The sequence below is a fragment of the Flavobacterium sp. Leaf82 genome (assembly GCF_001422725.1).
In the GTDB taxonomy this organism is placed as follows: Bacteria; Bacteroidota; Bacteroidia; order Flavobacteriales; family Flavobacteriaceae; genus Flavobacterium.
Map to the genome: position 1 here is coordinate 57,672 of NZ_LMMA01000032.1, position 230,686 is coordinate 288,357.

Annotated in this window: 217 protein-coding genes and 3 pseudogenes (2 of these 220 only partly in view); 131 read left to right on the forward strand and 89 right to left on the reverse strand. The window is 32.4% G+C overall.

Annotation, left to right across the window (positions count from 1 at the left end):
• The 10 genes from nagB to ASF10_RS14720 form a co-directional block, all read left to right on the forward strand.
• Positions 1 to 1,469 carry the 3' portion of a glucosamine-6-phosphate deaminase gene (nagB, locus tag ASF10_RS14675; RefSeq protein WP_056250500.1) on the forward strand. The gene continues 460 nt to the left of window position 1, outside the view, so only the last 1,469 of its 1,929 coding nucleotides appear in the window; its start codon lies beyond the left edge, outside the window; it ends in the stop codon at positions 1,467 to 1,469.
• Between the two features lie 231 nt (positions 1,470 to 1,700).
• Positions 1,701 to 1,937: a DUF3820 family protein gene (locus ASF10_RS14680; RefSeq protein WP_039117105.1), complete on the forward strand. Its 237-nt coding sequence runs from the start codon at positions 1,701 to 1,703 to the stop codon at positions 1,935 to 1,937.
• A gap of 389 nt (positions 1,938 to 2,326) precedes the next feature.
• On the forward strand, positions 2,327 to 2,743 hold the full coding sequence (locus ASF10_RS14685; RefSeq protein ID WP_056250502.1) for a DUF4190 domain-containing protein: 417 nt from the start codon (positions 2,327 to 2,329) through the stop codon (positions 2,741 to 2,743).
• A gap of 584 nt (positions 2,744 to 3,327) precedes the next feature.
• Complete coding sequence (locus tag ASF10_RS14690; protein ID WP_056250504.1) at positions 3,328 to 4,941, forward strand: CTP synthase; 1,614 nt, start codon at positions 3,328 to 3,330, stop codon at positions 4,939 to 4,941.
• A gap of 80 nt (positions 4,942 to 5,021) precedes the next feature.
• On the forward strand, positions 5,022 to 6,923 hold the full coding sequence (gene yidC / locus ASF10_RS14695) for a membrane protein insertase YidC (protein WP_056250505.1): 1,902 nt from the start codon (positions 5,022 to 5,024) through the stop codon (positions 6,921 to 6,923).
• Between the two features lie 100 nt (positions 6,924 to 7,023).
• A complete protein-coding gene (locus ASF10_RS14700) occupies positions 7,024 to 7,740 on the forward strand; it encodes a toxin-antitoxin system YwqK family antitoxin (RefSeq protein WP_056250506.1) in 717 nt (238 codons plus the stop codon).
• Positions 7,741 to 7,877: 137 nt separating this feature from the next.
• On the forward strand, positions 7,878 to 9,065 hold the full coding sequence (gene mnmA, locus ASF10_RS14705; protein WP_056250507.1) for a tRNA 2-thiouridine(34) synthase MnmA: 1,188 nt from the start codon (positions 7,878 to 7,880) through the stop codon (positions 9,063 to 9,065).
• Positions 9,066 to 9,110: 45 nt separating this feature from the next.
• Entirely contained in the window at positions 9,111 to 10,712 is a 1,602-nt protein-coding gene (locus ASF10_RS14710; protein ID WP_056250509.1) for a S8 family serine peptidase, read from the forward strand.
• 12 nt (positions 10,713 to 10,724) lie between these two features.
• Complete coding sequence (locus ASF10_RS14715) at positions 10,725 to 11,669, forward strand: NAD(P)H-dependent flavin oxidoreductase (RefSeq protein WP_056250510.1); 945 nt, start codon at positions 10,725 to 10,727, stop codon at positions 11,667 to 11,669.
• Positions 11,670 to 11,686: 17 nt separating this feature from the next.
• Positions 11,687 to 12,097: a hypothetical protein gene (locus ASF10_RS14720; RefSeq protein ID WP_056250512.1), complete on the forward strand. Its 411-nt coding sequence runs from the start codon at positions 11,687 to 11,689 to the stop codon at positions 12,095 to 12,097.
• Positions 12,098 to 12,190: 93 nt separating this feature from the next.
• Here ASF10_RS14720 and ASF10_RS14725 read toward each other — a convergent pair whose 3' ends face one another.
• Positions 12,191 to 12,628, reverse strand: a complete 438-nt coding sequence (locus ASF10_RS14725; RefSeq protein WP_056250514.1) for a DUF4268 domain-containing protein — start codon at positions 12,626 to 12,628, stop codon at positions 12,191 to 12,193.
• Between the two features lie 101 nt (positions 12,629 to 12,729).
• On the opposite strand from ASF10_RS14725, the gene ASF10_RS14730 reads away from it, so the two are divergent.
• Both ASF10_RS14730 and ASF10_RS14735 read left to right on the forward strand, forming a co-directional pair.
• Positions 12,730 to 13,380, forward strand: a complete 651-nt coding sequence (locus ASF10_RS14730) for an NUDIX hydrolase (protein WP_056250516.1) — start codon at positions 12,730 to 12,732, stop codon at positions 13,378 to 13,380.
• A gap of 125 nt (positions 13,381 to 13,505) precedes the next feature.
• Complete coding sequence (locus ASF10_RS14735; RefSeq protein ID WP_056250518.1) at positions 13,506 to 14,336, forward strand: lysophospholipid acyltransferase family protein; 831 nt, start codon at positions 13,506 to 13,508, stop codon at positions 14,334 to 14,336.
• Positions 14,337 to 14,450: 114 nt separating this feature from the next.
• Here ASF10_RS14735 and ASF10_RS14740 read toward each other — a convergent pair whose 3' ends face one another.
• The 3 genes from ASF10_RS14740 to ASF10_RS14750 all read right to left on the reverse strand — a co-directional run bounded on the left by ASF10_RS14740 (position 14,451) and on the right by ASF10_RS14750 (position 16,845).
• Entirely contained in the window at positions 14,451 to 15,083 is a 633-nt protein-coding gene (locus ASF10_RS14740; RefSeq protein ID WP_056250521.1) for a hypothetical protein, read from the reverse strand.
• A gap of 8 nt (positions 15,084 to 15,091) precedes the next feature.
• Positions 15,092 to 15,586 carry an RNA polymerase sigma factor gene (locus ASF10_RS14745; RefSeq protein ID WP_056250523.1) on the reverse strand — a complete coding sequence of 165 codons (495 nt, stop codon included), beginning with the start codon at positions 15,584 to 15,586 and terminating at the stop codon, positions 15,092 to 15,094.
• A 197-nt stretch (positions 15,587 to 15,783) separates the two neighbouring features.
• A complete protein-coding gene (locus ASF10_RS14750) occupies positions 15,784 to 16,845 on the reverse strand; it encodes a DUF3810 domain-containing protein (protein ID WP_056250524.1) in 1,062 nt (353 codons plus the stop codon).
• A 268-nt stretch (positions 16,846 to 17,113) separates the two neighbouring features.
• Here ASF10_RS14750 and ASF10_RS14755 point away from each other — a divergent pair, with 268 nt between their 5' ends.
• Complete coding sequence (locus ASF10_RS14755) at positions 17,114 to 18,574, forward strand: aminoacyl-histidine dipeptidase (protein ID WP_056250526.1); 1,461 nt, start codon at positions 17,114 to 17,116, stop codon at positions 18,572 to 18,574.
• A 261-nt stretch (positions 18,575 to 18,835) separates the two neighbouring features.
• On the opposite strand, the gene ASF10_RS14760 is transcribed toward ASF10_RS14755, so the two are convergent.
• From ASF10_RS14760 to ASF10_RS14775, 4 genes are all read right to left on the reverse strand, one after another.
• Positions 18,836 to 19,174 (reverse strand): DHCW motif cupin fold protein, encoded by a 339-nt coding sequence (locus tag ASF10_RS14760; protein ID WP_056250528.1) that lies wholly within the window; start codon positions 19,172 to 19,174, stop codon positions 18,836 to 18,838.
• 101 nt (positions 19,175 to 19,275) lie between these two features.
• Positions 19,276 to 20,049 (reverse strand): carboxypeptidase-like regulatory domain-containing protein, encoded by a 774-nt coding sequence (locus tag ASF10_RS14765; RefSeq protein ID WP_056250530.1) that lies wholly within the window; start codon positions 20,047 to 20,049, stop codon positions 19,276 to 19,278.
• A 240-nt stretch (positions 20,050 to 20,289) separates the two neighbouring features.
• On the reverse strand, positions 20,290 to 22,212 hold the full coding sequence (locus ASF10_RS14770) for a DEAD/DEAH box helicase (protein ID WP_056250531.1): 1,923 nt from the start codon (positions 22,210 to 22,212) through the stop codon (positions 20,290 to 20,292).
• Positions 22,213 to 22,416: 204 nt separating this feature from the next.
• Complete coding sequence (locus ASF10_RS14775; protein ID WP_056250532.1) at positions 22,417 to 22,995, reverse strand: non-canonical purine NTP diphosphatase; 579 nt, start codon at positions 22,993 to 22,995, stop codon at positions 22,417 to 22,419.
• 91 nt (positions 22,996 to 23,086) lie between these two features.
• On the opposite strand from ASF10_RS14775, the gene ASF10_RS14780 reads away from it, so the two are divergent.
• On the forward strand, positions 23,087 to 24,865 hold the full coding sequence (locus ASF10_RS14780) for an ABC transporter ATP-binding protein (protein ID WP_056250533.1): 1,779 nt from the start codon (positions 23,087 to 23,089) through the stop codon (positions 24,863 to 24,865).
• Between the two features lie 96 nt (positions 24,866 to 24,961).
• Here ASF10_RS14780 and ASF10_RS14785 read toward each other — a convergent pair whose 3' ends face one another.
• Positions 24,962 to 25,336 carry a DUF2809 domain-containing protein gene (locus ASF10_RS14785; protein WP_082472447.1) on the reverse strand — a complete coding sequence of 125 codons (375 nt, stop codon included), beginning with the start codon at positions 25,334 to 25,336 and terminating at the stop codon, positions 24,962 to 24,964.
• A gap of 300 nt (positions 25,337 to 25,636) precedes the next feature.
• Here ASF10_RS14785 and ASF10_RS14790 point away from each other — a divergent pair, with 300 nt between their 5' ends.
• The 3 genes from ASF10_RS14790 to ASF10_RS14800 all read left to right on the forward strand — a co-directional run bounded on the left by ASF10_RS14790 (position 25,637) and on the right by ASF10_RS14800 (position 27,909).
• Entirely contained in the window at positions 25,637 to 26,815 is a 1,179-nt protein-coding gene (locus tag ASF10_RS14790) for a glycoside hydrolase family 88 protein (protein ID WP_056250534.1), read from the forward strand.
• A gap of 21 nt (positions 26,816 to 26,836) precedes the next feature.
• Entirely contained in the window at positions 26,837 to 27,241 is a 405-nt protein-coding gene (locus ASF10_RS14795) for a hypothetical protein (RefSeq protein WP_056250536.1), read from the forward strand.
• Between the two features lie 233 nt (positions 27,242 to 27,474).
• On the forward strand, positions 27,475 to 27,909 hold the full coding sequence (locus ASF10_RS14800) for a hypothetical protein (protein WP_056250538.1): 435 nt from the start codon (positions 27,475 to 27,477) through the stop codon (positions 27,907 to 27,909).
• 51 nt (positions 27,910 to 27,960) lie between these two features.
• Here the strand turns inward: ASF10_RS14800 and ASF10_RS14805 are convergent, their stop codons facing one another.
• From ASF10_RS14805 to ASF10_RS24625, 3 genes are read right to left on the reverse strand one after another with little or no spacing between them, the layout of a single operon-like run.
• Positions 27,961 to 29,472 carry an FMN-binding glutamate synthase family protein gene (locus ASF10_RS14805; protein ID WP_056250540.1) on the reverse strand — a complete coding sequence of 504 codons (1,512 nt, stop codon included), beginning with the start codon at positions 29,470 to 29,472 and terminating at the stop codon, positions 27,961 to 27,963.
• 34 nt (positions 29,473 to 29,506) lie between these two features.
• Positions 29,507 to 30,289 (reverse strand): NYN domain-containing protein, encoded by a 783-nt coding sequence (locus tag ASF10_RS14810; RefSeq protein ID WP_056250541.1) that lies wholly within the window; start codon positions 30,287 to 30,289, stop codon positions 29,507 to 29,509.
• The gene (locus tag ASF10_RS24625; protein ID WP_262487327.1) at positions 30,280 to 30,414 is read right to left on the reverse strand and encodes a hypothetical protein; all 135 of its coding nucleotides are present in this window, start codon (positions 30,412 to 30,414) and stop codon (positions 30,280 to 30,282) included. The genes ASF10_RS14810 and ASF10_RS24625 overlap by 10 nt, the downstream gene beginning before the upstream one ends.
• Before the next feature lie 76 nt (positions 30,415 to 30,490).
• Here ASF10_RS24625 and ASF10_RS14815 point away from each other — a divergent pair, with 76 nt between their 5' ends.
• The 5 genes from ASF10_RS14815 to ASF10_RS24540 all read left to right on the forward strand — a co-directional run bounded on the left by ASF10_RS14815 (position 30,491) and on the right by ASF10_RS24540 (position 33,625).
• On the forward strand, positions 30,491 to 30,940 hold the full coding sequence (locus ASF10_RS14815; RefSeq protein WP_056250543.1) for an RrF2 family transcriptional regulator: 450 nt from the start codon (positions 30,491 to 30,493) through the stop codon (positions 30,938 to 30,940).
• Between the two features lie 24 nt (positions 30,941 to 30,964).
• On the forward strand, positions 30,965 to 31,477 hold the full coding sequence (gene azu / locus ASF10_RS14820; RefSeq protein ID WP_056250545.1) for an azurin: 513 nt from the start codon (positions 30,965 to 30,967) through the stop codon (positions 31,475 to 31,477).
• A 111-nt stretch (positions 31,478 to 31,588) separates the two neighbouring features.
• Positions 31,589 to 32,311, forward strand: a complete 723-nt coding sequence (gene ric, locus ASF10_RS14825; RefSeq protein ID WP_056250547.1) for an iron-sulfur cluster repair di-iron protein — start codon at positions 31,589 to 31,591, stop codon at positions 32,309 to 32,311.
• A gap of 173 nt (positions 32,312 to 32,484) precedes the next feature.
• Positions 32,485 to 33,090: a hypothetical protein gene (locus tag ASF10_RS24535; RefSeq protein ID WP_241774960.1), complete on the forward strand. Its 606-nt coding sequence runs from the start codon at positions 32,485 to 32,487 to the stop codon at positions 33,088 to 33,090.
• A 7-nt stretch (positions 33,091 to 33,097) separates the two neighbouring features.
• Complete coding sequence (locus tag ASF10_RS24540) at positions 33,098 to 33,625, forward strand: hypothetical protein (protein ID WP_241774961.1); 528 nt, start codon at positions 33,098 to 33,100, stop codon at positions 33,623 to 33,625.
• 31 nt (positions 33,626 to 33,656) lie between these two features.
• On the opposite strand, the gene ASF10_RS14835 is transcribed toward ASF10_RS24540, so the two are convergent.
• Genes ASF10_RS14835 through nirK form a run of 3 tightly spaced genes read right to left on the reverse strand, consistent with a single transcriptional unit; the run spans position 33,657 to position 36,486 of the window.
• Entirely contained in the window at positions 33,657 to 34,253 is a 597-nt protein-coding gene (locus ASF10_RS14835; RefSeq protein ID WP_056250549.1) for an SCO family protein, read from the reverse strand.
• Between the two features lie 16 nt (positions 34,254 to 34,269).
• A complete protein-coding gene (locus tag ASF10_RS14840; protein WP_056250552.1) occupies positions 34,270 to 35,040 on the reverse strand; it encodes a formylglycine-generating enzyme family protein in 771 nt (256 codons plus the stop codon).
• 12 nt (positions 35,041 to 35,052) lie between these two features.
• Complete coding sequence (nirK, locus tag ASF10_RS14845; RefSeq protein WP_056250554.1) at positions 35,053 to 36,486, reverse strand: copper-containing nitrite reductase; 1,434 nt, start codon at positions 36,484 to 36,486, stop codon at positions 35,053 to 35,055.
• Positions 36,487 to 36,779: 293 nt separating this feature from the next.
• Here nirK and ASF10_RS14850 point away from each other — a divergent pair, with 293 nt between their 5' ends.
• Positions 36,780 to 38,042, forward strand: coding sequence for an aminotransferase class I/II-fold pyridoxal phosphate-dependent enzyme (locus ASF10_RS14850; protein WP_056250555.1), 1,263 nt, complete (start codon positions 36,780 to 36,782; stop codon positions 38,040 to 38,042).
• 115 nt (positions 38,043 to 38,157) lie between these two features.
• Positions 38,158 to 38,637, forward strand: a complete 480-nt coding sequence (locus ASF10_RS14855) for a hypothetical protein (protein ID WP_056250557.1) — start codon at positions 38,158 to 38,160, stop codon at positions 38,635 to 38,637.
• A gap of 75 nt (positions 38,638 to 38,712) precedes the next feature.
• Here the strand turns inward: ASF10_RS14855 and ASF10_RS14860 are convergent, their stop codons facing one another.
• Complete coding sequence (locus tag ASF10_RS14860) at positions 38,713 to 39,831, reverse strand: hypothetical protein (protein ID WP_056250560.1); 1,119 nt, start codon at positions 39,829 to 39,831, stop codon at positions 38,713 to 38,715.
• A 51-nt stretch (positions 39,832 to 39,882) separates the two neighbouring features.
• On the reverse strand, positions 39,883 to 40,860 hold the full coding sequence (locus ASF10_RS14865; RefSeq protein WP_056250563.1) for a transporter: 978 nt from the start codon (positions 40,858 to 40,860) through the stop codon (positions 39,883 to 39,885).
• A gap of 89 nt (positions 40,861 to 40,949) precedes the next feature.
• Between ASF10_RS14865 and ASF10_RS14870 the strand changes: the two genes are divergently transcribed.
• The 6 genes from ASF10_RS14870 (at position 40,950) to ASF10_RS14900 (ending at position 49,173) form a co-directional block, all read left to right on the forward strand.
• The gene (locus ASF10_RS14870) at positions 40,950 to 41,270 is read left to right on the forward strand and encodes a DUF4834 family protein (protein ID WP_117611383.1); all 321 of its coding nucleotides are present in this window, start codon (positions 40,950 to 40,952) and stop codon (positions 41,268 to 41,270) included.
• 50 nt (positions 41,271 to 41,320) lie between these two features.
• On the forward strand, positions 41,321 to 43,759 hold the full coding sequence (locus tag ASF10_RS14875; RefSeq protein WP_056250566.1) for a YfhO family protein: 2,439 nt from the start codon (positions 41,321 to 41,323) through the stop codon (positions 43,757 to 43,759).
• A gap of 318 nt (positions 43,760 to 44,077) precedes the next feature.
• Complete coding sequence (locus tag ASF10_RS14885; protein WP_056250569.1) at positions 44,078 to 45,367, forward strand: glycosyltransferase family 4 protein; 1,290 nt, start codon at positions 44,078 to 44,080, stop codon at positions 45,365 to 45,367.
• Between the two features lie 46 nt (positions 45,368 to 45,413).
• Entirely contained in the window at positions 45,414 to 46,883 is a 1,470-nt protein-coding gene (locus tag ASF10_RS14890; protein WP_056250571.1) for a polysaccharide biosynthesis C-terminal domain-containing protein, read from the forward strand.
• Between the two features lie 95 nt (positions 46,884 to 46,978).
• Positions 46,979 to 48,631 carry a mechanosensitive ion channel family protein gene (locus ASF10_RS14895; RefSeq protein ID WP_056250573.1) on the forward strand — a complete coding sequence of 551 codons (1,653 nt, stop codon included), beginning with the start codon at positions 46,979 to 46,981 and terminating at the stop codon, positions 48,629 to 48,631.
• 242 nt (positions 48,632 to 48,873) lie between these two features.
• Positions 48,874 to 49,173, forward strand: coding sequence for a hypothetical protein (locus ASF10_RS14900; protein ID WP_056250575.1), 300 nt, complete (start codon positions 48,874 to 48,876; stop codon positions 49,171 to 49,173).
• 121 nt (positions 49,174 to 49,294) lie between these two features.
• On the opposite strand, the gene uvrA is transcribed toward ASF10_RS14900, so the two are convergent.
• Entirely contained in the window at positions 49,295 to 52,090 is a 2,796-nt protein-coding gene (uvrA, locus tag ASF10_RS14905) for an excinuclease ABC subunit UvrA (RefSeq protein ID WP_056250577.1), read from the reverse strand.
• Between the two features lie 318 nt (positions 52,091 to 52,408).
• Here uvrA and ASF10_RS14910 point away from each other — a divergent pair, with 318 nt between their 5' ends.
• The 9 genes from ASF10_RS14910 (at position 52,409) to ASF10_RS14945 (ending at position 66,910) form a co-directional block, all read left to right on the forward strand.
• Complete coding sequence (locus ASF10_RS14910) at positions 52,409 to 55,210, forward strand: triple tyrosine motif-containing protein (RefSeq protein WP_317039051.1); 2,802 nt, start codon at positions 52,409 to 52,411, stop codon at positions 55,208 to 55,210.
• Between the two features lie 241 nt (positions 55,211 to 55,451).
• Positions 55,452 to 58,520: a SusC/RagA family TonB-linked outer membrane protein gene (locus ASF10_RS14915; protein WP_056250581.1), complete on the forward strand. Its 3,069-nt coding sequence runs from the start codon at positions 55,452 to 55,454 to the stop codon at positions 58,518 to 58,520.
• Between the two features lie 11 nt (positions 58,521 to 58,531).
• Positions 58,532 to 60,013: a RagB/SusD family nutrient uptake outer membrane protein gene (locus ASF10_RS14920; RefSeq protein WP_056250583.1), complete on the forward strand. Its 1,482-nt coding sequence runs from the start codon at positions 58,532 to 58,534 to the stop codon at positions 60,011 to 60,013.
• 12 nt (positions 60,014 to 60,025) lie between these two features.
• On the forward strand, positions 60,026 to 61,630 hold the full coding sequence (locus ASF10_RS14925) for a hypothetical protein (RefSeq protein ID WP_198529596.1): 1,605 nt from the start codon (positions 60,026 to 60,028) through the stop codon (positions 61,628 to 61,630).
• Positions 61,631 to 61,686: 56 nt separating this feature from the next.
• The gene (locus tag ASF10_RS14930) at positions 61,687 to 63,345 is read left to right on the forward strand and encodes a family 16 glycosylhydrolase (RefSeq protein WP_056250585.1); all 1,659 of its coding nucleotides are present in this window, start codon (positions 61,687 to 61,689) and stop codon (positions 63,343 to 63,345) included.
• 81 nt (positions 63,346 to 63,426) lie between these two features.
• Positions 63,427 to 64,185: a family 16 glycosylhydrolase gene (locus ASF10_RS14935; RefSeq protein ID WP_056250586.1), complete on the forward strand. Its 759-nt coding sequence runs from the start codon at positions 63,427 to 63,429 to the stop codon at positions 64,183 to 64,185.
• Between the two features lie 325 nt (positions 64,186 to 64,510).
• Complete coding sequence (locus ASF10_RS14940) at positions 64,511 to 65,095, forward strand: RNA polymerase sigma factor (protein WP_056250588.1); 585 nt, start codon at positions 64,511 to 64,513, stop codon at positions 65,093 to 65,095.
• Between the two features lie 50 nt (positions 65,096 to 65,145).
• Positions 65,146 to 65,289: a hypothetical protein gene (locus tag ASF10_RS24355; protein WP_165689754.1), complete on the forward strand. Its 144-nt coding sequence runs from the start codon at positions 65,146 to 65,148 to the stop codon at positions 65,287 to 65,289.
• Positions 65,290 to 65,845: 556 nt separating this feature from the next.
• Positions 65,846 to 66,910 carry a hypothetical protein gene (locus tag ASF10_RS14945; RefSeq protein WP_056250590.1) on the forward strand — a complete coding sequence of 355 codons (1,065 nt, stop codon included), beginning with the start codon at positions 65,846 to 65,848 and terminating at the stop codon, positions 66,908 to 66,910.
• 16 nt (positions 66,911 to 66,926) lie between these two features.
• Here the strand turns inward: ASF10_RS14945 and ASF10_RS14950 are convergent, their stop codons facing one another.
• The gene (locus ASF10_RS14950; protein ID WP_056250592.1) at positions 66,927 to 67,583 is read right to left on the reverse strand and encodes an endonuclease III domain-containing protein; all 657 of its coding nucleotides are present in this window, start codon (positions 67,581 to 67,583) and stop codon (positions 66,927 to 66,929) included.
• Positions 67,584 to 67,867: 284 nt separating this feature from the next.
• Between ASF10_RS14950 and bcp the strand changes: the two genes are divergently transcribed.
• Entirely contained in the window at positions 67,868 to 68,320 is a 453-nt protein-coding gene (gene bcp, locus ASF10_RS14955; protein WP_056250594.1) for a thioredoxin-dependent thiol peroxidase, read from the forward strand.
• A 435-nt stretch (positions 68,321 to 68,755) separates the two neighbouring features.
• On the opposite strand, the gene ASF10_RS14960 is transcribed toward bcp, so the two are convergent.
• Complete coding sequence (locus tag ASF10_RS14960; protein ID WP_056250596.1) at positions 68,756 to 70,216, reverse strand: TonB-dependent receptor; 1,461 nt, start codon at positions 70,214 to 70,216, stop codon at positions 68,756 to 68,758.
• 90 nt (positions 70,217 to 70,306) lie between these two features.
• Between ASF10_RS14960 and ASF10_RS14965 the strand changes: the two genes are divergently transcribed.
• From ASF10_RS14965 to ASF10_RS14975, 3 genes are read left to right on the forward strand one after another with little or no spacing between them, the layout of a single operon-like run.
• Complete coding sequence (locus tag ASF10_RS14965; protein WP_056250598.1) at positions 70,307 to 71,071, forward strand: MBL fold metallo-hydrolase; 765 nt, start codon at positions 70,307 to 70,309, stop codon at positions 71,069 to 71,071.
• 12 nt (positions 71,072 to 71,083) lie between these two features.
• Complete coding sequence (locus tag ASF10_RS14970; RefSeq protein WP_056250600.1) at positions 71,084 to 71,587, forward strand: hypothetical protein; 504 nt, start codon at positions 71,084 to 71,086, stop codon at positions 71,585 to 71,587.
• A gap of 43 nt (positions 71,588 to 71,630) precedes the next feature.
• Positions 71,631 to 72,062, forward strand: coding sequence for a hypothetical protein (locus ASF10_RS14975; protein ID WP_056250602.1), 432 nt, complete (start codon positions 71,631 to 71,633; stop codon positions 72,060 to 72,062).
• A gap of 48 nt (positions 72,063 to 72,110) precedes the next feature.
• Here the strand turns inward: ASF10_RS14975 and ASF10_RS24360 are convergent, their stop codons facing one another.
• The 6 genes from ASF10_RS24360 to ASF10_RS15000 all read right to left on the reverse strand — a co-directional run bounded on the left by ASF10_RS24360 (position 72,111) and on the right by ASF10_RS15000 (position 77,493).
• On the reverse strand, positions 72,111 to 72,701 hold the full coding sequence (locus tag ASF10_RS24360) for a hypothetical protein (protein WP_198529597.1): 591 nt from the start codon (positions 72,699 to 72,701) through the stop codon (positions 72,111 to 72,113).
• Entirely contained in the window at positions 72,694 to 72,834 is a 141-nt protein-coding gene (locus tag ASF10_RS24250) for a hypothetical protein (protein ID WP_157849066.1), read from the reverse strand. The genes ASF10_RS24360 and ASF10_RS24250 overlap by 8 nt, the downstream gene beginning before the upstream one ends.
• A 66-nt stretch (positions 72,835 to 72,900) precedes the next feature.
• Entirely contained in the window at positions 72,901 to 73,545 is a 645-nt protein-coding gene (locus ASF10_RS14985; RefSeq protein WP_056250603.1) for an alpha/beta hydrolase, read from the reverse strand.
• A 245-nt stretch (positions 73,546 to 73,790) separates the two neighbouring features.
• Complete coding sequence (locus ASF10_RS14990) at positions 73,791 to 74,117, reverse strand: hypothetical protein (protein WP_055098245.1); 327 nt, start codon at positions 74,115 to 74,117, stop codon at positions 73,791 to 73,793.
• Between the two features lie 5 nt (positions 74,118 to 74,122).
• Positions 74,123 to 75,379: a dihydroorotase gene (locus ASF10_RS14995; protein WP_056250605.1), complete on the reverse strand. Its 1,257-nt coding sequence runs from the start codon at positions 75,377 to 75,379 to the stop codon at positions 74,123 to 74,125.
• Positions 75,380 to 75,564: 185 nt separating this feature from the next.
• A complete protein-coding gene (locus tag ASF10_RS15000; RefSeq protein ID WP_056250607.1) occupies positions 75,565 to 77,493 on the reverse strand; it encodes a BatA domain-containing protein in 1,929 nt (642 codons plus the stop codon).
• A gap of 283 nt (positions 77,494 to 77,776) precedes the next feature.
• Between ASF10_RS15000 and ASF10_RS15005 the strand changes: the two genes are divergently transcribed.
• Positions 77,777 to 78,889, forward strand: a complete 1,113-nt coding sequence (locus ASF10_RS15005) for a lactonase family protein (RefSeq protein ID WP_056250609.1) — start codon at positions 77,777 to 77,779, stop codon at positions 78,887 to 78,889.
• A gap of 172 nt (positions 78,890 to 79,061) precedes the next feature.
• On the opposite strand, the gene ASF10_RS15010 is transcribed toward ASF10_RS15005, so the two are convergent.
• The 4 genes and pseudogenes from ASF10_RS15010 to ASF10_RS24550 all read right to left on the reverse strand — a co-directional run.
• Positions 79,062 to 80,414, reverse strand: a complete 1,353-nt coding sequence (locus tag ASF10_RS15010; protein WP_056250611.1) for a DEAD/DEAH box helicase — start codon at positions 80,412 to 80,414, stop codon at positions 79,062 to 79,064.
• A gap of 102 nt (positions 80,415 to 80,516) precedes the next feature.
• Positions 80,517 to 81,281 (reverse strand): TIGR02757 family protein, encoded by a 765-nt coding sequence (locus ASF10_RS15015; RefSeq protein ID WP_056250614.1) that lies wholly within the window; start codon positions 81,279 to 81,281, stop codon positions 80,517 to 80,519.
• A 133-nt stretch (positions 81,282 to 81,414) separates the two neighbouring features.
• Positions 81,415 to 81,864, reverse strand: a pseudogene (locus tag ASF10_RS24545) (ABC transporter ATP-binding protein); the annotation flags it as partial.
• Positions 81,865 to 82,080: 216 nt separating this feature from the next.
• Positions 82,081 to 82,293: pseudogene (locus ASF10_RS24550) on the reverse strand (ATP-binding cassette domain-containing protein); the annotation flags it as partial.
• A gap of 130 nt (positions 82,294 to 82,423) precedes the next feature.
• Between ASF10_RS24550 and ASF10_RS15025 the strand changes: the two are divergent.
• Together ASF10_RS15025 and ASF10_RS15030 are read left to right on the forward strand one after the other, a co-directional pair.
• Positions 82,424 to 83,149 carry a phosphodiester glycosidase family protein gene (locus ASF10_RS15025; RefSeq protein WP_241774962.1) on the forward strand — a complete coding sequence of 242 codons (726 nt, stop codon included), beginning with the start codon at positions 82,424 to 82,426 and terminating at the stop codon, positions 83,147 to 83,149.
• A 97-nt stretch (positions 83,150 to 83,246) separates the two neighbouring features.
• Positions 83,247 to 83,549: a hypothetical protein gene (locus ASF10_RS15030; RefSeq protein ID WP_198529598.1), complete on the forward strand. Its 303-nt coding sequence runs from the start codon at positions 83,247 to 83,249 to the stop codon at positions 83,547 to 83,549.
• Here the strand turns inward: ASF10_RS15030 and ASF10_RS15035 are convergent.
• The 6 genes from ASF10_RS15035 to ASF10_RS15060 form a co-directional block, all read right to left on the reverse strand.
• Positions 83,546 to 83,848 (reverse strand): DUF6787 family protein, encoded by a 303-nt coding sequence (locus ASF10_RS15035; RefSeq protein ID WP_056250620.1) that lies wholly within the window; start codon positions 83,846 to 83,848, stop codon positions 83,546 to 83,548. The genes ASF10_RS15030 and ASF10_RS15035 overlap by 4 nt on opposite strands.
• A gap of 32 nt (positions 83,849 to 83,880) precedes the next feature.
• Entirely contained in the window at positions 83,881 to 84,318 is a 438-nt protein-coding gene (locus ASF10_RS15040) for a DUF6146 family protein (RefSeq protein ID WP_056250622.1), read from the reverse strand.
• 227 nt (positions 84,319 to 84,545) lie between these two features.
• Positions 84,546 to 85,109 carry a hypothetical protein gene (locus ASF10_RS15045; protein ID WP_056250623.1) on the reverse strand — a complete coding sequence of 188 codons (564 nt, stop codon included), beginning with the start codon at positions 85,107 to 85,109 and terminating at the stop codon, positions 84,546 to 84,548.
• Positions 85,110 to 85,211: 102 nt separating this feature from the next.
• Positions 85,212 to 86,162 (reverse strand): D-2-hydroxyacid dehydrogenase, encoded by a 951-nt coding sequence (locus ASF10_RS15050; RefSeq protein ID WP_056250625.1) that lies wholly within the window; start codon positions 86,160 to 86,162, stop codon positions 85,212 to 85,214.
• A 208-nt stretch (positions 86,163 to 86,370) separates the two neighbouring features.
• Complete coding sequence (gene serC, locus ASF10_RS15055) at positions 86,371 to 87,441, reverse strand: 3-phosphoserine/phosphohydroxythreonine transaminase (RefSeq protein WP_056250627.1); 1,071 nt, start codon at positions 87,439 to 87,441, stop codon at positions 86,371 to 86,373.
• 93 nt (positions 87,442 to 87,534) lie between these two features.
• Positions 87,535 to 88,608, reverse strand: a complete 1,074-nt coding sequence (locus ASF10_RS15060; RefSeq protein WP_056250628.1) for an acyl-CoA reductase — start codon at positions 88,606 to 88,608, stop codon at positions 87,535 to 87,537.
• A 160-nt stretch (positions 88,609 to 88,768) separates the two neighbouring features.
• Between ASF10_RS15060 and ASF10_RS15065 the strand changes: the two genes are divergently transcribed.
• Positions 88,769 to 89,122: a 4Fe-4S dicluster domain-containing protein gene (locus tag ASF10_RS15065; RefSeq protein WP_056250630.1), complete on the forward strand. Its 354-nt coding sequence runs from the start codon at positions 88,769 to 88,771 to the stop codon at positions 89,120 to 89,122.
• 167 nt (positions 89,123 to 89,289) lie between these two features.
• Positions 89,290 to 90,453 (forward strand): hypothetical protein, encoded by a 1,164-nt coding sequence (locus tag ASF10_RS15070; RefSeq protein WP_056252165.1) that lies wholly within the window; start codon positions 89,290 to 89,292, stop codon positions 90,451 to 90,453.
• Here ASF10_RS15070 and ASF10_RS15075 read toward each other — a convergent pair.
• Both ASF10_RS15075 and ASF10_RS15080 read right to left on the reverse strand, forming a co-directional pair.
• Complete coding sequence (locus ASF10_RS15075) at positions 90,443 to 91,195, reverse strand: class I SAM-dependent DNA methyltransferase (protein WP_056250631.1); 753 nt, start codon at positions 91,193 to 91,195, stop codon at positions 90,443 to 90,445. The genes ASF10_RS15070 and ASF10_RS15075 overlap by 11 nt on opposite strands.
• Before the next feature lie 83 nt (positions 91,196 to 91,278).
• A complete protein-coding gene (locus tag ASF10_RS15080; protein WP_056250633.1) occupies positions 91,279 to 93,990 on the reverse strand; it encodes a TonB-dependent receptor in 2,712 nt (903 codons plus the stop codon).
• Between the two features lie 331 nt (positions 93,991 to 94,321).
• Between ASF10_RS15080 and ychF the strand changes: the two genes are divergently transcribed.
• The 9 genes from ychF (at position 94,322) to ASF10_RS15125 (ending at position 106,645) form a co-directional block, all read left to right on the forward strand.
• Complete coding sequence (gene ychF / locus ASF10_RS15085; protein ID WP_056250635.1) at positions 94,322 to 95,416, forward strand: redox-regulated ATPase YchF; 1,095 nt, start codon at positions 94,322 to 94,324, stop codon at positions 95,414 to 95,416.
• 390 nt (positions 95,417 to 95,806) lie between these two features.
• A complete protein-coding gene (locus ASF10_RS15090; protein ID WP_056252168.1) occupies positions 95,807 to 96,484 on the forward strand; it encodes a TIGR02117 family protein in 678 nt (225 codons plus the stop codon).
• A 356-nt stretch (positions 96,485 to 96,840) separates the two neighbouring features.
• Complete coding sequence (locus tag ASF10_RS15095; RefSeq protein ID WP_056250637.1) at positions 96,841 to 97,791, forward strand: YihY/virulence factor BrkB family protein; 951 nt, start codon at positions 96,841 to 96,843, stop codon at positions 97,789 to 97,791.
• Positions 97,788 to 98,312 carry an NADPH-dependent FMN reductase gene (locus ASF10_RS15100; RefSeq protein ID WP_056250639.1) on the forward strand — a complete coding sequence of 175 codons (525 nt, stop codon included), beginning with the start codon at positions 97,788 to 97,790 and terminating at the stop codon, positions 98,310 to 98,312. Before ASF10_RS15095 ends, ASF10_RS15100 begins: the two co-directional genes overlap by 4 nt.
• A gap of 87 nt (positions 98,313 to 98,399) precedes the next feature.
• A complete protein-coding gene (locus ASF10_RS15105) occupies positions 98,400 to 99,296 on the forward strand; it encodes a transglutaminase domain-containing protein (RefSeq protein WP_241774963.1) in 897 nt (298 codons plus the stop codon).
• Positions 99,297 to 99,415: 119 nt separating this feature from the next.
• Positions 99,416 to 100,591, forward strand: a complete 1,176-nt coding sequence (pncB, locus tag ASF10_RS15110) for a nicotinate phosphoribosyltransferase (RefSeq protein WP_056252172.1) — start codon at positions 99,416 to 99,418, stop codon at positions 100,589 to 100,591.
• 162 nt (positions 100,592 to 100,753) lie between these two features.
• A complete protein-coding gene (locus ASF10_RS15115; RefSeq protein WP_056250642.1) occupies positions 100,754 to 102,625 on the forward strand; it encodes a DNA topoisomerase IV subunit B in 1,872 nt (623 codons plus the stop codon).
• Between the two features lie 36 nt (positions 102,626 to 102,661).
• Positions 102,662 to 103,840: a DUF3298 domain-containing protein gene (locus ASF10_RS15120; protein ID WP_056250644.1), complete on the forward strand. Its 1,179-nt coding sequence runs from the start codon at positions 102,662 to 102,664 to the stop codon at positions 103,838 to 103,840.
• Positions 103,841 to 103,924: 84 nt separating this feature from the next.
• Positions 103,925 to 106,645 (forward strand): DNA gyrase/topoisomerase IV subunit A, encoded by a 2,721-nt coding sequence (locus tag ASF10_RS15125; protein WP_056250645.1) that lies wholly within the window; start codon positions 103,925 to 103,927, stop codon positions 106,643 to 106,645.
• 159 nt (positions 106,646 to 106,804) lie between these two features.
• Here ASF10_RS15125 and ASF10_RS15130 read toward each other — a convergent pair whose 3' ends face one another.
• Entirely contained in the window at positions 106,805 to 108,169 is a 1,365-nt protein-coding gene (locus ASF10_RS15130; RefSeq protein WP_056250647.1) for a DUF5458 family protein, read from the reverse strand.
• Positions 108,170 to 108,171: 2 nt separating this feature from the next.
• Positions 108,172 to 108,621: a hypothetical protein gene (locus ASF10_RS15135; protein ID WP_198529599.1), complete on the reverse strand. Its 450-nt coding sequence runs from the start codon at positions 108,619 to 108,621 to the stop codon at positions 108,172 to 108,174.
• 160 nt (positions 108,622 to 108,781) lie between these two features.
• Here ASF10_RS15135 and ASF10_RS15140 point away from each other — a divergent pair, with 160 nt between their 5' ends.
• The 38 genes and pseudogenes from ASF10_RS15140 to ASF10_RS15325 all read left to right on the forward strand — a co-directional run bounded on the left by ASF10_RS15140 (position 108,782) and on the right by ASF10_RS15325 (position 149,720).
• Positions 108,782 to 109,204 (forward strand): GPW/gp25 family protein, encoded by a 423-nt coding sequence (locus ASF10_RS15140; protein WP_241774964.1) that lies wholly within the window; start codon positions 108,782 to 108,784, stop codon positions 109,202 to 109,204.
• A gap of 8 nt (positions 109,205 to 109,212) precedes the next feature.
• Complete coding sequence (locus tag ASF10_RS15145) at positions 109,213 to 110,970, forward strand: hypothetical protein (protein ID WP_056250651.1); 1,758 nt, start codon at positions 109,213 to 109,215, stop codon at positions 110,968 to 110,970.
• 4 nt (positions 110,971 to 110,974) lie between these two features.
• The gene (locus tag ASF10_RS15150) at positions 110,975 to 113,407 is read left to right on the forward strand and encodes an AAA family ATPase (protein ID WP_056250652.1); all 2,433 of its coding nucleotides are present in this window, start codon (positions 110,975 to 110,977) and stop codon (positions 113,405 to 113,407) included.
• A gap of 3 nt (positions 113,408 to 113,410) precedes the next feature.
• Entirely contained in the window at positions 113,411 to 114,316 is a 906-nt protein-coding gene (locus ASF10_RS15155; protein WP_056250655.1) for a hypothetical protein, read from the forward strand.
• Between the two features lie 35 nt (positions 114,317 to 114,351).
• On the forward strand, positions 114,352 to 115,233 hold the full coding sequence (locus ASF10_RS15160) for a TssN family type VI secretion system protein (protein WP_157849067.1): 882 nt from the start codon (positions 114,352 to 114,354) through the stop codon (positions 115,231 to 115,233).
• A gap of 77 nt (positions 115,234 to 115,310) precedes the next feature.
• Entirely contained in the window at positions 115,311 to 116,447 is a 1,137-nt protein-coding gene (locus tag ASF10_RS15165) for a hypothetical protein (RefSeq protein WP_056250656.1), read from the forward strand.
• Between the two features lie 10 nt (positions 116,448 to 116,457).
• The gene (locus tag ASF10_RS15170) at positions 116,458 to 116,949 is read left to right on the forward strand and encodes a hypothetical protein (protein ID WP_056250658.1); all 492 of its coding nucleotides are present in this window, start codon (positions 116,458 to 116,460) and stop codon (positions 116,947 to 116,949) included.
• Between the two features lie 9 nt (positions 116,950 to 116,958).
• Positions 116,959 to 117,429, forward strand: coding sequence for a type VI secretion system TssO (gene tssO, locus ASF10_RS15175; protein ID WP_056250660.1), 471 nt, complete (start codon positions 116,959 to 116,961; stop codon positions 117,427 to 117,429).
• Entirely contained in the window at positions 117,419 to 118,357 is a 939-nt protein-coding gene (locus ASF10_RS15180) for a PKD domain-containing protein (RefSeq protein WP_056250661.1), read from the forward strand. The genes tssO and ASF10_RS15180 overlap by 11 nt, the downstream gene beginning before the upstream one ends.
• Positions 118,358 to 118,450: 93 nt before the next feature.
• Positions 118,451 to 120,682 (forward strand): type VI secretion system protein TssR domain-containing protein, encoded by a 2,232-nt coding sequence (gene tssR / locus ASF10_RS15185; protein ID WP_131726544.1) that lies wholly within the window; start codon positions 118,451 to 118,453, stop codon positions 120,680 to 120,682.
• A 19-nt stretch (positions 120,683 to 120,701) separates the two neighbouring features.
• Positions 120,702 to 121,469: a DUF5457 domain-containing protein gene (locus ASF10_RS15190; protein ID WP_131726545.1), complete on the forward strand. Its 768-nt coding sequence runs from the start codon at positions 120,702 to 120,704 to the stop codon at positions 121,467 to 121,469.
• A 209-nt stretch (positions 121,470 to 121,678) separates the two neighbouring features.
• The gene (gene tssD / locus ASF10_RS15195) at positions 121,679 to 122,074 is read left to right on the forward strand and encodes a type VI secretion system tube protein TssD (RefSeq protein ID WP_082421336.1); all 396 of its coding nucleotides are present in this window, start codon (positions 121,679 to 121,681) and stop codon (positions 122,072 to 122,074) included.
• A gap of 225 nt (positions 122,075 to 122,299) precedes the next feature.
• Positions 122,300 to 124,177: a type VI secretion system Vgr family protein gene (locus tag ASF10_RS15200; protein ID WP_056250665.1), complete on the forward strand. Its 1,878-nt coding sequence runs from the start codon at positions 122,300 to 122,302 to the stop codon at positions 124,175 to 124,177.
• Positions 124,178 to 124,552: 375 nt separating this feature from the next.
• Positions 124,553 to 124,909: a hypothetical protein gene (locus ASF10_RS15210; protein WP_056250669.1), complete on the forward strand. Its 357-nt coding sequence runs from the start codon at positions 124,553 to 124,555 to the stop codon at positions 124,907 to 124,909.
• 169 nt (positions 124,910 to 125,078) lie between these two features.
• Positions 125,079 to 126,320: a hypothetical protein gene (locus ASF10_RS15215; protein ID WP_056250671.1), complete on the forward strand. Its 1,242-nt coding sequence runs from the start codon at positions 125,079 to 125,081 to the stop codon at positions 126,318 to 126,320.
• A gap of 102 nt (positions 126,321 to 126,422) precedes the next feature.
• Positions 126,423 to 127,592, forward strand: a complete 1,170-nt coding sequence (locus ASF10_RS15220) for a DUF2931 family protein (protein WP_056250672.1) — start codon at positions 126,423 to 126,425, stop codon at positions 127,590 to 127,592.
• A gap of 3 nt (positions 127,593 to 127,595) precedes the next feature.
• Positions 127,596 to 129,662: a T6SS phospholipase effector Tle1-like catalytic domain-containing protein gene (locus ASF10_RS15225; RefSeq protein WP_056250673.1), complete on the forward strand. Its 2,067-nt coding sequence runs from the start codon at positions 127,596 to 127,598 to the stop codon at positions 129,660 to 129,662.
• 1 nt (position 129,663) lies between these two features.
• Positions 129,664 to 130,410: a hypothetical protein gene (locus ASF10_RS15230; protein ID WP_056250675.1), complete on the forward strand. Its 747-nt coding sequence runs from the start codon at positions 129,664 to 129,666 to the stop codon at positions 130,408 to 130,410.
• Positions 130,410 to 132,074 (forward strand): N-acetylmuramoyl-L-alanine amidase, encoded by a 1,665-nt coding sequence (locus ASF10_RS15235; RefSeq protein WP_056250677.1) that lies wholly within the window; start codon positions 130,410 to 130,412, stop codon positions 132,072 to 132,074. Before ASF10_RS15230 ends, ASF10_RS15235 begins: the two co-directional genes overlap by 1 nt.
• A gap of 2 nt (positions 132,075 to 132,076) precedes the next feature.
• Positions 132,077 to 132,652: a hypothetical protein gene (locus ASF10_RS15240; protein ID WP_056250678.1), complete on the forward strand. Its 576-nt coding sequence runs from the start codon at positions 132,077 to 132,079 to the stop codon at positions 132,650 to 132,652.
• 71 nt (positions 132,653 to 132,723) lie between these two features.
• Entirely contained in the window at positions 132,724 to 133,350 is a 627-nt protein-coding gene (locus ASF10_RS15245; protein ID WP_056250680.1) for a hypothetical protein, read from the forward strand.
• A 412-nt stretch (positions 133,351 to 133,762) separates the two neighbouring features.
• Complete coding sequence (gene tssD, locus ASF10_RS15250; RefSeq protein ID WP_082421335.1) at positions 133,763 to 134,158, forward strand: type VI secretion system tube protein TssD; 396 nt, start codon at positions 133,763 to 133,765, stop codon at positions 134,156 to 134,158.
• A gap of 413 nt (positions 134,159 to 134,571) precedes the next feature.
• A complete protein-coding gene (locus tag ASF10_RS15255) occupies positions 134,572 to 135,435 on the forward strand; it encodes a glucosaminidase domain-containing protein (RefSeq protein ID WP_056250682.1) in 864 nt (287 codons plus the stop codon).
• Complete coding sequence (locus ASF10_RS15260) at positions 135,422 to 136,078, forward strand: hypothetical protein (protein ID WP_131726546.1); 657 nt, start codon at positions 135,422 to 135,424, stop codon at positions 136,076 to 136,078. The genes ASF10_RS15255 and ASF10_RS15260 overlap by 14 nt, the downstream gene beginning before the upstream one ends.
• 30 nt (positions 136,079 to 136,108) lie before the next feature.
• Positions 136,109 to 137,878 carry a type VI secretion system Vgr family protein gene (locus tag ASF10_RS15265; protein WP_056250686.1) on the forward strand — a complete coding sequence of 590 codons (1,770 nt, stop codon included), beginning with the start codon at positions 136,109 to 136,111 and terminating at the stop codon, positions 137,876 to 137,878.
• Between the two features lie 8 nt (positions 137,879 to 137,886).
• Positions 137,887 to 139,236 carry a hypothetical protein gene (locus ASF10_RS15270; protein ID WP_056250688.1) on the forward strand — a complete coding sequence of 450 codons (1,350 nt, stop codon included), beginning with the start codon at positions 137,887 to 137,889 and terminating at the stop codon, positions 139,234 to 139,236.
• A 29-nt stretch (positions 139,237 to 139,265) separates the two neighbouring features.
• Complete coding sequence (locus ASF10_RS15275; RefSeq protein WP_241774965.1) at positions 139,266 to 143,420, forward strand: DUF6531 domain-containing protein; 4,155 nt, start codon at positions 139,266 to 139,268, stop codon at positions 143,418 to 143,420.
• Between the two features lie 16 nt (positions 143,421 to 143,436).
• Complete coding sequence (locus ASF10_RS15280; protein WP_056252178.1) at positions 143,437 to 144,030, forward strand: hypothetical protein; 594 nt, start codon at positions 143,437 to 143,439, stop codon at positions 144,028 to 144,030.
• A gap of 249 nt (positions 144,031 to 144,279) precedes the next feature.
• Positions 144,280 to 145,107, forward strand: coding sequence for an RHS repeat domain-containing protein (locus ASF10_RS24630; protein WP_056250691.1), 828 nt, complete (start codon positions 144,280 to 144,282; stop codon positions 145,105 to 145,107).
• Positions 145,108 to 145,116: 9 nt separating this feature from the next.
• On the forward strand, positions 145,117 to 145,656 hold the full coding sequence (locus ASF10_RS15290; RefSeq protein ID WP_056250693.1) for a hypothetical protein: 540 nt from the start codon (positions 145,117 to 145,119) through the stop codon (positions 145,654 to 145,656).
• Between the two features lie 251 nt (positions 145,657 to 145,907).
• A pseudogene (locus ASF10_RS24725) lies at positions 145,908 to 146,030 on the forward strand (RHS repeat-associated core domain-containing protein); the annotation flags it as partial.
• A 42-nt stretch (positions 146,031 to 146,072) separates the two neighbouring features.
• Positions 146,073 to 146,489 carry a hypothetical protein gene (locus ASF10_RS24370; RefSeq protein WP_056250695.1) on the forward strand — a complete coding sequence of 139 codons (417 nt, stop codon included), beginning with the start codon at positions 146,073 to 146,075 and terminating at the stop codon, positions 146,487 to 146,489.
• Positions 146,490 to 146,521: 32 nt separating this feature from the next.
• Positions 146,522 to 147,535 (forward strand): hypothetical protein, encoded by a 1,014-nt coding sequence (locus tag ASF10_RS15300; RefSeq protein WP_056250696.1) that lies wholly within the window; start codon positions 146,522 to 146,524, stop codon positions 147,533 to 147,535.
• A 37-nt stretch (positions 147,536 to 147,572) separates the two neighbouring features.
• Entirely contained in the window at positions 147,573 to 148,130 is a 558-nt protein-coding gene (locus ASF10_RS15305; protein WP_082472448.1) for an RHS repeat-associated core domain-containing protein, read from the forward strand.
• A gap of 10 nt (positions 148,131 to 148,140) precedes the next feature.
• Positions 148,141 to 148,488, forward strand: a complete 348-nt coding sequence (locus tag ASF10_RS15310) for a hypothetical protein (protein WP_056250700.1) — start codon at positions 148,141 to 148,143, stop codon at positions 148,486 to 148,488.
• Positions 148,478 to 148,828 carry an immunity 51 family protein gene (locus tag ASF10_RS15315; protein WP_056250702.1) on the forward strand — a complete coding sequence of 117 codons (351 nt, stop codon included), beginning with the start codon at positions 148,478 to 148,480 and terminating at the stop codon, positions 148,826 to 148,828. Before ASF10_RS15310 ends, ASF10_RS15315 begins: the two co-directional genes overlap by 11 nt.
• Before the next feature lie 26 nt (positions 148,829 to 148,854).
• On the forward strand, positions 148,855 to 149,268 hold the full coding sequence (locus ASF10_RS15320; protein ID WP_056250705.1) for a hypothetical protein: 414 nt from the start codon (positions 148,855 to 148,857) through the stop codon (positions 149,266 to 149,268).
• 116 nt (positions 149,269 to 149,384) lie between these two features.
• Complete coding sequence (locus ASF10_RS15325; protein WP_241774966.1) at positions 149,385 to 149,720, forward strand: hypothetical protein; 336 nt, start codon at positions 149,385 to 149,387, stop codon at positions 149,718 to 149,720.
• Between the two features lie 12 nt (positions 149,721 to 149,732).
• Here ASF10_RS15325 and ASF10_RS15330 read toward each other — a convergent pair whose 3' ends face one another.
• The 10 genes from ASF10_RS15330 to ASF10_RS15375 all read right to left on the reverse strand — a co-directional run bounded on the left by ASF10_RS15330 (position 149,733) and on the right by ASF10_RS15375 (position 157,750).
• Positions 149,733 to 150,359 (reverse strand): PolC-type DNA polymerase III, encoded by a 627-nt coding sequence (locus ASF10_RS15330; protein WP_056250707.1) that lies wholly within the window; start codon positions 150,357 to 150,359, stop codon positions 149,733 to 149,735.
• Between the two features lie 2 nt (positions 150,360 to 150,361).
• On the reverse strand, positions 150,362 to 152,281 hold the full coding sequence (locus tag ASF10_RS15335) for a DUF294 nucleotidyltransferase-like domain-containing protein (RefSeq protein ID WP_056250709.1): 1,920 nt from the start codon (positions 152,279 to 152,281) through the stop codon (positions 150,362 to 150,364).
• A gap of 171 nt (positions 152,282 to 152,452) precedes the next feature.
• Positions 152,453 to 152,824: a hypothetical protein gene (locus ASF10_RS15340; RefSeq protein ID WP_056250712.1), complete on the reverse strand. Its 372-nt coding sequence runs from the start codon at positions 152,822 to 152,824 to the stop codon at positions 152,453 to 152,455.
• Positions 152,825 to 152,921: 97 nt separating this feature from the next.
• Positions 152,922 to 153,386: a hypothetical protein gene (locus tag ASF10_RS15345; protein ID WP_056250714.1), complete on the reverse strand. Its 465-nt coding sequence runs from the start codon at positions 153,384 to 153,386 to the stop codon at positions 152,922 to 152,924.
• A 31-nt stretch (positions 153,387 to 153,417) separates the two neighbouring features.
• Positions 153,418 to 153,993, reverse strand: coding sequence for a DUF1572 family protein (locus ASF10_RS15350; protein WP_056250716.1), 576 nt, complete (start codon positions 153,991 to 153,993; stop codon positions 153,418 to 153,420).
• Between the two features lie 94 nt (positions 153,994 to 154,087).
• Positions 154,088 to 154,660 (reverse strand): pentapeptide repeat-containing protein, encoded by a 573-nt coding sequence (locus ASF10_RS15355; protein ID WP_056250717.1) that lies wholly within the window; start codon positions 154,658 to 154,660, stop codon positions 154,088 to 154,090.
• 90 nt (positions 154,661 to 154,750) lie between these two features.
• Entirely contained in the window at positions 154,751 to 154,972 is a 222-nt protein-coding gene (locus ASF10_RS15360) for a DUF6095 family protein (RefSeq protein WP_056250719.1), read from the reverse strand.
• Positions 154,973 to 155,204: 232 nt separating this feature from the next.
• Positions 155,205 to 156,017 carry an N-acetylmuramic acid 6-phosphate etherase gene (gene murQ / locus ASF10_RS15365; protein WP_056250721.1) on the reverse strand — a complete coding sequence of 271 codons (813 nt, stop codon included), beginning with the start codon at positions 156,015 to 156,017 and terminating at the stop codon, positions 155,205 to 155,207.
• Positions 156,018 to 156,220: 203 nt separating this feature from the next.
• A complete protein-coding gene (locus ASF10_RS15370; RefSeq protein ID WP_056250727.1) occupies positions 156,221 to 156,889 on the reverse strand; it encodes a ZIP family metal transporter in 669 nt (222 codons plus the stop codon).
• 96 nt (positions 156,890 to 156,985) lie between these two features.
• On the reverse strand, positions 156,986 to 157,750 hold the full coding sequence (locus tag ASF10_RS15375) for a class I SAM-dependent methyltransferase (protein ID WP_056250728.1): 765 nt from the start codon (positions 157,748 to 157,750) through the stop codon (positions 156,986 to 156,988).
• Positions 157,751 to 157,882: 132 nt separating this feature from the next.
• Between ASF10_RS15375 and ASF10_RS15380 the strand changes: the two genes are divergently transcribed.
• The 3 genes from ASF10_RS15380 (at position 157,883) to ASF10_RS15390 (ending at position 160,153) form a co-directional block, all read left to right on the forward strand.
• Complete coding sequence (locus ASF10_RS15380) at positions 157,883 to 159,046, forward strand: class I SAM-dependent RNA methyltransferase (RefSeq protein ID WP_056250729.1); 1,164 nt, start codon at positions 157,883 to 157,885, stop codon at positions 159,044 to 159,046.
• Between the two features lie 162 nt (positions 159,047 to 159,208).
• Positions 159,209 to 159,445 carry a hypothetical protein gene (locus ASF10_RS15385; RefSeq protein ID WP_056250730.1) on the forward strand — a complete coding sequence of 79 codons (237 nt, stop codon included), beginning with the start codon at positions 159,209 to 159,211 and terminating at the stop codon, positions 159,443 to 159,445.
• 15 nt (positions 159,446 to 159,460) lie between these two features.
• Positions 159,461 to 160,153: an aspartate/glutamate racemase family protein gene (locus ASF10_RS15390; protein WP_056250731.1), complete on the forward strand. Its 693-nt coding sequence runs from the start codon at positions 159,461 to 159,463 to the stop codon at positions 160,151 to 160,153.
• 55 nt (positions 160,154 to 160,208) lie between these two features.
• On the opposite strand, the gene ASF10_RS15395 is transcribed toward ASF10_RS15390, so the two are convergent.
• Genes ASF10_RS15395 through rlmD form a run of 4 tightly spaced genes read right to left on the reverse strand, consistent with a single transcriptional unit; the run spans position 160,209 to position 163,922 of the window.
• On the reverse strand, positions 160,209 to 161,147 hold the full coding sequence (locus ASF10_RS15395) for an XAC2610-related protein (RefSeq protein ID WP_056250732.1): 939 nt from the start codon (positions 161,145 to 161,147) through the stop codon (positions 160,209 to 160,211).
• A 10-nt stretch (positions 161,148 to 161,157) separates the two neighbouring features.
• Positions 161,158 to 161,973 (reverse strand): DUF6048 family protein, encoded by an 816-nt coding sequence (locus ASF10_RS15400; RefSeq protein WP_056250733.1) that lies wholly within the window; start codon positions 161,971 to 161,973, stop codon positions 161,158 to 161,160.
• Entirely contained in the window at positions 161,945 to 162,499 is a 555-nt protein-coding gene (locus ASF10_RS15405) for a DUF6452 family protein (RefSeq protein WP_056250735.1), read from the reverse strand. Before ASF10_RS15405 ends, ASF10_RS15400 begins: the two co-directional genes overlap by 29 nt.
• Positions 162,500 to 162,509: 10 nt before the next feature.
• On the reverse strand, positions 162,510 to 163,922 hold the full coding sequence (gene rlmD / locus ASF10_RS15410; RefSeq protein ID WP_056250738.1) for a 23S rRNA (uracil(1939)-C(5))-methyltransferase RlmD: 1,413 nt from the start codon (positions 163,920 to 163,922) through the stop codon (positions 162,510 to 162,512).
• Between the two features lie 332 nt (positions 163,923 to 164,254).
• On the opposite strand from rlmD, the gene ASF10_RS15415 reads away from it, so the two are divergent.
• Positions 164,255 to 165,130, forward strand: coding sequence for a sensor histidine kinase (locus tag ASF10_RS15415; RefSeq protein ID WP_241774967.1), 876 nt, complete (start codon positions 164,255 to 164,257; stop codon positions 165,128 to 165,130).
• 95 nt (positions 165,131 to 165,225) lie between these two features.
• On the opposite strand, the gene ASF10_RS15420 is transcribed toward ASF10_RS15415, so the two are convergent.
• The 3 genes from ASF10_RS15420 to ASF10_RS15430 all read right to left on the reverse strand — a co-directional run bounded on the left by ASF10_RS15420 (position 165,226) and on the right by ASF10_RS15430 (position 168,062).
• Positions 165,226 to 166,212, reverse strand: coding sequence for an aldo/keto reductase (locus tag ASF10_RS15420; RefSeq protein WP_056250742.1), 987 nt, complete (start codon positions 166,210 to 166,212; stop codon positions 165,226 to 165,228).
• A 174-nt stretch (positions 166,213 to 166,386) separates the two neighbouring features.
• Complete coding sequence (gene cysM / locus ASF10_RS15425; RefSeq protein ID WP_056250744.1) at positions 166,387 to 167,274, reverse strand: cysteine synthase CysM; 888 nt, start codon at positions 167,272 to 167,274, stop codon at positions 166,387 to 166,389.
• A complete protein-coding gene (locus tag ASF10_RS15430) occupies positions 167,271 to 168,062 on the reverse strand; it encodes a serine O-acetyltransferase (RefSeq protein WP_056250747.1) in 792 nt (263 codons plus the stop codon). Before ASF10_RS15430 ends, cysM begins: the two co-directional genes overlap by 4 nt.
• Positions 168,063 to 168,251: 189 nt before the next feature.
• On the opposite strand from ASF10_RS15430, the gene ASF10_RS15435 reads away from it, so the two are divergent.
• The 3 genes from ASF10_RS15435 to ASF10_RS15445 all read left to right on the forward strand — a co-directional run bounded on the left by ASF10_RS15435 (position 168,252) and on the right by ASF10_RS15445 (position 170,071).
• A complete protein-coding gene (locus ASF10_RS15435) occupies positions 168,252 to 168,953 on the forward strand; it encodes a DUF1003 domain-containing protein (protein ID WP_056252186.1) in 702 nt (233 codons plus the stop codon).
• Positions 168,954 to 169,344: 391 nt separating this feature from the next.
• The gene (locus ASF10_RS15440) at positions 169,345 to 169,530 is read left to right on the forward strand and encodes a hypothetical protein (protein WP_056250749.1); all 186 of its coding nucleotides are present in this window, start codon (positions 169,345 to 169,347) and stop codon (positions 169,528 to 169,530) included.
• Positions 169,520 to 170,071, forward strand: coding sequence for a Smr/MutS family protein (locus ASF10_RS15445; protein WP_056250750.1), 552 nt, complete (start codon positions 169,520 to 169,522; stop codon positions 170,069 to 170,071). Before ASF10_RS15440 ends, ASF10_RS15445 begins: the two co-directional genes overlap by 11 nt.
• 147 nt (positions 170,072 to 170,218) lie before the next feature.
• Here the strand turns inward: ASF10_RS15445 and ASF10_RS15450 are convergent, their stop codons facing one another.
• Positions 170,219 to 171,208, reverse strand: a complete 990-nt coding sequence (locus ASF10_RS15450) for a hypothetical protein (protein ID WP_056250753.1) — start codon at positions 171,206 to 171,208, stop codon at positions 170,219 to 170,221.
• Between the two features lie 87 nt (positions 171,209 to 171,295).
• Between ASF10_RS15450 and ASF10_RS15455 the strand changes: the two genes are divergently transcribed.
• Positions 171,296 to 172,420: a cysteine desulfurase family protein gene (locus ASF10_RS15455; RefSeq protein ID WP_056250756.1), complete on the forward strand. Its 1,125-nt coding sequence runs from the start codon at positions 171,296 to 171,298 to the stop codon at positions 172,418 to 172,420.
• An 89-nt stretch (positions 172,421 to 172,509) separates the two neighbouring features.
• Here the strand turns inward: ASF10_RS15455 and ASF10_RS15460 are convergent, their stop codons facing one another.
• From ASF10_RS15460 to ASF10_RS15475, 4 genes are all read right to left on the reverse strand, one after another.
• Positions 172,510 to 173,070, reverse strand: a complete 561-nt coding sequence (locus ASF10_RS15460) for an L-threonylcarbamoyladenylate synthase (protein WP_055098141.1) — start codon at positions 173,068 to 173,070, stop codon at positions 172,510 to 172,512.
• 113 nt (positions 173,071 to 173,183) lie between these two features.
• Complete coding sequence (locus ASF10_RS15465; protein ID WP_056250757.1) at positions 173,184 to 174,329, reverse strand: acyltransferase family protein; 1,146 nt, start codon at positions 174,327 to 174,329, stop codon at positions 173,184 to 173,186.
• 275 nt (positions 174,330 to 174,604) lie between these two features.
• Positions 174,605 to 175,567 carry a hypothetical protein gene (locus ASF10_RS15470; RefSeq protein WP_056250759.1) on the reverse strand — a complete coding sequence of 321 codons (963 nt, stop codon included), beginning with the start codon at positions 175,565 to 175,567 and terminating at the stop codon, positions 174,605 to 174,607.
• Positions 175,568 to 175,645: 78 nt separating this feature from the next.
• A complete protein-coding gene (locus ASF10_RS15475; RefSeq protein ID WP_056250761.1) occupies positions 175,646 to 176,722 on the reverse strand; it encodes a glycosyltransferase family 4 protein in 1,077 nt (358 codons plus the stop codon).
• 84 nt (positions 176,723 to 176,806) lie between these two features.
• Here ASF10_RS15475 and ASF10_RS15480 point away from each other — a divergent pair, with 84 nt between their 5' ends.
• The gene (locus ASF10_RS15480) at positions 176,807 to 177,571 is read left to right on the forward strand and encodes a lipopolysaccharide kinase InaA family protein (protein ID WP_056252189.1); all 765 of its coding nucleotides are present in this window, start codon (positions 176,807 to 176,809) and stop codon (positions 177,569 to 177,571) included.
• 113 nt (positions 177,572 to 177,684) lie between these two features.
• On the opposite strand, the gene ASF10_RS15485 is transcribed toward ASF10_RS15480, so the two are convergent.
• Positions 177,685 to 178,749 (reverse strand): glycosyltransferase family 9 protein, encoded by a 1,065-nt coding sequence (locus ASF10_RS15485; protein ID WP_056250764.1) that lies wholly within the window; start codon positions 178,747 to 178,749, stop codon positions 177,685 to 177,687.
• A gap of 127 nt (positions 178,750 to 178,876) precedes the next feature.
• Between ASF10_RS15485 and ASF10_RS15490 the strand changes: the two genes are divergently transcribed.
• Positions 178,877 to 179,626 carry a glycosyltransferase family 2 protein gene (locus ASF10_RS15490; RefSeq protein ID WP_056250766.1) on the forward strand — a complete coding sequence of 250 codons (750 nt, stop codon included), beginning with the start codon at positions 178,877 to 178,879 and terminating at the stop codon, positions 179,624 to 179,626.
• Between the two features lie 67 nt (positions 179,627 to 179,693).
• On the opposite strand, the gene ASF10_RS15495 is transcribed toward ASF10_RS15490, so the two are convergent.
• Complete coding sequence (locus tag ASF10_RS15495; RefSeq protein WP_026982140.1) at positions 179,694 to 180,509, reverse strand: 2,3,4,5-tetrahydropyridine-2,6-dicarboxylate N-succinyltransferase; 816 nt, start codon at positions 180,507 to 180,509, stop codon at positions 179,694 to 179,696.
• Between the two features lie 284 nt (positions 180,510 to 180,793).
• Between ASF10_RS15495 and ASF10_RS15500 the strand changes: the two genes are divergently transcribed.
• The 3 genes from ASF10_RS15500 to ASF10_RS15510 all read left to right on the forward strand — a co-directional run bounded on the left by ASF10_RS15500 (position 180,794) and on the right by ASF10_RS15510 (position 183,619).
• Positions 180,794 to 181,432 (forward strand): PAS domain-containing protein, encoded by a 639-nt coding sequence (locus ASF10_RS15500; RefSeq protein ID WP_056250769.1) that lies wholly within the window; start codon positions 180,794 to 180,796, stop codon positions 181,430 to 181,432.
• A gap of 149 nt (positions 181,433 to 181,581) precedes the next feature.
• Positions 181,582 to 181,998 (forward strand): Holliday junction resolvase RuvX, encoded by a 417-nt coding sequence (ruvX, locus tag ASF10_RS15505; RefSeq protein WP_056250771.1) that lies wholly within the window; start codon positions 181,582 to 181,584, stop codon positions 181,996 to 181,998.
• Positions 181,999 to 182,122: 124 nt separating this feature from the next.
• On the forward strand, positions 182,123 to 183,619 hold the full coding sequence (locus tag ASF10_RS15510; RefSeq protein WP_056250774.1) for a malate:quinone oxidoreductase: 1,497 nt from the start codon (positions 182,123 to 182,125) through the stop codon (positions 183,617 to 183,619).
• A 39-nt stretch (positions 183,620 to 183,658) separates the two neighbouring features.
• On the opposite strand, the gene ASF10_RS15515 is transcribed toward ASF10_RS15510, so the two are convergent.
• Positions 183,659 to 185,881, reverse strand: a complete 2,223-nt coding sequence (locus ASF10_RS15515) for an FUSC family protein (RefSeq protein ID WP_056250779.1) — start codon at positions 185,879 to 185,881, stop codon at positions 183,659 to 183,661.
• 200 nt (positions 185,882 to 186,081) lie between these two features.
• On the opposite strand from ASF10_RS15515, the gene def reads away from it, so the two are divergent.
• From def to mazG, 4 genes are all read left to right on the forward strand, one after another.
• Entirely contained in the window at positions 186,082 to 186,672 is a 591-nt protein-coding gene (def, locus tag ASF10_RS15520; protein WP_056250782.1) for a peptide deformylase, read from the forward strand.
• Positions 186,673 to 186,737: 65 nt separating this feature from the next.
• Complete coding sequence (locus tag ASF10_RS15525) at positions 186,738 to 187,220, forward strand: DUF5606 domain-containing protein (protein ID WP_056250785.1); 483 nt, start codon at positions 186,738 to 186,740, stop codon at positions 187,218 to 187,220.
• Between the two features lie 234 nt (positions 187,221 to 187,454).
• Positions 187,455 to 188,234, forward strand: coding sequence for a carbonic anhydrase (locus ASF10_RS15530; RefSeq protein ID WP_056252191.1), 780 nt, complete (start codon positions 187,455 to 187,457; stop codon positions 188,232 to 188,234).
• 98 nt (positions 188,235 to 188,332) lie between these two features.
• Positions 188,333 to 189,103 carry a nucleoside triphosphate pyrophosphohydrolase gene (gene mazG / locus ASF10_RS15535; protein ID WP_056250786.1) on the forward strand — a complete coding sequence of 257 codons (771 nt, stop codon included), beginning with the start codon at positions 188,333 to 188,335 and terminating at the stop codon, positions 189,101 to 189,103.
• Here the strand turns inward: mazG and ASF10_RS15540 are convergent, their stop codons facing one another.
• Positions 189,104 to 189,784 (reverse strand): Crp/Fnr family transcriptional regulator, encoded by a 681-nt coding sequence (locus ASF10_RS15540; protein WP_056252193.1) that lies wholly within the window; start codon positions 189,782 to 189,784, stop codon positions 189,104 to 189,106.
• Between the two features lie 205 nt (positions 189,785 to 189,989).
• On the opposite strand from ASF10_RS15540, the gene ASF10_RS15545 reads away from it, so the two are divergent.
• The 8 genes from ASF10_RS15545 (at position 189,990) to ASF10_RS15580 (ending at position 198,721) form a co-directional block, all read left to right on the forward strand.
• Positions 189,990 to 192,374 carry a heavy metal translocating P-type ATPase gene (locus tag ASF10_RS15545; protein ID WP_056250788.1) on the forward strand — a complete coding sequence of 795 codons (2,385 nt, stop codon included), beginning with the start codon at positions 189,990 to 189,992 and terminating at the stop codon, positions 192,372 to 192,374.
• 118 nt (positions 192,375 to 192,492) lie between these two features.
• The gene (ccoS, locus tag ASF10_RS15550) at positions 192,493 to 192,684 is read left to right on the forward strand and encodes a cbb3-type cytochrome oxidase assembly protein CcoS (RefSeq protein ID WP_056250789.1); all 192 of its coding nucleotides are present in this window, start codon (positions 192,493 to 192,495) and stop codon (positions 192,682 to 192,684) included.
• Between the two features lie 2 nt (positions 192,685 to 192,686).
• On the forward strand, positions 192,687 to 194,873 hold the full coding sequence (ccoN, locus tag ASF10_RS15555) for a cytochrome-c oxidase, cbb3-type subunit I (RefSeq protein WP_056250792.1): 2,187 nt from the start codon (positions 192,687 to 192,689) through the stop codon (positions 194,871 to 194,873).
• A 6-nt stretch (positions 194,874 to 194,879) separates the two neighbouring features.
• On the forward strand, positions 194,880 to 195,074 hold the full coding sequence (locus tag ASF10_RS15560) for a CcoQ/FixQ family Cbb3-type cytochrome c oxidase assembly chaperone (RefSeq protein WP_056250794.1): 195 nt from the start codon (positions 194,880 to 194,882) through the stop codon (positions 195,072 to 195,074).
• A gap of 1 nt (position 195,075) precedes the next feature.
• On the forward strand, positions 195,076 to 196,014 hold the full coding sequence (locus ASF10_RS15565; RefSeq protein ID WP_056250795.1) for a cbb3-type cytochrome c oxidase N-terminal domain-containing protein: 939 nt from the start codon (positions 195,076 to 195,078) through the stop codon (positions 196,012 to 196,014).
• Between the two features lie 12 nt (positions 196,015 to 196,026).
• Complete coding sequence (gene ccoG, locus ASF10_RS15570; protein ID WP_056250797.1) at positions 196,027 to 197,445, forward strand: cytochrome c oxidase accessory protein CcoG; 1,419 nt, start codon at positions 196,027 to 196,029, stop codon at positions 197,443 to 197,445.
• A 13-nt stretch (positions 197,446 to 197,458) separates the two neighbouring features.
• Positions 197,459 to 197,908: a FixH family protein gene (locus ASF10_RS15575; RefSeq protein WP_056250800.1), complete on the forward strand. Its 450-nt coding sequence runs from the start codon at positions 197,459 to 197,461 to the stop codon at positions 197,906 to 197,908.
• 111 nt (positions 197,909 to 198,019) lie between these two features.
• A complete protein-coding gene (locus ASF10_RS15580) occupies positions 198,020 to 198,721 on the forward strand; it encodes a sulfite exporter TauE/SafE family protein (protein WP_056252195.1) in 702 nt (233 codons plus the stop codon).
• Here ASF10_RS15580 and hemN read toward each other — a convergent pair.
• The 9 genes from hemN to prfB form a co-directional block, all read right to left on the reverse strand.
• The gene (gene hemN, locus ASF10_RS15585; RefSeq protein ID WP_056250802.1) at positions 198,718 to 200,079 is read right to left on the reverse strand and encodes an oxygen-independent coproporphyrinogen III oxidase; all 1,362 of its coding nucleotides are present in this window, start codon (positions 200,077 to 200,079) and stop codon (positions 198,718 to 198,720) included. The two genes, ASF10_RS15580 and hemN, sit on opposite strands and share 4 nt — an antisense overlap.
• A gap of 118 nt (positions 200,080 to 200,197) precedes the next feature.
• Positions 200,198 to 200,674: a hypothetical protein gene (locus ASF10_RS15590; protein WP_056250805.1), complete on the reverse strand. Its 477-nt coding sequence runs from the start codon at positions 200,672 to 200,674 to the stop codon at positions 200,198 to 200,200.
• A gap of 114 nt (positions 200,675 to 200,788) precedes the next feature.
• The gene (locus ASF10_RS15595) at positions 200,789 to 201,136 is read right to left on the reverse strand and encodes a hypothetical protein (protein WP_056250808.1); all 348 of its coding nucleotides are present in this window, start codon (positions 201,134 to 201,136) and stop codon (positions 200,789 to 200,791) included.
• 119 nt (positions 201,137 to 201,255) lie between these two features.
• On the reverse strand, positions 201,256 to 201,678 hold the full coding sequence (locus ASF10_RS15600; protein WP_056250810.1) for a DoxX family protein: 423 nt from the start codon (positions 201,676 to 201,678) through the stop codon (positions 201,256 to 201,258).
• A gap of 119 nt (positions 201,679 to 201,797) precedes the next feature.
• Positions 201,798 to 203,426, reverse strand: a complete 1,629-nt coding sequence (locus tag ASF10_RS15605; protein ID WP_056250813.1) for an acyl-CoA carboxylase subunit beta — start codon at positions 203,424 to 203,426, stop codon at positions 201,798 to 201,800.
• A gap of 238 nt (positions 203,427 to 203,664) precedes the next feature.
• Positions 203,665 to 204,663, reverse strand: coding sequence for a UDP-3-O-(3-hydroxymyristoyl)glucosamine N-acyltransferase (lpxD, locus tag ASF10_RS15610; RefSeq protein ID WP_056250815.1), 999 nt, complete (start codon positions 204,661 to 204,663; stop codon positions 203,665 to 203,667).
• Positions 204,664 to 204,770: 107 nt separating this feature from the next.
• Entirely contained in the window at positions 204,771 to 205,322 is a 552-nt protein-coding gene (locus ASF10_RS15615) for a DUF1697 domain-containing protein (protein WP_056250818.1), read from the reverse strand.
• A 67-nt stretch (positions 205,323 to 205,389) separates the two neighbouring features.
• Positions 205,390 to 205,836: a peptide-methionine (R)-S-oxide reductase MsrB gene (gene msrB, locus ASF10_RS15620; RefSeq protein WP_056250821.1), complete on the reverse strand. Its 447-nt coding sequence runs from the start codon at positions 205,834 to 205,836 to the stop codon at positions 205,390 to 205,392.
• A gap of 90 nt (positions 205,837 to 205,926) precedes the next feature.
• A protein-coding gene (prfB, locus tag ASF10_RS15625) for a peptide chain release factor 2 (RefSeq protein ID WP_117611387.1) occupies positions 205,927 to 207,025 on the reverse strand; the annotation gives its coding sequence in 2 pieces (ribosomal slippage) (positions 205,927 to 206,961 and positions 206,963 to 207,025; 1,098 coding nt in all).
• A gap of 629 nt (positions 207,026 to 207,654) precedes the next feature.
• On the opposite strand from prfB, the gene ASF10_RS15630 reads away from it, so the two are divergent.
• A complete protein-coding gene (locus ASF10_RS15630; RefSeq protein WP_056250826.1) occupies positions 207,655 to 208,674 on the forward strand; it encodes a threonine aldolase family protein in 1,020 nt (339 codons plus the stop codon).
• Between the two features lie 88 nt (positions 208,675 to 208,762).
• On the opposite strand, the gene ASF10_RS15635 is transcribed toward ASF10_RS15630, so the two are convergent.
• Positions 208,763 to 209,083 (reverse strand): YbaB/EbfC family nucleoid-associated protein, encoded by a 321-nt coding sequence (locus ASF10_RS15635; protein ID WP_055098103.1) that lies wholly within the window; start codon positions 209,081 to 209,083, stop codon positions 208,763 to 208,765.
• A gap of 67 nt (positions 209,084 to 209,150) precedes the next feature.
• Between ASF10_RS15635 and ASF10_RS15640 the strand changes: the two genes are divergently transcribed.
• The 3 genes from ASF10_RS15640 to ASF10_RS15650 all read left to right on the forward strand — a co-directional run bounded on the left by ASF10_RS15640 (position 209,151) and on the right by ASF10_RS15650 (position 213,667).
• Positions 209,151 to 211,286 carry a S9 family peptidase gene (locus ASF10_RS15640; RefSeq protein WP_056252198.1) on the forward strand — a complete coding sequence of 712 codons (2,136 nt, stop codon included), beginning with the start codon at positions 209,151 to 209,153 and terminating at the stop codon, positions 211,284 to 211,286.
• 70 nt (positions 211,287 to 211,356) lie between these two features.
• Positions 211,357 to 212,397, forward strand: a complete 1,041-nt coding sequence (locus ASF10_RS15645) for a PLP-dependent cysteine synthase family protein (protein WP_056252200.1) — start codon at positions 211,357 to 211,359, stop codon at positions 212,395 to 212,397.
• 352 nt (positions 212,398 to 212,749) lie between these two features.
• Positions 212,750 to 213,667 (forward strand): LamG domain-containing protein, encoded by a 918-nt coding sequence (locus ASF10_RS15650; RefSeq protein ID WP_056250828.1) that lies wholly within the window; start codon positions 212,750 to 212,752, stop codon positions 213,665 to 213,667.
• A gap of 79 nt (positions 213,668 to 213,746) precedes the next feature.
• Here the strand turns inward: ASF10_RS15650 and ASF10_RS15655 are convergent, their stop codons facing one another.
• The 7 genes from ASF10_RS15655 to ASF10_RS15685 all read right to left on the reverse strand — a co-directional run bounded on the left by ASF10_RS15655 (position 213,747) and on the right by ASF10_RS15685 (position 217,439).
• Complete coding sequence (locus tag ASF10_RS15655) at positions 213,747 to 213,959, reverse strand: hypothetical protein (RefSeq protein ID WP_056250831.1); 213 nt, start codon at positions 213,957 to 213,959, stop codon at positions 213,747 to 213,749.
• 391 nt (positions 213,960 to 214,350) lie between these two features.
• Positions 214,351 to 214,773 (reverse strand): helix-turn-helix domain-containing protein, encoded by a 423-nt coding sequence (locus tag ASF10_RS15660; RefSeq protein ID WP_056250834.1) that lies wholly within the window; start codon positions 214,771 to 214,773, stop codon positions 214,351 to 214,353.
• A gap of 111 nt (positions 214,774 to 214,884) precedes the next feature.
• Positions 214,885 to 215,400 carry a hypothetical protein gene (locus ASF10_RS15665; RefSeq protein ID WP_056250837.1) on the reverse strand — a complete coding sequence of 172 codons (516 nt, stop codon included), beginning with the start codon at positions 215,398 to 215,400 and terminating at the stop codon, positions 214,885 to 214,887.
• Positions 215,401 to 215,431: 31 nt separating this feature from the next.
• On the reverse strand, positions 215,432 to 215,986 hold the full coding sequence (locus ASF10_RS15670; protein ID WP_056250841.1) for an HD domain-containing protein: 555 nt from the start codon (positions 215,984 to 215,986) through the stop codon (positions 215,432 to 215,434).
• Between the two features lie 34 nt (positions 215,987 to 216,020).
• A complete protein-coding gene (locus ASF10_RS15675; RefSeq protein WP_056250844.1) occupies positions 216,021 to 216,392 on the reverse strand; it encodes a hypothetical protein in 372 nt (123 codons plus the stop codon).
• Positions 216,393 to 216,522: 130 nt separating this feature from the next.
• Entirely contained in the window at positions 216,523 to 216,945 is a 423-nt protein-coding gene (locus ASF10_RS15680; protein WP_056250845.1) for a hypothetical protein, read from the reverse strand.
• 29 nt (positions 216,946 to 216,974) lie between these two features.
• Entirely contained in the window at positions 216,975 to 217,439 is a 465-nt protein-coding gene (locus ASF10_RS15685) for a hypothetical protein (protein WP_056250848.1), read from the reverse strand.
• A gap of 344 nt (positions 217,440 to 217,783) precedes the next feature.
• Here ASF10_RS15685 and ASF10_RS15690 point away from each other — a divergent pair, with 344 nt between their 5' ends.
• Positions 217,784 to 218,164: a hypothetical protein gene (locus ASF10_RS15690; protein WP_241774970.1), complete on the forward strand. Its 381-nt coding sequence runs from the start codon at positions 217,784 to 217,786 to the stop codon at positions 218,162 to 218,164.
• 57 nt (positions 218,165 to 218,221) lie between these two features.
• Here ASF10_RS15690 and ASF10_RS15695 read toward each other — a convergent pair whose 3' ends face one another.
• The 3 genes from ASF10_RS15695 to gcvT all read right to left on the reverse strand — a co-directional run bounded on the left by ASF10_RS15695 (position 218,222) and on the right by gcvT (position 222,633).
• Positions 218,222 to 218,935 carry a YebC/PmpR family DNA-binding transcriptional regulator gene (locus ASF10_RS15695; RefSeq protein ID WP_029269334.1) on the reverse strand — a complete coding sequence of 238 codons (714 nt, stop codon included), beginning with the start codon at positions 218,933 to 218,935 and terminating at the stop codon, positions 218,222 to 218,224.
• A gap of 355 nt (positions 218,936 to 219,290) precedes the next feature.
• Positions 219,291 to 221,321 carry a S41 family peptidase gene (locus ASF10_RS15700; protein ID WP_056250850.1) on the reverse strand — a complete coding sequence of 677 codons (2,031 nt, stop codon included), beginning with the start codon at positions 221,319 to 221,321 and terminating at the stop codon, positions 219,291 to 219,293.
• Between the two features lie 229 nt (positions 221,322 to 221,550).
• Positions 221,551 to 222,633, reverse strand: coding sequence for a glycine cleavage system aminomethyltransferase GcvT (gene gcvT, locus ASF10_RS15710; protein WP_056250855.1), 1,083 nt, complete (start codon positions 222,631 to 222,633; stop codon positions 221,551 to 221,553).
• A 498-nt stretch (positions 222,634 to 223,131) separates the two neighbouring features.
• On the opposite strand from gcvT, the gene ASF10_RS15715 reads away from it, so the two are divergent.
• The 3 genes from ASF10_RS15715 to ASF10_RS15725 all read left to right on the forward strand — a co-directional run bounded on the left by ASF10_RS15715 (position 223,132) and on the right by ASF10_RS15725 (position 225,710).
• Complete coding sequence (locus tag ASF10_RS15715; RefSeq protein ID WP_056250857.1) at positions 223,132 to 223,992, forward strand: NAD(P)H-hydrate dehydratase; 861 nt, start codon at positions 223,132 to 223,134, stop codon at positions 223,990 to 223,992.
• A 562-nt stretch (positions 223,993 to 224,554) separates the two neighbouring features.
• Entirely contained in the window at positions 224,555 to 225,337 is a 783-nt protein-coding gene (locus tag ASF10_RS15720; protein ID WP_056250861.1) for a HipA family kinase, read from the forward strand.
• A complete protein-coding gene (locus tag ASF10_RS15725) occupies positions 225,327 to 225,710 on the forward strand; it encodes a DUF3037 domain-containing protein (protein ID WP_056250864.1) in 384 nt (127 codons plus the stop codon). The genes ASF10_RS15720 and ASF10_RS15725 overlap by 11 nt, the downstream gene beginning before the upstream one ends.
• Before the next feature lie 237 nt (positions 225,711 to 225,947).
• Here ASF10_RS15725 and ASF10_RS15730 read toward each other — a convergent pair whose 3' ends face one another.
• A complete protein-coding gene (locus ASF10_RS15730; RefSeq protein WP_056250867.1) occupies positions 225,948 to 227,057 on the reverse strand; it encodes a polysaccharide lyase family 1 protein in 1,110 nt (369 codons plus the stop codon).
• A gap of 228 nt (positions 227,058 to 227,285) precedes the next feature.
• Here ASF10_RS15730 and ASF10_RS15735 point away from each other — a divergent pair, with 228 nt between their 5' ends.
• Entirely contained in the window at positions 227,286 to 227,855 is a 570-nt protein-coding gene (locus ASF10_RS15735) for a Crp/Fnr family transcriptional regulator (protein ID WP_056250869.1), read from the forward strand.
• Positions 227,856 to 228,110: 255 nt separating this feature from the next.
• On the opposite strand, the gene ASF10_RS15740 is transcribed toward ASF10_RS15735, so the two are convergent.
• Positions 228,111 to 228,659 carry a HutD family protein gene (locus ASF10_RS15740; RefSeq protein WP_056250872.1) on the reverse strand — a complete coding sequence of 183 codons (549 nt, stop codon included), beginning with the start codon at positions 228,657 to 228,659 and terminating at the stop codon, positions 228,111 to 228,113.
• A gap of 90 nt (positions 228,660 to 228,749) precedes the next feature.
• On the reverse strand, positions 228,750 to 229,256 hold the full coding sequence (locus ASF10_RS15745) for a GNAT family N-acetyltransferase (protein ID WP_056250873.1): 507 nt from the start codon (positions 229,254 to 229,256) through the stop codon (positions 228,750 to 228,752).
• A 426-nt stretch (positions 229,257 to 229,682) separates the two neighbouring features.
• Here ASF10_RS15745 and ASF10_RS15750 point away from each other — a divergent pair, with 426 nt between their 5' ends.
• Both ASF10_RS15750 and ASF10_RS15755 read left to right on the forward strand, forming a co-directional pair.
• On the forward strand, positions 229,683 to 230,066 hold the full coding sequence (locus ASF10_RS15750) for a helix-turn-helix domain-containing protein (protein ID WP_056250877.1): 384 nt from the start codon (positions 229,683 to 229,685) through the stop codon (positions 230,064 to 230,066).
• A gap of 276 nt (positions 230,067 to 230,342) precedes the next feature.
• Positions 230,343 to 230,686, forward strand: partial view of an AAA family ATPase gene (locus ASF10_RS15755; RefSeq protein WP_056250880.1) — the 5' end (the start) only. 868 nt of this gene lie beyond the right edge of the window; 344 of the gene's 1,212 nt are visible here — the first part of the coding sequence; it begins with the start codon at positions 230,343 to 230,345; its stop codon lies beyond the right edge, outside the window.

The window sequence follows — 230,686 nt, forward strand, 5'->3', positions numbered from 1 at the left end:
TTTTGGGAATTGGTGGTAACGGACATATTGGTTTTAATGAATCAGGTTCCTTGCAAAACTCTAAAACCCGTTTAGTTGCTTTAGACCATATTACAAGAGTTGCTGCAAGCAAAGATTTCTTTGGTTTAAGTAATACGCCAAGAACTGCAATCACACTTGGAGTTAAAAAAATTATGGAAGCTAAAAGAGTAATCTTATTGGCTTGGGGAGAAGGAAAAGCAAATGTTGTAAAAAGATCTGTAGAAGATGAAGTTACCAATAGAGTACCCGCTTCGTTTTTGCAGGAACATAATAATGCCGTTTTTATTTTAGATAAAGAAGCATCTTCAAAGCTAACGAGAATTAACAAACCCTGGTTGGTAGAAAAAGTAATCTGGACAGATAAATTAACGCGTAAAGCAGTTTTAGGATTGGCTCTTCAGCTTAAGAAACCAATTTTAATGCTTACTGATGCTGATTATATAGAACACGGAATGAGTGATTTATTGGCTGATTCTGGTCCGGCTTACGATATTAATATTAAGATTTTTAATAAATTACAAAATACAATTACAGGTTGGCCAGGCGGAAAACCAAATGCCGATGATTCAAACCGTCCGGAAAGAGCTGAGCCTGCTAAAAAACGTGTATTGATTTTTAGCCCGCATCCTGATGATGATATTATTAGTATGGGAGGAACTTTTATGCGCTTGCAAGAACAAGGACATGAAGTTCACGTGGCATACCAGACTTCTGGAAATATTGCAGTTGCTGATGATGAAGCGTTGCGTTTTGCAAGATTCGTAATTGATTACAATGAGAAATTTGGAATCAAAAGTGCTGAAGCTGATAATATTTACCGAAAAGCACAAACTTTCCTGGAAAACAAAAAGAACAGCGAAATTGATATTCCGGAAGTTCGTTACATAAAAGGATTAATTAGAAAAGGAGAGGCAAGATCAACAAGTCATTTTGTTGGTTTAACAGATGATCAGATTCATTTCATGGAATTACCATTTTATGAAACCGGAACAATCGAGAAAAAACCAATTGGACAGGAAGACATTCAATTGACGATGGATTTAATCGAAAAAATTAAACCACATCAAATATATGCAGCAGGAGATTTAGCAGATCCGCACGGAACTCATAAAGTTTGTCTGGATGCTATTTTTGAAGCTGTAAAAGCATTAAAACCAAAATCGTTTATGGATGATTGCTGGTTGTGGTTGTACCGTGGAGCTTGGCAGGAATGGGGAATTGATGAAGTAGAAATGGCTGTACCAATGAGTCCTGACCAGGTATTGGCAAAACGTCACGGAATCTTTAAGCACCAATCTCAAAAAGATGGCGTTGTTTTTCAGGGAACTGATGCCAGAGAATTTTGGCAAAGAGCCGAAGACAGAAATGCAGAAACAGCAGCTTTATATCAGGAATTAGGTTTAGCAACTTATGCCGCTATGGAAGCTTTTGTGAGATGGCATTACTAAGTTACTAAGCTTCTGAGGAACTAAGTTTCTAAGTTTTAATATTCGCCACGAACTCACGAATTATAATTAAACTAATTCGTGAATTCGTGGCGAAATTATTTTGTGGCAGAGTAGAAAATCATTTAAATCCTTTTAATCTGTGGCAAAAAAGAATAGCTTTGTACCAACAAGAAGCAAGAAGAAAGAATAAGTCTATATTCTTTCCTCTTGCTTCTTTTTTCTTTAAAAAAAATGGAACCAGACAAAAAACTTCTCATAAAATTAGCTCATACCAAAATGCCTTTCGGGAAATACGAAGGACGCTTTTTAATTGATTTACCTGAATATTATGTCGTTTGGTATCACAACAAAGGATTCCCAAATGGTGAATTGGGACAGCAATTAGCGCTTGTCTACGAATTAAAATTAAACGGACTGGAAGAATTGATCCGGAACATTAAAAAGCAGTATCCTAAGCCTTTAAAATAAAATAGTAAGAAAAATCTTTTGCTATATCGTTTTTTTTATTTAAGTTTGATATATAAAATATTACAATTTTTAAAAACTAATTGATACCACAGAATTCAAGACTGAATTTTTTAATGTGTACAAGTCAATATTTTGAAATTATAATATTTATTACATAAAAAATATTATAATTTTTAAAAACAATTGATACCACAGAATTCAAGACTGAATTTGTTAATGTGTACAAGTCGATGTTTTAAAATTATAATATTTTTTTTTGTCAAAATGTACTTCAGGCGTTTGAAATACTAAGAAATTCCCTTTTATTTATTTGTTAATAACTTTGATAGATTCTCACTTGTTCGCGTAAGTGTTTTTCTATTTTTGTAATAATTAACATAAAAAACTATATGGAAAATAATTTACAACCTTCAAACGCAGGTCAGGGAATGGGTATTGCGGCTTTAGTATTAGGAATCGTTGCTGCTATTGCAGCATTTATACCTTGCTTTGGTTTAATCGCAGTGTTTTTTGGGGTTCTTGCAATAATTTTTGGAGCAATTGGACTATCACAAGCTAAAAGAGAAAATGCTCCTACAACAATGCCAAAAGCAGGTTTGATTCTTGGAATCGTAGCAACAGCGTTTGTTATTATATGGGTATTAGTTGTAGTAGGATCAATAGGTTCAGCTGTATTGTCTCATAAAGATGAAATCACGAATGCTATAGATTCGGCAAATTACGAGTCAACTAAAACACAAGATTCTTTGAACGCTGTAGAAGTAGCAAACGATACTGTTACTGTTAAGGTTGAAGAAACAAAATAAATCTTTTTTGTGGAAATAAAATCCTCCTACGAAATTGATTCTTATAAAAAGATAAACATGATTTTTATTGTAATAATCATGTTTATCTTTTTTTATTGCTTTATAATTCCATTTCTAAATTTTGGTTTTCCTTCTTCCTGCGAAGGAATGCCTTTAAGTTATTGCAAAAGCCGTGGTCTGACAAGGGCTTTTTCTCAAATATTAAGATTCCACTTTAAAGAAGCAATTGCTTTTAACTCCTATAGTATAAAGATTTTTTTATTTTTTTTGATACAATTAATAGCTCGTTTCTCTATAAATAAAGTACTTAATTTTTCTAATTTAAAGAGAATCTTATCTTTAGATATATTCCTGAGTATACTATTTTTTATTTTTTCATTTTATAATCTCGTACTCATTTAAGGAAAAATATAGGTACTATTAAAAAAAGTATCTAATTAAAAGTTAAAATTATCAATTACGGAAAGATGTAATTGTTCTATTTAAAAATTTGCAAATTATCTCATTCTCTATTTGATAAATTGTCTAATTAAATTTGTACTTTTGCCAAGTTTTTTACACAACTACATACAAACAACAACAGAATGAATCAAACAAAATATATTTTTGTTACAGGCGGTGTGACTTCTTCATTAGGAAAAGGGATTATCGCAGCATCTTTAGCAAAATTGTTACAAGGAAGAGGATATCGTACAACTATTCAAAAATTCGATCCGTATATAAATGTGGATCCAGGTACGTTGAATCCGTATGAGCACGGAGAATGTTATGTAACAGATGATGGTGCTGAAACAGATTTAGATTTAGGTCATTACGAACGTTTTCTTAATGTTCCTACTTCTCAGGCAAATAACGTTACAACAGGAAGAGTTTATCTTTCGGTTATTGAAAAAGAAAGAAGAGGAGAATTTTTAGGAAAAACAGTTCAGGTTGTTCCTCATATTACAAACGAAATCAAAGACAGAATGCAATTGTTGGGTAAATCCGGCGATTATGATATTGTAATTACAGAAATTGGCGGAACGGTAGGTGATATTGAATCTTTACCTTATATAGAATCTGTTCGTCAGTTGGTTTGGGAATTGGGTGAAAATAACGGAATCGTAATTCATTTAACATTAGTTCCTTATTTGGCTGCTGCAGGTGAATTAAAAACAAAACCTACGCAACACTCTGTAAAAACTTTGATGGAAAGCGGTATCAAAGCTGATATCTTGGTTTGTAGAACAGAGCATGAACTTTCTGATGAATTGCGTAATAAATTAGCGTTGTTTTGCAATGTAAAAAGAGAAGCTGTAATTCAGTCAATTGATGCTTCAACAATATATGAAGTTCCAAATTTAATGCTTGAAGAAGGATTAGATGTTGTGGCTTTAAAGAAATTAGATTTACCTAAAAAAGCAGCTCCGGATTTAAAAAACTGGAATACTTTTTTACGCAGGTTAAAAAATCCAAAACATACTGTAAATATTGGTTTGATTGGTAAATATGTAGAAATGCAGGATTGTTACAAATCTATTTTAGAGGCGTTTATTCATGCTGGAGCTTCAAATGAAACAAAAGTAAACGTAATTTCAATACATTCAGAACATATCAATATTGATAATGTTGCTGAAAAATTAGGAGTCCTTGACGGAGTTTTAGTGGCGCCTGGTTTTGGAGAAAGAGGTATTGAAGGAAAAATCGAAGCAGTTCGTTATGCACGTGAAAACAATATTCCATTCTTCGGAATTTGTTTAGGAATGCAAATGTCTGTTATCGAATATTCAAGAAATATTTTAGGTTATGCTGATGCGAATTCTACTGAGATGAACGAGAAAACGCCTCATCCGGTTGTGAATTTAATGGAAGAACAAAAAACAATTACTGATAAAGGTGGAACAATGCGTCTTGGTGCTTGGAAATGTGATATTAAACCAAATACTTTAGCGCACAAAATATACGGACAAACGACAATTTCAGAACGTCACCGTCACCGTTATGAGTACAACAATAAATATGCTGACGAATTGCAAAAAGCAGGTTTAAAAGCATCAGGAGTAAATCCGGATACAGGTTTGGTAGAAATTGTAGAATTAGAAAATCACCCGTTTTTTATTGGTGTACAATACCATCCTGAATACAAAAGTACAGTAGCAAACCCACATCCAATTTTTGTAAATTTTGTGGCTGCTGCAGTAAATGCGCATAAAAAATAATAATTAATATTCTAAAAGATGTAACTTTTGAGTCAAACTCAGTACTAATATCTTAAACGAATAACTTTTTTTAAATTATAATGGAAGAAAAAAAATTTGATCTTAATTCAATCATTGGTTTTGTATTGATATTTGGAATTTTGATTTGGATTATGTACCAAAATCAGCCTTCTGACAAAGAAATTGCTGCTGAAAAAGCCAAGAAAGAATTAGTTGCCAAACAAGAAGCACAAGCTAAAACTGATAAAACAAAAACAGCTGTTTTACCAGTTGCTGCAACAACTCCAGGCGACACAGTTCAATTAGCGCAATTACAAAAAACATTAGGAGGTTTTGCTTATTCAGCTACACTTCCTTCTGCTAAAGAAGGTTTTACAACAATTGAAAACGAAAAGATGATACTAAAAATCGCCAATAAAGGTGGTTATATAGTTGAAGCTACATTGAAAGAATTCAAAAAGTTTGAGAAAAATTCCGGACAATTAGTAGAACTGATTAAAGACAATAATTCAGATTTAAATATTCAATTACAAACAACTGATAACAGAACTTTAAACTCTAAAGATCTTTATTTTGAGCCAACATTAACTAAAAACGGTACTGATCAAATTTTGACCATGCGTTTGAAAGCCGGTGCAAATGAATTTTTAGAGTATAAATATGTATTGAAAGCAAATGATTATTTAGTTGGTTTTGATGTACGTTCTCAAGGATTAAATAAAGTTTTAAATTCTTCTAAACCATTAGATTTAGTTTGGGATTTAAAATCGTACAGAAACGAAAAAAGTGTTTCTATCGAAAAGCGTTATGCTCAATTAGAATATGAATATGGAGATGAGAAATACAGCTCAGTAAGTCTTGGCGTTGGAAAAGAAGATACTCCTGAAAAAGTGAGTTTTATCGCTTTTAAACAACACTTTTTTACTGCGATCTTATCTACAGATAAACCATTCGAAAAATCGAAGTTACAATCTGACGATTTAGTTAAAGATGAAAAAATAGATACTACCTATATCAAACAATTTAAGGCAACTGTTCCTTTGGCTTTTACAAATGGAGAAGTTGATTATAAAATGAGCTGGTATTTTGGACCATCTGATTATAAAATTTTAAAATCATACGATAAAAACTTCGAAAAAATTATTCCATTAGGTTGGGGAATTTTCGGATGGATCAATAAATGGATTTTTATTCCATTATTTGGATTCTTAAGCTCTTATATTGCTTACGGAATTGCAATTATCATTTTTACCATTATCATCAAATTGGCAATGTCGCCAATTACATATAAGTCTTTCTTGTCTCAGGCAAAAATGAAAGTTTTACGTCCGGAGATTACAGAGTTGGGAGAAAAATTCAAAAAAGACCCAATGAAGAAACAACAGGAAACAATGAAGCTGTATAATAAAGCAGGGGTAAACCCAATGGCAGGATGTATTCCGGCATTGATTCAGCTTCCGTTTATGTATGCGTCATTCCAGTTCTTCCCGTCAGCTTTCGAGTTAAGACAAAAAAGCTTCCTTTGGGCAGACGATTTATCATCATTTGATGCTGTTGTAAAATTACCATTCCACATCCCGTTATATGGAGATCATATTAGTTTGTTCCCAATTTTGGCAGCAATTGCAATTTTCTTTTATATGAAAATGACTTCAGGAGATCAACAAATGGCAGCGCCTCAGCAAGAAGGTATGCCGGATATGGCAAAAATGATGAAAATCATGATTTATGTTTCGCCATTAATGATGTTAATATTCTTTAATAGTTACGGTGCAGGTTTGAGTTTGTATAACTTTATTTCGAACTTAATTACAATTGGAATTATGTTTGTAATTAAAAATTATATTGTTGATACAGACAAAATTCACGCTCAAATTCAAGAAAATAAATTAAAAGAGCCTAAAAAGCAAAGTAAGTTTCAACAACGTCTTCAGGAAGTTATGGAACAACAAGAAGCTGTAAAAAAACAGAATAAAAAATAAAGAACTTATTTATAAAAAAATCTCGATTCATCGGGATTTTTTTATATCTAAAATATAATTTATTAAAGTCATTTTCGTTAAAGCTTAAAATTAAATTACAATGATTTATAAAAAAATAATAATAGGATTGCTTTTTTTAAATGCAATTATAGTATCTGCTCAGGATTTTAATAAAACCGATGCTAACGGAAAAAAAGACGGAGTCTGGAAAGGAACTTACGAAGTTTCTAAGCGTCCGCGTTACGAAGGAACATTTAACCACGGAAAAGAAACCGGTGTATTTAAATTTTTTGATGATACAAAAAAAGGTGATGTTATAGCAACGAGGGATTTTACTGCTAATGATGGAAGTTCGTACACTATTTTTTATGATCAGAATAAAAACAAAGTAAGCGAAGGAAAAGAAATAGGGAAAGCACGTGATGGTGAATGGAAATATTACCATAAAGCATCTAAAGTAATTATGACGCTTGAAAATTATAAAAACGGAAAATTAGAAGGATTAAGAACGGTATATTATCCAAACTCTAAAATTGCCGAAGAAATGAATTATATAAACGGTTCAAGAGAAGGTGTTTATAAAAAATACGGACAAAACGGAACTCTTCTGGAGCAGACTACTTATAAAAATAATGAGTATAATGGCGATGCTGTATTTTACGACGCTGATGGAGTTGTGGCTTCAAAAGGAAAATTTGTAAATGGTAAAAAAGCAAATATGTGGCAGTTTTACTTAAAAGGTAAATTAACCAAAGAAGTAAATATGAGCGACCCAAAAAGCAGTTATCAGGTGGATTCAAAACCTAAAATGAATTAATATTCTGTTTAAAACAGATATTTCCTGACCACCATAAGTTTTATCTACCACGGCATTATATAAACTAATTAAAACTACCGCGATTATCAAAAATAGGACTTATCTTTGCATCCTTGTAAAAATATAAAAGATTTAGGATGAAACGTGTAGTTGTTGGACTTTCCGGAGGAGTAGACTCGAGTGTTGCGGCTTATTTATTGCAACAGCAAGGATACGAAGTTATTGGCCTTTTTATGAAAAACTGGCACGATGATTCGGTTACTATTTCAAACGAATGTCCTTGGTTAGAGGATAGTAATGATGCATTGTTAGTAGCTGAAAAACTCGGAATACCGTTTCAAACTGTCGATTTAAGCGAAGAATACAAAGAAAAAATCGTTGACTATATGTTCAACGAATACGAAAAAGGGAGAACTCCAAATCCTGACGTACTTTGTAACCGCGAAATCAAATTTGACGTTTTCATGAAAATTGCTTTAAGTCTTGGTGCTGATTATGTGGCAACCGGACATTATTGTCAAAAAAATGAAATCGAAGTTGATGGAAACCCCGTTTATCAATTGATTGCAGGTGCAGATAATAACAAAGATCAATCTTATTTTTTATGTCAGTTATCGCAAGATCAATTGGCAAAATCGCTATTTCCTATTGGAGCTTTAACCAAACCAGAAGTACGTGAAATTGCTGCTGAAATGGATTTAGTAACAGCCGAAAAGAAAGATTCTCAAGGATTATGCTTTATTGGAAAAGTTCGTTTACCGGAATTCCTGCAACAAAAATTACAGCCAAAAGAAGGTAAAATTGTTCAGATTGATAAAAATGATCCAATTTATAGTATCGAAAAACCTATTGGTTTATCCTTAGAGCAAGAATTGAATTCAGAATCTAAAAAACGCGACTATCTTCCAACAATGGGAAAAGTTGTTGGTAAACATCAGGGAGCTCATTATTTTACGGTAGGACAACGAAAAGGGTTAAATGTAGGCGGAACAACAGATCCATTGTTTATTATCGCTACAGATGTTGAAACCAATACCATTTATACAGGACTAACAAGTCTGCATCCCGGTTTATTTAAGAAAGCATTATTTATAGAAAAATCTGAAGTACACTGGATTCGTACAGATTTAGCTTTAAAAGTTGGACAGACTATGGAGGTTATGGCGAGAATTCGTTACCGTCAGCCTTTGCAAAAAGCTATTCTGCATCAATTTGAAGATGGAATGTATGTTCAGTTTGATGAACCGCAATCTGCAATAACCGAGGGGCAATTTGCAGCTTGGTATTTTGATAATGAATTAGTTGGTTCGGGAGTAATTTCTTAGCTTTATACTTTTTTACAAAGGTTTTAACCTTTAAAAAAGTAAGCTATGAAGTACTATTTTACATTTCTTTTATTGGTATTTACTTCTGTGATTTTTTCACAAGAAGATGCGTGGGTTTATTTTAAGGATAAACCAAATGCCCAAATGTATTTTAATAACCCGTCATTGATGCTTTCACAGCGTGCTTTAGAGCGAAGGGCAAATCAAGATATTGCCTTAGATCTAACAGATGTTCCCGTAGAAGAAACGTATATAAGTCAGGTTAAATTAAGTACCGGGATTAGTGTTATGGCACAATCTAAATGGATGAATGCGCTTCATATCAGAGGGAATCAGGCTAATATTCTCTCGCTAAAAACATTATCATTTGTTGATAAAGTAGTTTTCGCCAATAAAGCATTAAATACAACTACTAAAATGGTTGCTATAGAAAAGATTTCTCAGGTAAAAGATAAACTTCAAACTACAATCGATTATGCGTACGGATCTTCTGCAAATCAAATCCAAATGCTTAATGGTCAGGTTTTACATAAACAAAATTATATTGGTACCGGTAAAGTTATTGCAGTTCTAGATGCAGGTTTTCCGGGTGTAAATACTGCTCAGCCTTTTAAAAAACTGATTGATAATAATCAAATTTTAGGTGGTTATGACTTTGTAAATAGAAATGAAAATTTCTATACAGGTGACAGTCATGGCACAATGGTACTTTCAACAATGGGCGGTTACAAAGAAAATGCTTTAGTAGGTACGGCTCCGGATGCCTCATATTATCTGTTTATTACAGAATATAGCCCTACAGAGAATCCTGTTGAAGAGTCATATTGGGTAGAAGCTGCTGAAAGAGCTGATAATTTAGGAGTTGATATTATTACAACTTCATTAGGATATTTTGGTTTTGATAATGCCGCGTACAGTCATACATATAGCGATATGAACGGTACGACAAATTTTATCTCGCGAGGAGCTGAAATTGCTTTTAGTAAAGGAATTGTTGTGGTAGCCTCGGCAGGAAATGAAGGAAATACGGGAGAACCGCATATTGGCGGACCGGCAGATGCCGTTTCTGTAATTACGGTAGGCGCGGTAAATTCCTCAAAAAATAAATCTTCTTTTAGTTCTATAGGACCAAGTTTTGACGGAAGAATAAAACCGGATGTTATGGCGCAAGGAACTGCTGCAGTTGTATCAGATACTGCGGGAAATATAATAAGTATAAACGGAACTTCTTTTTCGTGCCCAATAATGGCAGGAATGATTGCTTCTTTATGGCAGGCTTTTCCGTCGAAAACCAATAAAGAAATCAGGGAAATGGTTCTAAAATCTTCTGATCGATATACAGCTCCGGATAATAATTATGGTTACGGAATTCCAAATTTTGGATCGACTTTGAGTGTTGAGAATTTTCAATCTTTAAATTCTACATTTTCGCTATTTCCAAATCCTGCACAAACAACAGTTTCATTTTCGTTTGAAAGCGATACGGCTTTAGTCTCAATTTATTCTGTTTTGGGACAAAAAATTATCGAAAAACAAATTTCAAATCAAAATCCAACTCTTTCTGTAGAAGCTTTAAAAAGTGGACTCTATTTTTATACTTTTGATGCTGATAATTTGCATAAATCAGGAAAGATAATCAAACAATAATAGCATTTTTGAATGAATAAAATTACACAACTTTTTAATATAAAATATCCAATTATTCAAGGCGGAATGATCTGGAACAGTGGTTACAAATTAGCTTCGGCGGTAAGTAATGCCGGAGGATTAGGTTTAATTGGCGCGGGTTCCATGTATCCGGAAGTTTTAAGAGAACACATTCAAAAATGTAAAAAAGCAACTGATAAACCATTTGGGGTTAATATTCCGATGTTGTATCCCAATATTGAAGAAATTATGAATATTGTTGTAGAAGAAGGCGTGAAAATTGTCTTTACTTCTGCAGGAAATCCTAAAACATGGACTTCTTTTTTAAAGGAAAAAGGAATTATTGTTGTTCATGTTGTGAGCAGTAGCGTTTTTGCTTTAAAAGCACAAGAAGCCGGAGTTGATGCAATTGTTGCCGAAGGTTTTGAAGCGGGTGGACATAACGGCCGTGATGAAACGACGACATTAACTTTAATTCCAATGGTAAAAGAGAAAATCCAGATACCGATTATTGCTGCGGGAGGAATTGCAACTGGACGCGGAATGCTTGCTGTAATGGTTTTAGGCGCAGATGGAGTTCAGGTTGGAAGTCGGTTTGCGGCATCTTTAGAATCGTCTGCTCACAATAATTTTAAGGAAACGATAGTTAAAGTTAAAGAAGGAGATACCCAATTGACATTGAAAGAATTAGCGCCGGTTCGTTTGATTAAAAATAAATTTTATAACGACGTTCAGGAATTATATCAAAAATGCCCATCAAAAGAAGATTTAAATCAGCTTTTAGGAAGAGCAAGATCTAAAAAAGGTATGTTTGAAGGTAATCTGGAAGAGGGGGAACTCGAAATAGGACAAATCGCAGGATTAATTCATGAAATATTACCTGCACAACAAATTATTAAGGAAATGATTGCCGATTTTGAAGCTGCTTATCAAGAAAAGGCTAAATTTGAGTTTTAATTATCGGCATAAATTATATGAATTCCATACGCACCTATATAGTATTATTTTTTTTAACAATTGGTTTACAACAAACTTATAGTCAGTCTTATCAGTTTAAAACATCTGGTTTTAGTGTTTTAGAGAAAAACGAAAGAGGAAAATGGGGCGAATGGTCAAATCTTGATTTGGTTAATCTTTCTGTTATTTTAGATACTAACAAGCATAGAATTGTAGTTTACTCACAGGAAATACAGCTTTTTAGGATTCTCGATTATATAGAACGCGAAGAAAACGATACAGATATTGTGTATTCTTTTATGTGCGAAGATAATGATGGCAAACAATGTAAGTTATCGATCATAACCCGCAAAAAGCAAGATTATAGAAAGCAACTTTATATTAATTACGACGATCATATTATATTGTATAATATTTTTAGTGTATAAATTATATTCTTAATAAAATAATAACCCCGACATTTTTTAAGAAATTGTCGGGGTTTATTATATAAAGATTTAGCGTCTCAGAAACTTAAATGTTTAAGAGTCAATATCCTTGATGAAATCATCATACTCCAGATAGAACATTTCTAAGGCATTCATTTTTTCGAAAAAGAAATCAAAAATAGCATCCCAATTATTGCGGTTGCTAAAACCTACTCCTTGTTTTTCTGTCCAGATTCTACTGATGGTTTTACCACTTTCGAGAGTGTAGTTTTTTTCAAAAACCAGATCTTTAATAAATTCCTCTTCCAGAATGTTTTTTAGAGCTTCTAATTTTTCAAAATAGGCAGTTCGTTTTTCATCGCTTCTCTGTTCGATATCAATTAAAACCTGTGCTTTTTTATTGTCTACGTAAAACTTAAATGAGAAGTCTTTGATCTTTGTATCATAAAGTACCCATTTGCGGGGATATTTTTCGGCGAAAGCCACCCAAAACTCCCTTTTTAATTTTTGTGATTCTTCTCTGCTGTACATTTTTATGGCTTTGATTTTAGAAAACTTGTAGAACCGCGTTTTCTGGACTATATTTATATTTTATTTGTATTTATTTGAAAGTACAAAAATAAACTTTGAATATGGATTTTCAAGATTTTTTGCAATATGTTCCTAATTTAATTCCAGTTGAACTACCGGCAGTTGCGGCGCATATAAAAATGGCGCCAAAAGAAAGAATACAAGCTTTAAAAAATCAGGATTTAAAAATAGAAAATCCCAGAATCGCAGCCGTAATGATGTTGTTTTATCCTAAAGAAAGAAAAACGCACTTGGTTTTAATTGTGCGCAATGCTTATAATGGCGTTCATTCGTCTCAAATAGCTTTTCCAGGCGGTAAATATGAAAGCACAGATGCTAGTTATGAAGAAACTGCTTTAAGAGAAACACAGGAAGAAGTTGGGGTTTTGCCGGAGAAAATAGAAGTAATCAAGCATTTTACTCCAATGTATATTCCGCCAAGTAATTTTTTAGTGCATCCTTATTTGGGAATTTCAAAAGAAGAACTTTTATTTTATCCGGATAGTAGAGAAGTGGCCAGTATAATAGAACTTCCGTTGTCGGTGTTTTTAGATGACGAAATTATTGTAGAAGCCAAACTGTCAACTTCTTATGCAAATGATACTTTAGTTCCGGCGTTTAGTATTCAAAATCATATTGTTTGGGGAGCAACCGCAATGATTTTAAGTGAATTGAGAGATGTCCTGAAATCAACCTTTGAAGGAAATTCGTAAAAACAGAAATTTAACAATTTGTTATTCATCAGAATAATGATTTCTTTACGAAATTGCTTTATAGTATTGCCAAAAGAATAATTTTTGTATGTTTGCGTTCTAACAAAAAAATACAATACACAGCTATGGGATTGTTTAAACGAAATCCTTTTGGACATATATTATTCATTAAAAAATGGCTAATACGAATTTTAGGGGCTATGACGCACCGAAGATACAGGGGATTTAATGATTTGCAGATTGAAGGATCTGAAATTATTAAAACATTGCCGGACACAAATGTATTGTTTATTTCCAATCACCAAACTTATTTTGCTGACGTTGTAGCGATGTTTCATGTCTTTAACGCAAGTTTAAGCGGACGTCAGGATACTATTAAGAACATTGGATATTTGTGGCAGCCAAAAATGAATATCTATTATGTTGCGGCAAAAGAAACGATGCATGCAGGTTTGTTGCCAAGAATTTTAGCATATGTTGGTGCGATTACAGTCGAAAGAACGTGGCGCGCAAAAGGTGTTGATGTTACTGAAAAACGCGATGTTAACCCAAATGATACTGAAAATATTAGAATAGCACTTGAAGATGGCTGGGTAATTACATTCCCGCAAGGAACAACAAAATCGTTCAAACCGGTTCGTAAAGGAACAGCACATATCATTAAACAGCATAAACCAATTGTAATCCCGATCGTGATAGACGGTTTTCGCCGTTCGTTTGATAAAAAAGGATTACGAATGAAGAAAAAAGGAATTCTGCAATCTTTTATTATCAAAGAACCTCTTGATATTGATTATGAAAATGATACTATTGAAGAAATCGTTGAAAAAGTAGAATATGCTATTGAGCAGCATCCATCATTTTTAAAAGTTATTCCGGCCGAAGAAATTAAAGCTGAGGAGGAACTTAATGAAATGAGAAGATGGAGTTATAAAGCATCAGAAAGTGAACATTAGATTCTAAATTTTTGTCTTCATGTTTCAAGTTTCAAGTTTCACTTTTTTTAAATAAACTTAGAAGCTTATGAGTCCAAGGCTTCAGGATAGCAACTTCAAAAGATACTGTTGTATCTAGAAATCAATTTTCTTTAACTCTTTATAATTAGCGTACAATCTTCTTAATAAAGTTCCGTAAAGCAACCTGTAAATACACCAGAACAGTCCAAAGAATAATAGTGTAAGCAATACAAGAGCACCAATTGAAAATAGCATCGCTTTTCCGTTTAATGCTAATTTTTCTCTGACAATTTCCATGTCAGGATTGTAAACATATCCTATAAAGAAACTTAGGATTGATGAAACGACAATCATTCCTAAATTATACCATACATAATATTGAACCGTTTTACGGGTTTTTAAAATGCTGCTCATCAATAATTTAGTAGAAACAGTAGTTGATATTGTTTTGTAATTTTTATAGAAAAAATAAATAAAAACTAAGATTACAGCATAGTTAAAATACATCAAAATCTCCATATAAAGTATAATTTCAGGATGATGAATGTTATTTAAGAAATCATCAATATTAGAGAAGTAATTTGATATAGTCCAAAACAAAACCTCTAAAATACTGATAATCAAAATCCACTTCACGATTGAAGAAGATTTTTTATGAATCATTTTATAGATTTCTTTTTCAGAAATTTGTTGAAAAGAGTCGGCATTCCTTTTCCAGTCTTTTTTTAATAAATCCAGTTCTTTCATAATAATTTTTAAGGATTTAGTATTTTCTTAAGTTTCCCTTTAATTCTGTTCATTTTCACACGTGCATTCACTTCGCTGATACCGAGTGTCTCGGCTATTTCTTGATAATCTTTGTCTTCTAAATACATAAAAACTAATGCTTTTTCGATGTCATTAAGCTGATAAACGGCTTTATACATCAACTTAATCTGTTCTTCTTCTTCGTAATTGTAATCAACATCTTTTACAAAATGCTGATGACTTTCATACTCTACGGTAGATATGGTTCTTTTGGTTTTTCGATATAAAGTAATGGCAGTATTTAAAGCGACACGATACGTCCAGGTCGAAAATTTACTATCGCCTCTAAATTTAGGATAAGCTTTCCATAACTGAATGGTGATTTCCTGAAACAAGTCTTTATGAGCATCTTCGCCAGCAGTATATAATCTACAAATCTTGTGGATTATATTCTGATTTGCCTGCAATTGCATAACAAATGACTGTTCTAGATTTTCGCTCATAATATATTAGTGTTACTAAAGCGTATTTTGTTACAAGAATATGTTAATTTTTTTCTTATTGCCCCAGATTAAAAGAATTAAAAAGATTTTTCACACTTTTAATTCTAAGATTTAGAGATGTAATCCTTTTAATCTCATTAATCTGTGGCGAAAAATCTCAGCGCAATCTGTGAATATACCAAAATCTGTCAGCAACTTTATAGTGGTCTGGTTTTGTAATAATTCACCATTAAATCTACAAATTTACTATAACCTTCCATTCCGTCTTTTTGATTATTTGTTTTTAAGAAATTATCATAAAATATCTCAAATCCAGTTTCGATTGGTGTTTCATATTGTTTCCAGAAATCCTGACTTTCCTGATAGTTTTTTAAAATTCCAACATGTACTGAATTCTTTAATTGTTGAAATATCTTTTCGTCTTTAGCTTTCCAAATTCCCAGGCAATATCTCAAGATAAAGCTATAACCGGAATATTGATAATAGAGATTTTTGTTTTTTACAGATGCCAAAACACCTATAAAATTGCATTCGCTTTCGCTTGCATAACCCATTTGATGTGCCATTTCGTGACAAGTCGTAACCGGAAAATTATACATAGGCAATAACTCGTTTACCTGAGCTTCATTCGTAAACGGATTCAAATATCCGCCAAAACCCATGTAGGTGAGAGGTAAGCTAAAAAGCGATTTTTTAACACTTAAAAACTCGTATTTAAAATAGGGATATTCTTTTGCGAGATTTTCATAACCACTTAAATTCATCAGGAAAGCCTGTTTTTGAGAATAAGGGAAAACTATTTTTGAACTGTCTTTTTTAGTAATCTCAAACTGAATTTCGTTTGTTTTTATAATTAGTTTTTTTGTAAAAATTAATAATTCGGCATCCGAATATTCTTTTTCAATTTTCATTTTTTCGAAAAGTGGTTCCCTGTAATAATTAAACGCCCAAAGCAGATGAAAGAAAAAATAGAATACAGATAAATAACTTAAGGCTCTTAAGAGATTGTCTTTCCATTGAAGTTTCCAGCTTTTTCTGGTTTTCCAAATCGATCGAATTAAAAGCAAAATCAAAACGGAATAAATACAGTCTCCAATCGAAAATGGAATTTTACCCAAAACGATTCTCGAAAAGTGAGAGATTTTTAAATACAATCCATTACTATAAAAACGTTCTGTAAATTCCGGAAAGAAACGTAGAATCTTTAAAAAGATAATTTGTAAAAGAAGTAATAAAGGTAAGATGTATTTTGATTTCACAATTTTTATTTTGGATACGTAAATATAAATACAATTAAAAAAAGTTAGCCATGAATTTTACGAATTTTCGCAACTAGATATTTTTTTTAGAAATGTAAAATGGTAATTATTCGGGTAATTTGGTTTTACTGATATTATAATTTGTTATGATTGGCGAATCCCGATAACAATCTGGAATGCAGAAAAAATTAATGCTTTTACCTTCGAATAGCGTTTAAACTTTGTAACTTTGAAGCTCTTAATTGTTAAACTTCAAACAAAAAAATAAATGAGTCAGGAAATAAGAAATCTGGAACCTAAAGCACTGTGGAATAAATTCGCAGATTTAAATGCAGTTCCGCGTCCGTCAAAGAAAGAAGAACGCGTAATCGAGTTTATGAAAAACTTTGGAAATAGCTTAGGTTTAGAAACTTTTGAAGACGAAATCAGAAATGTAATTATCAGAAAACCGGCAACTCCGGGAATGGAAAATCGTAAAGCAATTGTAATGCAGGGACACCTTGATATGGTGCATCAAAAAAATGCAGATACTGTTTTTGATTTTGATACCCAGGGAATCGACATGTATGTAGATGGTGACTGGGTTCGCGCGCGTGGTACAACCCTAGGTGCTGATAATGGGTTAGGAGTAGCTACAATTATGGCTATTTTAGAAAGCAAAGACATTCCGCATCCTGCAATCGAAGCTTTGTTTACTATTGATGAAGAAACGGGAATGACAGGAGCTTTAAATTTAAAAGGAGGAATTCTTCAGGGACAGATTCTTTTGAATTTAGATACAGAAGAAGATGATGAAATTGATATAGGTTGTGCTGGTGGAATTGATGTAACTGCTACAAGAAGCTATAATGAAGAAGAAGTTCCTGAAGGTTCTGTTGGGCATATTATTACTGTAAAAGGGCTAAATGGAGGTCATTCAGGAATGGATATTAACAAAGGTTTAGGAAATGCAAACAAAATCATGAACCGTTTGTTATTTGATGCTTTTGAAAACTTTGGTTTGCAAGTAGCAGAAATTAATGGTGGAAGTTTGCGAAATGCAATTCCAAGAGAAAGCGTTGCGAAAGTAATTATTTCTGAAATGTTTGATGAAGCCTATATTTTCGATATGCAGGAAATCATCAACGATATTAAAACAGAATATAAAACGACTGAACCTAACTTGTCTATTGAAATCGTAAAATGCGATACTCCTGAAAAAGTAATGGATCTAGGTGTTCAGGAAGGGATTATCAGAGCTATTTATGCTGCTCATAATGGAGTTTACAGAATGAGTGCTGATATGGAAGATTTAGTTGAAACTTCAAATAATATTGCCCGTGTTATTGTAAAAGATGGTGAAATATCTATTGGATGTTTAACGCGTTCATCTGTTGAAACTTCAAAATTTGATTTGGCAAATGCATTACGTTCTGCTTTTGAATTAGTAGGTTGCGAAGTAGAACTTTCAGGTTCTTATCCTGGATGGACTCCAAACGTAAATTCTGAAATATTAGATACGTTAGTTGGAATATACGAAAAACAAAATAATGAAAAACCTAAGGTAGTAGCGTGTCACGCCGGTTTAGAATGTGGAATCTTAGGAACAAATTATCCTGATATGGATATGATTTCTTTTGGACCAACAATACATGGAGCACATTCTCCGGATGAAAGAGCAAGCATTTCGTCAGCACAGAAATATTGGAAATTTGTGTTAGAAATCCTTTCGAATATTCCGGTTAAATAGTAAAATTCAGTATTCAGTCGCAGTTTTCAGTTTTCTTTGAGACTGATAACTGCGACTGTGACTGAAAACTAAAAAATTAATCTCTTTTAGGAGAATTTTTCTTTTCTCTCTTCTCTTCTTTTTTCTCTTTAGCCGTTTTTAACGGTTCTTTTTTTGCCGTTTTTTTAGCGTCTTGACTCTTTGCCATGATATGTTGATTTAATTAATTTTTTATTTGGATGTAAGTAAATATAGATATAATATTTGAAATTGCTTTGAATATTACTTTAAAAAATCGCCGTCGATTATTAGTAACTCAACACCATTGGTGGTTAATGATCTATGCGAACTAATATCATCAGTAACGACATATGTCATTCCTTTTGAAAGTTCGAATTTTTGTCCGTTTTCTAATTCACTTATAAAATCTCCTTCAAGGCAATGAACAATATGACCTTTTTGGCACCAATGATCTGCAACATAATTATTAGAATAAGTAACTTTTCGAATTCGTAAACTACCTAATTGCAGGGTTTGCCAATAAGCCGTTCCGGTTTCTCCTGAATGTTCGGTTTTTGCAATTTGATTCCAGTCAATTGTCTGAAAAGGTATTTCGGTCATGGATCTTTTGTTTTTGTTAGTAATCAAATATAAGTTATAAAGTAAAAAAAATCCTCAATTACTATTTGTAAATGAGGATTTTAAATTTTATTTAATTAAAATTAATTTCGTTTCAATACTTTATATTGTTCGTAACAACCATTAATAGCATCCATAATCTGCAAATCATTTGCTGATTGTATAAAGGAGTCAGAATAGTTGCAACGCTGCAAAATTTCAGGAATTTCGTCTTTGCTAATACCTAAAAGTACAGCAACAGTTTCACGATCGTATTTAGATTCAAGAAGATTTCGAACGGTATCATCCTTTCTCATTTCTTTTAGCTTCTTGAGTTCTTTTGCATTTTTCCCAAAGAAACCATACAGAACATCTGCAGGATTAAAAATCGATCCTAATACTTTTCCAAATGCATTTGGAGAATATTCACCAGCTTCGTAACCTTGAGTAAGTCCGGAAATGCTGTAGCGATAGTTTTCTTTTGTTGGGATTAATTTAGAATCGACTTCCAGATATCCCGTTAGGTTAAATGGTGCGATAATAACTTCTTCAAGAGCAATTGCTTTTTCAGTAAGCTGAATTCTGGTAACTTTATTTTTTATCCAGTCATTCGTTACCCTGATTCTTAAAGATTGAAATCCTAAAATCGAAAAGTGGATCGTATCATTAACTTGTACATCTATCTCAAAATATCCTTTAGCATCAGACTTGGCACCACGTACCTTGTTTGTGTTAATGATATTTACGTTTGGCAAAGGTTGTTTGGTATTGTCATTAATGACGTAACCTGAAACTCTTTGTGGTGCAGTAGACTCAACGTCTTGTGCAAAACCAATGGCTGATAGTAGTGTAAAAAAGAAAACTGCGAAATATTTCATATCCTGATTTAAAGCACTAAAAGTACTAAATAGGGATTAAATATTTCGCAGTCTTCGAATATAATTATCAGAAAATTAACAAAGGTAGCAGCGTTGCTTTTAGTATTTAAATAAAAAGGGATAAGGAAGATTAAAATACAAAACTCATTTATAGAGAGTAAGATTCTTTGAGGTAAAAAAAAATCCCAAATTCCAATTGTGTATGGAATCTGGGATTTTGTATTTTAAGATATTAAAGTATTAATCTCTTCTTGGTCTTCTTGGTCTTGGTGAATCACCAAAGCTTTCAGAACGTCTTGGAGCTCTGTCTGAACTACCTTCACTTCTTGGAGCTGAACTTCTAAAACCACCTTCTCTTTTTGGAGCAGATGAGTTTCTGTCGCTTCTGAAACCACCTTCTCTAGGAGCAGAGCTTCTGTCGCTTCTAAAACCACCACCGCCAGAACCTTCACGTCTTGGACCGAAACTTCCACCACCAGAACCTTCGCGTCTTGGAGCAGAACTACGTCCTCCGCCACTACGACCGTTATGGTCACGTCTTCCGCCACCATCATTTTTAGAAATTTCAACATTAATACGACGTCCTTCTAATTGTACGTTGTTTAATACTTCCATTACTTTTTCAGTATGCTCAGGATCAGTGTTAAAGAAAGAGAAACCTTCTTTTACATCTACTTTGAAAACGTCATCACGACCTAAGTCTAATGTTTCTTTCAAATAATCTTTAAGAGTCATCCAATCGAAGTTGTCTCTTGAACCGATGTTTACAAAGTAACGAACTGCTCCGTTATTATTGAATTCTCTTGGCTCAGAATCACTTCTTTCGCGTCTTTCACCTGCTTGAGATGAAATGTCTCTGTTCTTTTTGTAGTAAGCAATAAAACGGTTAAATTCTACTGAAACCATTTTCTTAATCAATTCTTCTTTAGATAAACCTTCAAGAACATTGTTGATTGCTGGTAAGTAGTTGTCAATTTCGTGATCAACTTCAGTATCTTTAATTTTGTTTGCTAAGTGCAACAATTGAATTTCGCAGATTTCGATTCCTGAAGGAATAGATTTCTCTTCGAATTTTTGTTTGATGATTCTTTCGATAGAAGAAATTTTACGCAACTCACTTTTTGTAACAATTACAATAGAAGTTCCTAATTTTCCAGCTCTACCAGTACGTCCTGAACGGTGATTGTAAGTTTCAATTTCGTCAGGAAGTTGGTAATTTACTACGTGAGTAATATTATCAACGTCAATACCACGTGCAGCAACGTCAGTAGCAACAAGCATCTGAATTTGTCTTCCACGGAAAGATTTCATTACACCATCACGTTGCGCCTGAGATAAATCTCCGTGCAATGCAGCAGCGCTGTATCCATCTTCAATTAATTTTTCAGCTACAGCTTGTGTATCTCTTTTAGTACGACAGAAAACCACAGAAAAGATATCTGGATTTGCATCGGCTAAACGTTTTAAAGCTTCGTAACGATCACGTGCATTTACTAAGTAAAATTCGTGAGAAACTGTTGCAGAACCTGAGTTCTTAGCTCCAACAGTAATTTCAACCGGTTCGCTCATGAATTGTTTTGCAATTCTCGCAACCTCTTGTGGCATAGTTGCAGAGAACAACCATGTACTTTTTTGATCTGGAGTATCTGATAAAATAGATACGATGTCTTCATAGAATCCCATGTTCAACATCTCATCAGCTTCATCAAGAATACAGTAATCTATATTTTTAATGTTTACTAAACCTCTGTTGATCATGTCTTGCATTCTCCCCGGAGTAGCCACAATAATTTGTGCTCCTCTTTTAATGTCTCTAGCTTGCTCTGTAATACTAGCCCCGCCGTAAACTGCTACCACATTAATACCTTTCTCGTATTTTGAGTAGTTTTTAAGTTCGTTGGTAATCTGTAAACAAAGTTCTCGTGTTGGCGATAAAACTAATGCTTGTGTATTCTTGTTGTCAGCATCAATTTTTTGAATTAGCGGAAAACCAAAAGCTGCCGTTTTCCCTGTCCCTGTCTGAGCCAACGCAACCATATCTGTGTCTTTTTCCAATAATAGGGGAATCGCTTTCTCCTGTACTTCTGACGGATTCTCAAATCCTAGATCTAAAATCGCCTTCAGTAACGATTCATTCAATCCTAATTGTTCAAATTTATTCATATGTATTTTTAAAATAGGGTGCAAAATTACTGTTAATTATTCAGATAAACTAATGCTATTTTAAGAATTATGTATTTGTTATGATTTGATTATCAAAAAGTTATGTTTAGAGTAGCACGATTTTTATCTGTACATCAGGAAAATTAGGCAAAAACACGTCGTAAAATTTAAATTTATAGATCTAAAATGTTGTATTCTAAACAATTATTTTGCTGCATTCAGAAAATCAATTAGTTGGTGGGTTGCTTTTGCACGATGACTTATTTTGTTTTTGATATCTGAGGCCAGTTGGGCAAAAGTCTCCGTATAATTTTCAGGCTGAAAAATGGGGTCGTAGCCAAAACCATGATTTCCAATTTTCTCAGCAATAATGCTTCCTTTTGCAATTCCGGTAAATAAATGTTGTTCTCCTTTTATATTTAATGCGATAACGGTCTTAAACTGTGCACTTCGATCTTCTTTATCTGATAATGCTTCGAGAAGTTTGTTCATATTATCATCTGCATTGCGCTGTTCTCCGGCATATCGTGCTGAATAAACGCCTGGTTCTCCGTTTAAAGCTGTAACTTCTAAACCGGTATCATCGGCAAAACAATCATAACCGTATTTTTGAGTTACATAATTTGCTTTCAAAATAGCGTTTCCTTCAATAGTATCAGCAGTTTCAGGAATTTCTTCATGACAGCCAATTTCCTCTAAGCTTAATAATTGAATCGATCCTTTTAGGATACTCTGAATTTCTTTGATTTTATTAAGGTTGTTTGAAGCGAAAACCAATTGCATGATACTTGTGTTTTGAAGTTATTATTGGATGTAAGTCTAAAACACAAATTTAGAATTCTTATATTTGATATGCGACATCAAATCAAAATAAATGCAGATATCAGTATTATATAAAAAAATAACACCCTTTGTTAAGCCATACAAAAAAATGGTTATTGCTACTTTATTACTCACTTTTTTGGGTTCTTTTGCTGCACAGGTTAATGCTCTGATTTTAAAATATACGGTAGATTCTATTAGTGATTTAATGGTTGCGCATGAACCTTTGTCAAAAGGGTTTCATTTATTAGGGATTATTAGTATTGTTTTACTTTCTAAAGAACTGATATATTCCGTGGTGCAGTTTGGTCAGAAGTTTTATGGCGAAAAGCTGCGTATTTTTATTACCCGCGATATATCTCAGGCGATTGTCGAAAAAATTCTGAGTTATCGAATGGAGTTTTACACTTCTAACGAAAATGAAAGCGGAAAACTGCAAACCAGAATCGATTTAGGAATTAGCAGTTTAACACGATTGGTCCAGAATTTCTTTATTGATATTTTACCACTATTTGCGAATGCTTTTGTAGCTCTTGCAATTATGTTTTATGCAAATGTTTATGTGGGTTTTGTAAGTTTATGTATTATTCCGATCTACTTTTATATAAGTCAGTTGCAAGCTACAAAACTGAGTGGTTTTAGAAGAAGAATGCGTAATTACCGCGAAACCAAGAATAACGGAATCATTAGTTTAATAGAATCCATTACTGTAATTAAGTCTTTCGTTCGGGAACCTATGGAAGCGGATCGTCATAAAGATATTCAGTTTGAGATGACAGAAAATCAGCTGGAAACTAGAAAAACCAGTTTTATTTTTGAAAGTGTGAAAGGTTTTGTAGAACAAATAGGAGTTGTAATTATAATTATTCTTACGGCTTATTTCGTTTTAAATAATACGATGACAATTGGTGCAATCATGTTTCATATTATGTTATTTAATAACGTTTCAGCACCAATCAGGCAATTGCACCGCATTTATGATGAAGTAAACGATGCCTTGATTTATTCTGAAGGATTCTTCGATATTTTAGAATCGGATAACGAAAAAGAAATTAGTGGGGATTATATTCCTGAAAAAATTAGTGGACTGATCGAAGTTAAAAATGTTGATTTTGTTTATCCAAACGGAACAAAAGCGCTTTTTGACATTAATTTCATTATTAAACCAAACGAAACAACTGCGCTTGTTGGTTTAAGCGGAGCAGGAAAAAGTACCATTATTAATTTACTGGATAAGTTTTATTTACCGACATCAGGAAAAATTTATCTGGACGGAGTAGATTTAAATGACTATAATACTGATTTTCTACGCAAGAATATTGGTTTGGTGCTACAGAAAAACCACATTTTTAAAGGAACAATCGCCGAAAACATTTTATATGGAAAACCGGAAGCTTCGCAATCTGAAATTATAGAAGCTGCCAAGAAAGCGTATATTCATGAACAAGTGATGCAATTGCCTAAAGGATATGATTCTGATGCGCATTTGCTTTCAGGCGGACAACAACAGCGAATTGCAATTGCAAGGTTATTTTTAAAAAATCCACCAATTATTTTTCTGGATGAACCAACAGCAAGTTTGGATGCAATAGCGACAGAGCAAATAAAAAAATCACTCGATGCTATAAAAAAAGACAGAACCGTAATTATTATTTCGCACAGTATTTCTCAAATTATTGATGCCGCTAATATTATAGTTTTAGAGCAGGGAAAATGTGTTGAGAAAGGAACACATGATGATTTGTATGATAACCGTTCTGCTTACTATGAAATATTTACCGCAATGGCGAATAGTTTAAATATTGATAAAATTACTCAGACACTTGATTAACTGCTTTCAAGATGTTATAGCGATAAGAAACCCGACAGGTTTTTAAAACCTGTCGGGTTTATGAGAACGTAAATAACTCATATAAAAGCTAATATTCTATAAAGATTTGTTTTTCAAAACAGCTTTTTCAATACTAAAAGCAATAGCAATACCAAAAGTATAGGCAAGAATATCTGCCCATAAAAAACCTTGTCCCAAAGTATATCTTCCTAAAAGCGTGTTTCTAAGTTCGTTTATCCAATTTGCCTGATAGATTTGAGAAAATTCAATTGTGTAGCAAATCAGTAAAGAAGTAATTATTATTTGAAATGCTTTTTTATCTATCAATATTATTCTAATCAGTACATACATCATTACAGCGTAAAGAAAATCTCCGGTGCACAATGGTATCGTGTCAAATTTTCTCGAAAAGATTCCCAGAAAAACAATGAATAGAAAAAGGAAGAAATAATAGATTCTGGATTTTTTCAAGCTTAGTATATTTAGGAGCAAATTTAGATTAAATCATTTATATGTAGATATTGAAGTTTTCTTTTTTAAAGCTCTAAGCTAAAAGAGAGTAATAAGTTTTGATAAAAGATTAATTTCGAAGTGTTCTGCGCATTTTTGTCATTTCGACGAAGGAGAAATCTTCACGAGAAGTTCGACAAAGATTGGAAAAAAAGACGCCAATAGTACATTTTTAGGGAACGAAAAATACAAACATCGAAATAAGTTTACTTTATTTTATAAATTTATGGGTTAAACAAACTATCGACTAAAAATAACCACATGAATGCAAATTTTTTTACCCTGATTGCCGTAGCATTTCTTTTAGCAAATCAAAGTTATGCCCAAAAAAACAACTCCTTCAATGTTAAAAAGCAACTGGAATATTGTGCTTCGCAAGCTTCGAAAACTTTAACTGTAATTCCGGATGACGGAACTTCACCTCGAACGGTTCCTAACGGAAGCAAAGACTGGAAATTTGTGAACTATAAAGATTGGACAAGCGGTTTCTGGCCAGGAGAATTATGGTATTTATATGAAGCGACAGGCGATAAAAAATGGCAAAAAGAAGCCGATAAATTCAGTAGGTTTTTAACTCCTTTATCAGTAAGCAAAGCAAATGATCATGATTTGGGTTTTCAGATCTTTAATAGTTTTGGAAACGGATATCGTTTGACTAAGAATCAAGCTTATAAAGACATTATTTTAAAATCGGCAGATACTTTGGCGACGCTTTTTAATCCAAAAGTTGGAACTATTCAATCTTGGCCACATAATAAATACGGTGGTCATAATACGATTATTGATAATATGATGAATTTAGAACTGCTTTTTTGGGCTTCTAAAAATGGAGGAAATAAAAAGTTGTATGACATTGCTGTAAAACATGCCGAAACTACGATGAACAATCATTTCAGACCAGATTATAGTTCCTATCATGTTATTATTTATGATTATGAAACTGGTAAAAAAATAAAAGGAAGAACGGCGCAAGGTTATAGCGACGAAAGTATGTGGGCAAGAGGTCAGGCGTGGGCTATTTACGGATTTACAATGGTTTACAGGGAAACAAAAGATCCTAAATTTTTAGATTTTGCTCATAAATTAGCACGTGTTTATCTGGACAGATTAACAACTGAAGATCTAATACCGTATTGGGATTTTAATGCTCCCGGAATACCAAACGAACCCAGAGATGCTTCTGCTGCAGCGATTGTATCATCTGCACTTATGGAGTTAAGCTCATTTACAAAAGAGGCGGCATTAAAAAAGGAATATTTGACAAAATCAAAAAAAATGCTTGTTTCACTTTCAGACCATTATCAAAGTCAGGATGTAAACTCGGCTTTTTTACTTCATTCTACAGGTCATAAACCCGCAGGAAGCGAAATAGATTGTTCTATAAATTACGCTGATTATTATTATCTTGAAGCGCTTTTAAGATTTCAAAAATTAAAATAATAATGATTTAAATTTAAAGTTATGATCAGGAAAATTATCCAAATCTCTTTTGCCATAGTTTTATTGGTTTTTATGGCAAGCTGTAAAAACACTAAACAGAAACTTCAGGAATATGTAACGTCTTATAATAGTACTGCTGCGAGTTTTAAAGCCAATGATGTTACGTTGACTACTGCAAGAGGTTATATAAATGATGACAAAATAGAATTGCGGTTCGAAACCAATTTAGAACAAAATGAATCTAATAAAACAAAAGCAAATTCATCATTTCGGGTGCTATTGAAAGACATGATCGCTAAAAATCAAATTCCTAAGGAACTTGTTGAAGAAGGTGTTCAGTTTGATGCTTATTTCTTAGCGGATGACAATACTGTTTTTGTAAAAGAAATAATAAACAAGGAATCTATTGCTGAAATATTAAAGTAATATCTAAAATTTAATCTTTGCTATAAGCTGCTTTAATCCTTTTTAAAGTGGCTTTTTTTATGTTGTAATTAGCTAATCGCTGTCTTTTGTTTTGAATGTGTTTTATCCGGTAATTACTGATAATCAATTTGTAACCAAATAATTACAGTTTTTTATTTTTATGGCTTGAAGTTGTTTTTCTTTAAAAAGTTCATTATGTTTGAGTTAAAAAATAACCTAAAACCTAAAATTTTATGAGAAAAATTACCCAAATCGCATTTACTGTCGTTGTTATGCTGCTATTGGTAAGCTGTAAAAATACCAAGCAAAAAATTCAGGAACATGTAAGTTCTTATAATAATTCATCTTCCATTAAAGGTACCGGAATTACCGGAACTACGGCTAAGGCATTTTTAAACGATAATAAAATTGAAATCAGGATCGAAACTAATTTAGAAGAGAATGATGCAAATAAACTAACCTACAAAGAGTCATTTCCGGATTTGCTGAAAGAAATGATTAAGAACGATCAAATTTCAAAAGAATTAATTGAAGAAGGAGTAAAGTTTGATGTGTACTTCCTGGCTTATAATAACGCTATTCTCGCACAACAAATAGTAGATAAAGAAGAATTGGCTGTTATAGAAAATGCAGGCGACGCTAAAGATAAGGTAACAGCAAAACTCTAATTTTGAAAAATAAAAAAAGCCTCTTTGTGTAATTTCAAAGAGGCTTTTTTTTTATCGTTTAGTAACATTTGTTAAGATATCCGGAAAATAGGAATCTGATAAGTTACCAAATTCATCTCCGCGCATAAAGATATTACTATCTACATCAGCAAAGCTTTTCTTGCCAGCCGCTGCTAAAAGTTCATTTGCAGAGTGTAAAGTGTTTTTATGAAAATGATAAACACGATCTGATTTATCCGTAACAACCAACCCTTTCATAAGCATTTTATTTTGAGTGGCAACTCCGGTTGGGCATTCATTATTATGACAACGTAAGGCCTGTATACAACCTAATGAAAACATAAAACCACGAGCGCTGTTGCACATATCTGCACCCAATGCAATTGCATGTAAAATCGAATAACCGGATATAATTTTTCCGCTACCAATAATGCGTATTTTATCACGAATGTTCAGGCCTATCAACGTTTTGTTTACAAAAATCAAAGCAGGTTCGAAAGGCATTCCAACACCATCAGCAAATTCCAGAGGTGCAGCTCCGGTTCCGCCTTCGGCACCATCGATAGTTATAAAATCAGGAAATATATCTTCAGCAATCATCTCGTGACAAATGGCTTCAAATTCAGCGGTATTTCCAATACATAATTTAAATCCAATAGGTTTTCCGTTTGATAATTGACGCAGTTGCGCAATAAAATGGATAAGCCCTTTACTGTCTGAAAAAGCATGATGTCCCGGTGGAGAAAGAATCATTGTGTGTGGTTCAACTCCTCTTATTTTTGCAATTTGCTCCGTATTTTTTGCAGCCGGTAATACACCTCCGTGACCAGGTTTTGCACCTTGTGAAAGTTTAATTTCGATCATTTTAACGTTTGGAAGATTCGCTTTTTCTGAGAATTTTTCAGGGTTGAAATTTCCGTCAGCATCACGACATCCAAAATATCCTGTACCAATTTGCCAGGTAATGTCACCACCGCCGGCAAGATGAAATTCGGTTAATCCGCCTTCTCCGGTATTTTGGTAAAAGTTTCCTTTTTTTGCCCCTATATTTATCGCACGCACCGCATTTTCGCTTAACGAACCAAAACTCATTGCCGAAACATTAAATAAAGAAGCTAAGTAAGGCTGTTTACAATCTTTTCCTCCCACTAATACACGTGGTAACTCTTCGTTGACTTTTGCCGGAAAAATAGAATGTTTTATTCCTTCGTAACTATCATGATTTAGATTTTGCTGTGTTCCAAAAGGGGTACTTGAATCAATGTTTTTTGCCCTTTGATAAACCAAAGAACGCTGATTTCTTGAAAAAGGCCTTCCGTCTGTAGATCTTTCGATAAAATATTGTTGGATTTCAGGCGCAATCATTTCAAATAAATATCTGAAATAACCTAAAACAGGAAAGTTTCTTAAAATGGCATGCTTTTTTTGAAGAATGTTATAGAATCCAACAACTAATAATATTGGAATAATAATAACGAGTAAAAAACCACGCTTTGTATAAAAATAAATTGTAACGACAATTAGTAGTAACAGGAATCCGTAGATGAAGAATTTTTTTCTCATGTTTGTGAAAAATTAAAATGTAATACTTTGATAATTAGTTAAATCGAAGGCGAACATACACATGTTTGATCCCTTTTTTATCTGATTCTCTTTCGTCGATTTCAAGAATATCAGTTAGTGATTTTAACATTGGTGTAAGCTTTGAAAAACCATAATTTCTTGGGTCAAATTCAGGTTTTTTCTTCACAATTAAGTTTCCAACATCTCCTAAAAATGCCCATCCATCGTCGTCCTCAATATCTTCAATTGTGGCTTCTATCAAATCAATGGTTTGTTTGTCTATTTTATGTAATGCTTTTTCAGCAGGTTTTTCAACAGGTTTTTTAGCATCTGCTGTTGCAGTTGTTTTTGGTTTTTTCTTTTGGATTGCTCCGTCTAAAACCTCAATATAAATAAATCTGTCGCACGCTACAATAAAAGAATTAGGTGTTTTCTTTTCTCCAATACCAATTACTTTCATGCCGGATTCTCTTAACCTGATAGCCAAACGTGTAAAATCGCTATCGCTGGAAACGATACAAAATCCGTCAAGTTTTCCTGAATACAGTAAATCCATTGCATCAATAATCAAAGCAGAATCTGATGAATTTTTACCTACGGTGTAGCTATATTGCTGAATTGGGGTTATAGCATGTTCTAGTAAAACAGCTTTCCATCCATTAGAATTTGGTTTTGTCCAATCAGCATAAATACGTTTAGTTGTTGGGGTACCAAATTTTGTTATTTCTTCCATCATACCTTTTACATTACTGTAAGGTACATTGTCGGCATCAATAAGAACAGCGAGTTTTAAATCTTTTGAGGTGCTTAAAGCCATTTTCCGGGTTTTACAAAATTATAATCTACCAAAGGTAAAATTAAAATTGGTTTTAAATTCACTTGCTGTCTAATTTCACCTTTCTTAATAATTAAATTATTTTCGTTATAAATAAGGAGTTGCATGCTGAAAATTAATTAAAGATAAATTTGTCTTTTAATATGTGTTTGCATACATTTGTAAGGAATTTAATCAGATATTATGTTTTCAAAAGCGTGTGAATATGGCATTCGGGCTTCTATATTTATTGCTGCTAATTCGTCTAAAGGAATTAGGGTAGGAATAAAAGATGTAGCTAAAGAAATTGATTCTCCGGAACCTTTTACGGCCAAAATAATGCAGATTTTAACCAAAAGCAATATTATAGGTTCGGCAAAAGGAGTAGGAGGAGGATTTGAAATTTCGGCGGAAGCCTTAAAATCTATAAAATTAATTCATATTGTAGACGCGATCGATGGAGACAATATTTATAAAGGCTGCGGAATAGGATTAAAAGAATGTTCAGAAGTGCATCCTTGTCCCGTACACAATGAATTTAAAAAAATACGCGAATTACTGGTGGCAATGTTAACCAATACATCTCTGGAAGAATTAGCTTTAAGCGTAAAATCAGGAGATTTTCATTTGAAAATATTAAATAAAAGCGAATAGATATTATAATTTAAATACATAGAAATGAACAAAAAAGTTAAAATTTCGGCTATTGTACTATTAGGAATGTTAGCAATAACTTCATGTGGAAAAAAAGATACTACAACAACTGATGCGTCAGAAATTAATCAAACGGAAGATGAATCACAAGCAGAAGCAGTTAGCAATGAATTGGTTATTGAAGGAAATGACCAGATGCAGTTTAATAAAAAAGAATTAAGAGCTACTGCCGGACAACCTATTACTTTGACCTTAAAACATGTTGGTCAAATACCAAAAGAAGCAATGGGACACAATCTTGTTATTTTACAAGAAGGAACAGATGAAGCTGCTTTTGCTGCAAAAGCTATTACGGCTAAAGAAACAGATTATATTCCAGCTTCTGAAAAAGCATCTATTGTAGCGCATACCAAATTATTGGGCGGTGGAGAAGAAGATACTATTCAATTTACAATTGATAAAAAAGGAACATACAACTTTTTATGTACTTTTCCAGGGCACGTAGCCATGATGAAAGGGGTTTTAATTGTTGAGTAAATAACAAACTCTAACGCTGTTTACAGGTTAGGGTTTTTTAATGAATTAATAAAAGATAAAATTGTCTTTTATTGAAAATAGATAATATAATAATGATAAAAATTAGACAAAATGGAAAATTTAAAAAATAATACAATTGGTTCGTTTGTAGCGAAAGATTTTAGAACTGCTGCAGTATTTACAAAATATCAAATTGATTTTTGTTGTAAAGGCAACAGGATTCTTACTGAAGTATGCGAAAAACAAAATATTGACTCGGATGTATTGGTGCAAAACCTGATTGATGTTTTAGAATCTGAAAACAACAACGGGATAGATTTTAATTCATGGCCATTAGATTTACTGGCAGATTATATCGAAAAAACACATCATCGTTATGTTGAGGATAAATCTATTATCCTGAAACAATTTTTAGATAAACTTTGCAAAGTACATGGTGACGCTCATCCGGAATTATTTAGAATAAATGAATTGTTTACGGCAGGAGCAGGAGAATTGGCACAACACATGAAAAAAGAAGAATTAATGTTGTTTCCCTTCATAAAAAGAATGGTAAAAACCAAAGAAGAGCATGGAATCCTGACTCAGCCTTCATTTGGCAGCGTTTCTAACCCAATCGCAATGATGATGCAAGAGCATGATAATGAGGGAGATCGTTTTCGTGAAATTGCGAGTATAACAAATAATTATACGCCGCCAAGTGACGGATGTACGACTTATAAAGTAACTTTTGCAATGCTAAAAGAATTTGAAGAAGATTTACACAAACACATTCACCTGGAGAATAATATCTTGTTTAATAAAGCGGTAGTTCTGGAAGAAGAATTTGCCTAAATAATAATTACAATAATTGCACCAACTGAATCATTAAAAATGAGTACGGTTGGTGCATTTTTTATTTAAAACAAATGGGGGATATATTAAAAATAAGTTCAGTTAGAAGTTGGATATTATGCTGTTTTTGTAATTTTTTGATAGCTTCAGTTATGGGGTTGTTAATGCGATTTATGACATTATTTAATTTTGATGGTATAAATTATAGTTTTCTCCTTCATGCACATTCGCATGTAGCAATGTTAGGCTGGGTTTATATGACAATTTATGTTTTAATTGTTCGGATGTTTATCCCAAAAGATAAAAGCTATAAACCCATTTATAATCGATTATTCTGGATGACGGAATTTACTGTTATCGGCATGATGATTTCTTTTCCTGTTCAGGGATATGCTTTTTTTTCGATACTATTTTCAACAGCACATATTTTATTAAGTTATGTTTTTTGCGTGTTGGTCTGGAAAGATTGCAGCAAAGAGAATACGCGTGAAAGAAAACTTCTGATGACAGCAATTTTGTTTCTGGTTTTTTCAACTTTTGGAGTTTGGTGTTTAGGACCTGCATTAAATATGTTGGGAAAACAAAACGCATTTTATCAAATTGCAATCCAATTCTTTTTACATTTTCAGTTTAATGGCTGGTTTTTATTTGCCGTTTTTGCTTTATTCTTAAAACAGGCTAAAAGAAACTTGGAAGGGGAGAGTTTTAAAAAGATTCTTTGGTTTATTACTGTTATCAACATTCTTAACAATAGCGCTTCCGATAAGCTGGTACATTAAAAACGAAATGCTAAAATGGATTAATGTTTTTGGGGTTTTACTGCAAATTGTAGCTTTCGTGTATTTTTATAAAATGCTGAAAACTAATATTACATATTTCAAAACCAACTTAAACACAACAACAAAAAGTATTTATATTCTAGTTTTATTTTCCTTGTTTTTCAAAATAAGCACTCAGTTATTAAATTTAATGCCAGATCTTTTTGAAGTTTCACATCAAATCAGAAATCTTGTAATTGGCTTTATTCACTTAACAACTCTTGGTATTATTACCGGAATTTTATTTGGAGTATTAATCGAAAATAAAGTACTGGATCATAAATCTAAAATTTTGAGTTACGGAATAAAAATTTTTAGTCTGGGATATATCTTGAATGAAGTTTTATTGTTTCTTCAGGGCGGATTTTTTTATTTAGGAATAGGAAAAATTTCCGGATATTTTGAGGGATTATTTATTTCCGGATTTTTGATTGTAATAAGTATAATCTTGATTATGATCATGATTTTAAATACAAAACAAGAGCCAATTCCTTAAAACTGTCTCTTGTTTTTAACTAGTCAACGATTTAAATTTTTTGAGCTTCCTGATTTATTGTTTCAACTGTTTTAGTATTATTTACTGCGAGACCTTCTTGTTGGTATATCAATTCTCCGTCAGTATTAAAAACACTTATAATATTAGAATGAGAAAATTCCATAGGAGATATTTGTTTGTAATTAACAGCTAAAACTGCTGCAAATTCTCTGGTATTATCTTCTGTAGAGCGCAAGAAAATCCAGGGATCGTGATTGAGCTTGTTGGCTATTGCAAATGATTTTAATTTTTGCGGAGTATCTGTCACAGGATCAATACTGACTAAAATAAGTTTTACATTTTTTTTAGTTTTCTTATCCAGTTTTGCCTCAATAGCTCTCATATCTGCAACTAATCTGGGGCAAGCTGCTTTACACGAAGTATAAATCATTACCATAACAAGAACATTTCCTTTTAAACTCTTTAGTTCAATATTTTTGTTGTCCTGAGTCGTCCATTTTGAAGGAAGATTGTAGATGGATAAATCTGTAATTGGTTTTTCTTTTGATGTATCCCTATTAATTTTATTGTCTTTGCAACTTTGTAGGTTCAAAGCAATTATAAAAAGTGCCAGTATTGTTTTTTTCATTTTAGATAATTTAAAATTATTGTTTTGTTGTACTTGCACATCTAAAACCCAGATTTCTTGTTGAATACTGCGCTTTCAGGCTGCCTCTAAAAGCATAACGCATAAAAGCTGCATAATTCATTAAGTCTGTAGCATTAACAGATCCAGCGCCACAAAACAGGTTTTTATCGTCGCTTTTATCTTTTCTGGATTCTCCTGATAAAAAAATGCTGTTAAAATCAGCTGTCCATTCCCAGACTAAACCATGCATGTCATAAACTCCCCAGTGATTTTTGAAAGTTTTTCCAACGGGATTTTCGTAGGTTTTAGATTTTTCGTACCACGATAAAATGTATGTATTGAATTCTGTTTTAGTTCTGGCATCAATTTTATTTTCATCTGCCATCGCCACATATTCCCATTCATCAATTGTTGGCAATCGTTTTCCCTGACATTCGCAATATTTTTTTGCTGCAAACCATGAAATGCTTGTTGCCGGAGTTTTTGGATTTATATTTCCAAAATCAAAATCGCTTTTCCAATAAGAAAGGTAACTTTCATCTGCAAAAATCCCTTTTATTTTAGATTTGCTAAAACTCGGATTCTTTTTTATGAATATTAAAAATTCACCATTTGTAACGGGATAGATATCTATAAAAAAGGTTTTTACAACGACTGGTTTCTTTTCAGTCGCTCCATAAAGAGGGATAAAAGATCCCTCTTGTATTTGTACCATTTTTTTATTCTGTGCGCTCATAAATCCTGTCTGAACGAAGAAAAGGATCAGTATTAAAATACCTTTATACATAATTTGATGCTATTATCGCAGGGATTTTACCAGTTCTGGCGTTACGACTGTTTTATTATTTCCCCAACTATTATATATATAGGTCATAACATTGGCAATTTCATCATCAGATAAATTTTGACTTGGCATTATATTATTGAATTTTTGCCCATTTACTGTGATTTCACCAGACAAACCATGTAAGATTGTTTTAATAGCTCTTTTTGAATCGGCATTTAGATAATCTGATTTTGCAAGAGGCGGAAATGTATTTGATATTCCCTGACCTTCAGATTGGTGACAGGCAAAACAAGTTGTTCCAAAGATCTCTTTGCCAATTTTTATTTTTTCTGCCACAGTTCTTTTTGGTATACTCGTTTTCGAAGATGCATTAACAGGCATATTTTGTATTGTTCCTCCTTCTGGTAAATAAATTCCTTCTTGGATTGTTCCTGAATAAATATTTTTGTTTTCTGCACCTTCTACTTTTAGGATTCCCAGTGCACCTTTGTTAAATGCCCTAAAAATCGAGTGATCTACGAGAATAAAACTTCCGGGAGTTTCTACTTTAAAATCTACAATTGCAGCTCCGCCTGCGGGAATTAAGGTTGTCTGAACATTTTTATTAATAAGAGAACCGCCTTCTAAGTGAACATTATCAAATATTTCTCCAATAACATGAAAAGACGATACCAGATTTGGGCCTCCATTTCCAACAAACAAACGAACCGTTTTGCCTACTTTTGCTGTAAGTTCATTTCCGTTTGTCAGGGAACCTACTTTTCCGTTAAAAACAACATAATCAGGAGTTTCTTTAACGGCTTTGGTCATATCAAAAGGCTGATGTCCCTTTGCTCCATATTCGCCTTGCGTATAAAAATCACCCTGCATTACATAATATTCTTTATCAACTGGCGGTAATCCCCCTTCTGGTTCAACCAGAATCAGACCGTACATTCCGTTTGCAATATGCATTCCAACCGGAGCAGTTGCGCAATGATATACATATAAGCCAGGGTTAATTACCTTAAAACTAAATACCTTTTCATGACCGGGCGCGACTAACGAAGAGGTTGCGCCGCCGCCGGGACCAGTAACTGCGTGCAGATCGATATTGTGAGGTAATTTATTGTCCGGATGATTTTTTAAGTGAAATTCGACTTCGTCACCAACTCGTGTTCTAATAAAACTTCCGGGTACAGAACCGCCAAATGTCCAGTAGGTATATGTTACACCATCGGTCATGGTTGCTTCCTGCTCCTTAATTTCCATGTTGATTTTTAGCTTCATGGCTGTTCTGTTTCCAACTGGTTTAGGTACGAGTGGCGGAGATGTTAATTCAGCTTGCATTTCTCCTTCAGTTACAATGTCAGAATAATTAGTTTTTTCTTTCTTACATGACACAAGTAAGAGTAAAAAGAGGACAAACAGAAAGGCTTTGATTTTAATAACGGACTTTTTTTTCATAATAAATGGTTTTTATTTTAGTTTTTGAATCTGAAGTAAATTTAAAAGACAATTTTATCTTTTATTATGATAAAAGTCATCTTCTGACTCTTTATGATTGATTATATTCAGTTTTAAGGATATTGATTTGATAATTTCTTACGTTAAATACGATAAGTTTATACAATAAAAACAGCGGATAATGGGGATTCAGAATATTTTTCAATAAAAATAATTGGCTGACTCTATTTTAGAATAATAATCATTATTTTTGCACCCTGTATAAAATAAAATTATTACTTCAAAATATATTTATGGTAAAAGATTTATTCGAAAGAATTCAGAACAATAAAGGACCATTAGGAAAATGGGCTTCACAAGCTGAGGGATATTTTGTATTCCCAAAATTAGAAGGAGAACTTGGTCCAAGAATGCAATTTGGTGGAAAAAATATTTTAAACTGGAGTTTGAATGACTATTTAGGACTTGCAAATCATCCTGAAGTACGTCAGGCCGATATTGATGCTGCAACTCAATTTGGAGCAGCTTACCCAATGGGGGCTCGTATGATGTCAGGTCATACAAAATACCACGAACAATTAGAAAACGAATTAGCTGAGTTTGTAATGAAACCGGCGGCATATTTATTAAATTTTGGTTATCAGGGAATGGTTTCGACTATTGATGCCTTGGTTACTAAAAATGACATTATTGTTTATGATGTTGATTCTCATGCTTGTATCATTGATGGTGTTCGTTTGCACATGGGTAAACGTTTTACATACAAACACAATGATCTTGAAAGTATGGAGAAAAACCTGCAACGTGCTACTAAAATGGCAACAGAAACAGGTGGTGGAATTCTTTTTATTACCGAAGGTGTTTTTGGAATGCGAGGACAACAAGGTAAATTAAAAGAAATTGTAGCTTTAAAAGAAAAATATAATTTCCGTTTATTAGTAGATGATGCACACGGTTTTGGTACTCTTGGTAAAACAGGAGCGGGAGCAGGTGAGGAGCAGGGAGTTCAGGACGGTATTGACGTATATTTCTCTACTTTTGCAAAATCAATGGCTAATATTGGTGCATTTGTTGCTGCGGATCAGGATATTATTGATTATTTGAAATATAATTTACGTTCTCAAATGTTTGCAAAAGCATTGCCAATGATTCAGACAATTGGTTCATTGAAACGTTTAGAGTTATTGCGTAATCACCCTGAATTGAAAGATAAACTTTGGGAAAATGTAAATGCATTACAAAACGGATTGCGTTCAAGAAACTTCAATATTGGAGATACAAATACTTGTGTAACACCAGTTTATTTAGAAGGAAGTGTTCCTGAAGCAATGGTAATGGTGAACGATTTAAGAGAAAACTACGGTATTTTCTTGTCTATTGTAATTTATCCGGTTATTCCAAAAGGAATTATTTTGTTAAGAATGATCCCTACAACATCACATACTTTAGGAGATATTGATGAAACGTTAGTAGCATTTGAAGCAATTCGCGAGAAATTAGAAAATGGTACTTATAAAGAAATTGCAAGCAGAACTAAAGTAGATTTAGACGCTTAATTTCTTCAAAATAAATTCCTAATATGGGAATTATGTAAAAAAATCCATTCGTTATGCGAATGGATTTTTTTTATTTAAAGTAATTTTATATAACTAATTATAAAAACAAAAGAACATGAAGAAAATACTAGCCTTTACAATTATTACTTTAAGTGTTTTTGCTTCTTGTAAAAAAGATCAAGTTGCAGAACCGGTAGAAATTACACCAAAAGCACCAAAAGAAGCTCAAATCCTTGAGCCATCAGGAGATCAATGTTATGCATCGACAGGTGCTAATAAAATTGAACTAAGTTACAATGTAAACTCGCATCAGGAAGTAAATGGAAAATTAAGCTATAACATAGCCGGGAAAGATAAAAATGAAGGAACTTTGATAGGGAATATGAAGGGCGATACTTTAATTGCTGATTATACCTTTATGTCAGAAGGAGTTTCATCTATTAGAGAGGTTGCTTTTATTGAAAAAGAAGGAATTCTTTATGAAGGATATGGAGATGTTGTGGAAGCAAATGGTAAAGTTTCCTTTAAAGATAAAAAACTACTGAAATTTGATCAAAAAAATACATTAACAAAAGTTGATTGTAAAGCAGAATAAGTTTTCTGTTATTATTTATACTAAAAAATCCATTCTTTGGGGAGAATGGATTTTTTAGTTTTATGATTATTTAGATTAAAGATATTTCAGATAAGTTTTTCTCTGACAATGAATTGTTGGGTCAAAGTTTTTCCATAATAAATGAATTGCCGTATTCTCTGCTAATTCTGGAGTTCTAATACAATTCTGAATTCCTTTTTCAGAAAACGTTTTATAATATTCATCAAAAATAATGGCTGTAACTCCTTTGTTTTGATAATCAGGATGAACTCCGATAAGGTAAAAAACAACGTCTTTACTTTGTTTTCTTGCTTTTAATAAATGAATAAATCCAAACGGAAATAGTTTTCCTTTAGCCTTTTGTAATGCCTCAGAAAAACTTGGCATTACGATACTAAAAGCAATTAATTTATCATCTTTATCAACAACAAACTTAATGTATTCCGGATTGATAAAGCTAATGTATTTCTTCTTGAAGTATTCTTTCTGAACATCTGAGATTGCCACAAACGAAGCTAATTTAGCATAAGATTCATTAAATAAATCAAACATTTTGTCGACATGCGGCATAATGTCTTTTGTTTTTGTAAAGGTAAGAGAGCGCAAACCGTATCTCTTTTTGATTAGTTCCTGTGCTTTTAGAAAAAACTCAGGTTTAACATTCGAAAAAGGGAAAATACTTTCGATATATTCTTTTTCTACCTGAAAGCCTAACTGTTCAAAGTGAGTTACATAATACGGATTATTGTACCATGTAATCATGGTTCCCATTTGATCATAACCTTCTGTAAGAACACCAACTTTATCTAAATTCGAAAATCCCATTGGACCTTCAGCATGTTCCAGATTATGTTGTCTGCCCAGTTCATAAACTTTTTCAAGTAAAGCTTTTGTTACTTCGATATCATCAATAACATCAAACCAACCGAAACGAACTTTTCTTTTGTGCTGATTATTAACTTCAGACCAATTGATAATTGCCGTAATTCTGCCCACAATTTCGTTGTCTTTGTAAGCAATATAAAAATAAGCTTCGGCATTATCAAAAGCAGGATTTTTTGTTTTATCAAAAGATTCCAGTTCATCTGCAATAATTGGCGGAACCCAATACGGATTGTCTTTGTAGAGTGAAAATGGAAATTTGATATAATCAGTTAATTCCTTTTTGGTTTTGGCTTCTTTAATTGTAATCATTAAAATTCTGTATGTAAATATCTCTTTTAAGAGGTTTGTTATTAATTTCTACTACTCGTATTTGGATTTGCGTTTTCTTTCTTTTTCCTGATAATCGATCTCTCTTTGTTCCATCTCATTATCTTTATTCTTTTTGGCTTTTTCCTTGCCTTTAAATTCCATTTGTTTTTCTTTATAACTTGCGTCATAACGCCAGGAAACTCCAACTCCTCCATAAAATATAGAAGGTGTGTTTTTAAAATTGGTACTCAAAGAGGCATCAACCTGAAGATTAGGATTGATCAAATAAGCTGCTCCGCCACGAACAATGGCATCGCTGTAAAAATCACTTTTATAGCCTTGATTTTCAACAAAACCAGACCATTTATCATTAAATCCGTGTGTTAATGTTAAAACGTAACCATAACTAGGATAATCTGTTGTAATATAATCGGCAATAATATTAGTTACAAAAACCCATTTTCCTCCTCCAAAAAGATTCTGAGTAATCAACATTACTTTAGGCGAAATACTGGACTCAGGCGAGAAAGAATATGGATTGTCTGCGCCAACAAAATTTGCTCCGGCAAATACAGACACAGCAGGAATTAATTCATGCCAGTTAAAACTATGATTGGCTTTATAGCTATAAATATTAGCTTCTTTTTTATAATTTTTATAAGGATCGTAGATTAGATATTTAGCTCCAAGAACTGTTTGTCTAAAATTATTCTTTTTATAACTTGTGTATGGAGTGTCGAAGTTTTCCATTTGGTATTGCAAATCCAGCACAAACTCCAGTTTTTCAAGAAATGCACCGTAACGTAACGTTATATCTGTACCAAAACCGCTTCCGTCGTAATCCAGTAAGTCGTGTTTTTCTTTAATACCGTATACACCAATTTCTGCCTGAATAACTGATTTTCCAACTCCATAAGCAGACATTGTTTCGCCTGGACGATTCGAGTTGATCACATCAGTATATTGTGCGAAAAAAAATTGTGGAACTAAACAAAGAGCTGTAATAAAAAAGCTTTTATTTTTTAACATAAATGTTTTTTTTGATTAAAAAGTAATAACGCATTTCAAATGTACTATATTTTATTATTTATTTAAGATTGATATTTTAATTTTAAACAATGGATTTATTAATTTTGGAAAAAAATTATATGATCATGCAAGAAGCATCTTTTACAAATTTGTTTAAAACGATAATGTGGATTATTGCGTTTTATTATATTTTTAAATTTTTAGCCAAAATCTTTTTACCGGTATTAGTAAAAAAAGCCGTTGAGAAAGCCGGAGAGAATTTTCAGAGACAACAACAATATACTCAGGATAATACATGGCAAAAAACGCGTGCAAATAATGATGAAATCATTATAAACACCGCTAATGCAAAAAATCCCCGTGAAACCAAAAAAGTCGGTGATTATGTTGATTACGAAGAAATAGATTAAGTTTGTGTCCTAGAGTTACAGGATTCATCATTTAACCAAACCAGCCTAAATTGAAAATAGTAAATAAGTTCTATCCGCATGCCCTTGTTATATTGGGCTTTATTCTCGTTTCTTTAATTTATTTTTATCCTGTTTTACAAGGAAAACAAATTTTCCAGTCGGATATTGCTCAATATACCGGAATGGCAAAAGAACAGAATGATTTTAGAGCTACAGAACATTCTGAGCCATATTGGACAAATTCAGCATTTGGTGGTATGCCAACCTATCAATTAGGAGCAAATTACCCTAATGATTATGTGGGTAAAATAGATGACGCTTTGCGTTTTTTACCTCGTCCTGCAGATTATCTATTTCTATATTTCTTAGGTTTCTACGGATTATTACTGGTTTTAAAAACAGATCCTTTAAAAGCATTTATTGGTGCGATAGCATTTGGTTTTTCTACCTATTTAATTATTATACTTGGAGTTGGTCATAATGCAAAAGCCCATGCAATTGCTTATATGCCACTTGTTATTGCTGGATTTATACTGGTTTTTCAAAAAAAATATATTTGGGGAGGTTTACTCACCATGTTTGCGGTTGCGTTAGAAATTAATGCAAACCACTTTCAAATGACCTATTATTTACTGATATTCTTATTGATACTTTCAGGTTATTTTGCTTTTAATTTCATCAAAGAAAAAGAATACAAACCTTTACTAACTGCTATTGGAGTTTTGGCTGTAGCCGGAATTTTTGCTATTGGCGCCAATGCGACTAATTTAATGGCGACCAGCGAATATGCTAAATTTAGTACACGTAGTAACAGCGAACTGACTTTTAATCCTGATGGATCTAAAAAGGTAAACGAAAATGCTTTAAGCCGTGAGTATATTACAGAATACAGTTACGGAATTCCTGAAAGTTTTAACTTAATTGCACCAAGACTTTTTGGAGGTTCAAATCATGAAAATGTAGGAACTGATAGCCGTATGTATGCATTTATGCTGGAGCAGGGCGTTCCGTCAGAACAAGCTCAGGATTTTGTATCAGGAATGCCAACTTATTGGGGAGATCAGCCTATTGTTGCGGCTCCTGCCTATATTGGAGTTGTGGTTTTCTTTTTAGGAGTTTTAGCATTATTTATTGATGATAGAAAAATAAAATACGTTTTCCTTTCAGGTGCACTAGTTGCATTGGTACTTTCATGGGGAAAAAATTTCTCTTTACTAACAGATTTCTTTATTGATTATGTTCCAATGTATGATAAGTTCAGAGCAGTTTCATCTATTCAGGTTATTCTTGAATTGTGTTTTCCTGTTTTGGCTATTATGGGATTACAATCTTTCTTTAAAGCAAAAGAAGAACTTAAACTACAACAGAAAGCACTTATACAAACAGGAGTTTTTGGTATAGGAATCATTATAATTTTAGTATTTGCCAAAAGCATGTTTCATTTTACAGGAAGCAGTGATAGTTATTTCTTAGACAGTTACGGACCAGCTTTTGTTGATGCACTAAAAGAAGACAGAATGACCTTATATTCTGCAGATTTATTGCGTTCAGGCTTTTTTATCGTATTGACTTTTGGAATTTTATGGTTGTTTATTAAAAACAAACTGGCTCAAAATACAACTTTGATTATTGTTGGAATTTTAATGATTTTCGATTTGTTTTTTGTCGATAAAAAATATGTTTCTGCTAAAGATTTTGTGAGTCCGGTACAAATTGCAGCTCCGTTTCAGGAAACACCATCTGATGCGCAGATTTTAAAAGATACTACACATTACAGGGTTTTCGAAGTAAACGGAAATATGTCGAGTGCGCGTGCATCTTATTTTCATCATTCTCTTGGAGGATATCATGCCGCAAAACCAAGAAGAATGCAACAGTTGTTTGACTACCAGATTGCAAAGAACAATATGGAAGTTTTGGATATGTTAAATGTAAAATACATTATCCAGACAGATAAAGAAGGAAAAGAATTCCCGACCGTAAATCCTAATACAAACGGAAATGCGTGGTTTGTAAGCACTGTAAAATTGGTTAATAAGCCAGATGACGTGATGAAGGCTTTAGATCATATTGATACTAAAAAAGTAGCCATTTTTAATGTTCGTGAACACGAAGTAAAGTTTAAAAGTGCCCGTTTAAAGAAACAATGGGACACAACCGGAACTATAAAAGTGGTACAATATAAACCTAATTATATCAAATATAAATCTGATAATCCAAAAGACGGTTTAGCTGTTTTCTCTGAGATGTATTATAAAAATGGCTGGAATGCTTATGTTGATGGTAAATTAACGAATCATTTCCCTGTTGATTATGTTTTAAGAGCAATGGAAATTCCGGGAGGAACACATACTATCGAATTTAAATTTGAACCTCAGGTTGTAAAAACCGGAAGTACTATTACTTTGGCTAGTTCAATTGGAATGTTGTTCCTTTTGATTGGAGGAATTTATTTTGAAAGAAAGAAGTCTGGTGAACAGTCACGGTAATCAGTTTCAGTCTCAGTCTCAGTTTTAAGAATGTTTTCGAAAATTACTAAAGTTGTTGTTTTTATCTTATTAGACTTGGCGGTATTTATTTTCTGCGGAGTATATATGATAGGATATGATGATTTTTATGAGGAAAGCCAAGGCGAATATTTTAGTTTGTCAAGTATGGAAACTAAATTTAAAATTGTCTGGATTTTTTTAATTTTTTGGCAAGTCTTAAATTGTTTTCTCTTGTTCTGTATTTTATTTAAAGCATATGAGAAATTTGCTTTAAAATAACTTCTAAATTTGCACTTTTAAACCATTAACAATTTTTCCTTGGAACCAAAGAAACTCTTAATCATTACTTATTATTTTCCACCTGCTGGAGGACCCGGTGTACAACGTTGGTTAAAATTTGTAAAGTATTTGCCTGAATTTGGTGTTCAGCCTATTGTTTATGTTCCTGAAAATCCAACTTACCCTATAGTTGATGAAGGTTTAGTGAGTCAGATTTCTGATAAGGTTATTGTTCTTAAAAATAAAATTTGGGAACCGTATCAATTAGCATCTGTTTTTTCTAAAAATAAAACCAAGAAAATTAGTTCCGGCATTTTTCCTCATAAGAAAAAACAAACTTTTTTAGATAAAACCTTTCTATGGATTCGTGGTAATCTTTTTATTCCTGATGCCCGTGTTTTTTGGGTAAAACCATCAGTGGCTTATCTTCAGGAATATATTAAGGAAAATAATATAGATACAATTGTGACTTCCGGACCACCGCATAGTCTGCATTTGATTGGTTTAGAACTCAAAGAAAAACTAAATGTAAAATGGTTTGCTGATTTCCGCGATCCATGGACAACAATTGGTTATCATAAAGCATTGCGTTTATCAGGTTATGCTGCTAAAAAACATAAAACTTTAGAACATAAAGTTTTAAATTCTGCTGATATCATTATCGTAACCAGTAAAACTACTAAAGCTGAATTTCAGGCGATTACCAATAAGCCAATTTCGGTAATTACAAATGGTTATGATATCGAAAATGTCGAGAAACAAACTTTAGATACTAAATTTACTCTTGCACATATTGGTTCATTTTTGTCTGATAGAAATCCTGATTTTTTATGGGAATGTCTGGTAGAATTGCTTCAGGAAATTCCTGATTTCAAAAAGCATTTAGAAATTAAACTGATAGGAGCAGTAAGTCAGGAAGTTTTAGATTCAATTGCCGCATTTAACTTAAAAGATTATTTGAATCTCCTTGGATATGTTTCGCACCGCGAAGCAATTGCACATCAAAAAAAATCTCAGGTTTTACTTTTAATCGAGATTAACTCAGAAGATACTAAAAGTATTATTCCGGGTAAATTATTTGAATATATGGTCTCAAATCGTCCAATAATTGCTATTGGTCCAAATGGATCTGATTTTGCGGATATCATTAAAGAGACAAATACAGGAGTATTTTTTGATTATTCTGAAAAAGCGAAGTTAAAAAGTGTAATTTTGGACTTTTATAATCAATTTTCAGAAGGAAAACTAGAATCGCATGGTGTTGGTTTACAACAATATTCAAGAAAAAGCCTAACCAAACAATTGGCACAATTGATTAGCGAATCATAAGATTGCAATAACCAAAAATCAATAATCTAAAATCTAAAATCCAAACATGGGTATTGTTTTAAATCAGTCTTTCAAAAACACAATTATTACTTACATAGGCTTCGCTATTGGCGCCATCAACACACTTTATTTATACCCAATTTATTTAGGTGCAACTTATTATGCATTAACAAATTATATTCTTTCTGCTGCAAACGTTATAATGCCTTTGTTTGCTATTGGAATGCAAAATACGCTTGTAAAATTTTATTCCCAATATAAAACCGAAGAAGAAAGAGAGCAGTTTTTGTCTTTTACAGCATTATTTCCTATTCTTATGTGTATTCCGTTAGGAATCATTGGTATTTTCTTCTTTGATGATATAACAGCATTTGTAACTAAGAAAAATCCGGTTGTAAAAGAATTTATGTTCTTAATTCCATTTGTAGGGATTTGCATGGCTTATTTTGAGATTTTCTACGCTTGGGCAAGAGTTCATATGCATTCTGTTTTTGGAAATTTTATAAAAGAAGTCGGATTAAGACTCGTTTCTACAGTAGCTTTAGTAGGATTGTATTTTAATTGGATGACCCTTATTCAGTTTGTTTATTTTACGGCAGGAATTTATTTTGTAGCATTTTTAGTTACCATGTTTTATGCCTTTTATATCAAGAAACCTAATTTTCAAATTACAATACCGGAGAATGTAAAAAGTGTTATGGAATATACTTTTTTTATTATTCTTTCAGGAAGCGTTGCTAATTTACTCCTCGATGGTGACAAATTGATACTGAACCAATACATGGAAATTGAAAATATTGCGTACTATTCTGTAGCAACCTATATTGCTTTGGTAATTTCAGTTCCAAGTCGTGCAATGCATCAGATCGTATATCCAATTACGGCAAAATTAATGCATGAAAATAAACATGATGAACTGAATGTTTTATACAAAAAAACATCGATTAATCTTCAAATAGTAGGTGGATTTGTAATGTTGTGTATTTTTGTTAATATCAATCAGCTATATGAAATAGTTCCTAAAGATTACAGAGGAGGTATTCCGGTTGTATTTATGATAGGATTGTCAAAATATTTTGATTTAATTTTAGGAAACAATAATGCAATTATTTTTAATACTAAATATTACCGTACTGTATTATTTTTAGGTTTAGGATTAGTTGTTTTGACATTTGTTTTAAATATAATTTTTATACCACATTTTGGTATTATGGGATCTGCATTTGCTACCCTTTTATCCATTACTTTTTATAGTTTAGCCAAATTGCTTTTTGTAGTAAAAAAACTTGATTTGTATCCATTTACAAAGCAAAATTTATATTCTTTGGCAGTTACAACAGTTTTATTCTTAGTGTTCTATTTTTGGGAATTCCCAGTTTATCCATTAATAGGTATTGCATTAAAATCCATGATTGTAACTATTGTATATGTTTACTTAAATTACAGGTTTAATATTTCTCCGGATATTAATAAAGTAATCGATATGCTTTTAAGAAAAGTGGGAATCAAAATTTAGTACGATTTTATTGAGAAATCATAAAGTAATTTAAATTCGAATCTATTTTGTTTTTATATTTGCTAGAAGGTTAACCAACTTATAGCTAGCAGAATATGAAAAATAAATTGATTTGTTTTTTAACGCTTTTCATTGTTTTGTTTTCGTCACCTGCTTTTGCCCAAAATGATAGCTTACAAACATCAAAGACAGTTGCCACTCAATCAAAGCCAAAGCAATATCCTGTAAGTCCCTTTAAGGATACTCTTTTCTATGTATATAATAAAGTAGGCTCTTTTTCTGCAGAGAGCCGGGCAAAAGCCATTACTGATAAAATTAAAAAACTCTATGAAGATTCTTTTTTTGAAAAAGATTCTCTCCGAATTGTTCCTTCAGATATTTCTCAGGATATTGTTTATAAGGATGGTTTCGTTATTATGTCTATTCTGGATGTAGATGCAAAAGCAGAAAATAAAACAACAGATTTTATCGCAAGGCGAAATTTAAGTCTCATTAAAAAAGCAATCATTTATCAAAATAAAAATTATTCAATGCTTCCTAAAAGGCTTGGATATACTTTATTGCTTATTTTGATTATTGGTGTGATTTTATATTTTGTCGGTAAAATTTTTAATAGGATAAGATTATATATTCTAAGAAACAGCGATAAATATTTTAAAGGTTTTAATTATAATAACATTAATATTCTTTCGCCACAAAAGCAACAGTCATTGCTTATGCGATTGTACAGCGTTATAAAAGCTATTACTTTGATTTTGATAGTATATCTTTCGTTGCCGTTACTGTTTAGTATTTTTCCGGCTACAGAAGCGTATACAACAACCTTATTGCGTTGGATTCTTGCTCCGGCAAAATTAGCCATTATGGGATTTGTAGATTTTTTGCCCAGTTTTGTCACCATCTTAGTAATTATTTTCATCTTTAAATATGCGATAAAAATTATCAGGTTCTTTTTTGATGAGATTAAAAAAGAAAACATAAAAATTGATGGCTTTTACAGTGATTGGGCGATGCCAACCTTCAATATTATTCGTTTTTTATTGCTTGCATTTATGTTAGTAATTATATTTCCTTATTTGCCTGGCTCAGATTCACCAATTTTCAAAGGAGTTTCGGTATTTGTTGGAATTCTGTTTTCATTAGGTTCCTCAAATGCGATCGCCAATATGGTTGCAGGATTAGTAATTACCTATATGCGTCCCTTTAAGATTGGTGATTTTATAAAAATAGGCGATGTAAGCGGAGAAGTTATCGAAAAAACAGCTTTGGTTACCAGAATCAGAACACCTAAGTTCGAAGATATAACAATACCCAATGCGACTGTATTATCGAGCACTTCTACAAACTATTCATCAAATACAAAACAGGTTAATAATGGTTTATTGATTCATACGACCGTTACAATTGGTTACGATGTGCCCTGGAAAGACATTTATAAGGCTTTGATAGATGCTGCACTAAAAACAGAAATGACAGAACCAACTCCGCCACCTTTTGTATTACAAACAAGTCTGGATGATTTTTATGTTTCGTACCAAATTAATGTATATACCAAGCATCCTACAAAGCAACCATTGATTTATTCTTCATTGCATCAAAATATTCAGGATTCCTTTAATGCTGCCGGAATCGAAATCATGTCACCTCATTACAACGCTTTGCGTGATGGAAACACAACTACAATTCCTGAAAATTATCTAAAAAACGATTATGAACCGCCTTCTTTTACTATTAAGAAAAAAGAGTAATCTGCTGATAATGTGCTATTAATCTTAAAAATTTAACAGTGAATTATTTTGAAGTTAATTTTATAAAAATTAACTTTAACTGAGAATTTGGCAACACTTCGGTTTTTATGATAAAAATTATACTAGATAAGACAATAAAATCGGACATTTTGCTGTTTTTAAGATAGTAATACTTTTTTACGAAATTTAAATTTGTAAAATAATTGTAGTAGTATTTTGATTAATTTTTTTAAATGATGATTATGAAAAACAATGGACTGAGTCAGGAGCAGAGCTTACAAGTATTTTCTAATATGATATCAAACAAAGTTCATAACGGATTTACATTAGAAGAAAGAAATGATGAATTCCTTTTTGCGGTCCTTTCTAAAGGCGGAAAAGTGGTCAATCATGGTTTGAATTTTATCATTTTTTGTTTAACATTAGGATTGTGGTCATTTGCATGGCTTTATCTGACAATTGAAGCCTCAAGACAAAAAAAAGTACTAGTTGCAATTGATGAAGATGGTTTACCTTTTGAAGAAAGATGTTTAGTCGCGTAAGAAATTTAAATCTCAAAATTAAAAATCCAAATTCCAAAATGATAATGAATCATTGGAATTTGGATTTTTTTTTAATTTATATTTTATTAAAACTTAGAACCTCAGTGCCTAAGTACCTTTTCTATAATTTATCCTTTAAATAAATTCCGGTAACAGATTTTTTCTCTTTCGCAACATCTTCAGGAGTTCCTACGGCTAATAAATGTCCTCCGTTTTCTCCTCCTTCAGGACCTAAATCAATAATCCAGTCAGCACATTTTATAAGATCAAGATTATGTTCGATTACAATTATAGAATGTCCTTTCTCTATTAAAGCATCAAAAGAAGCCAGTAATTTTTTGATATCATGAAAATGTAAACCAGTCGTAGGTTCATCAAATACAAATAAAGCTTTGTCTTTTGTAGCGCCTTTTACAAGAAATGAAGCTAACTTAATACGTTGTGCTTCTCCACCTGAAAGAGTAGAAGAAGATTGTCCTAGTTGTACATATCCTAAACCTACATCTTGTAGCGGTTGTAGTTTTTGTGTAATCTTAGTTTGTTTATTTTTATCAAAAAAAGCAATTGCATCATCGATTGTCATCGTAAGGATATCGTTGATGTTTTGATTATCAAAAGTAATTTCCAGAACTTCTTTTTTAAATCTTTTTCCGCCACAAGTTTCGCAAGGCAAAGATACATCTGCCATAAAGACCATTTCGACATTTATAGAGCCTTCTCCTTTGCAGGTTTCGCAACGCCCGCCATCTACGTTAAAAGAAAAATGTTTAGCCTGATAACCTCTTATTTTTGATAATTTTTCTTTGGCATATAATTCCCTGATTTCATCATAAGCCTTGATATACGTTACAGGATTAGATCTTGAACTCCTGCCTATAGGATTTTGATCCACATACTCAATATGTTTTATTTGAGAAAAAGATCCTTTTATTTCGCTAAACTGACCTGCTTTTTCGGCAGCATTTTCAAGCTTTTTCTGCATTGCCGGAAACAAAATCTTTTTGATCAGCGTACTTTTTCCACTTCCCGAAACTCCTGTAATAACAGTTAAGACATCAAGAGGAAAAGTAACATCAATATTTTTTAAGTTGTTTTCTCTCGCGCCAATAATATCAATATGATTTTTAAATTTTCGTCTCTTTTTAGGAACCGTAATTTCTAAATCTCCATTTAAGTATTTAGCTGTCAGTGAATCAGATTTTAATATTTCATCATAGGTTCCCTGAGCGACTAAATGTCCACCAAAAGTTCCTGCTTCAGGACCAATATCAATAATCATATCCGCAGCTTTCATAATATCCTCATCGTGTTCAACCACGATTACGGTATTACCTAAATCACGAAGCGAAAGCAATACTTTTATCAATCGTTCAGAATCTTTGGGATGCAAACCAATACTTGGTTCATCAAGAATATACATCGATCCTACTAAGCTGCTTCCTAGCGAAGTAGCAAGATTAATACGTTGTGATTCTCCTCCTGATAATGTAGCAGAATTTCGGTTTAGCGTAAGATAATCCAAACCAACCTCTGTCAAAAATGACAAACGATTATTGATTTCGACCATCAAGCGTTTTGCAATTTGCTGTTCGTAAACATTTAGATCAATATTTTTGAAAAAAGTAACCAAATGTTTAATAGGCAAATCAACTAAATCAGAAACTGTTTTACCATTGATTTTTACATAGGATGCTTCTTCACGTAAACGTTTTCCGCGACACGCATGACATTTTGTTTTTCCGCGATAACGGGACAACATCACGCGATTCTGAATTTTATAATTTTTTTCTTCCAGTTCTTTAAAGAAACCATTCAGACCTTGAAAATAGTTATTTCCTTTCCAGATTACATCTTTTTGATCTTCTGTAAGTTCGAAAAAAGGTTTGTGAATTGGGAAATCAAATTTATAAGCATGTTTTATCAATTCATCTTTATACCAGCTCATGCTGTCGCCTCGCCAGGGATAAATTGCATTTTCGAAAACCGATAAAGAAGTATTAGGAATCACTAAATCAGAATCTATACCAATAATGTTTCCGTAACCTTCGCAAACCGGACAAGCTCCGTAAGGATTATTAAAACTGAACAAATGAACATTTGGTTCCAGAAATGTAATGCCGTCAAGCTCAAAATTATTCGAATACGTAAATCTCTTATCTGAGTTTAGTTCCTGCAGGTAACAAATTCCTTTTCCTTCAAAAAAAGCAGTTTGTACAGCATCTGCCAAACGATTATAGAACTCTTCTTCATCCTTGACAACAATTCTGTCAATGATTAATAAAATATCTTTATTGTCTAATTTATGAATTTCTGTAGGCGTAAATTCATCTAAACGAACCATTTCGTTATCTACTAATATACGGGCAAAACCTTGTTGCAAAAGCACCTTTAGTTTATCTTCAAGTTTTCTGCCTTCTTCAAGATGAATAGGCGAAAGCAAAAGCCATTTACTGTCTAATTCCAGGTTTTTTACATCGCCAACAACATCGGTAACCGTATTTTTTTTAACTTCTTGTCCGGAAATTGGTGAATAAGTACGACCAATTCTGGCAAATAAAAGTTTAACATAATCGTAGATTTCAGTCGAAGTTCCTACGGTCGAACGCGCATTTGTAGTATTTACTTTTTGCTCAATAGCAATTGCCGGAGCAATACCTTTAATGTATTCGACTTTTGGCTTGTCTAAACGCCCTAAGAACTGACGTGCATAAGAGGATAAACTCTCTACATAACGACGCTGTCCTTCGGCATACAAAGTATCAAAAGCCAAACTCGATTTACCTGATCCTGAAAGACCTGTAATAACAACAAGTTTATTTCTGGGAATAGCAACATCTACATTTTTTAAATTATGTACTTGTGCTCCTTTAATTATAATATTATGTTTTGGGTCTAGTGTAGAAAGATCAATTTTCATAAAAAAAGTGAATTTTTACAAAAGTAATCAATTTTGAACTGAATTTTGTTAACGAGATTGTTCCAAATTTTAACTAATTGTTCCAGAATTGCCATGTTACTAATAATAGATTTAGGCAGGAATAAGTTTGATGTATTCCAGGGTTAAAAATTTTGCCACGAATTTCACGAATTAATACAAATTAAATTGCCGGAATAATCGAAAAAAAAATTAGAGGAAATTCGTGAAATTCGTGGCGAAAAAAAATCATTTTAATCTGTGGCAGAAAAAACACTATTTTAGGACTGCTTTTACATTAAATTAATACAATATATCAATTTGAAAACTAAACTTTCTATCCTGCTTTTTTTGATGAGTTTTATTCTGTTTTCACAGGATTTTCCGCCAATTATTAAGTATTCTTCAGCTGTGTATGGCGCGGGAAATCAGAGTTGGATGATTTCTCAGGATAATCAGAACTATTTATATTTTGCAAATAATGATGGACTTTTAGAATATAATGGTACAAACTGGCAATTATATCCTACGCCAAATGAAACTATTATGCGATCTGTAAAAGTAATTGGAAACAAGATTTATACAGGTTGTTATATGAATTTTGGTTTTTGGACCAGACTGGCAAATGGCAAATTAAAATATACTTCGTTAAGTGATACTATTAAAAATAAGATTTTAGACGACGAACAATTTTGGAATATTCTTAAATATGATCAGTGGATTTTATTTCAATCCCTGAACCGAATCTATATTTATGACACCAAAACCGGGAAATTTAAAATCATTGCACCCAAAAACGGCGTTGTTAAATCATTTGCACATAAAAATGCGATTTATTTTCAGACTCTAAAAGAGGGACTTTTTGAAATCGAAAGTGGTAAAGCGAAGTTAGTTTCAGACGATCCTGTTCTTAAAAAATTTACGATCGCAAATGTCTTTAGTACAGAAGACGGTTTGCTTATTCAGACGCAATTAGACGGGATATATAAATTATCAGGAAATAATCTGACCCGTTTTACTACAGATATTGATGCCGAAATAAAATCAAGTTTTGTCTACAGCAGTCAGCTTTTGCAGGACGGAAGTTTTGCTTTGGGAACGGTTTCAAACGGAATTTTTATCTTATCGGATAAAGGAAAACTTAAATATCACATTTCGCAAAGCAAAGGATTAAGCAATAATACCGCTTTGTCACTTTTTGAAGATAAAGATCAAAATTTGTGGGCGGGACTTGATAACGGAATCAATTGTATCAATATTAATTCGCCGGTACATAGTTTTACAGATGATACCGGAGTTTTGGGGACAGTTTATGTCTCGGCGACTTTTAATGGTTTGTTGTATGTGGGAACAAATCAGGGATTGTTTTGTAAAAATATCCAAAGCAATTCTGAGTTTAAATTCATCAACGGAACAAAAGGGCAAGTCTGGTCGCTTTTTGTATACGATAACACGCTGTTTTGCGGACATGATTCGGGAACTTTTATTGTTACAAATGATTCTGCCAGAAATATATTTTCGGCTTCCGGAACCTGGAAATTTGAAACGGTTCCTAATGCTGGAAATCAATTGCTTCAGGGAAATTATTACGGAATTTCGGTTTTAGAAAAAGTAAATAATCAGTGGGTTTTTAAAAATAAAATTCAGGGTTTTGATTATTCCTCCCGTTATTTCGAAATCACGAATAATCTCGACGTTTATGTAAGTCACGAATACAAAGGTATTTTTAGGCTAAAATTAGATAAATCGTTATTTAAAGCTTCTCATTTCTATGCTTATAAAGCTCCACAAAAAGGAAAAAATGCGAGCTTAACCAAATTCAACAATCAAATATATTATGCTTACAAAGGCGGAATTTTCAAATTAAACCAAAAATCAAAACTTTTTCAGAAAGACAATTTACTGAGTTCAATTTTCGAAAAAGACGAATATACTTCCGGAAAATTAATCGTCGATAATTCGAATAAAATCTGGTTATTTTCTAAAAATTACATTCATTATTTTTCTGCCAGTAAACTGAGCAATCAGTTAAAGCAAAACGTGATTCCAATTCCTTCCTCACTAACCAATTCGATGCTGGGTTTTGAGAATATTACCCAAATTTCAAAATCAACCTATTTAATTGGTACCACAGATGGATATTATACGCTGAATATTGATGATTTGAGTTTTAAAAACTATACCGTTTTCATTACAGATATTACAATAAACAAACAAAATGAAAACCTGAAAAATGTAGAGATTCAGAACGAAGGAGAATTTAAATCATCAGAAAATAATATCACCTTAAACTATACCGTTCCGGAATACAACAAATACATCAATTCAGAATATCAGTATTTATTAGAAGGTTTCCAGAATGACTGGAGCGAATGGAGCACAAAAGCCACAGTGAATTTTAAAAACCTTTCGCCGGGAAAATACACTTTTAAAGTAAGGGCTAAATATGCCAACACGATTTTGCAAAATACAGCAACTTACACATTTGTAGTATTAAAGCCTTGGTATTTAACCAATCTGGCGTGGTTTATTTATTTTCTGTTCATAATAGTTCTCGGTTATTTTGTGAACAAAGCCTATCTAAATTATTACCACAAACAAAAAGAGAAATTGATAGAAGAAAATAATCTTTTGCTTGAAATAAAAGAACTGGAGAACGAGCAGCAATTAATGAAACTTCGTAATGAGCAGCTTTCTCAGGATGTTGATAATAAAAATCGCGAACTGGCAGTTTCTACGATGAGCTTAAACAGTAAAAATGAATTGCTGGCATTTATAAAAGAAGATTTAAAAAAGACGACTCAAAACGATAGCAATAATATAAAATCTGTCATAAGTACAATTAACAAAAATATTACTGAGGAAGATTCCTGGAATGTTTTTAAAGAAGCTTTTGATAATGCCGATAAAGATTTCCTGAAGCGAATAAAACAGCTTCATCCGTTGCTTACTCCAAACGATTTGCGTCTTTGTGCTTATTTGCGATTGAATCTTTCCTCAAAAGAAATAGCACCTTTATTTAATATTTCGGTTCGAAGTGTAGAGATAAAAAGATATCGTTTGCGTAAAAAAATGGATTTACAGCACGAAATCGGTTTAGTAGAATATATTCTGGCTGTATAGTACATCAACAATCTCCTGAAATTACCTATACATTACCACAACATTAACGGTTTGTTGTGAGTTTTAGCAGTTTATGTTAAAGAAATTAACATTCTGAATTTATAGTTAAACAAGGGTCTGTTTTGAGATATATTGAATTTAGCCATTATTTTTTTGTGATGTATGTTTTTTGTTGAGGTTAATTTTATCGTTTTCCTAAACGGATAAGATAAATTTAGCTTTCAATAAAAACTAACTAATTATGAAATCCAAATTATTACTAACCGTACTAATGCTGTTTACATCATTTGCGTTCTCGCAATCATTTGATGTTACCGGTACAGTACTAGATGCCACCTCAGGAATCTCATTGCCTGGTGTGAATGTAAAAGTTAAAAATTCGTCGCAGGCAACCTCAACTGATTTCGACGGATCTTTTAAATTATTAGCAATCCCAAAAGGAACTACACTTGTTTTTAGTTTCATTGGTTTAAAAACACAAGAAGTTGTAGTTTCAGGAACCAAAATCACGGTTAAAATGGGCGATGACACAAGATCACTTGATGAAGTTGTAGTTATTGGTTATGGTAGCCAAAAGAAAAGAGAAGTAACAGGAGCAGTTTCTGTACTTGACAGCAAAACGCTTGATATACTGAAACCGGCAAGGATCGAGCAGGCTTTGCAGGGAACTATTTCCGGGGTTAATGTTACGACCCAATCCGGAGCTCCCGGCGCACCTATAGATGTGCGTATTCGTGGTATTGCTACAAACGGTCAAAATGGTCCAACAACTATTATTGATGGTTATGTTGGAGACTTAAATGTTTTAAACCCAAATGATATCGAAACCGTAACGGTTTTAAAAGATGCACAAGCGGCAATTTACGGAACTATTGGGGCAAACGGAATCATCCTGATTACGACCAAAATGGGGAAGAAAAATTCAAAAACAAAAATCTCTTTTAATAGTTATACCGGATTTCAGGAAGCATCAAGAAAATTACCAATTCTAAATGCTACTGAATATGCATTATTATTAAATGAAAGTTATGCAAATGGCGGAAAAGCACTTCCTTACCCAAATGTAAGCGGATTAGGAAAAGGAACAGATTGGCAAAAAGAAGTTCTGGGAACTGGTGTACCTTTATTAAACAGCGATTTGACAATTTCAGGAGGATCAGATAAAATTACTTATTCTATTAGTGGTTCACACCTCGATCAGGAAGGTATTGTTGGCGGTGATAAATCAGGTTACCTGAGAAACACGGCAAGAATAGGATTAGGCGCTGATTTAAGCGATAAATTCAAACTGAAAACAAATGTAATCTATACTTATTTTGACAGAAAAACAATTAACGAAAACGGATTAGGATCAGTATTGTTTAATGCCTTAAATGTACCGGCAACTTTTAGTACGCATGATGCCAACGGTAATTTTACTCTCGTACCAAGCACAACAGGATTAGGAACAGAAATTATAAATCCGCTGGCACAAATTGACAATACTTATAATGATTACAATTATAAAAAGCTAAACGGAAACTTTGGTTTAGATTATAAAATTTTTAAAGGCTTTACATTATCAAGTTCAATAGGTTTTAATACCGCAAACAGCGAAAGCAAAATTTTTGGCCCGCAGATAAGTTATGGCGGAAAAGTATTTGACGTACAAAGAAGTTCTGTAACCCAAAGAACAGTAAACGATAACGATTATTCATTTGATATTTACGCAACTTATAATACAAAAATTGCACAAAACCATAATGTTACAGCAACCATAGGAAACACCATTTACAAACAATGGGGAAATTCTGCTGTTGGAACAGGTTATGATGTGCCAAATAATTCATGGGAATTTGCAGATTTATCTTTAACCAAAGGATTACCAACTGCTTTAAATATTGGAGGTTACGTGTACGACCAAAGAAGAATCTCTTATTTTGGAAGAGCACAATACGATTATAAAGGAAAATATCTTTTTTCAGCAATGATCAGACGTGATTCTTCGACAAAATTTGGACCGGGCTTTAAAGTTGGATATTTTCCGTCTTTTACTGCAGGTTGGGTAGTTTCTGATGAAGGATTCTTTGGAACTTCAAAAACAGTTAACTTCTTAAAATTCAGAGCCAGTTACGGAACTTTAGGAAATGATCAAATTCCAAACAATGGATTTTTGAGTATTTTAAATGGAGAAGCAACTTATGTTTTTGATGGCATATTAGTAAACGGAGCTGCAACGGGACAAATCCCGAATCCGGATTTAAAGTGGGAAGAAGCCAAAAAGTTTGATGTTGGTTTAGACTTAAGATTATTCAACGATAAAGTTAATGTCGTAGCAGATTATTTTATCGATACCAGAAAAGATTTATTGATACCAAATATTCCGGTTTCAGGAATTGTAGGCATTGGTGCGCCGGGTGCGAGCGCTCCAACCATGAATGCCGGAACTGTTAGAAATTCAGGATTAGAATTCGCAATAGATTATAAAGAGAAATTATCAGATTCATTTTCGTTTACAGTTGGCTATAATGTAACCTTTCTTAAAAATGAAGTGTTAGAAGTAAACAACGGAACCGGATTTATTGAGCAAGGTTCTTTTGGAGTTGGGCAACCGGCTGCAGCACGTATGGAATCCGGAAAACCAATTGGCTATTTCTATGGCTATAAAACCGACGGAATTTTCCAGAACCAGTCAGAAGTTGATGCACATCCGTCGCAATTGGCTTTAGGCGCAAATGCTTCACCAGGAGATATTCGTTATGTAGATATAAATGGCGATGGCGTAATCGATACCAAAGACAGAACCAATATTGGAGACCCAATTGCAGATGCGACAATGGGATTCAATCTGCAATTAAATTATAAAAACCTTGATTTTGCAGTATATACATTTGCATCAATAGGCAATGATATGGTACGTAATTACGAAAGAGTACTTTCTGATGCCAATCGTCTGGATTATGTTTTAGACAGATGGACAGGCGAAGGAACAAGTAACTCTGTACCAAGAGTAACTACCGGCGCAACGGCAAACAATGTACTATCAGATTATTTTGTAGAAGATGCTTCTTATTTCAGAATCCAGAACATACAATTAGGATATACAATTAATCCTAAAGTAACTCAAAAAGCCGGAATTACAAAACTAAGGCTTTATACCGGAGTAAATAATTTATACACTTTTACCAAATACAAAGGGTTTGATCCGGGCGCTTCGTTTGGACCTACAAATCAGGATGGAGTTTCTCAGTCACCAATTGGTGCCGGAATTGATTATGGATTTTATCCTGTGCCAAGAACCTATTTATTGGGTCTAAACATTAATTTTTAATTGCTATTAAAATGAAAAAATATTTAGTTACAACCATTATAACACTAACACTCTTCTCGACAATAAGTATTTCTTGTTCAGATGAGTTTGTGAGCCCAAAACCAGAATATTCTATAGATTCTGAGAATTATTTTAATTCAAAATCAGATTATGATGAAGCATTAGTTGCCGCTTATGATTTGCTGCAATCTACTTATGCAAATGTTTTATTAGGCGAAATTGCCTCAGATAATACATTGGCCGGAGGAGAAAGCCCAACAGACGTAATTGGCTGGCAACAAGTAGACGATATGATTCATACACCCGTAAACAGCAATTTAAGAGACATCTGGAACTGGATGTTTGCAGGAGTACAAAGAGCCAATTATATTCTTGAATTTAAGGATAAAACAAATTTTGAAGGAAAGACCCAGCTACTTGCAGAAACACGTTTTCTTAGAGCATATTACCAATTTGAGTTAGTGAAATGGTTTGGCGGAATCCCGATGAAAGGAGATGCAAGATTTAAAGTTGGAGACGAAAAAACAGTACCGCGCTCATCAGTTCAGGAAGTTTATGCTTCTATCGAAGCTGATTTAATTTTTGCGTCGGCTAATTTATCTCCAACAGCATCTCAAAAAGGAAGAGTTACAAAAGGAGCTGCTCAGGCCTTATTAGGAAAAGCATATTTGTATCAGGGTAAATTTGTGCAAGCAGCATCTGTACTTGATGCTGTAATAAGTTCCGGAAAATATACGCTGCAATCAGATTATAATGCCATGTTTGAACTTGCCGGAGAAAACGGAACAGAATCTGTTTTTGAAGTACAATATACAGATGTTGAAGGAGCTGGTTTTACTTGTTTACAATGTAGTGAAGGTAACGTAGCAGTTGGTTTTAGCGGAATCAGAAATTATTCAGGACCACTTTTTTCTTCTGGATTTAGTTTTAATATTCCAACCAAAGAAAGTGCTGATGCTTTTGAAGTTGGTGACAAACGTAAAGATGTTGCCATATTGGATATCGCAGCATGGGCAGCAGCAAACAGCGGGGTAACTTATGGAAAAGGAAATGAAGATACCGGTTACTTTAATAGAAAATACCTGCCAAGAAAAATAAGTGCAGAAGCTCAGGGAGATTTAAACTTAACTAACCCAAACAATTACAGAGCAATACGTTATGCAGATGTGTTATTGATGGCTGCAGAAGCGTACAATCGTGGAGCGATTGATGATACCAAAGCAAAAACGTATCTAAATCAGGTAAGAAGACGTGCTTTTGGAGATAATAACCATGACATATCAGTTTCAGGAGCTGCTTTAACCGATTTTATTTTAGCCGAAAGAAGAGTAGAACTTTTTGGAGAAGGACATCGTTTCTTCGATTTAGTAAGAACTGGAAAAGCGGCTGGAAAAATTCCGGGATTCAAGGCAAATAAAAATGAATTATTTCCATTACCAATTGAAGAAATTCAATTTGGAAACGGAAACTGGCAACAAAACCCTGGATATTAAAAAAAAACTATCATGAAAAAAATACATTTTATTATAACCCTTTTCGTTTTAGCCCTGTTTGTGGGTTGTTCAAGCGAAGACAGCAATGTTAATTTGGATGGTCTGAGTGAACCAACAAATATAACTGCTCTGACCACTGTAACCCAGGATAATTCAGGTAAGGTAACTTTTATACCTACAGGAGAAGGCGTTACACAATTCAAGGTCAATTACGGAGACGGAACTCCAGAATCAGATTATTTTTCATCTGGCGCTAATGTAACACATACTTATAAAGAAGGAGTTTACAAGTCTAAAATTATCGCAATGGGAATTACCGGAAAAACAACCGAAGTAATTAAAGATGTCGTTGTTTCGTTTAAAGCACCTGAAAATTTAAAAGTGGTAATCACAAATGATTTGACAGTTTCTAACAAAATAACTGTAAAAGCATCAGCAGATTTTGCTTTGTTTTATGATGTTTATTTTGGAGAAGCAGGCAAACCAGAACCAGTTTCGGCAAACAATGGCGAATCAATTTCATACACCTATAAAGAACCGGGAATATATTCAATTCGTGTAGTTTCTAAAAGTGCAGCTATTAAAACAACAGAATATAAAGAAGATTTTGCAGCAAAATTAGTACTTAATCCAACGGCGTCAGCACCAACACCGCCTAACAGACCAGCAGGAAATGTAATTTCGGTTTACAGTTCAAAATACACAAATCTTGCAGGAACAAGTTTTTTCCCAAATTGGGGACAATCAACAGGATATAGTGAGTTTGATTTAAACGGAGATAAAATGCTGAATTATACGAATCTAAATTATGAAGGAATTGCTTTTGCAGATGATGTAAAAATCAATGTTTCAGCTATGGATTATATTCACCTTGATGTCTGGACAGCAGATTTGCCAAAATTAGATATATTCTTAATCAGCAGTACTAAAATTAATGGAGAAAGAGCCGTTTCAAAAGACCTGATCGCAAACCAATGGACAAGTATTGATATTCCTATTTCGGCATTTACAAGTCAGGATGGATTTACTGTTGCAGATATTTTCCAATTGAAATTGGTTGGAACTCCGGCAGGTAAAAATTTATTTATAGATAATATTTATTTTTATAAAAACGGAGAAGCATTAAGTACCGCAGCACCAACACCTACAAAACCAGCCTCAGATGTTATTTCGATGTTTAGCGATGCATATTCAAATGTTCCTGTAGCGACTTGGCGTACAGATTGGTCTGCTGCAACATTAGAAGAAACTGCTGTGGCAGGAAATGCAGTAAAAAAATACTCAGATTTAAATTTTGTGGGTATCGAGCCAACTGCAACAATCGATGCATCTGCAATGACACACTTTCATGTAGATGTATGGTCAGCTGATTTTACTGAATTCAGAATAAAATTAGTCGATTTTGGTCCTAATGGAGTTTACAATGGAGGAGGAGATGATAAAGAACACGAAGTAAAATTTACCGCTCCGGCAAAAGGAACATGGGTAAGCCTTGATATACCATTAACTGAATTTACCGGATTAACAACCCGCGGACATATCGCGCAGCTTATATATTCAGGAAACCCAAGCGGAACGCATACTATATATATTGACAACGTTTATTTCCATAAATAGAAATTAAATCTTATCAATAGATTAAAATGAATTTACATTTTATAAAAAAGAACAAAATGAAAAAATATAATAAATACTTCGTACTACTTTTTGCATTGGTATTAGCGATAAGTTGCCAAAATGAGGATCATTCTTTTGGAGATTTAGCAGCCCCGGCAAATATAAAAGTTACCGCTGAAATTGTTGGTAAAACCGCAGCTGAACCTAACGGAGACGGATCAGGAATGGTAAAGTTTACCGCAACAGGTGATAATGCCATTTCGTATAAATATGCTTTTAGTGACGGTACTACAGAAAATGCTCCAAGCGGAGTTTTTACAAAACGCTTTACCAAAACAGGTTTAAATACTTATACAGTAACTATAATAGCTTCAGGAAGAGGTGGTGTAGCTACTAATACTACTGTTGACGTTACGGTATTAAGCAATTTTAGTGATGATGAAGCCGTTAATTTCTTAACAGGCGGATCTTCTAAAAAATGGTATTGGTCAGCATCTGAACCAGGACATCTTGGCGTAGGTCAGAATGATGGTGATGCGACTAAAAATTATTTTTCAAATTACTATTCAGCTGGTGCTTTTGAGAAAGCTGCATCACCTGCAAGCAGCTGTTTATATGATAACGTATTGACCTTCTCGCTAGAAGCAGGACAATTAAAATTTGAATTAAATAATGGCGGAGCAACTTTCTTTAATGCTGCTTTTGCAAGCGTTGCAGGAGGAAGTTCACCTGATGATGCGTGTTTAACATACAATACCGGAAGTAAAAAAACAGTATCATTAAGCCCGTCAGAATCGGTTGTAATGGCAAATCCGGATCATGCAAAACAAAGTAGAGGTACAACGATGAATTTTTCTGACAACGGATTCATGGGGTATTATATTGGTCAGAATTCATACGAAATACTATCTATTACAGCAAACCGAATGGTAGTAAGAGCCGTTATGGGCGGTAATCCTGCGCTGGCTTGGTACCATATCTTTACGACCACAAAACCTACTCAGGCACCACCGGCAGATTTTACAAAACTGGTTTGGTCAGAAGAGTTTAATACAGACGGAGCTCCGGATGCCACAAAATGGAACTATGATTTGGGTAAAGGCGATAATGGCTGGGGAAATAATGAAAAACAAAATTATACCAACTCAGCAACAAACGTAACCGTACAAGGCGGAATGCTAAAAATAACTGCTAAAAAAGAAGCTTCAGGAGGAGCAGATTATTCTTCGGCACGATTAAAAACAGATGGAAAATTTAGTTTTACCTATGGAAAAATAGAGATTAAAGCGAAATTGCCAACTGGTAAAGGAACATGGCCGGCAATCTGGATGCTTGGACAAAATTATGCCACTAAACCTTGGCCGGCTTGTGGTGAGATAGATATTATGGAACATGTTGGGAACAATCAGGATGTTATTTTAAGTACACTGCATTATCCCGGTCATTCTGGCGGAAACGGTGTTTCAGGATCTAAGACAATACCAAATGTATCAACAGAATTTCATGTTTATAAAACAGTTTGGAGTCCTGCATCTGTACAAACATTTGTAGATGATCAGCTTATTCATTCAGTTCCTAATGAAGGTTCTTTACCTTTTAACAGCGACTTTTTCTTAATTCTAAATGTTGCAATGGGAGGTAATCTGGGCGGTAATATTGATGCTGCTTTTACCCAGTCTTCGATGGAGATTGATTACGTAAGAGTATATCAATAGATTATAAATTAATTAGTAAGAAGGAATGAGAAGGTCAGTTAAGGCTGACCTTCTTGTTTTTTGTAATTTTAAAAAGAGACAATGAAAAAAATAATTGTACTTATACTGATCTCCGGTTTTTGTTATGCTCAGGGAGTAAAACGAAAACTTGTATGGGAAGAAGATTTTAATAAAAAAGAAGTCAATGAAAAAAACTGGAATTTCGAGCTGGGAGATGGTTGTCCGGATTTATGTGGTTATGGAAATAACGAAAGACAAATTTACACCAGGACAAATCATGAATTCAAAGACGGTAATTTAGTGATCGAAGCCAGAAAAGAAGGAAATAAATATACCTCTACAAAAATCACCACCAAAGGAAAAAAAGAGTTTAAATACGGTAGAATTGAAGCTAGGGCAAAATTACCCGTTGGACATGGTTTATGGCCGGCATTCTGGATGTTAGGCGCTAATATAGATGAGGTAAAATGGCCTAAAACCGGCGAAATAGATATTTTAGAATATATAGGCAGAGATCCGCATATGGTTTATACCACCTTGCACACACAAGACAGTCACGGAAATACAATAAATACAAAAAGAACTGCATTTCCTGATATTGAAGAAGGATATCATGTTTTTGCAATTGAATGGACCAAAGAAAAAATTGATTTTTATGTAGATAAATCAGTAGTTTATACCTTTAATCCGGAGGTTAAAACCGAAGATACCTGGCCCTTTGATAAACCCTTTTATATTGTCCTAAATTTGGCCATAGGGGGAAATTTTGGAGGCCCTGAAGTGGACGACAAAGCACTTCCTCAAAAATTTTATATCGATTATGTACGTGTTTATCAATAGAAAATAATACCGCAATAAAATTATATTTAAATCAGATATAAATCCATTAATTATTTAGTAATGAGTGATTTATATCTGATTTTTTTTGTTAAAATCAACCCTGATTTCCTCTGTTTTTAAAGGGATTCAGGATCAAAATTAAGTTTCTTCTGCAATAATTAACAATTTATTGTTAATTATTGTTCTTTTTATTTGCTTTTTAAAAGAAATATTTGTTAAATTTGGTCACATTATTAACATAACTCATAAAGATACGCCTATACAATAAAACTACTTTTTTATAAAATTACTCCAATTTTAAAACTGAACTAAAAAAAGTAGTATTATGGCTGATCTGCATATTCCAGACGCTCTATTAGTGAAAAATTATGTTGAAGGCAACGAGAGTGCCCTTGCAACATTAATAAAGAGACACGAGTCTAAGATATATGGATTTATATATTCTAAGATTGCTGATAGAGATATTTCAAACGATATTTTTCAAGATACTTTTATTAAAGTGATCAAAACACTTAAAAGTAATTCATATAATGAAGAAGGTAAATTTTTACCCTGGGTAATGCGTATCTCCCACAACTTGATTGTGGATCACTTTCGTAAAACCAAAAAAATGCCAATGTACAGAGAAACAGAAGAATTTTCTATCTTTTCTGTAATGTCTGATGATTCCTTAACCATAGAAAATAAAATGATTTTTGATCAGGTAGAAGTCGATTTAAAAAAGATAATCGAAGAACTTCCGGATGATCAAAAAGAAGTCTTGGTAATGCGTATGTATCAGGATATGAGCTTCAAAGAAATCTCTGAATTGACAGGTGTAAGTATCAATACCGCATTAGGCAGAATGCGTTATGCATTAATGAATTTAAGAAAAATAATTGACAAACATCAAATTATTTTAACCAACTAATACTATTTTGAATATTAGCCCGTTATACTATTATAAAACATTTTGATAGTATGGCGAAAATTTACTCTAAAAAAGCATTAGCTTCTAAAGATTTAAAACCTAAAAAAGAAGTTGTTTCTTTTTTACTTAATTATTCACAAGCCTTAACAGTTGTGAAAATTGAAGATAAAAGTTTTGAAATCATAGCTAATTAAACAGCCCACTATTATTTGTCGGATGTTTATTTCGAAAAACCAAATGGTCGTTTTGGTTTTAAAAAGCTCACTATTTGTATGCAAATACATCTAGTGAGTTTTTTTATGTAATTATCTCAAATATTTTTTTCCAGTCGCTTTAAAATTTGTAATTATTGATTTATTTTTATCCACTAAAATTGATGTTTTAGTAGTAATTTTTATACTCATCCTGTTAAAATTTTATATTTTAATCTGTTTTTGTTTATTTATTCAATAATTAGTTCTATTTTGGTTAAAAACTAATTATTTGTTCAATGAATTCATTAAATGAGGAGATTTATGTATTAAAAACCTTTCAATAAGTAATTAAAAATAATGTTTAATCTAAACCAACTAGTTTATGGAGAAAAATTACCCAACTGTGTTTTGTTTGTTGTAATGTTCTTAAGAACGATAATATCAATGAGTGATTTCATCAAAAGTCCTGACTAAAATCAGGCTTGAATCTTAATGATAAATGCCACTCATAAAAAATAACCATAAGATTTATTTTAACAACCAAAACATAACCAAAATGAAAAATAACCTTAAAATCGTACTCTTTTTGATATTGGTAAATGTTAGTGCATTTGCTCAAAAAGAAGAACTTAAAGAAGCCCAAACCAATTATTCTAAAGGGAAACTTCAGGAAGCGGCAGCTATTTTAAAGAAAATAGAATATCTCGTAATAAATGCTCCTGATGAGGTAAAAATTGACTATTTTTTTACAAAAGGAAATATTTATAAAGATTTGGCAACTAAGAATATTGATGCTGCAGCAAACTTTACTATAGCTTCAAGCGCCTTTCAGGATGTTCTTTTATACGAAAATGAGTCCCGAAATTACAAGTACGCTTTCAAGGCAAGTTCTGCTTTAAAAGAAATGAAATCGAAACTTGTCGATGGAGCTTATAAAGACTATAAAGAAGGAAAATTTAAAGAAAGTGCAGATAAAAGTTACGAGGTTTACTTGTTTGATAAAAAAGACACATTAAACCTTTACAATGCTGCAACATCCTCTTTAACAGCTAAAGATTATATTGCTTCAATCAAATATTTTGAAGAGCTTAAGAAAATAAATTATTCAGGAAAAGGAATGATTTTTTATGCAACAAACAAAAAAACGAAAGAAGAAGAAGCTTTTACTTCTATGAGTGCCAGAGAAATAAGCGTTAGAGAAGGTCTTTATGAAAAACCCAGAAATGTATTTCCGCCTTCTAAAAGAGAAGAAATTTTAACTTCATTAGGATATTCGTATTTAGAAAGAAATGATTTTTGTAATGCAGAGAAATATTATGAAGAAGGATTACAGACCAATCAAAAATGTATGGACTGCTACATCAATCTTGTATATGTAAAAATACAAGAGAAAAAACAGATAGTGGACCAAATGGCAGCATTAGGAAACAGTACCAAAGAAATGCAGGAATATGATAGGCTGGATGCTAAAAAAGATGAAATTATTAAAAGTGCAATTCCTTATCTTCAAAAAGCATTAACCATTGAACCAAAAAATGACAGTGCTTTAAAATCGCTTCTGGGCATATACAGATCGCTCAATATGACAAATGAATATAATGCGCTAAAAAGCAGCATGTAATAAAAAACAGAAGCTACTAAATCTTCTTTTTAGTAGCTTCTTCTATTAATGATTTTTTTCCAACAGTTCTGGTAATAATATCTTTCTCCAGACTCCAGCCCCTTGCAGGCGAATATTCACGACCATACCAAATAATTTGTAAATGCAGATCATTCCATAATTCTCTTGGAAAAAGTCTTTTGGCATCTTTTTCAGTCTGCATCACATTTTTTCCATTCGAAAGATTCCATCTTAACATCAATCTGTGAATATGCGTATCAACCGGAAAAGCCGGAACACCAAAAGCTTGTGACATAACCACGCTTGCCGTTTTATGACCAACAGCCGGCAAAGATTCAAGAGCCTCAAAACTCTGCGGAACCTTTCCGTCATATTTATCAATCAAAATATGCGACAAACCATGAATACCTTTCGATTTCATAGGTGATAAACCGCAAGGACGAATAATTTCCTTAATTTCCTCAACCGACATTTTAATCATATCATACGGATTATCAGCCTTTGCAAAAAGAATAGGCGTAATCTGGTTCACACGCACATCCGTACATTGCGCCGAAAGTAAAACAGCGATTAATAAGGTATAAGGATCTTTATGGTCAAGAGGTACAGGTATAGTAGGGTAGAGTTCTTTTAACGTATTTATAACAAATTGTACGCGGGCTTCTTTATTCATTTCCGTATTTTTATTGATGTAAAAATAGCATAAATTTCATGATGTGCCTAATCCAGCTTTTCGTTACAACTCCTCATTGTCAAAGTAACATTTTTAAGCATTAACAAGAGCTTCTTCCAGTCGCTTTCTTAATGCAAAAAATGTAAACTTTCACAATTCCGGGGTTTTCACTACAATCTGGGGCAAAAAAAATTATAAATTATAAATTATCAATTATGAGTTTTGAATCTATAGTCTTTGCTCTATAATCTTTATTCTAAAATCTAAAATCTAAAATAAAAAATATGACAACATTAAAAGCAGGCGATAAAGCACCAAATTTCTCCGGAACAGATCAGGACGGAAAAACGCATAAACTGGCAGATTACACCGGAAAAAAATTAGTTGTTTTCTTTTATCCAAAAGCAAGTACACCAGGATGTACAGCTGAAGCTTGTGATTTAAGAGATAATTTTGAGCGTTTTAAAGCCAATAATTATGAACTTCTGGGAGTAAGTGCCGACAGTCAGAAAGCGCAATTGAAATTTAAAGACAAATACGAATTTCCTTTCCCGTTATTAGCAGATGAAGACAAATCTGTTATCAATGCATTTGGAGTTTGGGGACCTAAAAAATTCATGGGAAAAGAATACGATGGAATCCACAGAACAACTTTCGTAATAGACGAAAACGGAATAATAGAGGAGGTAATTTCACAAGTGAAAACCAAAGAACACGCAGCTCAGATTTTGAAATAGTCTTTTTGTTTCAGATTTGAGGTTTTTTGTTTCAGGTTTCATGTTTGTTTTGTTTCAAGTTTCAGGTTTCTCCTGCAGAGCGTATTTTGTCATTTCGAAGAATGAGAAATCTTCGCAAGAAACTCGACAAAGATTGATAATTTACTTTACAGAGCTATTCGTGAAGATTTCTCCTGCAGAGCGTATTTTGTCATTTCGAAGAATGAGAAATCTTCACGAGAAACTCGACAAAGATTGGTAATTTACTTTACGGAGCTACTCGCGAAGATTTCTCATTCTTCGAAATGACAAGATTGAACAATATATAAAATACTACTAAAGAAAAACGTAGCACTCTTTGCGGTAAAAATTATACCCAGTTCAGAAATTTGAAACTTGAAACCTGAAACAAACCAAGTCAAAAACAAAAAGTCCCAATTAAGGGACTTTTTTTTGTTATGCATTTTGCTCGAGTTCTTTTTGAGGATGATATCCAAAAAGATGATGCTCTTTTATAATTTCTGCAACTCCGGACGGAAGCATTGGTTCCCAACCTGTTTTTCCCTGACTGATCATTTTCAATACTTCACGAGAGAATACATTTAAGATATCAGGATTGTAATCTACAATATCAACAACTTTTCCGTTGAATTTAAAGAATTTATATAATTCCTTCATTCTAGGATGTACTTTTAGGTTTTCAGAAGTAATAATTTCTCCATTATCACCTAGCATCGGGTATAAAAATACCTTCATGTCACGGTAGAATAATTTTCCGAAAGCTTCAAGGATTCCACCACTTAAATGACGGTAATATTTCTCATCAAAAATGTCAATTAAGTTGTTTACACCCATTGCCAGTCCCATTCTTGCTTTGGTATAATTAGCAAAGTATTCAACCACTTTATAATATTCCTGAAAATTAGAAATCATTACAGTTTGACCTAACGAACAAAGTAATTCTGCCCTGTCCATGAAATCACGCTCGTCGATTTCTCCATCAGATCGCAAATTCGAAAGTGTGATTTCAAAAACGACTAATGTATTGTCTTTTTCAACCTTGTTTTCTTCGAGAAACATCTTAAGGGATTTCTCGTACATATCAAGATTTACATTCGTAACCGGTCGAAAACTTCCTCTAAAAGCAAGAAGGTTCTTTTTGTATAAAATCGCAGCCGGTAAAACGTTTTTTCCTTCAGGATTAAACATTACCGCATCAGTCATTCCGTTTTTAACCAATTGTAAACTCATCAATCGATTATCAACATCAGCAAAACGAGGTCCTGAGAAGTTAATAGTGTCAATTTCGAGTTGGTCTTTATCTAAGTGGTCGTATAAATAACGAAGTAATCGTTTTGGATCGTTGTATTTGTAAAAAGCACCGTAAATTAAATTTACACCTAAAATCCCAAGTGTTTCTTGTTGTAGTCGGGCATCAGTTTCTTTAAAACGAATGTGCAGTATAATTTCGTTATAAGCTTCATCAGGTTCGATTTGGTATCGAATTCCAACCCAGCCGTGCCCTTTAAATTGTTTGGCAAAATCTATTGTTGCGACAGTATTGGCGTAACTAAAGAAAAGTTTTGTAGGGTGTTTCTCTCTGCTTAAACGCTCTTCGATAATCTGCCCTTCAAGAGTAAGCATTTTTTTTAAACGCTCTTCGGTTACGTAGCGGCCATCCCTTTCAATACCATAAACGGCGTCACTGAAATCTTTGTCGTAGGCAGACATTGCTTTTGCAATTGTTCCCGATGAACCTCCGGATCTGAAAAAATGCCTAACCGTCTCTTGTCCAGCACCAATTTCAGCAAATGTTCCGTAAATATTCTCGTTTAAATTAATGCGTAACGCTTTGTCTTTTATGGAAGGAATCTGTTCGATGACCTTGTCACCTTTGAGTTTTATTTCTGTACCCATTTTATTTTAAATAGATTTGTTACAAAGTTAGCAAATTAGGCTTCTAATGAAAGAGAAATAATCCTATTTTTGTAAAAAAATTAAGTTCAATTGAAGGTCTATTTTTTAGGTACTGGTACTTCTCAAGGCATTCCGATAATCGGAGTCGATCATCCCGTTTGTAAAAGCACTGATGCTAAGGACAAAAGGCTTCGCGTATCCATCTGGATTACCTGGGGCGAACATTCTTACGTTATCGATTGCGGTCCTGATTTCAGGCAGCAAATGCTTTCCTGTGGCTGCAACCATCTCGATGCCATTTTATTTACACACGAACATGCAGATCATACTGCCGGTTTAGATGACATTCGCCCGTTTAATTTCAGACAAGGCGAAATACCCGTTTACGCACACCAACGAGTAATCGATAATCTAAAACGTCGTTTTGAGTATGTTTTCGAAACCGTAAACAAATATCCCGGGGCGCCAAGCGTTAAAACAATCGAAGTTGTCAATAATAAACCTTTTGCTATTGGAGATAAAACGGCAATTCCGATAAATGTCATGCATGGCGATTTGCAGGTTTTTGGTTATCGTATAGATGACTTTGCTTACCTAACCGATGTTAAGACTATCGATGAAGTTGAGACAGAAAAACTAAAAAATCTTAAGGTTTTAGTTGTAAATGCTTTGCGTGTAGAACCACACGATACACACTTTAATTTACAGGAAGCACTGGATTTCATTGATTTGGTAAAGCCAGAAGTTGCTTATTTAACACATATCAGCCACGTTCTGGGCTTTCATGAAGAAGTACAAAAACAATTGCCGGCGAATGTTTTCCTGGCTTACGATAACTTAGAAATTACAATTTAATTATACCACAAAATGAAAAAATCCTTAATGCTTTATCTTTTTATCCTTGCAATATTAATGAATGTTTTTACTTATATGTTTTACAGCAGAGAAGTAAAATTTGGGCAAGAAAGATATGATAAAACAACTAAGAAGCTAAGAGACAGTATTAATACAGTAACTACAAAACTAACAGAAGCTGATTATTTCTCTTTAGAACATAATGAGAATGCGCAAAACTATTTTGATAATAGTGCAAGCGGAGGAAAAGTAATTTTATATGAAAAACTGATTCCTGTTGTAACTGAGAAATTATTAGATTTCAATGCAAATCCAAGTGGCAATCCTTATACGGGACAAGATAAAATAGGTCCAAATAAATTTATAATCAATAAAGCTAAAATTTTAAACCACAGATGGATCATAGCAGATTATAGTAATGGAGAATTATGGGGAGAAGTCTTGTTAAAATACTTTGTTGCTGATGATGAAAGTATTACTTTTGAAGTAATTCAAACTTGGTTGTATCAAAAATAAGGAAGTATAATCCTATTTTTTACAATCTAAATTAATAGGATTTATGAAAAAGATATTTTTACTTTCGCTCATTATTGGTGCTTCATTTTCTTGCGCTAAAAAAGTTTCAGAAGAAAACAAAACTCCAAAACAACAAGAATCAAAACCAGCAGTTATGGTAGGAGCAGATTCCGATGCTCATGGCTGCAAAGCTTCTGCAGGTTATACCTGGTCCAGCCTTAAAAAAGAATGTGTTCGTCTTTTTGAAGCCGGTACAAAATTATCACATGCCGAAGACGGAAAAACATATTCGACAGTAGCATATGTAATTTTTGACGGAAATAAAGCCGAGCTTTTTCTGGATACTCAAAAAGAGCCCATTCTTTTAGAAAGAAAATCTGAAGGGGATTCCTGGACAAAAGGTGATTATCAATTGATTCCCTGGAAAGGTTATGTTCTAAAAAAGAATGGTAAAATTATTTATACAGGACAATAGAGAGTACAGTATTCAGTCGCAGTTTTCATTTGAAGCTGCGACTTTTTATTATACCTTAAAAAAATCCTTAATCATTTTTGAACTTTCTTCAGGATTTCTTAATGAAACTGGTTCGCCATTCTCATCTATTGTAAAATGTCCTTTAAAAGCATCAGGCATTGCATTATATTGTGCATTTACCTGATTTAGAGTTTCCTTGAAACAATCGTAATTGTATTTTTCAACTAAATAGGGTAAAGAGTTTTGTCCTCTTAAAAGTTCATATTCCTGATAATTATAAGGAGTCGTTTCTTGTCTCTTAAGTAATGTAAGATTGAATTTCTGCAATAGTTTTTCTATTTCTTTTTCACTAACAAACAGAGAAAGTCCTCGAAGCGGATAAATTTTCATATCCAGATAACGCTCTTTTTTATACGCATTTTCAAAGAAAACTTTTAATTCCGGAAAATCAAAATCGTATAAAAGTCTTAATATTTTATTTCGAATATCAAGTTGCTTTGTAGCAGAATAAATCCTTGTTAAGTGAATAAAATTATCCTTATCAATATATTTCTTATCTAATGAAAATAATGCGTTTCTAAAGTCTTTATTACTATCCTTGATTTCTTCGTCAGTTAGTATGTCTGGAAATTTACTCACTTTTTTTTGCAATTAATAAATCATTCAGGTTTAATAATTCTAATTGTAATTCAGATTCAAATTTATCTCTATTTGGAGTTCCAATTTTTCCAATTACTTCATCTGTTACTTGATCTAATGTATATGTTTTCATTTATTTGAAATTAAATAAGAAAGAATTTTCTAAAAAGAACTGACAACTGCGACTGAAAACTGAATACTACCCAACCAGCCAATTCTTAAAATCAAAGAAATTTTGTGGAGCAACGCCATGACCAACAGGATATTCTTTATACGTAACCGGAATATTTAGTTTTTCGAGAATCGCAGGAGTTTTTCTTGCCCAATCAATTGGGATTACCTGATCTACAGTTCCGTGAGAAGCAAATATTTTTAAGTTTTGAAAGTCATTTTTCTCATAGCCTTCTTTGATGATTTCTTCGTTGAAATAACCGCTCATGGCAACAACTCTCTGAATTTTTTCAGGATAAGAAAGTGCTACCGAATAACTTAAAATAGAACCCTGGCTAAAACCAATCAAAGTCACATTGTTTGCGTCAATAGGATAATTAGCCACCAATTCATCTACAAAAGTTGCAATTAAATCGCGAGAAGTTTTGGCTTGTTCATTATCAGAAAATTTATTTTGGTCTGCATCAAAATTTATCGCATACCAGGCGTAAGCACCATATTGCAAATCGTAAGGCGCACGAGCAGAAATAATGTAATAATTATCAGGAAGTTCAGTAGCAAACGAAAACAAATCGGCTTCGTTACTGCCATATCCGTGTAATAAAAGCAGAACAGGATTTTTATCTAATTTAACTTTTGGTTCTTTTATTTTGTATTCTAGAGATAGATTCATTTTTTTAGTTTTCAGTCGCAGTCTCAGTTTTCAGCTGAATTACGAGTTTGTTATGTTTTACGCTTTGAGCTTTAATTAAGATGATAAAAAATCTGTTTTTATCCGCGTCTTTGCTTGCAAATCTGCGTCATCCGTGTTCGAAATTTATACGCTGATAAAACAGATTCGCTATAGCGAAAACGCTGATTTTAACGGATTTTTTTTTTTTTTTTTTGGAATTTGATATTTAAATTTTGGAATTTAATTTATCCTATTGATTTAAACCATTTTTGAAATAAATTTCCAACTAAAGGAATTGGTCTTGTTTGACCTTGAATAGCGCTAAAAATTCCATAAGTCCATAAGATAGAAATACAAATCCACATTGGGAACGTGATCATAAAACTGTCGAAATTGCTGATAATCGCTCCGAAAGAAATAAAAGCAAGCGATAATCCTAAAGCCTGACGAATATGAAATGAAGCAAAACTATTTTTATTTTCAGAGTTCATAGACATCGCGATCAAAACACCAATAATTAAAATATAACTGGTTATAGCAATTGATTTTCCCTCTTCGATTGAATTATTCATTTTAATTATTTAGATGTAACAAGTTGATTTTGATTCAAAATTCCGTAAACAGAACCTTTAATTTCTGTTCCTAAAAAAGCAGAATTTTTAGATTTCGAAAGAATATTTGCTTTCGTAAAAGTTGAAATTCCTTCCGGAGTAAAGAAAGTAAAGTTCGCTTTAGAACCTTCGGCAATTGTATTATTTTCAATTCCAAAAACAGTTTTTCCAAAAGTTAGTTTTTCAACAATAGTTTCAATTGGTAATACTGTGTGTAAAGCTCCAAAAGCACTTTCAAGACCAATTGTTCCGTTTTTTGCCGTATCAAATTCCATTTTTTTAAATTCAATATCAATTGGGTTATGATCTGATGTAATAATATCAATTGTTCCGTCTGTAACTCCGTTTAATAAAGCAAGTCTATTATTTTCAGTTCTTAATGGCGGTGTAACTTTAAAACGGGTATCAAAACCTTCTAATTTTTCATCGGTTAAAACCAAATGATGTACGGCTGCACTACAAGTAACCTGCAATCCTTTTGCTTTAGCTTCTCTTATCAATTCAACTGATTTTGCAGTAGAAATTGTCGGAATGTGAAGTTTTCCGCCAGTATATTCTAATAAGTATAGATTTCTTGCTACTTGCAATTCTTCGGCTAAATTAGGAATTCCTTTCAGTCCTAATTTTGTAGAGACGATTCCCTCATTGGCAACTCCGTTTCCTTTTATGTTCGCATCTTGCGAATACGTGATCACTAATCCGTCAAAATCCTGTACATATTGCAAAGCTATTTTTAATAGATTAGCGTTATCGATACTTTTATTATAATCCCCAAAAGCAACTGCTCCGGATTTTTTCATGTCAAATAATTCTGCCATGTCTTTTCCTTCGCTGGCTTTGGTTAATGCACCAATAGGAAAAACTTCTGTTGCAAAACCATTTGCTTTATTTTTTACAAAATTTACCTGAGACTGATTGTCAATAACAGGAAACGAGTTGGGTTGTAAAGCAATTGCCGTAAAACCACTTTTTGCAGCAACATTTAATCCATTTGCAATCGTTTCCCTATCTTCATAACCTGGTTCCCCAAGTGAAACGCTGCTATCAAACCAACCTTGCGAAAGATGTAAATTATCAAATTTTACTTCGGTTGTATCTTCGATATCAAGAATCGAAGTTCCTATTTTTTCTATTAAACCATCTGCAATTAAAAGATCAACGGTCTGATTATGAAACGGACTTTTTGAATCAATAATTTTGGCGCTTCTGATGATTATTTTCATATGTAGATAAATTTATTTTAATTGAAATGTTGTTTCTAATACTTTTGGCTACACAGTTTGTCATTTCGACGAAGGAGAAATCTTCGCAAGTAACTCCGCAATGAGAATCAAATCTTTGTCGAGCTTCTCGTGAAGATTTCTCCTTCGTCGAAATGACAAAAACTTAACGAAAGAAACGTTACGTTTTATTTCACAAACTTAATAATTGCCATTTCTAATGCTAAAAATAACAGTGCAAAGATAACAAACCATTTCCAAATTTGGCTGTCAGTTCGTTCAGTTTGTAGTGTATTAAAAATGGTCGAAATCGTGTCTGCAGTTTTAAAATCGGAAACCACATTTGTATTAACCTGACTTAAATCGCTTTCGGTTCTCTTGTAATTGAAACTTAGATTTTCAACCCATTCTTTTTTGTCAAAAACACTATAATTTCCGGCTGTTTCAGGGAAATCATTAAAGGTTAGTTTTACTTTATTATTGAGTATTTGCTGAATTGGAATAAAAGAATCTTCAGTTCCTTTTACTTCCAGAATAGCATCTTTCGTCAATAAAACATCTACAAAATAAGGTTGGTTATTGCCAATTGTCAAAGCATTCACGCCTGTCTTTTGATTGTTTTGACCCATTTTATAAAATAACGGAACAATTAAAGGCGATTGCTGAAAGTTTGAATTTACTGTATTTATTGATGCTGAAAAAACAGTAATTCCTGAAACCGGATTTTGAATCGCAGTTACAAATACACTTTGATCTTCATAAGATAAAACTGCCGGATATGGACTCGAAATATCAAATGAACTATTTGTTTTTGGATATTGAAAGTTAGTGATCTTGTTCTCAAAAACTCCCGAAAATAAAGGATGATCGAAATTTATTTTAGTAATTAACTTGTTTTTATTTTCCAGGTTTCTGAATTGAATTTTTCCAAAATTACCCAGAAAAGAATTTAGATTCGAAATTGAACTTTTTTCAGACGGAATTACAACTAAATTCCCTCCTTTAGAGACAAATGCTTTTAAAGTAGTTTGTAGAGCTTGCGGAACTTCTGTTAATTCATTTAAAATAATCGTATTTTGTTTGTCTAAACTATTGTAATCTAAGCTGCTAATCGAATAATTGTTGTAATTAAATTCTGCCGAAGTATAAATCCTCGATAAGAAATTACTCTTTTCAGGTTCGCCAATACTAATAACATTGGTTTTTTTATTTTTAGAAATACTAAAATAAAGTTTGTTATCGTAAGTAAGTCCATTGTCTTCAATCGTTACATATCCATGAAAAGCTTCTTTTGGAATCGTAAAATTGATTTTCTTTTTCTTAGTGTCAAAATTGATAATCGTTTTGGCAATCAGTTTGTTTTGATTGTATAATGCCATCGAAACAGGTTTGAAATCTTCTCCGTAAGCAGATAAATTTACCGTTAATTCGTAGAAATTTTCTAAAGTCTGATTGATAAAAACGCTGTCGATTGCGATATTATTTTTTTGCTCGGCTTCCGGAATAATGAAATAAGGTTTTTCTTCAGTATCGATGTTTTTTATGTCTTTTTCAGCTAAACCAACCGCATCGGTAATAATGACAATATCTTTTTTATGCGCTGATTTATGGGCTTTTATTTTTGCCATTATAGCCGAAAGCTCAAAAGGAGTGGCGCTGTATTTTAGATTCTGCAAAGCACCTTTGGATGATTTTATATCTGTGTTCCAAAGATTTTCAGTGTTTGTCAATAACGAAAACTGAGCTGTTTCCGGCGTATTTTCTAATAATTCCTGAACAGCACGTTTTAGTAATTCACCTTTTTTTCCTTTGGCTTGCATACTAAAAGAATTATCCAGTATAATATACATTTCATTACCCGCATTTTTGCTGTCTTTAGCTTCAAAAAAAGGCTGGGCAAAAGCAAGAATAATACAGGTTAATAATAGTAAACGAGTGGCTAATAAAAGTCTTTTTTTAATTTTTGAACTTTTACGAGTCTGTATAGAAAGTTCTTTTAAGAAACGAACATTAGTAAAATAAGAAGTTTTAAAACGTCGTAATTGAAATAAGTGAACCAAAATTGGAACAATCAATAAAAACAGAAAGTATAGAATTTCGGGATGTTTAAAATGCATTCTGGCTTAGATTTACTTCACTACGTTTTGTAGATGCTGGTCAAAAATACAAATTTTTAGTCAAACCATATAGGTATATTTGGTAAACCATATAAGTAATGTAAGTTCCTTTAATTTTTGCCAAATCAAGTCTTGCTTATAATTTCTTATATCACTTATAGGGTTTAAAAAAGTTAACAGCGAGTTTGAAAAATGTAACTTTTGTAATTTTATTTGTAACAAAAAAGAAACGTCCAAAAGATATTAATGAGTATTTTAGCATATTCAAAAAACAATTAAAAATATGAGGAGATTATATATTATGCTTTTTTCAGCTTTGGCTTTGCAAACAATACAAGCACAAAATAAATTTAATTTATTAGTAGGAACCTATACTAATACTTGTGATAGTAAAGGAATATATGTGTATGATTTTGATGCAGTTTCCGGTGATTTTAAATTAAAAAATTCTTCTGAGAATGTGATAAGTCCGAGTTATTTATCAGTTTCTGCAAATAATAAATTTATTTATGCGGTAAACGAAAACGGAACAGAAAGTGCTGTAAGCGCATTTACTTACGATTCTAAGACTGGTAAACTTAAGTTATTAAATACGAATTCTTCTTTAGGAGCTGATCCGTGTCATTTGATAAACGATGATAAAAATGTGATTGTTGCCAATTACTCCGGCGGAAGTATTGCTGTATTTAAGAAAAATGCAGACGGAAGCATAACTGAAGGTCAGCAATTGCTTCAGCATGAAGGAAAAGGACCAAATGCTGCACGTCAGGAAAAAGCGCATGTACATCAGGTAGTTTTTTCTCCGGACAAAAAGTTTGTATTGTCAAATGATCTGGGGCAGGACAAGGTTTTTATTTATAAATACAATGCGGGAGCAGCACATGAAATTCTTACGCTAAAAGGAACTGTTGCTGTAAAAGCTGGAAGTGGTCCAAGACATTTAGCATTTAGTAAAGATGGTAAATTCGTGTATTTAGTTCAGGAATTAGACGGTACATTGACAACTTTTACCTACGATAAAACCGGAAATTTAAAACTATTAAAAGAAACCAATATAATTCCAAAGGATTTTAAAGGAGCAAATAGTTCTGCAGCTATAAAAATTTCGCCTGACGGAAACTTTCTCTACGTTTCAGATCGTGGTGATGTAAACGCTATTACGGTGTATCAAATCCTGAAAGACGGAAGTATTAAATTTGTAGAACAGCAAAGCACTTTAGGAAAAGGCCCAAGAGATTTTGTAATTGACCCAACAGGAAATTACCTTTTGGTTGGACATCAATATACAAACGATATCATTATTTTTAAAAGAGATAAAGCTACCGGAAAACTTAAAAACACAGGCAAAAAGATTGAATTGTGTTCACCGGTTGGTTTGATTTTTACTAAGATATAATTTAGAAAAGGTATTGAGAATCTAAGTTGCTAAGGTACTGATTTTAAAATAAAAAAGGCTCAAAGATAGTAAGCAAGTTTAATACTTGAATAATTATCTTTGAGCCTTTTTTTATAAGATTTAGACAAGAAGCTTAGTACCTTAGCAACTTAGAGCCTTAGAACCTAAAGAGCTATTTATTTTTATCTTTTCTTTTCTTATCTCTCGTTTTTAACATATTTCGATTGACAGATCCGTGGGTTTTCTTTTTTGTTTTAGAAGGTCCTCCAAGGTTGACTTTTTTATTCTTTTTATCTTTTTCATGAAAAGCACCGTCACCACTTAGTTTTTGTTTTTTCATTAAAAACTTAATTGGTTGTTTGTCTTTTTCAGGTTCAATTAGTTTAGATGAAATTTCGACTTCTTCAGGAAAATCTGCGATTGCAAGTTCCTGATTCATCAATACTTCAACTTCAACTTTAAACTCTTCTTCACGAGGTGTGATAAAACTAATTGCAGTTCCTGTTGCATCTGCACGACCTGTACGACCAATTCTGTGCATGTATAGTTCAGGAAATTCAGGAAGTTCAAAGTTTATAACATGAGAGATATTCGATATATCTAAACCTCTCGCCATAATATCTGTAGTGATTAATCCGCGTAGATTTCCTTCCTGGAATTCTGCCATCGTACTCAAACGGTAATTTTGAGATTTATTCGAGTGAATTACTCCAAACTGTCCTTCAAAATCTTCTTCAATTCGGGTATGAAGCATGTCTGAAATCTTTTTATTATTCACAAAAACCAAAACACGTTCCATGCTTTCGTTTGTTTCTAATAAATGTTTTAACAGATTTACTTTTGTATTAAAGTTAGGAACATTATAAGTTACCTGAGTAATATTCTCAAGCGGAGTTCCTGACGCTGCAAGTGTAACTTCTTCCGGAAAATCAAAAAAGTCATTCAAAACTGCATCCACTTCATCTGTCATCGTTGCAGAGAAAAGAATGTTTTGACGTTTGGTTTTCATCATCGCCAAAAGAGCGGTTAATTGTGTACGGAAACCTAAATTTAGCATTTCATCAAACTCATCGATTACTAATTTTTGAGTTTCATCAAAACGAATTACCGCGTCAAGCGCTAAATCCATTGTACGTCCTGGTGTTCCTACTAAAATATCGACACCTTCGTAAACAGCTTTTTTTTGTGTATTGATATTTACCCCACCAAAAATACCAAGTGTTTTAACCGACATATATTTGGTTAATTTCTCGACTTCTTCTACAACCTGAACTACTAATTCACGAGTAGGAACCAGAATTACAATCTTGGGCGTATTGGTTGGTGTAAATTTGTATAATTTTAAAAGAGGCAATAAGTAAGCAAATGTTTTACCGGTACCGGTTTGCGCAATTCCCATCATATCGCGTCCAGACATAATCACAGCAAAGGATTTTTCCTGAATAGGGGTAGGCGTAACAAAGCCTAACTCATCGATTGCTTTTTGTACTGATTTTGGAAGATTGAATTTTTCGAAAGTGCTCATTTACATTAAATTTTGTGCAAATGTACGTTAAATTCATGGTTAGATCACTAGATTTTTATAATCATCTCAATCTGTAGTGGTCTAATCGATTGTTTTTCAGTATTAAAAGCCTTCGAAAACCCCAAGTCCAAAAAGGGCAAAATCATATTTTACAGGATCTGTTGCGTCCATTTTTCTGAGTTTTAAGTCTAATTCAGTCAATGCTTTTCCGTCGTTTTGTTTACGGGTTAGAATCCCTAATTTGCGGGCGACATTGCCGGAATGCACATCAAGCGGACAGGATAATAAAGCTGGAGAAATGGTTTTCCAAATTCCTAAATCGACACCTTTTGTATCCTGACGAACCATCCAGCGCAAATACATGTTGATTCTTTTTGCTGCTGAATTATTCAAAGGATCCGAAATATGTTTTTGAGTTCGGGGTAAATGATCGATTTCGAAGAATATTTTTTTGAATTCGTGAATGCTTTTTTGCAAACCGTCTTTTTCCTGATGTTTGGCAAAAACACTTTCTAGTCCGCCATGGTTTTTATAAATGTGCTGTAAACCTTTTATGAATCCCCCAAAATCCTTTCCGTTAAACGTTCTGTGTACAAAATTTTCAAGACGAACCAAATCGTCCTCAGAATGTGACATAACAAAATCATAAGGCGTGTTGCCCATTAATTCCATCATTTGATGCGAATTTTTGATAATCATTTTACGATTTCCCCACGCAATTGTGGCGCTCAGGAAACCTGCGATCTCAACATCTTCTTTTTGAGAAAATAAATGCGGAATCTGTACGGGATCACTTTCGATAAAATCCTGATTATTATATTGAATGACTTTTTCGTCTAGAAATTCTTTGAGTTCTTTTTGGGTCATGATTGAAATGAAAGTTCTTGTTATTCTGATGCCTTAGCCCTGATGGAAGTGGCATCGCCCGATTTAGAAAAACAAGGCTTTTTAGCCGTAGTTTTTGTTTATCGGGAATAAAGCGGACAGCAGGAAAAAGCTCCTAATTACTAATTAAACCATCAACCATTACTAATTTTCTGTCTGCCATATTTGCCAGTTCTTCGTTGTGGGTTACGATAACGAAGGTTTGTCCAAATTCGTCGCGGAGTTTGAAAAATAACTGATGTAAATTTTCGGCAGAATGAGTGTCCAGATTTCCGGAAGGTTCATCGGCAAAAATAACATCGGGTTTATTGATTAATGCTCTTGCAACGGCAACTCTTTGCTGTTCTCCTCCTGAAAGTTCGTTTGGTTTATGATTTATTCTGTGTGATAAACCTAAATATTCTAAGATTTTTTTAGCTTCTTTTTCAGTTTCTGCTTTTGGCTTATTCGCCATAAAAGCAGGAATACAAACATTCTCCAAGGCAGTAAATTCCGGTAATAATTGATGAAACTGGAATATAAAACCAAGGTTTAAATTTCTGAAATTAGATAATGTCTTGTCTTGTTTGCTTTTCTTTTTAAAATAACGATTAAAATAAGTTGCTACTGCTAAAAGTGGCAGAACTAAAATAGTCGCAATAACATATCTTGTTATGTCATCAAGAATTGTATGTTTAAAGAGAAACACAAAAACAAGTAGACATATAAGGTAAATACCAGCTGTCCAGGAGATAATTTTAAAAGTTTTTTCCTGTTTCGAATTGTCATTTTCCACATCCTGTAATTTCAATACATTTTCTCCGTTAATAGTAAGAGAGGATTCTGTATTTATTTCAGGTTTGTCAAGCGTTCCCAGAATTTGTAAAAGTGTAGTTTTTCCGGCACCGGAAGCACCAACGATCGAAACAATTTCTCCTTTTTTGATATGCAAATCGACTCCTTTCAGAACCTCTAATTTATCGTAAAACTTATGTATATTTTTTGCGTGTATCATTTTGAAACTGTTTCTACAAAGAAACAAAGATTCTGCCGATATAAAAATGTGTTGTAACAGAATTTTAAGAAGAAAGCTATTTAAACAGGTAAAGCAATTTTATTTTACATTTAGCATAAAATATTTTAAGATGATGAAAGTAAAAATCGGATTAATAGTTTTGATAATTGCACTTGCAGGCGTATTTGTAAGTGCAAAAATAGCTGTTGATGATCAATTTCTGGTTTATAAAGTTGATCTTAAAAAACAAGATTTAAAACTATATTGGAAAAATAAGAAGAATGAGAATTTTGGAAGTATCCAAAACTTAAAATTATGGACAGAACAAAATAATCTGGTTCTTGAATTTGCAATGAATGCCGGAATGTATAAAAAGGACAATTCGCCTCAGGGACTTTACATCGAAAAAAACAAAGTTTTAGCACCTCTGGATACAACACAATCGTCGGGCAATTTCTATTTAAAACCCAATGGTGTTTTTTATCTCACTTTAAAACGAAATGCTGTAATTTGTAAAACAGAAGATTTTCGTAATAATGGACAAATAGAGTATGCTACTCAATCCGGTCCAATGTTGGTTATTGACGGACAAATTCATCCGGAGTTTAAAAAGGGATCTGCTAATTTAAATATTCGAAACGGAGTTGGAATTTTGCCTGATGGAAAAGTAATCTTTGTATTGTCGAAAAAAGAGATTAATTTTTATGATTTTGCCTATTATTTTAAAAGTTTAGGGTGTAAAAATGCTTTGTACCTGGATGGTTTTGTATCACGTGCTTATATTCCGTCAGAAAACTGGATTCAGACAGATGGAAATTTTGGTGTGCTATTTGCTATTACAAAAAAAAAGAAATGAGTAAAGAGTTTATTATATGGGAATTAAGAAATAAAATTATGCTAATCAGTAAGTTGAGTTTTATGATTTCTTTATAAATTCGAATAATCTAAATAATATGAAAATGCAGGAAATAAATATAGCAAGCGAAGACAGAATGAGAAAACTTCTTTTAGGAGTTCTCTTAGATGCAATTGGAATGATCTCTTTTACGATTCCGCTTTTGGGAGAATTCTCAGATGTTATCTGGGCGCCAATTGCAGCTTTTATTATGACGAGAATGTATAAGGGCAGAGTTGGAAAAGTGGCGAGTATTTTGACATTTGTAGAAGAAGCATTGCCTTTTACAGATGTAATACCATCATTTACGCTTACGTGGATTTACACGTATTATTTTTCGAAAAATAATAATGATGCTTAATCTTTGAATAAAAAACCAAGTCCCATGTTTTTGAGCATTTTCTTTTCGAAATTCCAGAAAAAGCGGAATTGCCCAAAAATGGTTCCAATAGCAACGAGTAAAACCTGATAAATAGGGAAAATAATCAATAAACGGATTAGAGTAAACCATCCGCCAAAATCTTCTTTGGTAATGCCTAATAGTACGCAAAATGGTTTAGACAACCATGCAGATGCCGATCCTGTGATGGCAAAAACAATAAATATAATTACGGCTTGTAGATTTGAGGTAATTCCCCAGCGTTTTTTTAATCTATTCATTTTTATATGCAATGATTACAAATATAAGAACATTATCTTATAGGAACATACCCGCCGAGCTTTTGTTTGTATGTATTTTGAAAATAAATCATATAATTATAAATTAAGTAATTTACTTCGTATCCATAATGAATATTTGGTCTGTAATCAATTGTCATTTCGTATAAATTGGGGTTGTAGCGCTGTGGTTGTAAAACCCGGTTATTCCATTCAGTTACATACAAATAGTTCTTGTTTTCAAGATAAGAAAGGGAATGATAATTTCGCGGAAGCGCCATTGATGCCAACCAGTTACTAAAACCATTGTCTATAATGATAACTTCATATTCAAGCGAGTCATTTGCAATTCGAACGGTATCATTTACAGAATTTGATTTAGGTGCAGAATTTGTGGCAACCGCATTTTTAGAAGCCGTAGAACATGCAATAATCAAAAACAAAAGGACTAATGTGTAAAGAATTTTTTTCATGACTTTTAGTTTCAAACTTAAAATTACAAATTATTCAATTATGAATTTTGTTATTTAACAGTTTGTAAAGAAGGCTCTAAGTTACTAAGGTTCTGAGTCACTAAGTATTTGTGAAATTTTCTAAAAAGAAAAAGCTGTTTTGCATTTTCGCAAAACAGCTTTAAATTTATCTTCTTCGGGAATACTTTGTTCCTTTGATTCTGTGAACCTTTGAGCCTAAAAAAAAGCTATTTACTCCCAAATAATTTACCAATAAATCCGGCAATTCCGCCTTTGGTTTTTGTGACTACAAGAACATCTGCTACATCTACTTTTCCATCGTTGTTTTGGTCTAAGCCAAATTGCATTCCGTATTTATTAATCGTTTCCATAATGCCCGAAGCTTGTCCGCTGTTGCCTGTAAGAGAACTGATAATATCAGAAATCTGAAAACTACTGTCATTAGGATCTTTTGCTTTATTGACTAAAGAGCTTAATATTTGCGGAATCATACTTGCTGCCACGCCTGAAGAAGCATCAGTGCTTAATCCAAATTTCTCACCAAGGCTTCCTGACAACTGTTGTGTTATTTGTTGTACAACAGGGTTAGAACTATCAATAGCCGACTTGCCACTAAATAAGCTGGCCAGTTGCTCGCCGCCGCCTTCTGAAGCAATTTTTTGCAATCCTGCAAATATCGAAGTACTTGTTTCAGTTATTACGGCTTCATTATGCTCATTTGGCACAGCAGTATTGTTTACAACAGCGTTGCCTCCGTATTGCTGTACTAATTGGGTTAATTGTTCAAACATGATTTTTTAGATTTAGATTAAACGACAAATTTAAATAAAAAGAAAGGGATTTACTACAAAATTGTAATAAATCCCTTTAAAGTTAATCTATTTTTTAATTGCCTAGCTCAACAAAGTAATAATTTGTGAAGCTAATTCAGTTCCAATTCTGTCTTGTGCTTCTCCAGTTGCAGCTCCAATGTGCGGAGTCAATGAAATTTTCGTATGCATTAAGATTGCCATTTCTGGTTTTGGCTCGCTTTCAAAAACGTCTAAACCTGCAAAAGCAACTTTTCCAGAGTCTAAAGCTTTTACTAAAGCTACCTCATCAATTACTCCACCACGAGCGCAATTTACGATTCCAACACCATCTTTCATGATCGCCAGTTCTTTTTCTCCAATGATGTAACCATCCTGAGCAGGAACGTGCAAGGTGATGAAATCAGCTTCTTTAAATAAAGATTCTAATGATTGTGAAACAATTGTTGTAGTAATAGACTGACCGTCAAAAAACTCTACTTTAATATCTACCGTAGGGATAAAACTATCTGCAGCGATAACTTTCATACCTAAACCAAGAGCCATTTTTGCAGTAGCTTGTCCAATACGTCCAATACCAACAATACCCAGAGTTTTCCCTCTTAATTCAACACCATTTGCGTATGCTTTTTTCAAACCGTCAAAGTTTGAATCTCCTTCAAGAGGCATATTTCTATTAGAATCGTGCAAGAAACGAACACCAGAAAATAAGTGTCCAAAAACCAATTCAGCAACAGATTCTGATGATGAAGCCGGTGTATTAATTACATGAATTCCTTTGCTTTTTGCATATTCAACATCGATATTATCCATACCAACACCACCACGACCAATAATTTTAAGTCCAGGACAAGCGTCGATAATATCTTTACGAACTTTAGTTGCACTACGCACTAAAACAACGTCTACATTATTTTCGTTTACAAAATTAGCTACTTGTTCCTGAGCTACTTTTGTAGTTATAACTTCAAATCCACCTTTTTCTAAGGCAAGAATTCCACTTTTAGAAATTCCGTCATTTGCTAATACTTTCATTGTGTGTTTATGTCTTTGCGAGGAACGAAGCAATCTTATCCTCAATATTAATTTTTTCTTTTTGATTTAGGAGCTAATCCCGCTCCCGAAGCCTCGGGACGTTCCAATCGTTTATTTACTCAGTCTCAGTTTTCAGTCTCAGTTTTTCAGTCTCAGTTTGCTGAAAACTGAAAACTGAGACTGAGACTGAAAACTGAAAACTAAAAAACTAAACTTTAGACTCCAATGCTTTCATTACATCAACCAATACCTGAACACTTTCGATAGGCATAGCGTTGTAAATAGAAGCTCTGTAACCACCTACAGAACGGTGTCCCGGCAATCCTGAAATTCCGGCTGCTTTCCATAAAGCATCGAATGTTTCAGTATGATCTGCATTGTTTAATAAGAAAGTAACATTCATTTTAGAACGATCTTCTACCGCTGCAGCACCTTTAAATAATGGGTTTCTGTCGATTTCAGCATAAAGTAAATCAGCTTTTGCGTCGTTTAGTTTTTCAACAGCAGCAACTCCGCCTTTTTCTTTAATCCATTGTAAAGTCAATAATGAAACGTAAACAGCAAAAACAGGAGGAGTATTGTACATACTTTCTGCTTTAATATGTTTTGCGTAGTCTAACATACTTGGGATAGTTCTTCCGCTTTTTTCTAGGATTTCTTCTTTAACAACTACCAAAGTAGTTCCTGCAGGACCCATATTTTTTTGAGCTCCGGCGTAGATTAAATCAAATTTAGAAAAATCTAAATCTCTCGAAAAAATATCAGAACTCATATCGCAAACAACAGGAACGTTTGTTGTTGGGAAATCTTTCATTTGAGTTCCAAAAATGGTATTATTACTCGTGCAGTGAAAATAATCTGCATCAGTTGGTATTGTATATCCTTTTGGAATATGATTGTAGTTTTCTTCTTTTGAAGAAGCTACAACAATAGTTTCTCCAAAATATTTTGCTTCTTTTATTGCAGCAGTTGCCCAGGTTCCGGAATCTAAATATGCAGCTTTTCCGTTTTCTTTCATAAGGTTGTAAGGCGCCATTAAGAAAGCGGTACTTGCACCACCTTGTAAAAATAATGCCTGATATCCTTTTCCCGTAAGTCCTAGTAATTCCAGAGCAAGGGAACGAGCTTCATCCATAACGGCAACGAAATCTTTGCTTCGGTGCGAGATTTCCAGAATAGAAAGTCCTGAATCATTAAAATTTAATATAGCTTTTGATGCTTTTTCAAAAACCTCTTGAGGTAAGATACTTGGTCCTGCGCTGTAGTTGTGTTTTTTCATGGTTGTTGTTAAAAGTCGAAAATTTTAAAGAGGCAAATTTCGGCAATAGGAGCTGAAAAAGCGATAAATTATTCGAAATAATTAAACATATTTTTACTTTGTTGTTAACAAAAACGTTATAGTATTTACGTTATCTGCATAATCCCACAATTGAGGATTTTGGGTTTGCCCGAATGCAATACTGTTTTGAACTAAATCATTGCTTACGATGCACTGAATTTGTTCAGTCTCAGCTTCAAGACGCGTTTGTAAATCTTCGATATTTTCATAAAATTCATAAAAAACACTCGAAATAGGAGAGGCATAGCTTGAATCTTCTTTTAAAGTCAAAAAGCCATTGTCTAATAATTTGAAGTTGCTCATTAAAAATACGGCTTTGTTGTAGTCGTAATTATTAGCATATTTCTCGTAATGAATAACATCCTGATATTTAAAAATTGCTTCAAAAAATGCTACAAAAGAATAGTCTTTCGGGACAAAAAGTTTAGAAACATTTCGGCATCCTAAACCAAAATATCTAAAAATATCCTCGCCTAAATTTTCCAGATCTTCTTTCGTTTCTTTTCCGTTTAAAACAGCAACTGAGTTTCTGTTTTTACGAATGATTGAAGGTTTATCTTTAAAATAATATTCAAAATAACGCGCAGTATTATTGCTTCCGGTAGCGATTACGGTATCAAAGTTTTCCAGTTTACCTTCGACGAAAGTAATCTTGTCCTTTAATGATTCATCAATAAAAATTAAATATTTAGCTAAAAACGGCAATAGATGCTGATCGTTTGATGATGTTTTTATTAAGGCGCTGTTTCCTGTAATTAACACGGATAAAAAGTCGTGAAAACCAACTAACGGAATATTTCCAGCAAGAATTAAGGCAACGTTCTTTTGAGTTTTGTCATTCTGATCCAGATCAGATGAATATTCAGAAAGCCATTTGTCTATGTTTTCTTCTGTCAGGGCATCTGCCCATGATTTTATTGCAAAATACACTTGTTCAGGTGTATACCATCCGTTGTGTGATTGCGAAAGATGTATCAATTTTATAAAATCATCAAAAAACAAGTCATTGCCTAATACGGACTGATTTTGTGTGTTATCTGTTTCAGAAAACTGATTTAGAAATTTGCCTAATTCAACAAAAACACTTTTTTTTGTTTCTAATGTCATAATGTTTGCTTATGAATTGTTTTGATTGTAATTTTGCACAAAAATAAGGATAAATAAGTCGAAAGTCAAAAGTCATCAGGTCAAAAGCCAAGAATGTCTTTTTTATATTTTTTTTGACTTTGATAACTTTAAGACTTTTAACTCTAAGACGTATAAAACAATGGCAATAATTATAACTGACGAATGCATAAACTGTGGAGCTTGTGAACCAGAGTGCCCAAATACAGCAATTTATGAAGGCGCTGATGATTGGAGATATAAAGACGGAACGAGTCTTTCAGGAAAAGTAATTTTACCGGACGGAACTGAGGTTGATGCAGATGATGCTCAAACACCAATTTCTGACGAAGTATATTATATCGTTCCGGGAAAATGTACAGAGTGTAAAGGTTTTCATGATGAGCCTCAATGTGCTGCTGTATGTCCGGTTGATTGTTGTGTGCCGGACGATAATCATGTAGAAGATGAAGAAACCTTGTTGAACAGACAAGCTTTTTTACATGGTGACGAATAAGATCTAAAAACAAATTTTATATAGAAATCCTGAGTGTTTACTCAGGATTTTTTTTTGCATTTTCCTTGATTGATAAAAGCTAGTTTGCTGGTTTTTAATGTTTTGTTTTTGATGTGTTAGTTTATTAATAAAAATTTAATACTTTAGTTGAAAATTTGACAATGCCTATGAAGAAATTGATATTCTTATTTTTCGTATTATTTAGTATGAATGTTTTCTCGCAAAAGGAAGAATATTCTATTGTTATTAAAGACATAGAGACACAATTGCCTATAGAAAATGCAACGGTGTTAATCATGAAAACAAAACAAATACTAATAAGTAATAAGGAAGGAAAAGTAACTTTTGAATTGACTGGTGCATCTACTGTTCAGGTTTCTGAAACTAATTATGAAAAAGTGTCACTTCGTTGGGATTCCTTAAAGCCGGATCTATTTGTGGTTTATCTCAAAAGCAACAACAATAAATTAGATGAAATTGTTGTCTCAAAAGAAAAACCAGAAAAAAACCTTCAAAAAATTGTTTCTAATTCAAGGCAAAAACTCGCCAATTCATACCGATTAAAAGTTTATGTAAGGGAGTTTTTTATGCTTGATAATAAATATTCTTATTATAACGACGGATTGGTAAATTTTCAATTTGAAGAAAATCAAAAAAAATCGACTACAACCTTATTAGTAGAGCAAAATAGATCTTACGGATTGCTGGAAAATGATGTTAGTGCTGATTTAATGGGATATAATTTGAATAATATTATGGAGAATTACTCTAATTTAAAATATTTTGATCCGCTTTTAGATTCAAAAATCAAGAAAGAATATGAGTTTACAACAACCGGACATCCCAATAATAAGAACTATTATATAATGTCTGTAACTCCATTGGATAAATCTAAAAAGGCGTTTGATACTTTTGAGATTATTTACGATCCGATAAAAAAGTTGATTGTAGAATTTAGTATTACCATAAAGCCCGGAAATCTCGCCCAAATTGAAGAACAAACAAAAACAGGTTCAAAAAATATCACCAGATCTCAAGTTAAGGTTGATTACAGAATTGATGGTGAGGATTATTATTTGCTAAGTTCTAATGAAGAAATTGCATATGATTTAATTTTAAAAGATCAGGTCAAGAATATTCAGGTGCGAAATCATTTTATTACAACCCATTTTAACAGACAAAATTTTACCTATAACGAAAATGATGTTTTTAAGGAGAAAACACTTTTTAACAAAAAGAATAAAGTGATGACTAAATATTGGGATATTTCCGGATTTACAGCCACTGAAGAAGAAAGGAAACTTATAGACGGTTTAGAATTTAAGCTGTAATTTTTTTTCTGGCCACAATAACATAAGTATCATATGCATAAGTTTTTCGATCGATGGTTTTAAGTATCTCAAAATTATTGAGATATAAAAAAAGCTGAATTTCATTGAGCGTAAAAACACGAACGGTCGAGAAATCATTTTCAATAACTTCTTTTTCTCCATTTATAAGAGTGTAATATTGAGCTGTCCATTCGAGCATGAAATTTTCTAAAGAGTTATTGGTATTCCAATGACTTTCTCTTTTATAATTTACGTTTTCAAACGTAGCTTCATGCGTTATTACGGGATTTTCTTTCGTAAAAGGAATAAACCGATTAGCATCTATAAAATCAAAAATAATTACTCCGTTTTCATTCAGGTTTTTATAAATAGAATCAAAAGTTCTGTTTATATCATCATTAGTAATTAAATAACTTGTAGATCTTCCGGTAATTAAAATAGAATCTACAGGTTTATCCAGTTCAAAATTTCGCATATCTCCTTGCATAAAAGAGCAATTTTTGTTGCGTTCTTTTGCAATTACAATCATATCATGACTATAATCAAGACCTTGGTAATCCTGATGGTTTTCTGCGAATCTTTTTGCAAGGTTTCCGGTTCCGCTTCCTATTTCCAGAATAGTAGTGCCATTATTTTCCTGAATCAGATTGTTGTAAAAGGCATATTCTTCGTCATAATCAACAAAAGTCTGATACATCGCATCGTATATCGCAGCCATTTTTCCGTCGTATAAATTTGCCATAACATTGTGTTTTTTAATTATAAAATTATAAAAAAAGGGCTGTCATAAGACAACCCTTTTTAATTATTTAAACAAAGCTGAACTTAGAATTTATAGTTTACAGATAAATTAAACATAGTTCCCAATTGACTAAAATGGAATCCATCATAAGTCATTCTGGAATAACGTTGGTTAAATGTAAGCAAGTTAGATTGTTGTTTTGTTTGTGCAGGATCTGCAAGTAATGCAGCTCCGGCTTCGTTTTCTGCCACGAATTTCCACTCTGGTAAAATATTAAACAAGTTGTTTACATTCAAAGCAATAGTTAATTTTTCAGTAGCACTAAAGTTAACTCCTAAATCAGTAACAATTTTAGGAATAAATTCTGTTTTAAGATTTGCTGCTAAAAATTCCGGAGAATTAACTGGAGCGTTAGGATCATTTGTAGCTAAACCATCCTGGTTAAAAGTAGTTTTTCCGAAATAAGTATTGTTCAAAGAAAATCCGAATTTACCAATTTCATAATTGATTCCAAAAATCCATTTTGTATCAGGTCTTGACGTAAAAGTCAATGAATTAAGGATGTCTCCAAATGAGTTGTTCGTTACAGGAGAAATTCTCTTATTGTCTAAAGTAATATTTCCGGATACATTAAATCCTAATTTACCTTCACCAATTCCGATATTATTATAATTAGCAACAACATCTAAACCAGAAGTTCTGGAGTCGAATGAGTTAGAAAACCAGGCAACATTTCCAAATTCAGTATCTTGTCTGTCTCCTAAAACGATTCTGTCTTCTACTTTAATATTGTAGTAATCGATCGTAAAATTAAAGTTTTGAAAAGGTTTTGCACCAATACCAACAGTTACGTTTGTAGATTTTTCAGGATCTAAAGAAGGAATCCCTAACTGACGTGCTTGTGGAGAAACATTATTTATGATTCCGCTAATTTGAATACCTTCTCCGGCAACAAAAGAATACTGAGATTTTTGAGTGTAAATTTGGTGTAAAGTTGGCGCTCTGAAACCAGTTGAAACAGATCCTCTTAAAGTAATTTTATCATCTAGGAATTTATATCTCGTACTTGCTTTCCAAACAGTTGCTCCACCAAAGTCGCTATATTCTTCATGACGAACAGTACCGTTAATTAAGAAGTCTTTTGTAATATCAAAAGCAACGTCTAAATAAACACCAACATTGTAACGGTTCCATTTTCCTGAATTCTCAGGTCTGTTTCCGGCAAATGAGTCAGCTCCGGTTCCGTCCCAAGATGCTTTATCACCTTCGATAACTGTAAAATACTCTGATCTGAACTCTGTACCAAAACCAATACTAATTTGATCTGATACAATTTTAGAAACATCAACGTTTCCTACTACATGATTAAAAGAAGTTCCACCCGGTTTAAACGAAATTGGGCTATTTTCTCTGTATACATTATTTCCGTTTTCATCAAGAATGGCAGATCTGTTTACAGAGTTGTTTACCGTATAAACCTGTTTGTTACCACCAACGGTTAAACTCGCGTCAGTATTCCAGCCATTTTTCACGTTTTTGAAACCAAGAGTTCCGTTATAATCTGTTAGATCTCCTTCAAAAGTAGGACCATATCCCTCATAAGAAGGATTTGCGTCATCACCATTTCCAAAGAAATCATTTAAATAAGGATCATCAGATAAAGGTCTCCAATAAGGTGTTCTGAAGTTGGCAAACGATTTTACTTTTTTGTACACATAAGCTGCGTTATAATACAATTTAGTGTTATCGCTAATGTCGTTTCCACCATTAATTAAGAATTTTGCAGCGGCAGTTTCCGGAGAACCGTTCACGTTTCTTGCATCAGGATATTTATCCAGAAAAGATTGAACACTTGCCACAGCAGCAGGTGACCCGTCTAAAAAGTCATTTGCATCGCCTTGAGCATCAACATTTCCCGGTCTGTTTGCTAAATTTACTTTAGAGAAATCTATCGTATAATTAAGAAAACCTTTTTCGCCAACTGTTGTACCGTTGTTTAAACTTACGCCCAACATTTCTCCATCACCTTCAGAAGTAATTCCGCTTCTTACAGTCAAAGATCCATCAGTAGCATTTTTCTTTAAAATAATGTTCATTACTCCCGCAATCGCATCAGAACCGTATTGAGCAGAAGCTCCATCACGAAGAATCTCAACTCTCTCGATCGCATCTGTTGGAATTGCAGAGATGTCTGCACCGGTTTCTCCACGACCCGGAGAAGTTTGTACATAAAGTAATGAACTTAAATTTTTACGTTTACCATTAATAAGGATCAAAGTTCTGCTTGGTCCCATGTTTCTAATCTCGTAAGGATCCAGTAAAGATGTTGCATCATTTACAGGAGTTTGTACCGTGTTAAAGGAAGGGATTTTGTATTGCAGTGCCTTATCAAACGTAGCCTGACCTGTAGATGTTAAATCCTTAGAGGATAATACATCTATAGGTAATGCGCTGGTTGTGTTACTTCTTGCAGCAGTTCTGGAACCGGTTACGACAACTTCATCCAGATTTTGTCCGCTTTCTTCTGATAATGCTACATCAATTTTTTCGGCATTTGCCAACCTTGTTATTGAGGTGTAGCCCATATAGGTAAAAATTAATGAAGCACCTTCTTTTACTGTTATTTTGTAAGATCCGTCTATATCCGTCGATACTCCGTTGTTTGTACCTTTCTCAACGATGTTCACACCAGGCAGAGGATTTCCTGTGTTGTCCTTTACAACACCCGAAATTTGCTTTTGAGCAAAAATAAATAGGGTGTTAAATAGAAAAAATAAAATTGCAATTCTTCTCATGTTAAAACTTGTTTTGGTTAAAAATTTCTATATGGTTTGTTAAATATTGCGATAAAAGTAAGTTTATTTAACAAAATATTAGTAAAAAGTTTAAATTTTTTTAAGAAAAGTAGTAAAAATACATATATCGTCATTTTTTGTTCAGTTACGAGGTATTAAATCTTATATTTGCAAAATTTTAGGGGCAAAAAGTAACATTTTGGCAAAAAATAAAAAGAAAGAAAAAACCGCTAAAAAGCGATTAGGTCAATTGGTATGTATTTGATATGTAATCAATAACAGCAAAGCCTGACGAGGTTAAAATCAATAAAAAAACAAATATTATCTAAATATGAAAGCAGGAATTGTAGGATTACCAAATGTTGGAAAATCGACTCTATTTAATTGTTTGTCTAATGCAAAAGCGCAAAGTGCAAACTTTCCGTTTTGTACAATCGAACCAAACATTGGTGTTGTAAACGTTCCGGATCCAAGAATCAATAAACTAGAAGAATTGGTAAAACCAGAGCGCGTACAAATGGCAACAGTAGATATTGTTGATATTGCAGGTTTGGTAAAAGGTGCAAGCAAAGGTGAAGGTCTTGGAAACCAGTTTTTAGGAAACATTAGAGAGTGTAATGCTATTATTCACGTTTTACGTTGTTTTGATAACGATAATATCGTTCACGTTGACGGAAACGTAAACCCAATTCGTGATAAGGAAACTATTGATATTGAGCTGCAATTAAAAGATTTAGAAACTGTTGAAAAACGTTTAGAAAAAGTAAATCGTGCCGCTAAAACAGGAAATAAAGAAGCGCAGACTGAAAAAGGACTTTTAGACAGAATCAGAGAGTCATTATTACAGGCTAAATCGGCTCGTACGATTATCCCTCAAGGTAATGATGAAGAGGTTTTAATGGAATCTTTTCAGTTAATTACTGCTAAGCCAGTTTTATACGTTTGTAATGTTGATGAGAATTCTGCAGTAAACGGAAACAAATATGTAGATCAGGTTCGTGAATTAGTAAAAGATGAAGATGCTGAAGTTATCATCCTTTCGGTAGGAGCAGAGGCTGATATTACAGAGTTAGAAAGCTACGAAGAGCGTCAGGTTTTCCTTGAAGATATGGGATTAACAGAACCGGGAGCATCAGTTTTAATTCGTGCTGCTTACAAATTACTAAAACAACAAACTTACTTTACAGCAGGTGTAAAAGAAGTTCGTGCCTGGACAATCAACATTGGTTCAACAGCGCCACAAGCAGCCGGAGTAATTCATACTGATTTTGAAAAAGGATTTATTCGTGCCGAAGTAATTTCATACGAAGATTACGTTCAATACGGATCTGAAGCAAAAGCAAAAGAAGCAGGAAAATTCAAAGTCGAAGGAAAAGAATATATCGTAAAAGATGGTGATGTAATGCACTTCCGTTTTAACGTATAATTTTTTTTCTAGAGAATAGAATAAAGAACAAAGAAAATAGACTAAAAACTGCTGGAGAAATCTAGCAGTTTTTTTATGCTTGAAAGTCACGTCTGTCAGGCTGAGCGAAGTCGAAGCCCGCAAAGTTTGTCATTTCGAACGAAGGGAGAAATCGCACGCGGGATTCGATAAAGATTGACATTTACCTTGTGGAGTTCTTAGTGTGATTTCTCTCTTCGTTCGAAATGACAAAAAAACCGATAAAAAAAATAAAGCATTAAAAAAAATCCGTTTAAATCTGCGCTTTCACGTTGGTGAATCCGTTTAATCCGCGTACCATTATTTTTTTTGGCTCAAAAATTGGTTAGTACAAAAAAGAACCAATTTATAACCAAAAATAAACCAATTAAAATGCTAAAAACTACTTTCAAATTTCTGGGCTGGACAATTCTCGCAATTATTACTTTTCTTGTTGTATATCTTATTGCAGTATATTTTATTTCTAAAATTACCGTCAATTCTGATGTTGCGAAAGTAGAAGAGAAAGATGCTATTCCTATTTATATTCGCTCAAACGGAGTTCATACTGATATTGTAGTTCCGATTGTCAATGAAATTAAAGACTGGCGAAAAGAGATTCAGTTTAGCCAGACAAAATCAAAAGACAGTTTAATGCAATATATTGCTTTTGGCTGGGGCGATAAAGGATTTTATCTTCATACGCCAGAGTGGTCAGACTTGAAAGCAAGTACAGCTTTGAAAGCAGCTTTTGGAGTAAGTTCTTCTGCGATGCACACTACATTTTTTAAACAATTAAAAGAAGGCGACGATTGCAAACGTATTTTAATCTCAAAAGAGAATTATCAAAAGTTAGTCACTTTTATTTCTGAAAGTTTTCTGGATGCAAACCATCCACAATGGATTGAAGGCTATAGTTACGGAAGGAAAGATGCTTTTTATGAAGCTAAAGGAAGTTATAGTTTGTTTTATACTTGTAACACGTGGGCAAATTGCGCCTTAAAAGCCGCTAATCAAAAAGCAAGTTTATGGACGGTTTATGATAAAGGGATTTTTTGCCATTATCAATAAAAATTTTTTATAGAGATTCTGGGTAGAAATGTGTAGTCCCTACAGGACAAAAAATAATAATAACGGATAATATTGTTCTACCAATATTTAATCTCTACGAGATGTTAAGTATTAGTAATTTAAAGAAATCTATATGATTTTTTTTAGACAACCTAATATTAAAAATTCCTTTAGGAGTTAAATATTGGTAGAAAAAAGAATTATAAACATGTAAAATGTCCCGTATGGGACTACATATTTATAATCAAAATGAATTTTTCAACATGGGAAAAATGTAAAATTCACCTAAAAAGCAAGAATCCTGGTTTTTTAATTATTCATTAAATTTGAAAGTATATCTAAAAACCAGAAGTATCGTGAAAATAAAAAGCATATTCTCCAAATCATGGTTTCTGCTAAAGAATACCTTTTTAGAATTTAATGATGATAATGCCATTAAACTTAGTGCAGCATTATCCTATTATACCATATTTGCATTACCACCTTTATTAATTATCATTATTACCATTTGCGGATTTTTCTTTGGTGAAGATGCTGTGACAGGTCAACTTTACGGACAAATTAATGGATTGGTTGGTAACGGAGCAGCAGTTCAGATTCAGGAAGCGATAAAAAATGTCCAGTTATCCGGAGACAATGTTTTTGCGACCATATTTGGAATCGCAATGTTGCTAATTGGAGCATCGGGAGTTTTTGCCGAAATACAAAGTTCTATCAATTTTATATGGGGTTTAAGAGCAAAACCGGACAAAGGAATCAAGAAATTTATTCAAAATAGATTAATGTCATTTTCAATGATTGCATCGGTTGGATTTCTAATGCTGGTCAGCCTTTTTATAAGTACGACATTAGATTTAGTTAGCGCAAGATTAAAAATATATTTCCCTGAAAGCACCGTTTATTTATTTTACATCGTGAATATCGTGATTGTACTGGCAAGTATTACACTTCTTTTTGCCATTATCTTTAGAACATTACCTGACGGAAAGATAAGATGGAAAGATGCTTTTATAGGTTCAACAGTTACCGCCATATTATTTATGATCGGTAAATTTGCAATAGGTTTTTATTTGGGCAGTTCTACAGTTGCTTCAGTTTATGGAGCTGCGGGTTCTGTAATAATTATTTTGGTTTGGGTATATTATTCGGCAATTATTCTGTATTTTGGAGCAGAATTTACCAAAGTATATGCAAAGTCTTACGGAGGTAAAATTTATCCAAATGAATACTCTGTAGAGATTCAAAAGGAGATTTATGAAATTGACGAACCAACACAAAAAAAATCAGCAATAAAAGAACCCATATGAAAATAATAGCCTTTGGAGGAAGTAACAGTCAACATTCGATCAATAAACATTTAGCCACATATGCGGCAGGATTATTTGAAAATGCTGAAGTAGAAATTTTAGATTTAAACGATTTTGCAATGCCTTTATTTAGCGTTGATCTCGAAAAAGAAATAGGTCAGCATGAAATTGCAAAAACATTTCTAGAAAAGATCAAAAGCGCAGATATTGTGGTGGTTTCCCTGGCTGAAAATAACGGAAGTTATTCAGTTGCTTTCAAAAATGTTTTTGATTGGAGTTCCAGAATCATGAAAGAGGTTTTTCAACAAAAACCAATGTTATTATTGGCAACTTCGCCCGGACCAAGAGGAGGAGCTTCTGTTTTAGAAATTGCTAATAATGCTTTGCCGCGATATGGTGCACAAATAAAAGCTACTTTCTCATTACCAACATTTAGTACTAATTTTAATTTAGAGGAAAATAAAATCTCAAATGCCGAGTTAGATAAAGAATTAAAAGACATAATAAAGTCTACTTTTTAATCGATGATAATAAAAAAGATTACCCTTATATTTTTCTTCCTGAATTTCGTTTTTCTGCATTCCTCTTACTCGCAAAAGTATAGTGATGTGGATAAGATAGTTTTAAAATATCCAAAGAATTTTAGTTCTACAGAAGATTTAGCAGCAAGAATTCAAAAAGATTTTACTTCAGAACACGATAAGGCACGAGCTATTTATAGCTGGATTGCTTTTAATGTAAAATATGATTATAAAGTTTTTTTAAATCCGCCCGGAGTACAGGGTTTTAGTTATTCTACTGAAGCAGAAAAGCAAAGAAAGATTAAACAGCTGAATGATAAATTGATTCAAAAAACATTCAATTCTCAAAAAGGAGTATGTGAAGGTTTTACAGCTTTGTACCAGCATTTGGCGGAATTAACAGGATTAAAATCAGAAATAATAAGAGGAACATCAAAAACGAGATTGGCAGATATTGGTCGAAAAAACACCTCGTCAGATCATGCCTGGAACATCGTTATGATTGACAAAAAATGGAGACTGATAGATGTAACGTGGGGTCAGGGTTATTATGATGGCAGCAAAGGAAGAATGGTTAATGATTTTGCGCCAGCTTATTTTGATACAGATCCTGATTATTTTTTTGCGAAGCATTTTCCGGATTCCGGCTCTTATTTAGGCAATAAATTAAACAAAGATGAATTTCTAAACGGACCTTTAATTTACAATAAAACAATCGAAGGCGATTATAAAATTAAATCACCTGATTCTGGAGTAATTGAAGCAAAACATGGCGATAAAATTACTATCGAAATTAAAAATGTTTCGAAGTCAGATCTTCTTTTTTATTTAAATAAAAATAATCAGGCGGTTAAAATTCAGAATTCAAAAGAAAAACGAGGCGGTTTAGAATTTCAAATTACTTATGATAAAAGTATAGGAGATTATCTCACTATTTATCTGGATACGTTTAGTATTGTTTCTTTTAAAATAATTTCAAAATAAACAAATTCAGATGTTTGTTTAAAGAATTTCCTTCTTTTATCGAATTGCCGTATCTTAGCCATAAAGAGATGAGATTTAATGATAATAGTCAATTAAGCTATTAAAATGGAACTATGAGTATGGAGACAACTTTCCTGAAATCAATTTTAGATAATGATTTCTATAAATTTACGATGCAACATGCCGTAATAAAACTTTTCCCGAAAGCAAAAGTACGTTATGGTTTTATAAACAGAGGGAAACATATTTTTCCTCCCGGTTTTGCTGATTTACTTCGACGATCTGTAGATGCAATGGCAGATTTACGGCTGACCAAAGACGAAAAAAAATATTTATCGCATCATTGTCCTTACCTTGATCCTACTTATTTAGATTTTTTGCAGGGCTATAATTATGATCCTTCAGAAGTGCAGATAACGCAGGAAGGATCAGAGATAAAAGTCGTAATCGAAGGTTTCTGGTACCGAACTATTTTATGGGAAGTTCCTTTGATGGCTTTAATTTCGGAACTTTTTTATAAAGCAAATCATTTAATTCGTTTAAACGATGACGCTATAAAAACGCTGACTAAAAGCAAAATAGATAATTATAATACATTAGGAGTTTCGATTTTAGAATTTGGTACCAGACGACGCCATTCTTACGATGTTCATTCTTTGATAAATGAAACATTGCAAAGTTTTGGTTCGCAAAGTTTTATTGGTACCAGCAATGTGCATTTTGCAATGGTCAACAATAAAAGACCTTTAGGAACGCATGCACACGAATGGTTTATGTTTCATGCGGCACAATTTGGCTTTAAAATGGCCAATTTAATCAGTCTCGAAAACTGGACACAAGTGTATGGCGGTGATCTTGGAATTGCCCTGACAGATACCTATACAACAGATGTTTTCTTTGAGCAATTTGATAAAAAGTATTCTAAGCTTTTTGATGGAGTTCGTCATGATAGCGGAGACCCAATTGAGTTTGCGCAAAAAGTAATTTCGCATTATAATAAAATGGGAATTGACCCAAAATCGAAAGTGATTGTTTTTTCGGATTCCCTGAATTATGATAAAGTAAAACTCATAACAGATTTTTGTAAAAATAAAATAAAAATGTCATTTGGTATTGGTACCAATTTTACCAATGATGTAGGTTTGCCGCCTATGAATATGGTTATAAAATTAACCGATGTTAAGCTTGATAATACGCATTGGCAAGGTGTCGTAAAACTTTCTGACGAAAAAAACAAAAATACGGGAACTCCCCAAATGATTGCTTTAGCGAAAGAAGTACTCGGAATCAAATAGTATTTTTTTGTTTAAAAGCTGGATTTTTATATTTTTAGCGCCCTTATTATTTTAAAATCAATTTAAATAGGATTCAAAGCTGTTATTAATCATAACAAAAAAGAAATACGCTTTTATTTTTTAGCTATAAATGGTACATTAGCCGAAAATCCAATTCACTTTATGCTAGAGCAAAATCAATATACCGAAGATAATATTCGATCACTCGATTGGAAAGAACATATTCGTATGCGTCCCGGAATGTATATCGGGAAATTAGGAGATGGTTCTTCACCGGATGATGGTATTTATATTCTTTTAAAAGAGGTTTTAGACAACTGTATCGATGAGTTCGTGATGGGGTCGGGGAAAACTATTGAGGTGACTATCAAGGATAAAACGGTTTCGGTTCGTGATTACGGACGTGGAATTCCGTTAGGAAAAGTAGTCGATGTAGTTTCGAAAATGAATACCGGAGGAAAGTACGATTCTAAAGCTTTCCAAAAGTCAGTAGGTTTAAATGGTGTAGGAACAAAAGCAGTTAATGCGCTTTCGAGTGCTTTTCGTGTAGAATCTGTTCGTGATGATAAACAAAAAGCTGCCGAATTTTCTGCAGGAAATCTGATTCTTGAAGAAGATGTAATCGATACAACAAAACGAAAAGGGACAAAAGTGACCTTTACGCCAGATGAAACCATCTTTAAAAACTATAAATTCCGTTTAGAATATGTAATCAAAATGGTTAAAAACTATTGTTACCTAAACAATGGTTTGACTATTTTATTTAATGGCGAAAAATACCTTTCAGAGAATGGTCTTCGAGATTTATTAGAAGAAACAATTAGTGAAGAGGATTTAGAATATCCAATTATTCACTTGAAAGAACATGATATTGAGATCGCTTTAACGCATAGTAAAACACAATACAGTGAAGAATATCACTCATTTGTGAACGGTCAGAATACAACACAAGGAGGAACGCACTTAGCGGCTTACAGAGAAGCAATTGTAAAAACCATTCGGGAATTTTACAACAAAAACTTCGAAGCTTCTGACGTTCGTAAATCGATTGTGAGTGCGATTAGTATTAAGGTGATGGAACCGGTTTTTGAGTCTCAGACCAAAACCAAATTAGGTTCTATGGATATGGGTTCTGATGACGGAACGCCACCAGTATCAGTTCGTACTTTTGTAAACGACTTTATTAAAACCAAATTAGATAATTATTTACATAAAAATCCTCCAACTGCAGAAGCTTTATTACGTAAAATTTTGCAAGCGGAACGTGAACGTAAAGAATTATCAGGAATTAGAAAACTGGCAACAGATCGTGCTAAGAAAGCCAATCTTCATAATAAGAAATTAAGAGATTGTCGTGCGCATCTTCCTGATACAAAAAACCCAAGAAACTTAGAAAGTACGCTTTTTATTACCGAGGGAGATTCGGCTTCCGGATCGATCACAAAGTCACGTGACGTAAATACTCAGGCAGTTTTTAGTTTGCGTGGTAAGCCTTTGAACTCGTACGGAATGACCAAGAAAATTGTGTACGAAAATGAAGAATTCAATTTACTGCAAGCGGCTTTAGATATCGAAGACGGACTAGAAAAATTACGTTACAACAATATCGTAATCGCAACCGATGCCGATGTCGATGGTATGCACATTCGTTTGTTGTTGATTACTTTCTTTCTACAGTTTTTCCCGGAATTAATCAAAGAAGGACATTTATATATCTTGCAAACACCACTTTTCAGGGTTCGAAATAAAAAAGAAACCATCTATTGTTATTCAGACGAAGAGAGAAAAGATGCGATCGAAAAACTAAAACCAAAACCGGAAATTACCCGATTTAAAGGTTTGGGAGAGATTTCTCCTGATGAGTTCAAAAATTTTATTGGAGAAACTATTCGTCTTGACCCAATTATGATGGATAAAAATACTTCGATTGAGCAATTATTGTCTTTCTATATGGGAAAAAATACTCCGGACAGACAAGAGTTTATCATCAAGAATTTGAAGGTAGAGTTGGATGCAGTTGAGGCTGAGGTTTAAGATAAAATTTTAATGATTAGTAACTTAATTTCGTTTATGAAAAAATATCTTTTCGTTTTATTAATTTTATTATTTATTTCTTGCCAGTCAAAAAATGAAGAGAAAAAATCAGTTGTTCTACCTAAGCCTGTAAGTGAAATTAAAATCGAAAAAGACAATGATAGTTTAATTTACAAGATAGATGAAAATACTGTTGTAATAGGCGGTGATACATTAAAAATAGAAGCTCCTTTTATTTATTCTTTTGATGGAACACTTGATGATAATAAAAAAATTCAAATTCATATTTCTAATGCATTAACTGAAGAATATGGAGGATATTGGAAATCAGGGCGTCTTTATATTGATGGAGAAGATCAAATTTTCGGTTTTGGATTAGTAAAAAAGGAGAAAGAGAATTTCTACACAGGAGAAGTATCTTCTGATGAGAATGATAACGGGAAAACTACTTGTAAACTCAAATTATACAATCTATTTACTGATGAAATGTTTATAGAGTGCATCTATAATAAAAAAGCATATAAAATTTATCCAAGTAAAAAATTTCCATCTTATAAATGTTTTGATAAAATAGATTATACATTATTTGATACCAGAGAAGCTTATAAAAAAGGACAAGGAAGGGATTATACGCCATCAAGGGATTATACTTTACTGGGAGAAATTTTATCAAATGATAAAAACTTTGAAGCTTTAAGTTCGAATGTAAAGTATTTGTCTAGCGATTCACTCAGCATAAAAAATCATGATAAATGGAAACATAATTTTGATAGTAAAAATGCTGTAAAGGATGAGGATAATTATGCGTCAGAAAGCTTATTTGTCAGTTGGCCTATTTTTATTGATTCAAATATTTATGTAGTTTATCATTATTGGTACAACTATATGGGCGGAGCACACGGTTTGTACCGCACATCATACGATAATTATGAAGTAAGTACCGGAAGAAAAATAGAAATAGAACATCTTCTAAATACAAAAAATCAAAATTTTATTGATTTTTATGAAAATAGAATTAAGTCAGAGTATGGTGATGGATTATCAGATAAAATAGAAATGGCCAATACTTTTTATATTTTGCCAACAGGTATTACTTTTTCTTATGCTCCATATGAACTTGTTGGTTTTGCAGGTGGAGAACCTGAGATTTTTTTCAGTTATGAAGAATTAAAACCGTATATTTTAAAAAACACGATTCTGGATAACTATAATTAGGATTAAGAATATACTAACTTTGATTTAATTACAATCAGGTTTTCAGAATTAAAATACAAATTTATAATTTTCGAATATAAATAAATGAAAGACGAAGAAGACGATAACATCATTCCAAATGACGACGAGAATAATTCTGAAGAAAACCAGCTTGATGACAATCAGGACGGAGATGATTCTGAAGAAATTATAAGCGTAAATGCTAAGAATTTTGAAGGACAGCATTTTTACGAAAATCAGGAAGAAGAAGGAGAGGACGTTATTACCAAAGTAACGGGCATGTACAAAGACTGGTTTCTGGATTATGCTTCGTATGTAATTCTGGAACGTGCAGTTCCGGCGATTGAAGATGGTTTCAAACCTGTTCAGCGTCGTATTATGCACTCTTTGAAAGAGTTGGACGATGGTCGTTATAATAAGGTTGCCAATGTTGTTGGACACACGATGCAGTATCACCCACACGGAGATGCGAGTATTGGTGATGCTATGGTACAAATTGGTCAAAAAGATTTATTGATTGACTGTCAGGGAAACTGGGGAAATATCTTAACAGGCGATGGAGCTGCGGCTTCTCGTTACATCGAGGCACGTTTATCTAAATTTGCCTTAGAGGTTTTGTATTCTCCAAAAATTACCGATTGGGGTGTTTCATACGATGGTCGTCGTGCAGAACCAAACAATCTTCCGGTAAAGTTTCCGTTGCTTTTAGCACAAGGAGCAGAGGGAATTGCGGTTGGTCTTTCGACTAAAGTGTTGCCGCACAACTTCAATGAATTAATTGATGCTTCGATCAAGATTTTAAAAGGAAAACCTTTTACCTTATATCCTGATTTCATGACACAAGGTATTGCTGATGTGTCCAATTATAATGACGGACTTCGTGGCGGACGTGTTCGTGTACGTGCTAAAATTGCGCAATTAGACAAAAATACTTTGGTGATTACGCAAATTCCGTTTTCGACCAATACCACAACTTTGATTGACAGTATTTTGAAAGCCAATGATAAAGGTAAAATCAAAATCAAGAAAATCGAAGACAATACAGCTGCTGATGTTGAGATTTTAATACATCTTTTTCCTGGTGTTTCTCCAGACAAAACAATTGATGCTTTGTTTGCTTTTACCGCTTGCGAAACTTCTGTAGCGCCTTTAGGTTGTGTAATTGAGGATAATAAACCGCTGTTCATTGGAGTTTCTGAAATGTTGAGGATTTCGACACACAGAACCGAAGATTTACTGCGTCAGGAATTAGAAATCCAGTTAGAAGAATTAAAAAACAAATGGCATTTTTCTACTTTAGAAAAAATCTTCATTCGTGAAGAAATGTACATTGATTTCAAACTGTATTCTGATAGAGAATCACTTTATAAATATTTATATGATAGGTTTGAGCCTTTCAAAAAATCATTTGTCAGAGAAATCAACGATGATGATTTACAGCGATTAACTCAAATCCCAATGATTCGTATTACTCGTTTTGACTCTGATAAAGCCGATGATTTTATCTCGAAGTTAGAAGACGAGATGAAAGAAGTAGAACATCATTTAGCAAATCTTACTGATTTTGCGATTGCTTATTTTACAAAATTAAAAGAGAAATACGGAAAAGGCCGCGAACGTCAGACAGAACTTCGTGTTTTTGATAATGTCGAGGCTACAAAAGTAGTTTTACGTAACACTAAACTTTACGTAAACCGCGAAGAAGGTTTTGTTGGAACCAGTCTTAAAAAAGACGAATATCTTACGGATTGTTCTGATATCGATGATGTAATTGTGTTTTTACGTGACGGAAAAATGCTCGTAACAAAAGTAGATGCCAAAACATTTGTGGGTAAAGATATTATTCACGTTGCTATTTTTGATAAGAGTGATAAACGAACGATTTACAACATGATGTATCGTGACGGAAAATCCGGACCATCCTATATCAAACGTTTTAATGTTTCTGGTGTTACACGTGATAAACCTTATGATTTAACAAATGAAACAGCAGGTTCGCAAGTTGTTTATTTTTCTCATAATCCAAACGGAGAAGCAGAAGTAATTACTATTTTATTACGTCAGGTTGGAACAATCAAGAAATTGAAATTTGATATTGATTTTGCCAAATTAGCTATTAAAGGCAGGGCTTCAAAAGGGAATTTGGTTACTAAATATCCAATCAAGAAAATCGAATTGAAAGAGAAAGGAATTTCTACTTTATTGCCAAGAAAAGTTTGGTTTGATGATACTGTAAAACGTTTAAATGTTGATGCAAGAGGTGAATTATTAGGTGAATTTAAACCAAGTGATAAAATTTTAGTTATCAGTCAAAGTGGTAAACTAAAGGTTATAATTCCAGAATTATCGACTCATTTTGATGAAGATATGATTGTTTTGGAGAAATTTAACCCTAAAAAACCAATTTCTGCGATTTATTATGATGGAGAAAAAGAACGTTATTATCTAAAACGTTTCTTAGTAGAAACTGACAAAGAAGAAAGTTTTATTACAGATCATCCAAATTCGCAATTAGAAATTGTATCCACAGATTATCGTCCGGTGGCGCAATTAATTTTCGCCAAAGTAAAAGGAGTTCAAAAAGAAGATCTGCATATTGATGTCGAAGATTTTATTGCTGTAAAAGGTTTTAAAGCATTAGGAAATCAATTGACAACAGATAAATTAAAACAAGTCAATTTACTGGATCCATTGCCTTATGAAGAACCTGTCGAAGAAGTTCCTGAAAAACCAGAATTAGACGAAGATGATTCGGTTGAAACAGAATTAGATGATGACGGCCAGATTGGTTTAGTCTTGGATTAATATAAAAACGAAAAAAACGCTAAGGTTATCTTAGCGTTTTTTTTGTAATTAATTATATCACATTTTGATAATTAAAAAGGGGATAGTATAATTAATTTTCCAGAGTTGAAATTGTCCAAAACATTCGATTTAAGAATAGAAAGTTTGGTATCTGGAATACTATACTTGTTTGTAATCACTATGCCAAACAGCCTCTTCAGGACCATCTCCTTTGTGTCCATCTAATTGAATTACAAAACTTTTAGCTGGAAAATATGGTGTGATATGGATGTCTAATAAAATTCTGTCTTTTTGAGTTTTATCCTGTTCAATTTTCATCACAGTAAATTTTTCAATAAGATTAGTTGGTCCTTTAATTCCATCTAAAAACTTAATGATTTGGCTTCTTAGATCAGCTTCAGTTCTTGTTGTCCAGTTTTCAAAAGCTCTTCTGTTTAAAAAGTCAAAAAGTACTTTTGTAATGTGGTCAAATACTCTTACTACAGAGTAAGTTTGTAAACCTAAGTTATCTCCGTTAAATAACGTTTTAGCAGAGAAAGCCATAATTTTACTATACTCATTTACCATTGGTACAAGACCCATTTTCTCAAGCTCTGAAATTTCGCTCTTTTTCAAATCAAAACGAACGCTTTCAACTTCGTTTAGACCACCAAATTTTTTACCCGCAACAACCTGAGACATTAATGTTTTGTATATTTTACCTGCTAAAGAAGTTGATGGTGGTACATATAAATTGTCTTCTTCTCCAACTTCGTCATATTTACTTCTTCCCAGTAAATAGTTACAAGTCATGATTGTATTCGATTTAAATACATCACCACCCGTATGATTTGCATTAAAGAAAATATCTATAACGTCATCTGGAGTTTCAAGATCTTGAAAATCAGTTAGTAAAACTGTTTTGTTTTCATGTGCTATTTTAGACCATTTATCTAAAACTGCATTAGAACCTAAATATCCAGGTACTGAAAGTATTGAGTAGTTTTTTCTCAAATCTAATCTGTCAAAATTTTGTTTTAATTCATTTGAAACATAATCAATAAATAAAGTATTATCTAAATCTTTTAATTGAGATATATCAGCATTTACGATAGTTACATTTTTAATTTTATCACTTTCTGCATTTTTATAGAATAAAGCGACGCTTCGGTAAGAGGTTTCTAATTCTCTTGAAACATTCAAAGCATATTTCAAGTTTCTGTTTAATGTAGAATCAGCAGATGTAGCTTTTGTATTTGCTACTTCAATCATTGATTCAACAGAGTCATTGCCTTTTAATAAGTCTAGCCATAACTCAAGTCTATTGGTTAGGGTTGTTCTCTCATTTTCCCATTGCGCATCATTAAGAAAAATATTTTTTCTTGCTTTTCTGGTAGGGTTAAGGTTTGACAATCCGTCGATTACATTTTCTAAAAAGGCAAAACCGCCATATTCATTTAATAAATTTATTTTGCTACCTTGTTCTTGTAGCAATTGTTCGGTTGAAGAACCATGACTTTTTTGTTCTTTAGTTTGAGTTGCCATATTTATAGTTTATTGTTGTTAATTTCATTCTTAGCGTTTTCAAGTAATTCTATTATAGCTTCTTTGACAGCAGGGTCCTGAATAGCTTTAATTAATCCTCTGTTACTGGAAAGTTGGCGCACAATTTTATAAGCTTGTTCTTTTTCGGTATTTAATTTATTTAAAAAAGGACTATTCTCTTTAATTGATTTTGCTCCAAAATCTCCTAAATTTTGAAATACCATAGATTCATTTAAATCTGAACCTTCTTCAGTGGTAAATTCAAAATCTACACTTGGTTTGTACTTTTCAAACACCGCTTCTACTGTCTGCAAATCATACACAGCTTCGGGTCCTACCGGCTGCTCATTTGTAAGTTTTTGAATTAGTAATGTTCTGTTTGAAGGAATTTCTAAAATTGACTCATTGGCATCAACCTTCACTTCATTGCCACCAATACCATAATTGAACATGCTCATAATTTTATAAGATTTTTAGTTAATTTTGTAAAACTAATAAAAAAAAAGTTTTAAATAATATTGATTTGTAAGTATTTTATTTGGATTTTTGTCGTACTATGTTAAAAAATTCTAAAGGCCTAAATTTTGTTAAAAAACAACTCATTATTTTTTTATGATGAAATATCTGAAATACCCCGTAAATTTTAAGTCTTTGCTAAGAGGTTCACAGGAAAATTTTTGTAAGATTGACGAATCTATTGCATATAATATTATGATGATAATTACAACTTCTTTTGGGGAGATTCCAGAGACACCAAGCTATGGGACGATTATTTGGGATTTAGAATTTAACCAACATATCAAAAAAAGAGATTGGGAAGATTTGGTCAGAAAATCATTATATGATTCAATTAGTGCATTCGAAAAAAGATTAATTCTAAGTGAAGTTTCTATTTCTTTAGATGAAATTAATGATAAAGAATTAGGTTCAAGCATTAGAAGAAAAGCTAACATAGTCGTAAAAGGTTCGATTATCGAAAGTTTAATTCCTTTTAATTTTCATACAAAGTTGAATATAAGCCCAATTTCGCAATAAAATAAAATATGAAAGACGTTAAGTTTATCGAAATAAAGAACAGGATACAAAAAAAATGCTTGGAAATTTGGGGGATCGAAGATATCAATATGGCAGATCCTTTGGTCATGATGTTATTAGATGTTTTTGTTCATGAACTTTATTATTTATATCAGGAAGGTGTAGAATCTGATAATAAAATTATTGAACGTATTGCTCAGGAGATTGTACCAAGTCAATGGAACTTGCCAATGCCTGCCCATACTTTAGCAAGTACAACCGCTACTAAAGGTATTGTTATGTTAAGTAATGATACTGAATTTGTGGTAAAATCAGGAATGGCGACTAATGTTGATTATGATATTTATTTTACACCTTTTACGAATGAAAGTATAGTAGAAGGAGAGATTAGTTTTCAAATGTATGATTCGTTTTTGATAGATTCTTCAAAAAATGTGACGCATTTGCCTGTAAAAAATAAGGTTTTAGATCACCGTATTTGGATTGGATTAGATATTGCGAAAGAAAACCTGGAAAAACTTAATTCATTGAAATTTACTTTTGTAACAGAAAATTCATCATTAGATACATTTTTGCAGTTTATAACAGTCAAGGATTCTTTAGGGAATAGTATTGAAATTGAAAATGAAACTTTTGATGAAGTTCAGGACAATAAACACTATTCTGAGAATATAAAATCATTCTATAAAAACTCTATCTATAAATTAAAGCTGGACCTGGAAAATCTGGTATATGAATCGATATTAGACAAATTTGAAATAGAGAAAGAAGAACTAAAATCAAGTAAAAAAGATTCAGGATTGATTTGGTTAGAATTTATATTTCCTGAAATTTTCACTAAAGCCGAGTTTGATAAAATTCAGATAAAGATAAACACATTTCCAATTGTTAATCGAAAGCTGAATAACAGGGTACATAACGCTCAGATTGAAGGGCGTCTTTTTCCGATGAAAGCAGAGAGAAATACTCATTTTCTTGATGTGATGAAAATTTTTAACGAAAAAAATATTGAATTTACCAATGGTATTAAGCAGGCTAATTCTCTTACCTCAAATACCTTTACTATTTTTTATGGCGGATTAGAGAATTATGATTCCCGAAATGCTAAATTTTTTCTTAAAAAACTAGCAAGAGCATTACGAGAAGATATTAGTTCTTTTTCGAACATAAATGCTGATTATATTGATGCTACAATGACCAGGATTAACGAAGAACTTAATTCGATTGAAAGCAAAATTAACAGCAGTTACAGTCAGGTTAATGAAGAGGAAGTTTATGCCTTGATTCATGAAACTGAAAAATCTAAAATTCTTTATTATTCATATTGGACTTCGAACGGGCAAGTGGCTAATAATTTGAAGAAAGGCACTATTTTAAAACAAACTTCTTTATCTGAATTGGCTCAGGATGCTACCATTTTTCAGGCAAACTCAGTTGGGGGAATTTACAGAAATAATAAAATCGAAAAACTAATCAATCTACGATACGGTTTTTTGTCTAAAGAGCGCTTAGTTACAAAACAAGATATAAAATCAGCGGTACATTATCATTTAAGAAATATTACTAAAGAGGTTTTAATTACAGATGGGGTTGGAATAAGCAGCAATAGAAAACAAGGAGTATTCAGAACCATTGATGTAAAAGTTGTTTTACAGGAAAAATATGCTTTGCAAATAGATAATAAGAAAAAAATAGAGATGTTTTTAAAAGAGACTTTAGAAAAACAATCTGTTATGAACATTCCATTTCAAATTACAATTAACTAAACTTATGAACGAATTAGATTATAGTCCAAGCTTATTATCTGCAATTAAATCTGCTAAATCATTAGCAATTCAAGATGGTCACAGCACTTATGGAGTGGCTCATTTGGCATATGCATTATTATTTGAACCAACAGGATTAGTAGAAGTATTAAGATCGCTGTCTAAAGATATAGATTACATAAAAGAATGGTTTGATGTGAGAAAAGAGGTGTATACTTCTTCACAAAACAACGATAATAGTGTAACAAGTGATAGTGAGGTCGAGAATGTTTTTACAGAATCAAATTTTAATAAAATCAGGCTTGGAGCAGATGCGATTGATGCATTTTGTGTTTTTATAGCCATTATTAAACCGGGATTAGTTTATAGCGATAAACAAATTGATGGATTAAATTTAAGCGATAAAGAACTTTTAAAACACTTTGGACTAAGAAATAATCAAAAGAGTTTTAGCCTTGCAGACAATTCTGACGAGCAGGAAACGATAGATATCAGCTATTGTGATACTTTATATAAAAAAAATATTATTGAAGAAGGAAGTAGTATAATTGGCAGAAACAGAGAAGTTCGATTGATACTTGAGAATATAGAACGATATGAAAATCATGGTATTTTACTTATTGGAGAATCCGGTATTGGCAAAACAAGTATTATAAAGAACCTTATTTACAATTTGCACGAAACAGATCCTAATTTTTTTGAGGAAACGCTTATTTTGTCTTTAAATGTATCTAAACTCGTTGCAAATTGCAGTAATGAAAACGAGATTTCTAAAAAGCTGATTGAAATTTTCGAAAAATTATCAAAAAACGGAAAAAGCATTCTTTTTATTGATGACATACAGGTATTGTTAAACTCATCAAGTTCAAAATCAAATGCTGTCATTAATATTATTAATACTCAATTGACTCAGGGCAGTATTAATATTATTGCTTCTATTGATGCTGATTCTTATAGAAAATCAATTGAAGGAACAACAATAAACGGAAAATTTGAAAACATTTTCATTGAGGAGTTAGACTATTCTCTATTGATTGAATGTTTGAATATTTATAAAAATAAATTAGAAAAGCATTATAAAATAGGTATTAATGAAGAGGTAATACAAGAAGCTATTCATTTGTCTAAACGATTTTATAAAGAAAAAAAATTACCATACGGAGCAATCGATTTATTAGACAGAACGGCTTCTTCAGTAATTGTTTCTAATGCAAATTCATTAGTTGAAATTGTAAAAATAAAAGAGCAGATAAAAGAATCTGATCCCGCAGATGAATCGAAAATGAGTTTGCTGGAAAAGGAAATCTACAATAGAATAAGCTGTGTTGTAACAAGTAAAATTGATGTTACTGAAAATTCGAAAAGGCAAAAAAATGAACCGGTTACTTTTGAAGATATCGAAAAATTAGCTGCAGATATTGAAACTATAGCAAAAGAAAAAATTGCAGTTGTGACAAAATCCGAGATTCTTGCTGTTGTTTCTAATGCAACCGGAATACCGTTGGGCAAAATAAGCTCGGGCGAAAAAGAGAAGCTTTTAACGATCGAAGACAAATTGCAAGAAAGGGTAAAAGGACAAGCGCATGCTATAAAAACATTATCAGAAGCGATTATCGAATCCAGAAGTGGTTTGAGCAATCCTAAACAACCAATAGGGTCCTTCTTTTTCTTAGGACCAACAGGAACAGGAAAGACAGAGTTAACAAAAACGCTGGCTGAATTGTTGTTTGATGATGAAAATGCAATGATTCGATTTGACATGTCAGAGTTTAAAGAAGAACATTCGGCGGCTTTATTATACGGTGCTCCTCCGGGATATGTAGGATATGAAGAAGGAGGGATGCTGGTTAATAAAATTAGACAAAAACCGTATTCAGTTGTACTTTTTGACGAAATCGAAAAGGCGCATAGCTCTGTTTATGATGTGTTTTTGCAAATTATGGATGAAGGAAAAATTCATGACAAATTAGGACGTGAAGGTGATTTTTCTAATGCAATTATCATTTTTACTTCAAATATAGGCAGTCAATGGATTCAGGAACAAATAGAAGGCGGTCATTTGCCTACTTCTAATCAATTAATTGAGATTATGAGCCAGCATTTCAGACCTGAATTTTTAGGTCGTTTGACTGAGGTTGTTCCATTTGCGCCTATAAACATAGAAATTGCCAAAGCTATTTTTAAATTACACTTACAACGCTTGCAAGAGCAATTGATAAGCATTAAAAATATTTCATTTGATTTATCAGATGGTGCTTTGGAATATCTGACAAATAAAGGATTTTCTAAAAAATATGGAGCAAGGCCTATTGCGGGAATTGTAAGGACATATCTTAAAAAAACAATTTCAAAATTAATTATATCAGAAGCCATTCTTGAGAATGAAGCTATTGTTTTAGATATAAAAGAAGATGAGTTTATTTGGGAAAAAAGGTAAGTTATGGAGCAAGATATTTCAGTTTTAAAGCAACAGCTTAATTTTAATTTAAGAGGTGAAATTCTTTTTTATGAATTACAGAACATTCTAAAAGATGATACCGAAGTTTTTGTGAGACATAAAGGTCTTTCAAAAAGAAATAATTCCAGAGATGCTATTGATATCTCGTCGATGTTGTACCAGGAAGATTCAAGATTTATTAAGGAAGCACTTGTTTTGCACTTGGCGAAAAACAGTATTTATCATAATTTACCTGAATTACTTTTTCATCCCTTGTCTGTTAGTAATTCTACAATGTCAAATAAAGAGATTGTAGAGGCTGTAAAAGAAAATAAAGAAACAGAGAATAATGCTTTAGATTTCTTTATGCCATTTGATAATGAGATTTTTTCTGCAAATGCTAATTATGCGATTAGAAGTTTACACTTGTTTCAGGATAAAATTGATTTGTTTCTCAATATAGTAGATGAATTAGTAGGTATTGAATTTGATTTAACTAAAACGCAAAAGAAAAATCTGTTCATTTATTTATGTGATGCCGAAAAGCTAAAAGAAAATCTTCCGGAGCTGGAAAAAGTTTTAGAAATGTTATTGGGCAATGTAGTAAAACTAAAATATAAGAAACATGTATTTACGACATCTCCTTTTCTCAAATTAAGCCAGGGTATTTTAGGTTTTGATTTAGGGCTTAGCGGAGCTGTAGAAAGTGAGATCGATGATGTAGAAGTGACTTTATATTTTGAAGGGAATATTGATTATCCCATTTTAGAACACAAGATGGAACTTACGAGAAAAGTATTAGAGTTTTTTCTAATTAGCAATCGAAAAGTTGATATAGTGTTTTTTAACAACTATCAACTGGGGATAAAACTAAATGAAAACTATTTAGGTATAAATACCATTTTATAATTTTTAAACCATAATAAAAGAGACAACATTCAGCTATGAATACAATACTACCTTTTTTTTTAAAATACCTGTTAGCACCTTTTTTAATACTTATAATAACGCTTATTATGAGTCAGTTATCAAGTGTAAAGATCAAAACAAAAGCAGCCATAATATTTATTTTATGTTTTTCGCTAATAGCAGCTTTACCTTGTTTATTTGCCTTTTTTAACAATGAGTTTATTTGGTTTGGCTTATTGTTTTCAGTCTTATACTATTTAATACTTGGTGTTATACTGGTCTATTTTATGGATGGTGCCTTATTTCAAAAGATAGAAATAAAAAATAGTGCTCCGGCAAAAATATTCCTTTTTTTAATTGTGGCAATTCTCTCTTCCTGGATCTACTATCTGGCTTTTAATTATATCGCTATATCGAGTTATGCGCATATTAGTATGCTTAATATTCTATGGTTATTTGCACCAATATTTTTTCAGGAATCAAAGAAAAAATATTTGCAGATTCCAGAGTCGTTCTATGAATATTGGAGGGTAGGAAAAGAACGCAAGGATATTGAATATTGGGACAATATTGATAAGTTTCGCTTAATGCAGGTATCGATACATATAAAGAAAAAAAATGATTCTGAGTTTTTTTCAAAATTTGATGTGAAAATTGCACAGGATGTCAATTTGGGTAATTGGTTTGATAAGTTTATAGAAGACCAAAACTATAGATTTCCCAATGATGCTATTGAATCCAGTTCAGAGCATGAAGATAAAGGCTGGACTTTTTATACTTCAAAATATTTTAGTTTTCCTTTATTTATCAGAAACTTAAGTCCTCATCAAACCATCTCTGAGAGTAAACTAAAAAACAAACAAACCATTTTTGCGAAAAGGGTCACTTTAAAAAAGCAAGATGAAGAAGAGGAATAAAAGATTAATCTTTATTTAAAACCTTATCGCTCAGAATAAAAAAACTAACTAATACTAGAATATAACAACATCCAATTATGAAATCAAACATACATTTACCAATTAACTGGACAGATGGTGTAAAACTGACTAAGGACCATTTTATCAATAATTATTTCAACTTTATAACAATTGTCAGCGATTATAATAAAGTTCAGCTAAACAATTTTAATTATGGATCTATAGAACCAGCCGGTAATAAATCGATAGATATTGAAATAAAAATTGAAGGAGGACAATTAGTTGCCTATTTAAAAAAATGCCAGGTAATTGCTAAAAATGGCTATGTGATTTCTTATAATCAGGATATTTATGGCACAAAACTTCCAGAAGCAAGTATTAATGCAAATGATTTAGACCGTAATTCTGTTGAGTATTATTATGTTATTGTTTCGATAACTCCTTATGATCTAATTCCTGTAGGGATTCCTGATCCTGAGATAATTCCGTTACATCATCCACATGCGCTTCCAGAAATAAAGTTGCATATCATCAAAAAAAGTGAAGTAAATGATAATTTTTTATCAGGCTACTTTTTAATTGTAAAAAAAATAGCTTTTCAAAACGGAACTTTCATTGAGGATAGTAAATATATAGCGCCGGTTGTAAAAACAAACAACAATGAAATTTTAAATCAATTTATTACAAAAGTTAATACTGAGTTGTATCAGTTAAATGATTTTTCGATAAAAATTCATAAAAAAAATGCCCATAGTTCCAGTAATAACAAGTTAGTATCTAACACATTTAGTTTGTGTAGTAAAATAATTGATTACTATGCTGAACACTGTTTTTACCTTAAAAACATTGCTCCTGAAGAATCTCCGGTATATATGTTCGACAAAATAATTGTGCTGGCTAATCATCTGATTTCTACATTGACGTTGATGGACGACAAAGAGAAAGAAGTGCTTTTGCAATATTATTACGAATGGATTGATGTAAAACCATCAGAATTACTGAGTGTATTGTTTGAAGCAAAAAGTGCTGTTTACGACCACAATGATATTGCGCAGACACTCGAAAAGCTAAATCAGTTTCTGGGGATTTTAAAACGCTTATGGCAAAAATTAAGCGAATTAGAATACATTGGAATCAGAAAAGAAAATATTGTCATTAGTGAAGAAACCAAAGTGTCAGCTCCAAAAAGTAGTAATTGGTCAATACTAGATTAAAAATACAATTATGAAACCACTTAATCAATCTAAAATATCGGAGAAAAAGCGCAAGTTTTTTACCATGTTTTTTATAACATTCGCTTTTATTTTTGGTTGTCTGTATATCACACTGATAACTGCAAATAAAGGTGTTGCCGAGTTGGAGCAAAAACATAAATACTACAATGATATTGCAGTAAAACAAGGCGAAATGAACCTGCTTCTAGATGAAATATTAATTGAAATCAACGATTTAAGATTTAAAGACAGAACCTTAAACGAGCGTAAAAACCTTCAATCTCTTATCAATGAGAAAAGATTTGCGATTAATAGCGAGATTCAAAAATCAAAAACCAATTTGACAAATTCATTTGGTTTGTACGAAGAGTTCTTAATTGAACTGCAGCGTATCCAGACTAAAATTGATGTTTTGAAAGAAGCTGAGACAAATTATGACATCAATAAAACTCAGCTTAAAAAGTGTATTGATAAACACGATCAGGAAAATAAAAAAAAATAGTCCCATATTATGAAGAATGCAATAGAATTTGATGAAACATATTGGAAAAAAGTAAAGTTTAATTTATTATTTGTCATAAGTGCTTGTGTTATATTCATTGGTGTTACCAAGTTTTTATTAAAAACGCCCAATTTTAATAATGCAGATATGCTGAATAGAATTAATGAATATGAAAAAATGCAAAAGATTAAAGTAGATTATGCTAATAAATCGAGGCAAATTTTTAAAACAATTGATACTATAAAGTATGACATCAACCAGGTGCAACGTATAGATGAAGTAAAAAGAAGGATATCAGAGTATAAACAATTGTATAAGGATAATGAATTTCATTCGTCATATAACTTTTGCTTAATTGGCGGGAACTTATTAAATGTTTTTTTAGAGATAAACCTTGAAGAAAGTACCGTCAAAAAGAACGATACTCTTGTACAAACAAGTCTTAACGAATGTAAAGCAAATTTTAAAAATGAACATTAAAAATAAAACAGTAGTTATCCTTTTGTTCTGCATTGCGGTAATTTTAGTGATAGTGGCATTATTATTTCCATATAATAAAAGATTGAGCAGCCTTGATTTTTCGATATTAGATGATAATGATAATCATCAATATGAGTTAAATGAGAAATTATCTTTTAAAATAAATGACAGTACTTTAATATCAGATAAAAAAGCGGTGTGGTATTTTGGTAATGGCGATTCAATTGTTAGTAAAGGAAGCGTAAATTATACTTACGACAGAGCCGGTAAATATTTAGTAACATTAAAAATTGATAATAAATTCGATTTTTCAAAACAAATTAATATTGTTAACGGAAGAGCATTGACGGCAAAAGATTCTATTCCAAAAATATTTTGCCCGGAGTTTGGTTATGTAGGTGAAGAGGTTGTGTTTACAGGATATTCACCGAGTTCAAACAATTGGTATTGGGAATTTGGTGAAACAGGAACAATCGATTCTTATGAAAAACAAGCAATTTATATTTTTACACAGCCCGGTATTTATACAGTAAAACTAGAAACAGATAAAACGAGATATCCAATAACAAAAGAAATAGAAATTCTTCAATTGTATGAGCCATTCAAAGAGCCAGAAGTTGTAGATTCTGCTGGTATTGTATTGACTGATATTAAAAAACGATTACAGATTATTGCCAATCTGGGAGCTAAAGATACCAGAATGTATAAAGAACAGGTTAATTACTTAAAAAATAAATATATCTGTAATGATTTATCTGATGTGGTAGTCGTAGTAAACGAAGAAAAATACAATGATTTTTTAAGTTATTGTCAGGGGCTTCATTATTTAGATGGAAATTCTACTATAATCCAGGAAGTAAAATTAGATACCATTAAATGCTTTAAGCAAATGAATATTACCCAAAAAACTAAAAAACAAAGTAAATAGATGAAAATTACCATTTTACTTAGGTATACATCTTTGATGTGCTTATTCATTACGAGCGCTGTTTTTTCGCAGGTTAAAAATAGCACAAGCGTTATGGAGAAAACAAAAAAAACAGTTAATACCTATGATAATGAAAAGCAAAAAGAAAACGAAAAATCAGAGCTAAAATTGGTTTTTTCAGATAGAAACGATAATAATATTTATGAGGAACCTTATGGCGCCAGAGTAAAAAATAAGGCGAAAATTTTGTCTCCTATGTATGTGATCAATGAAGATAAAAATTATTATGAAGTGGTGGTTGCAGATAAAAAACTGATTGGGAAACCTAAAGGTACATTTGCTGTCTTGCGCAGTAAAAAAAATCACTTTTCTAATGCAAAAGAAGTTCAATATCTGGGGTGGATTAAAAAGGAGAATGTGATTGAATACAGCAGGGCAATGCAAAACCAGGTCAATTTAAAATATGTCAAATATTTTGTGGCTTCAAATACCTTAGATAATTTATTCACTAGTAGTAAAAATGTCAAAAAAAGTACACTATTATTAAAGAACGATCCTAATCTGGAGTCAGTATCTAAAAAAAACATTAAGCTTAATGATTTTGTGTATGTATATAAAATAAACAAAACCACCAATTCTGCATTTGTATCCAATTTTGATGATGTTATGCCAAAAGACACAACGAATCTTAAATACGGATGGGTTCCATTACAGTATTTGAATCCTATTGAAGATAATTTGGTTGTAAAACTAAACCCTACAGATACGCTGCAATTCTCTTCAGGAAAAATTAATTTTCTCGCTAATGAATTGTACAAGAATACTTTTTTTGTAAATGAAAATCAGTCAAGTGAGCCAATAAAGTTTGAAAATGCCAGTAATATTTCGCTGCCAATTAATGTTTGGAATCATGACAAAAACAAAATTACAAATCTAAAAGGCGATGATATATCGATTAAAACTATTGAGCAAATCGCTTTAGAAAGTAAGAATATTAATTTTTATTACGTTTTTGAGAATAACAACTCTACGAAACAATATTTAAAGAAAACGCTTTCGGCATTACAAAACCTTAAACTAACGACTAGTAGTGAATTGTATGCAAATTATAATTTTACATATTCGTTTATTGCAAAAGGAAAGTCTAAAAGTTATTATATAATAAAATCGCAATCTTTTTCGAAGTGGTTTGATTTAATTGAGAAGAGTATCAAGACACCCGATGAAATTTTGAAAGAAAATGTTTTGCCCAACAATAATACAAACATTAGCCAATTTCTAAATTCAGAAACAAATTTCGAAAACAACTTTTTTATCCTTACAGGTTTAGATGGGTCAATTAATAATGTCTTGCCGGATAGTTTTAACATTTTGGCAAAAAACAATGCTAAATTATTATACATAATTTTCAGGAATGAAAATAACTCTGATAACCAGGATTTTATTCTGCAAAGTAAAATGTATTTAAGCGAAGCCAGTAGCGCAAACAAAAGAAATATTCAGAACTATTATGTAGATCCAAAATTAGTTGCAAAGAACGATGAATTTACCTATAATGGAGATGTAGATAATGATTATATCTACAACGCACCCTTAAAAAGTAATTTTAACGGAGGTATTATTTTTCCTAAATTAAATGGTGAACTTACACCGGAAACTATCAATAAAGCTATTGACAGCGTTATTAGCAAAACTATAAAAACAAATAATGCATTATTAAAATCGTTGACACAATACAAAAATGAGTTTAGTTTTTTAAGAAGTCAGCCAAGTGGAACAATCAATAGTCTTATTGAAAATAATCCACGAAAAGATAGTACAGGGACAGATATACCTAAGAATTATAAAAGTGAAACATTTGTAATCAATGCAAAAGATACGCTGAGCAGTACTTTAGAAAACAAAGTGAATATTTTATTGACTGAGGATGAAATAAAGCAGCTTATCGAAAACTACAGAGAATTAATAAGTAAAGAATATACAAACGCAAATATTGACAAAGTCGAGATTTTGAGTTTTAGGGACAGATGTAAAATGTTTGCGAGTAAAATTAGACAAACTGAGTATATAAAAAACAGAAGTTCTTTAGCAGATTTACTTTATTATAAGACAAGAGTATTTGTAAATAGTGCTGAGTTGCATCAAATAAGAATTAAGGATATTAGGAAGTTTAAGAAAAAGCCTGATGAATTCAGAACAATATTTACAACTTTGAACGCTAAGGTCGAAGTTTTAGAAAAAATGCAGCGCAATAATACTTTTGAGGTTTTTGACGATGAATCTCAGACAAAATATTTTTATATATCAAAAAAACTTCTATTATAAAATAACGATTATGGAGCTTATGAATACAATAGAAATGGCAAAGCCTTTGCATGAAATAATTTTAGAGATATTTTATTTTGAAAGCAAAGGAAAGCCTTGTGAACTCACTAAAAAAGAGATTTTATGGAGACTTAAAGATCCAAGCATTACGGAATATCAAATAGAAGAGGTGCTTAATTGGATGGTGCATCATAAAAAACTAACCGAAAGTCTGGGAGTTTATTCCTTAGATCGCTTTGAATTAATAGATTTAGAAGAAAAATTTAAAAACGAAAGATTGCATAAAGAAAAAAAACAAGAGCCTATTTTTTTTACTAATTACAGTACTATAAACAATATTCATAGCGCGGCCAGACCAAAACCAATAGAGATAATTGTTCAGTATATTTTACCAACGTTTTTACTTTCTTATATAGTTTTTATCTTTTTTTTAGTAAACAAGCTAAATAACAGTTTTGAAATCAATAATAATAAAATTGAAGACGTAAGTGAGTTAACACTTAAAGAACCAAGAACCGGAGTTATTAAGAAAAAAGCGGCCTTATCAGACAAGGAAGTAAAACGCTTGTTTTCTAATCAGCATCAAAACATTTTATATTTAAATAAGACCATTGATTCTTTACAGAAACAAGTAAATAAAATAAACGAAATCCATACAAATGCAACTTTGGACATTAAAACCCAGATAAATTCATTGCAACCCCAAGTAAACACTATCATCTTACATATTACGGTTGTGCTATTAGGGTTTATTTTATTGTTTTTTATGAAAAATATTATTAATTAATGTTTTGTATTTAAAATATATTTGTATATTCGTACATAATTGATTGCGAATCCTCCTCACCTTCCTACAAGAAGCAAATCAAAAAAGTACATTAGTACAAAAAAGAGGTATTCTAAAATCATAGAATACCTCTTTTTTTTGTTTATACTAGTCAGACAGCATAAAGAGGATTCTAAAAAAACAATTTTTAACAACTTAATTATTTTATTATGGCATTTAAATCAATTTTAGAATTCGAAGGAAACGAGTATCAAGTATTATTTTCAAAAGTAGAAATGTTAAGACATACTGACGGTAAAGGAGCTGTTTCTTCTGAAATTAAAGGAGGAAGACTAAACTTAAGACTAAAATCTACTGACAATACTACAGTTATTGAGCAGGCAGTAAACAGTCAGCACAAACCAGTAAGTGGAAAAGTAAAATTTTTCAAAGCTGATTCTGAGCAAGTAATGAAAGAACTTTCTTTTGAAAATGCTTTTATTGTATTCTTCAGCGAGCAGTTAGATGCTTTAGCAGAAACTCCAATGACTACTGAGATCACTTTCTCTGCGGAGAAAATTACTTTAGGTAATGCAACATTAGACAACAATTGGGCTAAAATTTAGTTTTTCCCTATATCAAACAAGAAGTGGTAATTTATCGCTTCTTGTTTTTTTTTATTATATAATTTCTTCAAAAAACATTGAATGGTATCGTTTCTATTTTCAGAACATGATATTTTTTTAGCTTAAAATCGAATTCAGCGTAAAGAACTTTAGGAAGAAGAACTTTAGACTATACTCTATTTAAGTTAAAATTTAAAAAAGAATAAACTTAAAAGTATATATAGTATGGTCATTCCTAAAATAATCTTTGGTATAGACGGTAAAGAAATTTCTCACTTTACTAAAATCGATTTAAAACAAACGATTAATACTCACCATGAGTTTAAAATCAGCATTCCACATTCTGTTATAGAAAAACCCAGAGCTTATACGATGGAAAGCGCACAGGAAGCTCTTGGAAAAGTACTGCACATTCGACTAGATGCCAATAATAATTTTTTAGGAATTATAACAAACGTAAGATACCAACAAGAATTAGGACATGTAGGCAGTCAAATTGTTATTTCAGGCTATTCTAAAACTATCTTATTAGAAGCAGGTCAAAAGATGAATTCCTGGGAAGATTTTAATTTGAAAGATATGGTGCATGATGTAATACAAACTGCTGCCGGTGAACAATTGCAATATGAAATTGATCCTGAATTTACTTCAAAAATAGAATATCAAACCCAATATCTGGAATCTGATTTTAGGTATATCCAGAGATTGGCAAAACAATACAATGAGTGGTTATTTTATGATGGAGAAAAATTATTTATAGGAAAACCAAAACAAGAAACTAGTCCTATAAAATTAGTTTATAACAAAGACTTATTTAATTTAAGTATATCAGTAGAAGCAAAACCCAATCAGTACAGTGGTTTTACGTACAATGAAAATAATGACCAATTATATCAGGCTCAAACAGATGACAGTGTTGTAGAAGGTTTGCCAAAATTAGGCAAAGCTGCGTTTGAAGCTTCAAAAAATATATATAGAACATCTTCTTATGAATACGGACAATTTAGTACGGGAGATGATGTATATTTTGAAAGTATTTTAAAAAGAAAACAAGAAAGTGCCGCAGCAGATGGCAATTATATATTAGCCACAAGTGGCAATCCAAAACTTCGAATAGGCTCCATTATTAATATTGAATCTCAGCAAATATTAGATAAATCTGATGTTTTTAAAAAAGGATTGGATAGTACAAAAGTTCATTATGATTCTAATGAAATTGGTACCTACATTATTACAGAAATCACACATAAAGCTTCTGATATAGGAGAATATGAGAATAGCTTTAAAGCACTTCCTGCCAAAATAAAAAAGCTACCAGAACCTGAAGTACATATGCCAGCTGCACAAGAACAAAGAGCTGTGGTTGTGGCAAATGATGACCCTAGTGGAAATGGAAGAGTTCGTGTAGAATTACTATGGCAGAAAAAACAACAATCACGTACACCATGGTTGTATGTATTAACTCCTAATGCGGGAACAAGTGATGTTGTAAATAAAAATCGTGGCTGGGTTACAATACCAGAGGTAGGAGATCATGTGATGGTTAGTTTTCGTTATAATGATCCTAATAGACCATATGTAATAGGAAGCATCTTTAACGGAAAAACAGGAGAAGGCGGTAAACTAGACAATCATATCAAAAGCTTTTTTACACGTAGCGGCTGTACAATCACTTTTGATGATAAACAGAAAAGCATTTTAATTAAGGACCCATCAGACAATAGTATTTATTTAGATGGAGAGGGAAATATTACCGTAAATGCACCTAAGAATATGACCATAAACGTAGGAGATAATCTTGATATTACGGTTGGTAAAAACATGACTGTAGCAGTAAGTGGTAACAAAAAAACTACCATTGATGGTAATAACAACCTCAAAGTTGGAAAAGACAATACAGTAGACATTACAGAATTACACAAACTAATTACTCATATGTATGAGCAAAAAGTATCAGGAGATAAAACCGTAAAGATAAATGGTGATTTAAATAAAACCACATCTACAACAACGCACAAAGCTATAGGAGGAGATATTTTGATAAAAAGCTCTGGAATCTCAAAAGTATTGGGGGCAATTGATGCTAAAGTAAATAAAGGATAAATATTTGTATGCAATATCAGGTAATGTTGAACTCCACTGAGACAAACTTACTTGGATTTTGCATTGAGAAAATAATTGTTAAGGCTAAATCAAAATGAAACATTTATTATTTTTTCTTTTATTATTTATGAGCTCCCTATCGTTTGGGCAAGAGGAAAATATCCAAAAGGTAGAAATAGAAAGTGGTACATTATCAAAAAATATGTCGATGGAAAACTTGAAAGTTTCATTGTCGAAATGTATGCTATGAATTATGGGAACGTATTGAGTTTCTCAAAAATAAATGACACCATATTTATTAAAAATGCTGATGAATTTATCAAAAATAATAAGGAAATTCGTGAGCTGATTTATAAAAAAAAGTAACTACTTTATGTGCGAAGTATTGATTTTGATCTTAATAATTTACCTCCAAATAGTTCAATTATAAGCCAATTATCAAATAATGTCGTAGAAAGTTATGTTTCTAAATCTGATTTAGAAAGTATAGCATACGACGATAATAGAGATTTTGAGAAAAGCTTTAAACTCTTTGGAAGGCTAAATATATCGTATAAGCCAACGACCATTGAGTTGATTTTTAACTCATTTGTTGATTTTTTCTCAAAAGAAGATGCTCTATTGAAAATTTATTCTTCAAAATATGCCCAGCAATACGCTAAAGAGCATCAGGAAAAGCATAAAGAACAGACCATTCCTCTATTTATAGGCTTTATGCAAAGGAATGAATGAAGTGAATTAAAAATGGAAAAATTGGACTAAAAAAGACGATAAAAATGGAATATATAACATTTACCATGAAAATAAAATAGTTAAATCAGAGGTGAAAAGTTTACAAGAAGTTCAAAATGTCATAATGGACTATACAGAATCAATCTACAATGATTAATTAAATAACAAAATGAAAAACGAAAAAAGCTTTTTAGAACATTTACTAATTGCAATTTTAATTGCAATAGGTATTGGTCTGTTTGGGGCTGTATTTGTACTCGCTGCATTCAAGGATCTGTATGCCGAATATGTTGCTTTATTTGTTTTTGGAAGTCTATTTTTAGGAAGTATTATTTTTTATTTCCTTTACATATTTTTCAGATCCATACAAAAATTAACTTGGCTCTTTGGAGGTATTATTGTTTTTGGATCTATAATTGTTATAGCGAATTGTAACCTTGATATTTATTTTATAAATTTATTTAATAACACATCATTACCGCAGGAATACAATCAATATCAAGATATAGAACAATCTAAATTACAGTTTAAGAACAAAAAAATGGAACTTTTACTCCATTGTGATAATCCTTTGGAGCAGTATATCACTATGAATAATAATTTAATAGTAGGAGCTTCTGATTGCATATTATTTAATGAAGAGCGAATAACAGGAAAAATATATTATAAATTTGATAGTTTCGGTACTATTATAGCAAAATATAAACCACCTAAAAGTAAGGAGATTTTTTTTGAAGGTTATCTGATCAATGTTGATGAAAACTATTATAGAAGTTGGCCTTTAGATGGGGATACCTTAAAACGAAAAATTGAGACAGACAATGAAAATTTTAATTTAGATGCAATAAAACAAAATGACTTCGTTAAAAAAATTTCTAAAAAAGCAGATTTTTTATTTTCAACTGATTGTTACATAAAATTTAATAAATCTTATAAAAAAATCCGCAAAATAATATTTTGGGAAAACAATAAATGGAATGCCTTTTATGATGATAGAGAAACTTATCAAATTCTTGAAAGTAAAGGTACGGTAGACAATCGTTTGTTAACAAATGATTCAGAAGATAGAAATGTATTAGGGGGACATTATATTGAAAATATTCAGTACAAGTATTTCCAAAAGACAAAACTTGAACGCAGTAATTATAGAAAGGAATATTGGGATGGTTTTTTATATGCTAATATTGTTATTGACAATGACACCTTAAAAATTAAGAAAGCTTTATTTTTAGATTATAATGGAAGTAAAGAGGATATAAAAATTGATGGTAAAGCTGTTAGGGATTCATTATTCAAAACACTAGAGAATGTACCTTATTACTATTATAGTAACCCAAAAATTCAGTTTCAATTATTTACCTATGATCCCTTTAGGTTATATATAATAAAAAATTCTGTAAAAATAAGATAGTTAAAAATTGAATTTAAATAAATAGAGAAACCACTTTTGAGTTATTCGTGGATAACAACCTAAAGAATTAGGGCAATACAGATAGCAATAAAACTAAAAAAAATGAAAAAAATAGCTCTTTATTTAATACTCTTCCTTGCAACAAGCACTCTGACAAGTTCTTGTCAGGAAAAAAAAGTAACCAACAAACAGGCAGATAAACTTAGCATACAAGATACGCTTACAAATATGGAAACAAATTTTAAATGGCAAGAAGGTTTGAGTTGCCCAGAAGGATACCCAATAGAAGTATATAGAGGCTGGCTTGAAGGCCCACTAGTATCAAATGGAGTAAATGAGAAACCAAATAGTACAACTAGTATATCTGGTTTTGGCACTACTACAGGTATAGGCAATTGGGGCGAAAACTCGTCAGGCATGAGTCAGGGTATAAAGCCAATTCCCCAAAGACTTAACTGTATTTGGTACTCGTATGTAGAAGACATTATGTACGAAATAGATACTGAGATAGATTATCCTAAAATGGTAAAACTTTTTAATGAAGGTTTTCAAGATAGCAATCGAAAAAGAGGAAAAGTAATGACGACTTATAATCATATCACCATAGGTTTTGCTCCTGGTGGTGTAGTGGTAGTATGGTTAAAAGGAGGACAAAAAGATGTAGAAATAGGACGTTATCACGGTAACAAGGTAGTAATAACCCCTCAAGAAATAGCCTCACTAGACAGCCACGAACGCTTGTTGTTTGACCCAGTAGATAGAGAACGTACCCTAAAAAATCCTAAAATTATAGCTCCCGAGGTTCAGCAAGCTAACAAAAATAAACCCATTCCCTACGGACTTTGGGATAGTTATCGTATAAAATACTCCTGGCGACCTATATATGTATTTGTAAGAGAAGGAAAAGTGCAGGATGAATTATCTTTTAGCTTGTTCAATGGAGAACGAGAAACTTTGTTAGGAGAAGAATTTAGTAAAAATGAATATCAAGAAAGAGCGATTCCTAGAAGTTTAGGTATTCGTTGGTGGGATAAAAACGGACAAGGTTATAGTGGTTCTTTTATTTTTGATGAAAAAGAAATTTTTGCAGCATTTAAAGAATTGCATAAAAAGAATCCTGAGTCGAATATTGATTTAGAGGTTAAAATAAACCCAGGTAGTACGTATTTAGGGCTAACAATCCAAAATGGAATCAATGCCATCCCACTGAAGAAAAGTAAAACAAAAGTTTTTGAATCTACGATGGTAACTAGAGAATATAAAAAAGAATAGTTTATGGGTAAAACATTTGTATACAATACGGGAACAAGTAAAGACGAAGAAAAACAGGAGGAGCTTCGCCTTACTTTTGGGATATTTATAGACGGTACGCTAAACAATAAAAACAATACCGATAGGCGTACTGAGCATAGTCGTAAAGACATTAAAACTGGTAAAATAGATTATTCTAAAAGCAACAAGACATTAGAAGATGACGATGATACACACTATAAAAATATAAAGAATAAAAAGCGAATAGAAGAACTTCTTTCAAAAAAAGAAAAAACTCCTGCCGAGGAAATTGAGTTTAAAGCTATTGATGAAAAAGAAAAATACCTTGTAGCCTCGCATAGAGTAGCCCTCAACGAGTTTGGTCTGGACCGTATGGGTACAGATAACAGCTACAGCAACGATTATACCAATGTGGCACGTATGTGGCAATGTTGTGAGCAAAAGAAATATGCCATTTATGTACCAGGTATGGGTACAGATAACTTAATGCGCGACAGTCAGGACGGTTTTGCGTTTGGTTCAGGACAAACAGGTATACGTGCCAGAGTACGCAATGCCTGCGAGCAAATAGCAGACAAAGTATTAGAGGAAATGAGAAAAAATGAAGATGTAAAAAAATTAGCTCAAATCACACTCGATGTTTTTGGCTTTAGTCGTGGTGCTGCTACAGCAAGAAACCTGGTTTATGAGGTAAATCAAGATTATAGTTATGCAAAAGCAGTGCAAAAAGAAATCCCTTGCGGTGTAGAATATAGGGAATCCAGAAATTCCCAATCAGGCAGAGTACGCATTCAGAAATTTCGAACAGCCTTTGTAGATGTCGATAATTACGAGATAGACAACAGTTATTTAATACAGGATCAACTGCCAAAAATGGGACATTTGGGATACAGTTTACTCCAGAAGACTAAACTTGAGTTTGAGGACTTAAAAGACGTAGAGATAATTGTAAGATTTGTAGGGATTTATGATACGGTTTCGTCTTATTTTGAGCAAAATGATGTCAGGGATCACTATGACGATTACGGAAATCTAAAAGACGAAGGAGGTAAACTATTAAAAGAAGCATGGTCGACACATTTTAATGATGACGTTGGCGAACTGCATCTTAACAATTTGCACTGCCAAAAAGTAGTTCATTTTACTGCCAAAGATGAACATCGCCAGAATTTTGCACTTACTCGAATTAATCAAATCCAGGGAAAGTATATTGAAAAAAACTTCCCGGGAGTGCATTGTGATATTGGAGGAGCTTATATGACCGAGAAAGAGGTTATTGATGAAATAGGAACCAGTCTAAAAGATGAAAAGGGTGCTTTTTCTTTTCTAGCAGGAATTATTCCTAGTAACCTACCGGGATTGAACGCCCTTAGAAGAGATTTAATAAAACAATATTGGTATCATGAAGATCAGATAGAAATAAAAAGACAGTGGAGTTTACCTTCTTATTATAAATTAACCGGAACTCGTGGTAAAAAAATAGAAGGAACTGATGATGAGTATGAGGGAGTAAAAAAAGAATACAGCTATATCCCGCTCCACTTTATGGAGACTTATGCGAGAAGTACCGCAATGGATGAGAATATTAAACAAAAGACAAGTGAAAAATTTCCATTAGATGATTTTTTAAAAGATGTCGAGAGTTACTTAACACCTTATGCTCTGGACGAAACCAACCAGGTTAAAGAATGGGATTTTATAAGTGACGAAGAAATTGAACAAAAAAGATTGGATAGAATAGAGCAACAAAAGCTACAAACAGAAATAAAAAATATAGAAGAAAAGCTAAAAGACCATACTTATGAGTATGAGGCGCTAAAAATATCGACCGACAATTTGAGGGTAGAACAATATAAACCTAAAATGGATTTTGGTACGCTAAAAATACCGCAAGAAGTTCCTGTAGAAGAACCTGGAATAAAAACGATAGAGCTGGAAGAGGTTAAAATTATCTCCTATAATCCTCAAAAAATGTTACGAACATTAAGGAATGAGTACTTACATTGGTCTTCAACAAGAGACTGGTTTGGTATGCAGCCTAATACAAATAGAAAAAGACAAATACATTAGTATGAATTATTTAGATTACCATGTTGTACTTCCAGAACTTGATAAAATAAATAATTTTTTATTTGAAACCCTGACAACAGACTTTTCGAACCCTAAAAAGGTAAAAAAAATAAATTATCTAAGAAAGATTACCATTACGAGATACAAAAATGACGGAAATGATATGCTGTTTCAGTTATTTCTCTCTGAAATTGAAATCACAAGTAATCTGTCGATAGAAAATATTTTTTTTCTAAAAAAAATAGGATCTGCTTTTGATGAAATTGAAGTTGAAATAAATAATCATGGAAAAATCATCAAAATATTAAATTTTGAAGAACTGGGAAAACGATGGGAAATTATTCATGTAAAACTAGCCATAGATAATGTAGGTTTTGTTGTAGAATCATATATGCAGGATATTAGCAATTTATTACAAGACGAAAAAAAATTAATATCCTTTTTTTCTGATTATAAAATGTTTGGTCTATATTTTTCGAGTTTATACAGAAACTCTTATGCTGTTGAGCGTCAAAAAAAAATAATAGATTGTGGGAACACTTTAATATTAGAGCGTTTTTATCCAAAAGATGAAAAATTTGATACTTATTTAATAGAAGGAGTGCCTCTTGACAGTAATAGAGATAGTGATTTTTTTAAATACAAGGGCAGTATTGAATATAGGGAAAACCAAATAGAATTAGCAACACTAGAAATAGAAAAAGAAGAATCGACCATTTTGTATAACATTAATAAAACAACACTTTAATGGCAAAACCAGATAATACTTTAAAAAGAAAAGAGCGCGAGGAAAAAGAAGACGCTGAGGATGGCTTGAAATTTGTAATTAACGGAGCCAAACTCAAATGCGAGTTATGTACCGTTCCGGCAGGTGACTTAAAAGTAAATTTTGATACCCCAACCATACAAGATAAAAAAGTGGCTACAGTGGTCGAGAAAGATATGAAGAGTTTAATCTTTAAAGGCAATTGCAAAAAAAGCCCAAATAGTGCCAGCCCTTGTGCTTCGGTTATGAAACTTGCCGATTGGAAAGACGTAGGGACAGTATATTTTCAGGACAAATTCCCCCTGCTTCTTAAAAGCACCATAAAATGTGAATATGGTGGCGTTGATATTAAAATTACAGACTCTGCACAACGCAATAAGGTTGAAAAAATTGAAACCACAGGCGCGCCTGTGCCAAATTTAGAAGCCATGGTAACGGATGCTTATTTTGCAAAAAAAATTGATAATAATTATAAGAAAATTTCATGGTCAGGTATTAATGATGAAGTATATTTAGTTGTTAAAACAATTGGATTAATTGGAAAGGTAATTGAAATAAATTTAAAAGATAAAGATGGAATAATAACAAATGAGAAATATGGAATTATTCCTTTTTTACAAGATGATTCAGATAAAAAAGGAAAATTTAGTGCTGTAGTTGATTCAAATAATCTGGCAGTATTTAAGTTGCAATTAAAACCTTCAAAGAATGATAAAGAGATTGAGGAATGGAGAAATAAAATAGCAGTTTCTGCAGATAAAAAAGCTTATTTGTGTATTTTGGTTGACGCAGGTAAACATAATCCCGATTTAAATATAACATATAATGGAAAAAATTCCAATAATGATAAAACTTCAGAAAAATCAGAAAAATCTAATTATTGGTTGGATATTCAGGGAAAATGGTTTGAGTTAAGAAGAAAAAATCCAACTATTGTTGTTGATCCAGGACATGGATATACAAAAGGGAATACAGGAGCTGTAAGTTGGATTTACACTTATAAATTAAAGGATAAAGAGGGAAAAGTAATATTAGATGATAAAAAGCAACCAAAAACTGAAAAGAACAATGTAGAACAATTGCCGCAATATGTTATTGATAATCCAACTGAGTGGATAATAAGCACTAAGGAAGACCCCAATAGATCTGAAAGATTTCTAGTTTATGATGTTTCTAATAAATTGAAGCAACTTTTGGAAAATAATGGTTATACAACTTTAATAACAAGAGAGAGAGGACCTATAGCAGGGGCTGATGACCCCGCAACAAGAAAGGCAAGAATTGATTTGGCAATTGAAAATAAAGCTGATTATTTTATCTCTATTCATGCAGATGGTGCTACTGGTTACACTTCTTCGGGTTCTCACGTTATATATCCTTCAAGTGATAATAGCGAATGTATAGAGTTAGCAACAGATATATTCAGTTCCTATAACATTGTAGAAGTCGAATCTACATCTCCAAAATCTGATGTTAGAGGTTTGCAAGTATTAAGTCAAAAAAGTAATACAATCAAAAGAAAAGTATTAGTTGAACTAGGATTTGTCACAACTCCAAAAGATTCAAAAGCTTTGTTTATGAATATTAACCAAATTGCCCAGCAATTATATGATGGACTTGTAAAAAATATAAATAAAAATTTTTAAAAATGAAATACCTATATATAATTTTAGTGTTTATATTTTTTGTTCAATGTAAAAACAAAGAGATTAAAAGTAAATCTGAAATCGATAGTAAAAAGGAAATAATTGAACAGTCAAGTATTGACACTTTAGATAAAGCAAAAGATATTTTAGGTAAAAAAAATGACACTTTATCAAAAACCTTATATAAAAATGGTATGATTAAAGATCTAATACTTGCTAAGGATAGTTTAGGAAGTAAAGAATTACACTTGTCATTTTATGAAAACAAGAATTTAAAATACAAAGGATTACAAGGAAATATTAGTAATAAAGAAATAAGCACTGGAACGTCGTTAGAAACATGGTTTTATTATGATTTCAATAAAAATTTAGATTCAACTATTTATTATAACAATTCTGTATATGGAAAAGATTTTATTGAGAAAAAAAGATTTTACAAGAATGGAACAATTAAATCTATTGAAAGATATAATAATTACATCTTGTATGAAAATGAATTAGATTCTATAGGGGAATGGAAATATTACAATAAAGAAGGAAAATTAATTAAAAGCAAAAAATATTCTGGCAGAAAGTAAAACTAATATTATCTATTTCTCTTATTAAAATATAAAATTTTATACGGTGTGATTGTATTAAACAAAATATTTTGAATATAGTAGAAGAAGAGTTATCCTGTAAAGAAACTAACGTGAAAACAAATTTAAATTTTGAACATACTACCTGCAAGAATAATTTAATAATAGGAAACAATCTAAAAAAACTTATAAATTCAAAATTTGCAATTTATAGTATAATCTTATTATTGATTTATTTACTGGCATTTATATCCTTTAATAAAAGTTGGTTCTTTGATTTTAGCATGTTTTCATTTTGTATAGCAGGATTTTGCTGGATTGTATTTTATATGAATTCGCAACAAATGATTAACAAAAATCAATTTAAGCAATTTGCTTTATTAGGGCTCTTGATTATTTTTTTAAGTACTATTTTATTGATAACAACAAAAAGTAATTTTTTTGATTTTATAGTTACAGTATTTCCATTGTTTTATGTTCTTTATTTTCGGGTTTTACTATTTTTATTTTATAAAGATTTTCATAATTCCTATAAGAAACCAACCCTTTTATTTGCGTCAAAGGGTAGTAAATGGAGACATGAAAATCAAGATTATACTTATATTATATCTACAAAAGAAATAATCTTATCTAATTTACTTTTTTTTGGTCCTTTCTTATTTGCAGGACTTGTATTTGTTGTAATTGTAATTAGATAGCTTTAGAAAGTATAAAGCGATTTTATTAAAAGCTAATATATCACTATAGAAATTATTAAATAAAAAATTTATGATTTTATTTAAATATTAAAATCATAAAAATTCTCTGCAAGCCCAGTAAATACTGTATTCTTACATATTTGCATTGTTTTTTAAAAATATATTTCCCTTTTTTTGATGAAAAATATTACTAATAGACTTGTTTGTTTCATTTATATTTGTATATTCGTACAACAAATTGATTGCGAATCACCCTCACCTTCCTACAAGAAGCAATTAAAAAAAAGTACATTAGTACAAAAAAGAGGTATTCTAAAATCATGTAGAATACCTCTTTTTTTTGTTAATACTAGTCATACAAAATAAAAGAGGATTCTAAAAACATTTTTTTAACAACTTAATTATTTTTATTATGGCATTTAAAGCAATTTTAGAATTCGAAGGAAACGAGTACCAAGTATTATTCTCAAAAGTCGATATGTTAAGACATACTGATGGTAAAGGAGCTGTTTCTTCTGAAATTAAAGGAGGAAGATTAAACTTAAGACTAAAATCTACTGACAATACTACAGTTATTGAACAGGCAGTAAACAGTCAACACAAACCGGTAAGCGGAAAAGTAAAATTTTTCAAGGCAGATTCTGAACAAGTTATGAAAGAACTTTCTTTTGAAAATGCTTTTATTGTATTCTTCAGCGAGCAACTTGACGCTATGGCAGAAACTCCAATGACTACTGAGATCACTTTCTCAGCAGAAAAAATTACATTAGGTAATGCAACATTAGATAACAATTGGGCTAAAATCTAATTTTTACTCATTGATACAGGAAGCGGTAATTTATCGCTTCCTGTTTCTATATATTTTAATATTTTTTTTAAGAGATTATTATTGAATAATATTAAGATTGTATTTGTTTCTTTTAAAGATAAAAGAGATTATATTTTGCAACATTGATTTATGCAGTTTTGTTTATTTAAGCTTCAGGATTGTTACTACGATGTTTGGCTAGTTTTCTTCTTTTTTCTCGATTCAGAAAATCATAAGTATGCCCTAAACATACTTTTATGCAGGATTTTTATTAAAAAATAATTTTAATTAAGGAAAAATGAAATATATACCTATAATTAAATAAGAGTATACCACAAAAAATACTTTCATGATAGAGCTTAAAAAGAGATCTTATTTTAGGAGTATTGACTTATCCAAAACTAATAAATACCATGGCTAAATCTTCATCCTCAGGAAAAAACAAAAATGCCAGTTCTTTGGGAGTCAAAGGCCCTCAATACAATCGGCAAACTGGTCAATGGGAAAATACAGATAAGCTGGGGGCAATGATGCAACGAAGAAGCGTACAAGGTTATCGTGTTGCAGAGGATGTTAAATCTAAAAATTTAAATTCATCAGCTAAAAAAGAAAAACCGCTTCACCATCAATTTTTGACAACAATTGCCATTGACATTTATGATTTTGCCAAATCAAAAGGGGCATCTGGTAAAGGCGCTTTATTAGTATTGGCACAGGCAAGTTTAGAAAGTGGATACGGAGTATCTGCAATAAAAAACGATGATTATAATTTATTTGGAGTAATGGGAAAACCTTCTAAGCGAAGTACTACCCACGGTACGGTGAAAGACTACTCTAACTTGGGAGGCTATCAGGCGGCTTTGACCGATTATTTTAATAAAATTAATAAAAACTGGAGCTATTTTTCAGTTTTAATTACAAAAGATACCATTACGGCAGATGATATAGATAAAGCTTTTAATACAGGCAAATATTATCCAACAGAGAAAGAAAGACATGGTGGTAAATATACCTATAATGCTGATAAAGATAGTGCGGGTAAAAATCATTATGGAGAACACTTATTAAACCAGATTGGTGATTTTAAAAAACGTTTCAATAAGAGTTTAGACTATCAATTAGAAGTTAATAAGGAGAGATTGAAGGAAATAAATACTCTTTTAACAAATAATTCCCTTTTATTCACAGATCCCGGAAAGACTAAATTAGAGGATGAAAAAAGAATACTTATTAGCCAGAACGATAAATTTAATTCTATTTCAAATGAAATTAACTAGCTTTTTAAAACTAAAAATAATTTTAATTGTTTTTGTATGCCTGGCATGTAATTCAAAAAACAAAGAAAATAAGGTTTCAAATAATGTAATCAAAAATAAACAGGAAAATTTTGAAATTGATAGTTTAGAAGTTAAAGACAAAGAAGGAGTTTTATATACGATTAAGTATTATAATGATACTATTTACGTCGATCAGGCAAAAAAAAGTATTATAAAAATAGCATATCTAAATCGGTTAGATCGTGCATTTCCTATAAATGGTCTTATTGTAAATGATAAATCTACAGATTGTTATATCACAGACAATAATATCCTTTTATTACCACTAAATGAAGTAAATAACAGAATAAACTTATTTGCAATTGATTTAAAAAATAAAAAAGAAATTAATTATCAGTTTAATGATACATCTGATATAATTACAACAGCCATTAATTCTTTTTATTTTAATGAAAAAACGAACATAATAATAAGCACAAATAGCTTGAATTACGAAGGTAAAACAACTGTTCATTATTATAAAATTGGTAAAAGCTTAATTACGCATCAAGGGACTAAGGAATTAGATTTAACACCTGAGATGCTCGAAAGCAATGAAGTACTCTGGAAGTTTTTAAATACACACAACAATAATATTCCTTAAGAGCAGCTACTAATACAAAAAAAATATACTATGACACCACCAACAATAATTTTTGGAATAGATTCTAAAAAAATAAGTCACTTTACCAGTATTGAGTTGGTACAAGTAATAAATGACCATCACCGATTTGAAATTCTTGTTCCGCATGCTGCAGTTGAGAGCCCTTTGGCATATACCCTCGAAAATGCACAGGCATGGTTAGGGAAGGTAGTGCACATTGTGCTGGACGACAAAAATGATTTTCTGGGAGTTGTTACCAATATTGATTTTGATCAGGAAATGGGCCATTCAGGAAATCAAATTATAGTGTCAGGTTATTCTAAGACCATATTATTAGAGTCTGGTGAAAAGTTACATTCCTGGGAAGAACTACCCTTAAAAGATATTGTAAAAGAAGTTGTAAAAAATGGGGCAGGAGAACAATTACAAAACGAAATAAATCCTGAATATACCAGTAAAATGGATTATCAGAATCAATATCTCGAAACAGACTTTCAGTTTATTCAACGATTGGCAAAGCAATTTAACGAATGGCTGTATTATGATGGCGAAAAGTTAATCTTTGGTAAACCTAAAAGCTTTGATAGCCCTATATCGTTAACCTATAATAGTGATATTTCTAAACTAAAAATATCTGTACAGGCAGTGCCCAATAAATTTAGTGCTTTTACATACAATGAAAGTGCTGATAAACGTTACACTGCAAAATCAAAAGATACTGTAGGAGGTTTGCCAAAATTAGGCAACGAAGCATTTGCGAGTTCTAAAGAAGTATTTGCCACGCCTGCTTACACACATGGTATAGTAAGTACCGGTGACGATTTGGTTTTAGAATCCTTCTTAAAAAAGAAACAGGAAAGTGCTGCTGCCGATACTAATTTTGTTTCAGCAACAACAAAAAATTCAAAATTAAGGATAGGAAGTATTGTTACCATACAATCAAGTATTTTAGAAAATAAAAGTTTAATTACACAAGAAGTAGGTTCTTTTATCATTACCGAAATTAGTCATTATGCTACACATTTAGGGGAGTATGAAAATAATTTCAGAGCCATACCTTCAAAAGTATTGAGTTTGCCGGAACCGGATGTTGCTTATCCAATTGCTCAAACACAACAAGCTGTAGTAGAAAGTAATACAGATCCTCAGAATAAAGGACGAATCAGAGTTCAGATGCTTTGGCAACAAGGTACCCAGATGAAAACTGCCTGGTTGCGCGTCATGACTCCTGATGCAGGTAGTAGTGATAAAGTAGGAACCAATCGAGGAATGGTGTTTATTCCGGATGTTGGAGATCATGTTATGGTACACTTTCGTTATGGTGATCCTAACAGGCCTTTTATTTTAGGTAGTGTTTTTCATGGTAAAAGCGGCGGCGGCGGCGGAAAAGACAATAACAAAAGAAGCTTTGCTACAAGAGGGGGAACTTCACTTATTCTGGACGAAGAAAAAAACACCTTTACAGCTACAGATCCCAGCGGCAATATGATAATGCTTAACGGAGACGGAACAATGACTATTTATGCACCAAATAAGGTCGATATACAATCAAAAGAAATAAACCTTATTGCAGATGAAAAAGTAAGCATTAGTGGAGTAAATGAAGTAAGTGTTGATAGTAAAAAAGTACTCGTTTCAGGTACAGATGAAGTAACGGTGAAAAGTGATACACAAATTACAGATGAAGCGCCAAGTATTAATATAAAAGGTAAAAATACCATTTTAGCAGAAGGAACAGTCGTTGATATAGATGGCAAAACAATGACTAATGTCAAAGGTGGAGTTGTAAATTTAAATTAAAATCAAAAATGAATAATGCTCATAATCCTATTGCTGTAAGGGTAGAAAACATTCAGAAAATTTGGAATAAAACCAGAAAAGAGAAACCAAAAGCACAAATATTCAGCATGGTTTGTTCTACGGAAGATTTCCCTTTACTGGATGGTTTTATTCGCTTAGAATCTTCTGCATATGGCAAATCAGAGGATTCGTTTGTTGCATTTATGATTGATTTTTATGATAAAAAAGATTTTTACATCACTATTATAGAACAATGGATACTAACTTTTGATGAAGACCTGAAAAAAAATCCGGGTTGGAAATGGGAAGACTTTGAATTTTTTAAACAGGTATTACCTGAAATAGAGAAGCTAAACATCGAAAACCTTAAAGATTTCTATATTAAAATGCTGATAAGTTTTAAAAAGTTTGAGGCAAAAACCGACAACCTTTTAATCGTTAGTTTTTTAATAAAAAAAGCCAGTGATCCTGATTTATTAATACAAAGCATAAAAGAGCTTGCAGTCTTATTACCGGAAAATATAGGATTCTTATTTCTGGATTATAAGGAAAGAAAATTATATAATAAACTAATTGATTCCGTAAAACAAAAAGGATTCATAATAGAAATCCCCAATCAGGAAATCAATAAAGCATATAAAGAAATAGCCACGCAGGGAAATCCAAATGATCCACAAGTACGCTACAGAAAATGCCTGTTTGAAATTGGAGAAGCAGCAAAAGATAAAAAACAAGAGAAAGTAAAAAGACTAGGTAATGAACTTATCGATATTAGCAAGAGTACAGGAGAAACCAGTTTTTGGGCCTCATCCTTTCTTATATATGCCAGTTTTTTATTTCAGTTTAAAGACGAAAAAGAACTTATCCACGAATTACTGGATAAAGGAATAAAAATAACGACACCTTTTTATAAAGATAAAGAGGATATTGCGGGCATCTTAATACAATTATTATCCTATAAAGGATCACACTACAGCATTACCGGAAATTCGGATTTAGCCATACAATACTTTTTAAAGCAAGTAGCAATTGCTAAAGAAATAGGGCAGGAAATGCAAGTCATAAACGGTTATAATTATGCCTTATTACTAGCTGCAAAAAAACGTAATAGTCAATATACCGAAATTCTAAACGATGCTTTTGAATATGGCTATGCTTTAACAGATGAAAGCCTGAAAATAATAAATTTCACGTTTATAGCCAACAGCTATTTAGAAAACTATCCTAAAATAGAGTACGCAGAAAAAGAAGCTATTGCCAGAAGAATGGTAACCATTTTTGGAGAAAACTGGAAAGACAATCCAAAACAGATTGCAAAACAAATAGAGAAGGAATATCAATTAAGCAACACCTATTAATTATGTTATTGACCGATAATCATTTGACTATGGTCGTGGGTATAGATATCCATTTTACCACCTTACCGCCCTTTAATCCGTTTCATCCTTATATAGGTATTGTTATTGATCCAGCTGATTATATTCCGTTTTTGGGCACCAGCGTGCACGTAAATGGTTTTAAAAGAGGGAATTCAGACACCGGCGGAATTATAATTCCACTGGTACACATTCCGCTTTTTACACCGCCTTGGCTTATGACCCCAATTATAGGTCATGAAAGCATGAATTTTTTTGCGTCCCAGACCGTTTTCTCAGACAGTACCAGAATGAGTCCCAAAGGACACATGCTGATGACTTGTAATGATATTGGGATTCCGTTATCGATGTCCATTGGTAAAACCAAAATAGGCAAGAAAATGTTACCGTTTGCCCCAACCCTTTTTGCCCCAACTTCATTTTCCTTGCCTATTCCTACCGGAAAACCCGTAATGGTTGGAGGTCCATATCCGCCAGATTGGGGAGGTATGCTAACCGGATTACTCGCCAGTATAGGATTTAGTACCCTGATGAAATATGGAAAAAAAGCATTCAATAAATTACTAAAAGGATCTGTTGGTCCAAACTGGCTTAGTAAATTGTTGTGTAAAGCAGGTTTTGAACCCGTAAACCTTATTAACGGAGCCGTGATATACGAAGGCAGTGATTTTGATATCGCCAGCCCCATCACACTTAACTGGGAGCGTCGCTGGTACTCAGATTCACAATATGTAGGTTGGCTGGGTCATGGCGTACATTGTTCATATGATAGGGCTGTAGAGTTATATCCGGAAGATGATGCCCTGGGACTTCGCATGGACGATGGACGAATCGTGGCTTTTCCTGCCCTGATGCCAGAGGAAGAATTTTACCTGCGTCAGGAAAAAACAACCCTGAAAAGAACCGAAGACGGATATCAGGCTTACGATCATAAAAGCAGGCTTTTTTATGATTTCACCCTTTTTAACGGTAAAAAATACCAGCTTACAAAAATATCCAATCATGACGGAATAGCCATAGTTTTTAAATTTACAGGTTATACCCTCAGCAGCATTATCGATGCCGCGGGCAGAACTATAGAAGTAAATACCAAAGACGGATTTATACACAATTTAGAATTGGTAGGTCCTGAACAGAACGAACTTTTGATCATGTATCATTATGACGAAGATCAGAACATGACCGCCATTATAGATGCTTTAGGCAAGCCAACGGTGATTGAATACGAAAACCACCTGATGGTAAAAAAAACAGATCGTAATGGTCAGGCTTTTTATTGGGAATATGACTCAGAAAACCGTTGTGTACATACTTGGGGCGATGGAGGCTGGCAAGAAGGCTGGATCGAATACCATACTTATGAAGGTTATAATCTGGTAACAGATGCCAACGGAGCCGTAACCACCTATTATTATGAACCAAGCCAGCTCATAACACAGGTAAAAGATCCTATGGGCAACAGTGTATTTTATGACTATACTGAGTTTATGGAACTGTATCGCGAGATCGATCAGGAAGGATGCATTCTGGGCTTTAATTATGATGACAAGGGCAATAAAATAAGCACTACTTATCCTGATGGTACCGAGGAAATGATGCTTTATGATGACGAAAACCGCCCATCGATTGGCATAGATCCTGAAGGACATAAAACCATCTATTTATACAAAGACCAAAAGCCACACCAGCTTAAAACCATTATAGCGCCTGATAAAACCAGTACGCATTTTACTTATTATGCAAACGGATTACTGGCGAGTGTTGCTAAAAATAAGAACGAACTAGAACTGGTTTACGATCAGCAATATAACCTGATAGAATGGCGCGAGAACGATCAAAAACTAAAATCATGGGACTATGACCATCGAGGACGTGTGAAGGCGATATATACGCCAATGCAAATGGCAGATTATTTTAGTTATGATGCGCTTGACAGGGTACAGAAAATCATCGAGAAAGACAGCAATATTATAGAATTTGATTATGATAATTATGATGAAGTAATCGCTTTAAAAGACAATAAAAACAACATTAAGTTTACGTATACCCCATTAGGAAGCCTTTCATCAAGAGAACAAAACGGCGTAAAAGTTCGTTTTGACTACGATAAGATGGAACAGCTCGTAGGGATTAAAAACGAAGACCACGAAGCCTATTATTTTACCAGAAACAAAGCCGGATACGTTATAAAAGAAACAGCTTTTGACGGTATCGTAAAAAAATACAACCGCAACCTTGCCGGCGAAGTTACCCGAATAGACCACGGAGGCGGAAAATATACAGATTATGAGCAGGATGCCTTAGGGCGGATTACCAGAGCCGACTATCATGACGGCACCTGGGAAATCTATACCTATAACAAAAACGGACAGCTGGTAGAAGCTACCAACCAAAACGTAAGCATTTATCTGGAGCGTGATGCCGTTGGACGTGTAATAAAGGAAACCCAAAAACAACAGCTCGATGCCAACGAAAATGGTATAACGATTACCTCAACTTACAATAATTTAGGGCAACGTACCAATATAAGCAGTGGTCTTGGGGCTGATATCAATACGCATTATAACCAGAAAGGACAACTGGAACGTATAGAAGCCCAGAGTCACGAACTTAAGGAACAGCACAAGACTTGGGAAACCACACTGAAACGAGATGAGCTAGGACGTGAAATAGAGCGTTTTGCCACAGGCGGACTACACATAAAGACAAGTTATAACAACAACGGGAAACAAAAAGAGCAGGAAGTATTTGCTAATGGTAAACGCACAGGATCCCGCTTTTATAATTGGGATACCAACCAGCAATTGCGAAGCGCGGTGAACCAAATGACCCAAAGCTTGACCTATTTTGATTATGATGACTTTGGCAATCTTGCCAAAGCCAGCTATGACGGAAAAGAGGAGTTGTACAAAACGCCTGATGCGGTAGGTAATTTATACAAAACCCCGGACCGTAGTGATCGTAAATACGGTAAAGGCGGTAAACTGCTCAAAGACGAAAAATACTATTACAAATACGACAAACAGGGGAATCTGGTACACAAAAGCTCGCGTGATATTACCAAACCGCTAGTTTTTGAAAAACCAACCAATTTTTTTGATAAACTTATAGGCAACAAAGCCGAAGAAACAAGTTTACAAGACGAGCACGAACAGTGGCAGCAAGGTGATACCGCCTATACCTGGCTTGCTAACGGAATGCTTAAAAGCGTAACTAACCCTGATGGGAAAGTAGTAAGTTTTGAATATGATGCTCTGGGAAGACGTACCGCAAAAATTGCAAACAAAGAAATTTTTAGGTACTTTTGGGATGAGAACGTTCTTATTCATGAGTGGAAGTATGATCTAAATGAGAGACCGAAACTTATCATTGATGGTGATAATGTGGTTTATGATAAACGGGAGCCAATTGAAAATTTAGTTAATTGGATTTATAAGGAAAATACTTTTGTACCTATTGCTAAAATTATAGGAGACATAAGATATAGTATTATTAACGATTATCTTGGTCGTCCAATACAAAGTTATGATGATAAAGGAAACTTAGTTTGGGAAACCGATTATGATATCTATGGAGGTTTAAGAAATCTAAAAGGAGATAAATCATTCCTTCCTTTTAGACAACTTGGTCAATATGAAGATGTAGAGACAGGCTTGTATTATAATCGATTCCGCTATTATGATCCTGAGACTGGGCTCTATTTATCTCAAGACCCGATTGGACTTTTAGGAGGAAATGTACTTTATGGATACGTTAAAAACTCAAATATAGAAATTGATAAATTTGGATGGTATTCAGATTTGTTAGATACAGGAATGGGGCATCATATAATGCCTAGGTCAGTTGCCAATAAATTAGGTATAACTGATTTAGCTCAAACTGACTCTATTGCTTGGTATCCTAATGATGGAGCAAATACTGCTGATCTGCATGGTCAAATGCATACAAATCTTATAAATGAAGGAGTACCTTATCACGGTTCCAAATTTACTGGAACAGCTGATGATTTTTTTGATAAAGGAGCAAAAGCTTATAAAGATATTGATACAAAAGGGTTTTTGAAAATACCTGGAACAAAAGAAAAATTATTTAAGAATTTAACTCCTGCAGAAGCATTGGCAAAATTGAAAGAACTATTTGAAGCAAATAAAATACCTTGTAAATAATATAATAAATTTAGTAATGATAGAGAAAAAATTAGATGTGTCAAATTATGGCATTTATTTATTATCAGTTGATAAGTTAACAGATTTCTTAAAAGAAAATAAAATAAAGACAAAAAAAATATTAGAGTTTTTTCAGAAGAATCACGAGTTGTATTTAAAATCCTTAGAAGATGGTGTTTGGTTACCCATTTTGCCAATAGACTCAATAGAGTATATAATTAAAGTTGGTGAAAATGAAAATTTCGACAATAGTTGGGATAGAGTTTTTAAGATTGATGGATTTAATTTAGAAATAGGTAATGATAATTCTTTTTGGGTTGGTTCAACAGGAAATCTTCTAACATTTGAAATTAATGATTATTTAGACAATTCTAAAAAATTTAATTCCTATCAAACACTAGATGGGGAAGTTTTATATGATTCATTTAAATTTAATTTAGGAAGTGGCAAATATTTAGTCAATGTAATAGGTTATAAAAGAAAAAAATTCATTGAATATCCAGAAGCAAATTATGGTTACTCATTTGAATTTCAAAAAATAGAGGAATTTAATGGATACTTAGATCCTAGAGAAGATGATAAATATCTATTTAATATATCAAAGTATTAAATTTAGATTATAAATAAAAAGCTAAAAAGCAGAGAATATTCTCTGCTTTTTATTTTAATAGAGCTTCAAAATACTTAAAATAAAAAGATATTAAAAATTCTTCGTTTTCAGATTAAAATTGTAATATTTATACTATTTTTTTAAATGCTTTATAGAAATAAATCATTATGTTTGAGAAGTAATGTTCTTTTTCACTAATGGAAGTATAATCTAAAAGAGAGACCAAAACTTGTCGTTAATGGTGATGATTTGGTTTATGATAAACCAGAGCCAATTAAGAATTTGATTACCTGGGTTTATGAGGGAGGTTCTTTTGTACCAAGTGCTAAAATAATTGGTGAGCATAAATTTAGTATCATTAATGATTATATTGGTCGCCCTATCCAAGTTTATAATGAAGTTGGAGATGTTGTTTGGGAAACTGATTACGATATTTATGGAGGTTTAAGAAATCTAAAAGGCGATAAATCATTTATTCCATTTAGACAGCTTGGGCAATATGAAGATGTAGAGACAGGATTATATTATAATAGACATCGTTATTACAATCCTGAGAGTGGTGGGTATATAAGCCAAGACCCTATAGGACTATTAGGAGGTAGTGCATCTTACAAATATGTTCATGATTGTAATAATTGTGTTGATATATTTGGATTAAATCCTGTTATTTTTAGTGAAGAATTATCCAAAATTGCTCAAGAAGCTCACAATGTATTATTAGAACCAGGAAAATCTCCTAGAGGATTCAATAATAGTACCGTTTCTGTAGCAAAAGTTGATGTCAATGGAGTTTCTACTTTGTATGCTTCAGGCAATGGTGCAAGTTTATCACCTGCACAAAGAACTAAATTAGTAGAACTAGGTGTTCCTGAAGAAAATATTTTTAGTGGTAAAAGATTTAAAGAAATTATTGATGGAGATACGGGAACTTTAACCAAACTTTCAAATCATGCTGAAAGAGTTATTGAGAGAAATATACCTAAAGATGCGTCAATTAAGGAATGGGGTATATCTTGGGCATCTAAACAGAAAAATGAAATGTGTAATAATTGTAAAACCCATTTTGGGTGTAAATAGAAATTTAAAATGAAACATCAAGAATATATATTATTTGTAAAAGAAAAAGTATCACTATTAAATCAAGATAATCTTTTATTTTGGGACTTATGGTGCTTGAATTATGTATTTGAAAAAATAAAAAATAAAAGCTATCCTTTTTATACTTATATTGAAAAGAGTTATAAATTATTATGGGATTATAATGATAAAATAAATAATAATTTAGATGATATATTGAATGATGAAAGTATAGATAGTATTATGAATTTTGATAATGACGATTTTGATAATTTAGATGAATTTGATGTTGAAGAAAAAGCTATTCAAGAAATGATAGTTGGTTTAGAAAGTATCATATTAAATTTTAAAGAGAGTTTAAAATTAGTTTATAATGCATATGAGAATCCTATAAATGTAATTGATGTAGAAATAGATGGGATTTTAATTTCTAAAGAAAATGAAAATGAAATTTATTTAAATGAAACTAATTCACAAATGAGTCTGTTGGAAGATTTAAGTAGTAATGTTAGAAATTATACTTTTATAAATAGAAATATATATAGATAATTAAAATCAATCAGACTTTAATACTTTTCCACTAGCATAAGTTTTTAGTTTACAAACATAAAGCAATATAAAATGACAAAACCCGCTAAATTAGCGGGTTTTGTTTGAGTAGTTGTTTGAAAAGTTTAGTTTTATAAAACGATTATATATTTAGATGAGTACAAGCTTATAATGAGAAAGGCGATGTAATTGGGGAAACTGATTATGATATCTATGGAGGTTTAAGAAATCTAAAAGGAGATAGAGATTTTATTCCATTTAGACAGCTTGGTCAATATGAAGATTTAGAGACAGGTTTGTACTATAATAGGTTCAGGTACTATAATCCTGATTCAGGACTGTACTTATCCCAAGACCCGATTAGGCTTGATGGAGGTAATGCATTTTATGCATATGTACATAATTGTAATAGTTGGGTGGATATATTTGGTTTACACGGGTTAGATACTCAAGTTGTAAGAGCTGGTAATATTGTACATAACAAAACTTATACAAGTGGAGGTGGTATTGGAGGAGGAGGATTAAACCAGCAAGAAGCTTTACTTACTCACACAGAAAGAAAATTTTTCAATGATATTATTGATGATGTAGAACCTGGGGATCATCTTGTAATGAGAGGACAACTGAACCCCTGCAAGCCAGGTTGCCAGCCCGCTATTAGAAGATTTGTATTAGACAATAATGTTACTGCAGAATATCATGCATCAGATACTGGAATGAAATATACTTGGGAAAAGAAAAATGGTAAAATATATCAAACGGAAACAGATGGAATTAATGTTAAAAAATATGAATACAACATGGATACTCTTAGAAGAAAATTATGTAAATAATTATTTTATACATTAAGTTAAATATACAATCTATGATTACATATAATAATTTTACTGAAGTTGTACAAACAATAAGCAAATCTTATAATAACAAAAAACTAATAGTTGATGATATAATAGAAAACCCTAGAAGTATCAATTTGATCGAAAATATTCAAAACCAAATATTCAAAACTCCTTTTATTATAAATGAAATAGTCAGCGAAGGTGTTAAATTTAGTTTAAAAGACAATCCTGCTATTTTTTTTATCAAAAAAGAAGATTTTAATAATGAGGACCCTCCTTTATATGTAAATGAAAAAGGGAAACTTACCATATACTTTAATACTTCTTCTGTTATTATCTTAACAGAGCTAGCTTCATATGTATATAAAAATTCACTCTATAAAAAAGAACATGATGGATTTGGAATATATAGCGCACTAAGGGAAAATTTCAAATTAATATGTAAGGATTCTGAATATTTCTGTAAAATTTGGGCTCATAAAGAATTTGATTGTTTTGCATTAACAGATGGAAAAATAGAGAAAATTTACTTTGTATCTAATTCAAATAAAAACATCAGTAAACTAAGTCCAATGATTCCACCAACTATAGAAAAAGAAAAAAAAACATTATTTATTTCCAATCTATTAATTGACTCTTACATTCAGGGCCGTAGTTTACATGCAAAAGCAAAGCTTCAAGGTAATAATAACTTAATTGAAGTGTTATTAGAAGTTGAGAACAAACAACTGAATTTTTCTAATGAGATTAATTTTTTCAAAAAAATTATTAATAACTTTTCAATACAAAAGCAAGATCATATATTAAATCAAGTCGCTCAAGAAATTACAGATGCAGCATATAATCAAACAAACAATGTTGTAACTAATCAAGAAGATCTTACTAGTTTAAAGAAAGATCTGGCAATTTCAAAATTAGTAATTATTGAAGATGATTTATTATTACATCTTAAATCGAATCAAATATTACCAAATAGTGATATTGTTGTTCAAATGAATGAAGAACTACTTATAGTTGATCTCTCAATTTCTCCTCTATAGTTAAATTTATTAGAGTTTAAATGGCGATAGGAGCTTTATTCCATTTAGGCAGCTTGGGCAATTTGAGGATGTAGAGACAGGATTGTATTATAATCGTTTTAGATATTATAATCCTGATACTGGTGCTTATTTATCTCAAGATCCAATTGGTCTATTAAGTCATGAACCCAATTTATATGCTTATATATTTGATAGCAATAGTTGGGTAGATATATTTGGACTTAGTGGAGAATTAGTTTATCAATTGTTAGATGAGAGCGGTAACGTAAATTATTATGGAATTACAAGCAGAGATGCTTTAACACGTATGGGAGAACATACCAATAATGGTAAAATTTTCGAAAACATGGAGGTTTTAGCAGACAATCTTTCTCATGACGAAGCAAGATCTATTGAAGGGGCTTTAATTAGAAAAAGATTGGCTGAAAATATAGATAAATTCTCTGCAACTGATTCAGTAGAAGATCAATTAAGAAAATCAGGTTTAGCAAATAAAAATAGAGGAAGAGTTAAAGAACGTTGGTTATCAAATAGCCCTTTAGTAGATTTAGCGGATAAGATGCATAAAACACCTATGAAAGTAAAATGTAAATAAAATTATAATAATGAAAATATTTAGTACAGCTCCTGAGGGAAATGAGATGGCAGAATTAGAAAATGCAAGATATATCAATTTATCCTTAAGACAGATTGAAGAAAATATAGAATGGTTAAAAACGACAAATAAGCCAACTCAAGCAGTTTTAACTCATATTGATATTTTGGTTATGTTAGCTAAAAGATTCACTATAGATGCTAATTTATTAATTAAGAAAGATAAAGTTCAAGAATGGAAATCAGTTTTTAATGAATGGTTTGAGAGATGTGGGAGTAAAATTCCTGCAAAATTCCGAGATGGTATAAAAGCAAATGGAGATGAACTTTTTATAGAATTAGAGCAATATGGACATTAATAATTTTAAAGAATTAATTGCCCCTTTTTTTTGGGTTGAACATGAAAAAAGTGTTTCAGTATGTCTAAACGTAGGTGAATATAAAACAGAAATTTTTGAAACAAGAGAAGAGGAAGGCTTTGAAGGGAACGGTTACGACTGGGCTTCTTTAGCACAAGTTTTTTTAGAGGAACAAAAACCAGAACTCATCAATGTAGTTAAGTTTGATCCTGAAAGTAGTATGTTTTGTGCTTATTCTTCAGATACAGCTGCATTAAAGACATTTATTATAGCGTTTAAAGAAGTTTGTGAAAACAAAACATTGATGCTTGATTTGTTTTCAATAGCAGAATTAGATTAATATAATTTAGATATTAAATAATAAAAATGGAGCAAATTTTAAATAAACTAAATTTTTTCATTGAAAAGAATTTACCAATAATTCTGTCCAATTACACAGAAGATGATTTTGATATGGTTTTAGACCAAAGAGATCAAGATTCTTTTTCTGTAAGATGGATGGAAATGTTTGATATTGTCAAAGAGAAAATTATAGAAGATAAAATAGATAAAACTGTTTCAGATAATTGTAGAGAAAAAGTTTTCAAATTAGTTTATTCTATTACAAATAATTCTGATTTATCCTCTTATATATCAGATGATTTTGGAATGATCGTGCAATCACTAGAAACGAAACAGAATTATTTTTGGCTAAATTCTCTATGGTTAGAATATAAGAAAGGTATTTTACCGTATGCAAATTTATTAGAAACCGAAGGTGAATTAGCAGATCTAATTTAAAATGTAATGTAGGTTTAAATTCAAATATGTAATCTTACGATCACGTATTGAATTTTACATTCAAATAACAAGTAACTTAAAAAGGTTATGAAAGTAATGTCTAAATAAAAAATATTATGATTAGAGAGGAAATAAAAAAAATAGAAAAAATGGGCAGAATGCCAAATGAAAGTTTGAATGATGATGTATCTATAGATAAGCAATTAGAGCAATATGATGAACTCTTACAATCAATAGTAAAGCCAATTTCATTAGAAGAAGGAAAGGTATTAATTAAAATTTTTCCTGAGAATTCATTTTATGACTTACAATGGACATTATTACATTTAGTAGAATCATTATTTGGAAAGATAGATAATAATAAATATCAAGATTTAATTAAAAATTGTCCTAGTATAGAGTGGAAAGAAACTTTGAATGTTAGATTAAATAATGTAATGGATAACATTTAAGTAATATCCTTTTTATTTAAACAATGAATTCAAATTAATATGTTTTTTCTCTTTTAGTTTTTTTACAATTTTCAAAAAAGCAATTGCTGTTATATAAGCATCGCCTAAAGCAGTGTGACGGTCTTTTTTCGAAATATCGAATTTATCAGCAAGATCGTCTAAAGTATAATGATCTTTTCGCTCGAATAAATGCGATTTTATTAAAGTCTTTTTATATAATATCGCGGTGTCTAAGCGTTTATTCGTTAATTCTGGTAATCCGTTTCGTTGGAGGGCTTTATTGATCATCGTGACATCAAAAATAGTATGATGTGCGATAATAATCGAATCTCCTAAAAAAGCTAAAAATTGTTGCAAAGCTTCTAACTCTGTAGGACGCTGAATCACGAAAGCTTTTAAAATGCCGTGAATCTGAGCAGTTGCTTTGTCGTAATGATCCTGTTCTATATAAACTTCAAAGCTATCCTGAATGGCGATTATTCCGTTTTGCAGTACAAGAGCTCCAATACACAATATACGATCGTTATCGTAATCAAAACCTGTAGTTTCGGTATCTAAAACCACAAATCGGGTTTCTTCAATCGAAATGGTTTCATCAAAGAGATTTTCTTTTTTTTTCCAAAAATTAAATAAACTCATATCTATACCAGATTTGAAATATTAAAACGAACCGAAATTAATTCCTGAAGTTCCTTAATGGTTTTAAAAGTTCTTTTTAGTTTTATTTTTTCCATTTTAGATAAGGATTCCAAAGCGATAAATTGTCCGGAATCATGATGCAAAAGACCTTGCTTCGTTCTGAATTTTAATAACGCTTTAAAAGAGTAGGAACACGACAAATACAATTCTCTATTATTAGGTTCCAACTCGGCAAGTTTTTCAAATCGTTCTGCAGTATTGCTGATTGATTTCACGGAGTGTGATAAGATCAAAACTCTTGCAGCATCTGTCAAAGGCATTAAAGCTCTTCTTTTAATATCAAAATGGTCTTTATTAGCTCCGTCCTGTTCTACTAGAAACTGCCTGAAAAATCCCGTTGGAGACGGGCTTTGCAAAGCACCACTAACCAAATGAACATAAAAAACGGGATTTGCTTTTACATTCTCAAAAATAGATTCTGATAATTCATCAACAATGGCGGCATCGCCATAAGTCAGGCTATAATCAAAAAATATAAACGACAATAAAACTTCATTTTTTCCCGGATTGGTAATCCAATGCTGTACCTGATTTTTCCATTCATCCAGGCTCATACACCATTTTGGGTTCGAAGCCATCATTTCGGCAGGACAATAATCGTAGCCAATTTCAAAAAGCCCTTTATTGACAAGAGCAGCAAATTTTAAAAAATATACTCTGGTTTCATCTTTAAAAACATCAGAAACATTTTCATAAACAATCGCATTATCCTGATCCGTATGCAGCATTTGTTCACTTCTGCCTTGGCTTCCTAAAGCCAGCCACGCAAATTTTACAGATGGCGGACTACTCATTTTTTCTAACGAAATTTCGATTACGCGCGTCGTACAAGCTTCATTCAATTCCGTTATAATTTTAGCAATCAAAGTCATCGGTATATTTTGGTCTAAATATCCTTGAAGCAATTGCATGATTCGGGCACGAATAGGTTTAATTTCTTTTGCTTTTTTAGCTCTTTTAAGTGCTTTTATTAAAACAGCAGGATTATTACCCAAAGCAACCATTACATCATGTTTCGATAAGATTCCAACAGCTTTTGTATTGGTAGTTCCGTCTTTTGTCAGACACAGATAACTAATATTACTTTTCATCATTGCCATTTGCGCCTCTGTTACTGTCATTTTTTTAGGATACGTAATAACTGGTTTGGTCATTATGGTTTCTGCAGTAGTCAGGATCGAATAATCTCCGGTAACAATTTTATTGCGCAAATCTTTGTCGGTAATAATGCCTATAGGCAGCATTTCATCTACGATTAATATTGCTCCAACTTTTTTCTTTGTCATGATTTTTGCAATATCTCTCGCAGTTGTCGATGGCTCACAAGTCACAATTTTCTTCGAATATTTGATGGGCTGCAAGTCAAAGGAATCTTTTGCGGCATGATGATTTTCATGAAGCAAATCATCGCCATACAATTTATCCTTATGAATGTCTGAATATGGATTTCGGGTATTAGACGCATAACTTTCGATCAGGAAATTACCAACTGTTCTGTTTTCAAGCGCATAAGGTTTAAAAACCGCAATTGGAATCGCGTACAATATGGTTTCTTCATGTGCTACGGCTTCCATAATATAATTTTCCTGTGCCAAAAGCGGACGTAATCCAAAAATATCCCCTTCGTCGCACATGTCTAAAACCGTATTTTTTGGGCTTTTTTTAAGCGCAACAGCTCCTTTGTGAACCACATAAAAAGAATCATGAGTTTTGTCATTTTCTGCAAAGATTACGGCATCTTTATCTTTATAAACAATAGAAATTTGTTCAGATAGTTTTTCTAAATCTTTTTGATGTAAAAAACTAAAAGGAGGGAAGCCTTTTAAAAAGTCGGCAACTCTATGCGAAATGGTATTTTTCATGCGTAAGATTTAGGTTCTAATGTAAGATTTAAAATAGAAATGTAAAAGAAACACTGCTAAGTTTTTTTTTAAAAGGGAGAAAGATGCAAAGGAGCATACAGACAAAGGGTTTTTTTAACTTGAAGACAAAAAAAAAGTCCCTAAAAAGGAACTTTGTTATTTCACGTTTTCTTACTCTGTTTTAAAAACCGTACCGCGTTGTTTTTGATCAGAACCTACCATTCCAAACTCAAACGTATAAGAATTTTTAGAGGTTGTTAAAATTTTCATGCTGATTGCTTTTTCCTCAGCCATATTTTTGGGATGTTTCTTTTGCAAGATATATTCGCAATCACTAACCCAACGAACTGTTGAGGTATCTGTTTTACCTTCAAAAGTTTCGATTTCGATACCGTCTTTACGTTCAAAAATGGTTGTTTTTTTTACCCCATTTACATCAAATTCAAATTTGAATTTTCCGTTTTTAAAATCTTTACAATTGTGTTCAGCATCATAACAGGATACTAAGGCTAATAAAGGTAATAAGAATATAATTTTTTTCATTTTAACTGTTTTGTTTTTTTTGGCTCTTTCCTGCTTTTTATTCTAATCTCTTATATCTTCGGATACTTCAGGACAATCAGGGCTGGTATATTTATGTTTAGATTTTTTGGATATAAAATTCTTTTAATTTTTTAGATTCTTTTACTTCCTCTCTAATTTCTTCTTTAGATTCACTTTTGGATGCTTTTGGCCAGATATGAAAACCTCCGTGAGTCATCGCTTTTATATTTTGTAAAAGGGCGGGGCCAAATTCATCAAATCCACTCAAATCTTCCGGATTATCCCAAAGCCCCCATATACCATTTTCGTCAATATCTCCGGCATAATTAATAATATGCGTTGAATAGGTTTTAACCATTTTAAGCTTAAACTGTTCCAAATTATAAGAACCATTCCATCGAAACGGGGCTACATCGTCAATTCCTGAACCGGAAACAATCGAGTTTGTAAAACTTAATTCAATAGACATTTTGTGTTGGTTAGGCGAATTAGAATAACAATAAAATCCTTCCCATTCTCCACTAGGCAAGAAATGATGTGATTCGTTTTTGTCGTCTTTCATATTTATAGTTCCAAAATAAATATAACAATTGTTATTTTAATCTCTTTAATTCATCATCGGTAAAGTTCTTGATTTCTTTTTCCTTGGCAAATTTTTCGGCATTATAATTTCCTGATTTATTTCTGGGGATCGATAAACTGTTCCAACTGCTATTTTTTAATTGTTTCGCATAAAAAACAATCTGCCCAACATGATATGGATAATGTGCCAGTTGACGATTTATGGCTTCAATAACTGTATGACCTTCATTGCGAATGTATATAATGTCTGAGAGTTGTTCCGGTTTTAAGCTGTTTAAAGTATTTAGAAAACAATCCCAGCCTTTGTTCCAAACCAGTATAACTTCTTCTTTAGATTGTAAATCATTTTCGAATTCAGCATCGCGATTGCGCCATTCTTTTTCACCATCAGAAGTCAGGAAATCTGTCCAGCGCGAAAGCATATTACCGGAAACATGTTTGATTATGGCAGCAATACTATTCGTATCTTCGTTTACGGAAACAAAAAGCTGATGAGGTTCTAACTGTTCTATTGCTTTTTCGCCCAGCATTTTATAATATAAAAATTGCTTTTTAACGCTTTCTAAATAAGATTCGGTTGCTTCCATAGTTGATTTTTTAGCCACGAATTTCACAAATTTTCACGAATTAAAATTTAATCGTTTCTATATAGAATGTAATTTGTAAAAATTGTGGCACTTTCTAAACAATTTTAATATCGTATTTATCTAAAAGCCCGACAATTCCGTCATTCGAAAATTGTGCTTTTCGCATGGGGTTAAATTCCGGATCTATTTTGTAATTGTAAGCCGTTCTAAAATCTACAGCTGCCAATTGTGTATCATTAAAAATAGCTCCTTCTAAATTACAATTATCAAAAACCGAACTTGTTAAGTTGGTTCCTATAAAAGTAACTTCTCTTACGGAACAATTGATAAACTTGGTTTTAGGCATTTTTTTATTCGAAAAAATGGCATAATCTAAAACACTTTCTTCAAAATAAACCTGAAATAAGAAATCATCACATTCGTTAAAGGCGATTCCTAAAATTTTGCAATTCTTGAAACTCACATTTTTTAAATTCGTACCAAATAAACTGGTCATTGACAAATTGCAGTCAATAAATTCGCAGTCTAAAAAAGTATTGTAGGCAAAATTACTATTTGAAAAATCACAGTTTTTAAAAACACAATCTTCAAACTCCCGATTGTTTATTTTTTTGTCAATATAAATGACTTTTTCAAAGGTTTTCTGAATGTGAATTAGGCTTTCCATGATATATTGGATGAAGATTTTAAATTATATTAGGTGATAAACCCGACAGGTTTTTAAAACCTGTCGGGTTTTTTTAATTACTTTAAAGGATTAGTCATTAAACAAACCTTTCATAATAATTTTCAATCCGTAAAAAATCAAAAACATGGCGCTTAAACAAGCCACAATTCCAATTCCCAGAACTAAATAATGCCAGTTTGTATGCTGATTCATAAAGGCGTTATAAATCAAAGTAGGTCCAATAAATAATAGAGGCAATGAACCTGACATATATTTAATTCCTTTTCCTAGTAATTCTTTATTTGTTGCCATAATTTTTTGTTTCAGGTTTTGAAAAGTTTCAGGTTTTGAAAAGTTTCAAGTTTCAGGTTTTTTTAGTTTCAGGTTTATCGCAATCTTGTCATTTCGAAGAATGAGAAATCACACTCGTAAATCGACAAAGATTGAAAATATACATTGCGGAGTTTCTTGTGTGATTTCTCATTCTTCGAAATGACAAATTTTGTGTTATAAAAAATCATCTCAAATTTTACAAAGAACCTTTCTATTTTTTATAATTGTCGACAGCATTTCGCACACTGCCGTATTTTTTTAGTAATTCAGATCCTTCTTCGTATGAAACAGGAATTTCTTCCATGATCATTTTTACACCGCGATCTACTAATTTAATATTGCTAAGTTGCATGTCGACCATTTTGTTTCCTTTTACTTTACCAAGTTGGATCATAGCGGCGGTAGAAATCATGTTAAGCACTAATTTTTGTGCTGTTCCGGCTTTCATTCTGGAACTTCCGGTAACAAATTCAGGACCTACAACAACTTCAACTGGAAATTGAGCAGTTAATGCTAATGGACTTCCTGCATTGTTGGTAATACAACCCGTAAGGATATTATTTTGATTACAAGTTTCTAAACCGCCAATAACATAGGGAGTTGTTCCTGAAGCTGCAATACCAATTACGACATCATTTGCACCAATATTATTGTTTTGTAAATCGATCCAGGCTTGTGTGGCATTATCTTCGGCATTTTCTACGGCACGACGAATTGCAGTGTCTCCACCGGCAATGATTCCGTTTACTAAATCAAAAGGAACTCCAAAAGTAGGCGGACATTCTGAGGCATCAACAACACCCAAACGTCCTGATGTTCCGGCGCCGATATAGAAAATTCGTCCTCCCAGTTTTAATTTAGCTACAACTTGTGCTACAAGAGCTTCGATTTGTGGTATGGCTTTTTCGACTGCGTTAGGAACGGTTTTGTCTTCCTGATTGATATTGGTAAGCAACTCATGAACTGACATTTTTTCTAAATGTTCGTATTTTGAGGCTTGTTCTGTGGTTTTAGTAAATGTCATTTTGTTTTTTAGGTTGTAAGTTGCAAAGTCTCAAAGTTACAAAGTTTTTTGAATCTCCTGAAAATGATTTTTACTTAAAGTGTTGTTGCGTGAGGGATGGGAGTAAACTACCGAAGTAGTGCGGATAGCCCGACCGTATTTGCGAAAGGCGCAAATAAGCGGTTTGTTAAATAGCGCATTTTGTAAATAGGGTCATGCCCTGATTATAACATAAATGCCAATAAAATTCCCAGAACAATCATAGAAACTTTTGCTATATTGAATTTATGTCCTTCGCTGCTTTCGAAAATAATCGTAGACGAAATATGAAATAAAATACCAATTACGATTGCGGTAATCTCTGTATAATATTCATTTAAAAAAGCAAGATATTGAGATGCAACCGTACCAAGCGGTGTCATAACGGCAAAGGTTAGCATGAACGCAAAAATGGCTTTTTTATTAAGGTTTGCATTGATAAAAAAAGTAGTCAGAATTACTGCAATTGGCAGGTGATGAATGGCGATCCCAAGTGCTAAACCATGATGATGGCTTACCGGAAAACCTTCTAAAAAAGCGTGAATACACAAACTGATAAAAAGCAACCACGGAATCTGGCTCATTTGAGCATGTCCGTGAACGTGCCCGTGTTCAGCGCCTTTTGAGAAAAATTCGAGTATGATCTGGAACAAAATCCCGACCATGATAAAAATTCCAATATTGTGATTGTGTGTTTCGTAAACTTCCGGCAATAAATGCATTACGGTTAACGATAATAAAAATGAACCACTAAAGGCCAGCAATAATTTTAGATTGGTTTTGCTTTTTGGTTTTAAAAATAAAGCCACAACATAACCTAAAAGTACAGAAAATAAGGGTAATAGATAGTTCATTTCGTTTTGGTGTAATCGTTGATTTGTTTAATCGGTTAATCGAATAATTGTTACATTTTTTAACGATTAAACAAATTAACAGTTAAACAATTAAACCTATTTAAAAATCATGATTAATCGTTCGCTTTCGGTTTTGTGAAACTTTTTGAGTTTATAATCGCCAAAAATATCTAATAGAAAAATTCCTGCTTCGGCCATTAATTCTTCAAAATCCTTAAGGGTTAAAGCTTTCACTTTTTCGGTAAAGTGATAATTTCTGCCTTGATCTTCAAAATCTATTTCTTTAAAAATATGTCCGTCCTGAACGTATCTTTTTATTTTAAAATCGATACCGTCAACAGTTTTTACTTCTTCGGGAACTAGGGTTTCGATAACATTCGCCACGTTCATAAAATCGATTACGGCAAAACCATATTCAGTTAAACTTTCTTTTATGGCTTTTAGGGTGGTCAGGTTATCCTCGTCACTTTCAAAATAGCCAAAACTGGTAAACAAATTAAAAATGGCATCAAACTTTTCTTCAAAAGGCTCGCGCATATCGTGCACTTTAAAATGCAGGGTTTCGTTGCTGTTTTTGCTGGCTTCGGCAATGCTGTTTTCAGATAAATCAGCGCCTAAGACATTGAATCCTAATTGATTTAAATAAATAGAATGACGTCCTTTTCCGCAGGCTAAATCAAGAACTTTTGCTTTTTCAGGCAGGTTTAGATAATGGGTAAGATTATCCATGAAAATCTGCGCTTCGCGATAATTTCGGTCTTTATAAAGTATGTGGTAATAAGGAGTGTCAAACCATGAAGTAAACCAATTTTCGGTGTTACGCTCCTGATTTGGTGTTGATGAGTTTGGTGCTTCAGACATTTATTCTATTTCAATTAATTCAAAGTCCCGCAAATTTAGTGTATTTTTGCCGAAAAATAACTATTTCGTTACGATACCTGAATAATCAGATTGCGTCTGCGATTGGAGTTGTTTTTTAATACAAAAATAAAGATGGAAGAAAATTTTAGAATGATAGCCAAATGTTTTTTTGGTTTTGAAGAGATATTAGAAAAAGAATTAAGGGATCTTGGTGCTCAGGATGTCGAAAAAGGAGTGCGAATGGTAAGCTTTAAGGGCGATAAAGGTTTTATGTATAAAGCTAATTTATCGTTGCGTACTGCGCTTAAGGTTTTAAAACCTATTTACTCGTTTAGAGCTAATAATGAACAAGCATTATATAAAGGAATTTCGGGCGTAAACTGGTCAAAATTACTAAATGCCAATCAAACTTTTGTGATTGATGCAACGGTGCATTCTACCTATTTTAATCACTCTGAGTTTGTTTCTCAAAAATGTAAAGATGCGATTGTAGATCAGTTTAGAGAAAGAACGGGACAACGCCCAAGTATTGATAAGGCTTTTCCTGATTTAAGAATCAACATTCATATCGATAAAGATCAGGTCTCTGTTGCATTAGATACATCCGGAAATTCATTGCACCAACGTGGTTACAGAACGGCTACCAATATTGCGCCTATCAACGAGGTTTTAGCAGCAGGAATTTTGTTATTATCAGGTTGGGAAGGACAAAGTCACTTTTTAGACCCAATGTGTGGTTCAGGAACGTTCCTTGCTGAGGCAGCTATGATTGCCTGTAATATTCCGGCAAATATTAACCGTAAAGAATTTGCTTTTGAAAAATGGAAAGACTGGGATAATGATTTGTTTGAACAAATTATAAACAGTTTAATGAAGAAAACTAAAGAATTTCATTATACGATCAAAGGTTTTGATAAGGCGCCAAGTGCTGTCAACAAAGCAAAAGATAATATTAGAAATGCCAATCTTGAAGATTATGTTACTATAAAGGAAGAAAATTTCTTTGATACAGAAAAAGATGTTGAAGGAAAGTTGCATATGGTTTTTAACCCGCCTTATGATGAGCGTCTGGATATTCATATGGAAGAATTCTACAAAAATATTGGAGATACTTTAAAGAAAAGCTATCCGGGAACAAATGCCTGGTTTATTACTGCAAATCTGGAAGCATTGAAATTTGTGGGACTAAAACCTTCAAGAAAAATCAAACTTTTTAATGCAAGTCTTGAAGCACGTTTGGTAAAATACGAAATGTACGAAGGAAGTAAGAGAACAAAGTTTCAGGTTAATGAATAATAATTAAGATTCTAAGGCGCTAAGATTCTAAGTTACTAAGATTTTAACTTAGTATCTTAGAATCTTAGCAACTCAAAAAATATAAATTTAGGTTCGAAAGGATAAGTTCTAAAAGAAAAGCTTAGAAACTTAGCAACTCAGAACCTTAGCAACTCAAAAAAAATGTCAAAATTACAAGTAAGAGCTTTTTTATACCAATTAGGATGTTTTGCGATTCTATTTATTTTAGGAAGATATTTAGTGGCAATGTATACAGGATTAACGGGGTTTTGGATCCCGATGACGGCTTTTATTGTGGCGACTTTGATTTCGCCTAAGTTTCAGTCGGTGAAAACCAAAGACGGTGAAAAACTTTTTATGAAATGGATTTTTATAAAAGGAATTAGAGAAATAGGATAATTAATTTGATTTTATATGAAGATAATTGGACTTATAGGCGGAATTAGCTGGGTTTCTACTGCTGATTATTACAAACTTATAAATGAGGGTATAAATGATAAACTGGGAGGTCTTAACTTTTCAGAATGTTTGATTTACTCTTTTAATTATGCTGATATAAAAAAGAATAATGATGCCAACGATTGGGATTCTACTTTTAATATGCTTTTAAAAGGTTGCCAATTTCTTAAAGAAGGCGGTGCAACGGCAATAGTTTTATGTGCAAATACAATGCATTTTATTGCTGACAGGCTCGAAAAGGAAATTGATTTGCCTATTATTAATATCGCTTCTGCAACGGCTACAGCAATTAAGAAACAAGGATTAAAAAAGGTGGGTTTGTTAGGAACTAAGTTTACTATGGAACTTGATTTTTTTAAAGACAAACTTATCGATCAGGGAATCGAAGCTATTATTCCTCAGAGTGAAGATGATAAAGATTTTATTCACACTACAATTTTTGAAGAGTTAGGAAAAGGTCTTGTAACGGATGAAACTAAGAAACGTTATTTAGAAATTGCCAATCAGTTGATAAAAGAGGGAGCAGAGGGAATTATTTTAGGTTGTACCGAGATTCCTTTAGTAATAAAACCAGAAGATGTTTCTGTTCCGGTTTTTGATACTGCCTTAATACATTCAAATGCAGCTATTGAATTTCAATTGTCATAAAATTAGAACATAACTTAAAAGCCATGAATTTAAATTAATAGATTCATGGCTTTTTTTATTTTTGATATTCTTTGACTTTTACTGATTTATTGTTTTTGATCTCATATTCAGTATAAGTAGTTTTGTCTTTGTCTTCGAAACTTTCAACTTTTTTGATTAAATAGAAATTGTTATTTAACCATTTATAATGTTTGTCAGTTTCGTTTCCGCTTCCATCGGCTTCATATTTAACAAACTCTTTATTTTTTTGATCGAAGAATAAATATTCTAATTCTTCGAGTTTTATGTTTCTAATAAATTGTTTTTTCGTTTTATCGTAAACAAAATAAAGAAAACCACCATCATACTTAATTCGGTCCGGGAAATAGATTGGGATCTTGATGTCTAAAAGACCGTCAAAATTTAGGTCTTCTAATTCTACTTCTCCATCTTTTTCATAAATCACTTTATTAAAACGGGAAAGTGTTTGTACTATTTCTTTTTTCGAATTGTAAATGTCGAGTTTGCTGATTAAGAAATTATCTGCTAATTCTCCATTTATATTTTCGGCTTTTCCTTTGTACTGGTTAAGTTTATAACTGTAATCTTTTGGATTAAATGAAGTTAAATCTTCCAGACAAGTAAGTGTTACCTCAAGTTTTTTGTCTTTTTTTTCATTTTCCCAGATTCCGCTTAATCCATAGTCTTTATTGAGCTGTAACAAAAAAGATCCGGTTTTTTTAGCGACATTTCCTGTTTTAGTAGATGTATAAGCAGTTTCTTCCAGCTTTATTTCACCATTTTTTAAAATACCATTTGTAAAAATAGATCTGTCTTTACCGCTTTTTACATAATAATAGCTTCCTGAAACAGAATCTTTTCCCTGAATAAATTCAACGGTCATTTCTATAGGATATTTGTCTATTTTTCCGGAGAAATGCAAAATGGTCTTAACGATTGTTTTTTGCGCAAAAGTGATTTGACTAAAGAGTAACAGAATGATGAATTTTTTCATTTAGCAAAAATTACTTTTTAGGAGTGTCTTTTGTTGTAATAGCAGGAATAATTGTTTTTTTCTTGTAAAGAGGGATAAAGTAAGAAACAGTATAATTGAAACCTACTCCAAAACTTCCGTCATAAGTTCTGTTAAAGCCCGGAATATACAAATTATCAAAACCGGAAGGTTTAGAATTTGCTACTAAAAGTTTTAGCTGAACACCAAATCCCACAAAAACATTATTAAATACTTTTGCTTTTAATCCTGCTGCAAATTCAAGCCATCCCGCCGTAAGTCCGTTATATTTTTGACCTTCTGCAATTGCCGGCTGTTCTCCCCAATACGGGTTTGGGTTGTAAATTTTATAGCTGTTTAATTGTTGGCTAAATGTACTAAATCCACCTCGTAAACCTATTGTGATTAGATTCTCCATATCAAGCCAGTTTTGGTACGTATTGTAATCAAAACCACCTTTGATATAAGTTCCGGTTGCTGTTGAGTTTAATCTGTCGTCATCTGTAGTTTTATCCTCAAAACCAAGTTCAGCTGCGATATAGTATTTTTTCGTTAAACGAAAATCACCTACAACCTCAATTCCTTTATAATCTTTATCATATAAACCACGAGTCAGTTTGTATAAATCAACTCCTACGCGAAGACCGTAGCGATCTGTTTTGATGCTGTCTTTTTGTACTTCCTGGATCGCAGGTTTAGCGGTTTCAGGTTTTGGTTTTTCCTTAACAACTTCTTTTGTTACTGTTTTTTTTGATGTTTCCTGGGCTTGAACCAAAAACATTGAAAACAATAAGAAAAAACTAAAATAATACTTTAATATGTGTTTCATTTTCAGATTCGACGTTAGATTGTAGAACAATAACTCTTTGCATCCATAGTCCATCATTACTTGGATCTGTTTGCTCAAATGGGGCTGATGGTGGTACAGTAACTGATGGATTTAAAGTGAAAATTGTTTTAAAACCACAAGCTCTTGATACATATACATTTTGACGTGTATAATTAAATTTAATCACATCTGTATTTATTGCAGCCGGATTTGCATTTCCGGAGTCTAAAATAAAACTATAAGTAACGGTGTCTGCATCAGTTTTTAACGGAATGGAAACGGTGTTGCCACTGGTTAAATATTTTGTAATTTCTGTGCCGCTTTCGTTAAAAATAATTCCATTAGTTTGTCCTTCGCCAATTACCTTTAGATTAGTTAGATTTTTGGGTACTGTTGGAGCTGTAATATCAAAAAACGAAATCACTAATCTGGGAGTAGTGGGTGTATTTGCATCACAAATATCATCTTTCTCACAACTGGATAAACCAAAAGTAAAGACTAATAGAAGAGAGATTATTTTTTTCATTTAAATTTTGTTATCGAAGTTCTAAAAGTACAACATTTTCGACATGATGCGTTTGCGGAAACATATCAACCGGTCTAACGCGGGTAACTTTATATTTCTCGTCCATTAAAGCTAAATCACGTGCTTGTGTTGCTGAATTACAACTTACATAAACTACTTTTTGAGGAGCAATTTTCAGGATTTGATCAATAACCGCGGCGTGCATACCATCTCTTGGCGGATCTGTAATGATAACGTCTGGTTTACCGTGCTGTGCGATGAAACTCTCGTTAAATACGACTTTCATATCACCTACAAAAAACTCACAATTCGTAATATTATTGCGTTCTGCATTTGCTTTAGCATCTAAAATTGCTTCGGGAACACTTTCTACACCAATTACTTTTTTTGCTTTTTTAGAGACAAACTGAGCAATAGTTCCTGTTCCTGTATATAAATCATAAACGGTTTCGTCTCCTGAAAGTCCGGCGAAATCACGTGTTATTTTATACAATTCATAAGCCTGATCAGAGTTGGTTTGGTAAAAAGATTTAGCATTAATACTAAACTTCAAACCTTCCATTTCTTCAAGGATATAATCTCTTCCTTTATATAATTTGATGTTTTGATCGTAAATTGTATCGTTTTGTTTTGAATTTACGACATATTGCAAAGAGGTAATCTGAGGGAATTTTTCGTAAAGATGATCTAATAAAAGTTCACGATTTTTTTTATCATTTTCATAGAACTGAATCAAAACCATGATTTCACCAGTCGAAGCCGTACGAATCATAAAAGTTCTCAATAAACCGGATTGTTCTCTTGGATTAAAGAACGCTAGATTATGTTCGTTTGCAAAATCCCTGATTTCGTTTCTAATGGCATTAGACGGATCTTCCTGCAGGTAACATTTTTGAATGTCAAGAATTTTATCCCACATTTTTGGGATATGAAATCCTAAAGCATTTCTGTTTCCTAAATCCTCAGTGCTTTCGATTTCTTTCTCTGTTAACCAACGGCTGTTCGAGAATGAAAACTCCATTTTATTTCTATAGAAAAATTGTTTTTCTGAACCCAAAATAGTTTCGAATTCAGGAAGTTCAACTTTTCCTATACGCTGCAAATGATTTTTTACCTCGTTTTGTTTGTAATACAGCTGTTGGCTGTATTTCATATTTTGCCATTTACATCCACCACAAACTCCAAAATGATCGCAAATAGGTTCAATGCGATGTTCTGATAATTCATGAAATTTTACGGCTTTACCTTCATAATAGGCTTTTCTTTTCTTGAAAGTCTGCACGTCAACTACATCACCCGGAACCACGTTCGGGATAAAGATTACTTTTCCGTCAGGAGCTTTTGCTACTGATACTCCTTTTGCTCCGGCATCCAGAACCTGAATTTGATGAAAGACAACTTTGTCTGTATTTTTTCTTCCCATAGCGCAAAAATAAGGGTTTGTAAACTTTTTCAAATTTAATTTTTCAAATATTTTATCAAATTGTTTAATTTATTATTTTAATTGACTTTAAAAGTTAACTTTGTTTTTAGCAATTCGCCCAAATCTGCTATTTTTAATTTATAGATTGTTATGTTTTTATGAAGTTGTATCATAATCTTTCACAAATTAGCTTTTTGAAAAAAAGTTATGCGTTCAAATTTTTATTTGTTGCATTTATAGGAATACATATTCCCCTTATCGGAATTTTGTTTTTTGTCCTTTATTATAACCATAGTGTTTCGCCTACTTCGATTTTGGTTTTTTCTCTAATTATGACTTTACTGGCTACTTTGATAACACTGGTGGTTTTAAATCAGCTTATTAAGCCTATTTCTATTGCTTCAAAATCATTAGATGATTACAGGAATAATAGAAAACTGTCAATTTTACCAACAGAATATACGGATGAAGCCGGATTGCTGTTGTGTAATATTCAGGAATCTATTTATGAGGCCGAAAGTTTTATAAACGAGAAACAGGATTTGATTTATATGCTTTCGCACGATTTAAAAAATTTTGCAGGAAATCCTCAGGGTCTGGCAAAATTAATTATAAGTGAACATCCATCTGATTCGATCACACAATTGGCAGAACTTATTTGTGAATCGACCAATTTACAATTCCGATACATCGAAAATTTTATCAAATTATTGCAGGAACAGGATCGTGTAGTAAAAGGGAATCAGGAAATAAGAACGATTTTATTTCCGGGAATTTTGCCTTTTATTAATGAACAGGTCGAACAGCGTTTGATAGATAAAAATATAAAATTAAATTTAACTTTAGAGCTTGTCGAAGCTAAACTAAGGCTTGATGAAGGTTTGCTGATTCAGGTTTTGGTAAATTTAATTAGTAACGCAATCAAATTTTCTTATTTCGACAGTGAAGTTAAGGTTCGGATTTACAATGAAAATTCTAAACTAATCATTACTGTTGCTGATAAAGGAATTGGTTTTGATAAAAATCAGATTGATGAATTATTCAAGAAATTTACCAAAATGAGCCGATTGGGAACTGCAAACGAATCTTCGACCGGAATTGGTTTATATTTATGTAAAAAGATCATCGAAAAAAATAAAGGAAAACTTAGTGCAACAAGTGAAGGCAAAAACAAAGGTGCCGAATTTAGAATTGAGTTTGAAATTTAATGTGTCACTATAAAAAATAAAAAATCCTCGTTTTAGTTTATACTGAAACGAGGATTTTTATTTGAATGTATTTATAAATCAGTTTTCTTTAAAACTTACCAAAGCTGATGTACAGAAGGCTTAATATATTCTTCGTAGATATTATTCATTGCAGCAATTTTTTCAGCAGTTAATTCCGGTAAATCATAAACAGATAAATTAGACAACACATGATTTGCTGTCGAAGCTCCGGGAATAATACAGCTGATATCTTTAAAACTTAAAATCCATTGTAGGGCAATAGGAGCAAGGTTTGTGGTTTCAGGAAATAATGCTTTTAGTTTTTCAACGGCTTTTAAACCCAATTCATAGTCTATTCCTGAAAAAGTTTCTCCTTTATCAAAAGCATCTCCGTTGCGATTAAAATTACGATGATCCTGAGGGTCAAAAGTAGTTTTTACATCAAATTTACCAGTTAAAAGTCCGCTTGCTAAAGGAACTCTCGCAATAATCCCAATATCTTTCTTTCTGGCTTCAGAGAAAAATAACTGAGAAGGACGTTGACGAAACAAATTAAAAATAATCTGTACTGTTGTTACATTCGAATATTCAATTGCTTTCAGGGCTTCTTCGACTTTTTCTACGCTAACACCCAGATTCAAAATTTTGCCCTGATCTTTTAAGCGATCAAAAAGCTCAAAAATTTCAGGTCGGTAAAAAACTTCGTTAGGAGGACAGTGCAGCTGAATTAGATCCAGTGTTTCTAATCCCATTCTTTTTAAACTGTCTTCGACAAATTTCTGCAGTACTTTTGGCTGGTAACCTTCACTAACGTGAGGATTAATATGGCGCCCGCATTTTGTAGCAACATATATGCGTTCAGACCTTGAACGAACAACTCTTCCAACAGCTGTTTCGCTTAATCCGTTTTCATAAACATCTGCAGTGTCAATAAAATTTACACCATTGTCAATTGCAGTATTCAAAAGTTCGTCTGCGGTTTTATTATCAAAAGCAGATCCCCATTTTCCTCCAACTTGCCAGGTGCCAAGTGAGATTTCGGATATATTGAAGTTTGTTTTTCCTAGTTTTCTGTAGATCATTTTTTTTAAGGTTCAAAGGTTTTTTGTAGAGACGCACAGCAGTGCGTCTTTTTTGTACCCGTAGATTTTTTAAGATGCTAAGTTTTCTAAGGTTCTGAGTTACTAGGTTTTTTTAAGATATTTTTCAAAATAAATCTTAGCAACTTAGTAACTCAGAACCTTAGAAACTTTTTTTCAATCAAATAAATCCGAAGACAAATATCGATCGCCACGATCGCAGATAACGGCAACTATTACTCCTGATTCAAGTTGTTCTGCAATTTTTAGGGCAACGGCAACAGAACCTCCGCTGCTCATTCCTGCAAAAACACCTTCTTCGAGGGCTAATCTTTTGGTCATTTGACGGGCTTCTTCTTCGCTGACATCTATAACAGAGTCCACTTTTGAGGCATCAAATATTTTAGGCAGGTATTCTTGTGGCCATTTGCGGATTCCCGGAATCTGGGATCCGTCGCTTGGTTGTGCGCCAATAATTTGAATTGCCGGATTTTTTTCTTTTAAATAAGTCGAAGTTCCTATGATAGTTCCGGTTGTTCCCATTGCCGAAACAAAATGGGTTACAGTTCCGTCAGTATCATTCCAGATTTCAGGACCTGTAGTTTTATAGTGCGCTTTCCAGTTGTCATCATTTGCAAATTGATTTAGCATGATATAACCGCCATCTGCTACTTTTTTGTCGGCGTAGTCCCTTGAACCAATAATTCCTTCGCTTGCAGGCGTTAAAATCACCGTAGCGCCATAAGCACGCATTGTTTGAGTTCTTTCTTTTGTAGAATCTTCCGGCAGGATCAGTTCGATCTCTATCTGAAACAATTGTGCGATCATCGCCAGGGCAATTCCGGTATTACCGCTTGTTGCTTCAATTAGTTTATCGCCTTTTTTAATATCGCCTCTTTCAAGGGCAGCAGCAATCATGTTGTAAGCAGCTCTGTCTTTTACGCTTCCGCCGGGATTATTTCCTTCTAACTTTAGTAAAAGTTTTACATTTTTATTTTTAACCAGATTGACAGTTTCCATCAACGGAGTATTTCCAATCAGGTTAAGCAATTTCTGTGCGTTCATTTTATTTCTTTTATTTTAACTTCAGTTGTAGTTGTGTTGGTTACAATAGAACCTTCGGGGATTGATTTGGTAACCCAGGCATTTCCTCCCACGATACTGTTTTTGCCAATAATAGTTCCGCCTCCTAAAATTGTCGCATTCGCATAAATGCAAACATTTGCTTCTACAGTTGGGTGCCTTTTTGCATTTTTCATTTCTTTGCTTACGCTCAAAGCTCCCAGAGTAACACCCTGATAAATTTTTACATGTTTTTTAATCACTGTCGTTTCACCAATAACAATTCCTGTTGCGTGATCAATAAAAAATGGCGAAGCAATATCTGCGCCTGCATGAATATCAGTTCCGGTGATTCTATGTGCATATTCGCTCATTAATCTTGAAAATAACAATAAATCGAGCTGATACAATTCGTGGCTCAGTCTGTAAATTGCAATTGCAAAAAAACCGGGATAGCCCAAATAAACTTCATCGATACTATTTGATGCAGGATCGTTTTCTAAAATATAGGCTGCATCCTGATTTAGTTTTTCGAGAACTCCGGGTAATTTTTCCAAATATCTGTCCCAGATTGATTCGCATAAGTTTTGTGGTTTTTTGCAGGCTAAAACGGCAATTTCTTTAAAGCAAATTTCAAGTTCATCGATACTTTTGTCTAAATCTGCATTCGAATCAAAAAGGGTGTAGAAAAGCTTCTCGGTAAAATCTTCAGTTTTGGTTTTGATTCCGTAGTTTATATTTGAATGGCTTTTTAAAGCTTTGATATTTTGTATGATAGTCTCTTTGGTCACAATTGTAAAATTGAGTGGATAATTTAAAACGCTAAAAGTAGTGCGTTTTTTGTAAATAAGGACACGAATTCCCTAAAGAAATTTTGTTCTGAAAATTGTATTTGTGATAAAAAAAAGAAATTTAAGTCAGTATTTTTTATATGATTCTTAAGAAGTTAAATGCGTAAATTAGCCAGTAAAAATTATAAAATGAAAAATAATTCGACTTTTAAAAGTGCTATTTCTAATCTTTCTTTTCCTGAAAGTGAGAAAATTTGGGGAAAATCTATTCACGATCCTATTTTAGGGCTTATAATTAAAGATTATCCTGCTTTTAATGATAGTGATTGTATTGCGGTAAAAGAGTTGAATGAATATCGCCAAAAATACGTATCGAACTATTTATCTACAGAAATTGGAACATTGTCTGATCTTGAAAAAAGTGTAATCACATCTCTTAAAGAAGATAAATCAATAGTAAGCATTGTTGAAGATGAAGAAGAGAAAAGAAGTTTTGGTCAAAAAATCGCTGATAAAGTTGCAGACTTTGGCGGAAGCTGGACTTTTATTATTTCGTTTTTACTTTTTATAATCGTCTGGATTGGTGCCAATGTTTATATTCTGGTCAACAAAGGTTTTGATCCTTATCCGTTTATTTTGCTGAATTTGATTTTGTCTTGTATTGCTGCATTGCAAGCTCCGGTAATTATGATGAGTCAAAACCGTCAGGAAGAAAAAGATCGAAACCGTGCTAAAAAAGATTATATGATTAACCTGAAATCTGAATTGGAAATTAGAATGATCCATGATAAAATTGATCATTTGATTATGCATCAGCAACAAGAATTAATTGAAATCCAGAAAGTACAAATCGAAATGATGAACGATATTCTGAATCAGATTAAAAAATAAATTCTTACAAAAATAAAGTTTTAATACCTCTTTTGAATTTTGTTATTAGATATCAAAAAATGATATTTTATGAACAGGATTTTCAAGAGGTTTTTTATTTGGAATATCATTATAAATAAAATGTTTAATTTAAAATGTATAAATTTTAAAACAGAATTTAAGATTTTGAAACTATAAAATAACAGCGTAAAAAGTAAGAATAAAATAGCTTAAAAACAGACTTTTGAATTTATGGTTTAAAGCTGTTTTTAACACAAGAAAAACGATATGTTTTTCTGGATTTTAAAAGTTGGTTTTTATTTAATGGAATAAAAAAAAACGTGTTATGATTTAAAGAGAGTAGAACTACTATTTTAAAGTTTCATACTTTTGAATTCTGATCTATTTAAATATGAAAGCTTTTAAAATTTTAATAATGATTCTTGCGATTTCGGTTGCGTTATACGAGCAGGTTTCAGCAGAAAAAAATATCTATATAATGGTAATTGCAATTGCGGTTTTCATGTATGGAATGATGCAGTTGAGTGCAAAAACACCAAGTAAAAATCAAGAAAAAGAAGAACACGATGTTGACTAAAGGAGATAAGGTTTCCGTCCTGGACGAAGCCATAAACGGAACAGTAGTTTCTGTAAAAGATAAAGAAGTTTTGATAGAAACTGAGGATGGATTCATGATGACATTTTTTGTCAATGAATTGCTTAAAATTCAGGATTCCAGTAATTTAATGAATTCTATTAAAAGAATTGATTTAGATGAGATTACAAAAGAGAAAACAGAGCCAAAACCGAGAAGTTTTGTCAAGGAAAAGAAGGATAAACGTGAAATAGCGGCTCCGGAATTTGATTTGCATATTGAAAAACTGGTTCCTAATAAACGCGGAATGTCAAATTATGATATCCTGACTTTACAAACTGAAACTGCAAAAAGACACATTGAATTTGCGATCAGAAACAGGATTCCAAAAATTGTTTTTATTCATGGTGTTGGCGAAGGAATTCTAAAAGCAGAACTTGATTTTTTATTAGGCCGTTATGACGGAATTGATTTTCAGGATGCCAATTATCAAAAATATGGCTTAGGTGCCACTGAAGTTTATTTTAGACAAAACAATAAATAATTTGTTTTTTTAAGTCTTGGTTCGTTACTTTTTAAGCATAAAAAAACGTCTGTTTTTCTTTCTAATTCCATATTGAAATTAGCTTGAAAAACAGACGTTTTTTGTAGGATATAAAATCGTATTTCATATCCGTATATTAATTATAAATTACGGCGCAATTGTAGTTACTGTTCCTAATAAAAATGTAGTTGCCAGTTTAAAAGTACTGTTCCCTTTTTGAAGAGTTGCATTTCTAAGAACAACTTTATGTCTAAAAACTTTAAGGTCGTTTGTCGTCGTAACTTCAATTATTCCACTTACATTTACTGCCCCGTCCTGACCAAACCATGTCTCTAATATTGCAGGTGTTGTTGGTGTTTTTTCTGTACAAAAATAACTTTGAGTGTCTGCCGGCAAAGCACCGCTATACGTTCTGTAATAAAGTTTATTTGCACCGTTTGCATTGATTAAATTAGTTCTTGGTTTACCTGTAGGAGTGGCTTCATTTACAATCAAACCATCGGCTAAGTTTTCAAGAACTAAAGAAGATACCGTATTATCGTTGTAAATTTTCTTTGTATCCGGACAGTAATCTGCATTTTCATCTGTAAAACTTACTACTACCGGAGTAACGGTTGTTTTAAAATCACCAAAACTAAATTCTTCTTCAACCTGTGGTCCTGAAGGTTTCAAAAAGGTAATGTTTTTAAAAGTGATATTATGAGTATATCCTGTAATTTTAGTACTACCATCGTCTGCAGTAGTAAAATCTTGTGTAGTAACGATTACTATTTGTCCTGCGGTTGCCTGCCATTCTTCTGTTACTTTTGGTGATGTTGGCGGTATTGCCCCACAAATATTTGCCGTAGCGACAGTACCATCATAAGCCCTGTACACAACACGATACGTTGTATTGTCAATATCATAAATTAAAGGTGTATTTGCTACTGTTGGATCATTGATAATTTTATCGTCTGGTAATTGAATCAGCAAAGATTCCTGAGATTTTAGTCTGTATATTAGATTATTGGTCAGCGGATCACAGCTTTGAGATACAATGCTCGTATCATCAAAATCAATTGTGTCTACTTTTAAATCACCGTCATCGCAGCCGTTTAGTAATAGCGCGAATAATAGAAGGCTTGCATATTTTTTCATCGTAATTTTATTTGACGTCAAAAATAGTGAAAAATTTCGCAAATGATATTTAAGATTAGACAATTGATATTTCATAACTTTGCACTAATGAAAAAAGTATACCTCGATAACGCCTCTACAACTGCTATGCGTCCTGAAGTGATTCAGGAAATGACAAAAGTTATGGCAGAAGATTTTGGTAATCCGTCTTCTACACACAGTTTTGGAAGAAATGGAAAGACTATTTTAGAGCTTTCCAGAAAAAGTATTGCCAAGCATTTAAATTGTTCTGCACAAGAAATTATTTTTACTTCAGGAGGAACTGAAGCTGATAACTGGATTTTGCGTTCTGCAGTCGAAGATCTTAAAATAGAGCGTATCATTACGTCAAAAATCGAACATCACGCCGTTTTGCATACTGTTTTGGTATTAGAATCTGAGTATAATGTTCAGGTCGATTATGTGAATATAAACGCGGACGGAAGTATCGATTTAACGCATTTGTCTAATTTATTGTCTCAGGAAAAAAAGACTATTGTGAGTTTAATGCATGTAAACAACGAAACCGGAACTATTCTGAATCTTGATAGAGTTGGGGTTATTTGCAAGCAATATGGTGTTTTATTTCATTCGGATACAGTACAGTCTGTTGGTAAAATGGAAATTGATCTGCAAAAAAATCCACTTGATTTTATAGTGGCAAGTGCGCATAAATTTCATGGTCCAAAAGGCATTGGATTTGCTTTTATTCGAAAAAATTCAGGATTACAGCCTCTTATTTTTGGCGGAGAACAAGAAAAAGGACTTCGCGCAGGAACTGAAGCTGTACATCAAATTGCGGGAATGGCAAAAGCTCTATCCCTTTCTTACGAAAATTTAGATCAGGAAAGAAAATACATATCTGAGTTGAAAATGTATCTGATTGATCAATTAGAAAACCATTTTCCAGGCTTTAGAATAAATGGTAAAAAAGATGATTTTTATAATATCATCAATATCATTTTACCTTTTTCTGCAGATAAAACATCGATGCTTTTGTTTAGTTTAGACATGAAAGGAATTGCCGTATCGAGAGGAAGTGCGTGTCAGTCCGGAAGCATAAAACCTTCTCACGTTTTAAAAGAAATGCTGTCTGAGGAAGATTTAAAACTGCCAAATCTTCGAATTTCATTTAGTCATTACAATACCAAAGAAGATATTGATTGGTTAATTGAGAGTTTGAAAAGCATTTAGCTTATAAAATTTCTAAGAATATGAGATTCTGGGAAGCTTAGTTTTTTGCAGATTTTAAATGATTTATAATCTAAAATCTGCAATTCAAACTATTTACGAATCACTTTTACTTGAGAATCTTTTGTCAATTTTATAATTGTTGAAGGTTTTCCGGCTACTTTATCGTGATACAGATTAACCACATAATCAACACCTTTCACGATTTCAGGATTAATATCTTTAAAGGCAATTGGAGTAGGTTGTCCCGAAATATTTGCAGATGTTGAAACTAAAGGTTTTTTCATTCGCTCTAATAATTTAAAGCAAAAAGGCTCTTTTACCACGCGAATTCCCAATGAATTGTCTGCAGCTATAATATTTGGAGCAACATTTCTGGGTTCGTCTAAGATTAAAGTTGTTGGTTTTTCTGATAAATCTAAAATTTGCCAGGCTACTTCAGGGATATTTTTAAACACATTGTACATCATTTTTTCCCCATTCATCAATACAATCATGCTTTGAGTTTCTGCACGTTGCTTGAGTTTGTATATTTTGGCTACAGCTTCAGGATTTGTAGCGTCACAACCAATTCCCCAAACAGTATCAGTAGGATAAAGAATGATTCCGCCCTCTTTGATGACCTCGTATGCTTTTATTATTTCTTCGTTCATTCTGTAAATTATATACTTGTTTTTGCATGCTAAATTAAGATACAAAGGTATAAATAAAAAGAGGATGAATTATTTTCCTGAGTTAACAGAATAGATAATTATTGCAATTTGGTCTATTTTATTTTCTTGAAAAGAGACATTAAAGGCAATTCGATGTATTTAAATGTAAGCTGGCAAACAAGAATAAGAGGAAAAATCGATGCTATAATAATGAGCCAAAACTCAGAATTGGTTAGCATTTTTGCTCTTTCAAAACCAATTATATAATAGAATATAATGAAGAGTAAAATACCGTGTAACAAATATAAACTATATGTTATTTGTCCAAATTTTCGAGAAAATGCACTGGATAAAATTCCAAAAAAGTTGTTTCCTGATGCAATAATCAAAAATACAGTTGATGTTATAATAATCTGAATTGGTTTTCTTCCGCCATTAAAAAAATATACTGAAAGTGCTAATAATACAATCGCTAAAACGGTATATTTTTTTTGCTTTAAAACGACTTCAAATTTTTTGGCATTGATTAAGAAAGCAACAATAATGCCGCCCACAAATGGCATAAAATGTCTTAAAGATGATTTGTTTATAATCATAATTATTGCTGCTGCAGCTGTAAAACCCAGCACTGCTTTTAAGTTGACCTTTATTTTAAACCATAAAGCGATAAGTGGTAATAAAAAATAAAATGTCCATTCATAAGGCAATGTCCATGTGATTCCGGCATTTAGTATAAAAGTATCTTCTAAGCCGTTTAAGTTAGAGTTGTTTTTACTTACGTTAAAGAATAACCATGATAGTACGCTTTTCAGGTTTTCGATAAAAGGTACTCGTATTGTAAATTGAGTTAAACAGGCAGCTAAAATAAAAATAATGATTACAGAGAAAAAATACATAGGAAAAAGCCTGAAAAACCTTGATTTAAGATAATCAGACCAATCAATTTCTCCTGTTTTATTATGGATTAACTTAGATGTAAATAAGAAAGCGGTAATGATAAAAAAGAATACAACTGTTGTTTCGCCAAATTGATTGAATAAATTCGATTTAGGATCTTCCCAGTTTTCAGTTTTTAAAAATACCTGCCAGATATAACTATGGTGCAGGAAAACAAAAAAGGCTAAATAACCTCGTAATCCATCAATTTCAGGATAGCGAATCTCACTTAGATCTGTTTTTACTAGTTTATTTACAAGCAAAACAGATACAACTAGAACAACTAATATAGGGAGTAAAAAGGCGATAATGGTGAAATTCATTTATTACATGTTTGAATAGCACCATACTACAATTATTTAAAGCGGCGGTTTAGTGGTATTATTTTTTTGCAAACATAATAAATGATATAACAAAATTGAAAGAATAATATTGTAAAATTTCTCTTTCTTATATTATGAATTTCATTAATAAAATCATAATATCGTAACGTATTGTTGGTTAATGTGTTAAAGGATTAAATTGAAGCCTAAAGAAAAAATCCTGTCGAAATCAAATGAGTTGATTTTGACAGGATTTAATTTATTTTTTAAGTTTGTTACTGTTGATTTTTGAATATAACATTATCAACCCAACCTTCTAAAGTGTATTTATTAAAGATTGAATCGGGAATTTTTTCATATTCGTTTTGGAAAAAATCTACAGGAATAACAGGATTTTTTTCATCTATAACAAGAATGTTATTTGGGTTGTAAAAATCGTAATTTTTGATATCTGAGTTTGTTGTAATAAGTTTTTTTTCTAAACCTAAACTTTCAAAAACCCTAAAAGTTAACCCCATTTGTCCGGCTCTATTGATGTCTAATAAAACTTTTGACCGGCTTATGTACTGATCTACTTCTGATAATGGTATAAATTTATTGATGTAAGTAATAGTACCATCAGTAGGTTTATGTTTTTTTGAATAGGTAATAAACTTAAAATTGATTTGTTTAGATTTTAATTCTTCGGCTATTCGTACTAAAATGGGTAATCTTTTATCGATTGAACCAATTGTAAAAACATCATATTCAAAATTATTTTTATCCGCAGTTTCGTCAATATTGGTGTAAATCCAATTGGGAGCAAATTTAAGATCAAATTTTTCGCAGTCTTCTTTCTCGAATGAATAAACTTCATCGAAGCAAGGAATAACTCTTTTTATATTAGGGCAACGCTCGATATTATCATTAAAAAAACCGATTGTTTTTTTAGCAAATTTTCTAAATTCTAAGATACTTTTTGGATCTATAAAATCACCTTTAATCGTAAGGATTACATCTTGAATTTGATTGTTTTTCTGTAATTCTTTTACTATTTCTTTCCCGTGATTCTGGTGTTTTAAATTTGTTTTAAAAAAAGCTTTTAAAATAAAATTATACACTTTGTGAAATACAGAAGGATATTTGTACTTATAATGTTTAAAATTAATATGATGTACAATATGTCCTTGTTTTTCCAGATTTGCGGCAATATAGGCGTTCATTCCTAAATTATCGAGACTTACCAGAGTTATATGCATGATTTGTATAGTATTGTAATCAGTTGAAAATTATTGAATTATGGCTTTGACTATTTGTGTGTTTTTATAATAGAAATATTATTTTAGAATATTTCTATAAACTTCTAAATACTCAGCAGCGGCAGTTTTCCAGTTAAAACTTGCAGCTCTTTCCTTAAATATTGTTTCGTATTCCTCTTTATTATTCTCAAAATTGTTTAATCCTTCAAATAATACCGACTTCATATATTCAGGGTCAAAATTAGACCAGTATTTTGCGGCACTTCCTCCAATTTCCGGCAGTGAAGTTTTATCAGACAAAAAAGTTGGTTTTCCAAAACTCATTGCTTCAATTGGCGGCAAACCAAATCCTTCTCTAATAGAAGGGAAAAGAAATGCTGTGCAGTTTTTCATAAAAAACTGTTTGCCTTCATTTGTCACTTTTCCGGTTAAAAAAACCTGATTTGTTAGTCCGTTATCACTGATTAGTTTTTTTATTTCTTCACCATATTTTTTGTTATTGTTACCAGAGATAATCAAATTATAGTCTTTTATTAATTTCATCATATTAATGATAGACTCATAGTTTTTTCTCTCGATAAAATCACCTATAGTATAAAAAAATGGTTTGTCAACAGGAACATCAGCGACATATGTAGAAGTGTCGATTAAATTTGTAATCGGGTTTCCGTTATAAATAACATATTCCGGTACATTTGGAACATCAAAATATTGGTGCGTTTGTTTTTTTGAAAACTCTGATATATAAGTTATTGCAGTTGCTTTGTTTAGTTTTTCTAAAAAAAGCTTATTTCTTTTATGATTTATATCTGCAGACACTTCTTCAGTAAAATTTACATCATGAATCGTCAATAAATATTTTTTACAAGTATAAGGTTCAACCTTTATATTTTGATTTACAGAATGCCACAAATCGTATTTTTTACGAATTCTAAAAAATTTCATTCTCGATAAACTGCTGTACTTATTGTAGTTGAATTTTTTGCCAAATTCACTCTCAAGAAGTTTAGTATCAGAGGCATTCAATGTTAGTTTAAGATCATCAAATTCCAATTCAGATAAACCTTTAATTAGTTCATAATTAAAAGTTCCCAAACCGCCAGCTCTGTTATTGATATTATGAGTTTCTAAAAAAACACTTTTTTGATCCGCCATTTGATTTAATTTTTCACGAAAATACAATATTAATTTGAAGTCTTAAATTGTATGTGTATTTTTGTTGTTCATAAAGATATTCCCATGAATTTTAAAGTAAATCCCATTTTTACTACAGAGACTACATCGATACTTGATACTATCAATACATTTAGCAACAAAGGAATTCTTTTTGGTAACGGACAACGTAATATCATAAAATTATTCGATTTAAAGGATAAAACAATTAATATCAAGTCATTTAAAATTCCAAATCTAATAAATAAAATTGCCTATAAATATTTTCGAAAATCTAAAGCAAAGCGTTCTTTTGAATATGCTACAATTCTATTAAACAGAGGCGTAGGAACTCCGCAGCCTATTGCTTTTCTTGAAAATTTTAACTGGTTGGGATTAAGAGACAGTTATTATGTAAGCGAACATTTAGTAACAGAACTTACTTTTAGGGAACTGGTAGAAATTCCGGATTATCCGGATCGTGAAAATATATTGAGACAGTTTACCAGATTTAGTTTTGATTTACATGAAAAAGGAATAGAGTTTCTGGATCATTCACCCGGAAATACTTTAATCAAAAAGAAAGAAAACGGGAATTATGACTTTTTTCTGGTTGATTTAAACCGAATGGAATTTCATGAATCAATGACTTTCGAAATGCGAATGAAGAATTTGTGTCGCTTAACTCCCTTAAAAGAAATGGTAGCGACTATGAGTAATGAATATGCTAAATTATATCCTGAATCTGAGCAAAAAACTTATGATACTTTATGGAAATATACAGCTGATTTTCAAGAGCAATTTTATAGAAAAAAGCGTCTTAAAAAGAAACTTAAATTCTGGAAGAAATAATTCTAAAAAGTATTTCTTTTGCGTCATTATAGGCAAAACCGAATTAAATATTGATATAGCAACAAAAAAAGGACAGATAATTTATCTGTCCTTTTTTTATTATATCGCATCAGTTAATTTTTATATTCCTGAAAATAAGTTTCTAATTTTTCAAGCATTAGAGGCAAAGGATATTCGGCATAATACTCAAAAGTATGCTCCTTAATATACTGTTCTGTATGTTGTTCGTATATTTCAGGTTTTAAATCTTTTAAATGAATTGAATCGTTTTTGGCTTCATTTTCAAATAACTGCCAGGTTTCTTTTCTAACAGAAGGTGTAAATATTGAGAAAGTTGGAATTTCAAGTGCTTTTGCCATATTTACTGCGCCGCCTTCATTACCAATCAGCATTTCGCATTGAGAAAGCAAAGCTAAAAAAGGTCTTAATTCAGTACAGTACAAATCAAATGCAATGTGTTTTTTTGTTTCTTCAGTACAATAATTATATACTTCAAGAGCTTGTTCTTTTTGATCGGGAATGTAGTTAAAGATTATTGTAGCGTTGGTTTTTGCTACTGTAAAATCTATAATTTTTGCCATTCCTTCTAAAGGATATGTTTTGTAAGCTTCACTTCCTAAAATTCCAAACATAATCAATGGCTTTTCGGTGTCGATATTATGGCTTTTTAGAAGTTGTTTCGCCTCATTAATTTCAGATTCTTTTAAAAATATTTTTGGTTTTACATCTGTAATTTTTTCAGATATAAAAGGTTTTAGAAGCAGCAATCTATTTTCAATTGCTAATCCGTGTTCAGATTCTACGGCATCAAAACGTTCGTAAGTATAATTGTAGAATATTTTAGTATACCATTTTCTATAAGAAACTTTATATTTTGCTCCGGAAAATGCAGTAATAAGATTGGTTTCTAATTTCGAATAAACATCAATTACAGCATTATATTTTTTTCTGCGAATCTGAAATATGAATTTAAACAATGAAGGTATAGATTTCCTTACCTTATTAGTTAACGGAATAATTGTGTCAATATTTGGATTCTCTTTTAGTACATCTACAGAATTTGGATAGCACATATAATCTATCACCGCATCCGGAAATTTTGTTTTTAAATTGTTACAAATTATAGTACTTGTTAATACGTCTCCAATTCTTTTTTGCTGAATGACTAATATCCTCATTTATCTTAAATTCAATTTGAAGGCTAAATTACAAACAATTTTATCAAGTCTACAACCGTATAGAGAGAATAAGATTAAAATAAAATAAAAAAGTTCTATTTTTGTGGCTAATAAATTAAATTTTGCAATGGAAATTAGTGGTCTTGTTATTACTTTCAATGAAGAGAAAAATATAGGAAAATGCATCGATGCCTTATTAAAAGTTTGCAACGAAGTAATTATAGTAGATTCTTTTAGTAAAGATCGTACAGTCGAAATTGCTAAAGAAAAAGGTGCAATAGTGATTCAGCAGGCTTTTTTGGGAGATGGTCCGCAACGCACACACGGTTTGCCATATTGCAAAAACGATTGGATTTTAAATCTTGATGCAGATGAATTTCTGGATAAAGATGCTGAGGCTTTTATTTTACAGAAAAAATATTTAGAAGGAAATCATGATGCTTTTAGTTTTAGGGTAAAAAACTTTCTGGCAGATAAACTAATTGATTTTTCAGGATGGTATCCGGATCATAAAGTTCGTTTTTTTAACAAGCAAACCGCACATCCATCAAATTCAATAGTGCATCAAAAAATTATAACTCAAAATGAAAAAAGAGTTGCCGTGCATATATTGCATTATGGCTGGGAATCTTTAGATCAGATTATTGCAAAAAAGAACCAGTACTCAGGTTGGCATGCACAACAATTATTTGATCAGGGAAAAAGAGTAAATGCTTTTAAACCGGTTCTTAACGGAACAGTTGCTTTTGTACGTTGTTATTTTTTCAAGAAAGGTATTTTTAATGGAGTAGATGGATTATCAATTGCAATGATTCAGAGTTTCTTTTCGTATATGAAATATGCCAAGCTTTTAAAACTTCAAAAAAAGAATAAATAAAAATCTAGAACAAAAAAAAAGGAATGAGTAATATCATTCCTTTTTTTTGTAAAGTATAAAATTCTAATTAAACTGCTACATCATATTCACGAAGTGCATTGTTTAATGAAGTTTTTAAATCTGTAGATGGTTTACGAGTACCAATAATTAAAGCACATGGAACCTGAAACTCACCAGCAGCGAATTTTTTAGTATAGCTTCCAGGAATCACAACTGAACGAGCAGGAACAAAACCTTTCATTTCAACAGGCTCATCACCAGTAACATCGATAATTTTTGTTGAAGCAGTCAAACAAACATTAGCACCAAGAACAGCTTCTTTACCCACGTGAACTCCTTCTACAACAATACAACGAGAACCAATAAAAGCACCGTCTTCAATAATTACAGGAGCAGCTTGCAATGGCTCTAAAACCCCACCAATACCAACTCCACCGCTTAAATGTACGTTTTTACCAATTTGTGCACAACTACCAACAGTTGCCCAGGTATCAACCATAGTTCCCTCGTCTACATAAGCACCAATATTTACATAACTTGGCATTAAGATTACCCCGCTTGAAATATAAGCTCCGTAACGTGCTACAGCATTTGGTACCACACGAATTCCTTTTTCAGCATAACCTCTTTTAAGCAACATTTTATCGTGATATTCGAAAATACCAGATTCCCATGTTTCCATTTTTTGAATCGGGAAATACATTACAACCGCTTTCTTAACCCATTCGTTTACCTGCCATTTGTCACCAACTGGTTCAGCACAACGCAATTTTCCTGCATCAACCAATTCGATAACTTCTCTAATAGCATCAGTTGTAGTAGTTTCTTGTAATAAAGCTCTGTTTTCCCAAGCTTGTTCAATTATAGTCTGTAAAGAATTCATAAGTTTTAATTTTTGGCAAAGATAGCGTATTTGTGCAAATGCAAAAAGGTAAACGCTTTTGAAAATGTTACAGATATAACTTTTTGTTTTTAATTTGATAAATAAATTCAATCACTTTACGGAATTTTATCGATCTAAAAGTCCTCTAAAAGTTTTTTAACTATCAAAATATGACAAAAATCAGGTTTTCGGTTTTTTCTTCTAATTAATTTTGCGCCATTAATTTCTGAGAATATCCTGGAAATTAAAAATACCATTCCAAAAACAAATTACATAAGCAAGACATGAATCAGGAAAATCAACTTCACGGACAAAGAACTATTATAGATAAAGAAGTCTCATGGGACAAAACTCAGGTCATTATGAGTAAAACAAACGCTTTTGGTATTATTGAATATGCCAACGAAGTTTTTGTAGATGTTTCAGGTTATGAAGATTATGAATTAATGGGACAACCTCACAATATTATTCGTCATCCGGATATGCCAAAAGTGATTTTTAAGGTGCTTTGGGAGAATCTTAAAAACGGAAAAAACTTTCATGCAATTGTAAAAAACCTGGCAAAATCAGGAAGATACTATTGGGTAATTACTGATTTTGAAATTTCAAGAGATGAAAACGATGTCATTGTAAATTATTTTGGAAGACGTCAGGCTGTTCCTCAGGAAGTTATAGCAATGCACATAGAACCATTATATAAAAAATTATTGCAGATAGAAGCTGCAAGCGGAATGGAGTTTAGTGAAAAATACCTTATTGGTTTCTTAGAAGAAAAAAAGAAAACGTATGTTGAATATATTAAGGACTTGATTTTTGAACACGAAAAAGGTCTGGCAAAATTTGCTCAATATGAAGAACGTGCAGTTGTAGAAGAGGAGGAAGAGGAAGAAAGAGGTTTTTTTAGAAGGTTATTTAACAGATAGATTTTTTTTAGGTTTTGAATATTTGGATAAGTCCGTTTTGAATTTTTTGAAACGGATTTTTTTTCATTTTGATTTAAAAGTTTTGAAATACAAATATTCATCCCTGAATTTATAAAAATTCCTTTCTATCTTTGATAAAAAATTTCAAAATGCCAAGAATCCTCTCTTTAGATTACGGACAAAAACGTACAGGAATTGCTGTTACTGACGAAATGCAAATTATTGCATCAGGTTTAACAACGATTCCCACCAGTACTTTAATTGACTTTTTGAAAGATTATTTTGCCAAAGAAAAAGTAGAAGCAGTTTTAATTGGAGAACCTAAACAAATGAATGGGCAGCCATCAGAAAGTGCTTCGATAATTAAAGGTTTTGTAACGCACTTCTCTAATATTTTTCCAGACATGAAAGTCGTTCGTGTTGATGAACGCTTTACTTCGAAAATGGCATTTCAAACTATGATCGATAGCGGATTAAGCAAAAAACAACGTCAAAATAAGGGATTAATTGATGAAATCTCAGCGACGATTATGCTTCAGGATTATCTTTCTTCAAAGCGTTTTTAATTTTTACTTCTTTATATTTTGTTAGTCTGTTGTTTTTAGTAAAAACATAACTTTTATCATGTAATTTTAGTTTTTTTTTGCAATTATAAAAAGTACCTTTGCACTTTAAAAACAAATTACTGTTATGCCTGACAATACAATACGTTCCAATAGTGAAGTAGTGCTTATTGGAGCTGGAATTATGAGTGCAACTCTTGGATTAATTTTGAAAGAGTTACAACCAGATATAAAAATTGAAATTTACGAAAGATTAGATGTTGCTGCAGCCGAAAGCTCTGATGCTTGGAATAATGCAGGAACAGGACATTCAGCTTTTTGTGAGCTAAATTACACCCCAGAGAAGGCTGACGGAAGTATTGATCCTAAAAAAGCAATAAGTATTGCAGAATCTTTCGAGATTTCACGACAATTTTGGTCGTATTTAGTAGAACAAAATAAAGTACCATCTCCTGATAATTTTATTAAAAGTGTCCCTCACATGAGTTTTGTATGGGGAGATAAAAATGTAGAATATCTTAAAAAGAGATTCGAAGCCTTGCAAAGCAATCCTATTTTTTCTCAAATGGAATTTAGTTCTGATTTTGAAAAACTAAAAGAATGGATGCCACTTGTTATGGAAGGCAGAGATGATAATGAAAAATTAGCTGCAACTCACATGGAAATTGGTACAGATGTGAATTTTGGAGCTTTGACCAGAAGCATGTTTAATTATTTAGAAAAACTTGATGGTGTTTCTTTATACTTTAATCATGAAGTTAAAAAGTTAAGACAACGTGAGGATAAATCATGGCGTATAAAAATAACTGATTTAACATCAGGTCAAACCAGAAAAGCCTATACTAAATTTGTATTTATTGGCGCAGGAGGAGGTTCATTGCCGTTGCTGGAAAAAGCAAATGTTCCGGAAGGAAACGGTTATGGAGGTTTCCCGGTAAGCGGTCAATGGTTAAAATGTACAAATCCAGAAGTTATTGCCAAACATCAGGCAAAAGTATACGGAAAAGCAAGTGTTGGAGCACCTCCAATGTCTGTTCCTCATATTGATACTCGTGTTATTGATGGAGAAAAAGCATTGCTTTTTGGTCCTTTTGCAGGATTTTCGACTCGTTTCCTTAAAAATGGATCTTACCTGGACTTGCCTTTATCGATAAAAGCAAATAATTTAATCCCAATGTTATCTGCGGGATTCCATAATATTCCTTTGACTAAATATTTAATTGAGCAGGTTCGTCAGTCTCCAAAAGACAGAATGAAAGCTTTACGCGAATATTTGCCTACAGCCCGTTCTAAAGACTGGCAGCTTGAAAAAGCCGGACAACGTGTTCAGGTAATTAAAAAGGATGAAAAAGGAGGAGGGGTTTTAGAATTTGGTACAGAAGTTATCAATACACATGACGGATCTTTGGCCGTTTTATTAGGAGCTTCTCCTGGGGCATCGACTGCAGTTGCGATCATGATTGATCTGGTAAGCAGATGTTTTACCAATCAAATAAAAACACCGGAATGGGAAGCGAAAATGAAAGCTATGATTCCGTCCTACGGTCAGACTTTAAATGACAAACCAGAGCTTTTGGCAGAACTTAGAAAACATACTGCTGAAGTTTTAAAACTAAATAATTAAGCTCAATCCTACTATAATATAAAAACAAATCCAGATGAATTAATCTGGATTTGTTGCTTTAAATTCTTCCGTAATTTTCAAAATCTTTTCGGCCAGATTACTCATCCAGATCAATTGTTCGATCACCATTTGAGCTTCCTGCATTTTAGCCTGACGGGTTTCTTTATCCAGTTCATCATCTTTAATGAGTCGGGTAAAATTCACGCGTTTAAGTTCTTCAAACTGCAAAGTCACATCTTCTTTATCAAAAAAAGTATCCGTAATAATAATTTCGTTTCGTAAAATAGAAATCGAATGATCTAAGTTTGAAAGTATCGTTTTTATAATATAATTAAACGATTCTGAGGCTGATGTCGTTTGGTGTGATTGAATGTAAGTCGATAAAGAAGCCAATGCAGATAAGATCGAATGATTTAAAACCACCAGTTTATTAACTAATGGCAATGTTTTTTGTTTCGACTTGGGCTCTTGCATCATTCTCTGGAAAGAAGTCATTAAATTACCAATTTCAACAAAAGCATTTTTTCTCGCTAATCTGTACGATGTAGGAATTTCTCCTTTTTTATTATAAAAATCCGCAATTTCCTTAAGATAATTTCGATTGGCTCGAATCGCATTTTCAATATGGATAGGCGTATTTATAAATTCCCATGCAGGCCATAAAAACTGATTGGCCAAAAAAGCCAATGTAGCGCCAGCAAGCGTATCAATAACCCTATACTGAATAACTTCTACAATATTAGGAACCAGAATTCCATAAATAAAAACCACATACATCGTAACAAAAGTTGCACTGATTTTATAATTGATTTGTGTAAAGGAAATTCCAAGTAACATACAAACAATTGATAATATACTTAAGGCAAAGTGATTTTGAATCACCAGTACAATTCCAAATGCAATAACACCGCCCAGAATAGTACCAAAAATCCTGTGGTAAGACCTTTCTTTTGTTAAACCATAACCGGGACGCATAATAACCACAATCGTTAGTAAAATCCAGTATGTATTTTGAACATTTAATAATCCGCCTATAATTAATCCAATCAGGATTGTAATCGTTAATCGTAACGAATGTCTGAAAATAGAAGACGAATAACTTAAATTTTCGATTAGCGTTCGTAACGGATAATATTGAGGTGTCAGGAATTTTTCAAGTTCTTTATCTTTATCCTTTAGTTTAAAAGATTGCATCGCAAGAGAAAAAGCACGTTGGATAATTTTAATTTTACCAACTTGATTTTTAGCATATTTCAGCATATTGGTCAACATCAAAACGCCTTCTGCTGCTTCGTCTTTGCCTAATGTTTTTTCGTAGTCAAAAATGGCAAACTCAAGAGCATCAAGTTCATTTTTTAAATCATTTTTGTCAACATATACACTAATATTATGTACGTTTTTAGAAAGTTTCTTTAAAGTCGAAGCCAGCTTATAAGCTACATTTTGATACGTTCTGAGAACATCAGGATGTTTGGCGAATTTTTCATGAAGTTTACTATGATCAAAAGAAGTATACAAAGCAAGTTCCTGTATTTCTACTAAAGTAATAAAAACAAGAAGCATTTTTCTGTTTTGACTTGTAGTTCCGGATGCATTTTGATTGCCAATAAGCATTCTTCTTAAGTCTTCATGAATTAAATTAAGATCAACCTGAACACTTAATTGTTTCTCTATTATGGCTTTTCTATTGGCTTCAGGACTCCATAAATCACCTCTTAATTTTAAATATTTCGCCGTTAACTTTATACCTTCGGCAATTTGTAACTCAACATATTTATAAGGTTGTACAAAATGAAATACAAGCGATACGATTAAATATAAAATTCCGCCAAAAAAAATAAATCCGGAATACTCAAAAGCTTCCCAACCTTCATGCAAATGACCAAATGATAATGAAATAGAAAGTAATGCAGAAAATGAAACCAGAGTAGCGCGTTGCCCGTAAACCGAAATCATTGAACATAAAAAAAGTAACAGAAATAAAAATGGATAAAACAAAACCGGATACGGATAAGCCAGATTTACTAATAAATTCACCCCGGATACAATGAATGACGCTACAATAAGCCCTTTTATTTTATGGCTTAGCGAACTTGGTACATCACTGGGATAGGTAAAGAAAGCACCTAAAGCCATTGTGAAACCTATTTCGAAATGTCCCATAAAATTCAAAACCAAAACAGGAACAACAGAAGCAATAGTTACTTTAGAGGCGTTTAAAAAAGAAGTACTGTTAGTAAATTTAGAGATACGATCGAACATATTGTGAGGTTTACAAACAAAAGTACGAATTGTACGAATTAATTTGGCATAATTATGGATGAGATTTTAAGGACTAAGCAAAAAATGCGATATAATATATCTTTAGAATTATTCATTGACTATTTTTTACTATTTTTGCCAGCTGAATTATGAGAACTAAATTCAGGAGTTTCAGTAGATAATACATTAAAATAATACAAATGATTTTACCAATTGTAGGATATGGTGATCCTGTTTTAAGGAAAGTGGGTGAGGCAATTGTGCCAGAGTATCCAAACTTAAAAGAAACAATAGCAAACATGTATGAAACCATGTATAACGCTTTCGGAGTTGGACTGGCCGCACCGCAAGTGGGTATACCAATTCGTTTGTTTGTTATTGATACTACTCCTTTTAGCGATGATGATGATCTGCCTTCAGAAGAGCAAAAAGAATTAAAAGGTTTCAAAAAAACTTTTATCAATGCTAAGATTGTTAAGGAAGAAGGTGAGGAGTGGAGTTTTAACGAAGGTTGCCTGAGTATTCCGGATGTTCGCGAAGATGTTTATAGAAAACCTACCGTGACAATAGAATATTGTGAAGAAGATTTTGTAATGAAAACAGAGGTTTTTGATGGTCTGATTGCAAGAGTTATTCAGCATGAATATGATCATATCGAAGGGGTTTTATTTACAGATAAAATATCTTCTTTGAAAAAACGTTTGATTCAAAAGAAATTAAAAAACATTACCGAAGGCAAAACATTTCAGGAATATAGAATGAAATTTGCTGCCGCTAAAAAAGGGAGATAATTGATCTGAAAGTACGATCAATAAAAATATAATAAATCAAATTCTTAATACTAATTTTAATAAACATGAATTTAGAGAAAATTTTAGCCATTTCCGGGAAACCGGGTTTATATGTATTGAAAGTGCAAACTCGTACAGGCTTTGTGGCAGAATCATTGACAGACGGAAAAAAAATTACTGTTAACTTAAAAAGTAACGTAAGTTTATTATCAGAGATTTCTATTTATACTTACGACGGAGAAAAACCATTGACAGAAGTAATGCAGCGTATTGCTACTAAAGAAAACAAAGGTCAGGCAATTTCTCATAAAGAAGATAACGCTAAATTAGCAGCATATTTTAAAGAAATTCTTCCTGATTATGATGAAGAAAGAGTTTATCCTTCTGATATTAAAAAAGTATTAAACTGGTACAACACACTTCAGGCAAAAGGTTTGGTTACTGATTTAGCTCCGGCTGCTGAAGTTACTGAAGAAACTCCGGTTGTTGAAGAAAAAACAAAAAAAGCTCCAGCTGCTAAAAAAGCAAAAGCTAAAAAAGAAGAATAGTAGTTTACTGCATTCAAAATATTAATCCTGTTAAGATGATTCTTAGCAGGATTTTTTTTGCCCTAATAATAATTTATGATTTTTTTGGAATTTAAATTAAATTTAAAATTTACTTTTGTAGGAAAATATTTATTTAAATTTTCTGTCTCAACTTTTTAGTTCTTAAATGATAGTTTGATGATATAAAAGGAAATATAGTAGATGTTTTTCATAAAAATTAATTTAAACAAAAAAATGAAAAAGATTACAACAAAAGTTTTAATGGGTTGTGCAATGGTTATTCTTATGGGATGCGATAATAACAAATCAGATAAAAAGACAGAAGAGGAGCCTAAAAAACACTGGAATTACGACGGAGAAACGGGACCTGAGCATTGGTCAGAAATCGATCAGAACGATTGCGGAGGAAGCGCACAATCGCCAATAGACATTGTAGAAACGCAAAAGGATGGAACTTTAAAACCAATTGATTTTCATTATAGCCATGAAACAAAAATACATGATGTTGTGAATAATGGTCACTCTATTCAATTTGATTTTGAAGAGGGAGATTATATAATTCTTGACGGAGATCAATATAATCTGGTACAATTTCACTTTCATGAACCTGCAGAACACACCATTAGAGGCGTTAGATATCCATTAGTGATTCATATGGTTCATATGAATAAAGAAGGAAAATTTGCCGTCGTTGCAATTATGGCAACAGAAAGTAAAGAGAACAATGAAACTTTTGATTTTCTTGACAAATTTTTGCCAGTTAAAGTCAATGAAAGTATTCAGGTTAAAGAAGTATTCGATTTAAATAATGTCCTTCCAGAAAATAAAACGTATTATACGTACACAGGATCCCTTACAACTCCGCCTTGTACAGAAGGAGTCCAATGGTTTATATTTAAAACTCCGGTAGACGTTTCGTTAAAAATGATTGAGGATTTAAGAAAAATAATGCCGGTTAATAATTTTAGAAATGTCCAGCAATTAAACGGACGTATAATTAAGGAATCAATTTAGTATTATTATAAAAAAAGAAGATCATATGATCTTCTTTTTTCGTTTTAGACATTTTAATTCATAAAATAAATTAATTTTGATTTAATAAAAGAAAAAAAATGAGCAAAGAACTTCAACTTAAAGCTTTCGAGAGATTATTGATTATCATGGATGAGCTTCGTGAGCAATGTCCATGGGATAAAAAGCAAACATTGCAAACGCTGAGACATCTTACTATCGAAGAAACTTATGAGCTTGGAGATGCTATTTTAGATAATGATCTAAATGAAGTAAAAAAAGAATTAGGGGATTTATTACTGCATATCGTTTTTTATGCGAAAATAGGCTCTGAAACAAATGATTTTGATATCGCTGATGTCTGCAATGAAATTTGTGATAAACTAATTCATCGTCATCCCCACATTTATAGTGATACTGTAGTTAAGGATGAAGAAGAAGTAAAGCAAAATTGGGAAAAATTAAAACTTAAAGAAGGCAAAAAATCAGTTTTAGAAGGTGTTCCAAGAAGTTTACCGGCATTGGTAAAAGCAAGCCGAATTCAGGATAAAGTAAAAGGTGTAGGCTTTGATTGGGAAGAACCAAATCAGGTTTGGGATAAAGTACAAGAAGAATTAGAAGAACTGCAAGTAGAAGTACAATCCGGAGATCAGGATAAAATTGAAGCTGAATTTGGAGATGTTTTATTTTCTATGATAAATTATGCCCGTTTTCTAAATGTAAATCCTGAAGACGCTTTAGAGCGTACCAATAAAAAATTTATTAAGCGTTTTCAGTATCTGGAAAGCAAAGCAGGCGAACTGGGTAAACCATTAATGGATATGACTCTGGCTGAAATGGATGTGTTTTGGAACGAAGCTAAAAAACTATAATTATTCGGCCATTTTTTTTAATGCCTTAACGTTTTTAAGCATAATTTTTTTACCTACTAATTCAATCAAATCCAATTTATTAAAATCAGATAATAATCTAATACAACTTTCTGTAGCAGTACCAATAATTCCTGCCAGTTCTTCTCTTGTAAGCTGAACTTTCAATGTTTTATCATCGTTTTCACCAAAAGCGTCATGCAAATGCAGTAAAGTTTCGGCTAAACGTTGTTTCACCGTTTTTTGTACCAAAGCAATTTTATCATTTTCAGATTCTTTCAAATCTTCACATACAGATTGCATTAAGTTCATCGAGAACTGATTATTGTTATTAAAGAAGTGTAAGATTTCAGTTTTCGGAATAAAGCAAACTTCCATGTCTTCGACAGCTTTTGCAGATAAATTTGCAGGTTCGTTGCTAATCATAGAACGCTGTCCTAAAAGCTCTCCTGATTGTACCAATTTTACGATTTGATCTTTTCCGTTGGCACTTAATTTTGAGAGTTTTCCAACACCATCTTTTACACAAAAAACACCGTTGGTGATTTCTCCTTCTTCAAAAATAGCTTCTCCTTTTTTTATTTTGTAAGTAGTTTTACTATTAGCCAATTTTACAACTTCGTCTTTATTAAGAGCTTTAAGAGATGAAAGTTGTCGTACGATGCATTGATCACATTTATTCATGGCAAAAATATTTGGTGCAAAATTAACCATTATTCAATAGATAGGCGCTATTATCCTTAGAAAAAACGCACAAAAAAACTATTATTTCTATTTACCCATTTTTATTTGCCTAAATTTAGAATCCGATTTCATTATAATATGATAAATATCATTTTTATAATCTCTCGTTTTTACAACTTTTGTCGTATCAAAAAAAACAAATTTTATGAGTGAGCAAAGTTGTTTTCATTGTGGGTTAACCATTGTTAAAAATGAAGAAATCAATTTTGATGAAAAAAAGTTTTGTTGTACCGGATGTAAAACCGTTTACGAAATTTTTAGTCTTCATGATTTAACATGCTACTATGATTTTGAAAAATCACCCGGTGCTACTCCGCAAGATATTCAGGGTAAATATGACTTTTTAGATAATGAGGCTATTTTGTCAAAATTATTAGAATTTCAGGAAGCAAATACTTCAATAGTTTCATTAAACATCCCTCATATTCATTGTAGTTCTTGTATTTGGATTCTTGAAAACCTAAATAGAATTCAATCAGGAATAAGTGTTTCCCAGATTAATTTTCCTGAAAAACGAGTTCGAATTACCTTTAACTCAGATCTTGTTTCCTTAAAAACTATTGTTTATCTCTTAAGTTCAATAGGTTATGAACCTTATATTAGTTTAGAAAACTACGAAACAGGTAAAACAAATGTAGATAGAACTCTGACTTATAAATTAGGAGTTGCATTTTTTTGCTTTGGAAATATTATGCTGTTATCCTTTCCGGAATACTTTGAAATCAAAGAATTCTGGTTAGATAATTACAAACCATTTTTCAGGATTCTAATTTTTATTTTGGCTCTGCCAAGTTTTTTATATTCAGCAAGTGGTTATTATGTTTCTGCTTATAAAAGTATAAAATCAGGAATGCTAAATATCGATATTCCAATTGCTTTAGGGATAATCGTAATGTTTGTTCGCAGTACTTTTGATATTATAATGAATTATGGATCAGGTTTTTTTGACAGTTTAACAGGTTTAGTATTTTTTATGCTGCTTGGAAAAATGTTTCAGATAAAAACCTATAGTTTTTTAAGTTTTGAAAGAGATTTTAAATCCTATTTTCCCATTGCCGTTACCAGAATAAATCCGGATGTATCAGAAGAAAGTGTTCCCATTTATGATATTATAAAAGGAAATAGATTACTGATAAGAAATCAGGAACTTATTCCGGTAGATGGTATATTGATAAGCGAAAAAGCTGAAATTGATTATAGTTTTGTAACCGGTGAAGCAGTTCCCATTACTAAAAAATCCGGAGATAAAGTTTTTGCGGGAGGCAAGCAAATTGGTAAAGTAATTGAAATGGAAGTATTGCATTCTGTCTCACAAAGTTATCTTACCCAATTGTGGAGTAATGAAATTTTCCAGAAAAAAGTACTTCAAAAGCATAAAACCATTACAGATGCAATAAGTCGTTATTTCACTCCTATATTATTGCTAATTGCTTTTGCAGGTTTCGGGTATTGGATTTTTATTGATGCCAATACAGCCTTTAATGTTTTCACTGCCGTTTTGATTGTCGCTTGTCCATGTGCGCTGGCACTTACTGCACCATTTACTTTCGGGAATATTTTAAGAATAATGGGCAAACAAAAAATGTATCTAAAAAATGCATTGGTAATCGAACAATTGGCAAAAGTTGATACTATAGTTTTTGATAAAACCGGAACAATTACGACCAACAAAAAGTCGAGTATTACTTATGAGGGAAATACGATTTCTGATGAAAACTATGTTTTGATAAAGAATGTGCTTCGCGGATCAAATCATCCTTTGAGCCGTATTTTATATGATTTTTTAGAAGATTCAAAAAGAATAAAGGTTGATGATTTTCAGGAAATAACCGGAAAAGGAATTCAGGCTTTAGTTGAAAATAAAATTATTAAAATAGGTTCAGCAGCCTTTGTGGATAATTCAATTTTAGATTCATCTGAAATTGAAAGAACCGCACTTCATATTAAAATTGATAATCAGTATATAGGTAAGTTTATTTTCCAGAACCAATATAGGGAAGGTCTCGAAAAGTTATTTTTAACGCTTAGTAAAAGCTATACTATAAAAGTGCTTTCAGGTGATAATGACGGAGAAAGGGCTAATCTTGAAGCTGTATTACCAAAAGGTACAGAACTGATTTTTAATCAAAAGCCAGAACAAAAACTAGATTTTATTAAGGAACTTCAGGATAAGGGGCAAAATGTAATGATGGTAGGAGACGGGCTAAATGATGCTGGTGCATTAGCGCAGAGTAATGTTGGAATTTCGATCTCTGAGAATGTCAATGTTTTTTCTCCTGCATGTGATGCAATTTTAGACGCTTCAGAGTTTTCTCGATTAGATTATTTTCTAAAATTGTCTCATAAATCGATTTTAATAATCAAAATGAGTTTTATTTTATCACTTCTTTATAATCTGGTAGGACTCTCATTTGCCGTCACTGGTAACCTGCTTCCCTTGGTAGCAGCGATTATTATGCCATTAAGTACCGTTACAATAGTGAGTTTTGTTACATTAACTTCTAACTATTTCAGTAAGAGTAGTTTATAGTCATTATGTGTAATTTTGAAGGAATTTTTTTATATTTTTAACAAATATCCTCAATCATGATAATTATCATATTTTAAAAGCCTTTAACTTTCTAATTTTGTTAACATAAATTTAAGGTATGAGTGTCATTTATCTATTGATTTCAGTAAGTATTTTCGTAGCAATTTGTTTTTTTATTGCCTTTATCATAGCTGTAAAATCAGGACAGTATGATGATGATTATACTCCTTCGGTCAGAATGCTTTTTGATGACGAAACAAAAATTACTCCCCAAAATAATAAATCAACAACAGAAGAAAAACAAGTATAATTATGGAAATGGAACAGTTTTATTACGACAACAAAATTGTAAAAAAGTTCATTTACGCCACTATTCTCTTTGGAGTAGTAGGTATGTTAGTAGGTCTGACCCTAGCGGTTATGTACCTTTTTCCCAACATCACAGATGGTATTTCGTGGCTTAGCTACGGTCGATTACGACCTTTGCATACCAACGCTGTAATTTTTGCCTTTGTTGGTAATGCCTTTTTTGCGGGAATGTATTATTCCCTCCAGCGATTGCTAAAAGCCAGAATGTTTAGTGATTTCTTAAGTAGCTTACATTTTTGGGGCTGGCAGCTTATTATTGTTGCAGCAGCAATTACATTGCCTTTAGGATATACTTCATCAAAAGAATATGCTGAGTTGGAGTGGCCTATTGATATCGCGATAGCTCTTATTTGGGTCGTGATGGGAATCAATATGATAGGAACAATGTTACGTCGTAGAGAGCGCCATTTATATGTAGCGATTTGGTTTTATTTAGCCACATTTGTTACAGTAGCTGTTTTACATATTTTTAATAATATCGAAATTCCGGTATCAGCCTTAAAAAGCTACTCGGTTTATGCCGGTGTTCAGGATGCTTTAGTACAATGGTGGTACGGACATAATGCAGTTGCGTTTTTCCTGACAACCCCGTTTTTAGGATTAATGTATTACTTTATCCCAAAAGTAGCTAACCGTCCTATTTATTCTTATAGATTATCAATCATTCACTTTTGGTCTTTGATATTTATTTACATCTGGGCAGGACCACACCACTTATTATATTCAGCTTTACCAAACTGGGCTCAAAATTTAGGTGTTGCATTTTCAGTAATGCTTATTGCTCCGTCTTGGGGTGGTATGATTAACGGACTTCTGACTTTAAGAGGTGCCTGGGACAAAGTTCGTGAAGAACCGGTTTTAAAATTCTTTGTGGTAGCCATAACTGGTTACGGAATGGCCACTTTTGAAGGTCCAATGCTTTCGCTTAAAAACGTAAATGCTATTGCGCATTATACAGACTGGATTATTGCACACGTTCACGTAGGAGCTTTAGCATGGAACGGATTTATGTCTTTTGGTATTATTTATTGGTTGATTCCACGAATGACAAAAAGTACATTGTTCTCTAAAAAATTAGCAAATTTCCATTTCTGGATCGGTACGTTAGGAATTATTTTATATACGGTACCAATGTATGTTGCAGGTTTTCAGCAAGCATCAATGTGGAAACAATTTAACCCGGATGGCACATTAACTTATGGTAACTTTCTTGAAACAGTAACTGCAATTATGCCATTATACTGGATGAGAGCAATTGGAGGTACTTTCTATTTAATAGGGATGTTTACATTAGTTTACAACATTATAATGACAGTTAAAGCGGGTGAAACAATCGAAGATGAATTGGCTCAGGCGCCTGCTTTGCAAAGAATTAGCAAAAACAGATTAAGCGGAGAAAAATTCCATACCTGGTTAGAAAGAAAACCAATTCAGTTGACCATTTTAGCTACAATCGCTATTTTAATTGGTGGAGTTATTCAAATTGTGCCAACGATTATGGTTAAATCTAATATTCCAACAATCTCAAGTGTCAAACCCTATACACCGTTAGAACTTGAAGGACGTGATCTATATATTAGAGAAGGTTGTGTGGGTTGTCACTCACAATCCGTTCGTCCTTTTAGAAGTGAAGTGGAACGTTATGGACCACAGGCAAAAGCAGGTGAGTTTGTTTATGATCACCCGTTCCTTTGGGGATCTAAACGTACAGGACCGGATCTATTGAGAGTAGGTGGGAAGTATAATGATAATTGGCACTTTAACCATTTCTGGAATCCTCAAAGTATTTCTGCCGGTTCTATAATGCCAGGATATAAATGGTTGTTTGATAACGAACCAATGGATATTTCCTTAACACAAAAGAAAATGCAGGTTATGGTTACTCTTGGAGTTCCTTATACAGAAGCTGAAGTGGCAAATGCTCAAAAATTATTAAGAGCTCAGGCAATTACAATCGAGAAGAATTTAGAAAACGATCCTGATTTCGTGAAAAGTTATGAGGAAAGTAAGAAAAAAGCAGCCGCAAAAGGTGAAAAATTCATCCCGATGAACGAAAGAGAAATTGTTGCTTTGATAGCATATATACAAAGACTGGGAACTGATATAAAAGTAAAAGAGACCTCTAAATAACAGCATATGTTTGAACAAATAAAACACAATATGGAAAACATATCGGGTATTGAAGTTTACCCGATACTTTCTCTCTTAATATTCTTTTTCTTCTTTGTAGGATTAGGCTTTTGGGTATTTACATACAGAAAAGAAAAAATTAAGGAAATGAGTGAAATACCTTTAGATGAGGAGTATAGTATAATTTCAAAAGATAATTAAAATGAAAAAGTTTTTCCCAGTATATATAAGAGTACCGCTGATTTTCTTTATCGTCTTTGCTTTGATGGAGTACTTTATAGATTCAGGTGACAGACCTGCTTTTATAAAATATCCAATGGTTTCTGTTTTTTTGTTTGTCTTCTTATTTATTTTGATTGCCATCGAAATTACATTAAATGCAGTCAATCGTATTATGTACCAATTGATGTCACCAGAAGAAAAGGCAAAACTAGAGTACGAAAACAGTTTAAGTTTAACAGAGAGTACATGGTATAAAGATTTAATGCATAAGCTTACCAAAACAGAACCTATAGAAAAAGAAGGCGATCTGTTAATGGATCATGATTATGATGGTATTAAAGAATTAGATAATAATTTACCGCCATGGTGGGTATATTTATTTTATATCTGTATTGTTTTTGGAGTAATTTATTTTGCACGTTACGAAGTTTTTGGTGGAGACGATCAGGAAATGGAGCTTAAAAAAGAAATGGCTCAGGCAAAAATTGATGTAGACGAATACCTTAAAACGGCACCTGATTTAATGGATGAAAAGACAGTTGTCTTATTAACGGATCCTGAAAGTTTAGCTGCAGGAAAAGAAATATTCACAACAAATTGTGCAGCTTGTCACCGTGCAGATGCTGGTGGACAAATTGGTCCAAACCTTACTGATGATCGTTGGATTTTGGGCGGAGGAATCAAAAATCTTTTCCACACCATAACAAATGGAGGAAGAGACGGAAAAGGAATGATTGCCTGGAAAGGAACTTTAAAACCTAAGGAAATTCAAAAAGTAGCGAGTTATATTTTATCCTTACAAGGAAGTAATCCAAAAGATCCAAAAGAATCAGAAGGAGAAATTTGGGTAGATGAAAATGCTACAGCAAAAGATGCTACAACAAGTACATCAGCAGATAGTACTCAAGTTAAAAAATAATTACAACAAATCATGTCAAATTTACCAGACGAAGCTTTTAGAGATACCATTGGAACTATTGATGAAGGAGGTAACAGAAAATTTATTTTTCCTAAAAAACCGTCTGGTAAGTTCTATGAATATCGAAAAATAGTCAGCTATATATTATTAGCTATTTTAGTTGCAAATCCATTTATAAAGGTAAACGGAAATCAATTTATGCTGTTTAATGTTATGGAACGGCGTTTTAATATTTTTAGTTTTCCATTTTGGCCACAGGATTTCTATCTTTTTGTGATCTCAATGCTAGTTGGTATTGTCTTTATAATTTTATTTACCGTTGTATTTGGCAGGATTTTTTGCGGATGGATTTGTCCTCAGACGATCTTTCTCGAAATGATTTTTCGTCGAATAGAATATTGGATTGATGGAGATCGCGGAGCTCAATCACGCTTAGCACGACAAGAATGGAACAGTGAAAAAATACGAAAGAGATTAACTAAGTGGGTCATATTTTTTGTCATTTCGTTTGGTATCGCCAATGTTTTTCTGGCGTATTTGGTAGGTAGTGACCAATTGTTTTTAATGGTTGAACAAGGACCAATCCAGCAATCCAGTAATTTTATTGCGCTGCTAATTTTTACAGGAGTTTTTTATTTTGTTTTTGTTTGGTTTCGGGAACAGGTTTGTATTATCGCCTGTCCTTACGGAAGATTACAAGGCGTACTTTTAGATGATAAATCTATTAATGTAGCCTATGATTTTGTTCGTGGAGAAAAAGAAACAGGTCGTGCAAAATTTAATAAAAAAGAAGAAAGAGCGACAACAGGAAAAGGAGATTGTATTGATTGTCACCAATGTGTTCATGTTTGCCCAATGGGAATTGATATTAGAAACGGAACACAGTTAGAATGCACAAATTGTACTGCTTGTATTGATGAATGCGATACTATTATGGAAAGCGTAGGCTTGCCAAAAGGTCTTATTCGATATGCTTCTGAGGATGAAATTGTTAAAAAAACACCATTTAAGTTTACTGCCAGAATGAAAGGCTACACAGCTGTTTTATTTATTCTATTAAGTGTTTTTGTTGGAATGTTGTTTTTGCGAACCGAGGTTCAGGCTGTTGTTTTACGTTTACCCGGACAATTGTTTCAACATAAAGGCGATATGATCAGTAATGTTTACACGTATAAGATCGTCAACAAAACAATAAAAGATTATCATGATATTCATTTTGAACTAATTGATCAAAAAGGTAATATCATAAATGTAGGGAACCAACATTTTAAAGTTTTAAAAGAAGGAATTTCGCAAGGAACATTATTTATAGAAATTGATCAGGCACTTCTTGAAAGTGATAAAACCAAAGTTGAAATTGGACTTTATAATGGTAAAGAATTACTGGAAACTACTACAACTAATTTTTTAGGACCACGAAGTTTTAATTAAAAAATATAATATTATGAAAATAAATTGGGGAACCGGAATTGTCATTGCATTTGCATTATTTATGACTTTTATTTTATATTTTGTTTTTGAAGTACAGTCAAATAGTAAATACGATAATGACTTAGTTGTTGAAGAATACTATAAACACGATTCGCATTTTCAGGATGAAATGGCCAGAATTCAGAATGCTCATGATTTAGCGCAAGGCCCTTCTATTAAATATACTGAAAGCGGTGTAAAAATAGCTTTTCCTGCAACTTTTGAAAATGATAAAGTAAAAGGGAATGTATCATTATACCGACCTTCAAATAAAAAATTTGATTTTGAAACGCAAATTGCCTTAACAAATTCAGCTTTACTTATTCCGCAAAAGAAACTGATTAAAGGACGTTGGGATGTTAATATGGAATGGGAGTATAAAGGAACTAAGTACCTTTCGAAAGAGGTTATTTACGTAAATTAAATTATACGTTAAAAAAAATATATTTTTCTGCCACAGATTATAATGATTTTTAAAGCCATTTTTTTAAATCATTTTAATTTTAATCTGTGGCAAAAGATAAAAACTATAGTAATGTTATACTCAGCTTTTATATTAGGACTTATAAGTAGTTTACACTGCATAGGAATGTGTGGTCCAATTGCTATGATGTTACCTGTAGATCATCAAAATGAAGCTAAGAAAATTAGTCAGATCGTTACTTATCATTTAGGAAGACTGACTGCATACGCAACTATCGGACTCATTTTTGGATTATTGGGACGAGGGTTTTTTCTGGCAGGATTACAACAAAAAATGTCTGTCTTTATTGGTATAATAATGATTATTGTGGTTTTGATTCCTGAAAAGGTTTTTTCGAAATACAATTTTTCAAAACCGGTCTATAAAATTATTTCAAAAGTAAAATCAAGTTTAGGAAATCAGTTTAAAAAGAGAACCTATAAATCGCTTTTTACAATAGGATTATTAAACGGGTTTTTGCCTTGCGGAATGGTTTATGTAGCTCTATTTGGTGCAATTGCCATGCAAAGTGCCAGCTTTGGAGTTTTATATATGATTCTCTACGGATTGGGAACTGTACCTTTAATGACAATTGTTGTTTACGTACATTCATTAATAAAATTGCCTTTTAGAAATAAAATCCAAAAGGCGATTCCATATGTAGCTATCGTAATAGGTGTTTTATTTATCCTTAGAGGACTTGGATTGGGGATTCCTTATATTTCCCCATCAAATATGAGTTTGTTTGTACAAGGAACTCCTAACTGTCATTAAACTGTCATAGAGAATAAGTTTGTCTCTGGTGATCTTCTTTTTAAATGTAAATCAAAAGCCATACAGATATTTCGAACAAAAGGTCTTCCTGATTCCGTAATCCTGATTTTATCGTTTTCAATTATAATCAATTGATCTTTTTCTATTTCTTTTAGGTTTTCCAGAACTTGTTCAATTTCCTTAAAATATAATTCATTACTCCAGGAAGTTTCAAATTCACATGTTAAGTTTAGTATGTGTTTTCTAATAATCAAATCTTCTTCGCTAAGTATATGACCTTTTACAACAGGCAATTTATCATCTTCTAATAATTGATAATATTCTTCTATGCTTTTTGTGTTTTGAGCAAAACTATACCAGCTATCACTTATAGATGAAACACCTAAACCAATCATAAGTTGTGTTTTTGAAGCACTATATCCCATAAAATTTCGATGCAATTCTTTGTTTGCTGTTGCTTTATACAAACTGTCAGATATTAAAGCAAAATGATCCATCCCAATTTCGTGATATCCATTTTTAGAAAGCATTTGTTTTCCCGTTTCGTATAGTTTTCGTTTTTCAGCATCTTTGGGAAGGTTCTCTTCATTAAACCCGCGTTGTCCGTTTCCTTTTATCCATGGTACATGAGCGTAGCTGTAAAATGCCAGACGATCCGGTTTTAAAGAATTTGTTTTTTCGACCGTATCAATTACGTTGTCAATGGTTTGAAAAGGAAGACCAAATATAATATCATGACCTATTGAAGTGTAACCAATTTCTTTTGCCCAAAATGTCACTTTTGCTACATTATGAAAAGGCTGGATTCTATGAATAGCTTTTTGAACTTTTTCGGCATAATCCTGAACTCCAAAACTAACTCGGCGAAAGCCTAAATCATAAAGCTTTTTAAGTTGTTCATAAGTTGTATTGTTAGGATGACCTTCAAAACTAAATTCGTAGTTATTAGCTTTGTTAGCTTTAGAAAGTATGCCGTTTATAAGTAATTCTAAATTATTTATTGAGAAAAAAGTTGGAGTTCCTCCTCCTAAATGTATTTCTTTTATTAGTGGTTTTTGTGGTAATAAATTGCAATATAAATCCCATTCTTTGAGAACGGCTTTTATATAGGTTTCTTCAACCGAATGATTTTTTGTAATTCGTTTATTGCAGCCACAAAAAGTACACATGCTTTCGCAAAATGGCAAATGAATATATAAACTAATTCCGTTTTGAGAATTACTTTCTGAAAATGCTTTCTGAAAAGACGTTATCCATTTTTGATTTGTAAAATCGCCCTCGTTCCAGTACGGAACTGTTGGATAACTCGTATATCTGGGACCTGGGACATTGTACTTTTGAGTCAGTGAGATTTTCATAAAGTCGGATTTTGTTTGTTTCAAAATTAGAATTTATGAACTACACATAAAATGACAAATATCATGTATTAACCAAAAAAAAGAGACTCACTAGGAGCCTCTTTTCTGAATTAAATAACTAACGTGAAATAGAATCTTGGATGATTTTAAGCCATTTCTTTGCAAACTGATGATCTTGATAGACACTTATTTGTTTGATGCGGTCATCGTCAAAATCATAGAATGGAATTATAATTTTTTTAGAAGTTTCTTTGTCCTGAAATTCAAAATCAATTTTTACAATTGTGTCAGAAGGTCCTTCGGTCGTTGGAACTAACTTGCATGATGTGACACTTTTTAAATCCAGATAAGTAGATTCTTGTTGATTTGGATTGAAATTCATCAAAATAAATCTTCGGTTTTTTTGATCTATCGTAAGCGTTTTGTTGCTTTGAGATTCAGTTAAATCAAAATCCTCCGGATGCGTTGGACTGAATTTCTTTTTTATGTTTAAAATTTTTGATTTGTTTGCGGCGCTTGTTCTTGCCGAAAAATAAATAGGAATGGCTACTATGATCGCAATCACAATACCAATTATGGTTACACTTGTTTCCATTGTGTTTTTTAAATTTGATAAATTATTATGAAATATGACGCCGTTTCCAGATTAGAAAACGCTTCGTCTTGTTTAGGAAAAAGTATTTTTCCTAATTAATATGTCATAATTTGTCTACCAAAAAAAATGGAAGGGATAGAGCATTAAGAGGAATTTTTTGCTCTGAGTTGCAAATTGATTTGCAAAATTCGATGTTGATTTTACAGCTTTGTGCTGAGGTAGTACCATTAATAACGAATCAAACCATTTAACTAAAATAGATGGATTGGTCTTTATATTGGCAGCAAATTGATAGCTTGCCTGTGGTTGAATAAAAGCTAATGAATCAGCATGATCGATAGAAAAATTCGTGTCTGTTTTTTGAGATTCAGTTATTTGTATAGCAGAATCGTTTGCCTGAGCAGCAAAAAAAGCAATTATCAAAAGTGATACAAAAATAACAGTTTTACGAATCCAATTCATGGTGGCGAATTTAGCTCATAAAATACAATTAAAGAAATTTTAAAGAATTAATTAACTTTTAAAGGACTGTTATTATTTATCCTCAATATTCAGGTGAGAATTATTGAGGATAAGAGGTGTTATTGTTGCATTTTGAAATAGTAATCAGCTGAATGTTTTCCACTTCCATAAAATAAAAAGAAAACACAGACTAAAAGTACTACTATTGCCAAAATTAAACTTTCAGAGTGCATATGTCCCATGAAATTTATAAGAATTGCTCCAAATAGTATGGGTAATTGAGCGGCAATCGCCCAACGTGTAAGTAATCCAAAAACAATCATAATTCCTCCAATCATATGGGCTGGTGCAATGTAATGCAAAAGAAACATTCCGCCGCCAAATTGATCAATTGGAGAGATTAAATCATGTAAATACTGAACGTTTGTTACAAATGAAATTCCCTTTATAAATAAAAAAACGCCCAAAATAATACGTACTAAATCTACAGGTAAATAAGTGTGCGAATTTGCCCATTTATTTAAGCTTTTTACATTTTCCATGATACTACGTGATTAAAAATTACATATAAAGTTAGTAATTTTTAATCACATGTATCTTTTTAAGTGTTTGAAATTGAGATTTTTGTATTTTTTTAACGCATCTTGAGAAAATTAAAATGCTAAACCTGAATTACACCCAGATTAAAAGCTTTTTGAATAGGAGCATGATTGGCAGCCTCGATTCCCATAGAAATCCAGGTACGGGTATCTAAAGGATCAATAATCGCATCTGTCCATAATCTTGAAGCAGCATAATAAGGCGAAGTTTGTTCGTCATATCTTGCTTTAATTTTATTAAATAAGTCGGCTTCTTTTGCTTCATCTACAATTTCTCCTTTTGCTTTAAGCGAAGATGCTTCAATTTGTGCCAAAACTTTTGCAGCCTGAGTTCCGCCCATAACGGCAAGTTCTGCACTTGGCCAGGCAAAAATTAACCTTGGATCATAGGCTTTTCCGCACATGGCGTAGTTTCCTGCTCCATAAGAGTTACCTACAATTACTGTAAATTTTGGAACTACAGAATTACTCACGGCATTTACCATTTTGGCACCATCTTTTATAATTCCTCCATGTTCAGATTTTGATCCAACCATGAAACCGGTAACATCTTGTACAAAAACTAACGGAATTTTTTTCTGATTACAATTAGCAATAAATCGGGTTGCTTTATCTGCACTATCAGAGTAAATAACTCCACCAAATTGCATTTCGCCTTTTTTGGTTTTCACTACCTTTCTTTGGTTAGCAACAATTCCTACTGCCCAGCCATCAATTCTGGCGTAACCGGTAATAATAGTTTGTCCGTAACCATCTTTGTAAGCTTCAAACTCAGAATTATCGACCAAGCGATTGATGATTTCCATCATATCATATTGTTCGTTTCGGGCTTTTGGCAGAATTCCGTAGATATCCTTAGGTTCTAAAGCGGGTTTTTCAGATTTAATTCTGTTATAGCCGGCTTTATCATAATCGCCTATTTTATCTACAATATTTTTTATTTTGTCTAAAGCATCTTTATCATCTTTTGCCTTATAATCAGTAACACCAGAAATTTCGCAATGCGTTGTAGCACCACCCAGAGTTTCATTGTCAATCGTTTCTCCAATTGCTGCTTTTACCAGGTAGCTTCCGGCAAGGAAAATACTTCCTGTTTTGTCAACGATTAAAGCTTCGTCACTCATAATAGGCAAGTAAGCACCGCCAGCAACGCAACTGCCCATTACGGCAGCAATTTGTGTGATTCCCATACTGCTCATTTGAGCATTATTTCTAAAAATACGACCAAAGTGTTCCTTGTCAGGAAATATCTCATCCTGAAGCGGTAAATAAACACCTGCACTGTCAACCAAATAAATAATTGGCAATCTGTTTTCCATTGCAATTTCCTGAGCGCGAAGATTTTTCTTCCCGGTTATAGGAAACCACGCACCGGCTTTTACAGTCGCATCATTAGCAACAACGATACATTGTTTGCCTCTTATGTATCCTATTTTAATTACGACACCACCAGATGGACATCCGCCATGTTCAGCATACATTCCGTCTCCAACAAATCCTCCAATCTCAATACTTTTTGCACCTTCATCTAATAAATATGCGATACGTTCCCGGGCTGTCATTTTGCCTTCGGCATGTAATTTTTCGATTCGCTTTTCGCCTCCGCCTAATTTTACTTTGGCAAATCGTTGTTTTAAGTCAGAAAGTAATAATTTATTGTGATCTTCGTTTTTATTGAAGTTTAAATCCATGATATATTGTGGTTTTTGTAAAATAGTGTTGGCTAATTTACAAAATCAATTGAAACCCACATAATAAAATATAAAGTCATACGAAATTAAAAAGTAGGATTTATAAATGCAAAATATTTGCTTTCGCGGAAGAAGTAAAGAGGGGGTAATCTGATTTAAATTTAAATGATTTAGATTTATCAGAAACAAAAAAAAAACAGAAGCGAACTTCTGTTTTCTATATAAATTGTATGTTGTTTTATTTTTTAGAATCGCAAACCATTCGTTTTAGAATTGCCCATTGTTTTAATGCGTCACGAGCTTCAACAGCAGGATATCCTAACATTGTTTTTCCGGCAGGAATATCACCAACTACACCAGAACCTGCACCAACGATAGCCCCATCGCCAATTGTGGTATGATCTTTTATAGAAGCGCTTCCGCCAATAATAACACCATTTCCTAACGTTACAGAACCAGCTAAACCGCTATTTCCAGCCATAATACAAAACTTACCTAATTTACTGTTATGACCTATCTGAACTAAATTATCAATTTTGCATCCGTCTCCAAGAATTGTTGAACTAAATTTTCCACGATCAACGCAAGTATTTGCTCCAATTTCAACTCCGTTACCTATAATTACATTACCAATTTGCGGAATTTTTACTAGACCTTTTTCACTACAAGGACGAAAACCAAAACCGTCAGCACCAATTGTTGCGTTAGGATGAATAATACAGTCTGTACCTATATGACAACGTTCACGAACTACAGCTCCTGACCAAATGATCGTATTTTTACCAATAGTACATTCGTCTAAAATAGTAACATTAGGATAGATAGTAACATTTGCACCAATTTCAACTTTTGGACCAATATAGCAACCCGCACCAATTCGCGCACCTTCACCAATAATTGCTGTTTCATCAACGTTTGCTGATTTATGAATATTATTGCGAAATACAGGAGTAGGGGGAGCAAAAAGAGCTAGAATTTGAGACATTGCCAAATCAGCATTTTTTACTTTAATAAAAGCACGGTTTTCTCCAGGTTCAATTGAAATGTCTTCGTTAACAACTGCAATTGAAGCTTTTGATCCTTCCCAGAATTTTTCATATTTTTTATTTCCTATAAATGAAATTTCTGAAGTAGTAGCTTTTTCTAATTGCTCTGTTGCAGTAATGCTCTGAGAAGTGGTGCCATAAATTTCACCTTTTATAACTTCGTTAATTTCTTGAATTGAATAGGATTTCATCGAATGAATTTAATTGATTGGGTTAATTTTCGCCAAATAAAATCAATTAGATTTGAATTACCTAATATTTTTTTTGAGTTTGTTAAAAAGTATTTAAAATAAGGCTTCTAATATTGTAAAATTAACATTAAATCTATTAATTTGTTAATTGTTTTCCAGTTTCTGGTGGTTGCTTTAACATTCAACTTATTCTCGATTATAGTATTGCTGAGTTTTGAATTTCCTCCGGGATTAGCATATATAATATATAGTACTTTGTTGATTGTTATGTGTTTATCGTTTTGGAAATCAATCTTTTGAAAATTGTCAAGATCACTAGTTGTTGGCTTTTTTGATAAAAAAGTAACATACGGCTGAGTTGGATCGCTTAAATTATGATCTGGATCTGGATTTTTTTCGACACATTTTTGAAGTTCTTCGAGAGTCAGAACTAAAACGGAAACCTGATAACCAAAATGTTTTTCTATACAATTTGCGATCTGATTTTCTAAATCTGAAATATTAGTAAGATTACTAGTAAAAATAATATTGCCACTCTGTATATAAGTGCTAATGTTTTCTATGGGAAGTTCTGCTAAAATAGTTCTTAGTGATTCCATCTTGATTATTTTGTGCCCGCTAATATTAATGCCGCGCAAAAAAGCAATGTAGATTTGCATTGTTCTAAAAATTTAAATTAGAATAAAAAAGCGATTCACTTTTATAAAGGAATCGCTTATTTTGGTATTATTCTTTAATTTTCGAAAGAGAAATTGCGTTGATGCAATAACGCAAACCACTTGGTTCCGGACCATCAGGAAAAACATGTCCTAAATGGGCATCGCAAGTATTACAAACGACCTCAACACGAATCATTCCGTATGATTTATCTGCATGGTAAGCAATAGCATTTTCTTTTAGTGGTTGTGTAAAAGACGGCCAGCCAGTTCCTGATTCAAATTTTTCGCTTGCATCAAAAAGCAAAGTGCCACAACATTTACATTCATAAATTCCAGGATCGAATAAACTGCAAAGTTCAGAACTAAAGGATATTTCTGTGCCTTTTAATCGTGTTACCTGAAATTCTTCCGGCGTTAAAAGTTGTTTCCATTCTTCCGGTGTTTTTTCCACCCTTTTGTCAGGAGTTGGATTTCCTTTATTCGTAAAACGAATTATATCTGCCCACTTAATCATAGTATTTTTATCTTTTAGTTTACAGTTCTCAGTCTCGGTTTACAATTGTTTCCTCTACTGAGACTGTAAGCTTCGACTGAAAACTAAAATTTATTCTTCCTCTCTTTGCCCCATCATCATTAAAAATGCTTTTAGGAAAGGATCAATATTTCCGTTCATAACGCCATCAACATCGCTGGTTTCATAGCCTGTACGAACATCTTTTACTAATTTATAAGGTTGCATTACATAATTACGTATCTGCGAACCCCATTCGATTTTCATTTTTCCGGCTTCGATATCAGCGCGTTGTGCCTGCTGTTTCTTCAACTCAATTTCGTACAACTGAGAACGTAACATTTGCATGGCACGTTGTCTGTTATCTTGCTGCGATCTGGTTTCAGAACACTGAATCTGGATTCCGGTTGGTTTGTGTACCAATTGTACTTTGGTTTCAACCTTATTCACATTTTGTCCTCCGGCTCCACTGGAACGAGAAGTTGTAATTTCGATATCTGCTGGATTAATGTCAATTTCGATACTGTCATCAACAAGCGGATAAACATACACAGATGCAAATGAAGTATGGCGTTTGGCATTACTGTCAAAAGGAGAGATTCGAACTAAGCGGTGTACGCCGTTTTCTCCTTTTAAATATCCAAAAGAATAATCTCCCTCAAACTCAAGTGTAACGGTTTTTATTCCGGCAACCTCACCAGCCTGAAAGTTTAGTTCTTTTATTTTAAAACCATAGCTTTCTCCCCACATCATATACATACGCATAAGCATTCCGGCCCAGTCGCAACTTTCGGTTCCGCCGGCTCCGGCCGTAATTTGTACAACGGCACTTAAACTATCGCCTTCATCAGAAAGCATGTTTTTGAACTCGATGTTTTCAATATGAGCTTGTGTTGTATTATAATGCTCGCTTAATTCTTCTTGAGAAAGTTCCCCTTCTTTATAAAAATCATAGGCAAGCTGCAATTCATCTGTAAGTTCGATTGCTTTGTTATAATCTTCGATCCATTTTTTCTTGTTTCGAAGGTTTTTTACAATGACTTCAGCTTCTTTTGCATTGTTCCAGAAATCTGGAGCAAAGGTTTTTTCTTCTTCGTTGGCAATTTCAATTAGTTTGGCATCAACGTCAAAGATACCTCCTCAACGCACCAAGGCGCTCCACAATACCTTTTATTTGTTCGGTAGTTGTCATAAATTAATAGTAGTTTATTTGTTTTGAATATTACGTTGATTACTTAATTGTAAAAAGAACTCATTGAGTAAAAACGTCATTTTTGTAGCACAAAAATAAGATATAGTTTTTATATTATCACATTAATTTTAACATATAAAAAAGAATGCAAAAAAGTGTTTAGCATCAAATAATTGTATCTAGAATATAAACAAATACAACTTAGATAAAGATTCTTTCTCTAAACTGCATTTTGAAATTCCGGAATATAAAAGTTATAAAGAAGTGATTTGATCTCAGGAAGCTTTTGCTAAAGATAAAAGAAGAAAAATATTTTGATTATCCAGATCAAATATTACAGGTTTTGTTTTTTCTTCAGTTTATTTTTAAGAAATGTTTTATGTCTCAAAATCAGATACTTTCTCTTGTTTTATGGGCTATATCAAAGGTGTGATTTTTTCGTCTAACAAATTGGTCTCTAAAATTATAGGATAACTTTAGAATATTAATGTTAGTTTTATATGTTTTTTGTAATTATTACGTTAATTTGGTTTAATTGTAATTGCTAGTTAAATTTTAGCAAAACTTGTTAAGAATAACTATCAGTAATACGTAATTTTGCTGTTGAAAAAAGATATACTTTTTAGAATATGGAGATAAATTTAATTAGCGATACCATTACCAAGCCTACATACGAGATGTTGCAGTATATGTTTAATGCACATGTTGGCGATGATGTATACAGGCAAGATCCCACAGTTATCGAATTAGAGACTAGAGTGGCTGAATTTTTTGGTATGGAAGCAGGGCTTTTTTTTCCATCAGGAACTATGGCCAATCAAACGGCGATTAAATTACATACACAACCCGGAGAACAATTGATTGCTGATAAATATGCACATGTTTATAATTATGAAGGAGGCGGGGTTTCTTTTAATAGTGGGGTTTCGTGTTGTTTATTAGACGGAGACCGTGGTATGATAACGGCAAGTCAGGTTGCAGCTGCTATTAATGATCCGGAGTTTTATCATAGTCCGCTAACAAGTTTGGTTTGTGTAGAAAACACGACCAATAAAGGTGGTGGAGCATGTTATGAGTTAGATGATTTAAGAGAAATAAAAAAAGTTTGCGATGCCAATAATTTGAAATTTCATCTTGATGGAGCCAGAATTTGGAACGCATTAGTGGCAAAAAGGCAAAACCCGAAAGAATTTGGAGCTATTTTCGACACTATTTCGGTTTGTTTATCAAAAGGATTAGGCGCTCCAATAGGTTCTGTTTTGTTAGGAACCAAAGCAGATATTCACAGGGCGTTGAGAATCAGAAAGATACTTGGCGGCGGAATGCGTCAGGTTGGTTATTTGGCAGCAGCCGGATTATATGCTTTAGCAAATAATATAGAAAGATTAGCCGAAGATCATCGTCGTGCAAAAGAAATTGCGGCCGTTTTAAGTACAAAACCGTGGGTCTCAGCAATAGAACCTGTAGAAACTAATATTTTGATTTTCTCCCTTGCAGAAGGTTACAGTGATCAGCTTTTGATTGAAAAATTAAAACAAAAAAATATTCTAATAAGCTCTATGGGACACAATAAACTTAGACTTGTAACGCATTTAGATTATAAAGAAGTAATGCATACATATGTGATTGAAACGTTGCAGAAGTTTTAGAAAAAGATTCTGAGGTACTAAGATTCTAAGGTTCTAAGTTTTTTCGAATAGGAAACTTAGCGCCTTAGAGTCTTAGTTTCTTAGAGGCTTACTTAAAAAGATTATCCATTCCCGGAATCATTGGCATATCCATTTTTGCAACGGCGTCAAGCTCTTGTTCATTAACACTTGTAGCTTTTTCTATTGCTTTATTTAATGTTACGATTAAATAATCTTCAAGTTGTTCTTTATCTTCAAGTAAAGAGTCGTCAATAGATATTGATTTTACCTTTCTGTTTGCAGTTAGTGTTACTTTTAATAATCCGTCAGCACTTTGTTCATCAATCAAAACAGTATCCAGACGTTTTTTTGTATCTTCAATTTTTTGTTGGGTTTCTTTAAGTTTACCCATCATTCCCATTAAATCCATTTTTGTTGATTTTAAATTATTTCATACAAAATTAGTATATTGCTGTATGATAACAATAGAATATTTTATGAAAAAATTAATTTGGTTCTGTTGTCTTTATAGTATTTTTGCTGCTTCGTATTTAAAAACTAATGCTCAATCAATGCAAAACGATATAATGGCTCCACAAGCCAAAGAAATTCCAAAATCATTAAAAAAACATAAAGAAACCAGAGTCGATAATTATTTTTGGCTTAACGATCGCGAAAACCCTGAAGTTATTGATTATTTAAATCTGGAGAATTCGTATTACCAGAGTATGACATCGCATACAAAAGGTCTTCAGGAAAATTTGTATGAAGAAATGAAAGCCAGAATTAAAGAAGATGATTCATCTGTTCCTTATTTCTACAATGGTTATTATTATATTACCCGTTTTGAAACTGGTCAGGATTATCCAATTTTTTCCAGAAAAAAAGGAAGTCTTTCTGCAGATGAAGAAATTATGTTCAATTGTAATGAATTGGCAAAAGGACATGCTTATTTTAAACTTGGCGGTTTAAGTGTAAGTCCGGATAACAAGTTTGCCAGTTTTGGAGTTGATATTGTGGGACGAAGAATTTATACCATTCAGTTTAAAAACTTAGAAACTGGTGAAATTCTATCAGATAAAATCGAAAATGCTACAGGAGGATCTGTTTGGGCAAATGATAACAAAACTGTTTTTTATACCAAGCAGGATGAAGTTACTTTAAGAGCGGATAAAGTTTTTAGACATAAACTAAATTCGGATTCGACTGCTGATGTATTGGTTTTTAATGAAACTGATGATACTTTTAATGTTTCGATAAGCAAAGAAAAATCAAGAAAATATATTGTAATTGGTTCAGGAAGCACGTTGACTACTGAATACAGAATTCTAAATTCTGATAATCCTGATGGAGAATTTGAGGTTTTCCAGCCTCGTGTTCGTGGTTTAGAGTATAGTATTTCTCATTTTGAGAACTCTTTTTATATTTTGACGAATAAAGATAAGGCGACCAATTTTAAGTTGATGAAAACGCCTGAAAATAAAACAGGAAAGAAAAACTGGGTAGATCTTATTCCGCATCGCGAAGACGTTTTGTTAGAAGATATCGAAATTTTCAAAAATTATTTGGTTGTAGAAGAACGCTCAAACGGATTAAATCATATTCGTATCATGCCATGGAATGGTGATGCGGACTATTATCTTCCTTTTGGCAGTGAAACTTACAGCGCTTACACGACAACAAATATTGATTTTGATACCGATATTTTGCGTTACAGTTATCAATCTCTTGCAACGCCTTCGTCTGTAATTGATTTTAACATGAAGACTAAAACCAAAGAAATCTTAAAAGAACAACAGGTTTTAGGCGGAAAGTTTGATAAAGAGAATTATATCGAAGAACGTGTCTGGGCAACAGCCAGAGATGGCGTAAAAGTGCCTGTTTCGATGATTTACCGCAAGGGATTAAATAAAGACGGTAAAAATCCGTTATTACTTTACGCTTATGGTTCTTACGGAATTACGATGGATACTTATTTTTCGTCTACACGACTTTCTCTTTTAGATCGCGGTTTTGTTTATGCAATCGCTCATATTAGAGGAGGAGAAGATCTTGGGAGACAATGGTATGAAGATGGAAAACTGTTAAAAAAGAAAAATACCTTTACAGATTTCATCGATTGCTCTAAATTTGTAATCGACGAAAATTACACTTCTCCTGAACATTTATATGCTGAAGGAGGATCTGCAGGAGGACTTTTAATGGGAGTTATCGTAAATGAAGCGCCAGAATTATATAGAGGAGTTATTGCTCAGGTGCCTTTTGTAGATGTTATTACAACTATGCTGGACGACAGTATTCCGCTGACAACCGGAGAATATGACGAATGGGGAAACCCAAATAATAAAAAATATTACGATTATATGTTATCGTACTCACCGTATGATAATGTAAAAGCACAAAACTATCCTAACATGTATGTTTCTACAGGATTGCATGATTCGCAGGTACAGTATTGGGAGCCAGCTAAATGGGTAGCTAAATTGAGAAATCTAAAAACAAATAATAATCTTTTATTTTTAGATACCAATATGGATGCCGGACATGGTGGAGCTTCGGGACGTTTTGAGGCTTTAAAAGACTTAGCAAAGGAATTTAGTTTTTTATTAGATTTAGAAAAAATTAAAAGCTAATTAGAAATTTTTTGTTAAATTTGCAACCTATCAAGGTTATTTAAAAATGCCTTTGATTAACTATTTTTTTATGAAAGAAGAAATAAACGCTTATAATAATGTTTTAGAGTTAATAGGTAATACCCCACTTATTAAGCTAAATAAAATTACCGAAGAGTTAGAAGGTAATTTCTACGCAAAGGTAGAAGCTTTTAATCCAGGACATTCCTCGAAAGATAGAATAGCGTTATATATTATTGAAGAAGCTGAGAAAAAAGGAATCTTAACACCAGGTGATACTATCATTGAGACTACATCCGGTAATACGGGTTTTAGTCTGGCAATGGTAAGTATTATAAAAGGGTACAGCTGTATTTTGGCAGTAAGCTCAAAATCATCCAAAGATAAAATTGACATGCTGAGAAGTTTAGGAGCAAAAGTATATGTTTGTCCCGCTCACGTATCAGCAGATGATGAGAGATCTTACTACAATGTTGCTAAACGACTACACGAAGAAACAAAAGGCTCAGTTTACATCAATCAATATTTTAATCAATTAAATATTGATGCACACTATAACACTACAGGTCCTGAAATTTGGGAACAAACAAAAGGACAAATCACACATCTTGTGGCTTGTAGCGGAACCGGAGGAACGATTTCCGGAACTGCAAAATTCTTAAAAGAGCAAAATCCAAATATTAGAATTCTAGGTGTTGATGCTTTTGGGTCTGTATTAAAAAAATACCACGAAACAAGAGAATTCGATAACAAAGAAATTTATCCGTATCGTATAGAAGGTTTAGGTAAAAACCTGATTCCATCTGCTACGGATTTTGATATTATCGATAAATTCATCAAAGTAACCGATGAAGAAAGTGCTCACTCTGCAAGAGAGATCACCAGAAAAGAAGGTTTGTTTGTAGGATATACTTCCGGAGCAGTAATGCAGGCAATCAAACAATATGCAGAAGAAGGCGAGTTTACCAAAGAAAGTAATATTATCGCAATTTTCCCGGATCATGGATCGCGTTATATGAGTAAAGTATTTAGCGATGACTGGATGAATGAACAAGGTTTCTTTGACAGTGTCAATGAAGAAGAGGTTCAAAAAATAGAATTTGTAAAGTAAATTAAAGTTACTTTATAATATATAACTCCATTCGTAAAACGAATGGAGTTTTTTTTGTAAAAATGTTTTTACAAATCTGGACAGTAAAATTAATTGAGTGCGTTTATTTCTATTTTTGGTAAGAATACTGTATTTATAAGTAATAAATTTTTTGTAGTATTGAATTAAATTTATAGTTTTAACAAAATTTATAAAAGTATAACTAAATTTAATTAAGAGCGTATAATCATCAATTTTGGTTATTTGACGGTTATTTTGGTTTGTTACCGAATAAATTTTTGCTCATACATATTATAATATAGATTAGTGTTCTTAAATACGCTTTTCTAAAATACCCTAAAATCTGTTCCATATGAAAAAATTATTACTGACATTAATGTTCGTAAGTTTTTTAGTTACTAATGCCCAAAATCCAGTCCAGGAATTCAATTTCAACGGGACTTTAAACAATGCCGATAATTCGGTTTCGCTTTTAGGGACACCTAACTTTGTAAATGACAGAATGGGAGTTGCAAAAGGCGCGCAGCGTCTCACAAATAAAGTTTTGCAAGGTATGGTTGGGGATCTTCCGCAAGATAACAAACCAAGATCAATATCTGTTTGGGTGAAGTTTAATACAATTACTTCTGTAAATTATATTTTGGGATATGGTGGTGCCGTAAATGCACAGTATTTTGGTTTAGTACAGCAAGCTGCTTCTGCAGGCAATTCAGACTTAAGTTTAGTGGGTTGGGGAGATACAAACAATGTTATAGCTTCAGTTCCGCTTTCAAAAGAAGTTTGGTATCAATATAGTGTAACTTATGATGGAACCCATTCAAAAGTATATCGTAATGGAGAATTACTAAAATCTGCTGATGGAATTTCGCGCTTGACAAAAGGTTATATTCTAAGATTAGGCGCATTAAATGGCACAGTTGGAATCAATGCAGATGTAGATGATCTTAAAATATACAATGTAGCAATGACAGACGAACAGGTTATGGAATCGTATAACAGTTCGAAACCAACTGGTGTAGCCGTAGCAGAAACTGTTCAGGCTTCAAGTCCTGCTAAAAAAGTGGTTGCTCCGGCACCTGTAAAAACTGTGGTTGCGGCAAAAGTACCGACGCCCGCAAAGACAGGAACTGTATCAGAAAATACAGGTTCTAAAATTGTTGAGGTTTTCTCGCAAGGCACAAAAGTAGTAGGAACGAATGCTACTAATATTGCTGATTTACCAGAAGGGACTTATTTATTGAAAGTATCCAATAACCCCGCAAAAAAATAACTTCCAATTTTATTTATATATTACAATTTCCAAATGGTAAAAGCCTTCTAAAATATAATTTTTAGAAGGCTTTTTTTTGTTAATGTTTTTTCTGTTGTCCAGGTGCATAAGCTTTGGCACTTTTGCTTCCTGACATTTTTTTTGCCTGTCCAGGAGGAATTTTTTTATTACTGCTGTTGCTGCTGTTACTTGGGCCACTGTGAACATGTGTGCTACAACTTAAAACACTAATAGCCACAAATAGAATTACCATAATAATTACGGCAGCTCTTGTATATTTCGATTTATTCATAAAATTATATTTATTTTTTTGTTTTTGGAATTTACAAATATAGGCGATAATGTCTGTTTTAAAAGCCGTATAAGCTATTTAGAGTATATATAAACAGTCAAAATTGTTTTTATTGAAAACTTATTTCAATTTATTATTTATCTTCATTTTAAGCGTTTAAATTAATTTGTTTTAAAATAAATCCGAAGAATTGTAGAACATAACTATTCATTATAAATAAAAAGCCTTCTTAATGTTACTCAAGAAGGCTTTTTGATTTTATCGTTGCAACTATTTAGTTTATAACACTAAGAACTACAAATAGAATTACGAGAACGATTACAACGTATTTTGTGTATTTTGAAGATTGCATTTTTTGATGGTTATGTGTTAATATAGGTTTTTATAAAGTCTATTTTTCTTTGAGTAATTTTTCCAGATAGTCGAGTTTATCTTTTTCAGCTAGCAGCAAACGTTCGTAAAGCTTTTTGTTTTCGTCTACAAGTTCCATCACTTTATCCAGAGGATTGAATGAGCAATGATTGGATTGTGGAGCATTAAGAATTGTTCCACTAATATCATTGTCGTAAATATTATTGAAATAATTAATTGCAGCTTCATCAGAAAAATTCTTAATGGCTTCAACCGTTACACCAAGTGCTTTTGCAACTTCAATTAGTTTTTCGTCGTCTATAGTTTCGCTATTTTCTATTGCAGATATAGTTTGCTGGCTTATTCCCATGGCTTGCGCCAAAGCTTCCTGTTTCATATCCCGAAGTTCACGAATACGGCTAATTTTTCGCCCTATATGATTTGGTTTTGTAAGTGTGCTCATAATTCAAAGATAAGAATAACTAAGTAAAATAGTATGCGAAATGTAAAAAACAGATTTAAAGCGGTAAGATACGATTAGAGAGAGATTTGATCGTTCGGTTTTACCGTGTTTTTATAGTTTATCAGCTATTCCTTTAATTTTTATCCTAATTTCATCTGTCAAAAACGGATCTTCCCAAATACCATGGACATAAGTAATATCTTCTCCTAAACTATCTTCTCCGGCTCCTCTGGGTTGATAATCATATTGCCAGCGACGAAATTCGATCAATAAATAGTTTTTATTCGATTCCGTATCTTCAAACAATGCAATTGTTGCCGGCAAATCGTATAATTTATTTACAAACGAGTTATCAGTAGTTAATCTTGATGGATATATTTTGTTGGGAGTAAGCTTAACATTATATGTTTTTTCAAAAAAGAGTAATTCTTCCTGAGAGAAAGAGTTTTCGTTTAATGTTGCACTGAAATTATATTTAAACTTAATTTTATTTCCGTTTAACAAAAGAAGAATTTCAGGTCTAATCAACTCACTTTTAATTTTGCAAATCCCTTCTGAAAGTACTTTTTCATTTCCGTTTCCTTCAATTTCATTTTCAATACAATAAAAATCGTCTATTAATCGCATTTTATTTTCTTTAAAATTATGTAAAACATTCTTAGAAATGCTTTACATAATCATCAATTTTTTGTTTTAATCTACTGGCAAGATAACTGTTTCCTTCTTTCAAAGTATCATAGATTAATATGGATTCTTTATGATATTCTTTTTTCTTTTCGGTTGTCCAATAATAGGGTGGAGAATAGAGATTGCAAATTCTGTCGGCCATTTTTACAGACCAAACTTCTTTAGGTTGTTGTTGTATTCTGGATAAACTATCCGTCATTTGGTCTTTTTTATGTTCTAAAGACGTGTTTTTAGTTAAAGCACTAACTCCATTTGCGATTTGTTCTCCAAATAAATCTTTAACCTTATCAAATGTAATTTCGGTATCTTCGATAGTGTCATGTAATAATGCACAAGTAATGGCAAGGTCTCCATCTATATTTTCTTCGAAATTAAGTGAATTTATTATTTCGAAAGTCACACTGCCAATATGATTGATATATTCTATTTGTAGATTTTCTTCATCTCCTCCGTACTTTTGTCCTTGGTGAAGTTTCGAAATTAAGTACCATGTTTTTTGCAGATTGTCTATTGACCATTTTTTCATAAGCTATTTTTTATCAAATTTTAATATTTGTAAGTTACTCAATTTCTAACACACCATAAATATAAAAACCCCAATATTCCCGATATTCATCAATATTAAAAATTATCATATAACATTTATTGCATTCCTTAGGTTGAAAGAATTGATACCGATATAAAAAACTCCTTTCGGTATTATTCAGGTTTTCAAGTTTACTAATTTGATGATTTGCTAAACTTTCAGTGGTTATTTGTCCGTTTTTAATTAATTCATTCAGAAAAAACGAAGTCTCAAATGACAAAATTACTTCATGTTTTATTCCGCCATTTACACAATAAAAACTAAAATTTAATTTTGAATATAGATTTTCGGCAGAGAAACTATTTTTGCCTAATTGTACTTTTTTTATAATCGAGATTTTATTCATTTGATAATGTGTAATGATATAAAGAAAAGAATTATCGGAATCAGTAATAAAATGGAAGCGAAAAAAACTTTCTTGAATTGTTTTACCTGTCCTTGATGATTTGAATCCATAGGTAATTTAAAAAATTACCCTATTTTTTCAAAATTTTAGGGATGAAGATATAGCCAAGAATTATTAAAATTACTATTGCAACACTAGCATAATCCACGAAACCATAATAACTTCTAACTTGTTCTCCATTACGTTTTAGCATCCTTACGGATTGAGGATCGCCGTAATGAAGTTTTCTAAACACAACAGTATCTCCAATTAAAAAACCGTATTCTATGGTATCACTATCTCCACCATCTTCATATTTTTTTCCGTTTTTATCGACAATATAATAAGTATGTACTCTGGCTGAGTTACCACTTCTTTTGTATGAATCACTATCATAAATAACACCTTTACCCATGTTATCTTCCTTGCTATAAGTAATATTGTTAATAATCCTCGTAAGTAATACAAGAAATACTGCGAATATAAAACCATGAAAAAGTATTTTTCCTCCCATTTGCTTAATGATCAAATTTTGATGAAACTTTAAATTATTTTTTTTGAATATTTTCTAAGTAATAAATATAAGATCGAGAATGTAGAAAATAGAAAGAGAAATGGTTCTATTAAATACTTTATATCTAAGCCTGAAAAATTGGTAGGTTTCCAATAAAATAAATTTACAGCTGTATATTTAGAATGATAAACTAGAATTCTGTGGTCTTTAAAGTTTTTTAAGAAGGGATTGAAATCATTCCTTAATTCTATTGAGGCTTTTTTCTTATTCGAGACTAAAGTGCCATGGTAAATTGACGAAAAATTTGACGTTGAATTCCAACTTGTTCCTGATGCTGAACCAAATTCATTGACAAGTAGTGTATCTTTTATAAATCCATCTTTACAAAATGCAATTGTATATCCGGTTTTGAGAACTGAAAAATCATTTATGATTTCAATAATTAAGATTAAAGAAGAAAGTATTATAACAAAGTAGGCAATAATTTTTTTCATTTATTTTTAATGAAGTTTCTAATGCTATAAAAGTATGCTTTCTGTTTGTGGATTTTTTTTATGGAAGTTGAAAGCATAATAAAAGCCTTCTAAATTTGTTTTAAGAAGGCTTTTTTAAATTTTATAATTGATACGTTTTAGTTGATAACGCTAAGAACGACAAATAAAATTACCAGAATGATTACAGCGTATCTTGTGTATTTTGATGCTTGCATATTGTGTTTATTTTGAGTTAATTTAAATTTGAGATTCGTAAATATAATAGTTTATTTTTATTGACGTAAATCTCTCTCATTTTTTTTATTTTTTAATAATAAAGTGCTTCATTAAATGTTTGATTAATTATGATGAGAAAACAATATAACTTACGTAAAAGCGAACAGGGACTAAAAGCCTGGGATGTTCATCGACTAATTGAATTATCTAAAGATCTGCCTGTAAAAAGCATTTTATTGTCTGATATAAAAGAAGTAAATGAACCTTATTGGTTCGAACATAATACCAATTTACCAACTTGTGCAGATGTTCTTAATCATATGAAACTTGTTCAGCAAGCAGATCTAAAGTATCCTATTATTTTATGTTCAGACGGACGCTTAATGGATGGAATGCATCGGGTAATTAAGGCGTTGCTGGAAGGTCATCTTGAGATTCAGGCAATTCAGTTTGAGAATACGCCAGAGCCTGATTTTATTAATATTCCGGTTGATGATTTACCTTATTGAATTATAACAAAAAAGCCCTGAAATTTCAGGGCTTTTGATATTTATAAAAAGAGAAAATTATGCTTCCTGCATAGTATGATAAACGTTCATAACGTCATCATCTTCTTCGATTTTTTCGATTAGTTTTTCAACATCAGCGATTTGGGCTTCTGTAAGTTCTTTGGTAATTTGCGGAATACGCTCAAAACCTGAAGATAAAATTTCTAAACCTCTGTTTTCTAATTCTTTTTGCAAAGCACCAAAACTTCCAAAAGGAGCGTAGATTAAAATTCCGTCTTCGTCCTCAAAAACTTCCTCAGCACCAAAATCAATTAGTTCTAATTCTAGTTCTTCCGGATCAAGATCACCTTTTGCAATTCTAAAGTTGCAAGTATGATCAAACATAAACTCAACAGAACCCTGAGTTCCCATTGTACCGTTGCATTTATTAAAGTAGCTACGAATGTTGGCTACAGTTCTATTATTGTTGTCAGATGCAGTTTCAATCAAAATAGCGATTCCGTGAGGAGCATATCCTTCAAACAAAATCTCTTTATAGTTGGCAGTATCTTTATTACTTGCATTTTTTATCGCGCGCTCTACATTGTCCTTAGGCATGTTAGCAGCCTTAGCATTTTGTATTACAGCTCTTAATCTAGAATTGGCATCTGGGTTAGGACCGCCTTCCTTAACAGCCATAACGATGTCTTTACCAATTCTGGTAAAAGTTTTGGCCATTGCTGACCAACGTTTCATTTTTCTTCCTTTTCTAAATTCGAACGCTCTTCCCATTTCTAATTTTTAGTTTTGAGTTGCAAAAATACGGTTATTCCTTATTTTTGCAAAATCAAAGATTAAGTTTTTTTGATTTGTTTCAGGTTTAAGGTTTCAAGTTTTGAAATAAGATAATTTTGTTTGAGTTTAACCGCAAAGTGCGCAAAGTTTTTTTTGTTTTAAATTGTAGTTAGTAAACACAAAGTTCGCAAAGCTTTATCTGGACATAGCTTTGCGAACTTTGTGTTTGTATACATATTACCGATAAAAAACTTTGCGCACTTTGCGGTTAAATTTTTTTTGTTCTCATTTCAAAGCCTGAAACCTGTAACCTGAAACCTGTAACTTGAAACCTGAAACTTGAAACAAAAACCTATTTCATCGCATTAAACTCATTAATAACATTCACCGCTTCGTTTAGGTACGGATTTGTTTTAAGGTTATCGATCTGGTATTGGTTTATCGTTTTATCATTAGGATAAGCGCCTAATAAAAACTGATTTACAGTAGAATTATAAACATCCAGCGGATTGTTTTCGTCATTAAACGTATTGATTTCTGTCCAGAGTGCGTTTACAATTTTTTTCTGTTTAAAGATAGCATCCAGCGTCATTGGGATTTCTGCTTTTGGAGTATTGACAAGCTGATCGATTTTTAGATTGATTTTTTTTATATTATTAAAAAAATAATTATCAGCCAGTCTTACAGAACTATTTTTGGCTAGTTTGTCGATTAAAACCCTTTTTACATACGGTTTAAATTTTAGCATTGGTTCAATACTATCATTTTTAATAGCGGTAGGAAAATCACTTTCTTTTTGGTAGACACCTTCATAAAATTCAGGAAGAACAACATCTGGTTTTACGCCAATATATTGGTGGCTTTTTCCGGTAACCCTGTAAAATTTATTGATGGTAATTTTTAAAAAATCTGTGTTTTTAGTTTCGTCAAGCGAAAGAATCGTTTGCATTGTCGCTTTCCCCAACGTATTACTGCCTAATAATAATGCCCTATTATAATCTTGTAATATAGAAGAGAAAAATTCACTTGCAGATGCCGTGTTACTATTCACCAAAATTACAATTGGTCCTTTGTATATCAAACCTCTATACGGATCGTTGATAATCGATTTTCCTTGTTTATTATCTACCACAATAGAAAGCGGACCATAATCAATAAACATTCCGGCAAGTTTTATGGCTTCCTCCATAGAGCCGCCGCCATTATCAATCAAATCAATTACAAGACCTTTTATATTATCCCTTTCCAGCTTTATAACCTCGCGCGCTACATCATCTGCACAACCTTTTCGACTGTTTCCGTCTAAATCAGCATAAAAACTTGGAATTTTAATGTACCCAACTTTACTGTCTTTACCAATGATGAAACTAAAAACAGAATTGTCCTCATCCTTCATGACTTGTTTTTCGATAAAAACATCAAAACTTTTACCGGAATTACGTTTCAGAGTAAGCGTAATACTTTTATTAGATTCTGATAAAATCATTGTCGAAATAGATTCTAATGAAGCACATGAAACCTGCAGCGTTTCTTTTTGATTGGATATAGAAAGAATCTGATCGCCTTTTTTAATTTGCCCTGTTTGATATGCAGGACCATTTGGATCAATTTCGGCAATTATAATTTCATTTTTTTCATTCAGGTTCACAGTCATTCCCAGAGACAAATGTTCTTTTGATAATGAAGCCACGAAACTTGTTTTAGAATCATCACTAAAATAAGCCGTATGCGGATCAAAATAAGTACAGAAAAAATTGTAGAGTTTTTCTTCCTGCTTGGTATTTGTTTCTAAAAGAGTATTTATTCGGCAGATTTCATTAGATACAATTAAGTTCTTAGACTTTAATTCAATCGAATTAAAATTGGTTTTAAGTGAATCGATATTATCACTGGTTTCGGCAATTTCATCTAGAATCTGATAACGTATTTTTTTTGACCAAACTTTCTCCAGATCTTCTTTTTTAAGATAAAAAGCAAAGGATTTTTTATAAAATCTAATTGTATCTTTTTTACTGTAATCAATAGGTTCTTTTTGTATTTTCTCCAGAACAGCTTTAGTTCTCAAAAGACCATTTCTATATTTTGCAGTAATATCAGCTAGAAAGCTGCAATCATTGCTCAGGATGAAATCATCCAGATTGGTACGATATTTATCGACCAGTTCTGTATATTCTGATTTAAATAATATGTTTCTGGAGGGATCCAGCTCATTAATTAAATTATCAAAAACAAAAACCGACAAACTATCGTCCACCGGTTTTGGTCTAATATGTTCTTCCTGAATAACAGCATTTATTTTGTTTAGTATTTCGCATGTCGAATTGCTATTTTGACTAAATAGAACGTTCGTAACCAACATTAATACTAATAATATTTTTTTCATATAATCGAAAATCTTCGTTTAGATTAAAATTACGTTTTAATTTTTGATTTAAAGTTATATTTTTTCTAAAAAATCTTACATATAAATGATTTAATTTGGTAAGAATTTTTACATAATAAAAAACAGTATTTGTTGTTAAATAGAGGAACAATTTAAAGGATAATGAATGCTACAAAAAAAAATGCGCTACTTGTTAAGTAACGCATTTCTAAATATTTATGATTTAAAATTATTTCTTGTAAAACGGTAATTTTACCACTTTAGCAGGAACATCATTTTTTCTGATTCTAATAAAAATATCACTGTCAACAGCACTATTGCTTACTGTAACATATCCTAAACCAATACCTTTATTCATAGAAGGCGACATAGTTCCAGAAGTTACAACACCAATTATTGCGCCACTTGCATCAACAATTTCATAATCATGTCTTGGTACAGCACGTTCCTGCATCTCAAAAGCAACTAATTTTTTAGAAACACCTTCTTCTTTTTGTTTTTTCAAACCTTCAGAATTAGTAAAATCTTTAGTAAATTTTGTGATCCAGCCCAAACCAGCTTCTAGCGGAGAAGTGGTATCATTAATATCGTTTCCGTACAAACAAAATCCCATTTCAAGACGCAAAGTATCACGAGCTGCAAGACCAATAGGTTTAATGCCGAAAGCTGCACCAGCCTCAAAAACTTTATTCCAAACCTGCTCAACCTCAGAATTCTTGCAATAGATTTCAAATCCGCCAGAACCCGTATAACCCGTAGCAGAAATAATAACATGCTCGATTCCTGCAAAATCAGCCACTTCAAAATGATAGTAAGGAATTGCAGATAAATCTATAGACGATAATGCCTGCATAGCTTCAACTGCTTTTGGTCCCTGAATTGCCAACAAAGAGTAATCATCAGAAAGGTTTTTCATCTCAACTCCCAAATCATTTTGAAGAGAAATCCAATTCCAGTCTTTTTCAATATTCGAAGCATTTACAACCAGTAAATACTGCTCATCTTTCATTTTATACACAATCAAATCATCTACGATTCCGCCTTCATTGTTTGGCAAACAAGAATATTGCGCTCTGCCAATTGTCAAAGTCGACGCATCATTCGAAGTCACTTTCTGAATCAAAGCCAAAGCATTTGGACCCGTCAACAAAAATTCTCCCATATGCGAAACGTCAAAAACGCCCACACCTGTACGAACCGTTTCATGTTCAGCGTTAATTCCCTCATAAGTAATAGGCATGTTATAACCCGCAAACGGAAGCATTTTCGCTCCCAAACTCTCATGTATGTGCGTAAGCGCAGTATTTTTCATTGTGTTGTTTTATAAAATTGTGTCGCAAATTTATTCAAAAAATATCTAAAAATGATAGTCTAAATTATAAATTTCGCAATGATTAGGAGCTATTTCCTGCTATCCGCTATATCTTTTTGTTTTTAAAGAAAAAACAAAAAGGATATCGCTCCTATCAGGGCTAGGAATTTACGGAAAACAAGAAACACTTTCTTCTTCAATTTTTTTATGTAACTTTAGTAACCTGAATTTTATGATTAATACTATTAAGGTAAAACAGACAGATATTAGCCAATTAAAAAATCCGTTTTTATCCGCGTTTTTACGAAGTAAATCCGTTTCATCAGCGTCAAAAAAACATCAGCCTTAAATACAAAGTGATTAAAAATTTATAAAATAAGCCAATTAAAAAAATCCGTTTTTATCCGCGTTTTTACGAAGTAAATCCGTTTCATTCGCGTAATAAATTGCATCAGCCTAAAACACAAAGTGATTAAAAATTTAAAATAAATAAACCCAATGAAAGATCCTCTTTTAATCACGAAACAAGAAATTCTAAAATTCTACAAACCCGTAAATCCTCATACACATAAAGGACTTCAGGGACACGCCGTGATTATTGCCGGAAGTTATGGCAAAATAGGAGCAGCAGTTCTGGCATCAAAATCCTGCCTAAAATCAGGTTGCGGACTCGTAACAACCTTTACACCAAAATGCGGGTATCAAATCCTTCAAATCTCAATTCCCGAAGTTATGGTCGTAACCGATGAAAATACTAATTTTATCACTAATATTCATTTTCCCATACAACCGCAAGCAATCGCAATAGGTCCCGGAATAGGGAAGGAGTTAGGAACACAAAAAGCCTTATTCGAATTTTTAAGAGTCAATAAAGTACCTTTAGTTCTCGATGCAGACGCGCTCAATATCTTATCAGAAAACCAATCCTGGTTAGAATTAATTCCTGAAAACACCATCTTAACTCCACATCCCAAAGAACTTGAACGCTTAATAGGCAAATGGAATTCAGAATCTGAAAAATTTCAAAAAACAACCGCTTTTTCCGAAAAATACAAAGTAATCATCGTCATGAAAGGCGCACCAACTTACATCATCAATAAAACCGAAATCTACGAAAACACCACAGGAAATGCTGCCTTAGCCACCGCCGGAAGCGGCGATACCCTAACCGGAATCATCACCAGTTTCCTCGCGCAAGGTTACGAACCCAAATACGCAGCAAAATTTGGTGTCTACATTCACGGATTAACTGCTGATATTGCCTTGCCCAAAACAGGTTACCAATCGTTTGTAGCATCTGATATTATCGAGAATCTGGGGAAAGCTTTTTTGGAATTAGAAAATGTGCCAATTAGATAATTAGATAATTGTTTCAGGTTTCATGTTTTCTTTGTTTCAGGTTAACGCAGTTTGTTTATATACTAATGGTTACAAGGTTTTTTGTCATTTCGACGAACTTTTTTTGTCATTTCGACGAAAGGAGAAATCACACAAGAAACTCCGTATAGAAATTCGCCAATCTTTGTCGAGTTTCTAGTGTGATCCCTCGTTCCTCGGGATGACAAGAAGGCTTTGTAGTTTTATTGACCATCAATTGTCAGGCTGAGCGATCCCGATCCCGAAGCTTCGGGACGGGAGAAGCCCAAGTTCCAATTGGCGCGCCTTCGACTCCGCTCAGGATGACAAAAAATGCAAATAAGAATAAAAAAATCCGCATTAATCAGCGTCTTCGCTTTAGCGAATCCGTTTCATCTGCGTACTTTGTTGAATCCCTTTATAAAATTAAGCTTTGCGACCTTTAAAAAAACAACTAGCTTAAAAAAACTTAGCGAACCTTTGTGTAAACCTTTGCGCTCTTTGCGGTAAAATAACGAATCTAACAATCTAAATTAGTAAGTTTGTATTTCAGTAAATACTGCTTATGAAAAACAATTTCGATCTTAGAACCGTAAACGTTACGCGTTATATAACACCTTTGCGCGAAGGCGGTTCTTTACCCGCATTGGCAGAAGCCGACGACGATTTTAAATATGTCTTAAAATTCAAAGGAGCCGGTCACGGTGTAAAAGCCCTGATAGCCGAATTAGTGGGCGGACAAATAGCAAAAGCTTTAAAGCTCCAATTACCGGAATTGGTTTTTGCCAATCTCGATGAAGCCTTTGGAAGAAGCGAAGCCGATGAAGAAATTCAGGATTTACTGCAAGGAAGTCAGGGATTAAACTTAGCACTGCATTTTTTATCCGGCGCTATTACTTTTGATCCTGTTGTAACAACAGTCGATCCTAAACTAGCGTCGCAAATTGTATGGTTAGATGCCTATATAACCAATGTAGATCGTACGTTTAGAAATACCAATATGCTAATTTGGCATAAAGAATTATGGCTTATCGATCATGGCGCGTGTTTGTATTTTCACCATTCCTGGAACAATTGGGAGCAACATGCAAAAAGTCCTTTTGCATTGATAAAAGATCACGTTTTATTGCCACAAGCCTCATTATTAAAAGAAGTTGACACCGAATATAAAGCACTTTTGACACCAGAAATTCTGGAAGAAATTGTAAATACTATTCCGCTAGAATGGCTGCAATGGGAAGATACGGACGAAACACCCGAAGCATTGCGAAATGTGTACTTACAGTTTTTGCAAACAAGATTAAACAATTCAGAAATCTTTGTAAACCAAGCGCAAAATGCAAGATAGTCACTTATATGAGTATGCCGTAATTCGTGTGGTACCAAGAGTAGAGCGCGAAGAATTCCTGAATATCGGAATCATTTTATTTTGCAAAAAAGCCAAATATATAAAAGTATTATACCACTTAAACGATGCAAAAATCGAAGCGTTATCAAACGATTTTGATATCGAGCAATTGCATTGCAATATCACCGCACTAGAAAAAATTGTAAACGGAGCAAAAGATGGAGGTCCAATTGGAGAAATGGATATTCCGGAACGTTTTCGCTGGTTAACCGCTATTAGAAGTTCAGCGATTCAAACTTCCAGACCACATTCAGGATTATCTCAGGATTTAGAAAAAACAATTCAAAGATTGTTTGAAGAATTAGTTCTTTAAAAGAGGTTTAAAGGAATAAAGGTTCAAAGCAACAAAGGTTTTTTCCGTAGAGACGCACAGCAGTGCGTCTAACCTATTTAAAAAAAAATAGCTGGCAAAAAAATCACCAATAAAAAAAACAACCATATAAGTAATTTAAGAAATCATAAGCCCAATGACTTAAATTTTCTTATATAACTTATATGGTTAAATAAAAAAAACTAAACTAACTCATGTTTTTTTTCTGCTCGTCATTCATTAAAATGATCCGCAAATATTACCACCTAAAGTAGCTCCTGCATTAGCCGAAACATCAGCTTTTACAGCAGTATTAGTAAGTTTTACAATTGTATAAGGAGGAGTAAAAGCAGTTTTGCTTCCTGCCTGGTTTCCTGAAGTATTTGTAAAAATGTTATCAACAGCAGTTACCGCTGTATAACCTGTCATTAAATCGATTGGTGTTTTTACACCTTCAAAAACGTTTGCTTCAACACGAAGATCAGCTTCAAAACCAGCAGCAATACATTTGTTGCTCACCGTACTATTAAAGAAATTGTTTACTAAATGCACTTTTCCAAAACGTACTCTTGGCATTCTTTCCTTACATCCGGGAGCCCACCAGCAACGAGCAAAAGTAATTCTTAATTTTCCACGATCTCCTGTAGCACCATCGCTTGAACCAATTAAGTTAGAATATCTGTGATCGTCTGACCCTCCAGAACCTCCTGCTTTTGGGGGTTTTAGGTAATGAAATTTAGAATAAGTAACTGAGATATAATCAGATTTGTTTTTAATGTCGAAGTTTCCATCAACACCATCTCTAAATTCGCAGTGATCCACCCATACATTTGTACATTCGTCTAAGATTGCATTATCCCATCCGTCAGTGTCATAAGCACCAGGTCCTTCAAAAATAAGGTTTCTGATGATTAAGTTTTTACATCTTTTGATGTTGATAATACCAGACGCATCTTTAGTTTGGTTAGTCGAAACTAATTTTGCACCATTTGCACCATAAATAGTTTTACCAGTCTGGTCTTGCAATGATAATCTTGTAGTTACAGTAATAGTACCGCTAACTTTGATAACCTTTACAGAACTGCTTTCGATTGCAGATTTCAACTGAGCGTAGGTAGTAACAGTTGTTTCAGCAGCAGATCCTCCACCGGTTACACTTCCGTTTTGCGAAGCCCATCCTGGAACGGCAGAACAATTTCCAACTTTTGCAGTCAAACCGCCAGAAGTTGGTGTTGTTGTTTCAATAATAGCATTTTCGTCATTTGACGAAGCAACTTCTTCGGTGTTACACGCTGTAAAACCTAAAATCAATGTTAGTAGGAACATTGAAAGTGTTGATTTAATTTTCATAATAATAAATTGGGGGTTTATATTAATTTAACAGTGCAAAACTGACTATAAAAAATATGTAAAAAGTTGAACAAGTTCAATATTTTGAAAATAAATTGACTAAAAGTGTTTTTTTAACAGTTGTTAATTTACAAAAACGCATAAAAAAAGTACTTTTACGTAATCGATTACATAATTTTTAATTAATTCAAAACTTACGCCCCCGAGTAAGAATAAAAGTAAAAACACATGTACAAAACCCTCAGATCAAGTATTGAGCGAAAAATTCCGTTAACAGATAGTGAATGGAAATTTGTCGTTGAAAAAGCCGAGTTTATCAAACTCAAGAAAAATGAATACCTGCAAATTCAGGATTCAAACAGTTCTTATGAAGGCTTTATTTTAAAAGGTGCTTTCAAAACCTACATTTTGAATGACAATGGCACCGAAAGTGTAATTTTTTTCTCGTTCGAAAACGAATGGATGTGCGACCTGGAAAGTTTCTATCATCAAAAGCCAACAACCTACAACATCAAGGCAATTGAAGACAGTGAAATTCTGGTTATCAGCAAATCAAACAAAACGCTCTTATTTGAGCAAGTACCCAAACTCGTCCAGTTTCACATTATTATGGTCGAAAAAGCAAATATCGCTATTCAGCAGAGACTTATAGATGTTTTGAACAAAACCTCAAAACAACGATATCTGGAGTTTATCGAGAAACATCCACAAAAAGCAGATAAAATCAACAACAGAAATTTGTCTTCGTATCTTGGTGTTTCGCACGAATTTTTATCAAAAATTAAAAAGAGGTGCTAAGGTGTTGAGATGCTATGTAGAGACGCACAGCAGTGCGTCTAACATTTAGTATAAAGACGCAGAGATGCAAAAGTTTTTTACCAAACTTTCGGTAAAGTTTGTCATTTCTATGAAGGAGAAATCTCTACGAGAAGCTCGACAAAGATTGTATTTTCGTTGCGGAGTTACTTACGAAGATTTCTCCTTCGTCGAAATGACAATATTAGGACAACTGTGAGATAAAAACTTCACCTATTTGTGAGGTTTATGATCTTATTAAAAATCTAATATTCCAAAGAGGCATTTATTAGAAAAATCAAGTATTACATTTTCCTTTTCTGGATTTTCAATCACTAATAAATCATGAGGTTTTAGATCGTATGGCTTCTCATTAATTTTAATAACTGTTGTATCGATAGAAAATAAAACTATTATTTCAGCATTACAATTCTGCTTACTAGTTGTTATCTTCAGTTTATGATGGTTTATTTTTTCAGAAACCATCCAATTAAAATCAATACCTTTTGTATAAGAAGTCACATCATCATTAGATTTAAATTCCATGATTTCGTATTTCTCATATAGCTTTTTTGCTTTGTTTATCTCAATATCTAAGTCGTTATCAAGCATAACCAAATATCGGTGATAGCCCAGAAATTGAGTAAATTCTGAAGGCACTTTCTCTATTGTAGCACTGCTAATTCTAAATAGAAAATCTCTATCAATATAGTTTGCCGTTTCAGGAAAGATCATATATTCATAGGTCAATCCGCCGCTCCAAATAGAGGCTGTAGTATTTTTTTTAGTGAAAAGACTTATGTTCATTTACTGAATATTTTAATATAACTTCAAATAGTGCATTTTTAACTCTACTTTTAAATGAACTTATATCACTTATATGGTTGAAAAAAAAGCTTAAATCTTCTTCTCTAAAAAGATAAATTCCAAAGGCTTATCAGAAATATTAATATGAATATCACTTGACGGAAAAGGTTCTTTTTCGCCAGTTTCAACATAACCATGACGTTTGTACCACGCAATAAGTTCTGAACGAACCGAAACAACTGTCATACTAAGCGTAGACAATCCTAAATTTGTGGCATGAATTTCAGCTTCTGCCAACATCTTTTTTCCTATTCCGGCATTTTGTAATTCAGGAGAAACAGTTAGCATTCCCACATATAATTGATGTCCTTTTTCGACCAATAAAACCGATCCAATAATTTTGTCGCTCTCTGTAAATTTCAGGAATGTATTTTTAGGATCTAAAATGATTGCGGTTAATTCTTCTTCGGTAGTTCTTTTTCCTTCTAATAAATGTGCTTCTGTAGTCCAGCCTTTTTTAGAAGTTTCTCCTCTATATGCTGAATTTATTAAAGTTAATAATGATGGAATGTCTTGTAATGTTGCTTTTGTAATCATGTTAATCTGACTGTGTTATAAATATAAATTGTAATACATAAAAAATTAATTAAACACATAGAAACATAGATTTTATGATTTTGAAAAAAGTAAATCAAAAAGAAACTCGTTTCTCACACATAGCTATGATTGTTAATGCAAGTGAAACGCCTTTTTTGAGTTCAATAATTCTATGTTACTATGTGTTAAAAATAATTATGCCACGAGTTAAATGTATCTCGGTTAATTGAATAAAATATCAATTGTCTCCTGCTTTTGCTGAGAAACAAAATTACATTAGAAAATAGCTTTAGCCTAATCTTTTGTGTTTTTTGGTTAAAGCCGAATTTGTAAATTTATATCCATTATGAAAATAGTATCTTACAAAAAAGGTTTGTTTTTTACCTAAACTAATTTTCGTTTGAGAATTTTAAATATCTTTGAATTATGAGTACAGCAATAAAACCAAAACATATCGGCAGAAATATAAGCCGTATCAGAGAGCTTAAAGATATGAAACAGGAAGCACTGGCACAAGCTTTAGGGATAAGCCAGCAGACAATTTCGGCTATTGAAAACAGCGAAACTGTAGAAGAACAAAGATTAATTGAGATAGCAAAAGTTCTTGGAGTTTCTGCTGAAGCAATTAAAAACTTTTCGGATGAAGCGGTTTTTAATATTATTGGAAATACTTTTCAAGATCAAAGCGCAATTTACAATTGCAATTGTACTTTTAATCCTTTAGATAAAGTTGTAGAACTTTACGAACGTTTGGTGCAAGCTGAAAAAGATAAAGTTGAGTATTTGGAGAAATTATTGAACGGGAAATAAAACGTTTTTGAATATATATAAACATAAAAAAGAGATCTTAATTTAAGATCTCTTTTTTTATTGCTAGTGCAATGCAAGAGTGGGAGTTAAAGTTAGCGAAAGTCTATGATTTTGAATTTAAGAGATAAGGAAATAAGAGGTTTTATCTTAATTATTGGAATAAAATTTTTAGTTAACTTAATTAAAGAATGTTTTGTTAAAATAAGTTTTTAATTAAATCTTATTAATTACATTTGTTTTAAAATTGAGAAAATTTCTCAAATTAAAACTATAAATATGTTGTTAGAATTCACAGTTGGGAATTTTTTGTCATTTAAAGAAAAAAAAACATTTAGTTTAGAAGCTTCTAGTATTACGGAATATAAAAATAATATTGTTCAAAAAGGCAAATATAAAATACTTCGTTCTGCTGTTATTTATGGAGCGAATTCTAGTGGTAAAAGTAATTTTATTAAAGCTCTAGAATTTATGGTTGAAACAGTTAGAAACTCATCTAAATTAAATTCAACGGATAAATTAAATGCGAAACCTTTTTTACTCAATGATAAAACAGTTAATTTACCAAGTCATTTTGAAATTTTATTCACTAAATATGGAAAAAGATATAGGTATGGTTTCGA

Coding starts and splice junctions, on each gene's coding strand:
- ASF10_RS15140 (WP_241774964.1), top strand. CDS start 108,782: ATGATGAAATATCTGAAATACCCCGTAAATTTTAAGTCTTTGCTAAGA.
- msrB (WP_056250821.1), bottom strand. CDS start 205,836: ATGATTAAGTGGGCAGATATAATTCGTTTTACGAATAAAGGAAATCCA.
- ASF10_RS14835 (WP_056250549.1), bottom strand. CDS start 34,253: ATGAAAAAAACAATACTGGCACTTTTTATAATTGCTTTGAACCTACAA.
- ASF10_RS14900 (WP_056250575.1), top strand. CDS start 48,874: ATGAAAAACAATGGACTGAGTCAGGAGCAGAGCTTACAAGTATTTTCT.
- ASF10_RS15320 (WP_056250705.1), top strand. CDS start 148,855: ATGGAGCAAATTTTAAATAAACTAAATTTTTTCATTGAAAAGAATTTA.
- ASF10_RS15680 (WP_056250845.1), bottom strand. CDS start 216,945: ATGGGAGGAAAAATACTTTTTCATGGTTTTATATTCGCAGTATTTCTT.
- ASF10_RS14990 (WP_055098245.1), bottom strand. CDS start 74,117: ATGAATAATTCAATCGAAGAGGGAAAATCAATTGCTATAACCAGTTAT.
- ASF10_RS15510 (WP_056250774.1), top strand. CDS start 182,123: ATGCCTGACAATACAATACGTTCCAATAGTGAAGTAGTGCTTATTGGA.
- ASF10_RS15630 (WP_056250826.1), top strand. CDS start 207,655: ATGGAGATAAATTTAATTAGCGATACCATTACCAAGCCTACATACGAG.
- cysM (WP_056250744.1), bottom strand. CDS start 167,274: ATGAACGCACAGAAATTGCTTAACCTGATTGGAAATACTCCGTTGATG.
- ASF10_RS24540 (WP_241774961.1), top strand. CDS start 33,098: ATGCTAAAATGGATTAATGTTTTTGGGGTTTTACTGCAAATTGTAGCT.
- ASF10_RS15685 (WP_056250848.1), bottom strand. CDS start 217,439: ATGAAAAAAATTATTGCCTACTTTGTTATAATACTTTCTTCTTTAATC.
- ASF10_RS15260 (WP_131726546.1), top strand. CDS start 135,422: ATGAAATTAACTAGCTTTTTAAAACTAAAAATAATTTTAATTGTTTTT.
- ASF10_RS15435 (WP_056252186.1), top strand. CDS start 168,252: ATGAAAAATAATTCGACTTTTAAAAGTGCTATTTCTAATCTTTCTTTT.
- ASF10_RS15120 (WP_056250644.1), top strand. CDS start 102,662: ATGAAAAAATATCTTTTCGTTTTATTAATTTTATTATTTATTTCTTGC.
- ASF10_RS15100 (WP_056250639.1), top strand. CDS start 97,788: ATGAAAATAATAGCCTTTGGAGGAAGTAACAGTCAACATTCGATCAAT.
- ASF10_RS15005 (WP_056250609.1), top strand. CDS start 77,777: ATGAGGAGATTATATATTATGCTTTTTTCAGCTTTGGCTTTGCAAACA.
- ASF10_RS15540 (WP_056252193.1), bottom strand. CDS start 189,784: ATGAATAAATGTGATCAATGCATCGTACGACAACTTTCATCTCTTAAA.
- ASF10_RS14760 (WP_056250528.1), bottom strand. CDS start 19,174: ATGACCGAAATACCTTTTCAGACAATTGACTGGAATCAAATTGCAAAA.
- ASF10_RS15445 (WP_056250750.1), top strand. CDS start 169,520: ATGTTGACTAAAGGAGATAAGGTTTCCGTCCTGGACGAAGCCATAAAC.
- ASF10_RS14940 (WP_056250588.1), top strand. CDS start 64,511: ATGGCTGATCTGCATATTCCAGACGCTCTATTAGTGAAAAATTATGTT.
- ASF10_RS15640 (WP_056252198.1), top strand. CDS start 209,151: ATGAAAAAATTAATTTGGTTCTGTTGTCTTTATAGTATTTTTGCTGCT.
- ASF10_RS15280 (WP_056252178.1), top strand. CDS start 143,437: ATGATAGAGAAAAAATTAGATGTGTCAAATTATGGCATTTATTTATTA.
- ASF10_RS15310 (WP_056250700.1), top strand. CDS start 148,141: ATGAAAATATTTAGTACAGCTCCTGAGGGAAATGAGATGGCAGAATTA.
- ASF10_RS14725 (WP_056250514.1), bottom strand. CDS start 12,628: ATGTACAGCAGAGAAGAATCACAAAAATTAAAAAGGGAGTTTTGGGTG.
- ASF10_RS14960 (WP_056250596.1), bottom strand. CDS start 70,216: ATGGGTACAGAAATAAAACTCAAAGGTGACAAGGTCATCGAACAGATT.
- ASF10_RS15335 (WP_056250709.1), bottom strand. CDS start 152,281: ATGAAAAATACCATTTCGCATAGAGTTGCCGACTTTTTAAAAGGCTTC.
- ASF10_RS15070 (WP_056252165.1), top strand. CDS start 89,290: ATGAAGAAATTGATATTCTTATTTTTCGTATTATTTAGTATGAATGTT.
- ASF10_RS15200 (WP_056250665.1), top strand. CDS start 122,300: ATGGTCATTCCTAAAATAATCTTTGGTATAGACGGTAAAGAAATTTCT.
- ASF10_RS24535 (WP_241774960.1), top strand. CDS start 32,485: ATGACATTATTTAATTTTGATGGTATAAATTATAGTTTTCTCCTTCAT.
- azu (WP_056250545.1), top strand. CDS start 30,965: ATGAACAAAAAAGTTAAAATTTCGGCTATTGTACTATTAGGAATGTTA.
- ASF10_RS14775 (WP_056250532.1), bottom strand. CDS start 22,995: ATGCAATTGGTTTTCGCTTCAAACAACCTTAATAAAATCAAAGAAATT.
- ASF10_RS15615 (WP_056250818.1), bottom strand. CDS start 205,322: ATGCAAATCTACATTGCTTTTTTGCGCGGCATTAATATTAGCGGGCAC.
- ASF10_RS15715 (WP_056250857.1), top strand. CDS start 223,132: ATGAAAGATCCTCTTTTAATCACGAAACAAGAAATTCTAAAATTCTAC.
- ASF10_RS15450 (WP_056250753.1), bottom strand. CDS start 171,208: ATGAAAAAATATGCAAGCCTTCTATTATTCGCGCTATTACTAAACGGC.
- pncB (WP_056252172.1), top strand. CDS start 99,416: ATGGAGACAACTTTCCTGAAATCAATTTTAGATAATGATTTCTATAAA.
- mnmA (WP_056250507.1), top strand. CDS start 7,878: ATGAAACGTGTAGTTGTTGGACTTTCCGGAGGAGTAGACTCGAGTGTT.
- ASF10_RS14735 (WP_056250518.1), top strand. CDS start 13,506: ATGGGATTGTTTAAACGAAATCCTTTTGGACATATATTATTCATTAAA.
- ASF10_RS15190 (WP_131726545.1), top strand. CDS start 120,702: ATGAATACAATAGAAATGGCAAAGCCTTTGCATGAAATAATTTTAGAG.
- ASF10_RS15065 (WP_056250630.1), top strand. CDS start 88,769: ATGGCAATAATTATAACTGACGAATGCATAAACTGTGGAGCTTGTGAA.
- ASF10_RS15275 (WP_241774965.1), top strand. CDS start 139,266: ATGGTCGTGGGTATAGATATCCATTTTACCACCTTACCGCCCTTTAAT.
- ASF10_RS15420 (WP_056250742.1), bottom strand. CDS start 166,212: ATGATCTACAGAAAACTAGGAAAAACAAACTTCAATATATCCGAAATC.
- ASF10_RS15315 (WP_056250702.1), top strand. CDS start 148,478: ATGGACATTAATAATTTTAAAGAATTAATTGCCCCTTTTTTTTGGGTT.
- ASF10_RS15330 (WP_056250707.1), bottom strand. CDS start 150,359: ATGAGTTTATTTAATTTTTGGAAAAAAAAAGAAAATCTCTTTGATGAA.
- ASF10_RS15215 (WP_056250671.1), top strand. CDS start 125,079: ATGAAAAACGAAAAAAGCTTTTTAGAACATTTACTAATTGCAATTTTA.
- ASF10_RS15590 (WP_056250805.1), bottom strand. CDS start 200,674: ATGGAAACAAGTGTAACCATAATTGGTATTGTGATTGCGATCATAGTA.
- ASF10_RS14925 (WP_198529596.1), top strand. CDS start 60,026: ATGAAAAAAATACATTTTATTATAACCCTTTTCGTTTTAGCCCTGTTT.
- ASF10_RS15400 (WP_056250733.1), bottom strand. CDS start 161,973: ATGAAACACATATTAAAGTATTATTTTAGTTTTTTCTTATTGTTTTCA.
- ASF10_RS15040 (WP_056250622.1), bottom strand. CDS start 84,318: ATGAAAAAAATTCTTTACACATTAGTCCTTTTGTTTTTGATTATTGCA.
- ASF10_RS15720 (WP_056250861.1), top strand. CDS start 224,555: ATGAAAAACAATTTCGATCTTAGAACCGTAAACGTTACGCGTTATATA.
- ASF10_RS14685 (WP_056250502.1), top strand. CDS start 2,327: ATGGAAAATAATTTACAACCTTCAAACGCAGGTCAGGGAATGGGTATT.
- ASF10_RS15025 (WP_241774962.1), top strand. CDS start 82,424: ATGATGAAAGTAAAAATCGGATTAATAGTTTTGATAATTGCACTTGCA.
- ASF10_RS15560 (WP_056250794.1), top strand. CDS start 194,880: ATGTTTGAACAAATAAAACACAATATGGAAAACATATCGGGTATTGAA.
- ASF10_RS15700 (WP_056250850.1), bottom strand. CDS start 221,321: ATGAAAAAAATATTATTAGTATTAATGTTGGTTACGAACGTTCTATTT.
- ASF10_RS14915 (WP_056250581.1), top strand. CDS start 55,452: ATGAAATCCAAATTATTACTAACCGTACTAATGCTGTTTACATCATTT.
- ASF10_RS14935 (WP_056250586.1), top strand. CDS start 63,427: ATGAAAAAAATAATTGTACTTATACTGATCTCCGGTTTTTGTTATGCT.
- ASF10_RS14815 (WP_056250543.1), top strand. CDS start 30,491: ATGTTTTCAAAAGCGTGTGAATATGGCATTCGGGCTTCTATATTTATT.
- ASF10_RS15220 (WP_056250672.1), top strand. CDS start 126,423: ATGAAAAAAATAGCTCTTTATTTAATACTCTTCCTTGCAACAAGCACT.
- ASF10_RS14950 (WP_056250592.1), bottom strand. CDS start 67,583: ATGAATAAAGAAGCCCGCGTACAATTTGTTATAAATACGTTAAAAGAA.
- ASF10_RS15000 (WP_056250607.1), bottom strand. CDS start 77,493: ATGCATTTTAAACATCCCGAAATTCTATACTTTCTGTTTTTATTGATT.
- ASF10_RS15495 (WP_026982140.1), bottom strand. CDS start 180,509: ATGAATTCTTTACAGACTATAATTGAACAAGCTTGGGAAAACAGAGCT.
- ASF10_RS15735 (WP_056250869.1), top strand. CDS start 227,286: ATGTACAAAACCCTCAGATCAAGTATTGAGCGAAAAATTCCGTTAACA.
- ASF10_RS14740 (WP_056250521.1), bottom strand. CDS start 15,083: ATGAAAGAACTGGATTTATTAAAAAAAGACTGGAAAAGGAATGCCGAC.
- ASF10_RS15370 (WP_056250727.1), bottom strand. CDS start 156,889: ATGAACTATCTATTACCCTTATTTTCTGTACTTTTAGGTTATGTTGTG.
- ASF10_RS24355 (WP_165689754.1), top strand. CDS start 65,146: ATGGCGAAAATTTACTCTAAAAAAGCATTAGCTTCTAAAGATTTAAAA.
- ASF10_RS14810 (WP_056250541.1), bottom strand. CDS start 30,289: ATGGCTTTAAGCACCTCAAAAGATTTAAAACTCGCTGTTCTTATTGAT.
- ASF10_RS15300 (WP_056250696.1), top strand. CDS start 146,522: ATGATTACATATAATAATTTTACTGAAGTTGTACAAACAATAAGCAAA.
- ASF10_RS15165 (WP_056250656.1), top strand. CDS start 115,311: ATGAAATCAAACATACATTTACCAATTAACTGGACAGATGGTGTAAAA.
- ASF10_RS15675 (WP_056250844.1), bottom strand. CDS start 216,392: ATGAATAAAATCTCGATTATAAAAAAAGTACAATTAGGCAAAAATAGT.
- ASF10_RS15660 (WP_056250834.1), bottom strand. CDS start 214,773: ATGAGCACACTTACAAAACCAAATCATATAGGGCGAAAAATTAGCCGT.
- lpxD (WP_056250815.1), bottom strand. CDS start 204,663: ATGAAATCCTATTCAATTCAAGAAATTAACGAAGTTATAAAAGGTGAA.
- ASF10_RS15525 (WP_056250785.1), top strand. CDS start 186,738: ATGAATTTAGAGAAAATTTTAGCCATTTCCGGGAAACCGGGTTTATAT.
- ASF10_RS15415 (WP_241774967.1), top strand. CDS start 164,255: ATGACTTTACTGGCTACTTTGATAACACTGGTGGTTTTAAATCAGCTT.
- ASF10_RS15565 (WP_056250795.1), top strand. CDS start 195,076: ATGAAAAAGTTTTTCCCAGTATATATAAGAGTACCGCTGATTTTCTTT.
- ASF10_RS15030 (WP_198529598.1), top strand. CDS start 83,247: ATGAAAATGCAGGAAATAAATATAGCAAGCGAAGACAGAATGAGAAAA.
- ASF10_RS15595 (WP_056250808.1), bottom strand. CDS start 201,136: ATGAATTGGATTCGTAAAACTGTTATTTTTGTATCACTTTTGATAATT.
- ASF10_RS15750 (WP_056250877.1), top strand. CDS start 229,683: ATGAGTACAGCAATAAAACCAAAACATATCGGCAGAAATATAAGCCGT.
- bcp (WP_056250594.1), top strand. CDS start 67,868: ATGACAACATTAAAAGCAGGCGATAAAGCACCAAATTTCTCCGGAACA.
- ASF10_RS15060 (WP_056250628.1), bottom strand. CDS start 88,608: ATGACATTAGAAACAAAAAAAAGTGTTTTTGTTGAATTAGGCAAATTT.
- ASF10_RS15035 (WP_056250620.1), bottom strand. CDS start 83,848: ATGAATAGATTAAAAAAACGCTGGGGAATTACCTCAAATCTACAAGCC.
- ccoN (WP_056250792.1), top strand. CDS start 192,687: ATGGAAATGGAACAGTTTTATTACGACAACAAAATTGTAAAAAAGTTC.
- ASF10_RS14790 (WP_056250534.1), top strand. CDS start 25,637: ATGAATGCAAATTTTTTTACCCTGATTGCCGTAGCATTTCTTTTAGCA.
- ASF10_RS15490 (WP_056250766.1), top strand. CDS start 178,877: ATGGAAATTAGTGGTCTTGTTATTACTTTCAATGAAGAGAAAAATATA.
- ASF10_RS15380 (WP_056250729.1), top strand. CDS start 157,883: ATGGAAGAAAATTTTAGAATGATAGCCAAATGTTTTTTTGGTTTTGAA.
- yidC (WP_056250505.1), top strand. CDS start 5,022: ATGGAAGAAAAAAAATTTGATCTTAATTCAATCATTGGTTTTGTATTG.
- ASF10_RS15655 (WP_056250831.1), bottom strand. CDS start 213,959: ATGAATAAATCGAAATATACAAGAGCTGCCGTAATTATTATGGTAATT.
- ASF10_RS15485 (WP_056250764.1), bottom strand. CDS start 178,749: ATGAGGATATTAGTCATTCAGCAAAAAAGAATTGGAGACGTATTAACA.
- ASF10_RS15440 (WP_056250749.1), top strand. CDS start 169,345: ATGAAAGCTTTTAAAATTTTAATAATGATTCTTGCGATTTCGGTTGCG.
- ASF10_RS15575 (WP_056250800.1), top strand. CDS start 197,459: ATGAAAATAAATTGGGGAACCGGAATTGTCATTGCATTTGCATTATTT.
- ASF10_RS14700 (WP_056250506.1), top strand. CDS start 7,024: ATGATTTATAAAAAAATAATAATAGGATTGCTTTTTTTAAATGCAATT.
- ASF10_RS15725 (WP_056250864.1), top strand. CDS start 225,327: ATGCAAGATAGTCACTTATATGAGTATGCCGTAATTCGTGTGGTACCA.
- ASF10_RS14690 (WP_056250504.1), top strand. CDS start 3,328: ATGAATCAAACAAAATATATTTTTGTTACAGGCGGTGTGACTTCTTCA.
- ASF10_RS15695 (WP_029269334.1), bottom strand. CDS start 218,935: ATGGGAAGAGCGTTCGAATTTAGAAAAGGAAGAAAAATGAAACGTTGG.
- ASF10_RS14870 (WP_117611383.1), top strand. CDS start 40,950: ATGGATTTATTAATTTTGGAAAAAAATTATATGATCATGCAAGAAGCA.
- tssD (WP_082421336.1), top strand. CDS start 121,679: ATGGCATTTAAATCAATTTTAGAATTCGAAGGAAACGAGTATCAAGTA.
- ASF10_RS14720 (WP_056250512.1), top strand. CDS start 11,687: ATGAATTCCATACGCACCTATATAGTATTATTTTTTTTAACAATTGGT.
- ASF10_RS15225 (WP_056250673.1), top strand. CDS start 127,596: ATGGGTAAAACATTTGTATACAATACGGGAACAAGTAAAGACGAAGAA.
- ASF10_RS15115 (WP_056250642.1), top strand. CDS start 100,754: ATGCTAGAGCAAAATCAATATACCGAAGATAATATTCGATCACTCGAT.
- ASF10_RS15355 (WP_056250717.1), bottom strand. CDS start 154,660: ATGGAAAGCCTAATTCACATTCAGAAAACCTTTGAAAAAGTCATTTAT.
- ASF10_RS15270 (WP_056250688.1), top strand. CDS start 137,887: ATGAATAATGCTCATAATCCTATTGCTGTAAGGGTAGAAAACATTCAG.
- ASF10_RS15635 (WP_055098103.1), bottom strand. CDS start 209,083: ATGGATTTAATGGGAATGATGGGTAAACTTAAAGAAACCCAACAAAAA.
- ASF10_RS14945 (WP_056250590.1), top strand. CDS start 65,846: ATGAAAAATAACCTTAAAATCGTACTCTTTTTGATATTGGTAAATGTT.
- ASF10_RS14805 (WP_056250540.1), bottom strand. CDS start 29,472: ATGAGAAAAAAATTCTTCATCTACGGATTCCTGTTACTACTAATTGTC.
- ASF10_RS14795 (WP_056250536.1), top strand. CDS start 26,837: ATGATCAGGAAAATTATCCAAATCTCTTTTGCCATAGTTTTATTGGTT.
- ASF10_RS15130 (WP_056250647.1), bottom strand. CDS start 108,169: ATGGCAACTCAAACTAAAGAACAAAAAAGTCATGGTTCTTCAACCGAA.
- ASF10_RS15690 (WP_241774970.1), top strand. CDS start 217,784: ATGATGAGAAAACAATATAACTTACGTAAAAGCGAACAGGGACTAAAA.
- ASF10_RS14865 (WP_056250563.1), bottom strand. CDS start 40,860: ATGTTAAAAAATAAAAGCTTTTTTATTACAGCTCTTTGTTTAGTTCCA.
- ASF10_RS15390 (WP_056250731.1), top strand. CDS start 159,461: ATGAAGATAATTGGACTTATAGGCGGAATTAGCTGGGTTTCTACTGCT.
- ASF10_RS24250 (WP_157849066.1), bottom strand. CDS start 72,834: ATGAAAACATATACATTAGATCAAGTAACAGATGAAGTAATTGGAAAA.
- murQ (WP_056250721.1), bottom strand. CDS start 156,017: ATGACATTTACTAAAACCACAGAACAAGCCTCAAAATACGAACATTTA.
- ASF10_RS14850 (WP_056250555.1), top strand. CDS start 36,780: ATGGTAAAAGATTTATTCGAAAGAATTCAGAACAATAAAGGACCATTA.
- ASF10_RS15290 (WP_056250693.1), top strand. CDS start 145,117: ATGAAACATCAAGAATATATATTATTTGTAAAAGAAAAAGTATCACTA.
- ASF10_RS15730 (WP_056250867.1), bottom strand. CDS start 227,057: ATGAAAATTAAATCAACACTTTCAATGTTCCTACTAACATTGATTTTA.
- ASF10_RS14970 (WP_056250600.1), top strand. CDS start 71,084: ATGAAAAAATCCTTAATGCTTTATCTTTTTATCCTTGCAATATTAATG.
- ASF10_RS15455 (WP_056250756.1), top strand. CDS start 171,296: ATGAAAAAAGTATACCTCGATAACGCCTCTACAACTGCTATGCGTCCT.
- ASF10_RS15125 (WP_056250645.1), top strand. CDS start 103,925: ATGAAAGACGAAGAAGACGATAACATCATTCCAAATGACGACGAGAAT.
- ASF10_RS14730 (WP_056250516.1), top strand. CDS start 12,730: ATGGATTTTCAAGATTTTTTGCAATATGTTCCTAATTTAATTCCAGTT.
- ASF10_RS15160 (WP_157849067.1), top strand. CDS start 114,352: ATGAATACAATACTACCTTTTTTTTTAAAATACCTGTTAGCACCTTTT.
- ychF (WP_056250635.1), top strand. CDS start 94,322: ATGAAAGCAGGAATTGTAGGATTACCAAATGTTGGAAAATCGACTCTA.
- ASF10_RS15150 (WP_056250652.1), top strand. CDS start 110,975: ATGAACGAATTAGATTATAGTCCAAGCTTATTATCTGCAATTAAATCT.
- ASF10_RS14890 (WP_056250571.1), top strand. CDS start 45,414: ATGGGTATTGTTTTAAATCAGTCTTTCAAAAACACAATTATTACTTAC.
- ASF10_RS15350 (WP_056250716.1), bottom strand. CDS start 153,993: ATGGAAGCAACCGAATCTTATTTAGAAAGCGTTAAAAAGCAATTTTTA.
- ASF10_RS15500 (WP_056250769.1), top strand. CDS start 180,794: ATGAATCAGGAAAATCAACTTCACGGACAAAGAACTATTATAGATAAA.
- rlmD (WP_056250738.1), bottom strand. CDS start 163,922: ATGGGAAGAAAAAATACAGACAAAGTTGTCTTTCATCAAATTCAGGTT.
- ASF10_RS15670 (WP_056250841.1), bottom strand. CDS start 215,986: ATGAAAAAATGGTCAATAGACAATCTGCAAAAAACATGGTACTTAATT.
- ccoG (WP_056250797.1), top strand. CDS start 196,027: ATGTCAAATTTACCAGACGAAGCTTTTAGAGATACCATTGGAACTATT.
- ASF10_RS15465 (WP_056250757.1), bottom strand. CDS start 174,329: ATGAATTTCACCATTATCGCCTTTTTACTCCCTATATTAGTTGTTCTA.
- ASF10_RS15650 (WP_056250828.1), top strand. CDS start 212,750: ATGAAAAAATTATTACTGACATTAATGTTCGTAAGTTTTTTAGTTACT.
- ASF10_RS14930 (WP_056250585.1), top strand. CDS start 61,687: ATGAAAAAATATAATAAATACTTCGTACTACTTTTTGCATTGGTATTA.
- ASF10_RS14710 (WP_056250509.1), top strand. CDS start 9,111: ATGAAGTACTATTTTACATTTCTTTTATTGGTATTTACTTCTGTGATT.
- ASF10_RS15470 (WP_056250759.1), bottom strand. CDS start 175,567: ATGCATATAACTCTGGTAAGTCTCGATAATTTAGGAATGAACGCCTAT.
- ASF10_RS14745 (WP_056250523.1), bottom strand. CDS start 15,586: ATGAGCGAAAATCTAGAACAGTCATTTGTTATGCAATTGCAGGCAAAT.
- ASF10_RS15155 (WP_056250655.1), top strand. CDS start 113,411: ATGGAGCAAGATATTTCAGTTTTAAAGCAACAGCTTAATTTTAATTTA.
- ASF10_RS14985 (WP_056250603.1), bottom strand. CDS start 73,545: ATGAATCTATCTCTAGAATACAAAATAAAAGAACCAAAAGTTAAATTA.
- tssO (WP_056250660.1), top strand. CDS start 116,959: ATGAAGAATGCAATAGAATTTGATGAAACATATTGGAAAAAAGTAAAG.
- gcvT (WP_056250855.1), bottom strand. CDS start 222,633: ATGAAAAATACTGCGCTTACGCACATACATGAGAGTTTGGGAGCGAAA.
- ASF10_RS14840 (WP_056250552.1), bottom strand. CDS start 35,040: ATGTATAAAGGTATTTTAATACTGATCCTTTTCTTCGTTCAGACAGGA.
- ASF10_RS14780 (WP_056250533.1), top strand. CDS start 23,087: ATGCAGATATCAGTATTATATAAAAAAATAACACCCTTTGTTAAGCCA.
- ASF10_RS15405 (WP_056250735.1), bottom strand. CDS start 162,499: ATGAAAAAAATAATCTCTCTTCTATTAGTCTTTACTTTTGGTTTATCC.
- def (WP_056250782.1), top strand. CDS start 186,082: ATGATTTTACCAATTGTAGGATATGGTGATCCTGTTTTAAGGAAAGTG.
- ASF10_RS15045 (WP_056250623.1), bottom strand. CDS start 85,109: ATGTTTGAACAATTAACCCAATTAGTACAGCAATACGGAGGCAACGCT.
- ASF10_RS15345 (WP_056250714.1), bottom strand. CDS start 153,386: ATGAAAGACGACAAAAACGAATCACATCATTTCTTGCCTAGTGGAGAA.
- ASF10_RS15645 (WP_056252200.1), top strand. CDS start 211,357: ATGAAAGAAGAAATAAACGCTTATAATAATGTTTTAGAGTTAATAGGT.
- ASF10_RS24625 (WP_262487327.1), bottom strand. CDS start 30,414: ATGCAACTCCTTATTTATAACGAAAATAATTTAATTATTAAGAAAGGT.
- tssR (WP_131726544.1), top strand. CDS start 118,451: ATGGAGAAAACAAAAAAAACAGTTAATACCTATGATAATGAAAAGCAA.
- ASF10_RS14680 (WP_039117105.1), top strand. CDS start 1,701: ATGGAACCAGACAAAAAACTTCTCATAAAATTAGCTCATACCAAAATG.
- ASF10_RS14800 (WP_056250538.1), top strand. CDS start 27,475: ATGAGAAAAATTACCCAAATCGCATTTACTGTCGTTGTTATGCTGCTA.
- nirK (WP_056250554.1), bottom strand. CDS start 36,486: ATGAAAAAAAAGTCCGTTATTAAAATCAAAGCCTTTCTGTTTGTCCTC.
- ASF10_RS14975 (WP_056250602.1), top strand. CDS start 71,631: ATGAAAAAGATATTTTTACTTTCGCTCATTATTGGTGCTTCATTTTCT.
- ASF10_RS15010 (WP_056250611.1), bottom strand. CDS start 80,414: ATGAGCACTTTCGAAAAATTCAATCTTCCAAAATCAGTACAAAAAGCA.
- ASF10_RS15075 (WP_056250631.1), bottom strand. CDS start 91,195: ATGGCAAATTTATACGACGGAAAAATGGCTGCGATATACGATGCGATG.
- ASF10_RS15740 (WP_056250872.1), bottom strand. CDS start 228,659: ATGAACATAAGTCTTTTCACTAAAAAAAATACTACAGCCTCTATTTGG.
- ASF10_RS14715 (WP_056250510.1), top strand. CDS start 10,725: ATGAATAAAATTACACAACTTTTTAATATAAAATATCCAATTATTCAA.
- ASF10_RS15080 (WP_056250633.1), bottom strand. CDS start 93,990: ATGAGAAGAATTGCAATTTTATTTTTTCTATTTAACACCCTATTTATT.
- ASF10_RS14770 (WP_056250531.1), bottom strand. CDS start 22,212: ATGAATAAATTTGAACAATTAGGATTGAATGAATCGTTACTGAAGGCG.
- ASF10_RS14860 (WP_056250560.1), bottom strand. CDS start 39,831: ATGATTACAATTAAAGAAGCCAAAACCAAAAAGGAATTAACTGATTAT.
- ASF10_RS15475 (WP_056250761.1), bottom strand. CDS start 176,722: ATGGCGGATCAAAAAAGTGTTTTTTTAGAAACTCATAATATCAATAAC.
- ASF10_RS15090 (WP_056252168.1), top strand. CDS start 95,807: ATGCTAAAAACTACTTTCAAATTTCTGGGCTGGACAATTCTCGCAATT.
- ASF10_RS15605 (WP_056250813.1), bottom strand. CDS start 203,426: ATGGATTTAAACTTCAATAAAAACGAAGATCACAATAAATTATTACTT.
- ASF10_RS15265 (WP_056250686.1), top strand. CDS start 136,109: ATGACACCACCAACAATAATTTTTGGAATAGATTCTAAAAAAATAAGT.
- ASF10_RS15545 (WP_056250788.1), top strand. CDS start 189,990: ATGAGTGAGCAAAGTTGTTTTCATTGTGGGTTAACCATTGTTAAAAAT.
- ASF10_RS15255 (WP_056250682.1), top strand. CDS start 134,572: ATGGCTAAATCTTCATCCTCAGGAAAAAACAAAAATGCCAGTTCTTTG.
- ASF10_RS15395 (WP_056250732.1), bottom strand. CDS start 161,147: ATGAAAAAATTCATCATTCTGTTACTCTTTAGTCAAATCACTTTTGCG.
- ASF10_RS15180 (WP_056250661.1), top strand. CDS start 117,419: ATGAACATTAAAAATAAAACAGTAGTTATCCTTTTGTTCTGCATTGCG.
- ASF10_RS15145 (WP_056250651.1), top strand. CDS start 109,213: ATGAAAGACGTTAAGTTTATCGAAATAAAGAACAGGATACAAAAAAAA.
- mazG (WP_056250786.1), top strand. CDS start 188,333: ATGAGCAAAGAACTTCAACTTAAAGCTTTCGAGAGATTATTGATTATC.
- ccoS (WP_056250789.1), top strand. CDS start 192,493: ATGAGTGTCATTTATCTATTGATTTCAGTAAGTATTTTCGTAGCAATT.
- hemN (WP_056250802.1), bottom strand. CDS start 200,079: ATGAAAATCTCACTGACTCAAAAGTACAATGTCCCAGGTCCCAGATAT.
- ASF10_RS15480 (WP_056252189.1), top strand. CDS start 176,807: ATGAATTTTAAAGTAAATCCCATTTTTACTACAGAGACTACATCGATA.
- ASF10_RS15745 (WP_056250873.1), bottom strand. CDS start 229,256: ATGATTACAAAAGCAACATTACAAGACATTCCATCATTATTAACTTTA.
- ASF10_RS15600 (WP_056250810.1), bottom strand. CDS start 201,678: ATGGAAAATGTAAAAAGCTTAAATAAATGGGCAAATTCGCACACTTAT.
- ASF10_RS14755 (WP_056250526.1), top strand. CDS start 17,114: ATGAGTCAGGAAATAAGAAATCTGGAACCTAAAGCACTGTGGAATAAA.
- ASF10_RS14765 (WP_056250530.1), bottom strand. CDS start 20,049: ATGAAATATTTCGCAGTTTTCTTTTTTACACTACTATCAGCCATTGGT.
- ASF10_RS15665 (WP_056250837.1), bottom strand. CDS start 215,400: ATGCGATTAATAGACGATTTTTATTGTATTGAAAATGAAATTGAAGGA.
- ASF10_RS15050 (WP_056250625.1), bottom strand. CDS start 86,162: ATGAAAGTATTAGCAAATGACGGAATTTCTAAAAGTGGAATTCTTGCC.
- serC (WP_056250627.1), bottom strand. CDS start 87,441: ATGAAAAAACACAACTACAGCGCAGGACCAAGTATCTTACCTCAAGAG.
- ASF10_RS15240 (WP_056250678.1), top strand. CDS start 132,077: ATGAAATACCTATATATAATTTTAGTGTTTATATTTTTTGTTCAATGT.
- ASF10_RS15235 (WP_056250677.1), top strand. CDS start 130,410: ATGGCAAAACCAGATAATACTTTAAAAAGAAAAGAGCGCGAGGAAAAA.
- ASF10_RS15170 (WP_056250658.1), top strand. CDS start 116,458: ATGAAACCACTTAATCAATCTAAAATATCGGAGAAAAAGCGCAAGTTT.
- ASF10_RS14855 (WP_056250557.1), top strand. CDS start 38,158: ATGAAGAAAATACTAGCCTTTACAATTATTACTTTAAGTGTTTTTGCT.
- ASF10_RS15340 (WP_056250712.1), bottom strand. CDS start 152,824: ATGAAAAAAATTATATTCTTATTACCTTTATTAGCCTTAGTATCCTGT.
- ASF10_RS15325 (WP_241774966.1), top strand. CDS start 149,385: ATGATTAGAGAGGAAATAAAAAAAATAGAAAAAATGGGCAGAATGCCA.
- ASF10_RS15530 (WP_056252191.1), top strand. CDS start 187,455: ATGAAAAAGATTACAACAAAAGTTTTAATGGGTTGTGCAATGGTTATT.
- ASF10_RS15375 (WP_056250728.1), bottom strand. CDS start 157,750: ATGTCTGAAGCACCAAACTCATCAACACCAAATCAGGAGCGTAACACC.
- ASF10_RS15385 (WP_056250730.1), top strand. CDS start 159,209: ATGTCAAAATTACAAGTAAGAGCTTTTTTATACCAATTAGGATGTTTT.
- ASF10_RS15230 (WP_056250675.1), top strand. CDS start 129,664: ATGAATTATTTAGATTACCATGTTGTACTTCCAGAACTTGATAAAATA.
- ASF10_RS14895 (WP_056250573.1), top strand. CDS start 46,979: ATGAAAAATAAATTGATTTGTTTTTTAACGCTTTTCATTGTTTTGTTT.
- ASF10_RS15135 (WP_198529599.1), bottom strand. CDS start 108,621: ATGTTCAATTATGGTATTGGTGGCAATGAAGTGAAGGTTGATGCCAAT.
- ASF10_RS15515 (WP_056250779.1), bottom strand. CDS start 185,881: ATGTTCGATCGTATCTCTAAATTTACTAACAGTACTTCTTTTTTAAAC.
- ASF10_RS15015 (WP_056250614.1), bottom strand. CDS start 81,281: ATGACCCAAAAAGAACTCAAAGAATTTCTAGACGAAAAAGTCATTCAA.
- ASF10_RS14920 (WP_056250583.1), top strand. CDS start 58,532: ATGAAAAAATATTTAGTTACAACCATTATAACACTAACACTCTTCTCG.
- tssD (WP_082421335.1), top strand. CDS start 133,763: ATGGCATTTAAAGCAATTTTAGAATTCGAAGGAAACGAGTACCAAGTA.
- ASF10_RS15460 (WP_055098141.1), bottom strand. CDS start 173,070: ATGAACGAAGAAATAATAAAAGCATACGAGGTCATCAAAGAGGGCGGA.
- ruvX (WP_056250771.1), top strand. CDS start 181,582: ATGCCAAGAATCCTCTCTTTAGATTACGGACAAAAACGTACAGGAATT.
- ric (WP_056250547.1), top strand. CDS start 31,589: ATGGAAAATTTAAAAAATAATACAATTGGTTCGTTTGTAGCGAAAGAT.
- ASF10_RS15580 (WP_056252195.1), top strand. CDS start 198,020: ATGTTATACTCAGCTTTTATATTAGGACTTATAAGTAGTTTACACTGC.
- ASF10_RS14995 (WP_056250605.1), bottom strand. CDS start 75,379: ATGAAAATAATCATCAGAAGCGCCAAAATTATTGATTCAAAAAGTCCG.
- ASF10_RS15360 (WP_056250719.1), bottom strand. CDS start 154,972: ATGGCAACAAATAAAGAATTACTAGGAAAAGGAATTAAATATATGTCA.
- uvrA (WP_056250577.1), bottom strand. CDS start 52,090: ATGAAAATTGATCTTTCTACACTAGACCCAAAACATAATATTATAATT.